The sequence below is a fragment of the Streptomyces sp. NPDC101166 genome, assembly GCF_044768125.1.
Taxonomy (GTDB): domain Bacteria; phylum Actinomycetota; class Actinomycetes; order Streptomycetales; family Streptomycetaceae; genus Streptomyces.
In genome coordinates this window covers 1-226,316 of record NZ_JBIWPF010000005.1, presented here as the reverse complement: position 1 = coordinate 226,316, position 226,316 = coordinate 1, and the positions used below count along the sequence as shown (strand labels likewise).

The following is a 226,316-nucleotide window of genomic DNA, read 5'->3' as shown; positions in this document are numbered from 1 at the left end:
GAGCGGACCCTGCGCTTCCTGCCGGGGCCCGCGCCCGGCACGGCGGACGTCCGGTTCGCGGACGGCCGCCCCTTCCACCTCCTGGACCTGACGACCGGCCGGCACACGGCCGACCACCCGTGCTCCGCCGACCTCTACCGCGGTGAGTTCACGGCCCTCGACGCCGGCCGCTGGCGGACCGTGTGGCGGGTGCGCGGCCCGGCCAAGGACCTGGTGCTGACGACCGACTACGTCCGGTCCCGGGGTGTTCAGGACTGAAGCGCGCCCTCGAAGCGCAGGTTCCAGCGGCCGTGGCGGCCGGTGACGGTGGTCGTCGACAGCGGGCGCACGTCGATGTTCCAGTACGACGCCGGCGGCGCCTTCAACGCGTACACCAGGGCGGCCCGGATGACGCTGGGCTCGGCCACGGCGACGATCCGGTCGCCGTCCTCCACCGGCCGGGTGTCGAGCCAGCCGCCCACCCGGGAGATGAACGTGAGCAGCGACTCACCGCCGTGCGGCGCGGACCACGGGTCGGCCAGCCAGGCGTCCACGGCCTGCGGCTCCCGGGCCATCGCCTCGCCCAGGGTGAACCCCCGCCACCGCCCCATGTCACAGTCCCTCAGGGCGAGTTGGACGAGCGGGGCGTACCCGAGGGCGTCCCCGGTGGCCCGGCTGCGCGGGGTCGGCGAGCAGTAGCGCAGTTCGGCCGCCGCGAGCGGCAGCAGATCGCCGACGACGCGCTGCACCTCGCCCCAGGCCGCCTGGTCCAGCGGCCGGTCGTCCTCGAAGCGCTCCGCGAGCATCGGCGAGTTGCGCGCGGCGGCGACGAACGTGACCCGGAGTGCCATGCGGCGATGGTGGGACCAGCGGGTAGGCGGGTCAAGGGGTGCCGAGGGAGAACTTCTCGAATATCAGCGCCATCCACAGGCCGGGGTCATCCAGCGCTTCGAAGCCGACCTTCTCGTAGACCCCGTGCGCGTCCTGGGTGGCCAGCAGCATCCGGCGCAGCCCGTAGGGCCGCAGGTGATCGCGTACGGCGGCGACGAGCGAGGTGCCGATGCCCTTCCCCCGTACCGCCGGATCCACGTACACATCGCACAGCCAGGCGAACGTCGCCCGGTCCGTGACCACCCGCGCGTAGGCCACCTGCTCCCCCGACGCCACGTCGTACACCCCGAAGTTGAGGGATCCGGCCATCGCCCGGTCCTGCTTCTCACGCTCGCGTCCGAGCGCCCAGTACGCGTCGGTGGACAGCCACCGGTGGACGCGCTCGGCGTCGACGCGGTCGGGGTCGGTGGAGAGCTCGTAGCCTGCGGCGAGGGCGGGGGTGACGTTCATGCCGGGACCCTCACAGATCGCGGCTCTGCTGTCGAACGGATTCCATGAGCACCTCGTCGCACGCCTGCCGCAGGCGGCGGGTGCCCTCCTCGATCTCCTCGGTGCCCGCGACCGCCGCGAAACTCAGCCGGATGTGCGGGGCGGGGGGTTCGGCGCTGAAGTAGGGGCGGCCGGGGGCGAGGGCGACGCCGGCGCGCAGCGCGGCCGCCGTGAACGCCGCCTCTCCCCCGGAGCCGAACGCCTCACGGGCGCCTCCGCCGCCGGGGAGGCGGACCCAGAGGTGGTAGCCGCCGGAGGGGACGTGCGGCAGCTCCAGTTCGGGCAGACGCAGCGCCAGGGCCGCCGTCATCGTGTCGCGCCGTGTCCTCAACTCGGCGGCGATGGAGCGCAGATGGCGGGGCCAGGCCGGTGAGCCGACGAGTTCGAGCGCGGCCTCCTGGAGGGGGCGGGGCACGAAGAAGGCGTCCACGACCTGGATGGCGCGCAGCCGCTCCAGGGCCGGGCCGCGGGCGGCCAGCGCGCTGACCCGGAAGCTGGGCGAGGTCGCCTTGGTGAGCGAGCCGACGTGGACGACGACGCCGTCCGGGTCGTCGGCGGCCAGCGGGCGGGGCAGCGGCCCGGCGTCCTCGTGCGCGAGCCGCCGCACGAAGTCGTCCTCGACGACGAACGCGCCCGCGTCCCGGGCGATGCGCAGCACCTCTCCGCGCCGGGCGGGGGCGAGGACCGCGCCGGTGGGGTTCTGGAACAGCGGCTGGCACACGAACACCCGGGCGCCGGTCGCCCGGAAGGCGTCGCTGAGCAGGTGCGGTTTCACCCCGTCCCGGTCGACCGGGACGGGGACCGGACGCAGTCCCGCGGAGCGGGCGATCGCCAGCATGCCGGGGTAGGTGGGCGACTCGACGAGCACCGGCGCGCCGGGCGGTGCGAGGGCGCGCAGGGCGGTGGTCAGCGCCGCCTGGCCGCCCGCGGCGACCAGCACCTCGGCCGCGGTGACCGTGCCGCCGATGGTGCGGGCGAACCACTCGCGCAGTTCGGGCAGCCCTTCCAGGGGCGGCCGCCCCCACGCGCCGGGCCGCCGTCCGGCCCGTGCCAGGGCCGCGGACATGGCGCGCTCCGGCTGGAGGGAGGGGTGCAGATAGCCGCCGTTGAACTCGATCACGCCGGGCGGCGGGGCGGCCAGCGAGACGGTGACTCCGGAGGCGTCCACCGAGCGGGGCACGAGGTCGGCGGCGCCGTCGGCGCTCAGCGCGACCTCCTGCCAGGAGGTGTCGCCGGCCGAGGGGGCGGTCGTCCGCCGTGGCCCGGCGCGAAAGGCGCCGGCTCCCGGGCGGGTCACCACCAGCCCCTCGGCGGCGAGTTGGGCCAGTGCGCGCGAGACGGTCACCGGGCTCACCCGGAAGCGCTCCACCAGGGCCCGACTCGACGGGAGCTTTCCACCGGGAGAGTAGCGGTCCAGTTCCTGTCGCAGCTGGTTCGCCAGCTCACTCACACTGCTACGCTCTTGCATGAAGACACAGAGTAGCGCTACCGCCGTTCCCGCGATAGCAGTGACCGCTCCCCGGGCCCGGAACCTCGGGACCCTCCAGGCCGCGCTCGGAGTGGTCGCCTTCTCACTGACCTTCCCGGCGACCGCCTGGGGGCTGGAGGGCTTCGGCCCCTGGTCGCTGACCGCGGTGCGCAGCGTCCTCGCCGCGATGATCGCGGGCTGCGCCCTGCTGGCGCTGCGGGTGCCGCTGCCCGCCCGGCGGCACTGGCCGGGGCTCGCGGTCGTCGCGGCCGGAGTCGTCGTCGGGTTCCCGCTGCTCACCACGCTCGCCCTGCAGACCTCGACCACCGCGCACGCGGCCGTCGTGGTCGGGCTGCTGCCGCTGACCACCGCGCTGTTCTCCGCCCTGCGCGTCGGCTCGCGCCCCTCCCGCACCTTCTGGGCGGCGGCGCTGGCCGGGGCGTGCGCGGTGGCGGCGTTCACCGTGCAGCAGAGCGGCGGCGCGCTGACCTCGGCCGACCTGTATCTCTTCGGGGCGCTGCTGGTGTGCGCGGCCGGCTACACCGAGGGCGGGCGACTGGCCCGGGTCATGCCCGGCTGGCAGGTCATCGGCTGGGCGCTGACGCTCTGCCTGCCGCTCAGCGCGCCGGCCGCCGCTGTCGCCCTCGCCTTCGAGCCGGCGCACCTGACGGCGCACAGCGTGGCCGGGCTGCTGTGGGTCGCGGCGGGCTCGCAGTTCCTCGGTCTGGTCGTCTGGTACCGCGGCATGGCGGCCGTCGGGATCCCCAAGGCCAGCCAGTTGCAGTTGGCGCAGCCCCTGCTCACACTGGTGTGGTCGGTGCTGCTTCTGGGCGAACGGCTGACCCCGGCCGCCCCGCTGACGGCCGCGGCCGTCCTCGTCTGCATCGCCGTCACCCAGCGGGCGCGCGGCTGACGGGCGCGCACGCGCCGGCTCCGGGGCAGCGCCGTACGCCGCACAGGCGCACCGCGCCGCCCACACGGTGAGGAGGCCCCACAGATGCGTGCAACCACGGGCGACCAGCTGATCCAGCACGGCAGGGTGGTCGGCCAACACGACAAGGTCGGCGAGATCGTCGAGGTGCTGGGCCAGGAGGGCAATCCTCCGTACCGCGTCCGCTTCGAGGACGGGCACGAGGGAGTGTGCTCCCCCGGGCCGGACACCGAGATCCGTCACAAGGTCCAGGAACAGATGTAGGGGGCCGTGGCTCAGCGCGGGGGTTTCGCCGGCTGCCCGTAGTGGTCGGCGATCACCCGTGCCATCGCCCCGTTGCGGTCCGTCCGCACGTCCTTGGCGGCGAAGAACACATGGCCGCGGACCTCCGGGTGCTTCTTGGCGAGGGCCAGGTGCCGGGACAGCTCGGCCGGCTTCTGCCAGGCCGCGGACTGTGCGGGATCCCCCGCCCGGTACAGCGCCTCCCCCACGTAGAGCCTGGTCCGGCTGCCCCGCGCGACCTGCGCCCACCAGGGCACGAGCTTGGCGTAGTCGGCGGCGGTCATGCCGATGTGCCAGTACAACTGCGGCACGATGTAGTCGATCCAGCCCTGGCGCACCCACTTGCGGGTGTCGGCGTGGACGGCGTCGTACGACTGCAGGGCGCTCGTGTCCGAACCGCGAGAGTCGGTGGAGGCGTTGCGCCACACGCCGAAGGGGCTGACGCCGAACTGCGTGCCGGGGCGGACCGCCTTGATCCGGGCCGCCGTCTCGCGCACCAGCTTGTCGATGTTGTCGCGCCGCCAGGCGGCCCGGCTGGAGAAGGCCGAGCCGTGACGGTCGTAGGCGGCGTCGTCGTCGAAGGTCTGGCCGGCCACCGGGTAGGGGTAGAAGTAGTCGTCGAAGTGCACCGCGTCCACGGGGTACTTCTTCACCGCGTCGAGCATCGCGTTCTGCACGAAGGCGCGGACCTCCGGCAGACCGGGGTTGTAGTAGAGCTTCCCGCCGTACCGCACGACCCAGTTCGGGTGCTTGCGCGCGGGGTGGGAGGCGACGAGCCGGGAGGGGTCGGCGTGGGTGGCGACCCGGTAGGGGTTGAACCAGGCGTGCAGTTCGAGCCCGCGGGCGTGGGCCTCCTTCACCGCGGTGCCGAGCGGGTCCCAGCCGGGCGACCTGCCCTGCACGCCGGTGAGGACCTGCGACCACGGCTCGTACGGCGAGGACCACAAGGCGTCCGCCGTGGGCCGCACCTGGAAGATCACGGTGTTCAGGCGCTTGCGGACGGCGAGGTCCAGCCAGCCGATCAGCTCGGCGCGCTGCTGGGCCGCGGTCAGCCCCGCACGGGACGGCCAGTCGCGGTTGGCGACGGTCGCGAGCCACATGCCCCGCATCTCCCGCGCCGCCCGGGCATCGCCGCCACCGCCGCCGCCTCCATGGCCGCCGCTCCCGTGACCGGGAGGCCGCAGCGTGTTCGCCGCCGCCCCGGTCGTGAACGCCGAGACCGTCGAGAACGCCGCCAGCGCGAACGCCCGCCGAGTCAGTCGCCCCATCGCGCACATCCCCACACACGCCGTGGATCCGTGCGGTCACGGATCGTCGTCCGGGCACAGCATGCCCCCACCCCGGCGATCGATCATCGATACTTGCTAGTAACGTGCACGATCGGAGCAGAGCCGTCCGAGATCCGGAAGGCTCCCCCGGACGTCGATCAAGCGCCTCGAGTCAGCGCGGGAAAGGGACGATGTGACAGGCATCCCAGCGGGAGACATCTCACGCGTCGGAGTGGTGGGCTGCGGCCAGATGGGGGCGGGCATCGCCGAGGTCTGCGCACGCGCCGGACTCGACGTCATGGTCGCCGAGACCACCGGCGAGGCCCTGGAGATCGGCCGTACCAGGCTGTACAACTCCCTGGCCAAGGCCGCCGACCGCGGCAAGATCACCGCGGAGGAGCGGGACGCCACGCAGGCGCGCCTGGCCTTCACCACGGACCTCGGCGAGTTCGCCGACCGTGACCTGGTGATCGAGGCCGTGGTCGAGAACGAGGGGGTCAAGACCGAGATCTTCCAGGTGCTGGACCAGGTCGTGACCCGCCCGGACGCGATCCTCGCCTCCAACACCTCCTCCATCCCGCTGGTGAAGCTGGCGGTGGCCACCTCGCGGCCCGACCACGTCGTCGGCATCCACTTCTTCAACCCGGCCCCGGTCCAGCAGCTCGTCGAGCTGATCCCGGCGCTGACCACCTCCGAAGGCACGCTCGGCCGGGCGCAGCTGTTCGCCGAGAAGCTGCTGGGCAAGCACTCCATCCGCGCCCAGGACCGCTCCGGCTTCGTGGTCAACGCGCTGCTGATCCCCTACCTGCTCTCCGCGATCCGGATGTTCGAGACGGGCATCGCCAGCCGCGAGGACATCGACAACGGCATGGAGATGGGCTGCGCCCACCCGATGGGCCCGCTGAAGCTGAGCGACCTGATCGGCCTGGACACGGTCGCCTCGGTCGCGCAGAGCATGTACGAGGAGTACAAGGAGCCGCTCTACGCCGCTCCCCCGCTGCTCCAGCGCATGGTGGACGCCGGCCGCCTGGGCCGCAAGACCGGCTCGGGCTTCTACACCTACGCCTGAGTCCCCCCGGCCGGGTCAGCCGAGCCTGCGGTGGTGGAGCAGCATTAACGCGGCCGCCATGTTGGCGGCCGGCACCTCCCCCCGGGCGACCAGGTCGGGTACGCGTTCCAGGGGGACCCACTCCCGGCGGTCCGACTCGAAGTCGTCCACGGGGGGTCCCGCGTACTCGCCCCGGTCCGCCCAGTAGATGTGGTGGACGGCGTCGGTGAGGCCGTTGGAGGGTTCCACGCTCATGAGGTGGTGCAGGGGACCGGGCCGCCAGCCGGTCTCCTCCTCCAGCTCCCGGGCCGCCGCGCGGGCGAGGTCCTCGCCGTCCTCGACGACCCCGGCGGCGAGTTCGTAGCCCCAGCTGTCGGTGATGAAGCGGTGGCGCCACAACAACAGGACCTCGTCCGTCTCGTTGACGATCGTGGCCACGGCGACCGGCCGCAGCCGGATGAGGAAGTGGTCGAGGTGCCGGCCGTCCGGCAGTTCGACATCGGCCAGGTTGACGCTGAACCAGCGGTTCTCATACACGGTTCGTTCGTTCTGCTTCGCCCACTGCATGGCTCTGCCGCCTTCCGTCGGGTAAGGGGCAATATCGCAGCAGGCACCGTGCCTCGCCGATCCGGAGTCAGGCCACATCGCGACGCTGGCTAGAGCGGTACGCGCAGTGCCCCGTCGATGAGTTCGGCCGCCTCGGACGTGCCCGCGCTGCCGCTGCGCACCAGGTGTTCGCGCACCGCCCGGAGTCTTTCGCGCAGACGCTGGGACTCCATCCCCCGCGCCTGCTCCGCCATCTCCACCGCGATGGCCACCGCCTTGTCGGCGTTGCCCTGCCGCAGTTCGATCGTGCTGAGCATGGCCAGCCGGTGCACCCGGCCCCGATCATGGGCGGGACTGCCGACGGCCGCCGTGGCGTGCTCCGCGGCCGCCGTGAGATCGCCCAGGCTCAACAGGGCCTCCGCCACCTGTACGTTGACCAGGCCCGGCTGGACGTAGCCGGTCTCGTCGGGCTCCCGCCCCCGCATGATCCGGTCGGCTGCCGTCTCGGCGCTGCGGATGCACGACAGGGCGCTGGTGCCGTCGCCGAGATGCGCGTACGCCTTCGCCTGCATCGCGTAGAGGTCGGAGGCGAGAGCCGGGGTGATGTGCTTGCCCGCGGTGCGCAGCGCGGCCTCCGCGAAGGCGACGGCCTGCCGGTGCTCCCGCATGAACAGCGACTGGTTGACCAGCAGCGCGATCACATAGGCGCCCAGTCCCCGGTCGCCGCTGGCCTTGGCGAGCCGCAGCGCCTGGTGGAAGTAGCGCTGCGCGAGACCGTGCGCGTCCGAGTCGTAGGCGCAGATGCCGGCGATCGCCACCAACCCGCCCGTCGCACGGTGCAGTTGACGCCCCGTCGCGTCGGTGTAGCCGCCGCGCAGCAGCGGGGCGGCCTCCGCGTTGAGGAAGCCGACGATCCGGCTGCGCGTCGCCACGCCGCCCGTCTTGCGGTACATCTGCTCGTAGTGGGCGCGGGCCGCGCGCAGCATCTCTATGTCGGCGGGCGTCACCCGGTGCCGGCCGCCGCGCGACACGTCGACGTCCTCGGGCGGGTTCTCCCACTCCCACACCGGCATCACGGCGGGCGTGCCGGTGACGGCGGGGGCGCCCAGGATGTGCGGGCGCTGCTGCTCGTCGGAGCGCCACAGCGCGGTGGCCCGCTCGACGAACCCCGACAGCGACGCGCCGTGCGGGGCGGAGGGCTCTCCCGGGACGCCGAGGCCGATGTCGTCGAGGGTGACGGGGCGCCGCAGCCGTCCGGCGAGCACCTCGCAGATCAGGTCGGGCACCTGCCCGCGCGGACGCTGCCCTTTCAGCCACCTCGCGACAGCCGTGTGCTCGTAACGCAGCGCGAGTCCCCGAGCCCGCCCGGCCTGGTTGACATGGGCGGCGAGACCCGCGTGGGAGATCCCCGCCTCGTCCAGGATCGCGTCGAGCAGTGTGTTGGGCTGCATGGGTGCCCCCCGGTGGCTCAATGCCGCCAGGGTAGTGCGTCCGGCTTCACACGGGGTGTGAACCGAGTGCGCGCACCCGAGCCGTGTGCGCGCTGTCGCTCAGCGTGCACAGCCGGTTGACTGAAATACCTCGTAAGAGGTTCGCCGGGCCGTCGGCTCCCCCTCGAAAGCGACGGCCCGGCGGTTCGCTCCGCGGATTCGGCCGGGGGTGCCGCTTCGGTACCGGGTGCGTTGTCCGGCGCGGGTCGTTCGGGCCTGGTCGCGCAGTTCCCCGCGCCCCTGGGGGTTGCCCTTACGTGCGTTTCCAGCAGGGGCGCCCCTGGGTGCTGGGGCGCAGCCCCATGCCCCAAGGGGCGCGGGGAACTGCGCGACCAGCCACGACCCAGCGGCAGCCGGCGACGGACCTCAGCCCCGCAGAACCGCCCCCGTCCGCTCGCCCGCCAGGGCGACCGCCGCGTCGCGGGCGGCCGACGCCTCGTCCACCGTCAGCGTCCGGTCCCCCGCGCGGAAGCGCAGCGCGTAGGCCAGGGACTTGCGTCCCTCGCCCAGCTGCTCCGCGTTCTCGTACACGTCGAACAGGCGGATGTTCTCCAGCAGTTCGCCCGCGCCCTCGCGCAGCGCCGCCTCGACGTCGGCGTGCGGGACGAACCGGTCGACGACGAGGGCGACGTCCTGCGTGGCGACGGGGAACGAGGAGATGCTCGGCGCCTGGGGCGTGTCGTCGCCGACCTGCTCCAGGACGTCGAGGTTCAGCTCCATGGCGGACGTGCGGGCGGGCAGACCGAGGGCCTTCAGCACCCGCGGGTGCAGTTCGCCCGCGTGTCCGACGACGCGCTCGGCGCCGTCGACGACGACGGCGAGCTCGGCGCACCGGCCCGGGTGCCACGGCCCGTACTGGCCGCCGCGCACGATCAGGTCGGCGCCGGCCTCACGGGCGACGGCCCGGGCGGCCTCGACGGCGTCGGCCCAGTCGGCCGGGCGGCCCTTGCCCCACCAGCCGGCCTGCTCGCGGGCGCCCGCGAGGACGACGGCGACATGGCGCGGCTGCTCCGGCAGCGCGGCGTCGAGCGCGGCGATCTCCGCCTCGGTCGGCCGCCGGTCGACCGGCAGGCGAACCGCGGCCGGCCGCTCCTCGCGGGGGAGGAAGACGAGCCCGGTCTCGAACAGCGCGAGGTCGTGGCTGCCCCGGCCGTCGTTGCGGCGCAGCGCGGCCAGCAGGCCGGGCAGCAAGGTGGTGCGGAGCGCGGGCTCCTCGTCGTTGAGCGGGTTGACCAGCTTGACGACGCGGCGGGCCGGGTCGTCGGCGGCCAGTGCGAGCTGGTCGAAGACCTGCTCGCCGACGAACGGGTAGTTCGGCGCCTCGACGTACCCGGCGCCGGCCAGGGCCCGGCCGACGCGGCGGTGCAGCCGCTGCCGGTGGGTCAGACCGCGGCCCGAGGGGGGCTTGGGCAGCGTGGAGGGCAGGTTCTCGTACCCCTCCAGCCGGATGACCTCCTCGGCGAGGTCGTTGGCCTCGAGCAGGTCGGGCCGCCAGGACGGCACGCTGACGACCAGCTCGTCCTGCCCCTGCACATGGCAGCCGATCTCCTGGAGCCGGCGTACGACGGTCTCGCGGCCGTAGGCGACGCCCGCGACCTTGTCCGGGTGGTCGGCCGGGGCGGTCACGGTGTGCGGCGCGGACGGCGCGACGACCTCGGTGACGCCGGCTTCGGCGGTGCCGCCCGCGAGGAGCACGAGCAGGTCGACGGTGCGCTGGGCGGCGGCGGCCGCGGCCTGCGGGTCGACGCCGCGCTCGAAGCGGCGCGAGGCCTCGGAGGACAGCTTGTGCCGGCGGGCCGTACGGGCGACGGAGACCGCGTCGAAGTGGGCGGCCTCGATGACGACGGCGGTGGTGCCGGCGTCCGCCTCGTGGTCGGCGATCTCGGTGTCGGCGCCGCCCATGACGCCGGCGAGGCCGATCGGGCCGCGCTCGTCGGTGATCACCAGGTCCTCGGCGTGCAGGGTGCGGGTGACGCCGTCGAGGGTGACGATCTTCTCGCCCTCCGCGGCCCGGCGCACGCCGATCGTCCCCTGGACGAGGGTGCGGTCGTAGGCGTGCAGGGGCTGGCCCAGCTCCATCATCACGTAGTTGGTGACGTCGACGGCGAGCGAGATCGGGCGCATGCCGACCTTCTGGAGCCGGCGGCGGAGCCAGATCGGGGAGCGCGCCTCGGGGCTGAGGTCGGTGACCGTGCGGGCGGTGAAGCGGTCGCAGCCGACCGGGTCGGAGACCTGGACGGGGTAGCCGAAGGCGTTCGGGGCGGGCACGTCGATGAGGGCGGGGTCGCGCAGCGGCAGCCGGTAGGCGATGGCGGTCTCGCGGGCGACGCCGCGGATCGACAGGCAGTCGCCGCGGTTGGCGGTGACGGCGATGTCGAGGACCTCGTCGACCAGTTCGAGCAGCTCGATGGCGTCCTTGCCGACCTCGGTCTCCGGCGGCAGCACGATGATGCCGTGGGTGCCGTCGTCGCCCATGCCCAGCTCGTCGCCGGAGCAGATCATGCCGTGGGAGGTCTTGCCGTAGGTCTTGCGCGCGGAGATCGAGAAGCCGCCGGGCAGGGTGGCGCCGGGCAGGACGACCACGACCTTGTCGCCGACGGCGAAGTTGCGGGCGCCGCAGACGATCTCCTGGGGCTCGCCCGTGCCGTTGGCCTGGCCGACGTCGACCGTGCAGAAGCGGATCGGCTTCTTGAAGCCCTCCAGCTCCTCGATGGTCAGCACCTGGCCGACGACCAGCGGGCCCTTGAGGTCGGCGCCGAGGTGCTCGACGGTCTCCACCTCGAGGCCGGCCGAAATGAGCTTGGCCTGGACGTCACGGCCGGTCTCGGTGGCCGGCAGGTCGACGTACTCCCGCAGCCAAGAAAGCGGGACCCGCATCAGATCTCCATCCCGAACGGCCGGGTGAACCGGACGTCACCCTCGACCATGTCTCGCATGTCTTCGACGTTGTGGCGGAACATCAGCATCCGCTCGATGCCGAACCCGAAGGCGAACCCGCTGTACCTCTCCGGGTCGACGCCGCAGGCGGTCAGCACCTTGGGGTTGACCATGCCGCAGCCGCCGAGCTCGATCCAGCCCTCGGAGGAGCAGGTGCGGCAGGGGCGGTCGGGGTTGCCGACGGACTCGCCGCGGCAGACGTAGCACACCATGTCCATCTCGGCGGACGGCTCGGTGAAGGGGAAGAAGTTGGGCCGCAGCCGGGTCTTCATGCCTTCGCCGAACAGCGCCTGGACCATGTGGTCGAGGGTGCCCTTCAGGTCGGCCATGGTCAGGCCCTCGTCGACGGCGAGCAGCTCGACCTGGTGGAAGACGGGGGTGTGCGTGGCGTCCAGCTCGTCGGTGCGGTACACGCGGCCGGGGCAGATCACGTAGACCGGCAGCTCGCGCTGGAGCAGGGAGCGGATCTGAACGGGGGAGGTGTGGGTGCGCAGAACGACACCGCTGTCGCCGCCGCCGTCGGGGGCCTGCACGAAGAACGTGTCGGCCTCGCCGCGGGCCGGGTGGTCCGGGCCGATGTTGAGGGCGTCGAAGTTGAACCACTCGCCCTCGGCCTGCGGGCCCTCGGCGACCTCGTAGCCCATGGCCACGAAGACGTCCTCGATGCGCTCGGACAGCGTGGTGAGCGGATGGCGGGCGCCGGCCGGGACGCGGTCGTGGGGCAGCGTGACGTCCACGGCCTCCTCGACCAGCACGCGCGCGTCGCGCTCGTCCTCCAGCTCCGCCTGGCGGCCGGCGAGGGCCTTGTTCACGGCGCCGCGGGCCTGGCCGACGAGCTTGCCTGCGGCGGCCTTCGCCTGTGGGGGCAGCGCGCCGATCTCGCGGTTGGCCAGGGCCAGCGGGGAGGCGCCGCCGGTGTGGGCGACCTTGGCCTCCTGGAGCGCGTCGAGGGAGTCCGCGGCGGCGAAGGCGGCGAGCGCCTCGTCCCGCATGCGCTCGATCTCTTCCGGTTTCAACGCCTCGACCTCGACAGGGTCGTACGACTTATTCGGTGCCGACATCTCTTCCCGTGCTTCCGATTGGCTGGCTGAAGGTCCCCGTGACCGGCTCGTGGGTCCGTCGTGCGTGGGACACAGAGGTGCCAAAGGCCGAGTCTAACGGGGTGGGGGTGGACGAACGCGCCCGCGGGCCGCTCAGACGTCTCTCCGGGGTCCGGGACCGGGTCAGGAGAGGTAGGCCGGAGCGCTCACGGGCAAGGTAAATCGGAACTCCGCGCCGCCGCCGGCGGCGCGGCCGACGGTGATGACGCCGCCGTGGGCCTCGACGATGCCTTTGACGATGTACAGCCCGAGGCCTGTGCCGCCGCGCTTGCTGCCCCGCCAGAAGCGGGTGAAGACGCGGTTCATGGACTCCTCCGGGATGCCGGCGCCCTCGTCGCTCACGGTGACCGACGTGCCGGCGTCCTCCCCCTCACGGGGGGACGGGGCGGGCGTGACGTCAATGGTGACGGTTCCCTCTCCGTGCCGCACCGCATTTTCGATGAGGTTGCTGAGCACCTGGTCGACCTTGTCGGGGTCGGCCCACAGGTCGGGCAGCGGCTGCTCGACGCGCAGCAGGAACCGGTCGGCGGGCTGGCCCGCGGCCACGTAGGCCTGGATGTGGCGGCCGACGGCGGCGCCCATGTCGACGGGCTGGCGGCGCACCTCCAGCCGGCCCGAGTCGATGCGGGAGATGTCGAGCAGTTCGGCGATGAGCCGGGTGACGCGGTCGGCGTCGGCGTCGACCGTCTCCAGCATCAGCCGCTTCTGGTCGTCGGTGAACCGTGCCCACTTGGCGAGGAGGGTGGCGGTGAAGCCCTTCACGGAGGTGAGCGGGGAGCGCAGTTCGTGGGCCACGGTCGCTATCAGCTCGGCGTGGCTGCGCTCGGTGCGGCGGCGCGCCTCGGTGTCGCGCAGGGAGACGACGACGCGGCGCACGGGGCCGGTGGGTTCGCTGCGCACGTACCGGGCGGAGACGAGGACCTCGCGCCCGCCGGGCAGCAGCAGGTTGCGTTCGGGCTGGCGCACCCGGATGGCGAGCCCGCCGTACGGGTCGGTCAGCGCCCACCAGCGGCGGCCTTCGAGGTCCTCCAGCGGCAGGGCCTTCTCCAGCCGGCTGCCGAGGGCGTCCTCGGCGGACAGGGCGGTGATGCGTTCGGCGGCGGCGTTGAAGCAGACGACGTGACCGTGCTCGTCGGCGACGACCAGTCCGTCGGGCAGGTCGTCGGGGTCGACGCCGGCGGCGTCATCGGGCGACGGGGACGCGTCGGCGTGCGGCACGGCCCCTGCTTCCCGTGTGCTGCTCATGCCGACGCTCATTCCCCTTACCCCACCTCTCAGACGGCTGAGGGGCCCCCGAGCTGGTCACCCTACTAGGTGGAACTGACGGTGCGGCAGCCTTCAAAGGTGCGCTGGGCGCGGGCCGACGCGTAGAGACATACGGCCGCCGCGGTGGCGAGGTTCAGGCTCTCGGCCTTGCCGTGGATGGGAACGCGGACGACGGCGTCGGCGAGGGCGCGGGTCTCCTCCGGCAGACCCCAGGCCTCGTTGCCGAACACCCATGCGGTCGGTCCGCCCATGGCGCCCTTGTCGAGCTCCTCGTCCAGGTCGTGCGCGCCGGCCCCGTCCGCGGCGAGGATGCGCACCCCGGCGTCCCGGAGCCCGGCCACGGCCCTGTCGACGGGGACGCCGACGGCGACGGGCAGGTGGAACAGCGAGCCCACGGAGGCCCGTACGGCCTTGGGGTTGTACAGGTCGACGGAGGCGTCGGTGAGGACGACGGCCTCGGCGCCGGCGGCGTCGGCGCAGCGCAGGACGGTGCCGGCGTTGCCGGGGTCGCGGACGTTCGCGAGGACGGCGACGAGTTTGGGGCGGGCGGCGAGGATGTCCTCGAACGGCGTGTCCAGGAACCGGCAGACGCCGACGAGGCCCTGCGGGGTGACGGTGGTGGAGATGTCCTCGATCACCTGCTCGTCGGCGAGGTGGACGCGGGCGCCGGCGGCGCGTGCCTCGCCGATGATGTCCGCGTAGCGCTCCGCGGCCTCGACGGTGGCGAAGAGTTCGACGAGCGTCGCGTCGGCGGCGCCTTGGGTGCGGTGTGCGGCGGCCTCCCGTACGGCCTGCGGTCCCTCCGCCAGGAACAGCCGCTCCTTGCCCCGGAAGTTCCGCCGGGCGAGACGCCTCGCGGCCGAGACGCGGGGGGAACGGGGAGAGATGAGGTCGGGGGTGGCGGGGGGCATCGGGGCACCTTCGGTGGGAGGCGGGACACGTGGACGGATCTCTTCCCCCGCCGGGGTGAGGACGGGGCCGAGGAAGCAGTCGGACCCGCAGGCCAGGGGCCTGCGGGTCCGGTCACGTCGGCTGGAGCCGGCGCAGCGTCACGCCGCCTTCGGGGCGTTGACGTCGCTCGGCAGCGCCTTCTGCGCGACCTCGACGAGCGCGGCGAAGGCGCCGGCGTCGTTCACGGCCAGCTCGGCCAGGATCTTGCGGTCGACCTCGACGTTCGCGGCCTTCAGACCCTGGATGAAGCGGTTGTACGTGATGCCGTTGGCGCGGGCAGCGGCGTTGATGCGCTGGATCCACAGCTGACGGAAGTCGCCCTTGCGCTTCTTGCGGTCGTTGTAGTTGTAGACCAGCGAGTGGGTGACCTGCTCCTTGGCCTTGCGGTACAGGCGCGAACGCTGACCGCGGTAGCCGGAGGCCGCCTCGAGGATCGCCCGGCGCTTCTTGTGGGCGTTGACTGCCCGCTTGACGCGTGCCACTTGTTTGACTCCTTGTAGCGGGGCCGTGGTTGGACTCACACGACCCGGTAATCGACTGGGTCCCGGTCAGAGATCAGGCGCGGGGAGAAGATCCGCGCCCGACGTCACTTGCCGAGAAGCTTCTTGATCTTCGCGGCGTCGCCCGGGGCCATCTCGGCGTTGCCGGTGAGGCGACGCGTCACGCGGGACGACTTGTGCTCGAGCAGGTGGCGCTTGCCGGCGCGCTCACGGAGCACCTTGCCGGAGCCGGTGACCTTGAAGCGCTTGCTGGCACCGCTGTGCGACTTGTTCTTCGGCATAGCGCCGTTCTCTCCTCGTCGATGGCGCTCCGGTGCCCGGTCGTCACAACCGGGCACGGGTGGAGCGTCGCTCTTGTTTCGGTTACGTCCTCAGGACCGCTGTCCCTCGGATCACGCCTCGGCGGAAGCCTCGGCAGGGGCCTCTGCAGGAACCTCGGCGGGAGCCTCGTCGTGCATGGCGTCCGCGGCGTTCTGCGAGCGGCCGGGGTTGGCCTTCGCGTCTGCCTTGCGGGCTTCCTGTGCCTGACGGGCCTCGGCCATCGCCTCGGTCTTCTTCTTGTGCGGACCGAGAACCATGATCATGTTTCGGCCGTCCTGCTTGGGGTTCGACTCGACGAACCCGAGCTCCTGGACGTCCTCCGCGAGACGCTGCAGCAGTCGGTAGCCCAGCTCGGGCCGGGACTGCTCACGACCGCGGAACATGATCGTGATCTTGACCTTGTCGCCCTGCTTGAGGAACCGGACGACGTGACCCTTCTTGGTGTCGTAGTCGTGCGGGTCGATCTTCGGCCGGAGCTTCATCTCCTTGATGACCGTGTGCGCCTGGTTCTTGCGCGCCTCACGGGCCTTCATGGCCGACTCGTACTTGAACTTCCCGTAGTCCATGAGCTTGCAGACCGGCGGGCGGGCGTTCGCCGCGACCTCGACCAGGTCCAGGTCGTACTCCTGCGCAAGCTCCAGTGCCTTGGCCAGGGGGACGATGCCCACCTGCTCGCCACTGGGACCGACAAGTCGCACCTCGGGAACGCGAATCCGGTCGTTGATGCGGGGCTCGGCGCTGATGGATCCTCCTCGGTAGCACCACGCGAGCGTCTGGCGGACGGCCGCGTAACGTCTGTGTTCGATAGACCTATAACCACGCCGAAACACAAAAAATGCCCCGGACGATCACAGGCGGGGCTCCAAGCACTACCGGAGCACCGCCGCGAGGATCGCGGGGCGCACTACCGGGCGACTCCATCGTCCGTACGGAACGATGGCGGCCGCCTGACCGGGGTGACCCGCCGCCCTGGGGACAGTCGGGTGGGAGCTCGGAGTCTCCACTTGTGGGCCGGGCCCGCCTGCTGAGGGGCACGCGTGTCCGACCGGTCGTTACACGAGATTAGCAGGTCGAGAAGGCGCGCGCGAATCAGGTCTCTGTCGCCCCGCGCTGTCAAGAGGGCGCTGTCGGCGCGGCGTGTCGCTGGCCCTATCGTGTGAGGCATGAGTGAGACCCCCTCCCCGGGCGCCCCCGAGACCCCCGGCGCCGCCGGCTTCGACGACATGACCCGCGACATCGCCGAGGTGCCGGCGGTCGAGGTCATCGTGACGGTCGCCGTCAACCTGATGAGCGCCGCCGCGGTGAAGCTCGGCCTGACGGAGGAGGGCGACAAGTACAAGGACCTCGACGAGGCCCGCAAGCTGGTGCACGCCCTCGCCGGCCTCCTCGACGCGTCCGCGACCGAGATCAGCTCCTTCCACGCGGCCCCGCTGCGCGACGGCCTGAAGTCGCTGCAGCTGGCGTTCCGCGAGGCGTCGATCGTCCCGGACGAGCCGGGCCAGGGCCCGGGCGAGAAGTACACCGGGGCGGTCTACGGGAAGTAGTCCGCGGCCGCCGTCAGCTCAGCCGCGGACATAGAGGGGCTCGCCCGGAGGCGTCGTCCCGGCCGGCAGCAGTGCCAGGTCGAGGCCGCGCACCAGGCGGGCCCTCAGCGTTTCGTCGGCGGCGAGGCGCCGGGCCACCGACCGGGCGGCCTCGGCGGGGGCGGAGGCCGGGTCCAGGACGAGGGCCAGGGTGCCGTCGGCCTGCCCGGGCCCGAGGTGGGCGCGCAGCACGGCGGGCTCGGCGGCCACGACGGCGCGCACCGCGTCGAGGACCGCCGGGTCGGCGAGCGGGTCGGTCGTGGTGCGGCCCTCGGCGAGGGCGAGCAGCGCCGGTCCGGTCAGTTCGAAGGGGACCGGTCCCGCCAGATCGAGGACGACCGTGTCGGCCTTCTCGTGCGCTGCGGCCTGCAGGGCCTGGTGCAGCGGTACGGCGACGGGGCGGGCCTCGGGGTCCCAGCGGGCGAGGGACTCGGTGGAGGTGAACGCGGGCAGGGCGACGCGGGCGCCCGCCTTCAGGGTGGGGACGGCCATGTCGCTGGTCTTCTCGCGGCGCAGCCCGTTCTCGTCCTCCTCGACCTCCCCGAGCACGGCCACGACGGGCACGAGCAGCCGGGCGCCCTTGAGCGCTTCGAGGACCGGGCCGACGGCGGCGCGGTCCTGGGCCCACGCGGCGAGGGCCGCGCTCAGTGCGGGGTCGGCGGAGCCGTCGTCGTCGGAGTAGCCGGGGTCGGGGATGTTCTTGTTCGCCACGGTCACCGACCCTATCGGGGGACGGCCACCGGCCCGGTGCGGGGCCCGAGGCGCGGGCGCGCACCGCTTCCACAGGGTTCTGCGGCGGTGTCGGCGTCCACGCCCGCCTGAAGGCCGCCCCCGCCCCGGGACGTCCTAGAGGACCTCGTACCGCTCTCGCGGGAGGACGTCGCAGGCGTCCTGCCGTTCCTCCTCGCGGCGGCCGCGCCACAGGACGACCGCGGCGACCAGCAGCAGGCCCCCGGCGCCGCCGGCGAGCGGGGCGGCCCAGCCGGACGTGGACTCCTCGGCCTTCTCCGCGTCGGGGCCGGGACCGAAGTAGGTGTCGCCGTGGGACGCGGCCCGCAGCCCTTCGGGCTTGAGCGCGCCGGCGGCCTTGATCGCGGCGGCCGGGTCGATGAACCCGAAGCCGCGGGAGTCGTCCCGGCCGCCGGTGGGGGCGTTGCGGGCGGTGTCCTCCAGCAGCTTCTTGATCTGCGCCGGGGTCAGTCCGGGGTGGGCGGCCTTGAGGAGGGCGACGGCGCCGGAGACGAAGGCCGCCGCGGCGGAGGTGCCCCAGCCCTGGTAGTAGCGGTGGTCCGGGTCGGCGATCACGACGTCCACGCCGGGCGCGCTGACCGTTGCGTACCAGCGGCGGGTGGAGAAGGAGGCGCGGGTGCCGTAGCGGTCGACGGCGGTCGCGGCGATGACGCCCGGGTAGGCGGCCGGGTAGGAGATGTGGTCGCCCTTGTCGCCGCCGTTGCCGGCCGAGGCGACGACCACGGAGCCCTTCTTCAGGGCGTACTGGACGGCCTCGTCCTCGGACGGTTCGGGGTGGGCGGAGGCGGAGTCGTCGCCGAGGGAGAGATTGATGACGTCGGCGCCCTGGTCGGCGGCCCAGCGGATGCCTTCGGCGAGAGCGTTGCCGCGGGTGTTGCGGGCCTTGGTGCGGGCCGCGTCGCGGTCCTCCAGGATCACGCGGACGGGGAGGATCTTGGCCTCGGGGGCGATGCCCATGACGCCGTCCTCACCCCCGGGGCCGTGTCCGTGGCCCGCGATGATGCTGGCCATCGCGGTGCCGTGGCGGGCCCAGACGGCGTCGCCGCGACGCGCGCCGAAGCCGACGAGGTCCTTGCCGGTGAGGACGTTCCCGGCGAGGTCGGGGTGCTCGCCGTCGACGCCGGTGTCCAGGACGGCGACGGTGATGCCCGCGCCCTTGGTGGTCCGCCAGATCTGGTCGGTGTGCAGGGCCTCGAGGCCCCACTGCTGGGCGCGGATGCCGTCCGCCTGCGCGGGGGCCGCGGGCAGCAGGGCGAGCGAGGCGGCGAGCAGGCAGCACAGCAGGCCCGCCCGGGGTGTCGTCCTACGGCTGCTCATGAGGGCTGCTCCGAGGGGGCGGCGGCGGTTTTGCGCAGGCCGCGCTCGACGCGGTCGGCGAGGCCCTTCGCCTCGTTGCCCAGGCCTGCCTGGGCCGGGGCCGAGGTGGCGCCGGACGCGGCGGCCCGGGCGGCGGGCTCGGGGGTGGCGACGGTACGGCCGTCGGCCCAGCCGGAGACGGCGTAGACGACGACGGGCGCATCGGTGAGGACGGAGACCGTCCAGGAGGCGCGCTGCGCGTCGCCGAAGCCGGCGGCGACGGTGTCCGGCGGGGCGTACGTGCGGGGCATCAGGTCGGTCCGGTGGGCCAGGCCCTCCTTGTCGAACCGGGTGGCCAGCGCGCGCATGCCGGCCTGGTCGGCCTCGGTGAAGATCATGCCGACGGTGGTGACGTAGCTCTGGGTGGCGTCGACGTAGGTCGCGCGCAGCAGTCGGGAGCAGCCGACCGGGGCGAGGACCTGGAGCAGCAGCGGGTCGAGGGCGCCGGCGCAGCCGCTGTCCGGGGCGACGGCGACCCGCGTCCAGGTGCGGTCGGCGCCGCCGGGGCCCGCGCCCTGTCCGTCCACGGTGGGCGGGAACAGCTGGTCGACGGGGACGTTGTGCCACAGGCCGCCGGCGGTGGCGTACGCGCTGCGCTCTCCCGAGCCGGCGGCGTCGCCGACGAGCCAGCTGCCGGTGGCGGCGCCACCGATGAGGCCGAGTCCGAGGACGACGCAGGTGGCGGCGGCGAGGGTGCGCCCGCGGACGCGTCTGCGCCCGGCGCGCGGCGATGTGTCGCCGTACCCCTCGGGCTGTGCGAACGTCACCACCGGCCGCGTCCCGGCCCCGCCGGGCGCGGGCGCGCTCCATGAGAGGGCGGGGTCGGGGGTGGGGCCGCCGGGCGCGGGGGCGGCGGGGCGGGGGATCCGGGCGGCCGGGGCGTCGAACTCCGGCTGGTGCCCGTCCGGCACGTCGAAGTCGGGGTGCCGCACGGGGGTGGCGGGCGACCACACGCCGCCCTGTCCGGGCACGGCGGACGACAGCGCGTCCCGGGGAGCCTGGACGGGAGCGGCCGCCCAGCCTCGCGGCAGGGGGCTCCAGGCACTGCCTTCCCCGGGCGCCTGCCCGCCGTCGGCCCCTGCGGGCGGGGCGGCGGAGGGAGGGGTGCCGGGGCGTACGGGAGGCTCGGCGACAGGGGCGGCACCGGCCCACGAGGGCGTGCCGTTGCGCGGGGCGGCGGCGGGGCGAGCGGGACGGTCGCTGTGGGGGGCGGGGGCCGCCGGACGGGAGAGGCGGTCGGCGTCCGGCCGCGGGGGGCGGCCGCCTGCCGGGGTGGGGGACGAGGTGCGCGTGGAACGGTCACCGGCCGGGGCCGCTGTGCCCGGCCGGTCGGCGCCGCCGGCGGTGGGGCGTGTGCCGTCCAGGCGGGCCGGGCGGGTGACGCTCGGGCGGGCGGGGTCGCCGCCCTCGGCACGGGGTGGGCGGGCACTGTCCGCGTGGGGCTCGGCCACGTCCTGCGGGCCGAGCGGGGGGGTCGCGTCCGGGCGGGAGGAGCGCGACGGTCTCGCACCCGGGGTGCGGGCGCCCGTCGTGGCGGCTGCCGTCGACGACGGGCGGGGACTCTCCAGGCGGGCCGGGCGGGTGACGCCGGGGCGGGCGGAGCCGTCGGACCCCGGGTCGTCGGCGGGGGGCGCGTCAAAGGTGCGGAGGTCGTCCGTGCGGGCGGGGCGGATGGTCTCCAGGCGTACCGGGCGGGCGGCGGCCGGACGCGCGGGCGGAACGTCCGTCGAGCCGGGGGCGTCAGCCGAGGCGGTCCGGGACTCGGGCTTGCGTGCGGGCGGGGGCGTCCGGGTGGCGGCGCCTGAGGGGGGCGCGTCCGGGAAGCGGGCCGAGGCGGGAGGCGGCGGTGGGGACGGGGTCATGGAGTCCGTGGGCTGGGGGGCCCGCAAGTGCGGGGCGGGTGGGGCGAGTTGCTCGGGCGGAGCCTTGTGTTCCGTCGAGGGTGCGGCGTCCCCCGTCGGGGGCTTCATGGGGCCGTGGGGGCCACCCTCCGGGGGCGTGCCAGAGCGGCCGCCGATCACCGCGGGCTTCGGAACCGAGGGGGCTGAGGACGGCATCGGCGCGGGCGGCTTTCCCGGCCCGGTCGGCGCGGTGGACCGCTGCGGGGGCAGAGGCCCGGCCTCCGTTGCGGCCGAGGGCCCGGCGGCGGGCCGCTGAGGAGCCACAGGGGCCGGCGTTGTCCCGGCCGCTGTCGGGGGGCGGGTCGGGCGGGGTGGGGCTGCCGGGCGTGGCGGCGCTGTGGGGGGCGGAGGAGCGGTCGGGGGCGGGGGTGCGGTGGGCCGCGGGGGGATCGTGGCGCGGCGTGCTTCCGTGCTCATGCACCCCCCGTTTCCTCATGCCCGGGCCGTCGTTCTCCCGCTCGGGCCGTCGTCACGTCCGCTCGGACCGTCGTACTTCCGCTCGGCTGCCGGTGTTCCACCCGGCCGCCGTGGTTGCGCTCAGCCGCCGTTGCTCCGCTCGGGCCCGCTTCCGTGCCCGCGCGGCCCGGCGCGTACGTGGCTGGTCCGTCCCGGGCAGGCATACCCGCACGGGCGGGCCGGCATCCCGGCACGGGTGTCCGGCCGGAGCCGTCCTTCCGTACGTGCGCGTCACTCTACGGCTAGTTGCCGCGGTAACGGGAACCAGTCGGCGACCGGCGGGGGCATCTGCCCGTATCGTCCCCCTACCCTGCGGTAATCCGGTCTGGCAGGCTGCGTTCATGACTGCGCGCGCCGCCGACCGGGCCCGATACGACCGGGCCACCGCCCATCTCCAAGCCCCTCTCGCGATCGTCGACCTGGACGCCTTCGACGCCAACGCGGACGACCTGGTCCGCCGGGCGGGCGGGAAGCCGATCCGGGTGGCCAGCAAGTCCGTCCGCTGCCGGACGCTGCTGGAGCGCGTCCTCGCCAGGGACGGCTTCGCGGGGATCATGTCGTTCACCCTGGCCGAATCCCTGTGGCTGGCGCGGTCGGGATTCGAGGACATCCTGCTCGCCTACCCCTCGGCCGACCGGACCGGCTTCGCCGAACTGGCCGGCGATCCCAAGCTCGCCGCCGCCGTGACGGTGATGGTCGACGACGTCGCGCAGCTCGACCTGATCGACGCGGCGCGGGCCGGCGGGCGCGAAACGGTGCGTGTCTGCCTGGAGTTGGACACCTCGCTGAAGCTGCTCGGCGGCCGGGTGCGGGTCGGCGCGCTGCGCTCCCCGCTGCACTCCCCCGCCCAAGTGGCCGATCTGGCGCGGGCGGTGGCCCGCCGGCCGGGTTTCCGGCTGGTGGGTGTGATGGCGTACGAGGGGCACATCGCGGGCGTCGGCGACGCGCTGGCCGGCCGGCCGCTGCGTTCGCGGGCGATCCGGCTGATGCAGGCGACCGCCCGGCGTGAACTCGCCGAGCGGCGCGCCGCGGTGGTGCGGGCGGTGCGGGCCGTGGCACCGGATCTCGAGTACGTCAACGGCGGCGGCACGGGCAGTGTGCAGCACACCGCCGCCGAGGACGCGGTCACGGAGATCGCGGCGGGCTCGGGGCTGTACGTGCCGCGGCTGTTCGACAACTACACGTCGTTCACGGGCCGTCCGGCGGCGCTGTTCGCCCAGCCCGTCGTGCGCAGACCGGGCGTCGGGGTCGTGACCGTCCTCGGCGGCGGCTACCCGGCGTCGGGCGCAGCCGGCCGCGACCGGCTGCCGGTGCCGTATCTGCCTCAGGGGCTGCGCTACGACCCGCAGGAGGGCCCGGGCGAGGTGCAGACCCCGCTGCTGGGCTCCCCGGCGGACGATCTGCTGATCGGCGACAAGGTGTGGTTCCGGCACGCGAAGGCCGGCGAGCTGTGCGAGCGGTTCGACGAGCTGCACCTGATCGAGGGCGACGAGGTGACGGCGACGGCCCCCACCTACCGGGGCGAGGGCCACACGTTCCTGTAGGGCATGCCTACACGGGCGTGACGTAGGCGCCCGCGATGCCGCCGTCGACCAGGAAGTCGGTGGCGTTGACGAAGGAGGAGTCGTCGCTGGCCAGGAAGGCGACGGCGGCGGCGATCTCCTCGGCCTCGGCGAACCGTCCGACGGGGATGTGGACGAGGCGGCGGGCCGCGCGCTCGGGGTCCTTCGCGAACAGCTCCTGCAGCAGCGGGGTGTTGACCGGGCCGGGGCACAGCGCGTTGACGCGGATGCCCTCCCGGGCGAACTGCACGCCGAGTTCACGGGACATGGCGAGGACGCCGCCCTTGGACGCGGTGTAGGAGATCTGGGAGGTCGCGGCGCCCATCCGGGCCACGAAGGACGCGGTGTTGATGATGGAGCCCCTGCCCTGGCGCCGCATGTAGGGGATGGCGGCCTTGCAGCACAGGTAGACGGAGGTGAGGTTGACCTCCTGGACGCGCTTCCAGGCCTCCAGGCCGGTCTCCAGGATGGAGTCGTCGTCGGGCGGGGAGATGCCGGCGTTGTTGAAGGCGACGTCGACGCTGCCGTAGGTGTCGTAGGCGGTCCGGAACAGGGCCTCGACCTGCTCGGGGTCGGTGACGTCGACCTTCACGAAGATCCCGCCGACCTCCTCGGCGGCGCTCTTGCCGCGGGTCTCGTCCACGTCGGCGCAGACGACGTGCGCGCCTTCGGAGGCGAGGCGGCGGGCGGCGGCGAGGCCGATGCCGCTGCCGGCTCCGGTGACGACGGCGGTACGGCCGACCAGGCGGCGGCAGGTGTGCTGTGCGGTCGATGAGCTCACTGTGCGGGGCCCTCCGTGCTGATGAAGACGTTCTTCGTTTCGGTGAAGGCGGCGAGCGCGTCCGGGCCGAGTTCACGGCCGACGCCCGACTGCTTGAAGCCGCCGAACGGGGTCGAATAGCGCACGCTGGAATGGGAGTTGACGGACAGGTTGCCCGCGCGGACGGCCTGCGAGACGCGCAGCGCGCGCCCGACGTCCCGGGTCCACAGGGAGCCGGAGAGGCCGTAGGGGGTGTCGTTGGCGAGGCGGACGGCGTCGGCCTCGTCCTCGAACGGAAGGATCACGGCGACGGGCCCGAAGACCTCCTCCACGGCCACCGGCGCGTCGGCGGGGACGCCGGTCAGGACGGTGGGCGGGAACCAGAAGCCGGGGCCCTCAGGCGCCTTGCCGCGGATGCCCTCGGCGCCGGGGTCGACGTAGCCGCGGACGCGGTCGAGTTGGGTCCGGGAGATCAGCGGGCCCATCTGGGTGTTCTCGTCGGCGGGGTCGCCGACGCGGACGGACTCCACGGCGGGGGCGAGGAGTTGCAGGAAGCGGTCGTGGACGGACCGCTGGACGAGCATGCGGGTGCGGGCGCAGCAGTCCTGGCCGCTGTTGTCGAGGAACGACATGGGGGCGGCGGCCGCGGCGGCCTCGATGTCGGCGTCGGCGAAGACGATGTTGGGGCTCTTGCCGCCGAGTTCGAGGGTGACGCGCTTGAGCAGGGCGGAGCCCTTGGCCAGCACCTGCTTGCCGACGGCCGTCGAACCGGTGAACACGATCTTGGCGACGCCGGGGTGTTCGACGAGGGCGTCACCGGCGACCGGTCCCGCACCGGGCAGCACCTGGAAGAGGTGCTCGGGCAGGCCCGCGTCCAGGGCCAGTTCGGCCAGGCGCAGCGCGGTGAGCGGGGTGGTCTCGGCGGGTTTGAGCAGCACCGCGTTGCCGGCGGCGAGGGCGGGGGCGGCGCCCCAGGCCGCGATGGGCATGGGGAAGTTCCACGGGGCGATCACGGCGACGACGCCGAGGGGTTCGAGGAACGTGACGTCGATGCCGCCGGCGACGGGGATCTGCCGGCCGGTGAGGCGTTCCACTCCGCCGGCCGCGTAGTCCAGCAGGTCGCGGACATTGCCCGCCTCCCAGCGGGCGTTGCCGAGGGTGTGTCCGGCCTCGCGGACCTCCAGCAGGGCCAGTTCCTCCAGGTGGGCGTCCACGGTGGCGGCGAACCGGCGCAGCAGCCGGGCGCGGTCGCCCGGCGGGAGCGCGGCCCACGCGCGCTGGGCCCGGGCGGCGCGGGCGACCGCCGCGTCCACGTCCTCGGCGCTCGCGGCGGGGACGCGGGCGATGACCTCCTCCGTGGCCGGGTTGAGTACCTGGAGTTCGTGCTCGTACGACAAGGCTGGACCTCTCACATGCGTTCGAAGGAGCGGCGCAGCTCCCAGTCGGTGACTGCGGCGTCGAAGGCGGCCAGTTCGACGCGCGCCATGTTGGCGTAGTGGGCGACCGTCTCGTCGCCGAAGGCGGCTTTGGCGATGGGGCTGTCGGCCCACAGTTCGGCGGCCTCGCGCAGGGTGGTGGGCACGTGGGCGTAGTCGGCGGTGTAGGCGTTGCCCGGACAGGGTTCGGGCAGTTCGAGTTTCTGCTCGATGCCGTACAGGCCGGCCGCGACGAGTCCGGCGACGGCGAGGTGCGGGTTGACGTCTCCGCCGGGGAGCCGGTTCTCGAACCGCAGGGAGCGGCCGTGGCCGACGACGCGGAGGGCGCAGGTGCGGTTGTCGTGGCCCCAGGCGACGGCGGTGGGCGCGAAGGAGCCCGGCTGGAACCGCTTGTAGGAGTTGATGTTGGGCGCGTACAGCAGGGAGAAGTCGCGCAGGGCGGCGAGCTGGCCGGCGAGGAAGTACCGCATCACGTCGGACATGCCGTCGGGTCCGGCCATCGCGTTGTCGCCGGACGCGTCGGCGAGGGAGAGGTGGATGTGGCAGGAGTTGCCCTCGCGCTCGTTGTACTTGGCCATGAAGGTGAGCGACACGCCCTCCTGGGCGGCGATCTCCTTGGCGCCGGTCTTGTAGACGGCGTGCTGGTCGCAGGTGACCAGGGCCTCGTCGTAGCGGAAGGCGATCTCGTGCTGGCCGGGGTTGCACTCGCCCTTGGCGGACTCGACGGTCAGGCCGGCGGCCTGCATCTCGTTCCTGATCCGGCGCAGCAGGGGTTCGATGCGGCCGGTGCCGAGGACGGAGTAGTCGATGTTGTACTGGTTGGCCGGGGTGAGGCCCCGGTAGTTCGCGTCCCAGGCCTGTTCGTAGGTGTCCTTGAAGACGATGAACTCCAGCTCGGTGCCGACCTGGGCGGTGTAGCCGAGGTCGGCGAGGCGTTCGAGCTGGCGGCGCAGGATCTGGCGGGGGGCGGCGACGACCGGGGCGCCGTCGTCCCAGGCGAGGTCGGCGATGAGCAGGGCGGTGCCCTCGTTCCAGGGCACCCGGCGCAGGGTGCTCAGGTCGGGGCGCATGGCGAAGTCGCCGTAGCCGCGGTCCCAGGAGGACATCGCGTAGCCCTCGACGGTGTTCATCTCGGCGTCGACGGCGAGGAGGTAGTTGCAGCCCTCCGTGCCGTGGTCGAGCACCTCGTCGAGGAAGAAGCGGGCGGCGAACCGCTTGCCCTGGAGTCTGCCCTGCATGTCGGGGAAGGCCAGGACGACAGTGTCGATCTCGCCGCCGGCGACGAGGGCGTGCAGTTCCTCGACGCTGAGCGGGGGTGTGCGGTCTGCCACGGGAGGGCCTCCTTCGGGCTGCTGCGCGCTGTCCTTCGGGCCGCCGCGCACTTCTCCGGCCGGGCCGAGAGCCATAAGGTATTGCGGAGAACCATTGTTTGGGAAGGGGGCGCGACCACATGGCTCTGGACGCGGAGGGCGACTCGGACGACCGGCTGACGCCGGTGTTGCGGCCGGTGCGTGCGGGCAACGGCTTCGAGGAGGCGCTTGAGCAGATCCTGCAGGTCGTCCGGCTGGGCCTGGTGCCGGCCGGGGAGCGGCTGCCGGCCGAGCGGGAGCTGGCGGAGCGGCTCGGGATCAGCCGGGTGACGCTGCGCGAGGTGCTGAAGGTGCTCCAGGACCAGGGCCTGGTGGAGGCGCGGCGCGGGCGCTACGGCGGCACGTTCGTGCTGCCCCGGACCGACGCGGGCGGCGAGGACGAGCTGCGGCGCCGGATCGAGCGGATCGACGTCGAGGACGTCCTGCGCTTCCGGGAGGTGCTGGAGGTGGGGGCGGCCGGGCTGTGCGCGGCGCACGGCCTCGACGACGAGCAGGAGGCCCGGCTGCGCGACGCGCTGGCCCGCACACACGACGCGCCGCTCGCCGACTACCGCCGCCTGGACACGCTGCTGCACCTCACGCTCGCGGAGCTGTGCGGATCGCCGTCGCTGACGGCCCGGTACGCGGCGGTCCGGGCGAGCGTCAACGACCTGCTGGACTGCATCCCGCTGCTGGTGCGCAACCTGGAGCACTCCCAGCGCCAGCACACCGCGATCGTGGAGGCCGTGCTCGACGGTGACGCGGACGGGGCGCGGGAGATGATGCGCGAGCACTGCGCGGGCACGGCGGCGCTGCTGCGCGGCTTCCTGGGGTGAGCGGCGGACACGCGGGATTCACGGGGGTTTCACGCAGGGGTATTGCCATCCGGCCGACGGACCGCAAAGGTATGCATCCATTCCATTGGGTTCCCTCGAGTTCCCCTGCGGTCTCCTGAGTTCCCTTGCGTTCGTCCACCGCTGCGTTCGTCCACCGCCCGTGGGGAGTCGCGTCATGTCCCTGGAATCCACGCCCACCAGCACCGCCGAGGAGGCGGACGACTATCTGCGGCGCCGAACGCTGCGCCGCGGCAGCGCCGGCTGGGTGCTCCTCACCGGCCTCGGCGTCGCCTACGTCGTCTCCGGCGACTTCTCCGGCTGGAACCTCGGCCTCGCCGAAGGCGGCTTCGGCGGTCTGGCGATCGCCACGGTGCTCATGGGCACCATGTACGCCTGCATGGTGTTCGCCCTCGCCGAACTGTCCGCGATCCTCCCCACGGCCGGCGGCGGCTACGGCTTCGCCCGCCGGGCCCTCGGCCCGTGGGGCGGCTTCCTGACCGGCACGGCCATCCTCATCGAGTACGTCCTCGCCCCGGCCGCCATCGTGATCTTCATCGGCGACTATGTGGAGTCGCTCGGCCTGTTCGGCCTGGAGTCCGGCTGGCCCGTCTACCTGGCCTGCTTCGCGATCTTCATCGGCATCCACCTGTGGGGCGTCGGCGAGGCCCTGCGGTTCAGCTTCGTGGTCACCGGCATCGCGGTGTTCGCCCTCATCGTGTTCGCCCTGGGCGCGCTGCCCGGCTTCGACGCCTCCTCGCTCGACGACATCCCGGTCGACGCCTCCGCCTTCGGCGCGAACTCCTGGCTGCCCATGGGACTGCTCGGCATCTGGGCGGCGTTCCCGTTCGGCATGTGGTTCTTCCTCGGCGTGGAGGGCGTGCCGCTCGCCGCCGAGGAGACCAAGGACCCGGCCCGCGCCCTGCCCAAGGCCATCCGCTGGTCGATGGGCGTCCTCGTGGTGCTGGCCGTGGTCACCTTCTTCGCCGCGGCCGGGGCGCGCGGCTCCGACGCCGTCCAAGCGGCCGGCAACCCGCTGGTCGAGGCGCTCCAGCCGGACGGGAAGGCCACGGCGCTCAGCAGGTTCGTGAACTACGCCGGGCTCGCCGGACTGGTCGCCTCGTTCTTCTCGCTGATCTACGCCGGCTCCCGCCAGCTGTTCGCCCTCTCCCGCGCCGGCTATCTGCCCCGGTTCCTGTCGCTGACCAGCCGCCGCAAGGCGCCGTACCTGGGCCTGCTGGTCCCGGGCACGATCGGCTTCGCGCTGGCCGCCGGCACCGGCGACGGCGGCCGGATGCTGAACATCGCCGTCTTCGGCGCGACGATCAGCTACGCGCTGATGTCCCTGTCGCACATCGTGCTGCGCCGCCGCGAACCGGGACTGGAGCGGCCCTACCGCACCCCGGGCGGGGTGCTGACCTCCTCGGTCGCGCTGGTCCTCGCGTGCTCGGCGCTGGTCGCCACGTTCCTCGTCGACGTGACGGCCGCGCTCATCGCGCTGACGGTGTACGCGGTGGCCGCGGCCTACTTCGCGCTCTACAGCCGTAAGCGTCTGGTGGCGAAGGCGCCGGAGGAGGAGTTCGCGGCGCTGGCCGCCGCCGAGGCAGAGTTGACCCGGGACCAGGGCGTGTTTCGAGAGTAGCGTCGTCCGCCCGGAGGGCGGGGCTCGCGGCGTCTGGTGCGGTGCGTCGCAAGGCGGAGGGTCGCCCGCGTACTGGTTGTACGCGGGCGATCCCGACAACGCGGCGAGGCGCCGTGCCAGGCGTCGCGAGCCAGACGGGACTTTCGAAACACGCCCGGAGACGAGGGAGTGCGCATGGCAAGGCCGCTGATCGGTGTGAGCACGTACCTGGAGCGCGGCGCGCGCTGGGGCGTCTGGGAGCTGGAGGCGGCCCTGCTGCCGGTCGGCTACCCCCGGCTGGTGCAGACCTCGGGCGGCCTCGCCGCGATGCTGCCGCCCGACGACCCGGCCCGCGCCACCGACGCCGTCGCCCGTCTGGACGGCCTCGTCATCGCGGGCGGTCCGGACGTCGACCCACTGCACTACGGCGCCGAACGCTCCCCGCGCTGTGGCCCGCCCGCACCGGAACGCGACGCGTGGGAGCTCGCCCTGATCCACGCCGCCCTGGCCGCCGGCACCCCCCTGCTCGGCATCTGCCGCGGCATGCAGCTGCTGAACGTCGCCGCCGGCGGCACCCTCGTCCAGCACCTCGACGGCCACGCCGAGACCGTGGGCGTCTTCGGCGAGCACCCGGTGAAACCGGTCCCCGGGACCCGCTACGCCGCCCTCGTCCCGGAGGAGACGACCGTCCCCACCTTCCACCACCAGGCGGTGGACCGCCTGGGCGCCGACCTGATCCCGTCGGCCTACGCGGCGGACGGCACGGTGGAGGCGGTGGAACCGCCGCCGTCCCGGGGCTGGGTGCTGGGGGTCCAGTGGCACCCGGAGATGGCACAGGACCTGAGGGTGATGCGGGGCCTGGTCGAAGCGGCATCCGACACGACCCCCTGAGTCCCCCTGCCGCATCCGGCCCGCCGGCGTGACCCCCGCCCCTGCCCGGACCGCCCGATCCGCGCCGCCGAGCTCCCGCCCCTACCCTCGCGTCAGCGACAGCAACTCGCGCGCCGGTCCCGCGGGCCGATGTCCCGTGGGCCACACCGCCCGCAGCTCACGTGCCAGCACCACCGACGCCACCGGCACACTCACCAGCCGCCGCATCCCCAGTTCCTCCCCCACCGCCAGCTCACTCAGCACCGCCGGCCCCGCCCCGCTGACCGCCGCCGCCTTCACCGCCGTCGTCGACGACAGCTCGATCAACGGCCGCGCCAGCCCCCCGAGCGCCGCGTCCAGCACCTGCCGCGTCCCCGACCCCTTCTCCCTGAGGATCAACGGCGTGGACGCCAACTCCCCCGCCGGCAGCGGCCGTCGCCGCCTCGCCCACGGATGACCGGGGGCGACCACCACGATCAGACGGTCATGAGCGATGACCGCGGAGTCGAGCCCCGACGACACCGTGAGCCCCTCTACGAACCCCAGATCGGCCTCCCCCGTGAGCACCCGCTCCGCCACGCCCGCGGAGTTCCCCGCGTGCAGCGACACCTCCGTGTCCGGCCGCTGCGCGCGCAGCGCGAGGAGCCAGCCGGGCAGCAGGTACTCCGCGATGGTCATGCTCGCCGCCACCCTGAGCCGCGAGTCCCGCCGGTCCCGCAACGCCTGCGCCCCCGCGTCGAAGGCCTCCGCCGCCTCGACGATCCGCCGCGCCCAGTCGGTGACCAGCGCCCCGGCGTCCGTGAGCCGCGACCCGCGCGGCGACCGGTCCACCAGGGCCACCCCGAGCTGCCGCTCCATGGACCGGACCCGGCTGCTCGCGGCCGGCTGGGTGATGCCCAGCTCTCGCGCCGCCGCCCCGAGGCTGCCCACCCTGGCCACCGCCAACAGCAGCTCCAGCGCCCCGAGATCGGGAACCCGGTGCGCGAGCGACCCCGCACCCCTGCCGCTCCCGCCCTGCTCGCCGTCCCCGGCCCGGCTGTCCTCGCCCCTGCCCGAACTGCCCATAAGCCAAGTTTATGCCCGGCGGGAGCCGTACAGGTGGGCCGTCGTCGCCGGGGGAAGCGCCGACGGTCCGCTCAGGGGCAGGCCGCTCGCAGCGCCGAGGCCAGTGCCCGTGGCGCCGCGGCGAGCGACGGTCCGTACCAGGTGAGGAGCCGTCCGCTGACGAGCGCGCAAGGCAGGCCGGGGAAGGCCTCCGGGCCGTCGTCCGAGGTGAAGCGGTAGGGCTCGTCGGGCAGGACGACCAGGTCGGGGGCGGCGGCCCGCAGCTCCTCCAGGGGGATCCTCGGGTAGCGGTCGGCGTGGGAGGCGTACAGGTGGTCGACGCCCAGGCGGGACAGGACGTCCCCGGCGAAGGTGTCCCGGCCCAGGACCATCCACGGACGGCGCCAGATCGGTGCCACGGCGGTTCTGCGGGGCGCGGCGGGCTCGACGGCGGCCCACGCCGCCTCGGCCTCTTCCAGCCAGCGCGGACGGCTGCGCGCCCCGCACGCGTCAAGCACCCGGTCCAGTTCGCGGAAGGCCTGCGGCACGTTCCGCACCTCGGTGACCAGCACCTCCAGGCCGGCGGCGCGCAGTGCGGCGAGGTCGGGTCCCCGGTTCTCCTCCTCGTTGGCGACGACCAGGTCGGGGGCGAGGGCGACGATCTCGTCGACGCGCGGGTTCTTGGTGCCGCCCAGCCGGGGGACGTCGAGGTTCGCCGGGTGCGTGCACCAGTCGGTGACGCCGGCCAGGACGCCGGGGAGGGAGACGGCGACGGCCTCCGTGAGGGAGGGCACCAGGGAGACGACCCGCACTACCGCTTCCGGTTCCGGACCGCCTCGATGTGCTCGGCGACCGCGACGACGACCACCCGGGTGTCCGCGACGGTCGCCCGCCAGCGGTGGCGGACCCCGCCGGTGAGGTAGAGGGTGTCGCCCCGGCCGAGACGGTAGGCGCGGCCCTCCGCCTCGATCTCCACGGCTCCGTCCGCGACGTACATCAACTGGTCGTTGCGGTACTGGAACTCGCGGCCGGCCTCGTGGCCGCCGGTGTACTCGCTGGCGTGCATCTGGTGGTGGCCGCGCACCAGGGAACGGCTGTGCGGCTCGGGTCCGGGCTCGGTGAGCTCGGCGCGGACGACGTCGACGCTGCAGGCCGGGTCGGCGGCGGCGAGGAGTTCGACGGCCGTGGTGCGCAGCGCGTCGGCGACCTTCTCCAGGGAACTGGTGCTGGGCCGCGCCCGGTCGTTCTCGATCTGGCTGAGGAACGGGACGGACAGGCCGCTGCGCGCGGCCACGACGGCGAGGGTGAGGTCCAGGGACCGGCGTCGTCGCCGGACGGCCGCGCCCACCCGCAGGGGCTGTTCCTTGTGGTCGCCCATGGCCCCGGCTCCCTCCTTCGCCCGTCGCTCCGACTACCCGTGTGCCCAGGTTCGGACGCACCTCTTCCGATGAGTTCTCTGCACCCTACGCATGTTCGGCAAACCGTTTCACGGGGCCGCCGCATCGGGGGCGCACGCCGCCCGGCGGTACCCCTCAGATCGCGCCAGTCGATCACCGCGGCCGGGCTGCCGACGGGGGTGACGTTCGCCCCGTCGACGTCCTCTCCGGTTCAATGCGCGTCGGCCGCCGGGTGTTCCCGGCGGACGCCGGCTTCGACCGGGCTGGTGGGGCGGCTGTCGGCCGGGCCGGACGGGGCGGTGAGCCGGGGTGTGAACATGGCGCTGCGTGGTTGGCCGGATCCTTGCCGTGAGCGAAGGCGAAAGTCGAAGAGGGGCGGGCCCTTCGCACGCGTCGTCGCGTACGTCGGTGCCCGCCCCTCGTCGGGCGGCCGCGGGACTGTCAGGTCACCCCGCCGCCCGGCTCTTGGCGCCCGCGTCGGCCACGGGCGCGAACTTGTCGAGCAGGCCCGGGTTCTTCTTGAGCCAGCCGCGGACGGCGTCCTGCTCCTTGCCCTTGCCCGCGCCCTGGATCTCCGCCTCCAGGCCGGTGAGCTGCTTCTCGGTCATGGAGAAGTTCTCCAGCCACTTGCCGACCTCGGGGTTGTCGGCGGCGAAGCCCTTGCGGGAGAGGGTGTGCACGCCGTCGCCCTTGCCCCAGGCGCCGCGCGGGTCCTTCAGCTTCTTCAGGCCGTACTCGCTGTACGCCCAGTGCGGCGACCAGAGGGTGACCACGATCGGGGCCTTCTTGGCGTAGGCGCGCTTGAGCTCGGCGAGCATCGCCGGGGTGGAGCCGTCGACGACCTTGTACTCGCCGTCGAGGCCGTACTCCCCCAGCACCTTGTCCTTGAGCAGGCCCATCATCCCGGCGCTGGGCTCGATGCCGGTGATCTTCCCGTCGAACCGGGCGGACTTGCCCTTGAGATCGGCCAGCGAGTTGACGTCCTTCAGGTAGGACGGGACGGTCAGCTCCAGGGAGGTGGGGCCGTACCACTGGCCGAGGTCGTCGAGCTGCTTGCCGTACTTCTTCCAGTACTCGGCGTGGGTGGTGGGCAGCCAGGAGTCGGTCTGGAAGTCGATCTGGCCGGTGGCCAGGCCCGTGTAGAGGGGGCCGGCGGCGTACTGGGTGGTCTTCACGTCGAAGCCGCGTTCCTCCAGCAGCTCCTTCCACAGGAACGTGGAGGCGATGCCCTCGTCCCACGGGATGTAGCCGATGGTGATCTCCTTGCCCTTGCCGACGTCGGCGGCGGAGGCCTCGGCGGTGCCGGCCTTCGGGCCGAGGACGCCCATGCCGCCGGCGACGAGCGCGAGCGCGGACACCCCGGCGAGGGCCACGGCCGGGCGGGGGCGGTAGGTCCACACCGTCGTACGGGCCTTGGCGGCGGCGCGCCGGCCGAGGGGGGAGATACGGGTGCCCAGGGCGCCGGTCATGCGGTCCAGGTAGATGGCGAGGACGACGATGCCGAGGCCCGCCTCGAAGCCGAGGCCGATGTCGAGCTGGCCGATGGCCTCGTTGACGGCGCCGCCGAGACCGCCGGTGCCCACCATGCCGGCGATGACGACCATCGACAGACCGAGCATGATCACCTGGTTGACGCCCGCCATGATCGTCGGCAGGGCGAGCGGCAGCTGCACCCGCAGCAGGGTGTCGCGTGGCGTCGTGCCGAAGGCCTCTGCGGCCTCGACGAGCTCGGCGTCGACCTGGCGGATGCCGAGTTCGGTCATGCGCACACCGGGGGCGAGCGCGAAGATCAGGGTGGCGACGACGCCGGCGGGGACGCCCATGCCGAAGAAGAGGATCGCCGGGATCAGCAGCACCATGGACGGCATGGTCTGGAGCAGGTCCAGAACGGGCCGCAGGGCCGCGCTGACCGTCTTGGAGCGGGCGGCCCAGATGCCCAGCGGGACCGAGACCACGAGGGCGATCACGGTGGCGACGAGCACCAGGGACAGGGTGGACATCGCCTCCTCCCACAGGTCGAGGGAGTCGATGAGCGCGAACCCGGCGAAGCCGAGGACGCCCGCGACCGAGCCGCGCAGCCACCAGGCCAGCACCGCGAGGATGCCCGCGAGCAGCAGCGGCTGGGGGGCGGTGAGTGCGGCGTCGAGGCCGTCGTACATGCCTTCGACGACGGTCTTGATCGCGTCGAAGAGCCAGGACATGTGGGCGACGAGCCAGTCGACGCCGGAGTCGACCCAGTCGCCGAGGTGGAGCCTAGGCACGGGCGGCCTCCTTGTCGGCGGTGCGCGCGCTGTCGCAGCGGGCCTCGGTGTCCCGTTCGTCGCCGATGAAGGCGACGAGACGCCTGCGCGGGACCACGCCGACGAGGGCGCGCTCCGCGTCGAGCACGGCGACGGGGTGGGGGACGCGGGCGCTGAGCGCGCACAGCTCGGTGAACGGCGTGTCGACGGTGGCGGTGGCGCAGCCGCAGTCGGCCTCGTCGCCGCGGACGTCGGCGTCCATGACGGCCGCGGCGGTCAGCACGCGGGAGCGGTCGACGTCCTGGATGAAGGAGGCGACGTAGTCGTTCGCGGGCCGCACGAGGATGTCCTCGGCGGTACCGGTCTGCACGATGCGGCCGTCGCGCATGACGGCGATGCGGTCGCCGAGACGCATGGCCTCGTTGAGGTCGTGGGTGATGAAGACGATCGTCTTCTTCAGCGTCTGCTGGAGCGTGAGCAGCTGGTCCTGCATGTCGCGCCGGATCAGCGGGTCCAGCGCGCTGAAGGACTCGTCCATCAGCAGCAGGTCGGCGTCGGTGGCGAGGGCGCGGGCGAGGCCCACGCGCTGCTGCATGCCGCCGGACAGCTCGTCCGGCCAGGACTTCTCCCAGCCGGCCAGGCCGCACAGCCGCAGCGCCTCGGCCGCGCGTTCCTCGCGCTCGGCGCGCGGGACGCCCTGCACGGCGAGGCCGTAGGCGGCGTTGTCCAGGACGCTGCGGTGCGGGAAGAGCGCGAAGTGCTGGAACACCATGCTGATCTTGCGGGCGCGGACCTCGCGCAGCTCGCGGTCGCCGAGCGCGGTGAGGTCCTGGCCGTCGAAGAGGACGCGTCCCGAGGTGGGCTCCAGCAGTCCGTTGAGCATGCGCAGCAGCGTGGACTTGCCGGAGCCGGACAGGCCCATGACGACGAAGATCTGGCCGGGGTCGACGGCGAAGGAGGCGTCGATGACGGCGGCTGTGGCGCCGTCGCCGCGCAGCTCCTCGCGGTCGGCTCCGCCACGGAGCCGTTCGACCGCCTCGTCCTGTCGTCTGCCGAACACCTTGTACAGGTGCTCGGCCTCAAGCCTGGAGGACACACATACCTTCTCGCATAGGGGGCAGGGGGGAGGCGGCGCCGAAGGCCGTCGGCCCTGCCGGGGCCGGGGCCCCTTGGCGATCGCGAACGGTTGAACATGCAACCGGCACCGCTCCGAGGCCGCGCCTGCCCTGGTCGCGGCGGTGCAAACGCGACAGTGGGCCAGTTCACAGGCCCTTCACGGCCGATACGGACCCCTTCACACCCGGGCGGACGGCCGCACACGCCGAGTTCTTCGGCCGCGCCGGGCGGGTGAACGCGCTCGCGTCGGGGGCCCGCGCGTGCGGCATGATGCGTGCGTGACCGGACAGCTGATGCTCCTCGACACCGCCTCGCTCTACTTCCGCGCCTACTTCGGCGTCCCCGACTCGGTGAAGGCGCCCGACGGCACGCCGGTGAACGCCGTGCGCGGACTGCTGGACTTCATCGACCGCCTGGTCAAGGACCACCGGCCGGACGAGCTCGTCGCCTGCATGGACGCCGACTGGCGGCCGGCCTGGCGGGTCGGCCTCATCCCCTCCTACAAGGCGCACAGGGTCGCCGAGGAGCACGCCGCCGGGCCGGACGAGGAAGAGGTCCCCGACACGCTCTCCCCGCAGGTCCCGGTCATCGAAGCGGTGCTCGACGCGCTCGGCATCGCGCGCGTGGGGGTGACGGGCTACGAGGCGGACGACGTGATCGGCACGTTCACCGCGCGGGCGAAGGGGCCGGTGGACATCGTCACCGGCGACCGCGACCTGTACCAGCTGGTGGACGACGCGCGCGGGGTGCGGGTGCTCTACCCGCTGAAGGGCGTCGGCACGCTCCAGGTGACGGACGAGGCGTGGCTGCGCGAGAAGTATGGGGTCGACGGCCGCGGGTACGCGGATCTCGCGCTGCTGCGCGGCGACCCGAGCGACGGCCTTCCGGGCGTGCCCGGCATCGGCGAGAAGACCGCGGCCAAGCTGCTCGCCGAATTCGGCGACCTGGCCGGGATCATGGCGGCGGTCGACGACCCGAAGGCCAAGCTCACGCCGTCGCAGCGCAAGCGGCTCGACGAGGCACGCCCGTACGTGGCGGTCGCGCCGAAGGTGGTGCGGGTCGCCGAGGACGTCGCGCTGCCGGAGGTGGACGTCACGCTGCCGCACGCGCCACGGGAGCCGGAGACGCTGGAGGCACTGGCGCGGCGCTGGGGGCTGGGCGGCTCGCTGCAGCGGCTGCTGACGACGCTGGGTTCGTGAGCGGTGCACTCACCACAGAGGATGCTAACTTAGGTAAACCTAACCAACTTCGCAGGGAGGCCGTCATGGCAGAACGCCCGGCACGCAAGCCGCGGAAGCCCCACTCCGCGCAGGTCGTTCGGACCGAACGGCTCACCCCGCACATGCAGCGGATCGTCCTCGGCGGCGCGGGCCTCGCGGAGTTCGAGCTCGGCGGCTGCACCGACCACTACGTCAAGCTGCTGTTCGGCGCCGAGGGCGTGACCTACCCGGAGCCCTTCGACCTGGAGCGCGTGCGCGCCGAGTTCCCCCGCGAGCAGTGGCCCGTGACCCGGACGTACACCGTGCGCCACTGGGACGCCGAGCACCGCGAGCTGACGCTGGACTTCGTGCTCCACGGCGACGAGGGCCTCGCCGGACCGTGGGCCGCGCGCGTCCAGCCGGGCGGAACCGTCCACTTCATGGGCCCCGGCGGCGCCTACGCCCCCGACCCGGCCGCCGACTGGCATCTGCTGGCCGGCGACGAGAGCGCCCTGCCCGCGATCGCGGCCGCCCTGGAGTCGCTCCCGGCCGGCGCCGTCGCCCACGCCTTCATCGAGGTGGCCGGCCCCGAGGAGGAGCAGAAGATCGACTCCGATGTGGAGGTCGTCTGGCTGCACCGCGGCGACCGCCCCCTCGGGGAGAAACTCGTCGAAGCCGTCCGCGCACTGCGTTGGCCGGAGGGCCGCGTGCACGCCTTCGTCCACGGCGAGGCCGCCACCGTCAAGGACCTGCGCCGGCTCCTGCGGGTCGACCACGCCGTCCCCCGCGACGACCTCTCCATCTCCGGCTACTGGCGTCTCGGCCACAGCGAGGACGGCTGGCAGGCCGCCAAACGCGAGTGGAACGCGCGCGTGGAAGCGGAACAGGAGACCACGACCCCGGCCGCGTGACCCGACGCCTCAGTCGCCCCTCACCCGGGCGTGGAGGTGCATGTCGTGCCAGCCGTCGGGATGGAGGACGGCGCTGCGCTTGGTGCCCTCCACGGCGAAACCCGACTTGACGGCGACGCGGCAGGACGCGGCGTTGGCCGTGGCGTGCAGGAGTTCCAGGCGGTTGAAGCCGACGTCGTCGAGCGCCCAGCGGGACAACGCGACCGTGGCACGTCCCGCGACGCCCCGCCCCCGGGAGGCGGCCGTGGTCCAGTAGGCCATCTCGGCCACACCGTCGGCCAGGACGATGTCCCGCAGCGCCACCCGCCCCAGCAGCACGTCGCTGTCGGCGTCCACGACGGCCCACTGCGCGTCGCGCTCCTCACCCCAGGACCGCGTCCACTCCCCGATCCAGCCGACGGCCTCCTCCACGCCGTCGCAGGCGCGCACGTGCCACTGGTGCATGAGCGGGTCCTGGAACGCGGCGTGGACGGCGGGCGCGTCCTCGATCCGCCAGGGGCGCAGGAGAAGACCGTCGACGGTGGCGAGCACGGGCTGCGGGATACGGGCGAGCGTTCCGGCGGGCAGGACCGGACGAGTGAGATACGGCATGATCCACATCCTGCCCACCGGCCCCGGCTCCTCGCACCGGATTTCCCGCCGCCCCGGCCGTCGCACCCCGCCGTACCCTTGACCCCGATGAGACGCCGCACTCCTCCCCCGCCCTCGCCCCTCCCGCAGCGCGACGGCGTCGATCCGGTGCGGGTGCGGCTGCCGGGCGGGGACGGCGGCCGCTGGGCCACCGTGCGCGAGCACCTCAGGGAACGGTTCGGCGCGGCCCGGGCCGGCCTCGTCGACCAGATGTTCCGCGCGGGCCTGATCGTCGGCGCCGACGGGCGGGCGGTGCCCGCCGACACGGCGTACGCGCCGGGGATGTTCCTGTGGTTCCACCGGGAGACGCCCGTGGAGACGCCGGTGCCGTTCCCCCTGGAGATCGTGCACCGCGACGCGCACCTCGTCGTCGCCGACAAGCCCCACTTCCTGGCCACCACCCCGCGCGGCAGCCATGTCACCGAGACCGCGCTGGCGCGGCTGCGCCGCGAGCTGGGCGTCCCCGGGCTGGGCGCCGCCCACCGCCTGGACCGGCTCACCGCCGGACTGGTGATGTTCACCGTCCGCCCCGACGAACGCGGCGCCTATCAGAGCCTGTTCCGCGACCGGCGTGTCCGCAAGGTGTACGAGGCCGTCGCCCCCTACGACCCGTCGCTCACCCTGCCCGTCACCGTGCGCAGCCGGATCGTCAAGGAACGCGGCGTACTGACCGCCCGCGAGGTGCCGGGCGAGCCCAACGCCGTGAGCCTCGTCGAGCTGATCGAGCACCGGCCCGGCGACGGCCTCGCCCGCTACCGGCTGACACCCCTGACCGGGCAGACCCATCAACTGCGCGTCCACATGACGTCGTTGGGCGTCCCCCTCCTCGGCGACCCGCTCTACCCCGAGGTGACCGACCCCGTACCGGCCGGTGACTTCCGGCGCCCGCTGCAACTGCTCGCGCGCGAGCTGGAGTTCACCGACCCGCTCACGGGGGCGCGGCACCGGCTGCGGAGCCGCAGGACGCTGACCGCCTGGTCGTCGTACGACGACTGGACGGGAGGCGGGCGCGGTCAGTAGCCGCGCCACCAGGCCAGGAACCGGCGCCAGGCGTTCGGACGGCCGGGCGCGGCGGTGCCCTGGGCGGGGACGGCCGCTGTGGCCGCACCCCGCGTCGGCGCGCCGGCCGCTGCCGTGTCTTCCCCGGCTCCGGCCGGTCCCGTCGCGGAAGTCTCCGGCGGGGCGGCCGACCAGGCCGTGGACGGCCGGATCATCGGCAGGCCGTCGCGGGGCTGCGGCACCTCGCCGTGCGTCGGCTGGGCGATCACGTCCTGCTGCGGCTTCGGCTCGAAGTGCACCGGCAGCGCCACCAGATGCCGTGACGCGATCGACGTCGTCCAGCGCAACTCGTCCTCTTCGCAGTCCAGTTGGATGTCCGGCAGTCGCGCCAGCAGCGCGTCTACGCCGACCTCGGCGATGGCACGGCCGATGTCCTGCCCGGGACATTCGTGCGGACCGCCCCCGAAGGCGAGGTGCGAGCGGTTGCCCTGCATGTTGGCGGAGAGGTCCGGCCGCACCCGGGGATCGACGTTGCCCGGAGCCGGCGCGAAGAGCAGACCGTCGCCCCTACTGATGCGCTGTCCCCCCAACTCCGTGTCCTGCTTGGCGAAGTAGGCGAACACGGTACTGAACGGCGGTTCGTCCCAAAGGGACTGCTCGACCGCCTCCGGCACCGTCATCTGCCCGCCGCTGAGCCGGGCGAGGAACCGCGGGTCGGTCAGGACCATGCGCAGCGCGTTGGACAGCAGGTTGACCGTGGCCTCGTAGGCGGCGAACAGCACCAGCCGCAGATGCTCCCTCACCTCGTCGTCGCTCAGCCCCGCCGGGTCGTTGACGAGATGGCCGGCGAAGTCCGCCTCCGGCCGGGCCCGCCGCAGGGCGGTGAGCCGGGTGAGCGCCTCCATGACGTAGGCATGGCTGGCGATCGCCGTCTCGGTGCCCTTGAGCGCGTCGCGGGCGGCGTGGACCATCCGGTCGCTGTACTCGTCGGGCATGCCGAGGATGTGGCACATGACGGCCATGGGAAGGTGCTCGACGAACCGGCCGATCAGCTCGGCCCGCCCCTTCTCGCAGAAGTCGTTGACCAGCCGCTGGGAGGAGCGGTTGATGTACCGGCGCAGACTGCGGTCGTCGATGGCCTTCAAGGCCGAGGTGACCGCGCCGCGCAGCCTCTTGTGCTCGTCGCCCTCGGCGTGGGCGCAGATCGGCTGCCAGGCGATGTGCGGCATCAGCGGGTGATCGGGCTTGACCATGCCGTCGAGCAGGGGCGTCCACAGGCGGCTGTCCCGGCTGAACTGCGAAGGGGTGCGCACCATGTGCAGGTTCTCGGCGTGGCCGAGGACCACCCACACCGGCACGTCGTCGTGGAGCAGGGCGGGCGCCACCGGGCCGTGTTTCTCACGCAGCTGCTCGTAGAGCTCCTTCAGGTCCTGGGCGCCGGGACCGTACAGCCGCTTCAGCCCTCCGGGGCCGCGCCCGTGCGCGGGACAGCCGGGGGGCGCAGCGAGGGCCGGACCGGGGCCGGCGTCCGAGGCCAGGCCGGGAGGGACTGCCGTGGAGGGGTTCTCAGGCGTCACTGGGATCGCTCCGGAAGGGGGGAATCGAGTCGGGGTCGGGGTCAGGGCGAAAGGCCGCGGCGGGACGCCGCGGGAGCCGCGCCGCTCAGCGGAGACTGCCGCTCAGCTGCAACGACTGCAGGAAACCCACCAGCGTCGTCAGCACGTCACGACTGGAGGCCCGACGCCGTACGTCGCACTCCACGATCGGCACGTACGGCGGCAGGTCGAGCGCGGCGCGCAGGTCCTCCACGGGGTGACGGGGGCCGTCGGGGAAGTTGTTCACGGCGACGACGAAGGGCACGGAGCGCTCCTCCAGCCGCCCCATGACCTCGTAGCTGACCTCCAGGCGGCGGGTGTCGAGCAGGACGACCGCGCCGAGCGCGCCCTCGAACAGGCCGTCCCACAGAAACCAGAAGCGCTCCTGGCCCGGGGTGCCGAAGAGGTAGAGCACGACCTGGTCGGTGATGCGGATGCGTCCGAAGTCCATCGCCACGGTGGTGGCCGTCTTGGAGTCCGAGCCGTAGTCGTCGTCGACGCCGACGCCGGCCTGGGTCATGGTCTCCTCGGTGGTCAGCGGCCTGATCTCGCTGACCGAGCCGACCATGGTCGTCTTGCCGACGCCGAATCCGCCCACGATGACGATCTTGGCCGCCGCCTGGATGGTGTCCGGCAGACGGTCCTCGACACGCGGGCCGGGGATCGCGTCAGAGCCGTTGAAGTCCATGCATCACCGCTTCGAGGAGGGAACGGTCGGGTAGCTGCTGCCGGACGATCGGGACGCGCGCGTGCACGAGGTCGGCTGCCAGCATCTCGGTGAGGAGCACCGTCACCACGCTGAACGGGAGACCGAGGTAGGCCGACACCTCGGCCACCGCGAGCGGGGCCCGGCACATCCGGAGCACCGCCACTTGCTCCGGAGTCGCGGAGGAGGGCGGTTCGGCATGCGTCACGATCAGCGTGACCAGGTCGAGGGGCGCGCGTTCGCCGTCGCCGGCCGAGATGGTGTAGAGCCGCTCGACGTGCTTGTCCGCCTCGTCGTCGCCGCCCTGCGCCGCTTCCGGCTCCCCGGCGGGCGGTTCGTGGGGCTGCGGCAGCGGTGGCCGCCGGTGGCGTCGCGGAGGCGTCATACGCTCTGCCCGTCGCGCCGGGGCGGACTCGTCAGATGGGCGCCGATGCGGACCACGAGGTCGCGCATCATGCCGCTCATCCGGCCGGGCTCGCAGCGCACGTCGGCGAGGACGGCGAGGTAGGCGTTGGCGCCGGCGGCCATCAGATAGAAGTAGCCGCCCTCCATCTCGATCACGACGAGGTTCATGTCGCCGTCGGTGGAGGGGATCTCCTGCGCGACGGCGCCCGCCAGACTCTGCAGGCCGGCGCAGGCGGCGGCCACGCGGTCGGCGGCGTCGGGGTCGCCGGCGTAGCGGGCCAGGCGCAGACCGTCGGACGAGAGCACCACGATCATGTGGATGCCCGGGACGCCGCTGTAGAGCTCCTTGAGCATCCAGTCGAAGTTGGCGCGCTGCTGGATCACGTGGGGTCCCCCTCGTCGTCGGCCCGGTTCTCGGCCTTGTCCTCGATCAGGTGCAGATAGGCGGTCGGATTACGGGTGAAGTCCGTCGGGTGCACGCCCGGGTTGTCCTTCTTCAGGCCCTCCCAGAAGGCCTCGAACGCCACTCCGGGTTCGGACCTCTTCCGCTCGGACTTCCGCCTGGCCGCCGCCTCCTCCTCGGCGCGGGCCGCCTGCGTCCAGACGTCCGGGGTGCCCTCCCGCTCGAGGCGTTCGGACTCGGCCGCCTCGGCGTAGCGCTGGGTGAGCGGGATCTTCACCTTGCTGCGGCGCTGCGGCAGCCCCTTCTCCGTCCACTCGGTGATCTCGGGGACCTCGTCGTCGGTCAGCGAGACCCCGGCGGGAATGCGGGGGCTGGTGGGGCGGCGCTTCTTGGGCGCGCGCTTGGGGCCCTCGACGGCGTCGTGCAAGGTCATCTCGGGTACGGCGGTGGCGCCGATGCCGTGCGCGAAACCGGGGGCCGGGTCCGTGGTCATCATCTCGCTCGGCACCATGAGCACCGCGCGGACACCGCCGTACGCCGACTTGCGCAGCGCCACGTCCAGGTTGAACGAGGAGCACAGCCGGCCGACGACCGCGATGCCCAGGCGCGGGTTGCCGCCCAGCTCCTGGATGTCGACGCCCTCCTTGGCCTGCTCCAGCATCTCCTCGACCCGGGCGCGGGACTCCTCGCTGAGGCTGACGCCGGCGTCCTCGATCTCGATGGCGATGCCGGTCTGCACCTCGACGGCGTTGACGTTCACCTTGCTCTGCGGGGGCGAGTAGCGGGTGGCGTTGTCGAGCAGCTCGGCGAGCGCGTGGATCAGCGGCTCGACGGAGAGGCCCCGGATGTTGACCTTGGCGATGGAGTTGAGCTGGATGCGCCGGTACTCCAGGATGCGGGACATGCCGCCGCGCAGCACGCTGTACAGCGGCACCGGCCGGGGCCAGCTGCGGCCGGGGCGGCCGCCGCCGAGCACACCGATGGAGTCGGCGAGACGGCCGATCATCGCATTGCCGTGGTCGATGCGCAGCAGGTCGTCGAAGACCTCGGGGTTGCGCCCGTGGTCCTCCTCCATCTCCCGCAGTTCGTCGGCCTGCTGGTGGACGATGGCCTGGACGCGCCGGGCGATGCTGACGAACGAGCGCTGGTTGGACTCGCGCAGCGACTGCTCGTGGTCGACGGCTTCCAAGGCCCCGAGCAGCAGGGCCTTCTGCGCCTCATTCAGGTCACGGGCGGACGGCTCCGTGTCCTGGAGATGGCGGACCACCTCGGCGGGGGAATGCCCGCTGCGCATCCACTTCACCGTCCGGGGCAGGAACTCCCGCGCCACCCGCAGGTTCAGCTCGTCCTGGGCGTAGATCCGCCGCTCCAACCGGTCGACGCGCTGCTCCTGTTCGGCGCGCAGCCGCCGAAGTCGCCTGCCGCGACGGACGCATTCGGCGCCGGTGGCGGTCACCAGGAGGGTGGCGACGGCTCCGCACACGCCGACGGCGAGCCGCGCCGGGACCGCGACCAGGGCGACGGCGGCTCCGGTCGCCGCGGCCATCAGTATCACCGGCAGCAACAGCGGTCGGGCGTACGCCGGTTCACGGCGGCCGGGTGGGGACTGAACACTCACCATAGAGGCACCCTCGGTAGGGACATGTCGGAGTCTTCGGAACATTCGGGAACAAGCGCACGATCACCCCTCAACTCGGTGCGCCGCGGGCGAGCCTAGTCCGACCGGATCAACGCCGCGTCACATTCGGCAACCGCCTGAAACCGCAACGACACCTGGAGTAACGTCGACGATTTAAACCCTCGGCAGCCACTCGAACACAAGCGGTGACGGAGGCCAGGCAAACGAAAAGCCTCACCACAACGGGTGAGGCACAGGGCACAGAACATCGAGCGTCACGACAAGTCACACATGGGGCGCGGGGCCGTCCCCCTGCGCGGCTCCGCCGCGCGGGCGCGACCAGCCACAACCTCCCCGCGCCCACCGACGCACCATCACCCCACGGACGAGTAGGCCACAACCCCCCGCAGCAACTGATCGACGGCCTTACGAGCGGCCCGAGCCACCGTGGAGCCCTCCGCGGAAGAAGCCGCCGCGATCTGCCCCAGCACATCGATGACCTGCTTGCACCACCGCACGAAGTCCCCCGCCGGCATCTCCGCCTCCCGGAGCACCTCGTCGAGCCCCTTCCCGGAGGCCCACATGTACGCGGCCCAGGCGAAGCCGAGGTCGGGCTCGCGCTGACCGACGCCCTCGGTCTGGGAGATGCGGAACTCCTCCTCCAGGGCGTCCAGCCGGCCCCAGATCCGCACCGTCTCACCTAGCGCGGCCTTCGCCTTGCCGGAGGGCAGCTTGGGCGCCATCGCGTCGTCGCCGACCCGCGCCTCGTACACCAACGCCGAGACGCACGCGGCGAGTTCCTCGGGGGTGAGCCCCTCCCAGACTCCGGCGCGCAAGCATTCGCTGGCCAGCAGGTCCAGTTCGCCGTAGAGCCGGGCGAGCCGCTTGCCGTGTTCGGTGACCTCGTCGCCACGCAGATAGTCCAGCTCGGTCAGCAGCGCGACGATCCGGTCGAAGGTGCGGGCGATGGTGTTGGTCCGCCCCTCGATCCGCCGCTCCAGCTGCGAGGTGTCGCGCAGCAGTCGGTGGTAGCGCTCGGCCCAGCGGGCGTGGTCCTCCCGGTCGGAGCAGCCGTGGCAGGGGTGGGCGCGCAGCGCGGTGCGCAGCCGGGCGATCTCGCGGTCGTCGGCGGCCTGGGAGCGCTGCTTGCGGGCCCGCTCCGGCGTGATGTGCCCGGCCTTGCTGCGCAGTGCGGAGGCGAGGTCCCGGCGGGACTGCGGCGAGCGCGGGTTGAACGTCTTGGGGATCCGCATCCGGTCCAGCGCCTCGACCGGCACCGGGAAATCCATCGACGCCAGCCGCTTGACCTGCCGTTCGGCGGTGAGCACCAGCGGGCGCGGCCCGTCGTGGTGGTCGAAGCCGCGGTGGCCGTTGGACCGGCCGGCGGGCAGGCCCGGGTCCAGCACCAGGGCCAGGCCCGCGTACTTCCCCGTGGGGACGTGGATGACGTCGCCCGGCTTGAGCTTCTCCAGCGCGACCGCCGCTTCGGCGCGCCGCTGGGCGGCGCCCTGCTTGGCCAACTCGGTCTCGCGGTCCTTCAGTTCACGGCGCAGGCGCGCGTACTCGTCGAAGTCGCCGAGGTGGCAGGTCATGGAGGCCTTGTAGCCTTCCAGGCCCTCCTCGTTGCGCTGCACCTGCCGGGAGATCCCGACGACCGACCGGTCCGCCTGGAACTGTGCGAACGACGTCTCCAGCAGCTCTCGCGAGCGGTGCCGCCCGAACTGCTCGACCAGGTTGACCGCCATGTTGTACGACGGCTTGAAGCTGGAGCGCAGCGGATAGGTGCGGGTGCCGGCGAGTCCGGCGAGGTGCTCGGGGCTGGAGCCGCGCTGCCACAGCACGACGGCGTGTCCCTCGACGTCGATGCCGCGCCGGCCCGCGCGGCCGGTGAGCTGGGTGTACTCGCCGGGGGTGATGTCGGCGTGCTGTTCGCCGTTCCACTTGACGAGCTTCTCCAGCACCACCGAGCGGGCGGGCATGTTGATGCCCAGGGCGAGCGTCTCGGTCGCGAAGACGGCCTTGACCAGACCGCGCACGAACAGCTCTTCGACGACCTCCTTGAACGTCGGCAGCATGCCCGCGTGGTGGGCGGCTATGCCGCGCTCCAGTCCCTCGAGCCACTCGTAGTAGCCGAGGACGTGCAGGTCCTCGTGGGGGATGGCGGCGGTGCGTTCCTCGACGAGGGCGCGGACCCGCGCCCGGGCCTCGTCGTCGTTGAGGCGCAGTCCGGCGTGCAGGCACTGCTGGACCGCCGCCTCGCAGGCGGCGCGGCTGAAGATGAACGTGATGGCGGGCAGCAGCCCCTCGGCGTCGAGCCGTTCGATCACCTCGGGCCGGCCCGGCGTCCACACCCGTGAGCGCTGCCGGCGGTCGCGCTCCCGGTCGGCCTCACGCATCCGGCCGCGCCGGCGGTCCTGGTAGGAGGGCCGGCTCGCCTCCATGCGGGCCAGCCGTGTGAGGTCGGGGTTGACGGCCTTCTTGTGGCCCTCGCCCTCCTCGAACAGGTCGTACATGCGCCGCCCGGCCAGCACGTGCTGGAACAGCGGCACGGGCCGGTGCTCGGAGACGATCACCTCGGTGTCGCCGCGGACCGTGTCGAGCCAGTCGCCGAACTCCTCGGCGTTGGACACGGTCGCGGAGAGCGAGACCAGGGTGACCGACTCGGGCAGGTGGATGATCACTTCCTCCCAGACCGCGCCCCGGAAGCGGTCGGAGAGGTAGTGCACCTCGTCCATCACCACGTATCCGAGCCCGAGGAGCGTCTGCGAGCCTGCGTAGAGCATGTTCCGCAGCACCTCGGTGGTCATCACGACCACGGGGGCGTCGGAGTTGACGCTGTTGTCGCCGGTGAGCAGACCGACCTTGTCGGCGCCGTAGCGCCGGCACAGGTCGGAGTACTTCTGGTTCGACAGCGCCTTGATGGGTGTCGTGTAGAAGCACTTCTTGCCCTGCTGGAGGGCGAGGTGGACGGCGAACTCGCCCACGATCGTCTTGCCCGAGCCGGTGGGGGCGGCCACCAGGACGCCCTTGCCCGCCTCGAGCGCCTGGCACGCCTCGACCTGGAAGGGGTCGAGGCCGAAGTCGTACATCTCGCGGAAGGACGCGAGTGCGGTGGCCTGCTCGACCGCGCGCCTGCGCGCAGCCGCGTACCGCTCGGCCGGTGAGAGGTCCTCTGTCATCGTGCTTTCGAGCGTACCGGGCGTCACTGACAACAGGACGATCATTATCCGGATCCATCTCATCAAACATGAGATCCGTGCAGGTCAGGTGAGGGTGTGCGGGCACGGCGAAGGGCCGGACGGAATCCGTCCGGCCCTTCGGTCGCTCGGGGGCGGCGTCAGGTGACGTCGTCGTAGCCGTTGACCCGTTCCCGGGACGTCTGCTCGGGGAGGGCCCGGGCGGCCGGCACCTGTTCGATCTCGCCGATGTCCTCGGGGGTGAGGTCCAGCTCGGACGCCTCGTCGTCGGCGGGGCCCTCGGCGTCCCGCAGGCGCCTGCGGCGGTCGTTGAGCAGGGCGAAGCCGGTGGCGAGGAAGTACAGCGCGATGATCGGCGCGGCGAGCGACAGCATCGAGACCGGGTCGACCGTCGGCGTGGCGAACGCGGCGAAGACGGTGACCCCCATGATCATGCCCCGCCACCAGCCCAGCATCCGGCGGCCGCCGATCATCCCCGTCATGTTGAGCATGACCAGCAGCAGGGGCAACTCGAAGGAGAGCCCGAAGACGATCACCATGCGGGTCACGAGGTCGAGCAGTTCGTCCAGCGGCAGAAGGTTGACCGCTGACGACGGCGTGAACTCCAGCAGCACGGTCGCCGCCGCGGGCAGCACGTGGTACGAGAACCAGGCGCCCGCGAGGAACAAGGGGACGCCGCTGGCCACGAAGCCGTAGGCGTACTTCCGCTCGTGCTTGTGCAGGCCGGGCGCGATGAACGCCCAGAGCTGGTAGAGCCACACCGGGCTGGCGATCACCACGCCGGCGGTCAGCGACACCTTGATCATCAGCGTGAACGGGCCCATGAGGCCCGACATCGTGATGTTGCCGCAGACTCCCTCGCCCTGCTTGGCCAGCTCGGAGAACGGCGTCCTGCAGCCCACCGACTTCTGGATGGGCTCAGTGAGGAGGTTGATGATGTCCTGGTAGTAGACGGCGGCCACGACGGCCGCGATCACGATCGCCAGGACCGACTTCCCGAGCCGGTTGCGCAGCTCACGAAGGTGCTCCACGAGGGGCATCCGCCCCTCGGGATCCTTCTGCTGCTTGCGGGCAGACTTGAGCAACCCACGTCCTCATCTCGTGCGGCGAGCCGGTGGCGTCCGGCCCGGCGTCAGCGCTTGGTGGTGTCCGTCGGCTCGTTGACCGGACGCGAGCTGGTCACGTCGCCGGGGGCGGCCTGGATGGTGCGCTGCGAAGCCTGGTCGCCGGGGTTGGGCGGGCCCGCCGGAGTCGCCGTGCTGCTGCCGTCTTCCTTCATCGCCTTGGCCTCGCTCTTGAGGATGCGCGCGGACTTGCCGAGCGAGCGGGCCATGTCCGGAAGCTTCTTCGCGCCGAACAGCAGGATGATGACGACGAGGATGAGAATGATCTCGGGGGCGCCGAGCCTTCCGAACATAAGTCTTTACCTTCTCACCGAGGCGGCTGGGTGGGGGTGCTGTGTCCGACCGGTCGGACATGTGTCCGAACGATCGTGTTCACAGCGATCGTAACGCTCAGGGGTAAACGTGAGGCAATCCCCGTGCGTACTCCCGGTCGGCGGTCCTGGCCTCGTTTTCGGGACCACGACCAGCAGCGTACCTGCCGCAACGGCCGCGCCGGGAGGTCGAAGTGGCCCAAAACGCGTCGCGGGGGCGGCACTCACGGGAACGGCCCGCCCCACTCACAGGGAGTCGGCGGCGCGCGCCGCGCTCAGCGACGCCCGCTCGAGTTCCTCCGCCGCCCTGTTGATACGACGGGCGGAGTCCTCCACCTGCCGTCCCAGACACTGCGCCTCCTGGAACACCCGCACCGCGAACACCGCGAGCACGACGAGACCCAGGAACCCCATGGCTACCGCGAACATCGGCCAGAACATGCCGCCGAGCCTAGACCGTCCTACGGCGTGTGGAGCCGCAGGGTCCGCACGCCGCCGCCGGTGAGCAGCTCGACGATCCGCTCCCCCGCCGGCTTGCGCACGGCCGCGCCGCAGTCGGGACAGGTGAAGGAGTAGAACGTGGTGCGGCTGGACGCCCCGAGCACCAGACGCAGCGCGCCCGCCGCGAGCTCGAACCGGCCCCGGCAGTCGGGACAACCGGCCCGGAACACGACGGGGTCGGCGCCGCGCATCCCCGCGAAGGCCGCGGCCACCGAGACCCCTCGGCCCCCGGGCTCACTCAAGACCCCGCCCCCCGGCGCCGCCGATGCCCAGGCCCGCTCCTCGTGCTCCCCCGGGCCCGGCACCACCCGGGCCGGCGACAGCCGCCGCCCCGAGGACGGCCTCACCGGCCGGAGCGGTGTCCGGCCCGCCCGCCGGAGCGTCGGCCGGTTCACCGGCGGGGGCGCGGGCCGGCTCGGGGGTCCGCTCGGTGGCGGCCACGCCGTCGCCGGGCGAGGGCCGGCGGGCCGTGCCGGCGGCCGCCGGCGGTGAGTCCTGCGCCTCGATCCCCTCGTACGCGGCGAGGGCCTCGCGGGCCGCGTGGCGGGCGCTGTCGGCGAGCGCCTCGGGGGAGACGATCCGGCCGTCGCGCCCGAGGCGGAGGGCCAGGCGGCGCAGCGACGCCGGATCCGGCGTGCGCAGCGTGATGCGCAGGCCGCCGTCGGGGAGTTCCTCGGCGCTGTCGTGGGGGTAGTACTCGGCGACCCACCGGCCACCGGGGCCGGTCTCGACGACGACCTCCGGGTCCTCGGCGGCCGGCTGCACCAGCGCCTCCGACAGGTCCCGCAGTTCGATCTCGGGCGGCGCGGACGGCTCGTCGAGGATGCGGATCTCGGCCACCCGGTCCAGCCGGAAGGTGCGGCGCGCCTCCGAGCGGCGGCACCACGCCTCCACGTACGTGTGCCCGACGCTGACCAGGCGGATCGGGTCGATCTCGCGTTCGGTGAGCTCGTCGCGGGCGGGCGAGTAGTACCTGATCCACAGTCGGCGCCGCTCGGAGATCGCCCGGTCGACGTCGGCGAAGACGCCGCCCTCGGACTCGAACGTGACCGACAGCCGGGAGCTGGCGCCGGCCGCCTCGCCGGCCGCGGTCTCCACCTTCGCGGTGGCCCGCAGCAGCGCCTGGCGGTCGCCCTCGCGCAGCCCGGGCAGGGTCGCCACGGCCCGCGCGGCGACCAGCAGCGCGGTCGCCTCGTCGGCGGCCAGCCTGAGCGGCTCGGCGGCCTCCGCGCCGAGCGCGGCGGGGTTGTGCCACCAGATGCGCTCGCCGTCGGTGTCGATGTCCAGGAGATCGCCGCCCCTGAAACTGGTGCCGCACATGGGCAGCACGTCGAGGTCGCAGACCAGTTCGTCCTCGGTGATGCCGAAGGCGCGCGCGACGTCCTCGATACGCGCGCCGGGGCGCTCGCGCAGATACGTCACCAGCGAGAGCATCCGCCGGGTCTGGTCGATGGCGTTCGCGGGCCTGACCGGTTTTCCTGCCACGTTCTCTTCCGCTCCCCCTCAGCCCATGGCCACGGCACGCAGCCGGTCCACCACGTCGGCCCGCAGCTCCGCGGGCTCCAGGACCACCACGTCCGGTCCGAACTCCACCAGCCACGCGTCCAGCCCGTGCCCGTACGGAATCTCCAACTCGTCCCAGCCGTCGCCGAGTTCCCTGACCGCCGTGGCCTTCGCCCGCAAGGGGTACCCGGCGTCCTTGCGCAGCCGGATCCGCGCGCTGCGGTCGGCGCTCTCCCCCGCCCAGCTCGCGACGGTCTCGCGGACGGTGACGACGTCGGGGACGGGGGCGGTGAAGCGGCCGCCGCGCGAGCGGACCTTGCCGGTGATCCGCGACAGCCGGAAGACCCGCTCGGCGCCCCGGTCGCGGTCGAAGCCCGCCAGGTACCAGTGGCCGCGCCAGCACTCCAGCGCCCACGGCTCGACATGCCGGGGCTCGGGGCGGGCGGCGGTGGCCTTGCGGTAGTCGAAGACGACGGGGCGGCGGTCGCGGCAGGCCAGCATCAACGGCTCGAACGCGGCCTCGTGCACCGGGATGCGCGGCTCCAGCGCGCCGTGCGCCTCGTAGGGGTCGACGTCCTCGGGAAGTCCGGCGGCGCGCAGCTTCTGCAGGGCGCCGCTGGCGGCGCCGGCGAGCCTGGCCTGCTGCCACACCTTGGCGGCCAGCCCCAGCGCGGCGGCCTCCTCGGCGTCCAGGGTGATCGGCGGCAGGCTGTTGCTGTCCCGGCGGGCGAGGTAGCCGACCTCCCCGTCCAGGCTCTCCACCGTCTCGATGACGAGGCCCAGCTCGCGCAGGTCGTCCTTGTCGCGCTCGAACATCCGGTTGAAGGAGTCGTCGCTCCCCGCTTCCAGATAGGCCTCGACGGACTCACGCAGCTCGCGCTTGCTGAGCGGCCGCCGTGTCCCCAGCAGGCACAGCGCCAGGTTCATCAGCCGCTCGGCCTTGGCAATGGCCATCGACGCCCTTCGCCTTCCCTATGGTGCTTCTGACGGATGACCGTACCGCTCCGCGGTGCCCCGGCAAAAGCCGAGAGCCCATGCCCGGACAGGCATGGGCTCCAGATGATCACGATCGGTCACACGGTGATCGACCGGGACGTCGTACGCGGCTCAGACCCCGAGCAGGTCCACCACGAAGATCAGCGTCTCGCCGGGCTGGATCGCCGGGGTCGGGCTCTGGTTGCCGTAGGCGAGGTGGGCCGGGATGGTCAGCTGACGACGACCGCCGACCTTCATGCCCTGCACACCCTGGTCCCAGCCCTTGATGACACGGCCGCCGCCGAGCGGGAACCGGAACGGCGTACCGCGGTTCCAGCTGGCGTCGAACTCCTCACCGGTGCTGAAGGCGACACCGACGTAGTGCACGGTGACGGTCTGGCCGGCCTGCGCCACCTCGCCGTCGCCCTCCCAGATGTCCTTGATCTCGAGGTCCGCCGGGGGCTCGCCGCCCGGGAAGTCGATCTCGGGCTTGTCGATGCTCACGTCTAACGCTCCTGCTGGTTTCGCGGAAAGGCAACGCCCCAGTCTTACATCACGACGGCGTCACATCTTCGCGAGGATGTCCACCGTGAACACCATCGTGGAGTCCTTCTTGATGCCGCTGCCCGCGGGCGGGCTGTCGCCGTAACCCAGCGACGGCGGGATCACGATGACGACCCGGCTGCCCACCTTCTTCCCGGTCAGCCCCTGCGACCAGCCCTTGACCACGTTCTGCAGCGGGAACGAGGTCAGCTCGCCCCGCGCGTACGTCGAGTCGAACGTCTTGCCCGTCTCCCACAACACGCCCTGGTACTGGACCAACAGGGTGTTCTCCGCCTTGACCACCTCACCGTCGCCCTCGATGACGTAGTTCGACACGAGCCCCTTCGGCGGGCTGGACTTCGGGATCTTCACGGAGGGCGCCTTGCCGTCGGTGTTCGTGCCGATCCGGGGCAGCGCCGCGTCCGTCTGCGGGACGTCCTTGCCCTCGGCGGAGCTCCGGCCGTTGAACGTGGCCTCCAGATCCACCACGAAGACCAGCGTGTCGGTGCCCTTGATACCGGCCTGCGCATTGCCCTCCGTGCCGTAACCCCAGGTCGGCGGGACGGAGAACTCCACGCGGCTGCCCGTCTTCTTCCCCGACAGCGCGTACCGCCAGCCGTCGATGATGCTGCCCTGCGCCAGCTGGATCAGCAGCGGCGTCTTGCGGTCGTAGGAGTTGTCGAACACCTTCGCGGTGGACCAGATCTGCCCCAGGTAGTTCGCCTGGACGTAGTCGTTCTCCGCGACCGTGCGCCCGCCGCCCGCGATGACCGTCTTGACCGCGAGCTGGTCGGACGGCTCACCGGAGCCCTTGGCGACCGTCGGCTTCTCACCGAACTTCGTGCCCGCCGTGATGGCCGGCAACGGCCCGTCGACGATCTTCGGCGACGGCGCCGCCGAAGGCGCCGAGGCGGAAGGCGACGCAGTGCCGTCCGCCGCGCTCGACGAGTCGGACTTCTCGTCGCCGCATCCGGCGAGCGAGACCAGTCCTGCGGGGACGGCGGCGAGAATGAGTGAGCGTCGGCGCACGGTGAAGGCCTCGTAATCGGTCGATCTTGCTGATGGAGTGCGCGCTACCTTACTGACCCACGCCCGCCGATCCGAGGCTCACGCGACACGGCAAGGGCGCCGTACGCACAACGCACGGCGCCCCACACACGTTCCGCCCCAGGCCACGAGGGCGCAACGCGCCCGCTCACATCCCGGCGATCAACTTCTCCACCCGGTCGTCCACCGAACGGAACGGGTCCTTGCACAACACCGTCCGCTGCGCCTGGTCGTTGAGCTTCAGATGCACCCAGTCGACCGTGAAGTCGCGGCGCTGCTCCTGCGCCCGCCGGATGAAGTCACCGCGCAACCGCGCCCGAGTCGTCTGCGGCGGCACCGACTTGCCCTCGAAGATCTTCAAGTCGTTGCAGATCCGGGCCGCCTGACCCTTCTTCTCCAGCAGGTAGTACAACCCGCGACGGCGGTGGATGTCGTGGTAGGCGAGGTCTATCTGCGCCACCCTCGGATGCGACATCGTCATGTTGTGCTTGGCCCGGTACCGCTCGATGAGCTTGTACTTCATCACCCAGTCGATCTCGGTGCCGATCCGGTCCAGATCCTCCGACTCGATCGAGTCCAGCGTGCGGCCCCACAGCTCCAGCACCTGCTCCACGGTGCCCGTGCGGATGCCGCGGCGCTCGCAGAAGTCCACCGCCTTCTCGTAGTACTCCCGCTGCACCTCCAGCGCGGAGGCCTCGCGGCCGCTCGCCAGCCGCACCTTGCGCCGGCCCGTGATGTCATGACTGACCTCACGGATCGCCCGGATCGGGTTCTCCAGCGTCAGATCACGCATCACGGTGCCCGCCTCGATCATGCGCAGCACCAGATCGGTCGCACCGACCTTCAGGAGCATGGTCGTCTCGGACATGTTCGAGTCACCCACGATCACATGCAGTCGCCGATAGCGCTCGGCGTCCGCGTGCGGCTCGTCGCGGGTGTTGATGATCGGCCGGGAACGCGTCGTCGCCGACGACACGCCCTCCCAGATGTGCTCGGCACGCTGGCTGACGCAGTAGACCGCCCCACGGGGCGTCTGCAGCACCTTCCCCGCGCCGCACAGCAGCTGCCGGGTCACCAGGAACGGAATCAGGATGTCCGCGAGCCGGGAGAACTCCCCGTGCCGCGCCACCAGATAGTTCTCGTGGCAACCATAAGAGTTGCCCGCCGAGTCCGTGTTGTTCTTGAAGAGGTAGACGTCGCCCGCGATTCCTTCCTCGTGCAGGCGTCGTTCCGCGTCCACCAGGAGTCCTTCGAGAATGCGCTCGCCGGCCTTGTCGTGAGTGACCAGTTCGGTCACGTTGTCGCATTCCGGCGTCGCGTATTCCGGATGCGATCCCACGTCAAGATAGAGGCGGGCGCCGTTCCGCAGAAAGACATTGCTGCTACGGCCCCATGACACGACACGGCGGAAGAGGTACCGCGCCACCTCGTCAGGCGACAGGCGGCGCTGTCCCCTGAACGTGCACGTGACGCCGTACTCGTTCTCCAGCCCGAAAATGCGGCGGTCCATGACTGAACATTACGCCCGATCACCAGAACTGAAACGGGGTTCGACAGCACGGTTCGGATCATTTTCCGATGAAGCCGCAACGACCCCGCCCCCCACGGGAACCGCCAGTACCCGCCCCCCGGCCAGCAAAACCGACAACGCCACCGCACCCGCGGCCCCCGGCACGGCGAACCCCCACACCGCACCGCCCCGCTCCACCACCGGCCCCGCCACACCCGTCCCCACCGACATCCCCACGGTGAACATCGTCACCAGCCACGAGAACGCCTCCGTCACCGTGCCGCGCGGAGCGTGACGGTCCACGATCACGAAAGCACAAGCCAACGCCGGCGCCAGAAACACCCCCGCCAACGCCGTCAGCGCCACCATCGCCACCGCACCCGGCATCAGCGTCAACGGCAGATAACACACCGCCAGCAACCCCACCAGCACCCGCAACCGCCCCTCCGGCGCACCCGGCCACTCCCGCGCCCCGTACGCCAGACCGCCCACCAACGCCCCCAGACCCACCGCCGCCATCAGCCAGCCGTACACCACGTCACCGCCGTGCTCGTCCGCATACGGCACCGCGGCCACCGTGATCGAACCCAGCGCCACTCCCACGAACAGAAAGGCCCCCAACAGCACCAGCAGCCCCGGCGACCGCAGAGCACCGAGCCAGTGCGCCTCACGCGGCGCCGACCGCCACGCCCGCGAAGGCGCCGACACCACCACCGACAGCGCCCCCAGCACCCCTATGGCGTTGATGACCAGCAGCGCCACCGACGGCGACCACAGCGACACGCACACCGTCACCAGCAGCGGCCCCACGGTGAACATCACCTCCTGCGCCACCGCGTCCAACGCGTACGCCGTGTGCACCTGCTCCTCCCGGCGCAGCACCGACGGCCACAACGCCCGCAGACCGCCCTCCAGAGGCGGCGTGAACAGCCCCGCGGCCGCCACGGCCGCATACGCGAGCGGCAGCACCCCCGTGCCCGACAGGGCGAACCCCGCCATCGCCGACGCCGACGCCAGCGCGGCCGGCAACTGCACCCTCGGCTGCCCGTACAGATCCACCAGCCGCCCCAGCAGCGGCTGACCGACCGCGTTGGCCACGCCGTACACCGCGGCCAGCGCGCCCGCCAGGGCGTAGGCGCCGCCCTCGCCCCGCACGAACAGCACGATCGCGATCGCGGCCGTCGCGTTCGGCAACCGCCCCACGAGCGTGCCCGCGAGCAGCCGCGCCGCATGCCTCGCCCTGAGGATCTCGCCGTATCCCGCCGCCATCGAACCACCTTAGTTGTACGTATAACGTCGTTCGTCATACGTACCATGTGCGCTGTTCACCAGTCCAGACGAAAGAGAAGGCCCACGGTGGCACGAGGCAGCACCCGCCCCACAAGCCGCGACGTCGCCCAAGCCGCGGAAGTCTCCCAAGCCACCGTCTCACTCGTCCTCGGCGACAAATGGCAGGGCCGCGTCTCCGCCACCACAGCCGAACGCGTACGCCAGGCCGCCCGCGACCTCGGCTACCGCCCCAACCTCGCCGCCCGCCACCTGCGCCTCGGCCGCACCCGCACCGTCCTCCTCGTCGTCCCCGCCCTCACCACCGAATTCTTCGCCGGCGTCTACACCGGCGCCGCCCGCGTCGCCGCCGAACACGGCTTCGGCGTCGTCCTCTACCCCTCCCCCGAAGGCGTCGGCCCCGCCCGCGACCCCTTCGCCTCCGCACAAGCCGCCCTCGACGGCGTCATCGCCTCCTCCATGGCCGCCGACGCCCTCACCGCCATCAGCGGCGACCAACTCCCCCTCGTCATGCTCGACAGCGACCCCGCCGCCCACCCCGCCGCGGCCACCGTCAACCTCGACATCGCCGACGGCGTCCGCCAGATCACCGACCACCTCCTCCACCTCGGCCACCGCCACTACCTCCACCTCGCCGCCGACATCCCCTCCTGGACCTTCCACCTGCGGGCACGCCAACTCGCCGCACGGCTCGCCGCGGCACCCGGAACCACCCTGCGGACGGCACCCGCCCCCATCTCCATCGACGCCGCGCTGACCGCCGCCGAAACCGCCCTCCGCAACCCCCACAACCGCCCCACCGCCGTCATCTGCGACGACGACAAACTCGCCGCCGGCGCTTACAAAGCCGCCCGCCGCCTCGGCCTCCGCATCCCCGACGACCTCTCCGTCACCGGCATCGACGACCTCGCCCTCGCCGGCGCCCTCGACCCCGAACTCACCACCGTCCGCCTCGACGCCGAACTCTTCGGCGAACGCGGCATGCACGCCCTCCTCGCCGTCCTGGAAGGCCGCACACCGGACGCGGAAGACATTCCCGTCCACCTCATCACCAGAGGCTCCACAGCGCCCCCACACACCCCCTGAACGCCTCAGAAGCCCCCTGGAAACGCCCTGCGCCCCGGACGGCGGACCGACCGGGGCACAGAACCAGGACACATCGAGGCCGGACCGACGCCTACGAGTCGTCCTCCGACTCCTCAGCGCTCTCCGCCTCCGACACGGCACCGCTCGACTCCAGCAACCGCCCCAGCTGACGCCCCACGATCCGCTTGAACTTCCGCTGCTGCGGCCGCGTACGATCCAGCACCGCCACCTCGAGACGCTCCGCCGGAATCTCCCGCTGCGTACCGTTGGTGTCCCGCGACAACGCCTGCACCGCCAGCTTCAATGCCTCGGCAAGACTCATGCCGTCCTGATGACGCTGATCCAGGTAACCGCTGATCTGCTCCGCGTTACCGCCCACCGCGACCGAACCGTGCTCGTCCACGATCGAACCGTCATGCGGCAACCGGTAGATCTGATCCCCGTCCGGAGTCACCCCGACCTCCGCCACGACCAACTCCACCTCGTAAGGCTTCTCACCCGCCGAAGAGAAGATCGTGCCCAACGTCTGCGCGTACACGTTCGCCAGACCACGCGCCGTCACATCGTCACGGTCATAGGTGTACCCCCGCAGATCCGCGTACCGCACACCACCGATCCGCAGATTCTCGTACTCGTTGTACTTACCGGCCGCGGCGAAGCCGATCCGGTCATAGATCTCGCTGAACTTGTGCAGCGCACGGGACGGGTTCTCGCCGACGAACACGATCCCGTCGGCATACTGCAGCACGACCAGGCTGCGACCACGGGCAATGCCCTTCCGCGCGTACTCCGCGCGGTCGGCCATCGCCTGCTGAGGTGAGACATAGAACGGCGTCGACACCGGTTATCCGTCCCTTTCTGTGAAAGTCACTCGATCACCTGAACCAGCGGAACCGGCCCACTACAGCAGCGCCGCCCGCGGACCGTCCGGCTGCTCCAGACGACGCGCCAGAATCGAGCGGGCGATCTCCGACGACTCGTCCTCCGTGAGCCGGCGGAAACCGTCCTCCGTGATCACCGTGACGATGGGGAAGATCCGGCGGGCGACATCCGGACCACCCGTCGCCGAATCGTCGTCAGCCGCGTCGTACAGCGCCTGCACCACCAGTGTCGTCGCCTGCTCCTCGGTCAGGTCCTCACGGAACAGCTTCTTCATCGCACCACGCGCGAAGATCGAACCGGAACCGGTCGCCGCGTAGTTCTGCTCCTCCGAACGCCCGCCCGTGACGTCGTAGGAGAAGATCCGCCCCTTGCCCCGGTCCACGTCGAACCCGGCGAACAGCGGCACCACGGCCAGCCCCTGCATCGCCATGCCCAGATTCGACCTGATCATCGTCGACAGCCGGTTCGCCTTGCCCTCAAGCGACAGCTGAGCGCCCTCGACCTTCTCGAAGTGCTCCAGCTCCAGCTGGAACAGCTTCACCATCTCCACCGCCAGACCGGCCGTGCCGGCGATGCCCACCGCGGAGTACTCGTCCGCCGGGAACACCTTCTCGATGTCCCGCTGCGCGATGACGTTGCCCATCGTCGCCCGACGGTCGCCGGCGAGCACGACACCGCCCGGGAACGTCACGGACACGATCGTCGTCCCGTGCGGCGCCTCGATGACACCCTGCGTCGGCGGCAGCTGCCGCTTGCCCGGCAGCAGCTCCGGCTGGTGCTCGGAGAGAAAGTCCATGAAGGACGAGGACCCAGGCGTCAGGAAGGCAGCCGGTAGACGCCCGGTGCTACGAGTGTTGGCTTCCACGCGATTCCTTCCACGTAAGCGGCAGCCCGCCTTATGGCATCGGGCCGATCCTTGAACTGCCCCAGTGCTGCATTGCAGCTGAAGCACAGTACGCCACGGACCCTACCCGTCTGATGGCAGTGATCCACATGCTCGGGCACCGCTGCCAGACAGATGCAGCAGACGCCCCCTTGAGAGGCGACCAACGCGTCGCGTTGGGCTTCGGTGATGCCGTATTTCCGCTTCAGATGGTCCTTCCGGCCCTGCGCCGCACGGCACGCCTTGCAGCGCGTCGACAGACCGTCGGAGGCAGTGGCATTGCGATGCCATTCGGTGTGGGGCTTGATCTCGCCGCACGTCCGGCAGAGCTTGTGCCCGTCAGGCACGTCCACCATCTCGCGAACCGTCTTGCCTTTAGCTGCCTGACGCCGCCGGTAATGCGCGGCGCTGTAGGCCGCCACGCATTCCCGGCAGTGCGGCTGAAGCCCGTCGCGCCGGTTCCTGTCTCGCGCGAAGGCAGTGGCGGGAAGATCTCGTCCGCACCTCCCGCACTGCTTCGCGCTCGGCTCGCCGGCCACTCCCACTCCCCCGCTCCTTCATTTCGAAGGCTTGACCGGCCTCAGGCCTTCACTGCCCGCCTTTTTGCACGAAGGACCTCACGAAATCCTCGGCATTCTCCTCGAGTACATCGTCAATTTCGTCAAGAACCGAGTCGACGTCGTCGCTCAGCTTCTCCTGGCGTTCCTTGAGGTCGTCCGAGGCCTGCGTCTCCGCGGCCTGCTCTTCGACCTCCTCCGTGGAGCGCGTCGCCTTCTGCTGGCCGCCGCCGGTGTCCTTGGTCGCCATTACCCTCACCCCGCTCAGTTCGCCCGACATGGGTCGACAGGTCGGCTTTCCTGCCGATCGGTGATGATCAGACCCTACAAGCCGGGTCCGACATCGGCCCCGCAGTTCCTGGAACGTACGGGCGCCACCTCGATGATTCCCGGACGGCGGGGCTCTCACCCCGCTCGCCCGGGTCCGGCCGAGTACCCGGTCAGCCGCCCGACAAGACCCTGACCAGGTCTTCTGCGGTCCGGCAGCGGTCCAGGAGTTCCTTGACGTGATTTCGCGTTCCGCGAAGAGGTTCGAGGGTTGGGACCCGCTGGAGCGAGTCCCGACCCGGAAGGTCGAAGATGACCGAGTCCCAGGAGGCCGCGGCGACGTCGTCGGCGTACTGCTCCAGGCAGCGGCCGCGGAAGTAGGCGCGGGTGTCCTCCGGGGGCTTGGCCTTGGCCCGCTCGACCTCGGTCTCGTCCAGCAGCCGCTTAATGCGGCCGCGGGCCGCGAGCCGGTTGTAGAGGCCCTTGTCGGCCCGTACGTCGGCGTACTGGAGGTCGACGAGGTGCAGGCGGGCGGCGTCCCAGTCCAGGTCGTCGCGGCGCCGGTAGCCCTCCATGAGTTCGCGTTTGGCGACCCAGTCGAGTTCGCCGGCGAGGCTCATGGGGTCGTTCTCCAAGCGCGTGAGAGTGTCCTCCCAGCGCGCCAGGACGTCCTTGGTCTGGGCGTCGGCGTCCGCGCCGTACCGTTCCTCGATGTATTTCCGCGACAGCTCGTAGTACTCCATCTGGAGCTGGACGGCGGTGAGCGTGCGTCCGCTGCGGAGGGTGACGAGGCGCTGGAGCGTCGGGTCGTGGGAGACCTGGTGGAGGGTGCGGACGGGCTGGTCCACGGCGAGGTCGACGGCGATGAAGCCGTCCTCGATCATGGACAGGACGAGGGCCGTCGTGCCGAGCTTGAGGTAGGTGGAGATCTCCGAGAGGTTCGCGTCGCCGATGATCACGTGGAGGCGGCGGTACTTCTCGGCGTCGGCGTGCGGTTCGTCGCGGGTGTTGATGATGGGGCGTTTCAGCGTCGTCTCCAGGCCGACCTCGACTTCGAAGTAGTCGGCGCGCTGGCTGAGCTGGAAGCCGTGTTCGTGGCCGTCCTGGCCGATGCCGACGCGGCCGGCTCCGGCGAAGACCTGGCGGGAGACGAAGAAGGGCGTGAGGTGGCGCACGATGTCGGAGAAGGCGGTTTCCCGCTTCATCAGGTAGTTCTCGTGCGTGCCGTAGGAGGCGCCCTTGTTGTCGGTGTTGTTCTTGTAGAGGTGGATGGGCTGCGCGCCGGGGAGTGCGGCGGCGCGTTCGGCTGCTTCGGCCATGATGCGCTCGCCGGCCTTGTCCCAGAGGACGGCGTCGCGGGGGTTGGTGACTTCGGGGGCGCTGTATTCGGGGTGTGCGTGGTCGACGTAGAGGCGGGCGCCGTTGGTGAGGATGACGTTGGCGAGGCCGATGTCCTCGTCGGTGAGCTGGCTGGCGTCGGCGGCCTCGCGGGCGAGGTCGAATCCTCGGGCGTCGCGCAGGGGGTTCTCTTCCTCGAAGTCCCAGCGGGCCCGGCGGGCCCGGTGCATCGCGGCCGCGTAGGCGTTGACGATCTGGGATGAGGTGAGCATGGCATTGGCGTTGGGGTGGCCGGGGACGGAGATCCCGTACTCCGTCTCGATGCCCATTACTCGCCGTACGGTCATGCGGCCCTCCTTGCCCGGCGGCGCCCTCGGTCGTGGGCGCCACTCCAGTACCGCGGGTGCTCCGGTGCGTGTGCGGTGCCCGTCCCCGCACTGCGCCCGGCGGTACGGAAGAGCCTAGAACGGCTCTGCGCTGGTGGGGAGATCATTTGCGTCATTGGCTGCTCCAGCCGTGGCCCGAAAAGCAGTCGGCTGCGGGTACCCCGTGGAGGGCACCCGCAGCCGCCCTGGTTTTACAGGTACTGTCCGGTGTTGGCCACCGTGTCGATGGAGCGCCCTGTGTCGGAGCCTTGCTTTCCGGTGATGAGGGTGCGGATGTAGACGATCCGTTCGCCCTTCTTTCCGGAGATGCGGGCCCAGTCGTCGGGGTTGGTGGTGTTGGGGAGGTCTTCGTTCTCCTTGAACTCGTCCACGCAGGCCTGGAGGAGGTGGGAGACGCGGAGGCCCTTCTGGTTCTTTTCGAGGAAGTCCTTGATGGCCATTTTCTTGGCGCGGCCGACGATGTTCTCGATCATGGCGCCGGAGTTGAAGTCCTTGAAGTAGAGGACTTCCTTGTCTCCGTTGGCGTAGGTGACTTCCAGGAAGCGGTTTTCCTCGGATTCGGCGTACATGTGTTCCACTGCCGTCTGGATCATGCTGTCGACGGTGGTGGCCTTGCTGCCGCCGTGCTCGCCGAGGTCGTCGGAGTGCAGCGGGAGGCGTTCGGTGAGGTACTTGCCGAAGATGTCCTTGGCGGCCTCGGCGTCCGGGCGCTCGATCTTGATCTTCACGTCGAGCCGGCCGGGGCGCAGGATCGCCGGGTCGATCATGTCCTCGCGGTTGGAGGCGCCGATGACGACGACGTTCTGCAGGCCTTCCACGCCGTCGATCTCGGCGAGGAGCTGCGGGACGATGGTGTTCTCGACGTCGGAGCTGACTCCGGAGCCGCGGGTGCGGAAGAGGGATTCCATCTCGTCGAAGAAGACGATGACGGGGGTGCCCTCGCTGGCCTTTTCGCGGGCTCGCTGGAAGACGAGGCGGATCTGGCGTTCGGTCTCGCCGACGTACTTGTTGAGGAGCTCGGGTCCCTTGATGTTGAGGAAGAAGCTCTTGCCCGCGGCCTGGCCGGTGACCTCGGCGACCTTCTTGGCCAGCGAGTTGGCGACGGCTTTGGCGATGAGCGTCTTGCCGCATCCGGGGGGTCCGTAGAGCAGGACGCCCTTGGGGGGGCGCAGTTCGTGCTCCTTGAACAGGTCGGGGTAGAGGTAGGGCAGCTCGACCGCGTCGCGGATGGCTTCGATCTGGCCGCCGAGTCCGCCGATCTGTTCGTAGCCGATGTCGGGGACTTCTTCGAGGACGAGTTCTTCGACCTCGCTCTTGGGGACGATCTCGTAGACGTAGCCGGAGCGGGGTTCGAGCAGCAGGGCGTCGCCGGGGCGGATGGTGACGTCCAGCAGCGGCTCGGCGAGCCGTACCACCCGTTCCTCGTCGGTGTGCCCGAGCACCAGGGCGCGTTCGCCGTCCTCGAGGATCTCCTTGAGGGTGACGATGTCCCCGACGCGCTCGAACTCCATGGCTTCGACCACGTTGAGCGCTTCGTTGAGCATCAGTTCCTGGCCGCGTCGGAGCTCTTCGAGCTCGACGCCGGGGCTGACGTTCACGCGGAGTTTGCGGCCTCCGGTGAAGATGTCGGCGGTGCCGTCCTCGTTGGCCTGCAGGAAGACTCCGAAGCCGGCCGGCGGCTGGGCGAGCCGGTCGACTTCCTCTTTGAGGGCCACGATCTGGTCGCGGGCCTCGCGGAGGGTGTTGGCGAGTCGCTCGTTCTGAGCGGACACGCCGGCCAGGTTGGTCTGCAGCTCGACGATCCGCTCTTCGAGAATCCTCGTGTGTCGCGGAGAGTCGGCGAGCTTGCGTCGCAGGACGGCGATCTCCTGCTCAAGGTAGGCAATCTGCCCGGCCGGGTCGTCGGACCCTCGTCCCGGGCGGATGCCGCGGTTCATGTCGTCGTCGTGGGCTGCCACGGTCCTCACCTCCTCCAAGGGGAGCTGGACGCTTCCAGACCCTACCTGGGTGGGTGTCGATTGAAACCCCTAGATCACAAAGACTGTCGGGGTGTGTCCGATCTTCACCCTTGCGCTCTCCCTCACGCCAGGGGAATACCCACCGAACATGATTGGAAAGCTGCCAGAGGTAGGGTCGAAGTGTTCAACACCCGTCAGGGCCCGCATGGTTCCCGTGGGGCTCGGTTCTAAACGGCAGGAGATATGGGCGTGCAGCAGGACGCGGTTGTCGGCGGTGAAGCTCTGGAGGTCTGGATCGACCAGGATCTCTGTACCGGTGACGGCATCTGCGCCCAGTACGCGCCGGAGGTGTTCGAGCTGGACATCGACGGACTGGCGTATGTGAAGGGTGCGGGCGAGGAGCTTTTGCAGGCTCCGGGGGCGTCGGCTCCGGTTCCGCTGCCGTTGCTGACGGATGTGGTGGATTCGGCGCGGGAGTGTCCGGGTGAGTGCATCCATGTGCGAAGGGTTTCGGACAGCGTCGAGGTGTACGGCCCTGACGCGGAGTGAGCGCGTGTGCGCGTGGGGTGACGTCGCGGGGCCTGCCTGACGGGCGAGTTGTCGGCGCCGGCCGCTGTGCGGGGTGTCGAGGGCGGCGGGCGGGTGTCAGACGGTGTGGGTGCCCGCGGGTGTGGAGCGGATGAACACGTTGTCCTTCCAGCGCCACTTGGCGTCGGCCTTGACGTCGGGGCAGCAACTGGGCACGTCGGCCGAGGAGTAGCCGAGGTAGGTGGCGAGGACGGCGCCGTCCTGGACGGTGAGGGCCGTGACGGTTCGGCGTTCCTTGGGGTCGAGGAGGGTGGCGACGAGGCGGGGGTGGGGGGTGTCGGCGCCTTGGGTGAGGACGTAGAGGCCGTCGGGCGGGGTGCCCATGGCGGAGTCGCAGTGGACGGCGGCGATGGTCTCCGGCCTGCCGTCGCCGTCGAGGTCTCCGGTGGCTTTCTTGACGACGAGGGGTTTGACGGGGCCGCAGCGGAGGGGGAAGTCGATTCCGGTGGTGGCGGGCGCCGTGGCGGGGCGGGGGTCGGCTGTCTGGGCGGCGGTCGCCGGCCGGGGCCCGAGGACCGAGGAGAGGGCTATGACGGCGGCCAGGGCGGTGGCGGTCGCTGCCCAGTGGACCGGTCGGGCGTGGGTGTGTGCCAGTTCCGGGACGACGGGTTGCTGCACGAGGTGCGTCTCCTGGGCTGTGCCGGGGGGTGGGGTGGCCAGCATCGTGCCACACGTCACAGTGCGGGGGAACGGCGGGGTGCGGGGCGGGGCCGGTGGGGTGTCGGGTGGGGCGGGGTGTCAACGCGGTGACGCCGTGGCCGGGTTCCGCGGTGTTGCGGGGAACTCGGTCACGGCGTCGTGGTGTTGAGGGGGTGCGGTGTCAGCGGCCGTTTCCCGCGTCGGCGTTGGGGCCGGCGTAGTCCTCGCCGTAGGCGCCCTTGGCGGGGCGGCGGCGGCGCATGGGGGGCTCGACGCCGTCGGCGAGGCGGCGCGCGGTGAGCAGGAAGCCGGTGTGGCCGATCATGCGGTGGTCGGGGCGGACGGCGAGGCCTTCGATGTGCCAGTTGCGGATCATCGACTCCCAGGCGGTCGGCTCGTTGAAGCAGCCGATCTCGCGGATGGACTCGACGGTCCGGGCGAGCTGGGTGGTGGTGGCGACGTAGCAGCACAGGATGCCGCCGGGGACGAGGGCCTTGGAGACGGCCTCGAGGCATTCCCAGGGGGCGAGCATGTCGAGGATGACGCGGTCGACGTCGGGGTCGGACAGGTTGTCCTGGAGGTCGCCGACGGTGAGCTGCCAGGCGGGGTGGGGGCCGCCGAAGTAGCGTTCGACGTTCTGCCGGGCGATGTCGGCGAAGTCCTCGCGGCGCTCGTAGCTGTGCAGCATGCCCTCGTCGCCGATGGCCCGCAGGAGGAAGCTGCTGAGGGAGCCTGAGCCGACGCCGGCTTCGACGACGCGTGCGCCGGGGAAGATGTCGGCGAAGGCGAGGATCTGCCCCGCGTCCTTGGGGTAGACGACGGCTGCCCCGCGGGGCATGGACAGGACGTAGTCGGGGAGCAGGGGGCGCAGCGCGAGGTAGGCGACGTTCCCGGTGGTGCGGACCACGCTGCCCTCGGGTGCGCCGATCAGTTCGTCGTGCGGGAAGGAACCCTTGTGGGTATGGAAGTTCTTCCCGGCTTCGAGCGTGAACGTGTAGTGGCGGCCCTTGGGGTCGGTCAGCTGAACCTGGTCCCCGACCTTGAAGGGCCCGCGCCTGCGGGCGGCACCGGTCGGTTCGGACATGTGACCAGACTACCGGCGTTTGCGGGGGTCGCCGACCACGGTGGGGTGGGGGCTGGTGTGCGGGGGTCGTCCGGTGAGGTGGTGCGGCCGGGGTGAGGGGTGCCTCATCGAATTTGCTTGCGGGCATCGGCCGATTCGGCTTTACCTGTTCCCTTGTGCCTCATAGCCTTGTGGATCAGGTCACATGGCGGGTGGGACATGGACCGCGAGGGCGGGACGCGATGCGGGTCCGTGCTTGGGGTTTCCTTGTGGGTTCCGCTCGTGTGGCCCGTTGTCGATCTCTCTCATCTGGGAATGGCGGTCATCGATGTCCGAGGCCAAGAACGGTAAGCCCGAGGCGAGCACGGAGGGCTCCGACTACACGAAGCGGCTCGCCCGGCTGGAAACCTCGGGGATCAAGCGGTTCCTGCCGACGCAGGCGCCCTATCGGTGGAACCTGAAGCGGCTTCGGCTGGGGCGGGTTCTCGACGTGGGCTGTGGCCTGGGGCGGAACCTGTTGAACTGCGGGCCGGACAGTGTGGGTGTGGACCACAACGAGCATTCGGTGGCGACGTGTCGTGAGCGTGGGCTGACGGCGTATGTGCCGGAGGATCTGGCGAAGGCGCCGGACTGCCAGCCGGGCTCGTTCGACAGTCTGTTGTGCGCGCATGTCCTGGAGCACATGGACGAGGCCCTGGGGGCGGATGTGCTGGCGCAGTATCTGCCGCTGGTGAAGCCGGGGGGCCGGGTGGTGCTGATCACTCCGCAGGAGGCCGGTTACAAGACCGACGCGACGCACGTCCGTTTCGTGGGCTTCGAGGAGTTGCGCCGGCATGCGGACAAGGCGGGTCTGACGGTGGCGCGGGCGTTCTCCTTCCCGTTCCCGCGCTCGGTGGGGAAGGTGTTCCCGTACAACGAGTTCGTCCTTGTGGGGACGAAGGCCGGCTGAGGCGGGCCGGGGCGGTTCCGGTCCTGAGGGCCGGAACCGCCGGGGGCGTCAGCTGGGGCGGGCCATCGCCTTGACGAAGGCGCGTTCGACGTCGGCCGCGGACAGGACGCCGTAGATCGCGCCGCTCTCCTCCACGACGAGGTATTCGGTGGCGGGTGTCGCGCGCAGGGCTTCCAGGAGGTCTTCTCCGGCGAGTTCGGCGGAGACGCGCATGCCGTCGGTGAGGTCCTGGGCGAGGCCGCTGACGGCGACCCAGGGGCGGCGGTGTTCGGGTACGCCGACGATGGCGGCCTCGCGGACCAGGGAGAGCGGTTCGCCGTCGGCGTCGACGACGACCAGGGCGCGGGCGCCGGCGTCGTTGGCGCGGCGCAGTGCCTCGGAGAGCGGGGTGGCGGATTCGACGGGGACGGCGCGCCGGGTGAGGTTGCGGGCGCGCAGTTCGGGGAGGTGTTCGCGCAGTCGGGCCATGCGCAGGCTGTTGCCGGCGCCGGTCCAGATGATCGCGGCGAGGATGGCGGCGAGCAGGGCGTCCATGACGGTGTCCATGCCGACGCTGTCCTCGGCGGCGTCTCCGAGGGCTCCGGACTGCGTGAGCAGGGGCAGTCCGATGAGGACGGAGACGGCGAGGGCGCGGCCGACCCAGGCGGCGGCGATGGTGCCGGCCATGGGTTTGCCGGTGATCTTCCAGACGACGGCGCGGAGCATGCGGCCGCCGTCGAGGGGGAGGCCGGGCAGGAGGTTGAAGATCGCCACGATGAGGTTGGAGATCATCAGGCCGGCCAGGAGGACGCCGGGGACGGTGCCGGGCTCGACGGGTTGCATGGCGAGGTAGAAGACGCCGGCGAGGACGAGGGAGAGCAGGGGGCCGACGAAGGCGAGCCAGAACTCGCGGCCGGGGGTCTCGGCTTCTTTCTCGATCTCGGAGACGCCGCCGAAGAACTGGAGCTGGATGCGGCGGACGGGGAGTTTGAAGCGGAGTGCGGCGACGGTGTGGGCGAGTTCGTGGATGAGGACGGACGCGTAGAAGGCGACGGCGAAGAAGAGGGAGACGAGGTAGCGGGCGGCGCCGAGTTCGGGCAGCACGCGGTCGAGCTGGCCGCCGAAGACCCAGGTGATGAGGGCGGCGACGAGGAACCAGCTGGGGGCTACGTAGACGGGCACGCCGAAAGGGCGGCCCATGAGCAGTCCGCCGCGGGGTTCGGGGGCCCGTGGGGGGCGTCCTTTGCCGTCGGGGGCTTCTCCGAGGGCGGGGCCCGGTGCTGCGCCGCCCGGGGTGTGGGCGTGGGGGCGTTCGGGGTGGAGGTCGCCGTGGGAGCGGGCGGGAGTGTCGGCGGGTCGCGAGGCGTCCGCCGGTGCGGGGGCGTCTTCGCGTGCGGGGGTTTCGTCGGGTGCCCGGGCGTCGTCGCGCGCCGGGGTGTGGGTGTCCGGTGGGGGCGGGCCCTCGGTCGGTGTCGTGGGGGGCTTGGCCGGCTGTTCGCTGTCCGGCCGCGGCTGCCCGTTCCCGCCGCTTTCCACCACGGTGTCCCCTCGTTCGAAGCGTCTTCCGTCCTGCGGGGCGGAAGGGTCTCGGGATCGATGGTATGCGGCCGTGGTGGCGTGTTTCGCCCCGGCACCCCTGTGTTTTCACTGCCGTCGCGGACGGAGTGGGTGACTGTCAGTGGCGGGCCGTATGGTCTGGGGCATGGAGAGCAGCAGCGAGCGGGTGGCCGGGGCGGTCGGGGGCGGTGTGGTGGAGTCGCAGGCGCAGGTGGAGTCGGAGGCGGGCGTGGGGTCTCGGGCGGCTGAGAAGGCGGTGGTCGCCGTGGCGCCCGCTTCGCTGTCGCCGTCGCGGGCCGGTGATTTCATGCAGTGTCCGCTGCTGTACCGGTTCCGGGTGATCGACCGGCTGCCGGAGAAGCCGAGCGCGGCGGCGACGAAGGGGACGTTGGTGCACGCGGTGCTGGAGCGGCTGTTCGACGCTCCGGCGGTGGAACGGACGGCGCCGCGGGCCAAGTCGCTGATCCCGGGTCAGTGGGACCGGTTGCGTGAGTCGCGGCCGGAGCTGGTGGAGCTGTTCGCGGACGATCCGGAGGGCGAGCGGCTGGCCGGGTGGCTGGCGGAGGCGGAGGGGCTGGTCGAGCGGTGGTTCACGCTGGAGGATCCGACCCGGCTCGAGCCCGCCGAGCGGGAGCTGTTCGTGGAGGCGGAGCTGGAGTCGGGGCTGACGCTGCGCGGGATCATCGACCGGGTGGATGTGGCGCCCACGGGTGAGGTGCGGATCGTCGACTACAAGACGGGCAAGGCGCCGCGGCCGGAGTACGCGGAGGGCGCGCTGTTCCAGATGAAGTTCTACGCGCTGGTGGTGTGGCGGCTGAAGGGGGTCGTCCCGCGCCGGCTTCAGCTGGTGTATCTGGGCAGCGGTGACGTGGTGACGTACGACCCGCTCGTGGCCGATCTGGAGCGGGTGGAGCGCAAGCTGCTGGCGTTGTGGGAGGCGATCCGCCGGGCCACGGAGACGGGTGAGTGGCGGCCGCGGCCGACGAAGCTGTGCGGTTGGTGTGATCACCGGGCGCACTGTCCGGAGTTCGGTGGGACTCCCCCGCCGTATCCGCTGCCGGTGAGGGCGGTCGGGTCGGCGGCGGACGCTCAGGGCAGAATGGGGCCGGACTAACTAAGGAGACTTACGTGGCCATCCGCGTCCTACTGGTCGACGACCAGCCTCTGCTGCGTACCGGCTTCCGGATGATTCTGGAGGCGGAGCAGGATCTCGCGGTGGTCGGTGAGGCCGGTGACGGTTTGCAGGCCCTCGACCAGGTGCGGGCGCTGCAGCCCGATGTGGTTCTGATGGACATCCGTATGCCCCGGATGGATGGTGTGGAGGCGACGCGGCAGATCACCGGGCCGGGTCGGGACGGTCCGGCGAAGGTGCTGGTGCTGACGACGTTCGACCTCGACGAGTATGTGGTGGAGGCGCTGCGGGCGGGGGCGAGCGGGTTTCTGCTGAAGGACGCGCCCGCCACCGAGCTGGTGCAGGCGATCCGGGTGGTGGCCGACGGTGAGGCGATGCTGGCGCCGAGCATCACGCGCAGGCTGCTGGACAAGTACGCCACGCATCTGCCGTCGGGTGAGGAGCCGGTGCCGGACACGCTGCACACGCTGACCGACCGTGAGGTGGAGGTGCTGAAGCTGGTGGCGCGGGGGTTGTCGAACGCGGAGATCGCCGCGGATCTGTTCGTCAGTGAGACGACGGTGAAGACGCATGTCGGCCATGTGCTGACGAAGCTGGGGCTGCGGGACCGGGTGCAGGCTGCGGTGTACGCCTACGAGAGCGGGCTGGTGCGTCCCGGCGCGCAGTAGGCCTGGTGGGAGCCGTGCGGCGGGCTCGAGAGGTGCGGTACGGCGAAAGGGCGCCCCCTGGAGGGGCGCCCTTCGTGGTGGTGCGGCGGCCGGGTCAGCCCTTGTGGAGTTCCCAGAAGCGGAAGACCGTGGAGGCGTCGAGGCAGTTCTCCAGGCCGTAGACGTTCTCGTGGACGACGGCGTACTGCTTGGCCTGCCAGACGGGCAGGACGGGCATCTGCCGGGCGACGATGTCCTGGAGTTCGGCGAAGTCGGTCTCGGTGGAGGAGCGGGTGCTCTGGGCGGCGGTGCGCGGGATGAGCTTCCCGGTGATGGTGTCGTTGGCGTAGTTGTTGTTCAGGACGTTGCCCTCGCCGAAGAAGGGGGCGGTGAAGTTGTCGGCGTCGGGGTAGTCGGGGACCCAGCCCTTGACGTAGACGCCGTACTTGCCGGCGGCGATGTCCTTCTCGTACTGGTCGTAGGCGACGGATTTGACGTCGGCGGTGAACAGGCCGCTGGCGTTGAGCTGGGCGGCGATGGCCTTGAGTTCCGCGTCGGTGGCCGGGCCGTAGCGGGAGGGGGTGGACCACAGGGTGAGTTTCACCTTGTCGGTGATGCCGTCCTCCTTGAGCGCGGCGGCTGCCTTGGCCTTGGAGGGGCGGGCGCCGTAGCGGTCGAAGAAGGCGGTGTTGTGGCCGCCGATGCCGGCCGGGATGATCGAGTACAGGGGCGTGGCGGTGCCTCGGTAGACGTTCTCGATCAGGGCTTCGCGGTCGATGAGGTGGGCGATGGCCTGGCGGACGCCGAGCTTTCCGGCGACCGGGTCGTCCATGTTGAAGACGAGGTGCTGGACTTCGGCGCTGGTGCCTTCGACGACTTCGACGCCCGTGCTGTCCGTGCTCTGTTCGACTTCGGAGATGTCGGCGGCGGTGAGGCCGCGGTAGGCGATGTCGATCTCGTCGGCGAGGAGGGCCTTCTTCAGGGCGCCCTGGTCGCCCTTGAAGAACTTGAGGGTGACGCCGGAGTTCTGCACGTCGGCGGTGCCCTCGTAGTTGTCGTTGACGGAGAACACGGCCTCGTCGTCCTTGAAGGACTCCAGCTTGTAGGGGCCGGAGCCGACGGCTTCGCCGTCCTCGCGGAGTTTGTCCGCGTCGTAGGAGCGGTGGTCGACGATGGAGCCGGCACCCGAGGCGATCTTGCTGGGGAAGGTGGCGTCGGGGACCTTCAGCTTGAAGACGACGGTGGTCTCGTCCGGCGTCTCGACCTGGTCGAGCATGGGGAACATGATGGCCGGGCCGGCGTCGTCGTTGATCTTCAGCATGCGCTCGAAGGAGAACTTGACGTCCTCGGACGTGAGCGCGTCACCGTTGCTGAACTTCAGGTTGTCCTTCAGCGTGCACTTGTAGACCGTGGTCCGGGTGTCGGTGAAGGAGCATTCCTTGGCGGCGTCGGGCTCGGGCTCGGTGCCTCCCTTGGGGAAGCTCAGCAGCGACTGGAAGACGTTGTTGAACAACAGCCATGAGCCCGGGTCGTATCCGGAGGCGGGGTCCGTGGCGAGGACCTCGTCGGACATTCCCATGACCACGGAGGAGCCGTCGCCGCCGGAGCCGCCGTCCTGCGAGCCGCATCCGGTCAGCAGTCCGGAGGCCAGCCCCGCCATGATGGGCAGGAGCGGCCACTGGTTGCGCATGTTCACGTAGGTGTGCCTTGTCGTCGTTCTCGTGTCCCGGGGCCATGGCCGCCGCAGGTCCCGGCCCCGGGGACGTCGAGGAGAGGTGCGTCAGCCGCTCACGCCGCGGGAGAGCTCCCACAGCTGGAGGGTTGCGGAGGAGTTGAGCACGTAGGCCGTGCCCGTGATGTCGTCGCTGGATGCGACGTACTGCTTGCCCTGCCACAGGGGGATGACGGGGACGTCTCGGGCGACGATGTCCTGAATCTTCGTCAGGCTCTTCGCCGCGGTGAGCCGGTCGGCCACCCGGCGGGACCGCGGGATGAGGTCGTCGATGATGTCGCCGTTGTTGTAGGGCGACTTGAGGAAGTTGTCCTTGTCCAGGAACGGGGCGAGGAAGTTGTCGGCGTCGGGGAAGTCGGGGAACCATCCCATGCCGTAGACGTCGTACTGGCCCTTGCGTTCGGCGGGGACGAACGTCTCCCAGGGCGTGCCCTTGATGGTGACGTCGAACAGGCCGCTGGCGTTGAGCTGCTTCTGCAGCTGCTCGAACTCCTGCTTGGTGGCGGCGCCGTAGTGGTCGGTGGTGTAGTTCAGGGTCAGCTTCACGGGGGTGCTGACGTCGGCTTCCTTCAGGAGCGCCTTGGCCTTGGCGGGATCGGGGTCGCCGTAGGTGTTGAAGAACGAGTTGGAGTGGCCGGTGATCGAGGCCGGGACCAGCGAGTAGAGCGGTTCGGCCTGGGTGCCGTACACCGCGGAGACGAGTTCGCTGCGGTCGATCACCTGGGCCATGGCCTGGCGGACGGCCTTGGTCTTGACCGTGGGCGCGTTGGTGTTGAAGGCGAGGTAGCGGATCTCCAGGCCGGCGAGTTCGACGAGGGATTCCTTGTTGCCGCCGGCGGCGTCGGAGAGCTTCTTGATCTGCTCCGGCGTCATGGTGCGGGTCATGACGTCGATGTCGCCCTTGTCGAGGGCGGCGCCCATGGCGTCGGCGTCCTTGAAGGAGACCATGTCGACCTTCTCGTTCTTCACGTCGAGGACCCCCTTGTAGTCGGGGTTCTTGGTGAAGACGGCCTTGGTGACGGCGTCGCCGTCGGTCTCGGTCTTCAGGGTGTAGGGCCCGGAGCCGTCGATCGCGAAGCCGTCGCGGAGCTTGCCCTTGTCGTAGTCGGCGGGGTTGACGATGCCGGCGACGGGGGTGGACAGCTTGAACGGGAAGGTGGCGTCGGCGGTCTTGAGGTGGAAGATGACCTCGTTGTCGCCCTGCGTCTCGACGGTGTCGATGGTGGACAGCAGGGCGAAGACGCCGGAGTCGGCCTTGATGGCGCGGGCGCGGTCGATGGAGAACTTGACGTCCTCGGCGGTGACGGCGTCGCCGTTGGAGAACTTCAGGCCGTCGCGGAGCTTGCAGGCGTAGCGTTCGTTGCCGCTGTCGGTGAAGCCGCAGCTCTGGGCGGCCTCCGGGACGGGGTCGCCGTCGCCCTTGGGCTGGATCATCAGGGTCTGCACGGTCTGGCGCAGGACGTTCCAGGTGCCGACGTCGTAGGAGTAGGCGGGGTCGAACGGCGCGGGGGCGTCCTTGGTGGCGGTGAACCGGTCCGTGGTGCCGACGACGATGGCGCCGTCGTCGCCGCCGCTGCCGCTGTCGGACCCGCCGCACGCGGCGAGCGCGGGCGCGAGCAGACCGACGACGGCCGGCAGCACCAAAGTCTTGCGGTTCATGCTCGAGTTTCTCCAGAGCTCTCAAGTCCGTGTACCCGGCATGCAGGGGTGTCGCGGCGGGTCACGGGGGTAAGTGCGTTGTTCTCGCGTCGAGGTTAGTCCGGGTCGGCACGGCGGTTCGCGGGCACCGGAGTTGAAAGCCCATCACGCTGCGAAACCGGGTGCGGACGGACCGAAAACCCGAGCGGGGAATGTTTCGTGCAGCGTCTGACCAATCGGGACACATGGGCGCGTGGGGACCCCCTGTGCGGGGGCGGGCAGCACACGGCGGCGCTGGTGTCGACCCCGTCCCGCGTGGGGAACGTCACAGGTTCCGGGGGGTGCGCCGGAAGCGGAATTCAGCCGTCGGTGATGGTTCGAATTCACCGTGCGCACGCTGCCGAATTTCCGTTGTCGCCGCTGCTTCACGCTGGGTGAACGTTCGCTCTTTTTCCGTCGCCGGCGCGCCGCCGGTGATCTTCAGACGGTGATGAGGCCGCGCAGGAATGTCAGGTCGACGTGTTCGAGTGAGGGCACGACGGTGCGGCGGGCGGCGGGCGGGATGGGCGCCACGGAGGGGACGGCGACGACGTGACAGCCGGCGGCCTCGGCGGCGGCGACGCCGGTGGCGGTGTCCTCGACGACGGCGCAGCGGGCGGGGTCGGCGCCGAGGCCGGCGGCGGCGAACAGGTAGGGGTCGGGGTGCGGCTTGGTGCGTGCGACTTCGTCGCCGGCGACGGTGAGGGCGAAGTGCTGCGGGCCGAGGAAGGTGAGGACGCGGTCGATGATGCGCCGGTGCGAGGCGGAGACGAGGGCGGTGGGGACCTCGTGTTCGGCGAGTTCGGCGAGGAGGCGGGCGGCTCCGGGCATCAGGGGCAGGGTGCGGGTGATGCGGTCCTCGAAGCCCTCGTTGAGCAGGACGGCGAGTTCGGGGAGGGTGATGTCCGCTCCGGTCGCCTCGATGAGGAAGCCGGCGCTGCGGCTCATGGGGCCGCCGACGACGACGTGGCGCCAGGAGTCGTCGAGGGTGTGTCCGAGGCCGGCGAAGACCTCGACCTCGACGTCCCACCAGAAGCCCTCGGTGTCGACCAGGGTGCCGTCCATGTCGAGGAGCACGGCCTGCAGGGCAGAGCCTTCGGCCGTCCGTGTGCCGAGCGCGGGAACCGTACTGGTCATCCACGTACCTCCTGGAGGGACGAGCAGGCCGGCTGCCCTTTTCTCGCGAAGAGGCAACCGGCCTGCAGGGGATCGACCAGTGTACGACTTATCCGATCAGTGTGCTGGGTGTGGCGCGCCACGTCGTGTGACGCGGTCGCCGGGCGCACACGGTGCGGGGGTCGTCACCGTGCGTTGAAGTACTTGGCCTCCGGGTGGTGGATGACGATGGCGTCGGTGGACTGCTCGGGGTGGAGCTGGAACTCCTCCGAGAGGTGGACGCCGATCCGCTCGGGCTGGAGGAGTTCGGCGATCTTGGCGCGGTCCTCCAGGTCGGGGCAGGCGCCGTAGCCGAGGGAGAAGCGGGCGCCTCGGTACTTCAGCGCGAACATCTCCTCGATGTCGGCCGGGTCCTCGCCGGCGAAGCCGAGTTCCGAACGTACGCGTGCGTGCCAGTACTCGGCGAGTGCCTCGGCCAACTGCACGGACAGGCCGTGGAGTTCGAGGTAGTCGCGGTAGGAGTCGGAGGCGAAGAGCTTGGCGGTCTCCTCGCCGATGCGGGAGCCGACGGTGACGACCTGGAGGCCGACGACGTCGGTCTCGCCGGATTCCTGGGGGCGGAAGAAGTCCGCGAGGCACAGGCGGCGGCCGCGGCGCTGGCGGGGGAAGGTGAAGCGGGTGCGTTCGTTGCCGTGCTCGTCCAGGAGGATGAGGTCGTCGTCCTTGGACACGCAGGGGAAGTAGCCGTAGACGACGGCAGCTTCGAGGAGGTTCTCGGTCTGGAGCCGGTCGAGGAGGCCGCGCAGGCGGGGCCGGCCCTCGGTCTCGACGAGTTCCTCGTAGGTGGGGCCGTCGCCGGTGCGGGCCTGCTTCAGGCCCCACTGGCCCTTGAACAGGGCGCCTTCGTCCAGCCAGGAGGCGTACTCCTTGAGCTGGATGCCCTTGATGACGCGGGTGCCCCAGAACGGCGGTTCGGGGACCGGGTTGTCGACGGCGACGTCGGAGCGGACGTGGCCTTCCTCGGGGCGTTCCTCGACTTCGGCGGCGGCGGTGGCGCGGACCCGGCGCTGCTTGAGTTCGGGCAGCTTGACGCCGGGGACGCCGCGTTTGACGCCGATGAGGGCGTCCATCAGGCGCAGGCCCTCGAAGGCGTCGCGGGCGTAGCGGACTTCGCCTTCGTAGACCTCGTGGAGGTCCTGTTCGACGTAGGCGCGGGTGAGGGCGGCGCCGCCGAGGATGACGGGGTAGTCGGCGGCCAGGCCGCGCTGGTTGAGCTCCTCCAGGTTCTCCTTCATGATCACCGTGGATTTGACCAGGAGCCCGGACATGCCGATGACGTCGGCGCGGTGTTCCTCGGCGGCTTCGAGGATCGCGGAGACCGGCTGCTTGATGCCGAGGTTGACGACGTTGTAGCCGTTGTTGGACAGGATGATGTCGACGAGGTTCTTGCCGATGTCGTGGACGTCGCCGCGCACGGTGGCCAGGACGATGGTGCCCTTGCCCTCGGCGTCCGACTTCTCCATGTGCGGTTCGAGATGGGCGACCGCGGTCTTCATGACCTCGGCGGACTGCAGGACGAACGGCAGCTGCATCTGGCCGGAGCCGAAGAGCTCGCCGACGACCTTCATGCCGTCCAGGAGGGTCTCGTTGACGATGTCGAGGGCGGGGCGCTCGGCCAGCGCGAGGTCGAGGTCGGCTTCCAGGCCGTTGCGCTCGCCGTCGATGATGCGGCGCTTGAGGCGCTCGTCCAGCGGGAGGGCGGCCAGTTCCTCGGCCTTGCCGGCCTTGAGGGACTTGGCGGTGGCGCCCTCGAAGAGCTGCATGAGCTTCTGGAGGGGGTCGTAGCCCTCGCTGCGGCGGTCGTGGATGAGGTCGAGGGCGGTGGCGACCTCTTCCTCGGCGAACCGGGCGATCGGGAGGATCTTCGAGGCGTGGACGATGGCGGAGTCCAGGCCGGCCTTGACGCACTCGTCGAGGAAGACGGAGTTGAGCAGGATGCGCGCGGCCGGGTTGAGGCCGAAGGAGATGTTCGACAGCCCGAGGGTGGTCTGCACGTCGGGGTGGCGGCGCTTGAGTTCGCGGATCGCCTCGATGGTGGCGATGCCGTCCTTGCGGGACTCCTCCTGGCCGGTGCAGATGGTGAAGGTCAGGGTGTCGATGAGGATGTCGTCCTCGCGGATTCCCCAGTTGCCGGTGAGGTCGTCGATGAGCCGTTCGGCGATCTCGACCTTCTTCTCCGGGGTGCGGGCCTGGCCTTCCTCGTCGATGGTGAGGGCGATGAGCGCGGCGCCGTGCTCGCGGGCGAGGCGGGTGACCTTGGCGAAGCGGGATTCGGGGCCGTCGCCGTCCTCGTAGTTGACGGAGTTGATGACGGCGCGGCCGCCGAGCTTCTCCAGGCCCGCCTGGATGACGTCGACCTCGGTGGAGTCGAGCACGATCGGCAGGGTGGAGGCGGTGGCGAGGCGGCCGGCGAGTTCCTCCATGTCGGCGACGCCGTCGCGGCCGACGTAGTCCACGCACAGGTCGAGCATGTGCGCGCCCTCGCGGATCTGTTCGCGGGCGATCTCCACGCAGTCGTCCCAGCGGGCCTCCAGCATCGCCTCGCGGAACTTCTTGGAGCCGTTGGCGTTGGTCCGCTCGCCGATGGCGAGGTAGGAGGTGTCCTGGCGGAAGGGGACGCTCTGGTAGAGGGAGGCGGCGCCCGGCTCGGGGCGCGGGCTGCGCTCGGCGGGGGTGAGGCCGCGGACGCGTTCGACGACCTGGCGCAGGTGCTCGGGGGTGGTGCCGCAGCAGCCGCCGACCAGGGAGAGGCCGTAGTCGCGGACGAAGTTCTCCTGGGCGTCGGCGAGTTCCGGCGCGGTCAGGGGGTAGCTGGCGCCGTCCTTGCCGAGCACGGGCAGGCCGGCGTTGGGCATACAGGCCAGCGGGATGCGGGCGTTGCGGGCGAGGTAGCGCAGGTGCTCGCTCATCTCGGCGGGGCCGGTGGCGCAGTTCATGCCGATCATGTCGATGCCGAGCGGCTCCAGGGCCGTCAGGGCGGCGCCGATCTCGGAGCCGAGCAGCATGGTGCCGGTGGTCTCGACGGTGACGGAGACGATGAGCGGCAGGTCCAGGCCGGAGAGCTCGCGGGCGCGGTGGGCGCCGAGGACGGCCGCCTTGGTCTGGAGGAGGTCCTGGGTGGTCTCGACGATGAGCGCGTCGGCTCCGCCGGCGATGAGGCCTTCGGCGTTCTGCTGGAAGGCGTCGCGCAGGGTGGTGTAGGCGACGTGGCCGAGGGTGGGCAGTTTGGTGCCGGGGCCGATGGAGCCGAGGACCCAGCGGGTGCGGCCGTCGCGGGCGGCGTACTCGTCGGCGGTCTCGCGGGCGATGCGGGCGCCGGCCTCGGACAGTTCGTGGACGCGCTCGGGGATGTCGTACTCGGCCATGGCCGCGTAGTTGGCGCCGAAGGTGTTGGTCTCGACGCAGTCGACGCCGGCGTCGTAGTACTCGGCGTGGACGGAGCGGACGATGTCCGGGCGGGTGACGTTGAGGATCTCGTTGCAGCCCTCGAGATGCTGGAAGTCCTCGAGGGTGGGCTCCTGGGCCTGGAGCATGGTGCCCATGGCTCCGTCGGCGACCACCACCCGGGTGGCGAGGGCCTCTCGGAGCGCGGACACGCGGGTCCGGCTGTCGGCGGAAGGGGTCGGCGGCACTGAGGCCATGTAAGGGCTCCCTCGGATGCGACGGCTGTCGGCTTCTTCGGCGCCGACTCCGCGGTCGCTCCCGGGAGCCGCCCGGGAGGGGCGGCGCACGGATCTTCCGTGGAGGGCGCTCGCCGCCAGCGTAGCCGGGTCGGCGGGCTTATGGTCATGGCGTCCACGGGACGGACCCCGGCGGCGTGCGGTTCACCCGTAAGGGCCGATTGCTGCAACACCTTCCGGCCGACTATTAGCGGGAGGTCGACATGGACCGGTAGTGTTCGACATTGCCGAACGACGGCGGTGGTTGCCGCGCGTGTGCGGTCGAGGGGACGGAGGCAGGACGGCGATGGCACGGAACATCCAGTCGCTCGAACGGGCGGCCGCGATGCTGCGGCTCCTCGCGGGCGGCGAGCGGCGGCTCGGCCTGTCGGACATCGCCTCGTCGCTGGGTCTGGCCAAGGGGACCGCCCACGGCATCCTGCGCACCCTCCAGCAGGAGGGGTTCGTCGAGCAGGACGAGGCCTCGGGGCGCTACCAACTGGGCGCGGAACTGCTGCGCCTGGGCACCACCTACCTCGATGTGCACGAGCTGCGGGCGCGTGCTCTGGTGTGGACGGACGACCTGGCGCGCTCCAGCGGGGAGAGCGTCCATCTGGGAGTGCTGCACCAGCAGGGCGTGCTGGTGGTGCACCACGTCTTCCGGCCCGACGACAGCCGGCAGGTGCTGGAGATCGGGGCCATGCAGCCGCTGCACTCCACCGCGCTGGGCAAGGTGCTGTCGGCGTACGACCCGGTCGCGCACAGCGAGGCGCTGGAGGCCGACCGCAAGCCCTTCACGGACCGCACGGTGTGCGAGCCGGAGGACTTCGAGCAGCTTCTGGACCTCACGCGCGCGCGTGGTTACGCGGCCGACGTGGAGGAGACCTGGGAGGGCGTGGCCTCGATCGCCGCGCCCGTGCACGACCGGCGGCGCATGCCGGTGGGGGCGGTCGGGATCACGGGGGCGGTGGAGCGGCTGTGCCGGGAGGGCGAGCTGCGTCCGGAGCTGATCGCGGCGGTGCGGGACTGCGCCCGCGCGGTGTCACGGGATCTGGGCGCGGCGCGGTTCTGAGGGGACGTGGGCGCGGCGCGGCTCTGTGAGCCCTGAGCGCGGCGCGGTTCTGGGGGAACGTCGGCGCGGCGCTGCTCTGTGAGCCCTGAGCGCGGCGCGGTTCTGAGAAGTGAGTGAGAGCGGGCCGGGGCGCCGTACGGCGTTCCGGCCTTCGCCATACCCTGAAAGGGACATTCGGGGCAGGTTCGATCATCGGTGTGACGATCGGAACCGATCAATAACGATCCTGCATTCGACAACACAGCTCTTGACGTGCACGGAACGCCGGAGAAAGACTCCCGTCCATCGGTCGGCATTGTCGAACACCTACCGGCAATACGCGCTAGAGTGTGGCAACGCCATGGGCCGGCATCGCTCTCACCCCCGAGGGCGGCTCGAACCCCCGGAGGGACCCGGGGTTCGGTCCCCTGGACGAAGGACAAAGGAGTCGCGGGTGTCCAGCTCCGACATCTTCATCGGCGAGACCATCGGTACCGCCATACTCATCCTGCTCGGCGGCGGCGTCTGCGCGGCCGTCACGCTGAAGGCCTCCAAGGCCCGTAACGCCGGCTGGCTCGCCATCACCTTCGGGTGGGGCTTCGCCGTCCTCACGGCGGTCTACACCTCGGCCCCGCTCTCGGGCGCCCATCTCAACCCGGCCGTCACGCTCGCCCTCGCGATCAAGGACGGCGACTGGAGCAACGTTCCGCTCTACTGGGCCGGACAGCTGCTCGGCGCCATGATCGGCGCGGCGCTGGTCTGGGTGGCCTACTACGGCCAGTTCCACGCCCACCTCACCGACCGTGAGATCGTCGGCGGCCCCGGCGCCCAGACCACGGCGGCCAAGGCCGTGGAGGCCCAGGAGAAGGGCGCGGGCCCGGTCCTGGGCGTCTTCTCCACCGGTCCGGAGATCCGCAACGTCGTGCAGAACCTCGCCACGGAGATCATCGGCACCATCGTGCTGGTGCTCGCCGTCCTCACCCAGGGCCTGAACGACAAGGGCAACGGTCTGGGCACCCTGGGCGCACTGGTCACCGCGCTCGTGGTCGTCTCGATCGGCCTGTCCCTCGGCGGCCCCACCGGCTACGCGATCAACCCGGCCCGTGACCTCGGTCCGCGCATCGTGCACGCCCTCCTGCCCCTGCCCAACAAGGGCGGCTCCGACTGGGCCTACGCCTGGATCCCCGTCGTCGGCCCGCTGATCGGCGGGGCGATCGCCGCAGGCATCTACAACGTCGCATTCGCATAGGCCAGGCTGCACCTTGCACCGCCAGCACGCGCCGTACGTACTGCCCCTCACCCACGGAACTCCCAGGAGCACACAGTGACCGACGCCCACACCGCCGGCCCCTTCATCGCGGCGATCGACCAGGGCACCACCTCCTCCCGCTGCATCGTCTTCGACCGCGACGGGCGCATCGTCTCCGTCGACCAGAAGGAGCACGAGCAGATCTTCCCCAAGCCGGGCTGGGTCGAGCACGATGCCAACGAGATCTGGACCAACGTCCAGGAAGTCGTCGCCGGAGCCGTCGAGAAGGCCGGCATCACCAGGGACGACATCAAGGCCATCGGCATCACCAACCAGCGTGAGACCACGCTGCTGTGGGACAAGAACACCGGCGAGCCCGTCCACAACGCCATCGTCTGGCAGGACACCCGCACCGACGGCCTGTGCAAGGAGCTCGGCCGCAACGTCGGACAGGACCGCTTCCGCCGCGAGACGGGCCTGCCGCTCGCCTCGTACTTCGCCGGCCCCAAGGCCCGCTGGCTGCTGGACAACGTCGAGGGCCTGCGCGAGCGCGCCGAGGCCGGCGACATCCTGTTCGGCACCATGGACACCTGGGTCATCTGGAACCTGACCGGCGGCGTGAACGGCGGCAAGCACTACACCGACGTCACCAACGCCTCCCGCACCATGCTGATGAACCTGCACACGCTGGAGTGGGACGAGAAGATCGCCGAGTCCATCGGCGTCCCCCTCGCGATGCTCCCCGAGATCCGCTCCTCCGCCGAGGTGTACGGCGAGATCACCGGCGGCAAGCTCGGCGACCTGCTGGGCGGCATCCCGGTCGCCTCCGCGCTCGGCGACCAGCAGGCCGCACTGTTCGGCCAGACCTGTTTCGCCGAGGGCGAGGCCAAGTCGACCTACGGCACCGGCACGTTCATGCTGATGAACACCGGTGAGAAGATCATCAACTCCTACTCCGGGCTGCTGACCACCGTCGGCTACCGCATCGGCGAGGACAAGCCGGTCTACGCCCTCGAAGGCTCCATCGCCGTCACCGGTTCGCTGGTGCAGTGGATGCGCGACCAGATGGGCCTGATCTCCACCGCCGCCGAGATCGAGACGCTCGCGCTCTCGGTCGAGGACAACGGCGGCGCGTACTTCGTGCCGGCCTTCTCCGGCCTGTTCGCCCCGTACTGGCGCTCCGACGCCCGCGGTGTGATCGCCGGCCTCACCCGGTACGTCACCAAGGCGCACCTCGCGCGCGCCGTCCTGGAGGCCACCGCCTGGCAGACCCGTGAGATCACCGACGCCATGACGAAGGACTCCGGCGTCGAGCTTGCGGCCCTCAAGGTCGACGGCGGCATGACCTCCAACAACCTGCTGATGCAGACCCTCTCGGACTTCCTGGACGCGCCCGTGGTGCGCCCCATGGTCGCCGAGACGACCTGCCTCGGCGCCGCCTACGCCGCCGGCCTCGCCGTCGGCTTCTGGACCAACACCGACGACCTGCGCGCCAACTGGCGCCGGGCCGCCGAATGGACCCCCCGCATGGACGCGGACACCCGCGACCGTGAGTACAAGAGCTGGCTCAAGGCCGTCGAGCGGACCATGGGCTGGCTCGAGGACGAGAGCTGACGAGAGCCGGCTCCCCGCTTCGAAGCCGGCCGCGGCCGGAGCTCACATGAGGAGTAAGAACCCGATATGACCAGTCAGTCCACCCTCCAGTCCGTGCCTGCCCTGGGTACGCACCCGGCCTCCGGCTCCAACCCGAGCCGGGCCGAGACCCGGGAGCAGCTCGCAAAGGCGTCGTACGACCTCCTCGTGATCGGCGGCGGCATCCTGGGCATCTCCACCGCCTGGCACGCCGCGCAGTCCGGCCTGAGGGTGGCCCTGGTCGACGCCGGCGACTTCGCCGGCGCCACCTCCTCCGCCTCCTCCAAGCTGCTCCACGGCGGTCTGCGCTACCTGCAGACCGGCGCGGTGAAGCTGGTGGCGGAGAACCACTTCGAGCGCCGTGCGGTCTCCCGCCAGGTGGCCCCCCACCTGGCGAACCCGCTCACGTTCTACCTCCCGGTGTACAAGGGCGGGCCGCACGGCGCGGCGAAGCTCGGGGCGGGCGTGTTCGCCTACTCCGCCCTGTCGGCCTTCGGCGACGGGGTGGGCCATCTGCTCTCCCCCGCCAAGGCCGCGCAGGACGTGCCCGAGCTGCGCACCGACAACCTCAAAGCTGTGGCCGTGTACGGCGACGACCAGATGAACGACGCCCGGATGGCGCTGATGACGGTCCGCGCGGCCGTCGAGGCGGGCGCCGTGGTGCTCAACCACGCCGAGGTGAAGGGGCTGCGCTTCACCCGGGGCCGGGTCACCGGCGCCGATCTGCGCGACCGGGTCTCCGGCGACGAGTTCGGCGTGAACGCCCGGCTGGTGCTGAACGCGACCGGGCCGTGGGTGGACCACCTGCGCCGCATGGAGGACGAGAACGCGGCGCCGTCGATCCGGCTGTCGAAGGGCGCACACCTGGTTCTCAAGCGCACCTCGCCCTGGCGGGCCGCGCTGGCCACCCCGATCGACAAGTACCGCATCACCTTCGCCCTCCCCTGGGAGGACATGCTGCTGCTCGGCACCACCGACGAGGAGTACGAGGGCGATCCGGCCGATGTCGCCGTCAACGACAACGACATAGCCCAGATCCTGGACGAGGCCGCGTTCTCGATCCGGGACCAGCAGCTCAGCCGTGATCTGATCACCTACTCCTTCGCCGGGCTGCGGGTGCTGCCGGGCGGTCCCGGCGACACGGCCAAGGCCAAGCGGGAGACCGTCGTCACCGAGGGCCGGGGCGGCATGCTGTCCGTCGCGGGCGGCAAGTGGACGACGTTCCGTCACATCGGCCGCACGGTGATGCAGAAGCTGGAGGCGCTGCCGGGCCACCCGCTCGGCGACGACTTCGAGCCGATCTCCGCGCTCCCGAAGAAGCTGCCGCTGCCTGGTGTCGCCAACCCGCGGGCGGTCGCCCACCGGCTGCTGGTGGACAACCCGGCGCCCGGCCCGCGCATGGCCGCCGACACCGCCAAGCACCTGGCGACGCACTACGGCTCGCTGGCCTTCGACATCGCCCGGCTGGCGAACGAGAACCCGGAGCTGGGCGAGCGGGTCCACCCGGACGCCCCCGAGATCTGGGCGCAGGTCGTCTACGCCCGCGACCACGAGTGGGCCGAGACGGCGGACGACGTGCTGCGCCGCCGTACGACGCTGACCATCCGCGGTCTGGCCTCGGACGAGGTCCGCACGAAGGTGCAGAACCTGCTCGACAAGAAGTAGTCCCGCCGGCGGCCGCACCGAGGGCCGACACCGTGAGAGGGGCGTTTCCGTACCGCCGGAGGCGCCCCTCTCGGCGTGGGCGCGCATAATGTGCGCCAGACATCCGATGTCTGGGCGCGGGCGGGCGGGAGCGTGTGCGGACGGGTGCGGGACGGCTGGGAGGTCGGGGCATGGCGGTCACGGACGAGGCCATCGGGAAGATCAAGGCGATGATCGTCTCCGGAGCGCTGCGGCCCGGGGACCGGTTGCCGAAGGAGAGCGAGCTCGCCGCCGAACTGGGCCTGTCGCGCAACTCGTTGCGGGAGGCGGTGCGGGCGCTGTCGCTGATCCGGATCCTGGACGTGCGTCAGGGCGACGGGACGTATGTGACGAGCCTCGATCCGCAACTGCTGCTGGAGGCGCTGAGTTTCGTCGTGGACTTCCATCGCGACGACACCGTCCTGGAGTTCCTCGCTGTGCGGCGCATCCTGGAGCCGGCCGCGACGGCGATGGCCGCCTCGCTGATCAGCGAGCGGCGACTGGACGCGCTGGACGCCCAGTTGGACAAGCTCGGGCAGGCGCCGTCGGTGGAGGAACTCGTCTCCTGCGACCTCGAGTTCCACCGTGCCATCGTGCGCGGCGCCGGCAACGCGGTGCTGTGCTCGCTCCTCGACGGCCTGTCCGGGCCGACCACCCGGGCCCGGATCTGGCGCGGTCTGACCCAGGAGGACGCCGTCGCCGCGACCCTGCGCGAGCACCGGGCGATCGTCGCGGCGCTGCGTGCCCGGGACGCGGAGGCGGCGCGCTCCTGGGCGACGGTGCACATCGCGAGCGTGGAGCAGTGGCTGCGGTCGAGCCTGTGAGCGGCTTCGGGGGACGGGTGTTCGGGGGTCGGGATCGGGGCAGTGATCCGTTCACTCCCCCGTGCGAGGGGGCTGCGGGCGCCCCCGCGGAACGCCGTAAGGTTGGGTGGTCAGGCGAGGGCACGTCGGAAGGAGGCGCTGGGTGATCGAGCTCGAGGGGGTTCCCGAGCTGATCGACCCGGTCATGGTGGCCGCGTTCGAGGGCTGGAACGATGCCGGCGACGCCGCCTCGACCGCGGTCGCGCATCTGGAGCGGGAGTGGAAGGGCGAGGTGTTCGCGGCGCTGGACGCCGAGGACTACTACGACTTCCAGGTGAACCGCCCCACGGTGTTCATGGAGTCCGGCGTTCGCAAGATCACGTGGCCGACGACGAGGCTGTCGGTGGTGCGGGTCGGCGGTGAGAAGCCGCGCGATCTGGTGCTGGTGCGCGGGATCGAACCGTCCATGCGCTGGCGCTCGTTCTGCAACGAGCTGCTCGGCTTCGCCCATGAGCTGGGCGTGGAGCTGGTGGTCATCCTGGGCGCCCTGCTCGGCGACACCCCGCACACGCGTCCGGTGCCGATCAGCGGGACCACGTCCGACGCCGACCTGGCCCGCCGGATGGACCTGGAGGAGACCAAGTACGAGGGTCCGACGGGCATCGTCGGCGTCCTCCAGGAGGCGTGCACGCACGCGGGCGTGCCGGCCGTGAGCCTGTGGGCGGCGGTGCCGCACTATGTGTCGCAGCCGCCCAACCCCAAGGCGACGCTGGCTCTCCTGAACCGTCTGGAGGACCTGATCGACGTGCGGATCCCGCTGGGTGAACTGCCCGAGGACGCCCGCGCGTGGCAGACCGGGGTGGATCAACTCGCCGCCGAGGACAGCGAGGTGGCCGAGTACGTCCAGACGCTGGAGGAGGCCCGCGACACCGCGGAGTTGCCGGAGGCGTCGGGTGAGGCGATCGCCCGGGAGTTCGAGCGGTATCTGCGGCGCCGGGACGGCGGGGGTCCACCCGATCCCGGTGAGCGGACCCGCCCGCCGAAGCCGCCCAAGCCGACGAGCGACGACGAGGATTCGTCGGAGGACTGAAGCCCCTGCGGGGCGAGCAGGCCGAGGAGGGCGGTGCGCGTCGGCGCACCGCCCTCCTGTCGTCAGACGCGGTCCACGGTCACCACGTCGTAGTCGGTGGCGGGCGTCGGGTCGACGTCGAAGCGGGCGTTCGGCAGGTAGAGGCGGTCGCCCCACGCCGCGGCCGTCGTCGGGATGCGGAAGCGCGGGTCGGTGATCCGGGCGATGGCGGTGCCCCGGGTGCCGGCCGCGTTCAGCCGGAAGACGTCGATCGCGTTCTGCCGCTGCTGGACGGCGTAGAGGGTCCGGCCGAGCAGCAGCAGGCCGTCTCCGTCGGGCAGCCGGGAAGGGCCGAGGTCGACCGCGCGGGCGGCTCCGGTGGCCGGGTCGACCCGCATCAGGCCGCCGCCGTCGGCGACGGTGTCGACCACCAGCAGCGCCCTGCCGTCGGGGGTGCGTTCGATGCCGTTGGCGGTGAACTCCTCGCCCTGCACCCAGTCCCCGCTCAGCGGCAGGGTCTCCAGCGCCTGGGGCGCGCCGTGCCGGCCGAGGACCAGCTTGTAGAGCCGGGGTGCGAAGGAGTCCGTGAACCAGGCGGCGCCCGGGGTGAGGATCACGTCGTTCACGAAGACGCCGCCGGTGGCGTGGACCTGCTCGGTCTCGCCGGTGCGCGCGTCGGCGACGCGGATCTCGCCGCTCGGGCCGCCGGCGAGGAAGAGCCGGTGGTGCCGGTCGATCTTCAGTCCGACGGTGGGGTGGCCCTCGCCGAGGCCCTTGACGGCCAGGGAGCCACGGCCGGTGGCGAGGCTCACCCGGTGGACGTCGCCGTTCGCGAGGGAGCCGAGGTAGGCGTAGGGGCGACTGCCGATGGCTATGCCCTCGGGCTGGAAGCCGTCGGGAAGCGGGAAGGCGGTCGGCCATGCCGTGCCGCGCGCGCCGGCGGCCTGGGCGGTGGTGGCGCCGGCGCCGCCGAGGAGCGCCGCGCCGGACAGGGCGGCGGTCGCGGTGAGAAGCCTGCGGCGGGCTAAGGACCGTTCTGTGGATGCCACTGTGCGTCCTTCCGCATGGGGGCCGGCTCGTGGCCGGCGGAGCGGTCGTGGGAAACGCTCACACCCCATCACATGACAGGCGTCCCCGCAGCCCTGACGACGCGTCGGGCCGATGAACGGCAAGGGCCCTTCCGCTTCCGGGGTGTTCGTCCCGGGAGGGAAGGGCCGTTGCCGGTGGTCGCGCGCGGGTTACAGCGCCACGCCGAGCAGCGCGTCCACCGCTCGCGACACGACGCCGGGCGCCCCGGTGTCGGTGCCGCCCCGCTCCTGCTGGAGCGCGGCCCAGCGGTCGACGGCGGCCAGCGCGGCGGGGGCGTCCAGGTCGTCGGCGAGGGCGTCGCGGATCTCCTCGACGAGGGCCTCGGCGGGCGGGCCGTCGGGCCGGGAGACGGCCGCGCGCCAGCGCCCGAGCCGGTCCTGCGCGTCGGGGAGCGCCTGGTCGGTCCACTCCCAGTCGGCGCGGTAGTGGTGGGCGAGCAGGGCGAGCCGGATCGCCGCCGGGTCGACGCCGTCGCGGCGCAGCTGGGAGACGAAGACGAGGTTGCCCTTGGACTTGGACATCTTCTCGCCGTCCAGGCCGACCATGCCGGCGTGGACGTACGCCTTGGCCATGGGGAACTCGCCGGTGAGAGCCTGGGCGTGGGAGGCGCCCATCTCGTGGTGCGGGAAGGCGAGGTCGGATCCGCCGCCCTGGATGTCGAAGCCCATGCCGAGGTGGTCCAGGGCGATGGCGACGCACTCGATGTGCCAGCCGGGGCGGCCGCGGCCCAGGGAGGCGCCGTCCCAGCTGGGTTCGCCCTCGCGGGCGGCGGTCCACAGCATCGGGTCGAGCGGGTTCTTCTTGCCGGGGCGGTCCGGGTCGCCGCCGCGCTCGGCGGAGAGCAGCCGCATGGCGGCGGCGTCCAGGCGGGACACCTTGCCGAAGTTCGGGTCGGACTCGACGGAGAAGTAGACGTCGCCGTCGAGCTCGTAGGCGGCGCCGGCGTCGCGCAGTCGCTCGACGAGCGGCACGATGCCGGGTATCGCCTCGACGGCGCCTATGTAGTGCCGCGGCGGGAGCATGCGCAGGGCGGTCATGTCCTCGCGGAAGAGGGCGGTCTCCTTCTCGGCGAGGGCGGTCCAGTCGACGCCGTCGCGCTGGGCCCGCTCCAGGAGCGGGTCGTCGACGTCGGTGACGTTCTGGACGTAGTGGACCTGCCGCTTGGTGTCGAGCCACACGCGCTGCACGAGGTCGAACGCGTTGTAGGTGGCCGCGTGACCCATGTGGGTCGCGTCGTACGGCGTGATGCCGCAGACGTAGATTCGGGCGACGGGACCGGGGTCGAGGGTGACGAGGCCGCCGGTCGCGGTGTCGTGGATCCTCAGGTCGCGGCCCTGACCAGGCAGGGCGGGGACCTCGGAAGCGGGCCAGGCATGCATGTCATGAGCCTAACCGGACCGGAGTCCGTGTCACGAACCGGAGCCTGCCGGTTGACCGGGAAGGCACTCTTGCGCGCCCGCCGCGGGTGTGGTCAGACGGGGGGCCAGGGGATCGCCGGCCAGTCGCCGCCGGGCTCGGGGTGCCTGCGGGAGGCCAGCAGGGCGTCGACGCGCGCGCGGGTGGCGTCGGTCTCCGCCGGTGTGATGAGCCCGGCCAGGACGCCCGTCAGCTCTCCGGCGGGTTCCAGGGCGGTGCGCAGGCGCTCCAGGGCTTCGACGGCATCCGGGGTGAGGGGTTCTCCGGCCCAGCCCCACAGCAGGGTGCGGAGTTTGTTCTCGGCGTTGAAGGTGACGCCGTGGTCGATGCCGTAGAGGTGTCCGGTGCCGGTGGTCAGGAGGTGGCCGCCCTTGCGGTCGGCGTTGTTGACGACGGCGTCGAGGACGGCGAGCCGCCGCAGCCGCTCGTCGTCGGCGTGCACGAGGAGCGCCGTGCGGCCCTCGCCGACGTCGGCGAGACCGATCGCCTTCCAGCCGGGCTCCGGTTCCCGGGCGTCGACGAGGGCGAGCAGCCCGTCCTCGGCGGAGGCTTCGATCCACAGCTGGCACATGCCCTCGCCGTACGGTCCGTCGCGCAGCACGGTGGGCGGTACGAGCCCCCAGCCGGTGGCCTCGGAGACGGCGTACGCGGCGACCTCCCGCTGGGCGAGGGTGCCGTCGGGGAAGTCCCACAGGGGCCGCTCCCCCGCGACGGGTTTGTACACGCAGGCGGCTTCGCGGCCCTCGTGGGCGACCGTGCAGTACAGGGCCGCGTTGGAGGCGTCCTGGATGCGTCCGCGCACGGTCAGCTCGCCCCGCGCGAGCAGTTCGGCGAAGGCGGGGCCGGCGGTCGTCACGCCCCGCGGCGGTATCCGTTCTGGCGCGGACATACGTGTCCTTCCGGGTCGAGCGGCAGACTGCACAGCGGGCACGGCGGCCGGCCGGCGTTGACGACGTCGAGGGCCCGCTTGGCGAAGGCCCGGGCCTGGGCGCCGGTGAGGCGCACCCGCAGCATCGGGGGCCCGTTCTCCTCGTCCTGGAGCAGCCGCTCCTCCGCCTCGGCGAGGTCTTCCTCGGAGTCGGCGTCGAGCTCCACGAGGGCCTGCGCCTCGACGATCATGCGCTGTTCCTCGCCGTCCCAGGCGAGGGCCATGGTGCCGACCCGGAACTCCTCCTCGACCGGCGTTTCGAGGGGCGCGGTGTCGGCGACCTCGGCGGGCGCCACGGCGGGTACGGCGGCGCTCCCGCCGCTACGGCGTACGACCTCGTCCAGCAGTTCGTCCATGCGCTCGGCGAGCGCGGCGACCTGGGTCTTCTCCAGGGCCACACTGGTCACCCGGGAGCCTGCGGCGGCCTGGAGGAAGAAGGTACGGCGTCCGGGCAGTCCGACCGTACCGGCCACGAAGCGGTCCGGGGGGTCGTAGAGGAACACCTGACGGGACACGTCCTGTCTCCATGGGAATCGTGGGTACGTGAACGTCCATGCGTGAACGTGCGTATGCGGACCGCTTCACCCTACTGCGGCCGACGATCACGGTGCGCCCGCACCTCCTCCGACCGCGGCGTCCTCGGCGGGGGGTTCCTCGCGGGGCGTCAGGGAGGCGAAGTCGCCGGTGTCCCCGAGGCGGACGAGGAAGGGCCGCAACCGGGTGTAGCGGATCGCGGTGATGGAACACGGTTCGACGGAGATCCGCTGGAAGAGGTCGAGATGGAGTCCGAGCGCGTCGGCGACGAGCGACTTGATGATGTCGCCGTGCGAGCACATGAGGTAGACGGCGTCGGCGCCGTGGTCGCGCTCCACGCGCGCGTTCCACTCGCGGACCGCCTCGGCGGCGCGGGTCTGCATGGCGCGCATCGACTCGCCGCCCGGGAAGGCGGCCGCGGAGGGGTGCGCCTGCACGATGTCCATGAGCGGTTCGTCCTTCAGCTCGGCGAGCTTGCGGCCCGACCAGTCGCCGTAGTGGCACTCCCCGATCCGGTCGTCGGTGTGCGCGGGCAGGCCGGGGCGGGCGTCGAGGAGGGGCTGGACGGTTTCCTGGCAGCGTTGCAGGGGGCTGGCGACGACCTCGGCGATCGGCAGGCCGGCGAGCCGCCCGGGGAGAGCGGCGGCCTGCTCGGCGCCGCGCTCGTCGAGGGCGACGCCGGGAGTCCAGCCGGCGAGGAGGCCGGCGGTGTTGGCGGTGGACCGTCCGTGCCGGACGAGGATCAGCGTGGGCATGCGGCCCAGGGTAGGCGTATGCCGGGGGGCGAAGAGGAACGGCCGAAGGGAGAAGACGCTCCGTGATCGTCGACTGTGCCATCTACCGTGACGGGCACCGAAGTGAGGGTCCGCAGGACTTCTCCGACGCGCTGGACCAGGCGCGCGCCGGGGGCGGTTTTGTGTGGATCGGGCTGCACGAGCCCACCGAGAAGGAGTTCGACCACGTCACGCGGGAGTTCGCGCTGCACCCGCTCGCGGTGGAGGACGCGTTGAAGGCCCATCAGCGGCCCAAGCTGGAGGTGTACGACGACTCGCTGTTCGTGGTGCTGAAGCCGGTGGTGTACGAGCAGGAGAGCGACGCCGTGTCCTCCGGCGAGGTCATGGTCTTCCTCGGCGACTCGTTCGTGGTGACCGTGCGGCACGGTGAGGGCGCTGCGCTGGCGGCGGTACGGCAGCGGCTGGAGCGCGAGCCGGAGATGCTGGCGAAGGGGCCGACGGCGGTGGTGTACGCGATCGCCGACGCGACGGTGGACCACTATTTGGACGTGGCGACGGAGTTGCAGACGGACCTGGAGGAGCTGGAGGCGGAGGTGTTCTCCCCGGACGGCGGCGGTTCGCGGCACACGGCGTCGCGGATCTACACCTTCAAGCGGCAGGTGCTGGAGTTCCGCCGGGCGAGCGGTCCGCTGGCGGCGCCGATGTCCCGGCTGGCGGGCACGGGCGCCATGGGCTCGACGCTGCCCTTCGTCAACGACAAGGCGCGGCCGTTCTTCCGTGACGTCAGCGATCACCTCGCGCGCGTGAACGAGTCCGTGGAGAGCCTGGACCGGCTGGTGTCGGACATCCTGTCGGCGCACCTGGCGCAGATGAGCGTCCGCCAGAACGACGACATGCGGAAGATCTCCGCGTGGGCGGCGATGGCGGCGGTGCCGACGATGATCGCGGGTATCTACGGCATGAACTTCGATCACATGCCGGAGTTGCACTGGGTGTGGTCGTATCCGGTGGTGATCGCCGTGATGGCGGTCCTGGAGGTGGGCCTGTACCGGTTGTTCAAGCGACGGGGCTGGCTGTAGCCGCGGGCTCGGGACCGCCGAGGGCGTTGGTGCGCCGCGGTGGCTTCAGGGTGATCATGCGGTGCCAGCCGGCGAGGCGTTCCCAGGCGTGGACGGCGTGGATGCCGGCGGCGAGGACGGTCCGTTTGGGGCGGCTCCAGCCGAGGAGGCGGCCCATGTGGGCCGTGACGGCGAGGCTGACGTCGCGGTAGACGCGGATCTCGGCGAGCGCGCACCGGCGCAGAGTGCGCTGGATGGTCCGGCCGTGTCCCGCGCGCGCGTAGCGCAGCAGTTCCTCGTGGCAGTAGGCGAGGTGGTTGTCCTCGTCGTGGGAGATCATCTTCACCGCGCGGCCGAGGTCGGGGTGGTCGCCGAAGTGCTTGCGCAGCAGCCGCATCTGTTCGGAGGCGCGTTGTTCGGTGACGCGGCTGTGGGCGAGGTAGGTGACGATGTCGGGCACGGTGAGCGGGTCGTCGGCTCTGAGTCTGTCGTGCGGGAGGCCGATGCCGTCGCGCTCCAGGAGCATCGTGTAGTCCGTCTCGGGGGGCACGGGGGCGGGTGACAGGCCCCGTTTCCTCAGGAGGGCTTCGAAGATCCGGCCGTGCTTGTCCTCGTCGGCTCCGTGCCGGGCGATCTTGGGGGCGAGGTCGCGTTCGCCGGGCGGGACGAGGGCGGCGATCCGGGTGTTCTCCCAGCCGCCCTGGGACTCGCCGCCGGCGGCGATGGAGCAGAACAGCCGGAACGACTCGTCGTCGTCGAGGATCTCCTGGAAGAGGCTCTTGGCCGAAAGCATCGTGGGGCACCTCTCTGCATACCGGGAGAACGAGTCAAATCCGGTACGGGAGGGTCTGCAACAGGTGCGCCGGACGGCTCGGCCGAAAAGGTGACGGTCTCGCTCGCCGCGCGGGCGTAACCGGCCGGGTCCCGGCGCGTTGTTCCCCGTGACGGCCGTGGCGGGGAAGACCCCCGAGCCCCCACCACGGCCGCTGAACTTCCGGGGAGCCCTACGCCAGGCCGGAGAGCTCCAGCGCCTCGGCGCCGGCCCGCAGCGAGGCGATGCGCTCGTCGAGGGAGAAGCCGGCGGGGGCGAGGCTGAGGGTGGTGACGCCGGCCGCGGCGTAGGCCTTCATCCGGTCGGCGATGCGCTCCACGGAGCCGAGCAGCGTGGTGCTGTCGATCAGGTCGTGCGGCACGGCGGCCGCGGCGCCCTGCTTGTCGCCGGAGAGGTACTTCTCCTGGATCTCGGTCGCCGCCTCCTCGTAGCCCATGCGACGGGCGAGCTGGTTGTAGAAGTTCTGCTTGGGGCTGCCCATGCCGCCGACGTAGAGCGCGGTGTAGGGGCGGAAGGCGTCGGCGAGCCGCTCGACGTCCTTGTCCTCGCCGACGGCGAGCGGCAGGGTCGGGCAGACGTCGAAGCCGTCCAGCGTCTTGCCGGCCTTCTCGCGGCCCGCGCGCAGGTGCTTGATCGCGGTGTCCTCGAGGTGGTCCGCCGAGGGGAAGATCAGCAGGGCGCCGTCGGCGATCTCGCCGGTCTGCTCCAGGTTCTTCGGTCCGATCGCGGCGATGTAGAGCGGGATGTGCTCGCGCTGCGGGTGCACGGTCAGCTTGATGGGCTTGCCGGGGCCGCCGGGCAGCGGCAGCGTCCAGTGCTCGCCCTCGTAGGACAGCCGCTCCCGCGTCATCGCCTTGCGGACGATCTCGACGTACTCACGCGTGCGTGACAGCGGCTTGTCGAACTTGACGCCGTACCAGCCCTCGGAGACCTGCGGGCCGGAGACGCCGAGGCCGAGGCGGAAGCGGCCGCCGGACAGGGAATCGAGGGTGGCGGCGGTCATCGCGGTCATCGCGGGCTGGCGGGCCGGGATCTGGAAGATGGCCGAGCCGACGTCGATCCGCTCGGTCTGGGCGGCGACCCAGCTGAGCACGGTGGCCGCGTCCGAGCCGTAGGCCTCGGCGGCCCAGCACACGGCGTACCCCAGCCGGTCGGCCTCCTGGGCCACGGCGAGGTTGTCCCCGTCCATTCCGGCACCCCAGTAGCCGAGGTTGATCCCGAGCTGCATGGCCGATCCCCTTACTGATCAGTAACGACGCTGTTTCCGGAGACAGTAGCGCGGGCCCGGCCGCCGGGTCAGGTCGGTGTGGCGAGGGTCGCGTCCGCCGGGCGGGCCGCCGGCCTGCGCCGATCCGGGGCGCGGCGGCCGGAACCCGTTGTCCACAGGCAACCCATGGCCCAGTTCTGGCCAGTAATCTCGGCGTCCATGGAGCAGAGGCATCTCGGCCGTACGGGCCTGCGCGTGTCCCGGATCGGGCTCGGCACCCTGACCTGGGGCCGCGACACCGACGAGCACGACGCCGCGGACCTCCTGAAGACGTTCTGGGAGGCGGGCGGCACCCTCGTCGACACCGCGGACGTGTACGGCGACGGGGAGGCCGAGTATCTGCTCGGGCGGCTCATGGACGGGCTGATCCCGCGCCGGGACCTGATCCTGTCCACCAAGGCGGGCAGCGTGCCCGACCCGGACCGGCGCTTCGACGGCTCCCGCGGGCACCTCCTCGCCGCGCTGGACGCCTCGCTCACCCGCCTCGGCACCGACCACGTCGACGTGTGGCACGTGCACGCGTACGACCCGGACACGCCGCTGGAGGAGACGCTCCAGGCGCTCGACATCGCGGTGGCCAGCGGGCGCGCCCGGTACGCCGGCGTCTCCAACTTCTGCGGCTGGCAGCTCGCCAAGGCCGCGACCTGGCAGCTCGCCGCCCCGGGCACGCGCACCCGGCTGGCCAGCACGCAGATGGAGTACTCGCTGCTCCAGCGGGGCGTGGAGCGCGAGGTGCTGCCGGCCGCGCTCGATCTGGGCATCGGGCTGCTGCCGTCCTCTCCGCTGGGGCGGGGCGTGCTCACCGGCAAATACCGGGGCGACGCGCTGCCCCCGGACTCGCGCGGCGCCTCCGAGCACTTCGCGCCGTTCGTGGAGCCCTACCTCGACGACACCGCGAGCCGCATCGTGGACGCGGTGACGACCGCGGCGGACGGACTCGCGGTGACGCCGCTGCAGGTGGCCCTGGCGTGGGTCCGCGACCGGCCCGGTGTGACCGCGCCGATCATCGGCCCGCGCAACGCGCTGCAGCTCACGGGGGCTTTGTCAGTGGAGGCCCTTAGTCTTCCTGACGAGATCTGCCGTGCGCTCGACGATGTGTCGGCGCCGGTGCACCGCTATCCCGATCACGACTGGAGCACGCTGTGAGCACGGAGCCGGACCCCCCGGAGCACGAGGCGCCCACCGGGCCGGCGACCCCGGAGACACGCTCCTCGGGGACCGAACCGACGGCGGCCGAGACCGCGGAGGACACCAAGACCGCCGAGACCGCGGAGGACACCGAGACCACAGAGGACACCGCGGACACGGAGGCCACAGCCCCCACCGCCGAGACCGCGGAGGACACCGCGGACACGGAGGCCGCAGCCCTCGCCGTCGACGCACCACCCGGCGAGCCCGCGGCGACCGGGGCGGCGGACACCCGGGCCGAGGGCGAGAAAGGGCAGGTCTCCGAGGCCCAGGCTGAGCTCGCCGCTCAGAAGGTGGAGCGGGAGCGGATCGAACAACGCAAGGCCGAGCGGCAGGGGCCCGTCGAGGCAGGCGGCAAGCTGAGCGGGAAGGCCGCCGATCTGCTTGCCGCGGTGCGGGCCGTGGAGGGCGGCGCGAAACCGGCCGCCACCGTCTTCGCCGATCCCGAACCCGCCCCGCGCCGCCCCGCCGTCCAGGAACCCGTGCGCCGCCCGCAGTCCGCCCCCGCCCCGCAGGGTCCCGCGCCGGAGACCGTGGAGGGCGTGCGCCGCGTCCTCACCGGCGCGGGCGCCCCCGAGTCGCTCGCGCCGCAGGTCGCGGCCGTGCTCGGCGAGGGCGCCGGGGACACGCTGACCGAGGACCCCTGGCAGCTGCTGCGCGTCCCCGGGCTCCGGCCGGAGCAGGCCGACGGCTTCGCGCGGGCGCTGCTCGGCCCCGACTGCGCGCCCGACGACGAGCGGCGAGCCCGCGCGGTCACGGTGTGGCTGCTGGAGCAGGCCGCCCTGGCCGGGCACACCGCCCTGGAGCTGCCCGCGCTCACCACCGCGCTCGGCAGGCAGGGCGTACGGGACGCCGACGCGGCCGTGCAGAGCACCCTCGCCGAGGGCGAGGCCCTCGTCTTCCAGGACGCCCTGGACGAGCCCGGGGCGACGAAGCCTGCCGGCGCGTCCGAGGAGGACGACGAGGGCGAGGAGGAGGCGCGTCCGGTCCGGGTCCTGGTCGGGCTGGAGCGGTACGCGCTCGCGGAGGAGAGCCTCGCCGACGGCCTGGCCCGGCTGGCCACCTCCCTCGGCGAGGACGCTCCGGCGCAGTGGGAGCAGGCTGTGGCCGGGGCGTCCGGCGGCACGGCCGAGCTGATCCGCGCGGTCGCCGGGCACGGCCTGGTGCTGCACAGCGGCGGCGAGGCGGCCCGCGCCGAACCGGCGGCCCTGCTCGCCGCCGCCCGGTCCCTCGGCCTGCGCGCCGTCGCCGCGTGCCACACCCCGGACGGGCGGCGCCGCTTCGCCGCCCTGCTGAAGGAGCCGGGCGAGGCCGTGGTCACCGTCGCCGGTCTGCTCTCGGGCGCCGAGGGCCCCGGGCGGGACGCCGACGGCGCCCTGGCCCTCGATCTGCTGATCCTGCTGGACGCGCCGCAGCTCGACGTGGAGAGCGCCGCGGCGCTGGTGGAGTCGCTGCCGGACGGGGCCCGGCTGGTGATCGGCGGGGACCCGGCGCTGCTGTGGTCCGCCGGCCCCGGCCGCGTCTTCGCCGACCTGCTCGCCGCGCGGGTCTGCCCGCAGGTCGCCTCGCGCACGCCCGACCCCGGGCCACTGGGCGAGCTGACCTCGGGGATCGGCGTCGGCGAGCTGAACCAGGTCGAGGCGCCCGGCAAGGAGCTCGTGATCGTCCCGGTGCGCGACGCGGGCGAGGCCGTGCACAGGACCGTGCAGCTCGTCGCGGACTCCGTGCCGCGTGCCTTCGGCATCGCCCCGGAGCAGACGGTGGTCATCACCCCGGGCCATGGCGGCGCGGCGGGCACACGCGCGCTCAACGCGGCGCTGAAGGAGCGCCTCAATCCCGGCCCGGGCCGCTTCGGCGGCTTCGACCCCGGCGACCGGATCGCGTACACGCCCGCGCCGGGCCGTACGGTGCCGGGTCAGGTGGTGAGGGCGGACGCTGACGGTCTGCACCTGTCCTGCGCGGACGCCGACGTGGTCGTACCGAAGGAGCGGGTGGAGCAGTCGGTGCGGCACGGGTGGGCGCTGACGGCGCACCAGGCGGTCGGCGGCCGGTGGCCGGCGGCGGTCGTGGTGCTGCCGGGCGACGCGGCGCAGGCCCTGTCCCGTCCCTGGGTGTACACGGCGTTCGGGCGCGCGGAGCGCCATCTGTCCGTGGTGCACGGGGTCGAGCAGGCCCTGCCCCGGGCGGTCGCCGAGGTCGGGCCGAAACCGCGCACGACGCGGCTGCCGGCGCTGCTGCGCGCCCAGGTGCCGGCGGCCGGCTGACGCGGACGGCGGCGGTCACGGAGGGTCTCCCCTGCCGTCGACCGCCGCCGTCACCGCGTCACGTCACTGCCTCACGGTGTCAGCGGTCGGCGCGATCCACGTCCAGCGGCTCCGCGCCCTCGTCGTCCGTGTCGTCGTCCTCGTCGTCCAGTTCGTCGTCGAAGACCGAGCTCACGTCGAAGCGGCACACCACCTGCTCCGGGTCGGGCTGTTCGAACGGCGTGTCCAGCCAGTCGCCGGGGTCGGCCGGTTCGTCGGCGGCCACGACCCAGCAGGTGGAGTCGCCCTCCTCCAGGCCGAACTCCTTGTGCCGGGAGGCGATCTCGTCCGGCTCGAACTCGCCGAAGAGCAGGCCGAGCGCCCCGTGGACGGTGCCGGAGGCCTCCGTGTCCGTGCCGGCGCCGTCGGACTCCGCCGCCTCGACCCGCTGGGCCTGCGCCAGCAGCCGCTGCGGTTCCGCCACGGAGTAGTCGCGGCGGATCAGCACGCTGAGCGCGTTCGGCTCCTCGGGGCCCGCGTACGGCGGCAGCGCGTCCTCCGCGGCGGGGATCTCGAAGGGGGTGACCTCGTCGTAGCGGTCGTAGAGCAGTTCGTCGTACGCCTCGGCGGCCGCGGCAAGCTGGTTGAAGGCCTCGTAGACGGCCTGGTCGTCCTCTCCCGTCCTGCGTTCGACCGCGGCCAGGTGACGGTCGAGCGCGGTCTTGACCGCCTCGGCGGCGGCGCGTACCTCGGCAGCGGTGGGCTGCGCAGCATCAGACATAGTGCAGACGCTATCCGTACCGGGCCCCAGACCGCACAATAGATGCGATGCCGGAATACGAATTTGTCGACGTGTACGTACCGCGCGGGGTCTCCCGCAGCGAGGCGACACGACTGCTGACGGACCACGCGGAGTACGGAAACTGGGAGCTGCACCGTCTGAGCCTGCTGCGGGACGGCAGCCGCAGGGTGCGGTTGCGGCGACGGATCATCCGCCAGGTGCGGGCCACTTGGTGAGCCGAGGATGACGCGAACGGAGCGGGCCCCGCCGAGGCGGGGCCCGCTCCGTGATGCGCGGTGCCGTGGGGGACCGGCTACGCCTGGGGGCGCGCCTTGCGGTAGAGGACCGCGCCCGCGAGCAGCGCGCCGGCGCCGACGGGCACGGCGAGGCCCAGCGGGAGTTCGCTGCCGGTGGTGGCGAGCTGTGCGGTGGCCCGGCCGGCGGGCTGGTGGGCGGTGGAGGAGCTCGCCGGGGTCACGTGGCGCGGCGTGGACGGCTTGCCCTCGGGCGTGGTCGGGCTGGAGGTGCCCGGGTTGGTCGGCGTGCCGGGGTTCTGGTTGCCGGGCTCGGGGGGCTGGTGCTCGCCGCCGGGCGGCGTGCCGTAGTCCCAGTCGGGGGCGGGGCGGCTGTCGTTGTCGCAGCGGTTGCCCATGGTCGGGTTGAGGATGCCGACGGCGTCGATGCCGTTGCCGCAGAAGTTCACCGGCACGTGGACGGGCGCCTGGACGTGGTTGCCGGAGCCGATGCCGGGCGAGCCCTCCGTGTAGCCGCCCGCGTGCGCGCCGCCGGAGCCGCCGTGCGCGCGGGAGCCGCCGTGCCCGCCGTGCCCGCCCCGGTCGTCATGGCCGCCGTAGCCGCCCTGGTCGCCGTAGCCGCCGTGACCGGAGTGGCCGCCGTCGCGCCCCTCCGACCGGCCGCCGCGGTCGCTCTGGTTGGAACAGGCGTTGCCCATGGCCGGGTTGAGGGCGCCGATGACGCCGACGGTGTTGCCGCAGAGGTTGATCGGCACGTCCACCGGCACCTGGACGCTGTTGCCCGAGAGCACGCCGGGTGAGTGGGACGCGCCTCCCTGAGCACCGGAGTCGGCGTGGGCGTAGCCGCCTGCGGCGGCGATCACGCCCGTGGCGGCCGCCACGGTCATGAGGCCTTTGCGGGTGACCTGTCGCATGACTGAATCCCTTGCTTTCTTCGTCGAATGTCTTCGGCGTTTCACGCCGACAAGGAATGCCTCGAGAAAAAGACCGGTAGGCCCCGGAGCGCATGGCGTGCGCTCCGGAGCCGACGGTGTGGACGACCCCTCAGCGGGTCGATGTCACTTGTTGAGGCAGGCGTTGCCGAAGGCGGGGTTCAGCACACCGATCGCCGAGATCGTGTTGCCGCAGACGTTCACCGGGATGTGCAGGGGCACCTGGATCACGTTGCCGGAGACGACGCCCGGGGAGTGCACGGCGGCAGCCTGAGCACCCGAGTCGGCGACGGCCATGCCCGCGCCCGCGAGAACCAGTCCACTGGTGGCAGCCGCAGCGGCGACGACCTTCTTGATCATTGTTCCTCCTTGTTGGCAAACCTTGTCGGCAAAGCGATCCCAAGCAGCGGATCGCATCACCAACAACGAGGAGGAATTAGTGGGGCTACGCGCTTATCGGCGCATTCACTCGTCCCAGTCATGTCCGTACAGGCGGCCGAATGCTGAAGTGTCGTTTCAGCGGAAGAAATCAGGACGCGTCGATGAAGCGGTCGAGCACCCGCACGCCGAACTGGAGCCCGTCCACCGGCACCCGCTCGTCGACGCCGTGGAACATGCCTGCGAAGTCCAGCTCCGGCGGCAGCTTGAGCGGGGCGAAGCCGAAGCCGCGGATGCCGAGGTCGTCGAAGGACTTGGCGTCGGTCCCGCCGGAGAGCATGTACGGGATGGCCTTGGCGGTCGGGTCCTCGGCGAGCAGCGAGGACTGCATCGCCTCCACCAGCGCCCCGTCGAAGGTGGTCTCGACGGCCTTGTCGGCGTGCACGTCCTCGCGGCGCACGTTCGGGCCGAGGATGCGGTCCAGGTCGGCGAGGAACTCCTCCTCGTGCCCGGGCAGGAAGCGGCCGTCGACATGGGCGGTGGCCTCGCCGGGAATCACGTTGACCTTGTAACCGGCGCCCAGCTGCGTCGGGTTGGCGGTGTTGCTCAGGGTCGCGCCGATGAGCTTGGCGATGCCGCCGAGCCGGGCGAGCGTCGACTCCATGTCCTCGGGGTCCAGTTGCGTGCCGAGCGCGTCGCCGAGTTCGTCGAGGAAGGCGCGGGTGGTCTTGGTGACCCGCACGGGGAAGGTGTGCCGGCCGAGGCGGGCGACGGCCTCGGACAGCTCGGTGATCGCGTTGTCCCGGTGGATCATCGAGCCGTGCCCGGCGGTGCCGGCGACGGTCAGCTTCATCCAGTGCATGCCCTTCTCGGCCGTCTGGATCAGGTAGAGCCGCCGCTGTTCGTCGACCGTGAAGGAGAAACCGCCCACCTCGCTGATCGCCTCGGTGACGCCCTCGAAGAGCTCCGGGTGGCGATCGACGAGGTGGCGTGCGCCATAGGTGCCGCCGGCCTCCTCGTCGGCGAGGAAGGCGAGCACGATGTCGCGCGGGGGCCTGCGGCCCGAGCGCAGCCGGTCGCGGACGACCGCGAGGGTCATCGCGTCCATGTCCTTCATGTCGACGGCGCCCCGTCCCCACACGCACCCGTCGGCGACCTCACCGGAGAAGGGGTCGTGGGTCCAGTCGGCCGCGTTGGCCGGTACGACGTCGAGGTGGCCGTGGATGAGCAGCGCGGGCCGGGTCGGGTCCGTGCCCTCGATGCGGGCCACCGTGGAGGCGCGGCCCGGGTGCGACTCGAAGATCCGGGGCTCCAGCCCCACCTCGGCGAGCTTCTCGGCGACGTACTCGGCCGCCTTGCGCTCACCCGGACCCGAGTGGTCGCCGTAGTTGCTGGTGTCGAACCGGATCAGGTCGCGGCAGAGGTCGACGACCTCGTCCTCGCCGGTGACGCCCCTGGCCGTGTCGTCCGTCGCGCTCACGCTGCTTCCTCCCGCTGTCACTGCTGGTGGTCCTCTTCATCCTCCCTCTCCCCCGCCGCTCGCCCAAGAGCGCTCTCGGCCCGTCACACGCCGTTCACGCCCGGCCCGTGATCGGGCACCCTCGAAAGCCTGGTAATGTTTACGTCGTCGCCGCGGGGAAAACCCGCACGACAGACACCTTGTCCGGGTGGCGGAATGGCAGACGCGCTAGCTTGAGGTGCTAGTGCCCTTTATCGGGCGTGGGGGTTCAAGTCCCCCCTCGGACACTGAAGATGAGTGAGGGCCGCGACCGCGAGGTCGCGGCCCTCGGTCGTGTCCGGGGCCTGTTCCCGGCCGCTCGCCGGGTGGGCGGGAGCCCTTCGGCGGCTCGGTGCGGCCGCCCGGCACAATGGTGGGCATGTCCCGACGTACCGCCCGCTCCGGGCGCCCGGCCCGGCCGGCCCGTCCCGCGGCCGCTGCCGCCGTCTGCCCCTGCGGTCTGCCCGAGGCCTACGAGGCCTGCTGCGGTCGTTTCCACTCAGGCGCGGCCGTCGCGCCGACCGCCGAGGCGTTGATGCGGTCGCGGTACAGCGCCTTCGTGCGGGGCGACGCGGGGTACCTGATGCGGACCTGGCATCCGCGGACCCGGCCGGCGGGGCTCGACCTCGATCCCGGCACGCGGTGGACCGGTCTGGAGATCCTCGCCACGGCCGAGGGCACGGCGTTCCACTCCACCGGGGTGGTGGAGTTCCGGGCGTCCTACCGGGGCGGGGCGCTGCGCGAGCGGAGCCGGTTCGAGCGGGTGGACGGGGCGTGGATGTACGTGGACGGGGAGTTCCCGGACGCGGACTGACACCCAGGCCGGCCGGCGCTACGGGGCGAGGATGTCCAGTTCCTTGAGGGCGCCGGCGGTGACCTCGCGGGTCAGCCGCTCCGCGCGCTCGGCGTCGCCCTCGCGGACCGCCTCGGCGAGCTGGACGTGGAGGGTGACGGCGGCCGGGTCGGGGTCGTGGAACATGACCTCGTGCTGGGTGCGGCCGGTGAGGACCTCCGCGACGACGTCGCCCAGGCGGGCGAACATCTCGTTGCCGGACGCGGTGAGGATCACCCGGTGGAAGGCCACGTCGTGGAAGAGGTATCCCTCCAGCCTGTGGCCGCGTGAGTTCGCGACCATGCCGAGCGCGCACTCGGTCAGTTCCGCACACTGCTCCGCCGTGGCGTACTGGGCGGCCAGGCCCGCCGCGACCGGTTCGATCGCCGAGCGCAGCACGGTGAGCGAGCGCAGTTGGTGGGGCCGGTCGGCGCCGGCCAGCCGCCAGCGGATGACCTGCGGGTCGTAGACGTTCCACTCCGCCTTGGGACGGACCGTGACGCCGACGCGGCGGCGGGACTCGACCAGGTGCATGGACTCCAGCACGCGGACCGCCTCGCGCATCACGGAGCGGGAGACGTCGAAGCGCTGGGCCAGTTCGTCGGTGCGCAGCACGCTCCCCGGCGGGTAGTCGCCCGCCGTGATCGCGGGGCCGAGGGCGTCCAGTACTCGGCCGTGCAGACCCCGGCCCGGAGTGGTCATGCACTCAGCGTACGGGGTGGATCAAGGACTCAAAAAGTCAGACTTATTTGCCACACTCTCTTGAATTCGTCGTACCTAATGCGTTTCAGTGTCGGTCGACATCAGGTGTCGAGGAAGACAGTGAGGCAGAGATGCGCACCCCGCACGTCGTCGTGGTGATGGGCGTCGCCGGCACGGGCAAGACCACGATCGGTCCCCTGCTCGCGGCCCGGCTGGGCGTCCCGTACGCCGAGGGCGACGACTTCCACCCGCCGGCCAACATCGCCAAGATGTCGGCCGGCACCCCGCTCGACGACGACGACCGGTGGCCGTGGCTGGACGCCATCGGCGCCTGGGCGCACGGGCGGGCGGGGCTCGGCGGGGTGGTCAGCTGCTCGGCGCTCAAGCGGTCGTACCGCGACCGGCTCCGGGCCGCCGCGCCCGGCGTGGTGTTCGTGCACCTCGCCGGCGACCGGGCGCTCATCGAGGACCGGATGGGGCAGCGGCGGGGGCACTTCATGCCGACCGCCCTGCTCGACTCCCAGTTCGCCGCACTCCAGCCGCTGGGCGCGGACGAGGCCGGGGCGGCGGTCGACGTCTCCGGCTCCCCCGAGGAGATCACCGAGCGGGCCGTGAAGGCCCTGGCGGAACTTCCCGGCGCGTCATAGCCCGAGGCACCCGACCCGTAGTACCCGTACCACCCCTCTCCCCCGTCCCCGTATCTGCAAGGAACCCCCGTGACCAGACTCAGCGTCGAGATGCTGGCAGCGGACTCGGCCGAGCCCATCACCTCGGCCGGCCACGCTCAGCTGGGCATCGCCGTGCTGGCGGGCATCGCCCTCATCGTGCTGCTCATCACCAAGTTCAAACTTCACGCCTTCCTGGCGCTGACCATCGGCTCGCTCGCGCTCGGCGCGTTCGCCGGGGCGCCGCTGGACAAGGCCATAGCCAGCTTCACCACCGGACTGGGCACCACGGTCGCCGGTGTGGGCGTGCTGATCGCGCTCGGCGCGATCCTCGGCAGGCTGCTCGCCGACTCCGGCGGCGCGGACCAGATCGTCGACACCATCCTCGCCAAGGCGGGCGGCCGTTCCATGCCGTGGGCGATGGTGCTGATCGCCTCGGTGATCGGTCTGCCGCTGTTCTTCGAGGTCGGCGTGGTGCTGTTGATCCCGGTGGTGCTGATGGTCGCCAAGCGGGGCAACTACTCGTTGATGCGGATCGGCATCCCGGCGCTGGCCGGTCTGTCCGTGATGCACGGGCTGGTGCCGCCGCACCCCGGCCCGCTGGTGGCGATCGACGCGATCGGCGCCAACCTGGGAGTGACGCTCGCGCTCGGTGTGCTCGTGGCCGTCCCGACCGTCGTCATCGCCGGGCCGGTCTTCTCCCGTTACGCCGCCCGCTGGGTGGACGTCCCGGCCCCGGACCGCATGATCCCGCAGCGGCCTTCGGAGGAACTCGAGCGGCGGCCCGGCTTCGGCGCGACGCTGGCGACCATCCTGCTGCCGGTGGTGCTGATGCTGGCGAAGGCGCTGGTCGACATCGTCGTGGACGACCCGGACACCACCGTGCAGCGCGTGTTCGACGTCGTCGGCTCGCCGCTGATCGCCCTGCTCGCCGCCGTACTCGTGGGCATCTTCACGCTGGGCCGGCCCGCCGGTTTCTCCCGGGAGCGCGTCTCGCAGCTCGTCGAGAAGGGGCTCGCGCCGATCGCGGGCATCCTGCTGATCGTCGGCGCGGGCGGCGGCTTCAAGCAGACGCTGATCGACTGCGGCGTCGGGCAGATGGTGCTGGACGTGTCCAAGGACTGGTCGATCCCGGCCCTGCTGCTGGCGTGGCTGATCGCGGTGGCGATCCGGCTGGCCACCGGTTCGGCGACGGTGGCGACGATCTCGGCGGCCGGGCTGGTCGCCCCGCTGGCCGCCGACATGTCGACGGCCCACGCCGCCCTGCTGGTCCTGGCCATCGGCGCCGGCTCGCTCTTCTTCAGCCATGTCAACGACGCCGGGTTCTGGCTGGTGAAGGAGTACTTCGGGCTGAGCGTCGGTCAGAACATCAAGACCTGGTCGGTGATGGAGACGATCATCTCCGTGGTCGCCGGCGGGCTGGTGCTGTTGTTGTCGCTGGTCATTTAGAGGTACGGCAAGTCCCGTAAGGGGGCGCGCGGGTGATCCGTGCGCCCCCTTACGGGTTCCGGTCCCCGGGAGCCACGGCGATGCCCGCGTCACCGGCGCCACAGCGGGTGCTCGCGCTCGGCCCATTCCTCGCTCACCGAACCGGTGCGCATGCCGCGCCGTGCCTCGGGGTCGGCGAGGGCCATGCCGATGTGGCCGGCGAGGACGATGCCGACGGTCAGGGCCAGCCAGTCGTGGACGAAGGTCGCGCTGGTCCGCCAGAGCAGCGGGGTGAGGTGGGTGAACCACATCAGCAGCCCTGTGCCGAGCATGACCAGCGTGGCCCCGGCGATCCACGAGGCGTAGACCTTCTGCCCCGCGTTGAACTTGCCGGCCGGGCGGGAGGCGCGTCGCCGGTCCCGGCGCAGGGCGGCCCGAAGCCAGCGGCGGTCGTGCGGGCCGAACCGGTTGAGCCGGCCGAGGTCGGCGCGGAAGGCGCGGGAGGCGAGGCCCGCCAGGACGGGCGCGGGCAGGGCGAGACCGGCCCACTCGTGGACGCGGACCACCAGCTCACGGCGGCCGACGAGCCGCGCGAGCTCGGGGACGTAGAGGAAGGACGCCGTCACCACGCAGACGCCCATCAGGACGGCCGTGGTGCGGTGGATCCAGCGTTCGGCGCGGCTGAAGCGGTGGACGCGGGCCGGGGCGGCCGTCGGGGCGTCAGCTCGTAGGCTCATCGTCCCGCCTGTTCGAACGGCCCACCCAGGCGTCGACGTCGTACCCGCGCTCCTCCCAGTAGCCCGGCCGGACCTTCTCGGTGACGGTGATACCGGAGAGCCACTTGGCCGACTTGTAGAAGTACATGGGGGCGACGTACAGGCGGACGGGGCCGCCGTGGTCGTGGCCGAGGTCCTCGTCCCGCATGCGCAGGGCGACCAGGACGTCGGCGCGGCGGGCCTGGGCGAGGGTGAGGCTCTCGGAGTACACGCCGTCGAAGCAGGTGAAGCGGACCGCGCCGGCGTCGGCGCGCACGCCGGCCGCGTCGAGCAGCGCGGAGAGGCGGACGCCTTCGAACGGTGTGCCGGGGACCCGCCAGCCGGTGACGCACTGCACGTCCTTGACCACGCGGGTCTGCGGCAGGGCCTTGAGGTCGGCCAGGGTGTAGGCGGTGGGGCGGTCGACGAGGCCGTCGACGGTGAGGCGGTAGGACCCGGCGTTCTTGTGCGGGACGGAGGAGGCCACGGAGTAGTAGCGGAAGCCGCCGCCGTTGGGGAGCAGGCCGGTGAGGCCGGTGGGGTCCTTGTCGGCGGCGCCGCCGAGGAAGTCCTCCAGGCCGCGTTGCAGGGTGGGCGCGGCGAAGACGCCGAGGGCGCCCAGGCCGAGGGTGCCGAGGAAGACGCGACGGCCGACGGGGGCGCCCCGCTCCTCGGGCGGTTCGGGATTCACCTTTCCATTCGAGCACTCGGGGGGACCGCTGGGCCAGTGGTTCCGGGACCTCGTAAGGGCTCTGTAAGGAGGTGGCGGTGCCCGTGAGGGATTTCCCGTGCGGGCAGCGGGTGGCGTCCGGTGCCGAGGGAGCGGTTGCGGGCGGCGCGGAAGGCGGCGTAGGGGTCGCGGTCGGGGTAGGACCAGGGGGCGGGGGTGACGTGGTCGCCGATGCGGTGGAACAGGGCGGCGGCCTCGGCGGGGCGGCCTTCGCAGATCTTGGCGTGGGCGAGGTAGTTGAGGTCGATGAGGTGGCGTGGGTGGTCGTCGTGCTCCCATTCCAGCCACCAGTCGAACGCGGCTTTCATGACGGCGCCGGACCGGTGGTCGCGCCAGTGGGGTGCGGTGGCCGGGTCGGCGGGGGCGAGACCGCGCACGGCCAGGGCGCGGTAGCGCTCGGCGTGCGCGACGACGGGGAGGATGGCGAGGGGCGAGTCGGCGGGGGCCTGTTCGGCGGCCCGGGTGGCGAAGTCGTAGACCTCGTGCAGCGGGTCGGGGCCGGCCCGGCGCTCGGCGAGCAGGGCGACCATCAGGTGGTGGGCGTGATGGTGGTCGCGGTGCCGGGTCCTGATCTCCTCGAAGATCCGTACGGCGTCGGCGCCGCCGGCGTGTTCGAGCTGGAGGAGGCCGAGCCAGGGGGTGGGGTCGGCGGGCGCGAGGGCGGCGGCGTCCTGGCAGGCGGCGCGGGCGGCGGCCGGGTCCTCGGCGCCGGCCAGGGCGCGGCGTGCCCGGGCCAGGGCGAGCAGGGCGGTGGCGTCGGCGGATCCGGGTTCGGCGCGCAGCCACGCCCGGGCGTGCGGGACGGCGGCAGGGTCGAGGGCGAGGACGGTGAGGCGGTGGCCGCGGCGGTCCCAGTCGTCGCCGGTGCGGGCGAGCAGGGAGCGGGCTGTCTGCCAGCGGCCCTCGGCGAGGTCGGTCCGGGCGGTGGCCAGCTCGGCGTCGTCGAGGGCCTCGGGCCCGGGGCGGGGCGTGCGCGGGGGCGGGATCAGTGGCACCGGGGGTCTTCTCACCCTCCTCGTGACGGGCCTGGTGACGGCACGCGAACGGCCCGTGTGACGGGCCTGGTGTCGGCACGCGAACGGCCGATCGGCGCACAGCCAAACCTCAGCGAGCGCTTACCGTCAAGGAGCCCGGCCACATGACAGGTGTCAACTACCGCCCGGTAGAAGGGACTTGAGGACACTCCTCGCTGGTGGAAGCGGTTGCGGCGGAACGGATGTGGCGTACGCCATGGCGCGGGCCGCCGAGGTCGCGGACCATGGCGGTACGGCCGCCCCGCGCCCACGGCCCCGGCCTCCGCGCCGGTCCCGTCGGGTGTGCCGCGACCGCGTCAGGCTCCCGGCCCCGGGTTCTTCCCGGGAGCACCCTTGAGGGCGGTTCCCAGGGACAGCCGCCGAAGGCGCTGGGACACTGAAGTCGGCCACCGCGTCTCCCGTGGCCCGACCCGATGATCGAGGTACGCAGCGTGTCGGTTGTGGTTCTGGTTCTCGCCGTGAGCGCGGCCTGTTGCCTGGGCTTCGGCTTCGTCCTCCAGCAGAACGCGGCCCAGAAGGCTCCTCTCGGCGACTTCCTCTCGCCCCGGCTGCTGCTCGACCTGATGCGGATGCCGCGCTGGCTCGGCGGCATCGCCTTGATGGTGGCCGGGATGGCGCTGGGCGCGGTCGCGCTCGGCAACGGCGAGATCTCCCTGGTCGAACCGCTGCTGGCGACGAACCTGCTGTTCGCGCTGGCCCTCTCGCGCCACCAGACCAGACAGCCCCTGGGCCGGCAGGGCTGGGCCGGTCTGCTGCTGCTGGCCGGCGGGGTGACGGCGTTCATCGTGGCGGGCCAGCCGCGCGGCGGCACCGCTGTCACCGATCCGCTGCGGCACTGGCTGATCATCGGTCTGATGGTCGGTGCGGCGCTGCTGCTGACGGGGTACGCCAAGCGGCACGCGAGCGTGTCCTCGGCCCCGGTCTTCCTGTCCCTCGCCGCCGGGGTCCTGTACGGCGTCCAGGACGCCTTGACCCGGGTGAGCGGCGAGCGGTTCGGCGAGGGCGGTCTCCTGGAGCTGATGACCGGCTGGCAGCCGTACGCCGTGGTGGCGCTCGGGGTGACCGGCCTGGTGCTGGTGCAGAGCGCCTTCGAGACCGCGCCGCTGCGGATGTCGCTGCCCGCGCTGACGGCGGCGCAGCCGCTCGCCGGGATCGCCTGCGGAGTCGGCTTCCTCGGCGACCGGCTGCGCACCGACACGGGCGCGCTGGCCTGGGAGTCGGCGGGTCTGGCGGCGGTCGTGGCGGGCATCGTCCTGCTGGGCCTGCATCCCGCGATGCCCCAGGGCGGGGCGGAACGCGAACGCTTCCGCGATCTCCAGCCTCAGTAGCCCTGATTGGATGGGGGCATGAGTGCTGCTGACGAGATCATCGACATCGTCGATGAGAGAGATCAGGTCGTCGGGCGGTCCCCGCGCGGGGAGGCCTATGCCCGGGGGCTGCGTCACCGGTGCGTGTTCGTTCTCGCGCGGGACGCCGAGGGGCGGGTCTTCGTCCACCGGCGCACCGCGGACAAGCTGGTCTTCCCCTCCCTGCACGACATGTTCGTCGGCGGGGTGGTCGGCGCGGGCGAGGCCTACGACGACGCGGCTCTGCGTGAGGCGGAGGAGGAGCTCGGCGTCGCGGGGCTGCCCCGGCCCCGGTTCCTCTTCAAGTTCCTGTACGACGGCGAGGGCGGCCGCACCTGGTGGTCGGCGGTGTACGAGGTCCGCTGCGAGCTGCCGGTCAGCCCCCAGGTGGAGGAGGTCGCCTGGCACGACTTCCTCACCGAGGAGGAGATCGAGCGCCGCCTGACCGAGTGGCGGTGGGTGCCGGACGGTCTCGCGGCGTACGAGCGGCTCAAGGAGTTCCGTGCCCGGCAATGAGTTCGTGCGCAACGTCCGGCTGTGGTTCGCGCCCGAGGGCGTCCGGCAGGAGGGGCGCACGCCCGATTACCGCTTCTCGCTGGCCAACGAGCGGACGTTCCTCGCGTGGCTGCGGACGGCGCTCGCGCTGATCGGCGGCGGCTTCGCGGTGGACCAGTTCCTGCCCGACCTGCCGTGGGGGTGGCGCGTGGGCCTCGCGCTCGCGCTGCTCGCGGCGGGGGTGCTGTGCTCGCTGCGGGCGGTGAACCACTGGGTGCGGTGCGAGCGGGCGATGCGGCGGGGCGAGGATCTGCCGGCCTCCCGGTTCCCCGCGCTGCTGGGCGTCGTCATCGCGGTGGTGGCGGTCGCGATGGTCGTGGTGGTGCTGCTCGGGCGGGACGGGTGAGCGGCGGGCGCGATCCCGGCCTCCAGCCCGAGCGGACCCGGCTCGCGTGGCGGCGTACGACGCTGTCGAGCACCGTCGCGGCCGTGCTGGCCGGCAGGGCCGCGCTGCACGGCGGGGTGTCGGCCGCGGGGGTGGTGGCGTGCGCCCTGTGCTGCGGGGCCTGGCTGTCCTTCCTGCTGCTGGCCCACCGCCGGATCAGCGGGCTCACGGGGACCGGTGAGGACGAGCGGACCGCCGGGGCGGGGCCGGCCGCGGGAGACGCCCGCCCCGCCCCGGAGGCCGACGGGTCCGAGCAGACCACGACGGTCGCCGGGCCGCCGGCCCTGAGCCCTCGGCACGCCGCTCTGGCGGCGCTGTGCACGGTCGCGGTGGCCGTGTGCGGGGCGGTGCTGGTCCTCTGACGGCGGCCGCGGTGGACGGCAGCCGTGGGGTCGGCCGCCGGAGGACCCTCCCGCTGAGAGCTCCGGACAAAAGTGGAGTCCGATCGGCTCGCGGCGTCTGGTGGGTGCGATCGCAAGGCGCCGGAAGCTCCTCGTAGCGGGGCTACCAGGGGCTTCCGGCAACGCGGCGCGCGTGCGTGCCAGACGCCGCGAGCCGGGCTCCACGTTTGTCCGGAGCTCTAAGACTCCCGGTCGACCGTGACGACGATCTTGCCCCGGGTGCGGCCCTCCTGGTTGCGCCGGTGGGCCTCCTCCGCGCGCTCCAGGGGGAACGTCTCAGACACATGCACCGAGACCACGCCCTGCTCGGCCAGTTCCGCCAGACGGGTGAGGTCCTCGGCGTCGGGTCGGACGAAGCAGTAGTGGCCGCCGTAGTCGACGACGCCGCCGTCGGCGATCGAGGCCAGGCGTCCGTCGGGGGCCAGCAGGTTGGCGGAGGCCTTCAGGGTGTCGCCGCCGATCGTGTCGAAAGCGGCGTCCACTCCCTCGGGCGCCAGCCCGCGCACCCGTTCGGCCATGCCCTCGCCGTAGCTCACGGGTTCGCCGCCCAGCGAGCGCACGAAGTCGTGGTTGGCCTCGCTCGCCGTGCCGATCACCCGCGCGCCGAGATGGCGCGCGATCTGCACGGCGACCGAGCCGACGCCGCCCGCCGCCGCGTGGACCAGCACGGTGTCGCCGCGCTTGACCTCCAGGGCCTTGGTCAGCACCTGGTAGGCGGTGAGCCCGACCAGCGGCAGGCCCGCCGCCTCCTCCCAGGTGAGGTTGCGCGGCTTGCGCGCGAGGGTGCGCACCGGAGCGGCCACGTACTCGGCGAAGGTCCCCCGGGAGAGGAAGTCCTCGCGGACGTAGCCGATGACCTCGTCGCCGGCCGCGAACTCGGTGACGGCGGCGCCGGGCTGGACGACGACGCCGGCGACGTCCCAGCCGGGGACCACCGGGAAGACCGCGTCGAGGATGCCGTCGAGATAGCCCTCGCGGCACTTCCAGTCGACCGGGTTGACGGCCGCCGCGCGCACCTCGACCAGGACCGAGTCGGGCCCGACCTTGGGGTCGCGCACCTCCCCGTACTCCAGGACCTCGGGCCCGCCGTACCGGTTGTATGTGATGCCCTTCATGCCACCGACCCTCCGGGGTACTCGATCGCCACGCAAGCCCGGATGCCCTGAACGTGCCGTTCGCGTGGCGGCCTGTCCGTCGTCACCCCCGTACCCCCGAAGGGGTACGCCATGACCGGCTTTCACCAGGAGCACACAGGCCACGCCTTGGCGCGGAACAGGCCTTAGGGTGGCCCCGATCACGTTGGGCGTCGCCCCTGGACTACATACCGACCGGTCGGCATCATAGGGCGAGTCCCCGCGAGTCCTCGTTCGTCTGCCGTAGGAGTCCCGCATGAGCCCCGACCACCCGCCCGGCCTCGACCTGGACCGGCTGCGCACCCTGCTCGACCGCGAGCGGCCCGGTCTGGTCCACGGCCCGCTGACCGGCCGGCTGATCGAGGGCGGGCGCTCGAACCTCACCTACGCGGTCGCCGACGGCGAGTCGAAGTGGGTCGTACGACGGCCGCCGCTCGGCCATGTGCTGGCCACCGCCCACGACATGCGGCGCGAGCACCGGGTGATCAGCGCGCTGCACCCGACGAATGTGCCGGTCCCGCGCCCGGTGCTGCTGTGCGAGGACGAGAAGGTGCTCGGCGCGCCCTTCTACGTCATGGAGTTCGTCACGGGCACGCCGTACCGCACGGCGGACCAGCTCGCGCCGCTCGGCCCCGAGCGCACCCGCGACGTGATGCTCTCGCTCGTGGACACGCTGGTCGACCTGCACGCGGTGGACCCCGCCGAGGTGGGGCTCGCCGACTTCGGCCGCCCCGAAGGCTTCCTGGACCGGCAGCTGCGCCGCTGGGGCAAGCAGCTGGACGCCTCCCGCAGCCGCGACCTGGCGGGCGTCGACGAGCTGCACGCGGCCCTCGGGCGCAGTCTTCCCACGTCGCCCGCCCCGGCCGTCGTGCACGGCGACTACCGGCTCGACAACGTCCTGATCGGCGAGAACGACACGATCAGAGCGATCCTCGACTGGGAGATGTCGACCCTCGGCGACCCGCTGACCGACCTCGGCCTGCTGGTGATGTACAGCGTGCCGCTGGAGGTGGCGGACTCCCCGGTGTCCACCACCGCCACGGCCGCCGGCCATCCCTCGCCCGCCGAACTCGTCGAGCGGTACGCCGCCCGCTCGGGGCGCGACGTGTCGGCGGTCGCCTGGTACACGGCGTTCGCCTGGTTCAAGCTCGCCGTGATCCTCGAGGGCATCCACTACCGCTACACCCTGGGCCAGACGGTGGGCGGCGGCTTCGACCGCATCGGCGAGCTCGTCCCCGTCTTCATCGACCACGGACTGACCACTCTGCAGGAAGGCTGACGGCCATGGACTTCGCGTTCGACGCGCGCACCGAGGAACTGCGCGGCAAGCTGCTCGCCTTCATGGACGAGCACGTGTACCCGGCCGAGGCGGTCGCCGAGGAGCAGCGCGCGCTGCTGGCCTCACCGTGGGACACCCCCGCGGTGGTCGAGGAGCTGAAGGCCGAGGCGCGCCGGCAGGGCCTGTGGAACCTGTTCCTGCCCGACTCCGAGTACGGCGCCGGTCTCACCAACCTCCAGTACGCGCCCCTGGCCGAGATCACCGGGCGCTCCCCGCAGCTGGCGCCGACCGCGCTGAACTGCTCCGCGCCGGACACCGGCAACATGGAGGTGCTCGCGCAGTTCGGTGACGACCGGCAGCGCAAGCAGTGGCTGGAGCCGCTGCTCGCCGGGGAGATCCGCTCGGCGTTCGCGATGACCGAGCCGGAGGTGGCCTCCTCCGACGCCACGAACATCACCACGCACATCGAGCGCGCCTCTGACGGCTCGGACGAGTACGTCATCACCGGCCGCAAGTGGTACATCTCCGGGGCGATGAACCCCGACTGCGCGATCTTCATCGTGATGGGCAAGACGGACCCGGACGGCGACGACATCCGACGCCAGCAGTCGATGGTGCTGGTGCCGCGTGACACGCCGGGTGTGACGGTCAAGCGGGCGATGAAGGTCTTCGGCTACGAGGACCACTACCACGGCGGGCACGCGGAGGTGATCTTCGATCACGCGCGTGTGCCGGTGTCGAACCTGATCGGCGAGGAGGGCGGCGGTTTCGCCATCGCCCAGGCCCGGCTGGGACCGGGGCGCATCCACCACTGCATGCGGCTGATCGGCATGGCGGAGCGGGCGATCGAGCTGATGTGCCGGCGGGCGGTGTCCCGTGACGCCTTCGGCAAGGCGCTGGCGCAGCAGGGTGTGGTGCACAACTGGATCGCCGACGCGCGCGTGACGGTGGAGCAGTTGCGGCTGCTGGTGCTGAAGACGGCGTGGATGATGGACACGGTGGGCAACCGGGGGGCGCACGCGGAGATCCAGGCGATCAAGATCGCGACGCCTCGGGCGGTGGTGGACATCATCGACCGGGCGATCCAGCTGCACGGCGCGGGCGGGGTGAGCCAGGACTTCCCGCTGGCGGAGCTGTACGCGGGCGCGCGGACGCTGATGATCGCGGACGGGCCCGACGAGGTGCACCAGCGGTCGCTGGCGCGCCGGGAGCTGAAGAAGTACATGTGACGGGGCGGGGCGGCCGGGGGTTCTTCGCCCCGGGCCGCCCCTTCGCGCGTCCTGCCCCAGTCCCTGGGCGGTTACGGCCGCAGGGCGCGCAGGAGCAGGTCCGCCAGGTGGTCCGCCACTTCCTGCGGGGTCATGGGGCCGTTCGGGCGGTACCACGTCGACAGGTGGTGGACCGAGCCGAAGTGGTAGTCGACGACCAGGTCCGCCGGGGTGGCGCTGGAGAAGACGCCGGCCTGCTGGCCCTCCTCCACGAGGGCGCGGAACCGCTCGTGGTAGCGCCGCCGCTCCGCCCGCACCTGCTTGTTCTTCTCCGGGCTCAGATGGTGCATCGACCGGAAGAAGATCATCGCGTCGTCGAGGTTCTCGATCGTCGTGACGACGACGTCCGCCGCCGCCCCCCGCAGTCGCTTCTCGATCGGCTCGTCGGCGTCCGCGTACGCGTCGAGACGCTCCTGCTGGACGCGCAGCACACGCGCGTACACCTCGTGGAGCAGATCGTCCTTGGAACCGAAGTAGTGGTACAGCGCCCCCTTGGTGACACCGGCCGCCTCGACGATCTCCTGCACCGAGGTGCGGTCGTAGCCGCGCTCGGCGAAGAGCCGGGTGGCGGCGGCGAGGAGCCGCTGCGGCACGGGCGTCCCGGCGCCCTCCGTCGTCCTGGGCACTGCCGCCACCTGCCTTTCGTCTGCCTTACTGGCTGTCGTGCGCGCGGGAACGCAGTTCCCGACGGAGGATCTTCCCACTCGCCGTCTTGGGCAAGTCGGGCAGGACCTCCACCTGCCGCGGGTACTTGTAGGCGGCCAGTCTCTCCTTGCAGTAGACCGCCAGTTCATCCGGGTCCGTGTCGGCGCCGGGGCGCAGGCTGATGTACGCCTTGACGGTCTCCCCGCGGTACCCGTCGGGCACGCCGACGACGGCCGCCTCGCGCACCGCCGGGTGGGTGTAGAGCACGTCTTCCACCTCGCGCGGCCACACCTTGAAGCCGGACGCGTTGATCATGTCCTTCTTGCGGTCGACGACGTACAGCCAGCCCTGTGCGTCCATGAAACCGATGTCGCCCGTGCGCAGTTCGCCGTCGGGGAAGGATGCGGCGGTGGCGTCGGGGCGCCGCCAGTAGCCGGGCACGACCTGCGGGCCGCGGACGACGATCTCGCCCTGCTCGCCGAAGGGCGTCTCCGCGCCCTGGTCGTCGACGATCCGCACGACGGTGTCGGGGCCGGGCAGGCCGACCGCGAGCGTCCCGGAGACCGGGTCTACCGGCGCTTCCAGGTGCGGCGGGACGGACGCGCAGGGGGCGCTGCACTCGGTGAGTCCGTAGCCGTTGCGGATGTACGGGCCGAAGCCGGCGCGGAACTCCTCCACCAGGGCGGGCGGCAGCGGGGCGCCGCCGGAGGAGATGGTGACGAAGGAGGAGAAGTGGTCGCGGGTCGCGGACGGGTGGGCGGCCAGGGCCATGAAGGCGGTGGACGGGCCGACCGTGTAGTGCGGCCGGTGCTCGGCGAACGCCTCCAGCACGACGCCCGCCTCGAACCGGTACGTCAGGACCAGCGTGCCGGCGCTGTTCAGGCAGGCGGCGAGCTGGCAGACCATGCCGGTGATGTGGAACAGGGGGGCGAGCGCGTAGTACACGGGCGCCTCGGGCAGTCCCAGGCCGGTGCTCTGCCGCTCGGCGTTGTACATGATGTTGGCGTGCGTGTTGACGGCGCCCTTGGGCGCTCCGCTGGTACCCGAGGTGTAGCTGATCAGCGCGATGTCGGCGGGGGCCGGGTCACGGCCGTCGGGCGGGCGGTGGCCGGCGCGGGCGGCGGCGGTGAGGTCGTCGGCGTCGGACGCCTGCGGGAGCCGCTCGAAGGCGAGCACGCGCGCGTCACCGCGGCTCTGGAAGTCCAGTTCGCAGCCGGTGAGGACGATCCGCACCGGCGAGTCGGCGGCCGTCTCGCGCAGGTACGTCTCCCAGGCACGGTCGGAGCAGATCAGTGCGGCGACCTCGCCGTCGCGCAGGACATGGGCCACTTCCGCCGACTTGTACATCGGGTTCACCGGGACGACGGTGGCGCCCGCCTTCCAGGCGCCGAGCACGGCGAGCACGAACTGCGGGGAGTTCTGGAGCAGGACGGCGACCCGGTCGCCGCGGCGCAGGCCGCGCTCGGCGAGCCGCCCGGCGACGGAGTCGCTCAGCTCGTCGGCCTCGCGGTAGGTGAGGCGGCCGTCGAAGTAGGCGAGGAAGGTGTGCTCGGGGGTGTCGGCGACGGCCCGGCGCAGGGCGTGCACGAGGGAGTCGGCAGGATCCACGGGGGCGCGCTGGGCCTCGTCGAGGAGGGCGATCCAGGGCTTGGCGGCGTAGAGGGACGGGGTCATTCGGCGGCCTCCCACTTCTGCTGGAGGTGGTTCATGTTGGTCAGCCAGCGGTCGGGGTCTTGGGCGCGCGCCTCGTAGTACCCGGAGACCTCAGGGTGGGGCAGGATGAGGAAGCGGTCCTCCTCGATGCCCTTGAACAGGGCGTCCGCGACGTCCTCCGGTTCGATGGCGGTCGGTTTGAGGACCAGGTCACCGGCGGTGCCGGTGGCGGCCAGCATGTCGGTGCGGACGCCCTGGGGGCAGATCGCGTGGACCTTGACGCCGCGGTGGCGGTAGGTCAGCGACAGCCATTCGGCGAAGGCGTACGCGCCGTGCTTGGTGACGCTGTAGGGGGCCGCGCCGATCATCGTGAGCAGGCCGGCGGCGGAGACCGTGGAGACGAACCGGCCCTGGCCGCGCTCCAGCCAGTGCGGCAGCAGGGCCTGCGCCGCGCGGACGTGCGCCATGACGTTGACGTCCCAGGCGAGGGCCCATACGGCCTCCTCGGCGGCCTCGGACCCGCCCGAGGCGACGCCGGCGTTGGCGCAGTAGACGTCGACCGTGCCGCCGAGGGCGTCGCGCGCCTCGGTGACGATCCCGGAGGCGTCGCCCGGCACCGCGATCCCGCCGATCTCGTCGGCGACCGCCTTCGCCCGGTCCGCGTCGAGGTCGTTGACGACGACCCGGGCGCCCTCGGCGGCGAATCTCCGGGCGAGGGCGGCGCCTATCCCGCCTCCCGCGCCGGTGACGACGACTCCAGCACCCTGCACGGCTTCCACGATCGGTCTCCTTCGACACGGCTCCGGCTCCCCCGCGGCTGCCAGACTAACCGGTCGGTATGTTGGAGAGAAGAGGTGCTGCGCCGCACGGGTGAGGCGTCCCGACTTCGGGGCGAGAGCGTTCCGCCGTACGGGTGCCGCCGTGACGTCTGGCCAAGCACCGCCGTTGGCAGGACGATGCGCTCACCTGGCGCACGCTGCGGGGCAAGGGGGCCTGTGATGGCGGATCCGGCGACCGGCGCGACGAGCGCGATGAGCGTGGCTCCCTACTGGGAGGTGACCTTCGACGCCGACGGGGACGTCGACGGCGGACAGCGTGACCGGCTGCTGGCCGGGGCGGTCCGGCAGGGGGTGCGCGACCTGGTGGTCTTCGCGCACGGCTGGAACAACGACCGCTCGGGCGCGACCGCGCTCTACAGCCGCTTCTTCGCGCCGTTCCCCCGGCTCGCCCCGGCGGCGAGGCTCGGGTACGTGGGCGTGGTGTGGCCGTCGATGCGGTTCTCCGACGAGCCGATCCCCGATCTGCCGCGCTCCTCCGTCGCCGCCGGGACGGCGCGGCGGCCCGTGCTGGACCCGGACACGCGGAACGCGCTGCTGGCGACGTTCCCGGGCCGGGCGGCCGTGGTCGAGCGGATCGCGCGGCTGCTGGAGCTGCGGCCTCGGGAGGACGCCGGGTTGGAGGAGTTCGGGCGCCTGGTGCGGCTGCTGGTGGCGGCCGTGCCGTCGGGGCCGCAGGAGCTGTGCGCGGCGGACGTCGTGACCGAGGGCGCGCCTGCGGACGCGCCGTCGATGCTGCACGCGCCGACGGCGGAGGTCTGCGAGGACTTCGCGCAGGCGCTGGCCCTGCTGGAAGGCGGCTCGGGGGCGGCCGGGTTCTCGATGCCGAACCCGTGGGACGGCGCGCACGAACTGCTGCGGCAGGCCACCTACTACGCGATGAAGCGGCGGGCGGGAACGGTCGGCGAGCGGGGGCTCGGACCGCTCGTCGGACGGCTGGCCGGTGCGGCGCCGCAGCTGCGGGTGCACCTCGTGGGGCACAGCTTCGGCGGGCGGCTGGTGTCGTTCGCGCTGCGGGGGCTGCCCGAGGGGGCGCGCGCGGTGAAGTCGGTGACCCTGCTCCAGGGGGCCTTCTCGCACTACGCGTTCGCCGCGCGGCTGCCGCACGACGCGCGCGCGGGCGGTGCGCTGAACGGCCGGCAGAGCCGGGTGGACGGGCCGCTGGTGTGCTGTCACTCCCGCTACGACTCGGCGCTCGGCACGATCTACCCACTGGCTTCCCGGATGGCGGGCGACGAACGCGGGGCGGCCGGGGAGTTCGGGACGGCGGGCGGGCCCGCGGCGGCTGAGGCCGCCGCAGGAGCCGGAGCGGCCGGTGAGACCGAGTTCGGCGGGGAGTTCGGGTTCGGCGGGGTGTCCGGGGCCAAGTGGGGGGCGATCGGGTACGGGGGTGTGCGGGCGGTGCCGGGGACGCGCGCGTGCACGCTCGCGGAGGCGCTGGCCGGTCCGCTGCCGGCGTCGGGCTGCGTCAACGTGGACGTGGCGGCGGTGGTCCGCCGGGGCGGGCCGCCGTCCGGGGCGCACAGCGACATCGTGCACCCCGAACTGGCACGGCTGGTGCTCGCGGCGGGCCGTGTCCGCTGAGGGCTGTCCCGTGATCCCTGGTGGATCAGCGTGCGGCGTCGGATGCGGTGCATCGCAAGGCGGAGGGACGTCCGCATACTGGATGTATGCGGACGTCCCGACAACGCGGCGAGGTGCCGTAGCTGCCGTCGCACGCCCGCCAGGGATTACGGGACAGCCCTTAGGGCACGGCCCGCCGTGGGCGGGTCAGCGGTGTGAGGTGAACTCCACGACCTGCTGGTAGGTGGGACGGTTCTGCCAGCTGATGTTGCCGTGCTTGATGCCGCCGAGGGTGCGCTGCACGATCGAGTCGGCGCACCACTGGTTGCCGGCCGCGCACAGGGCGTCGCCGGGGTAGACCTGGGCCGCCGTACGGCCCGCCGCTTCCTTCAGGGTGGTGAGGAGGGCGTCGCGGCAGGCGCTCAGGCTGCCGCCGCCGCAGTACTTCTGCGCCAGCGGGCCCTTCACCGGCTCGCCGAGCACGGCCCGGAGGTCCTTGTCGACGTAGCTCCACCAGCCGTACTGGAAGGAACTGCCGGCGTGGGCGCCGGTCGGGCCGTGCGCCGCTGAAGGGGGCTCGTCGACGGGCAGGTTGGCGGTGAACGCCGTGTACAGGCCGGCGCCGAGGCCGGGTTCGAACTGGGCCTTCACCAGCAGCGGCCACCAGGCGTCCAGGATGCGGACCGCGTCGGCGTTCGCGTACGTCTTCGAACCGGCCGTCGTCTCGGTGCGTTTGCCGCCGGCCGTCAGCCAGGCCTGGAGCTTGCTCACCGCCGCCGCGGCCGCGGTGTCGGTGACCGGGGAGCTGTTGATCACCTTCAGCAGGTCGGGCAGGACCTCCTCGGCTCGCAGATCGGCGAGAGCCGCGTCCGCCATCGCCTTGACCAGTGAGGCGCGAGTGACGCCGCCGGCCTGGACGAGCTTCTTCACCCGGGTCTCCAGCAGGTTCCCGCGGTGCACGGAACCGTCGCCCCAGGGCGCGGTCGCGTAGTCCTGGGCCTGCTTGTTGTTCCAGGAGATGTAGTAGTCCTGGTCGATGGAGTTGGGGTGCTGCGAGGGCGGGGTGTAGGAGGCGGTGTTGGTCGCCGGGTTCCAGCCGCGCCACTCGTACGCGGGCTGCGCCCACGCCGGGAACTCCGCGTCGACGCCTGCGGCGCGCACCGGGTTGTCGCCGCTGTTGTAGTACGCGGTGTGCTCGGAGTCGGCGTAGAACCAGTTGAAGGTGTAGTTGATGTGCTGCACCGCGCTCTGGAAGGACTCGGGGCCCGTCACGTAGTCGGGGTCGTTGAGCATCTGGAAGCCGATGATGGAGTCGGCCTCGTGGAAGTAGGACGAGCGCAGGGTCGTGTAGGCGACCTTCTTGCCGCCCACGGTCGCGCGGTGGGTGACGGGGCCGTACTCGGTGCGCCAGACGCGCATCGTGTACGAGCCGGCCGGGGAGTTGTCGGCCGTGGTGGGCTTCCAGGCGTTCTTCTGCTCGATCTTCTCCATCGCGGTGCAGGCGCCGCGGTAGAGGTAGTGGTGGTCGTCCTGGCACAGCTCGACGGCGTAGGTGTCGATGATGTCCTGGCCGGAGGTGGTGGCGCTCCAGGAGTAGTCCTGGCCGCGCCCGAGTTCGACGTACATGCTCAGACCGGCGAAGGAGGCGCCGCGGGCGCTGATGCCGGGGCCCTGGAGTTCCTGGAGGAGCAGGAGCTGGGGGGCGAAGTAGCCGGTCTGGGGGCCGAAGACGGCCACGGGGTGGCCGCTCGCGGTGTGGTCGCCGCTGACGACGAGGGCGTTGGACATGCCGCGCCGGGCGGAGCTGAAGGCGGTGGCGGCGGCCGTGGCGGAGGCGGTCGCGGCGGTGGGGGCGGCGGCGTTGCCGGTGCGGTCGTACACGAGGGGTTCCTCGACGACCGAGCCGGCGTCGGGCAGGGCCAGGCCCTGGGGGTTCTCGGGCTTGGCGGCGTAGGGGAAGCTCTTGCCGTCGTGGACGGTCAGGACGGCCTCGGGGTCGTTGCGCTCGCGGAACGACTCCCAGACCCTGGTGCCCTGTTCGACGCCGTATTTCTGCTGCGCGGCGAGCAGGGAGATCGCGTTGTTGACCTCGCCGCCCCCGCCGGAGCCGAAGAGGGCGCCGATGACCGAGCCGAGGGCCACCAGGTCGGTGATCTTGAAGTGGGCGATGGAGCCCGCGTTGGTGATTGAGTCCTTGTGCCCGGTCAACACGTATTCACCGGGGAAGTAGCGGCCGCTGTCGGAGGCGTCGATATAGGCGTTGATGCCGGCCAGATAGGCGTCCGCGTCCGCGAGCGCCTGCCGTCCACGGGCGCCGTTCACGGCGACCGCGTTGTCGATCTGGGCCTGGAGATCTGCCTCGGTGTACGGGGCGTTGCGCCAGAACTGCTGTTCAAGGCCCTGATTGTCGGCGGCGCCGCCGGCGAAGGAGGTGAGTTGACCGCGACCGACGTGCCTGAACACGTCCATGAGCCACAGCCGGTCCTCGGCGGCGGCGTATCCGGCGCCGAACTCGGTGCCGTATCTGGTGGTGCCGGTGATGTGCGGTACGCCCGTCTTCTTGTCGCGGACGATGGTCACATCGCCGCGGCCGGCGGGTTTCACCGTGGAGGCGACTTGATCGGCGGGGACCCCGAACGACGCGTCGTTGAAGAACGTGTTGATCGTGGAGTTGGTGAGCGCCGGATATCCCTTGGCCAGGTTGGCGTAGGGCCCGAGCTGGTCCTCGGCGTGCGCGGGCTGGGTGCCGAAGGCCTGGTTGAGCAGGATCTGGGCGAGGGTGGCGTTGCCGTTCTGCCCGGGCGGCAGGATGTCGGAGCACTGGCCGCCGCAGTGGTCGTTCACGGCCGTGAGCTCGGCTGCGGACGCCGTCCGGGCGGTTCCGACGGAAAGTGGCGTCAAAAGACCGGCAATCAGGGCGCATACGGATGCGGTCTTCAGGAACCCGGGGATTCTGCCGGGAGTTCTCAGTCTGACGGGAGCGGTGCATGGGATTCGCCGTGGCATCGGCAACTCCTAGCGACGGGGGTGGCCGGAAGGTTACCGCCGGTATCCCCGGTATTGAAGATGAACATGCGTCATGTTTCGAAGTCGCCTCATCGAGATCATGGGCGGCATCGCGGACCGGATGGAACCGAAGGGAGCCGAATCGCTTGTCGATACGTCTATTCGGCGACGCCGTGCGGAGTCCTCGCGGACTGTGCGCGAAGTCCGAGCGCGACGAACGCCGAAGTGACCGAAGTGCAGGTGCAGATGTGACGGAGGTGCAAGGCGATGGCCGGTTTTCGGAGTCTGGCGAGACAGGTGCGTGACGCGCGGTGCGATCTGGCGCTGCGGCGTTACTCACTGCGTAAATGCCTGGAGCGGTTCGCTCCTTACGGGCACAGGGCGACCTGGGACCATCTCTGCTCTCGGGCCGGGTTCGGCCCCGAGGACCGCTCCCCCGATCCTGCGCGGCTCGTGGCCGCGTTGGACGAGTTGGAGGAGGCGCGGGCGGTGTGGCTGGCCTACGAGGTCGAGTTCGCCGAGCGCCGCAGGAAGGAGAAGTACGACGGGCTGCGCCGGCCGGGCACCGTGGACGACTGGCACCGGCTGACCTGGGGCGGCTTCGGCGTGGCGTGGTGCGACGACCCGCGGGTCCATCCCCGTGAGCCGCTGGCCGAGGTACTGCGTCGGCTGATCGCCGCCCTGGAGCGCGAGCCGGGCTCCGCCTGCCCGGTCTGCGGCGGCGTGCGGCTCCAGTGGAAGTACGACCTGGACCACGAGCCGTCCTCCGGTCCCGTCTGCACGGACTGCGGCATACTCGTCCCCCGCCCGGTCCTCACCGCCGAGGCTCTGGCGTACGCGAGGCGGGGACGGCTGCTGATGTCGGCGTGACACCGGCCGCCGGTGTGAGCCGGAGGCCGGCACGAGCCGGGGGTCGGCCGGGAGCACGGCGCGTGTACGGCTGGGGTGCGCACCGAGGGTGAGGCGCACCCCTCTTCCGCCGGGGGCGGCGCGGGGCGACGGAACGGCGGATGACGGTACCAGTCGCTAATCCGGTCGCTCCAGCGCTTTGTCATGAGGACAGTCGGGAGGAATGAGACCCGTCTGAGGCCCTGAAGGAGCCCCTCATGTCGACGCTGCGCGTCACCGCCGAAGTGCTGACCGTCCATGAACACCCCAACGCCGACGCCCTCGAACTGGCCCAGGTGGGCCTGTACCGCGCGGTCGTCGCCAAGGGGGCGTACCGCACCGGGGACGCCGCGCTCTACATCCCCGAGCAGGCGGTGCTGCCGGCCGGGCTGATCGAGGAGCTGGGGCTGACCGGGCGGCTGGCCGGGAGCAAGGCGGACCGGGTCAAGGCGGTCCGCCTGCGGGGCGAGCTGTCGCAGGGGATCGTGTGCCGGCCCGAGGCGCTGGCCGACGTCGACCTGGAGCGGGCGGCCGAGGCGGGGACCGACTTCGCGGAGCGGCTGGGCATCACCAAGTGGGTGCCGCCGATCCCGCCGACGATGAACGGTGAGGTCGAGGCCGCGTCCGAGCTGCTGCCCTGGGTCGACATCGAGAACATCCAGCGCTATCCGGACATCTTCGCTCCGGGCGAGCCGGTGGTGCTGACGGAGAAGCTGCACGGGTCGGCGTGCCTGCTGACGTATGTCGCGGACGGGGAGCGGGTGTACGTCTCCTCCAAGGGCTTCGGAGGGAAGTCGCTGGCGCTGAAGGAGGATCCACGGAACCTGTACTGGCGTGCCGTGCGGGGGCACGGCGTGGCGGAGGCGGCGGCCAGGATCGCCGAGCGGCTCGGCGCGCGGCGGGTCGGAATCTTCGGCGAGGTCTACGGGGCGGGCGTGCAGGATCTGGCGTACGGCGCGGACGGGCGGCGGGAGAGTCTCGGGTACGCCGCGTTCGACGTCTCCGTGGAGGTCGGCGGCGCGGTGCGGTGGCTGGACTCGGGGGAGGCGGTCGAGCTGCTGGGCGACGAACTGCCGCTGGTGCCACAGCTGTTCGAGGGTCCTTACGACAGCGAGCGAGTGCTGGAGCTGGCGAGCGGGCGCGAGACGGTGTCCGGGCGGGAGCTGCATCTGCGGGAGGGCGTGGTGATCCGGCCCGCTGCCGAGCGGTACAGCACGGTGACCGGTGGCCGGGCGATCGCGAAGGCGGTGAGCGCGGCGTATCTGACGCGGAAGGGTGGGACGGAGTACGAGTAGGGGTGCGCCGGGGGTAGGTGACCGTGGGTCCGGCCTGCGGGGGTGGGCCGCAGAGCCGGCACTGCCGGGTGCCGCCGTGCCCACCCGTGCCGCCCCAGCGGCACGACTGCCCGCAGCTGGGGGCCTGAGAGATCTGCGCGAGTGGCCCCATCCAGGGGCGCGGGGAACTGCGCGAACCGCCACGGACAAGCCGCACCCACCCCGCCGCTCGGTGGCTACCGCACCTCTCCCGCCCCGGGTTTCTCCGCCAACAGCCGCGATCCCGCCGCTCGTTCGCCGAAGGCGTCGTTAGGGTTGGAGAGGACGCAGGTGTTCAGGGAGAGGCAGCCGCAGCCGATGCAGTCGGTGAGGTGGTCGCGCAGACGGTTCAGCTGCCGTATGCGTTCGTCGAGTTCGGCCCGCCACGTCTGCGACAGGCGGGCCCAGTCCTCACGGGTCGGCGTGCGCTCCTCGGGCAGTTCGGCGAGGGCCTCGCGGATCGTGGCCAGCGGGATGCCCACCCGCTGAGCGGCCCGCACGAAGGCCACGCGCCGAAGCGTGTCGCGGTGGTAGCGGCGCTGGTTGCCCGGTGTGCGGCGGCTGCTGATCAGCCCCTTGGACTCGTAGAAGTGCAGCGCGGACACGGCGGCGCCGCTGCGGGCGGCGAGCTGGCCGACCGTGAGCTCGTGGATCTTCTCGGGTATCTGGGGCACTTCGCAGAGCCTACCGATCGAGCCGACCGATCGACCCGCCCCCGCCATCCGTTGACACCGACCTCGCCCCCGACCATGCTAAGCAGTCGCTTAGACATCACACGAGAGGCCGGGACATGGCTGAGCCGAGGATCTTCACGTCCGTCGACGAGCTGAAGGCTGCGGTGGGCGAGCAGCTGGGGTACACGGACTGGGTGGAGGTCGACCAGAAGCGGATCGACCTCTTCGCCGAGGCCACCGGCGATCACCAGTGGATCCACGTGGACCCGGAGAAGGCCGCCGCCGGGCCGTTCGGGACCACCATCGCGCACGGGTACCTGACGCTGTCGCTGCTGCCGCTGTTCGGGCCGCAGCTGATCTCCGTCGAGAACGTGAAGATGGGCGTCAACTACGGTACGAACAAGGTCCGTTTCCCCTCCCCCGTCCCGGTCGGCTCCCGGCTGCGCGCCACCGCGACGATCACCGCGGTGGACGAGGTGCCCGGCGGCGTCCAGCTCACCGTCGCGTTCTCCGTGGAGCGCGAGGGCGGGGACAAGCCGGCGTGCGTCGCGGAGTCGGTGTCCCGGTACTACCTCTAGCGCGGACTGCCTCGCGAGCGGCGGCGCGCTGCGAACGGGCCGCCGCCGGCGGTCACTTCGCCGCGCCCACCATCCGCAGCACGAGGTCGGCGTACAGCGCGCCGACCTCGTCGGGCGTGCGCGGGCCGTCCACGTTGAACCAGCGGGCCACGTCGATGCACAGGGACAGCACGGCGAGGGTCGTGCCGTGCACGTCCGGCACGTCGAACTCGCCGTCCGCCACGCCGTCCTCGATGATCCCGCGCACCTGGGCGTCGACCTGGCGGCGCAGGTCGAGGATCTCGGCGCGGGCGTCGGGGCCGAGGGCGTCCAGCTCGTACTGCACGACTCGCGCGGTGGTACGCCGCCCCGCGTGCCAGCGGACGAACGAGCTCACGGCGTCCGCGAGCCGCCGCGTCGCGTCGCCGTCGCCGTTCGCGGCCGTGCGCAGGATGTCCAGCGCGCGGTCGTGACCGATGCGGCTGATGCGGTGCAGCAGCTCTTCCTTGGTCTTGTAGTGGATGTAGAGGGCGGCCGGGCTCATGCCCGCGCGGCCCGCGATGTCGCGGGTGGTGGTCGCGTGGTAGCCGCGCTCGGCGAAGGCCTCCACGGCGGCGACGAGCAGTCGCCGGGCCGCGTCAGGGGTGACCTCTTCCCACGGCTCGACGTCGCCGCCGGCCGTCTCCTCCGCCGTACTCATCGCTGGTTCGCCCCTCTCGCTACCGGAGCTACACCATACCGCTGAAGCTGAGCGGCCGCTTAGTGCCGCCGCTCAGAAGCCCTCAGGGCAGGGGAATCCCTCGAAGACGGATTCGGCGCCTCCGGCAGGCGATGCCCGCCCCTCAGATCTTCTCGAAGGGGTCGTGCTCCGCGAGCAGCTTCTCCAGCCGCGCCTGGTCGACCCGGCTCACGATCGCTCCCGCCTCCTGACGGTCCCTGATCACCTTGGCCAGAGTGAAGGCGGAGGTGACCAGGTACAGCACGGCGATGGCCAGGAAGCCGCGCACCCAGGCGTCGGCGTTCAGCCGGAAGATGCCGATGGCCGTGGCCGCCATGGCGACGGCGAAGGACGCGACCGCCTGGCCGTAGAACGCGGCGGTGCTCTGCTGCTTGACCGGTGTGTCACTCATGGCCACAGCATCGCCCGGCGCGGCAGGCGCCACATCCGCGCACGTACTCATCACGTACTCAGAACGCCGAGACCCCGGTCAGGGCCCGCCCGATCAGCAGCTTCTGGATCTGGCTGGTGCCCTCGTAGAGGGTCATCACCCGGGCGTCGCGCAGCAGTTTGCCCGCCGGGTACTCGTCTATGTAGCCGTAGCCGCCGAAGACCTGGAGCGCGTTGTTGGCGGCGCGGACGGCGGCCTCCGAGGCGAACAGCTTGGCCTTGGAGGACTCCACGGCGAAGGGCCGCCCGCGGTCGATCAGGTCCGCGACCCGCCAGGTGAGCAGCCGGGCGGCGTCCACGTCGACCGCGATGTCGCTGATCAGCTCCTGGACGAGCTGGTGGTGGGCGATGCTCTTTCCGAACTGCTCGCGCTCCCCCGCGTAACCCACGGCCGCGTCCAGTGCGGCCTGGGCGATGCCGACACAGCCCGCCGCGACCGACATCCGCCCCTTGGCGAGGGCCGACATGGCGACGGAGAAGCCCTTGCCCTCGTCTCCGAGCAGGGCGGACGCCGGCACCCGGACGCCGTCCAGCACCAGTTCGGCGGTGGCCTGGCCGCGCAGGCCGAGCTTGCCGTGCAGGGTGCGGCGGGTCAGCCCGGGGGCGTCGGCGGGCACGAGGAAGGCGGAGACGCCCTTGTGGCCGGGGGCGTCGGTGGAGCGCGCGAAGAGCAGCACGACGTCGGCCCAGGTGCCGTTGGTGATGAACGTCTTCGTGCCGTCGATGACGTAATCGTCGCCGTCGCGGACCGCCCGGGTGGTGAGGTTCCCGGCGTCCGAGCCGGTGCCCGGCTCGGTCAGGCCGAAGCAGCCGACGAACGCGCCCGAGGTCAGCCCCGGCAGCCAGCGCCGCTTGTGCTCCTCGCTCCCCCAGGCCGCGATCGTCTTGGCGACCAGGCCGAGGGAGACGGACACGATCCCGCGCACCGAGGAGTCCCCGCGGCCGAGCTCCTCCGTGACCAGGCAGTACGCGAGGTGATCGCCGCCCGAGCCGCCGTGCTCCTCGTCGATCGTCAGCCCCAGGAAGCCGACCTCGCCGAGCTTCTTCACGATGCCCCGGTCGACCTCCTCCGCGCGGTCCCAGGCGGCGGCGTGCGGGGCGATCTCGCGCTCCACGAAGTCCCGGGCGAGCCGCCGGACGGCCTCCTGCTCCTCGCTGAGCCCCAGACGCATGACGGACACCCACCTTTAAATTAGCACTGCTAGTTTCTCGTGTCCGCCCTACTATGTGCGCCATGGCCCGACCGCGCAAGCCCTTGCTGAGCACCGACCGCATCGTCGTGACGGCCCGCGCACTCGTGGACGCCGAGGGCCTGGCGGCCGTCTCCACCCGGCGGCTCGCCGCCGAGCTGGGCGTGAGCGGGCCCTCGCTCTACAACCACTTCCGCACCAAGGACGAGATCCTGGAGGCCGTCGCCGACTCGGTCAGCGCCCAGGTGGACCTGGCGATGTTCGAGGACGGCCGGGAGTGGCGGACCGCCCTGCACGACTGGGCCCTCTCCTACCGGGCCGCCCTGCGCGACCACCCCAACATCGTCCCGGTCCTGGCCCGCGGCCCCGGCCGCCGTCCGGCCGCGCTGCGGCTCGCGGACGCGGTGTACGGCGCGATGGTCGACGCCGGCTGGCCGCCCGCCCAGGCCACGTCGATCGGCGCGCTGATGCGGTACTTCATCATGGGCTCGGCCCTGGGCTCGTTCGCCGGCGGCTTCGTCGACGACGCCGGCGCGTACGACCCGGCCGACTATCCGCACCTCGGGCAGGCCCATCTGCTGGCCGACCAGCAGGAGAAGATCGACGAACGCGCCTTCGAGACGGGGCTCACCGCGATGCTGGACGGGCTGGCCCAGCAGTACGAGCAGGTGCGGCGCAGCGCATAGCCCCTCCCGTGCGCACACTTCGGCGGGCGCCGAAGTGTTCGTACCGCATGCTGGACGCATGACCAGCAGGGATCCCCAGGCACCGCGGCTGGCCCGGCTCGCCGGGCTGATCGCCGACGAGACACGGGCCGCGTGTCTGCTGGCGCTGCTCGACGGGCGGGCGTGGACCGCCGGCGAGCTGGCGCGGCACGCGGGCGTCGCCGCGTCGACGTTGAGCGAGCACCTGGGCAAGCTGGTCGCGGGCGGGCTGCTGGCCGAGGAGCGGCAGGGGCGGCACCGGTACGTACGGCTCGCCGACGCGCGGGTCGCGCAGCTGGTGGAGGACCTGGCCGCTCAGCTCGGGCCCGGCACGGGCCGGCGGCCGCGCAGCCTGCGCGAGTCGAGCGCCGGCTCGGCGATGGCCCGCGGCCGCACCTGCTACGACCATCTCGCCGGGCGCCTCGGCATCGCGATCACCGACGCACTGACCGTACGTGAACTGCTCACCCAGGACACGGGGTTCGCGCTCACCGAGGCGGGAGTGGACTGGTTCGACTCCGCCGGCATCGCCTTGGACCGCTCGAGCCGCCGTCCGCTCGCCCGGGCCTGCCTCGACTGGACCGAGCGCCGCCCCCATCTCGCCGGCATGGCCGGCGCGGCCCTGTGCCGGCACGCCCTGGACGCGGGCTGGTGCGTGCGCATCGGCTCCGAGCGGGCGGTGAAGGTGACGGCGACCGGTGAGCGGGCGCTGTCCGAGCTGCTGGATATCGGGGCGGCGGCGCTCGACTGACGCCGCCGTCAGCCCCCCGGCCAAAATACGTGTGCCCTCCACCGACTTCCCCCCTAGCCTCAGGAGCATGATGAGCACGTCAGCGTCCCCACCCAGCCCCGCCCGTCGCACCGAGCTGCTCGCCGCCGGCGCGGCCGCCGTCACCGTGGTGTTGTGGGCATCCGCCTTCGTGTCGATCCGCAGTGCGGGCTCCGCGTACTCACCCGGCGCACTGGCGCTCGGGCGGCTGCTCGCCGGGGCGCTGACTCTGGGGGTCATCTGGGCCGTACGGCGGGAGGGGTGGCCGCCGCGATCGGCGTGGCGCGGGATCGGGATATCGGGGGTGCTCTGGTTCGGCTTCTACATGGTGGTCCTGAACTGGGGCGAGCAGCAGGTCGACGCGGGAACGGCGGCCCTGGTGGTGAACATCGGGCCGATCCTGATCGCCCTGCTCGGCGCGCGCTTCCTGGGTGACGTGATGCCGCCGCGACTGCTGGCCGGGATGGCGGTGTCGTTCGCCGGTGCGGTGACGGTGGGGTTGTCGATGTCGGGGGACGGCGGTTCCTCGGTGCTCGGGGTGGTGCTGTGTCTGCTGGCGGCGATCGCGTACGCCGCCGGAGTCGTGGCGCAGAAGCCGGCGCTGGGGCGGGCGAGCGCGCTGCAGGTCACGACGTTCGGGTGTCTGGTCGGGGCGGTGCTCTGCCTGCCGTTCGCCGGGCAGTTGGTGAGCGAGGCGGCGAAGGCCCCGGTGTCGGCCACGCTGAACATGGTCTACCTGGGCGTCTTCCCGACCGCGCTCGCCTTCACCACCTGGGCGTACGCCCTCGCCCGTACGACCGCCAGCCGCATGGGCGCGACGACGTACGCGGTGCCCGCACTGGTCGTCCTGATGTCGTGGCTGGCCCTGGGTGAGGTGCCGGGGCCGCTCACGCTCACGGGCGGGGCGCTGTGCCTGGCCGGGGTCGCGGTGTCGCGGTCGCGGGCCCGGCGGACGCCGCCCGAGGCCGCGGCGGTGGAGCCGCGGCCGGAGCGGCTGGAGGAGTCAGCGTGAACGGGCCCTGTCGGACAGGACCTTGATCGAGACGAGCGCGATCACCGAGAGGCCGACGATGTAGGCGGCGACCGACATCGACGTGCCCGTCGCCTCCAGGAGCAGGACCATGACGAACGGCGCGAGTCCGCCGCCGCCCACGGCGGCGATCTGGTAGCCGAGGGAGGCGCCGGTGTAGCGCATCTCGGGCGTGAACAGTTCGGCGAACAGGGCGGCCTGGGGGCCGTACATGATGCTGAGGAAGCAGCTCGCGACGAACGTGCCGACCGCGAGCCACAGCAGTGACCCGGTGTCGATCAGCAGGAACAACGGTACGGCCCACACCGCGATGCCGACCGCGCCGAACGCGTAGATCCTGATGCGGCCGACGCGGTCGGACAGCGCGGCGGAGGCCGGGATCAGCACCAGTTGGGTGAGGCTGACGCAGAGCGAGACGGCGAGGACGGCGCCGCGGTTCATGCCGAGTTCGCGGGTGGTGTAGTCGAGGACGCCGGTGATGAGGATGTAGAAGGTCGCGGTGTTCACGGCGAAGGAGCCGCCGGCCAGGAGGACCGTGCCGAGGTGGTCGCGCAGGACCGTGCGCAGGGGCGAGCCGCGCTCCGACTTCTCCTGCTCGGCGAGCGCCTGCTCCGCCTCCCGGAACGCGGGCGTCTCCTCGACGCGGGTGTGGATGTACCAGGCGAGCGCGAGGACGAACAGGCCGACGAGGAAGGGCATCCGCCAGCCCCAGGCGGCGAAGGCGCTGTCGGTGGTGAAGGCGCCGGCCAGCAGGAACACACTGTTGGCGGTCACCACGCCGATGGGGACGCCGAGTTGGACGACGCTGCCGTAGACACCGCGCTTGCCCTCGGGGGCGTACTCGGTGGCCAGGAGCATCGCGCCGCCCCATTGGGCGCCGACCGCGAGCCCCTGGACGACGCGCAGGGTGACCAGCAGGACCGGGGCGGCGACGCCGATCGTGTCGTACGTCGGCAGCAGGCCGATGCCCGTGGTGGCGATGCCCATGAGCGTGAGCGCGAGGACCAGCATCGGCTTGCGGCCGCGCTTGTCTCCGAGGTGGCCGGCGACGATGCCGCCGAGCGGGCGGGCGAGGAAGCCGACGGCGAAGGTGGCGAAGGAGGCGAGGACCCCGGCGGTGGGGCTGCCCGCCGGGAAGTAGAGGTCGCCGAGGACGAGGGCGGCCGCGATGCCGAAGACGAAGTAGTCGTACCACTCGACGGCGGAGGCGAGGGCGGCGGCGGTGGCCACACGGCGGCGATGGGGGGTCGACGCGGCGGTCACGGTGGCGGGTCGATCAGTGGGGAACGTGTCCATGCGTGCACACTCCGGTGGGTGCGGTGGGGACGTTCCCGGGAACATACTGACCGGACGGTATGGGGTCAACGGTCGGGTGCGAAGGTTGCCCGGAGCACCCGTGGGGCACTCCGGGCAACTCGGGCTCAGAACACCACCAGTGCCCTGCCACCCTTGCCCGCGAGCATGTTGGCGAAGGCCGCCGGAATCCCCTCGAGCGCGATGCGTTCGGTCACCAGCGCGCCCAGGTCCAGACGGCCCGCCCGGACGTGCTCGGCCAGCACCGGCAGGTCCTGCGCCGGGTTCGAGTTGCCGTAGACACAGCCGGAGAGGGTCCTGCCCCAGTGGAAGATCTCCAGGGCGTTGAAGGTGACCTGCTGGTCCTTGCCGCCGATGCCGACGACCGTGGTACGCCCGCCGCGCCGGGTGCAGTCCCAGGCCGCGCGAATGGTGCTCGCGCGGCCCACGCACTCGACGGCCACGTCGACTCCCTGTTTGCCCGTCAGGCCCCTGATGGCGCGGGCCGTGGTGTCGGAGGCCACCACGTAGTCGGTGGCTCCGGCGGCCCTCGCCAACTCCTCCTTCTGCGGGGAGACGTCGACCGCGACGATCTTCGCGGCCCCCGCGATACGGGCCGCCTGGATCGCGGCGAGGCCCACGCCCCCGACGCCGTGGACCGCGACGGTCTCCCCGGGCCGCACCCGCGCCGAGTGGTGGACGGCGCCGTAGCCGGTGAGGACCGCGCAGCCCAGCAGGGCCGCGTCCGTGAGCGGGATGCCCTCCGGGAGGGGGAGCACGCAGCTCGCCGGCACGACCGTCTCCTGCGCGAACGCGGCGACGTTGAGGCCGGGGTGCAGATCGGTGCCGTCGGCGGTACGGGCGTGGACCTCGGCGGCGCCGTTGAGGGCGTTGGCGCACAGCCAGACCTCACCGAGCGAGCAGGCGTGACAGCCGCCGCAGGAGGGGGCCCAGTTGAGGACGACACCGTCTCCGGGCGCGAGGTGCGCGACTCCTTCGCCGACGGCGACGACCGTCCCCGCTCCCTCGTGACCGAGGACGGCGGGGACCGGCACCCGCATGGTGCCGTCGAACAGGGAGAGGTCGGAGTGGCAGACGCCGGCGGCGGCGAGCCGCACGCGGACCTGTCCGGGGCCGGGGTCCGGAAGGTGGATCTCGGTGATCTCCAGGGGTGCGCCCACGGCGGGCAGAACAGCTGCGCGGACCATGTGAGCGCTCCTCAGAACTGGAGGGACTTGGTCTGGAGGTACTCGGCGAGGCCGTGCGCGCCGAGTTCGCGGCCGACGCCGGACTGCTTGTAACCGCCGAAGGGCGCGAGCGGGTTGAAGCGGCCGCCGTTGATGTCGACCTGCCCGGTGTCCATCCGGCGGGCGAAGGCGACCGCCTCCGCCTCGTCGCCGGCCCAGACCGCGCCGGCGAGGCCGTAGACCGTGCCGTTGGCGATGCGCAGAGCGTCCTCCTCGTCCTCGTAGGACAGGATCGACAGGACCGGGCCGAAGATCTCCTCCTGGGCGACGGTCATCTCGGGCGTGACGTCGGCGAGGACGGTGGGGCTGACGAAGTAGCCGCGCTCGCGCGGGGATCCGGGCCCGCCGGCGACCAGCCTGGCCCCTTCGGCGACGCCCTGCTCGATGTAACCGACCACGCGCTCGCGCTGCTCGGCGTTGACGAGCGGGCCGATGCGGTCGCCGTACTTGGCGGCGGCGGCCGCGGCCAGCTCGACGGCCTCGTCGTAGTGGTCGCGGTGGACGAGCATGCGGGTCCAGGCGCTGCACGTCTGGCCGGAGTTGGACATGACGTTGGCGACGCCGACGTTGACGGCCTTGGCCAGGTCGGCGCTCGGGAGGATGACGTTGGCCGACTTGCCGCCGAGTTCCAGGGCGACCTTCTTGACCGCCGCGCCGGCCGTGGCGGCGATCCGGCGGCCGACGGCGGTGGATCCGGTGAAGGAGACCAGGTCGACGTCCGGGTGCTCGGCGAGGGCCGCTCCGGCGACCGGGCCGAGGCCGGTGACGAGATTGAACACACCGGCGGGGACGCCGGCCTCGTCGACCGCCTCGGCGAAGAGCTGGGCGGTGAGCGGGGTGTCCTCGGCAGGCTTCAGGACGACGGTGCAGCCCGCCGCCAGGGCGGGGGCGACCTTGGCGACGATCTGGTGGAGCGGGTAGTTCCAGGGGGTGATGGCGCCGACCACGCCGATCGGCTCGTGGAAGACGGTCGAGTTGCCGACCTTCTCCTCGAAGGGGTGGGCGGCGGCCAGTTCGGCGTAGGAGCCGGCGACCGCGATCGGGAGGCCGGCGTGGACGGCCTGGGAGAAGGCCGGCGGGGAGCCGAGTTCGGCGGTGACGGTCTCGGCGATCTCGTCCTTGCGGGCGGCCAGCGCGTCCCGCAGGGCGGCCAGGCGCGCGGCCCGTTCGGCCGGTGGGGTCGCGGCCCAGGCCGGGAGGGCGGCGCGCGCGGCCCGCACGGCGGCGTCGACGTCCTCGGCGACGCCCGCCGGGACCGTGGCGATCACCTGCTCGTCGGCCGGGTCGACGACCTCGATCACGTCCTGGCCTGCGGCGGGGCGCCAGGCGCCGTCGAGATAGATGCCGTCGTGTGCCTTCATCGTGTTCCCTCCGGGCGGTCCTCGTCGTTCGCGCCCTAAACTAGCGTCGATAGTTTTTGGGCGCCAGAGGCGCCCGGGTGCGACGCCTCACGGTGACACGAGCGGGACACGAACGGGGCACAGGACAGGGAACGGGACGGGGGGGAAACAGCGGAGCGGAGGGGACAGCGGACCGGAGGGGACAGATCAGCGGGTGGCCGTCAGATGGGCGAAGACGACGACGTTGCTGGAGTAGCCGTTCTTACGGTCGAAGAGGCCGCCGCAGGTGAGCAGCCGCAGCTCGGGGCGCTTACGGGGACCGTAGACCTCCTTGTCGGGGAAGCGGGACTTGTCGAAGATCCTCACCCGGTCGACGGTGTAGACGGCGGTGCGTCCGTCGGCGCGCCGGGCCTCGATGCGCCGGCCGGCCTTGACGCGGTGCAGGGCGGCGAAGACGGCGGCGCCGGTCTTGGTGTCACGGTGGCCGACGACGACGGCGGTGCCCCGCTCGCCGGGACCGGGACCGTCCGCGTACCAGCCGACGACCTTGGGCCGGTCGAGCGGCGGGGTCCCCAGTTCCCGACCGGGACCGAGCCGCAGGGGGACGACCGGGGCGTCGATTCCGAGGGAGGGCACACGCAGGGTGGTGGCCCGGGACCTGGGGAGCGGGCGGGGCGGGGGCGTCGAGTCGTCCGCCCCGGACCCCCCGGCCTCGGGACGCGCGTCGCCCCCCGCTGCCGGGGCGGCCGGCTGCGAGGGGCCGTCGCACTGGACCCCCGCCGTCACCAGGACGGCCGCGATGACGGCCGTCCTGGCGAGGCGGTAGACGCGGGTCCGGTACCAGGGCCTGCGTCGGCGCCTACGCGGCACCATGCGAGCGACGACGGGACATCCGGACGTACGCGGCGCCACCGACGACGGCCGCTCCCACGGCGGCGGCCGCGCTCAGCGGGGTGTACGCCTGCATGGTGTCGAACAGACCGCCGCCGCCGGCGTGGACGCCGCCCTTGGGCCCGCCGGAGGAGTGTCCGCCCTGGCCGCCGTCCGAGATGGGGCTCGCGGGGTCCTGGCCCCGGTCGGCCTGCGGCCCGTTGTTGCCGGAGTGCTTGCGCTCCTCCTCGCAGTCGACCCGGAAGACCTTCTCGCGCGGGCCGGTGCCGCCGACGACGGTCCAGGTGAGCCGGTACTGGCCGTCGGCCAGGCCCAGCGTGTCGGTGTGACCGGCGCCGCCGGCGAGGGTGATGCTGCCGGTGACCGTCGCGGCGGTGGGCAGCGGGGGCTGCGCCTCGATGGTGTAGGCGACGGTCGTCACCTCGCCGAAGTTGACGGCGTCGAGGTAGAAGCGGCAGACCACGGGGTCGTCCTTCGACACTCCGTGGGGCGCACGCTCGCTGTGGATCCTGATGTCGGCGCCGTCTCCGGGCGCGGCGGCGGCGGTGGGGGCCGCGAGCCAGGTGGCCCCGGCGGCGCCGAGCACCGCGAGGGCCGTGACGCCGAGGCGGGTGCCGGCCGCGGACGGGAGCATCATGCTGGACATGGACGTTCCTCCGAGTCAGACGATTTTCATACAAATCGCGCTTTCACCTGACTCTCTTTCACACCCGAGCCCCGCCACCCCCCGACTCGCCCCCGACACACCGTCACATTTCCCCCGCCCGGCCCAATCGGGCCCGGCCGGCCGTCAACGCCGCGCCGCGCGTCCATCCTCCGCCGCGCGAGCCGCTCGGGCCGCCTCCCCGTCCCCCGGGTCCGGCGCCTCCGCCGCGGCCGACCGCAGGGCAACCCCCGAGGACAGCAGCAGCAGCCCCCCGAGCATCACGAACGGCGCCGCGACCCCCGCCGCGCCCGCGATCAGCCCCGCGCCGGCCGGCGCGGCCACCTGCCCCAGGCGGTTCCCGGTCAACCGCAGCGCCAGCGCCGTGGAACGCGCCCCCTCCGGCGCGGCCTGCACCACCGTCGTCATCGACAACGGCTGACCCACCCCGAGACAGAACCCCAGCACCGCGAGCATCACGGCCAGCCCCCACACCGGCGTCGGCAGCGCGACCCCCGCGCACAGCAGCGCCGCCAGCAGACAGGTCACCGTGAGCAGCGCCCGCCGGCCGAGCAGCCGCAGCAGCGGGGTGAGCACCAGCCTGCAGGCGATGCTCGCCGCGGCGCGCAGACTGAGCAGCAGGCCGACGACGGTCGGGGCGATACCGCGCTGCTCGCCCACCACCGGCAGATAGGCGGTGAGGATGTCCGTCGCCGACAGCACCGACAGGCTGACGAGGATGCCCCCGGGCACCCCCCGGGCGCGCAGGATCCGGCCCACCGGCACCCGGTCCCCGCGCTCGGCGCGGGAGGCGGCCACGGTGTCACGCCGCTCGATGCGCCACAGCGACGTGAACGCGACGGCGGCCCCCGCGCCCGCGACGAGCAGGGCGAGCGCACTGGTGCGGGCCATGTCGTGGCCGCCGATCAGAGCGCCCGCCGCGATCGGTCCGGCCAGCTGCCCGAGGGACGCCCCGATGGTGAAGTGGCCGAAGTTGCGGTCCTGTTCGTGCGGGGCGGACTGACGGGCGACCAGCGACTGCGCGCCGATGACGAAGCAGAGATGCCCGAGGCCCATCACCCCGCTCCACAGGGCCATCGTCGCGAGCGAGCCGGCGACGCCGCTCAGCGCGCAGCCGCCCGCGATGAGGACCACGCCGACCGGCAGCAGCGGCGCGCACCGGCCGTGGTCGGTGCGGCGGCCCAGCGGGACCGCGAAGAACAGCGGAAGCAGCGCGTACACACCGGCGATGACGCCCACCGCCCGCTCGTCCGCGCCCAACGCGAGGGCCCGGTAGGAGACGGCGGGCCGGGCCATCGACACCGCCCCCTGCGCGAAGCCGAAGGCGATGACGAGGCGGAGCAGCCAGCCGCGGTTCCCACCGGGCCCCATGGTTCTTCCTCCCGAGGAGATCGGACGTGGATCAGATGATGCCGAACAGCATTCCGGCGCCCAGGATCACCAGGCAGGTGAGGGCCGCCCACTTGACCACGAAGCGGGTGTGGTCGCCGAACTCGACCTTGGCCATGCCGACCAGGACGTAGACGGCGGGGACGAGCGGGCTGGACATGTGCAGCGGCTGGCCGACGAGGGAGGCGCGGGCCATCTCCAGCGGGGTGACTCCGTGCGCCGCGCCCGCCTCGGCGAGGACCGGCAGGACGCCGAAGTAGAAGCCGTCGTTGGACATGAAGTAGGTGAGCGGAAGGCTCAGCACACCGGTGACCAGGGCCATGTGCGGGCCCATCGCGTCGGGGATGACGCCCACCATCCACTTGGCCATGTGGTCGACCATGCCGGTGCCCTGGAGGACGCCGGTGAAGACGGCGGCGGCGAAGACCATGCCGGAGACGTTGAGGACGTTGTCGGCGTGGGCGGCGAGCCGGGCCTTCTGGTCGGGGATGTGGGGGAAGTTGACCGTGAGCACGAGCGCCGCGCCGATCAGGAACAGCACCGGGATCGGCAGCCACTCCATGATCATGGCGGTGAGCAGCGCGACGGTGAGCAGCGCGTTGAACCAGTACAGCTTGGGGCGCAGGGTCGGGCGGGCGGGGTCGAGGGCCGCGAAGGTCTCCTCCGGCCGGTCGTCGTCCGCGTCGGCGTCCGTGCCGGAGCCCGAACCGCCGGTGAGGGTGGGGGACTTGGCGTCGGCGGAGCCGCCCGCTCCGGCGCCGACGAGGACCGCCTCGGTCTCCTTCTCCTCGACCTTGGCCGCGGCCTTGTCCTTGACGAAGCCGGGCTCGTCCTCGACCAGGACGTCGTCAAGGGTCAGCACGCCGAGCCGCTTGCGCTCGCGGCGGCCGAGGACGTACGAGAGCGCGACGACGAAGAGCAGGCCCACGGCGAGCGCCGGGATCATCGGCACGAAGATGTCGCTGGCGTCGAGCTTGAGGGCGGTGGCGGCGCGGGCCGTCGGTCCGCCCCAGGGCAGCGTGTTCATCACACCGTTGGCCATCGCGGCGACACCGGTCATCACGACCAGGCTCATCTTCAGGCGCTTGTACAGCGGGTACATCGCCGAGACGGTGATCATGAAGGTGGTGGAGCCGTCGCCGTCGAGGGAGACGATCGCGGCGAGCAGCGCCGTGCCGACGACGACGCGGAGCGGGTCCGCCTTGCAGAACTTCAGAATGGCCCGCACGATCGGGTCGAAGAGGCCGACGTCGATCATCACACCGAAGTAGACGATCGCGAACATGAGCATCGCCGCGGTGGGGGCGAGGCTGGTGACGCCGTCGATGACGTAGTCACCGAGCTTGGCGCCCTTCCCGACGAAGACGCAGAAGAGCGCCGGGATCAGAACGAGCGCCGCGATCGGCGACATCTTCTTCATCATGATCAGGACCAGGAAGGTCGCGATCATGGCGAAGCCGAGGATGGTCAGCATGAGTGGATACCTAACGTTCGCCCTTGAACATCCCACCTGGGGGTCGGCGGTGCGTCGACGTTAGGACCGTTCAACCGGTGTTAACAAGACGTTGATGTGCGAGCAATAAGCGCAGAAGTCCTGGTCACAGCTTTGCGGAGGTCAGCGGCATGACCTTTTCGGTCACCGGGGCGACCTCCACGGGGACGCCGTTGAGGACCGCGTTGCCCGACAGGGGGTCCAGGAGGCTGCCGTCGAGGAGCTGGTTGACGTTGACGCCGGGATCGGTGGAGGCGTGGCTCAGCCGGGTGCCGGGGCGGTCGTGTCCCCAGCCGTGCGGGAGGCTGACGACGCCCGTGCGCACGGCGTCGGTGACCTCGGCCGGGGCGGTCACCTCTCCCCCGGCGCCCTTGACGCGCACCGGGTCGCCGTCGCGGACGCCCAGGCGTTCGGCGTCCTCGGGGTGCAGGTGCAGGGTGCAGCGGTTGGTGCCGCCGGTGAGGGCCGGGACGTTGTGCATCCAGCTGTTGTTGGACCGCAGATGGCGGCGTCCGACGAGGAGGAGTCCGGCGGGGCGCTCCGCCGCCGCGGCGCGCAGCCGGGGCAGGTCGCCGGCGATGGGCGCGGGCAGCAGTTCGATCCGTCCGCTGAGGGTCTTCAGCGGCTGGGGCAGGCGCGGCCGGAGCGGTCCGAGGTCGATGCCGTGCGGGTGCTCCAGCAGCCTGGCCAGGCTCAGCCCGTCGGGGCGGGCGCCGAAGCCGTCGCCGTAGGGGCCGAGGCGCAGCATCATGTCGAGCCGGCGTTCCGGTCCGCTCTCGCCGGTGAGCTGTGCCGCGAGGTCGTGCGGATCGCGGCCGTGGACGGGTGAGTGCGCTTCGGTGACCGCTTTGCCGAGGGTCTGGCCGATGACCAGGTCGTCGACGGCGGACGGCTCGGCGCCGTGCATGCCGGTCGCGGCGAGGACGAGCCGGGCGAGGATCTCGCTCTCGGCCATGCGGCCGGCCTCCAACGGGACGGCGGGGCGGCTGTAGCGGACCTGGTTGCGGACGGCGAGGGTGTTGAAGGCGAAGTCGTGGTGCGGGCTCTGGGAAGGCGGGGGCGGCGGAAGGACGACGTGGGCGTGGCGCGAGGTCTCGTTGAGGTAGGGGTCGACGCTGACCATGAAGTCGAGGGAGCCGAGCGCTTTGTCGAGGCGGTCGCCGTCAGGTGCGGACAGCACCGGGTTGGCGGCCACGGCGATCAGCGCCCGGATCGGTGTGCCGTCCTCGGTGGCGGTGTCGATCTCCTCGGCGAGTGCGGAGAGCGGCAGTTCGCCCTTGGCCTCGGGGTGCCGGCCGACGCGGGAGTGCCAGCGCCCGAGGGCGAAGCCCCGGCCGGGTCCGGCGGGCCGGGGCGTCTTGTCGGTGGCGGCCTGCGGGAAGAGGGCGCCGCCCGGCCGGTCGAGGTTGCCGGTGAGGATGTTGAGGACGTCGACGAGCCAGCTGGCGAGGGTGCCGTGGGCGACGGTGCAGCTGCCGATGCGGGCGTACACGGCGGCGGTGGGCGCGGCGGCGAGTTCGCGGGCGAGGGCGCGGATGGCGTCGGCGTCCACGTCGCAGGCCTCGGCGACGGCTTCGGGGGTGAAGTCGGCCAGGGCGTCGCGGAGTTCGTCGAGGCCCTGGAGGTGGGGGGTCAACTCGGCGGGGTGGGCGAGGTCTTCCGCGAAGAGGGTGTGCGCCGTCGCGGCGAGCAGCAGGGCGTCGGTGCCGGGCCGGATCGCGATGTGCCGGTCGGCGAGGCGCGCGGTGCGGGTGCGGCGCGGGTCGATCACGGTGAGGGTGCCGCCGCGGGCCTTGAGGGCCTTGAGCTTGCCCGGGAAGTCGGGCGCGGTGCACAGACTGCCGTTGGACTCCAGGGGGTTGGCGCCGATGAGCAGCAGGTGGTCGGTGTGGTCGAGGTCCGGCACGGGGATGGCGTTGGCGTCGCCGAAGAGCAGCCCGCTGGAGACGTGCTTGGGCATCTGGTCGACCGTGGAGGCGGTGAACACGCTGCGGGTGCCGAGCCCGGCGAGGAGGACCGGCGGGTAGAGCGCGCCGGCCACGGTGTGCACGTTGGGATTGCCGAGGACGACGCCGACGGCGTTGGGTCCGTGGGCGTCGACCACCGTGCGGATGCCGGCCGCGACGGCGTCGAAGGCCTCCTGCCAGGTGGCCTCGCGCAGTTCGCCGTCGCGGCGCACGAGCGGGGCGCGCAGCCGGTCGGGGTCGCCGTCGACGGCCGCGAAGGCGGCGCCCTTGGGGCAGATGAATCCCTTGCTGAACACGTCGTCGCGGTCCCCTCGGGCGCCGGTGACCCGGGGCCCGTCGAGGGTGAGCGTCAGCCCGCAGGTGGCCTCGCACAGTGGACAGATACGCAGGGCGGTGCGGGACACGGGTCCTCCAGGGGCAGCGGTGCCTCTTCCGCCCGTGAGCATACCGACCGGTATGAACAGTGGGGAGGCCCTGACGCCGGTCACTCGCCGCCGCGCGTACGTACCGCTCACGCGCCGAGCGGGCCCCCCCGTCAGTCCAGCGCCCGCGCCAGATAGGCCCGCAGCAGCTCGCGGGCCTCCTCGATGATCTTCTCGTCCCCTTCGGGGGCCATACGGAAGGCCAGGTGGACGAGGGTGTCCGCGGTCTCCACGGCGATCAGGAAGATGCGCCGAAGATCGTCGTCGGGCTCACGGCCGAGGTAGTCGGAGAGCAGGTCGGTGAGGCGGTCGGCGACGCGGTGGTTGGGTTCGGCGCGGGAGCCGACCGGGATCTGATTGCCGAAATCGACGAGGGAGAAGCCGGGCGCGGTGCGCTTCATGGCCAGGTACTCGTCGAGCACGGCGTCCATGGCGGCCCGCCAGTCCCCTCTGCTCCCGGCTTCGCCCGAGCGGGAGTCGCCGCCTCGCCGGGCGTCCTTGAGACGCTCGGTGACACGTTCGGCGTAGCGCTCCAGGTTGCGCAGGGCGAGGGCGTCGGCCATCTGCCGCTTGTTCCCGAAGAAGCGGTAGACGGAGCCGATGGGGACGCCGGCGCGCTGGGCGACGGCGCGGGTGCTCAGGGCGTCGTAGCCGACCTCGTCGAGGAGGTCGGCGCAGGCGTCGAGGATCCTGGTCAGGCGTTCGGCACTGCGCCGCTGCACGGGCGCACGGCGTAGCGATGTCGCATGGGGCACGGGCTTCATGATGCCTTTCCGCCGCGGAACGGTGAACCTCGCCCCCGGATACGGAGAAAGGTGCCCGATGCACTCAACGCGGCGTCGCGGCGGCGGGCGAGCCTGCGGAGACCTGCGGCGCGGGCTGCGGCTGCGAGGCGGTGATGTCCGCCGTGCTCTCGACCGGTTCGCCGTCGACCGCCCACACCGTGCCGTCGTCGGCGCAGAGGCGGGCGGTGACATGGTGGGTGCCGTGCGGGAGAAGGCCGGCCGGGATGCGGTAGGCGGCTGAGCGCAGCTCGGCGACCGGACGGTCGTCCACGAGGAGGCGGGCGGTGCCGCGGCCGGGCACGGCGTGCGCCCCGGTCCCGGCGGGCGAGAAGCGGAAGCGGGTCACCTCCAGGCGGACGTCCCAGCTGCCGTCGGCGTCGGGTTCGACCTCGACCCGGACCGCCGGCGCCTCCTCCTCGTCCACCTCACGGTGGTGGCGTCCAGCGGAGCCGGTGCCCCCCGGAACCTTGCCGACGGGAGAGGGCGCGGGCGAGACGCCCTCGCCGCGGTCCCCTCCGGCCCCCTGTTCCGCCGCACCGCTGGTGCCGCAGCCCGCGGCCGCGGCCAGCAGGACACAGACCGCGAGCACGGCGGTGGTTGCGCGCTTCCACGACATGGCGGGGAGCGTAGAACACGGGTGCGGCGGCGTGGATCCCCCTGGAGTCGGGTTCCGCGGCCCTGTGATCGTCCTGAGGGGGGACGACCCGGGCCGGCCTCTTGCGCCCGGGAAACCGCAATCCTACGGTGATGCACAGGATTCGGCGGCGCGAGGGAGCACACGCATGAGCAGCGGGGACGCACGCAAGACGGCCGAGGGGCTGACGTACCTCTCGGGCTTCGGCAACGAGCACGCGTCGGAAGCCGTCCCGGGGGCCCTGCCCGAGGGCCGCAACTCGCCGCAGCGCGCCCCGCTCGGCCTGTACGCGGAGCAGCTCAGCGGCACGGCGTTCACCGAGCCCCGCGCCCACAACCGCCGCTCGTGGCTGTACCGGATCCGCCCGTCCGCCGCGCACCCGGCGTTCACCCGCGTGGACGCCGGCGACCTGCGCACCGGCCCGTTCACCGAGACCGTCCCCGACCCCAACCGGCTGCGCTGGGACCCGCTGCCTCAGCCCGCGCCGGGCACCGACTTCCTGGCCGGCCTGTGGACGCTCGGCGGCAACGGCGACGCCGCCCAGCGCACCGGCATGGCCGTGCACCTGTACCACGCCGACACCTCGATGGACCGCGTCTTCAGCAGCGCCGACGGCGAGTTCCTGATCGTCCCCGAACAGGGCGGGCTGCTGCTGCGCACGGAGTTCGGGCTGCTGCGCGCCGAGCCCGGCGAGATGGCGCTGATCCCGCGCGGCGTCCGCTTCCGCGTCGAACTCCTGGACACCGCCGACGACGACGGGCGGACGCCGACCGCCCGAGGCTACGTCTGTGAGAACTACGGCGCGCCCTTCCGGCTCCCCGACCTCGGCCCGATCGGCGCCAACGGCCTGGCCAACCCCCGCGACTTCCGTGCGCCGGTCGCCGCCTACGAGGACGTGGAGGGCCCGGTGGAGGTGGTGAACAAGTACTGCGGCCACCTGTGGAGGGCGACCTACGGCCACTCCCCGCTCGACGTCGTCGCCTGGCACGGCAACCACGTCCCGTACGTGTACGACCTGCGCCGCTTCAACGTCATCGGGACGGTCTCCTACGACCATCCGGACCCGTCGATCTTCACGGTGCTGACGTCGCCGTCCGACACCCCGGGTCTGGCCGGCGTGGACTTCGTGGTCTTCGCGCCGCGCTGGCTGGTGGGCGAGGACACCTTCCGGCCGCCGTACTTCCACCGGAACGTGATGAGCGAGTACATGGGCCTGATCGAGGGCGCCTACGACGCGAAGACCGCCGGGAAGGGAGGCTTCGTGCCGGGTGGCGGCTCGCTGCACAACATGATGTCGGCGCACGGCCCGGACCGGGAGACGTTCGACCGGGCGAGCGCCGCCGAGCTGGGGCCGCAGAAGGTGGACGACGGGCTGGCGTTCATGTTCGAGACGCGCTGGCCCATCGCCCTCACCCCGGGCGCGGCCGGCGCGGACCATCTCCAGCAGCGCTACGACGACGTGTGGTCGGGCCTCGAACGCCACTTCCGCCCGTTGCACTGACCGTCGCCCGACCGGTACGGATAGCCCCGTGACCTCCTTCGCCCCGGACTCGATCGTCCTGAACCGCAAACTGCCGCTGTGGTACCAGGTGTCGCAGTCGCTGCGCGCCTCGATACTGGGCCGCTCGCCCCGGGAGCCGCTGCGGCTGCCCACCGAGGAGCAGTTGGCGGGGCACTACGGGGTGAGCGTGCTGACCATGCGGCAGGCGCTGAAGGAGCTGGAGGACGAGGGGCTGATCACCCGGCACCGCCGGCGCGGCACCTTCATCGAGCCCGGCGTGCGACGCGGCGCGCCGGTGCGGCTGCTGGGCTCGGTCGACGCGATCGTGGCCCAGCAGTCCGGCATGGCGACGCGGCTGCTGGACCACGGGACGACGGCAACTCCGGCAGAACTCGCCGAGCACTTCCCGGAGCTGCCGGAGGTGGCGACGTACCACCGGTTGCGCAGCGAAGAGAAGACGGGCGAGCCCACCAACCACGCCCGCAACTACGTCCGTCCGGAGCTCGCCGCCCGGATCGACCCGGCCGACCTGGTGCGCTGGCCGATGACGAAGGTCCTGCGGGACGTGGTGGGGGCCGACATCGGCAGCATCACGGACACGGTCCAGGCCCGGCTCGCCGACCCGGAGACGGCCCGGCTGCTCCAAGTGCCGCTGCTGAGCCCGATCCTGCACTACACGGGCGTCACCCGTGACCCCGACGGCCGGCCCCTGGACGTGGCGGTCATCCACTACCGGGGCGACCGCTTCTCCTTCACGGTGACCCTGGACGCCACCTGATCGCCCTGCCCGCGACCGTCGTACGATGCCCCGCGTGACGCACGACGACGCTCCGCGACTGGTGGACCTCATGCCGTGGTCCGTCGCACCGCCGCGTCTCGGCCGGGCGTGGCCGACGGCGCCCGACCCGGCGTCCCTGAAGGCCCGTTGGGAGACGCTGACGAAGGCCGAGGGCCCCGACCGCGAGGCCCTGTTCCAGCCGACGCGGGCCCGCACCCCGCGCACGGCGGTCGGGCAGCTGCCCGGGCACGGCGGCGGCACGGGCAGGCTGAGCCATGCCCCGGGCCCGTGCCCGGAACCGGTGCGGGTCCTCGCCGCCCCCTTCGACGAGCAGTGGCTGATCCCGGACCACCGGCTGATCGACGCGGCCCGTCCGGAGCTGTGGCGGGTGGCGGACGAGCACCAGGTGTTCGTGGTGGAGGCCCCCGGCCCCCCGTTCCTGCTGGCGACGTCGCTGTTCCCCGCGCTGCGCGCGGGCCGGGTCCGCCCCCTGTACCGCCGCCCGGGCGCCGGGGAGCCGAATCTGGCCCCGGGCCTGCTGGCGCACCTCGGCCACCGTGCCGGCCCGCTGGACTTCCTGGCCTGGACGCTGGCCGCCGTGCGGGCCGACCTCACCGTGCCGCTCCCCCGGGATCCCGAACTGTGGTCGCTGGGTGTCGAACGGGGCCACCGGATGCTGTGGCTGCTGCGCCGCGACGGCGAGCGCCCCAAGCTCCCGGGTGGGCGCCGCCCCTACGTCCGCGCCCCGCTGCCCGCTTTCCCGCTCACCCTGCGCTATGACCGCGACGAGGAGACGCTCCACCTGGACGAGGGCCGGATCGCGCCGGTGCCTCCCGAGGCGTGGGACTTCGGGGCCGGCGACGCCCGGGTCCTTCAGCAGTGGTTCGCGCGGCGGACGGAGCCGGCCGAGCCGGGCACGCTCGCCGCGATCCGCCCGTCCGTCTGGCCGCAGACGTGGACGTCGGAGCTGCTGGAGCTGATCACCGTGCTGGCCCTGCTGGCGGAGCTCGCACCGCTGCGGGAGGAGCCGGCGGAGACGGTCACGGCGGCGGACCTGCGCGCGGCCGGTGTCCTCCCGGTCCCGGAGCGGGCCCGGCGGCCGGCGTCGATCCTGGACCACGGGGAAGAGGGCCCGGAAGGACAGCTGGCGCTGCTCTGAACCGAACCGACGGCTCGCGAGGGCCGCCGCGCATGACAAACCCGCGGGACGGCCGTCATGATCCACCCCATGGACCAGCTCCCCGCGCCCCTGGAGGGCATCACCGTCGTCGCCGTCGAGCAGGCCGTCGCGGCCCCGTTCGCCACCCGGCAGCTGGCCGACCTCGGCGCCCGGGTGATCAAGGTGGAGCGGGTCGACGGCGGCGACTTCGCGCGCGGCTACGACACCGCCGCCCGCGGTCTCGCCTCTCACTTCGTGTGGTGCAACCGCGGCAAGGAGTCGGTCGCGCTGGACCTGAAGGACCCGCGCGGACTGGACGTCGTACGGCGGCTGGTGGCCGGCGCGGACGTGTTCGTGCAGAACCTCGCGCAGGGGGCGGCGGCCCGCCTCGGCCTGGACGCGGCCGCCCTGTGCGCGCGGCATCCGCGGCTGGTCGCCGTGGACATCTCCGGTTACGGGGCGAACGGCCCGTACGCGGACAAGCGGGCCTACGACATGCTCGTGCAGTGCGAGGCGGGGCTGGTGTCGGTGACGGGGACGCCGGAGCGGCCGGTGAAGGCGGGAATCCCGGCGGCCGACATCGCCGCGGGCATGTACGCGTTCTCGGGGGTGCTGGCGGCGCTGGTGCGGCGGGGCGTCACCGGGCGGGGCGGTCCGGTGGAGGTGTCGATGCTGGAGGCGCTGGCGGAGTGGATGGGCCATCCCCTGCATCACTCGCTGCACGGCGGCGACGCCCCGGCCCGCACGGGTCTCGCGCACGCCGTGATCGCGCCCTACGACGCGTATCCGACGGCGGACGGCGGGCGGGTGCTGCTGTCGGTGCAGAACGACCGCGAGTGGCGGCGACTGGCCGAACACGTCATCGGGCGGCCGGAGTTGGGTTCGGATCCGCGGTATGCGACGAACGCGGAGCGGGTCGCCCGCCGGGAGCGCACGGACGCGCTGGTGGCGGAGGCGCTGGGCGTGCTGGACGCCGATGAGGCGCTGGCCCGGCTGGAGGGCGCGGGCATCGCCTGCGCCCGCCTGCGGGACCTGCGTGAACTGGCCGAGCATCCGCAGCTGGCGGCCCGCGAGCGGTGGCGGGAGGTGGACTCTCCGGTCGGACCGCTGCGGGCGCTGCTTCCTCCGATCACACTGCCGGGTGGGGCGGAGGCGCGGATGGGGGCCGTGCCCGCGCTCGGGGAGCACACCTCGGCGGTGCTGCGTGCCGTGGGGATGACGGACGAGGAGATCGCAGCGTTGCGCCGGGAAGGTGTGGCCGCCTGAGCGCGGGCCTCAGTGCTTGTTGCCGCCGAACAGCGAACGGCGCAGGCGGCGCAGCGGCGCGAAGAGCAGGACGCGGCTCACCCGGGCGCCGCGGGGGCTGCGCCGGGCCGGCTCACGGGCTGTCAGTTCGCGCATGAGCGAGGTCGCCTCGACCGTCTCACGCTGCGGTATCGCGGGACCTCCCAGCACCGAGAGATGGCGGTCGAGCCGCGAACTGGTCGCACTGCTCCCGCAGGTGACGGCAGGGACCCTCGCCCTGCTGCGCATCGTTATCTGTTCCATGTCACTCCCCACCCGTACGAGTCCACCCGGCCCGGGCAGGGTAACCCTATCGTCCCGGCGGGGCACACGTGTATCGCGGTCCCAGGATTCACCTTCCCCGTAAGGGGGTTGACGATGCCTCTTTTGTCACTCTCCGAATCCGACCGATTTCAGGGTGAGTTGGACAACCGGCTGGGTGGTGGGCTGAGGCGACCCGCCGTCCGGCTCGACGGTCACAGCCAGTGACGCCGAGGACGGGTCGAGGCCGGTGGCGACGAGGGGCGTGTCACCCTTGAAGAGGCCGAGGGAGCGCGGTTGCGTATGGGGGCGCATGACCCACAGCTGGTGCACCTGTCCGGTGGGCAGGCTTCCGTATCCGCTCAGCGTGACGATCGCCTCGCCGGTCGACGCGGAGGCGACCACCGCGATGGCGCGGCCCCGGGAGTCCTTGCCGCTGTTCGCCCGGGCGTCCGGAGCTGCCAGAACGTGGGCGATGTCACGTGCCTGGGTCCGTTCCGCGGTCAGCCGGTCCTGGGCGCGGTCCGCCTGGAAGGCGAAGAACGCGGCGGCCGCGACCGCGGCGACCGCGGTCACCGCGGCGAACGGCGCGAACACCGGGCGGCGCGCGCGGGGCGCACGGGTGCGCGGAGGCAACGGCTGCGTGCCCCAGACGTGCGGCGGCAGCTGCCCGGGCAGGCGCTGCTCACGCCCGGCGGCCGGCGCGGGATCCTGCGGGGTCGTCCGTACCGCGGCCAGCACCCGGTCGCGCATCGCGAGCGGCGGCGGGGCGGCGGCCGACCAGGCCAGCCGGACGGCGTCCTCGGCCAGTTCGCGCACCTCGGCGGTGCAGCGGTCACAGGTCTTCAGATGCTTCTCGAACCGGCGGCGCTCGTCGGGTTCCAGCGCGTCCAGGGCGTAGGGGGCGGCCAGCGAGTGCGGGTCGTCCCGGCGGAAGAGTCCGAGGAAACTCATGCGGCCCCTCCCAGGCAGTCGCGCAGCCGCGTGAGTCCGTCGCGCATACGGGTCTTGACGGTGCCGAGCGGCAGCGAGAGCCGTTCGGCGACCTCTCGGTAGGTGTAGCCGTCGTAGTAGGCGAGGGTGACGGACTGACGCTGAAGGGCCGTCAGCCGGTTCAGGCAGCGGCGCACCCACTCGCGCTCCAGTCCCGCCTCCACCTCCTCGGTGACCTGGTCGAAGGCGGGGTGGTGGGCCCGCTGGGCCTCGCGTTGCTCACGTTCGCCGGCCGCGCGGGCGCTGCGCACCCGGTCGACGGCGCGCCGGTGGGCCAGGGTGAGGATCCACGACAGGGCGCTGCCCCGCCGGGGGTCGAACCGCGCGGCGGACCGCCAGAGTTCCAGGAGCACTTCCTGGCTCACCTCCTCCGACTGCGCCGGGTCCCGCACCACGCGCCGCACCAGACCGAACACCGGTCCGGACACCAGTGTGTAGAGCTGTTCGAATGCGTTCTGGTCGCCTCGCGCGACGAGCAGCAGCAGCTCGTCCGCCTCCATCCGGTCCCCCTCCCCACGGCCACACCCGGACCGTCCCGTCATACCAGGCATTCGCAACGCACACACCTCCGGAGGAGGTACGTACGCGGAGGCCGAAAACGCGGGTGAGCAGGAAAGAAAAAGTTTTTTGCCTCCGACCAATCCGATCGGCCCCTCCGCTCCGTATAGCTCTCCGTCAGGCAAGTTGGGACAGAGGACGGACGGCATGACAGGTATCTCCAGGAGCGGCTCCGGACGCAGGGGCGTCGCGACCCTCATATGCGGTGCTCTCGCCGCCGGGGGGCTCACGGCCGCCGGCGTGGCCGCGCTCGCGCCGGGGGAGGCCGCCGCCTCCAGCCACCGGGAGGCGCCGCTCATCTCGGGCACTCCGCAGTACGACAACACCGACGTGTACGCGTTCGTCAGCCCGGACCACCCGGACACGACGACGATCGTCGCGAACTGGATCCCGTTCGAGGAGCCCGCCGGCGGCCCGAACTTCTTCCCGTTCGCCGAGGACGCCCAGTACGACCTCCGCATCGACAGCGACGGCGATGCGCGTGAGGACCTGGTGTTCCGGTACACCTTCAAGACGCACGTCAAGAACAAGAAGACGTTCCTGTACAACACGGGCACGGTCGAGAGCCTCAACGACCCGGACCTGAACATCACCCAGTCGTACGACCTGGAGCTGATCAAGCTCAAGAAGGGCAAGGTCCAGCACAAGACGAAGCTCGCGGACGACGTGCCGGTCGCGCCGTCGAACGTCGGCAAGGCGTCGATGCCGAACTACGCCAAGCTCCGCGAGCAGGCGGTGTACAAGCTCCACAACGGCGCGAAGACGTTCGCCGGCCAGGCCGACGACCCGTTCTTCCTCGACCTGCGCGTCTTCGACCTGCTGTACGGCGGGAACCTCTCCGAGGTCGGCAACGACACGCTCAAGGGCTACAACGTCAACTCCATCGCCCTCCAGGTCCCGAACGACCTGATCACCGAGGCCAAGCACCAGCCGATCGTGGGCATCTGGTCGACCACGCAGCGCGAGAACGCCGAGGGCTACTACTCCCAGGTGTCGCGCCTGGGCATGCCGCTGGTGAACGAGGTCGTCAACCCCATCAAGGACAAGGACAAGTTCAACGCGTCCGAGCCGAAGGACGACGGCCAGTTCCTGAAGAACGTCACCAACCCCGAGCTGCCCAAGCTCATCGAGGCGATCTACAAGATCAAGGCGCCGGCCGAGCCGCGCAACGACCTCGTCGACGTGTTCCTCAAGGGCGTCAAGGGCCTCAACCAGCCGCCGTACGTGACGCCTTCGGAGCAGCTGCGGCTCAACACCTCGATCAAGCCGACCGCCAGCCCCAAGCGGCTGGGCGTGCTGGACGGTGACAACGCGGGCTTCCCGAACGGGCGCCGGCTCACCGACGACGTGATCGACGCGGCGCTGCAGGTCGTCGAGGGCGAGCTGCTGGGCACGAAGAACGACCTCGGTGACGCGGTCGACAAGAACGACAAGTCGTTCGAGAAGGCCTTCCCGTACGTCGCGCTGCCGACCGAGGGTTCGCGCGGCGCGGTCGCCAAGGGCACCGGCAACGACGTCCGCAACCAGCTCGGCGACGCCCTCACGGGCACCTCGGGCAGCGACACCGGCATGATCGCCCTCTCCGCGGGGGCCGGCGCGATGGGTGTCCTGCTCATCGGCGGCGGCCTGATGTGGTGGCGCCGGCCGCGGGGCCGTCGCGCCTACTGAGCCCTGACGGGCCAGGTCCCTTTTGACCGGGCCGGGGAGAAACCTGCGCTCCCCGGCCCCTCCCCCACCGACTGGTGCGGCCCGCGTACTCATCCCCCACGGCGCGGGCCGCGCCACCAGCAGGCCGTTCCACCCCAGGCGACCTAGGAGAGGGCATGTCCCCGCGAACCGACGACGGCGAACCGGAGCGCGAACTGCCGCGTACCGGCCAGGACCACGACTCCGAGGCCGCCTCCGCGACTTCGCCGGGAACGCCCGCGCCGCAGGAGACGACTCCGGCCGCGGCCGGTGACGAGACCCCGCCGGCCGGCGATCCGCTTCCGGGCGCCCCTGCGGGGTCCGGTGACGAGGACGTCGATGTGCGGGTCGCCGCCGTTCGCCGGGTGGCCGCCGCCGGACGGCGGTGGCGTTCGGTGCAGCTGGGGGCGTGCGCCGCGATGCTGGCCGTCGCGATGACCGCCGGCGCGATCGCGTTCGGGGCCGCACGGGACCACGACAGCGTGCCGGTCGTCGCGGCGGCCGCCGTCTCGCCGGGGCTGCTCGCCGGCGGGGACGTCGACGCCGGCATCACCGCGCTGCAGGCTCATCTGCGCGCCCAGCCGAAGGACTTCGGCGGCTGGGCCACCCTCGGCCTGGCCTACGTCGAGCAGGCCCGCACCAAGGGGGACCCCTCCCGCTACCCGCAGGCCGACAAGGCCCTCGACCGCTCCCTGGAGCTGCGGTCCGACAACGACCAGGCCCTCGCCGGCCGGGCCGCCCTCGCCGCCGCCCGCCATGACTTCCCCGGCGCGCTGAAGTACGCCGATCAGGCGCTGGAGCACAACCCCTACAGCGAACGCGCCCTGTGCTCCCGAATCGACGCGCTCGTCGAGCTCGGCCGGTACGAGGACGCCGAGAAGGCCGCCGTGACGGCCGACCGACGGCGCCCGGGCATTCCGGTGTTCACCCGCTACGCCTACGTCCACGAGCTGCGCGGCGACGTCGCCACCGCCCGCCGGGTCCTGGAGCGTGCGCTCAAGGCGGCGAGCTCGCCCGGCGACATCGCCTACGTCTCCGCCCAGCTCGGCCAGCTCGTGTGGAACCAGGGCGACTACGACGGCGCGCTCACCTACTACGCCCGTGCCCTCGCCGCCGACGAGAACTACCTCCCGGCGCTGGAGGGCCGCGCCCGCGCCCAGGCGGCGAGCGGACGGCCGGCCGAGGCCATCAAGGGGCTGGAGCAGGTCGTCGCCCGCTTCCCGCTGCCCGGCCCGCTCGTCGAACTGGGCGAGCTGTACGAGACCCGGGGCGCGGAAGGCGACGCGGCGAAGGCCGAGGACCAGTTCACCCTCGTCGACGCCTGGACCGCCCTCGCCCGCGCCAACGGCGTCAACGCCGACCTGGACACCGCGCTCGCCGCCGCCGACCACGGCGACAAGGCGGCGGCGCTGCGCGCGGCCCGCGCCGAGTGGGACCGCCGTCGCACGGTGCACACCGCGGACGCCCTCGCCTGGGCGCTGCACGTCAACGGCAAGGACGCCGAGGCCCTGCCCTACGCCCGGCAGTCCACGGCCACCGGCTACCGCAACGCGGCCTTCCTGTACCACCGGGGCGTGATCGAGCGCGCCACGGGCCACGCCGAGGACGCCCGCGCCCACCTCTCGGCGGCGCTGAAGCTGAACCCGGGTTTCTCCGCCGAGGGCGCCCGTGAGGCGCGTGCGGCACTGAAGACGCTGGAGGCGGACAAGTGAAAACCCGTCGTGCGTTCGCCTCCTGCGCGGCCGTCCTGACGGCCGGCTGCGCGCTCGCGCTGCTCCCTTCCGGCAGCGCGAGCGCCCACCCCCTGGGCAACTTCACCGTCAACCGCTACGACGGTCTCGTCGTCGCCCCGGGCGAGCTCCGCGTCGACCACGTCGAGGACCTCGCCGAGATCCCGGCGACCCAGGCGAAGCCGGACGTCGAACGGCTGGGCGTGACCGAGTGGGCCCGGCAGCGCTGCGCGACCGCAGCCGCGGGCAGCGGGCTCACCGTCGACGGCCGCGCGGTCCCCCTCACGGCCGGCGCCGCCAAGGCCGTCGTACGGCCGGGTCAGGCCGGGCTGGACACCCTGCGCGTGCAGTGCCGGCTGACGGCGCCGCTGCCCGAGGACGCGACGGTCTCCCTCGCCTTCCACGGCGCGGGCGGCTCCACCGGCCCCGGCTGGCGCGAGATCACCGCGCGCGGCGACCGTATGACGCTCACCGGCTCCGATGTGCCGGCCGAGTCGAACTCGAAGGAACTCACCGAATATCCGCAGGAGTTGCTCTCCTCGCCCGCCGACACCGCTACCGCCTCCCTGCGGGTGCGGCCCGGCGGCGCGGCCCTCGCCGCCGCCGAGGACCGTGACGCGCCCGCCGCGTCCGTCCTGCCGCGCGGCGCCGACCGCTGGACCCGGGCCCTGGACGACCTGGTCGCCCGGCAGGACCTGACCGTCGGCTTCGCCGCACTCGCCCTGCTCCTCGCGATCGTCCTCGGCGCGATGCACGCGGTGGCCCCGGGCCACGGCAAGACCATCATGGCCGCGACCGCGGCCGCCCGGGGCGGCAAGGCCCGGATGAAGGACGTCCTGCCCCTGGCCGCTTCGGTGACGGTCACCCACACCCTTGGCGTGGTCGCCCTCGGCGTCCTGGTGACGGCCGGCTCGGCCGCCGCGCCGTCGGTGATCGCCTGGCTCGGCCTGGCGAGCGGCGCGCTCGTGCTGTTCGCGGGCGGCACCCTCGTACGCCGGGCCTGGCACAACCGCCGGCACGGCGGCGCGCACGCCCACTCCCACGGCGGCCACGGGCACCCTCACGACCACGATCACGGGCATTCCCATGACCACGGTCACGGCCACACCCATGACCACGACCACGACCACGACCACAGTCACTCGCACGAGCCCGCCGAGGCGCCCGCGCGTCAGCTCGCGCTGGTCGGCTCGGCCGCCGACGGGACCTCCACCGAGGGAACGACCGCCGGGCACAGCCACCAGGACCACGGTCACAGTCACGACCACAGTCATGACCACGACCACAGTCATGGGACGCACACCCACACCCACGGCGGTTTCACGCACTCCCACTCCATCGCCCCCACCCTGCGCGGCACGATCCTCCTCGGCTTCGCCGGGGGGCTCGTGCCCAGCCCGTCCGCCGTCGTCGTGCTGGTCGGCGCCGCGGCGCTCGGGCACGCCTGGTTCGGGCTGCTGCTCGTCGTCGCGTACGGCATCGGCCTCGCGCTGACCCTCACCGCCGCCGGGTTCGCCGTCGTCAAAATGGGTTCGGGCGCGGCCCGGTTGCTGGACCGCAGCCCCCGCTGGATGACGCACCCCGTAGCGGCGCTGGTCCGCCGCAACATGCCGCTGTGGTCCGCGCTGGTCGTCGTCGCCCTCGGGATCGGACTCGTGCTCAAGGGGGCCGCATCCGTCGTCGCCTGAGCTACGTTTGTGGAGGTGGTGGAGGTTTCGGCCGTGATGCGAAGGGGGCGCGGTGTCCGAAGAGCCGGGCGGTGAACGGCTGATCGCGGGCCGGTACCGGTTGCTGTCGCCGCTCGGCGAGGGCGGCATGGGCACGGTGTGGCGGGCCCGGGACGAGGTGCTGCACCGCGAGGTAGCGGTCAAGGAGGTGCGCGCGCCCGCCGGGCTCGCGGGCTCCGACGTGGAGCGGATGTACGCCCGGCTGGAGCGCGAGGCCTGGGCGGCGGCCCGGGTCGCGAACCGGAACGTGGTGACGGTGTACGACGTGGCCACGCAGGACGGCCGGCCGTGGATCGTCATGGAGCTGGTGCGGGGCATCTCCCTCGCCGAACTGCTTGACGCCGAGGGGCCGTTGGAGCCCGCCCGGGTCGCGCACATCGGGGCCGAGGTACTGGCCGCGCTGCGGGCGGCGCACGAGGCGGGAGTGCTGCACCGGGATGTGAAGCCGGCCAACGTGCTGATGTCGAACGACGGCCGGGTGGTGCTCACCGACTTCGGTATCGCCTCGGTCGAGGGCACCTCGGCGATCACGATGACCGGCGAGGTCATCGGCTCCCCCGAGTTCCTCGCGCCGGAGCGCGCGCTGGGGCGTACGCCGGGGCCCGAGTCGGACCTGTGGTCGCTGGGCGTGCTGATGTACGCGGCGGTGGAGGGGAACTCCCCGTTCCGTCAGAACACCCCGCTGAGCACGCTGCGCGCGATCGTCGACGAAGAACTGCCGCCGCCGCACCGGGCGGGCCCGCTCGCCCCGGTGATCGAGGGGTTGTTGCGCAAGGACCCGGGAGAACGGCTGCCGGCCGCCGACGCCGAGCGGGAGCTGCGGGTCGTCGCCGCGGGCGGCGCGCCCCGGCCGGGCGCCTACCCTGCGGCGGCCGCCGGGCCGCCCGCGTCGGGGCGCACGGAATCCTTCGCGCAGTCGCCGTCGCCATCGCCCGCGGACCGTTTCCCGCCGTCGCAGCCGACCCCGCCGTGGACGGATTCCGACACGACCTCGCAGACCGGCCCGGACCGCGGCCGGCGGGCCGCCTTCGTGCTGGTCGCGGGGGTCGCGGCGCTGGCGCTGGGGGTCGCCGGTCTGACGTACGCGCTGCTGAACGGGGACGGCGACGGCGACGGCGACGACGCCGGCCGTGACGTCACGGTCAGTCAGCCGCAAGGGGCGACCCCGACGCCCGGGAAGAGCGCGACGGGGAGCGGCACGAAGCCCTCGCCGAGCCCCAGTCCGAGCGCGAGCGAGAAGGAGAGCGAGAGCTCCCCGAGCGCGGAGCCGACGCAGTCCGTCACGGTGAACGTGACCGGCGCGCACACGGAGTACACCGGTTCCTGCCCGCCGCCGGACGACTCCGCCCCGTCCTTCACGGCCACGATCACGGTCGGGCGGCTGCCGGCGACGGTGTCGTACCGCTGGGTGTCGAAGGAGGGCGAGCTGTCCGGCCAGACCTGGAAGACGCTCGACTTCCCGTCGGGCGGCGGGAAGTCGAAGCAGGACAAGGTGGCCGTGTCGACGTCCGAGCGGAGCGGGACACGGCAGAACGCGATCGGCGTGGAGGTGCGCGACCCGGTGGCCGTCACCTCCGACTACGTGCCGTTCTCGGTGACCTGCGAGACGGAGGCCCCGCCGTCCGGGACCTCCCCCTCGCCCTCACCCAGCGAGTAGCACCGGGCAGGTCAGGCGGCGGAGTCGAGAGCCGGCAGATAGCCGCCCGACTGGCCGGACGCGGTCGGGTGGTAGGACTCGCCGATGTTGAGCCAGTTGACGCTGTGCAGCCAGGAGCCGCCGGAGCAGATCTCATGGCCGGCGAAGGACGTGCGGACGTCCCCGAAGACGAAGCCGTGGGCGGCGGCGCGCCGGGCGATGGCGGCGTCCAGATGGTCGGCGGCCTTGTTGACGGCGGCGCGCTTGGTCTCCGACAGGCCGAGGCAAGCGGTGCCGAGCTTGTAGAAGCGGGGGTAACCGAGCACGACGACGCGTGCGTTGGGGGCCTTGGAGCGGATGGCCGAGTAGACGCTGTCGAGTTTGCCGGGGAGCGTGGAGTCGACGTACGCCCGCGCGGTGTCGATCCGGGCGACGCAGGTGCTGTCGGAGCTGGTCACACACGTCGTCATGACGTCGGCGAATCCGGCGTCGTTGCCGCCGACGGTGACGGAGACCAGCCCGGTGGAGGCGTTGAGCGGGCCGAGCTGCCCGGCGAGAACATCACCCGTTCGAGCGCCCGAGCAGGCGGTGAACGCGAACGACGAGGGTGAGTGGGCGGCGTTCCACAGGTACGGGAACGCCTTGCCGCTGCGCTTGCAGGAGCCGCTGGAGCTGACGTAGGACCCGGCGCCGACGCCGGAGGAGTAGGAGTCGCCGAGCGCCACATAGCCGCCGGCAGGGGCGAGTCGGGACGCGTGCGCCGTGGTGGCCCCGGTGAGGGCGGTGACGGCCGCGAGGAGGAGTGAGCTCGCGAATACGACAAGTCGGGAACGTCTCATGGAACCTCCCTTTAGCAGGATCTCTGCCTCAACCGTCGTACCAACTGCGCGTGTTGACGGGAAGTGTCCATGCCAAGCCATTCGGCGGCCCTCATGGCGGTCAAAGGAACAAAAAGGTGAGTCTCCTCCCAGGTCTTGCCATACAGGAGCAATCGTCAATACCGTCAGACATCTCACCCGCATCGGACCGTCAGCAAGCGGCTCTGGGGCGCGTTCGCCACACGCCCCATGGGGAGGGCTCGAGGAACGCCGTGGTGTGTCCGGCGCGGGGCGCGGCAGGGGGGTGCCGTGCTCGGTGAGCGCAACTGTCATCGGGCCGTGCCGCGCAGGTCGGTTCGCCGTTCTCCGGAGCCGGCCGGCAATGCCAGCTCACCCGGCGTGCGCGGGGAAGTCCTCCGCCACGCCGTGCCGTGGGGCGGCGGAGAGGTCTTCCGTCCTGCCCTGCGGCCGTGGGTGAGAACCAACCCCCCTTTCGAACCGGACGTGAATCCGGGCCGCTCTGGGGAGGGCGGCCCACCGGACGAGAGGGACCTCAAGTCATGAGTTCCGTTCTGCAGCCGGCGACATCGGGCCAGGATCACGAGGCCCCGCCCGCCGCCGGCACCTACCGGCCCGTCTCCTCTCACCTGGCCATCGCGCCGCCGGTGAGCGTGGTCATCCCAGCGATGAACGAGGCCGAGAACCTTCCGTACGTCTTCAAGACCCTGCCCGACTGGGTCCACGAAGTCGTCCTGGTCGACGGCAACTCCACCGACGACACCGTCGCCGTCGCCCGCGCCCTGTGGCCCGGCGTCAGAGTCGTCGAACAGCGGGGCCGGGGCAAGGGCGACGCCCTGATCACCGGCTTCGAGGCGTGCACCGGCGACATCATCGTGATGGTCGACGCCGACGGCTCCGCCGACGGCAACGAGATCGTCTCCTACGTCTGCGCGCTGGTCTCGGGCGCGGACTTCGCCAAGGGCTCCCGCTTCGCCAACGGCGGCGGCACCGACGACATGACCTTCGTGCGCCGACTCGGCAACCGGGCGTTGTGCGCCGTCGTCAACCGCAAGTTCGGGGCCCGGTACACCGACCTGTGCTACGGCTACAACGCCTTCTGGCGGCACTGCCTGGACCGGATCGACCTCGACTGCACCGGCTTCGAGGTGGAGACCCTGATGAACATCCGGGTCGTCAAGGCGGGACTGAGAGTGCAGGAGATCCCCAGCCACGAGTATCTGCGCATCCACGGCGTCAGCAACCTGCGGGCCGTGCGCGACGGGCTGCGGGTGCTGCGGGTGATCCTCCAGGAGCGGTCCAACCGGCGGGCGCTGCGCCGCAGAGGCCGCCACCGGTCGCCCATGCTCGACTCGGTGCTCGACCCGGTCGCGGGAGAGATCTCTTGAGCGGGCCCGGCATCTCCGTGGTCGTCTGCGCGTACACCGAGGACCGCTGGGACGACATCCTCGCGGCGGTCGCCTCGGTACGCGCGCAGAGCCGGCCGGCCCTGGAGACCGTGCTGGTCGTCGACCACAACCAGGCGCTGACGGACCGCCTGACCGAGGAGTTCGCGAACGCCGGGTCCCGCGCGGCGGACGGCGAGGTGCGGGTGCTGTCCAACTCCGGCCCGCGCGGCCTGTCGGCCGGCCGCAACACCGGCATCGCGGCCGCGCGCGGCGACGTCATCGCCTTCCTCGACGACGACGCCGTCGCCGAACGCGACTGGCTGCGCTGGTTCGCCGCCGGCTACGACGATCCGCGTGTGATGGCCGTGGGCGGGCTGACCCTGCCCGTGTGGGCCTCCGGGCACCGGCCCCTCTGGTTCCCCGAGGAGTTCGACTGGGTGGTGGGCTGCTCCTACCGGGGCCTGCCGCCCGGCCGGGCCCGGGTGCGCAACGTCCTCGGCGGCAACGCCTCGTTCCGGCGTACGGCGTTCGACCTGGCGGGCGGCTTCGCGACCGGCATCGGACGCGACGGGGACAGGCGCCCGCTGGGCGGGGAGGAGACGGAGCTGTGCATCCGGCTCAGCCGCGCCCGGCCGGACGCGATCCTGCTGGTGGACGACCGCGCGGTCATCCACCACAAGGTGCCCGAGGCCCGCGAGCGCTTCGCCTACTTCCGTGCCCGCGCCTACGCCGAGGGCCTGTCCAAAGCCCTCGTCGCCCGCAGCGTGGGCGCGGCCAAGGGGCTGGAGTCGGAACGCCGGTACACCACCCGCGTACTCCCGTCCGGCGTGGCCCGGGGCCTGCGAGACGCCTTCCTCGCCCGCCCCGGCGGCGCCCGCAGGGCCGCGGCCATCATCACCGGCGCCCTGACCGCGGCAACCGGCTACGCGGCGGGCGCCCTGACGGGAACGGAACCGGCGAGGACCGTCGCCCCGGCCGCCGACGCCGGACAGGAGGCCGCCGGATGACCGAACCCCGGGTACCGATCCTCATGTACCACTCGGTGTCGGCCGACCCCACGGACGCCACCCGAACCCTCTCGGTCTCGCCGGAGGCCTTCACGCGGCAGCTCACCCTGATCGCGGAGCGGGGCCTCACCCCCATGACCACCGCCGACCTCGCCGCCCGCTGGCGCACCGCCCGCCCCCTCCCCCACCGCCCCGTGCTCCTCACCTTCGACGACGGCTACGAGGGCGTGCACCGCCACGTCCTCCCCGCCCTGGCGGAACACGGCTTCCCCGCCACCCTGTTCGTGTCCACCGGCTGGCTCCGGGGCGACAACGACACCGGCGCCGGCCTGGACACCATGCTGGACTGGCAGCAGGTGCGCGAACTGGCGGCCGCCGGCGTCGAGATCGGCGGGCACAGTCACACCCACCCGCAGCTCGACCAGCTCGACGACACCGCGCTGCGCACGGAACTGACCCGCTGCCGGGACATCGTCGCCGACGAGCTGGGCGCGCCGCCGGTGTCGTTCGCCTACCCCTACGGCTACTCCAGCCGCCGGGTGCGCACCGCCGTACGGCAGCACGGGTTCGCCCAGGCGCTCGCGGTGGGCAACTCCCTCGCCCGGCGGGCGCAGGGCCCTTACGCCCTGCGCCGGGTGACGGTACGGCGCGGCACGGACGCCGAGGAGTTCGCAACTCTCCTCGACGGCCGTGCCGTCGCCCGCGCCTTCGCCCGGGACCGCGCGCTCACCAAGGGCTACGCGATGGTGCGCGGCGCCCGGCGGATTCGACGCAGGGCGGCGGACGTCCTCGGGTGAGCGGCCGGACGAATCCGACACACCGGCGCGCAGCACGGAAACCGGGTGCACACGGGCCCCGTGTGCCGGATCATGGCGTCCATGTCCGCGCACCCGCACGACGCTCTGCCGATCCGGCTCACCGTCGACGACTCCGACTCCCCGTCCGACGTCGTCGACGCGCTGTTCCTCGGCCGCTTCGCGACGGGCGAGCAGCCGTACTCGCACGCGGCGAACATCGACCGCGTGCGCTCCGGCGCGAACCTGATCCCGCCGGACGCGCGCGTGCTGCGCGTAGCCCGCGACGACGACCGCAGCGCGACCCTCGCCGAGGGCGAGGGCTGGACGCTGCTGGTCTCCCGCTGGAACCGGGGCGCCGACGTCACGGTCACCGCGACCAGCCCCGAACTGGCCGCCAGGGTGCTCAGCGAGGCCACGGACGGCGCGGCCGACGAGCCCGAGCCGCAGCCGGAGAACGTGACGATGGGCTTCTGGTACGTGTCCCCGCGGCGCGGCCCGCACCGGACGACGCGTCAGATCTCCGCGGGCACGTGGGAGGAGGTGCGGCACAACTACACCGCCCCGGTCGCGGACGCGATGGACCGTCTGATGACGACGACCCCGCAGGACATCGCCGGCCGGCTGCTGCTCCTGCACGGCCCTCCCGGCACCGGCAAGACCTCCGCGCTGCGCACCCTGGCCCGTTCCTGGCGGGACTGGTGCCAGGTGGACTGCGTGCTCGACCCCGAGCGGCTGTTCTCCGACGTCGGCTATCTGATGGACATCGCGATCGGCGAGGAGGACGGCCCCGGCAAGGGCCGCTGGCGGCTGCTCCTGCTGGAGGACTGCGACGAACTGATCCGCGGCGAGGCGAAGCACACCGCGGGCCAGGCGCTGTCCCGGCTGCTGAACCTGACCGACGGTCTGCTCGGCCAGGGACGCAACGTCCTGGTCGGCGTCACCACCAACGAGGACCTGGAGCGTCTGCACCCGGCCGTCGTCCGCCCCGGCCGCTGCCTGGCCCGGATCGAGGTCGGTCCGCTGACCCGCCCGGAGGCGGTGGCGTGGCTGGGCTCCGAGGAGGGCGTCGGCCGTGAGGGCGCGACCCTGGCGGAGCTGTACGCGCTGCGCCGGGGCACGTCCCCGACGTCGCTTCCCGAGCCGCGCGGCGGGGCGGACGCGGGGCTGTACTTGTAGGGCCACGGCAGGGCCCAGGTGATTTGATGGGGTTATGACCCTGTTCGTAGGCACGTCGGGGTGGCAGTACAAGGACTGGCGGGGCGTCCTGTACCCGCCCGACGTGCCCGTGCGGCGCTGGCTGGAGGAATACGCGGCGCGGTTCGCCACCGTGGAGATCAACAACGCGTTCTACCGGCTGCCCTCGCGGGAGACCTTCGCGTCCTGGGGCGAGCGAGTCCCGTCGGACTTCACGGTCGCGGTCAAGGCCAGCCGCTATCTCACCCACGTCAAGCGGCTGAAGGACCCCGGGGAACCGGTGCACCGTCTGATGAGCCACGCGGCCGGACTCGGGGCGCGCCTCGGCCCGGTGCTGCTCCAGCTCCCGCCGAACCTGCGTTGCGACCCGGCGCTGCTGGACGCCTGCCTGGCCTGCTTCCCGTCCGGGACGCGCGTGGCGGTCGAGCCCCGGCACGACTCCTGGTGGACGCCGGCGGTCCGCGATGTCCTCCGCTCCCGTGGCGCGGCGCTGTGCTGGGCCGACGTCCTCGCCCGGCCGGCCGCCCCGCTGTGGCGGACGGCGGACTGGGGGTACGTCCGCTTCCACCAGGGCCGGGCCCGCCCCTGGCCGCGGTACGGGCGCCGGTGCCTGGAGACGTGGCTCGACCGCGTCGCGACGACCTGGCCGGCCGACGCGCAGGTGTACGCCTACTTCAACAACGATCCGGGCGGTGCGGCGGTGCGCGACGCGGTCGCCTTCGCGAGGGCGGCGGAGCGGGCGGGCCTGCGCCCGGCCCGCGTCCCCGACCGGAGGTCCCTCGCCGGGCGCTGAGCGCGCCGCCTCACTCCCCGTGGGCCGCCCGCAGGGCGTCGCGCACCGCCGCCAGCGCCTCGTCCTGTGCGACCCCCAGCCGGCGTGCCCGCTCGGCGTACGCCTGCGCGGCGGCGGCCAGTTCACGCGCCGCCGCCGAATCCGCGGCGGCGACGAACGTGCCGTTGCGGCCCCGGGTCTCGATCACCCCGTCCGCCTCCAGGGCCCGGTACGCCTTGGCGACGGTGTTCGCCGCCAGCCCCAGCGACTCGGCGAGCCCCCGCACGGTCGGCAGCCGGTGGCCGACCGGCAGCGCACCGGACCGCGCCTGCTCGGCGATCTGCGCCCGCACCTGCTCATAGGGAGCGGCGCCCTCAACGATGTGGATCTTCAAGGTCACGGGCCGATTCTCCCGTACCGACGGGAAAATGGGAGGCATGCCCGAACGGCGTCCGCATAGCGTGCGGCCCATGACCGTCATCGTGCGTGATCTGCGCCTCGAGGCGCCCGCGGAGGTCGAGGCCTTCGTCCGCGTGCGGCGGCTCGCGCTGCCGTTCATGGTGTCCACCGCCCGCTCCGTGGTCCACGACCTGGCCCACGCCCGTCCCGAAGCCCGGTACCGGCAGCTCGTCGCGGAGGAGGACGGCGAGATCGTCGGCACCGCGCAGGTCGGTGTCGCCCATGAGAGCCTGCGGCCCGGCCTGGGCTTCGCCAACGTGTATGTGCACCCGGAGCGGACCCGACGGGGCGCCGGCTCGCTGCTGGCCCGCGCCGCCGAGGAGCACCTCGCCGCGCACGGCACGACCAGCGTGTACTCCTGGGTCCTGGACGGTCCGGGCAACCTCGCCTTCGCCGAGCGGCACGGCTACCGGGCGAGCCGCTCCGCGCACTTCCTCCGCCTGGATCTGGCGGGCGGGACGCTGCCGCCGCTCCAGGCTCCGCCGCCCGGCGTCGAACTGCGCACCGCCGCCGACTTCGCCGACGACCCCCGCCCGCTGTTCGCGCTGGACGCGGAGACGACCGCCGACGAACCGAGCGACGTGGGCGCCGAGCTCACCGACTACGAGGCCTGGCTGGAGGAGACCTGGCGGCATCCGCTGCTCGACGCCGAGCTGACCACGGTCGCCGTGGTCGACGGCCGTCCCGCCGCGTTCACGGCGGCCCGCACCGACGGCGCCACCCGCTACGCCTCCGGCATGACCGGCACCGCCCGCGCCTTCCGCGGCCGGGGCCTGGCCAAGCTGGCGAAGAACGTCTCGCTGCACCGCGCCCGCGCGGCGGGCTACCGGGAGGCGTTCACCGGGAACGACACCGGCAACGGGCCGATGCTCACGATCAACAAGTGGTTCGGTTACGAGATCTGCGCGACGGAGGTGCGCCATGTCCGCGAACTCGGCTGACGGCTCGATCCGGGCGGACGCCGTGGAGGTCGTCCTCGTCAAGGCCGGCCGGACGAAGATCCGCTACCCGGCCGAGCTGCTGTCCGACGACGGCGCCAGGATCGTCGTGCGCGCCTCCTGGGCGGGCGAGGACGTACGCGACTTCGGCTTCGTACGCTTCGAGCCGGGTGACGTCTTCACCGAGTACTACTGGCGCGACCGCTGGTACGCGGTGAAGGAGGTCCGCACCGCGTCCGGCGACCTCAAGGGCTGGTACTGCGACATCACCCGCCCGGCGACGCTCAGCGGCGCGGAACTGGTGGTCGAGGACCTCGACCTGGACCTGTGGCGCTCCGCCGACGGCACCGACGTGCGCCGGCTGGACGAGGACGAGTTCGCGGAGAGCGGCCTGTCCGACCGCGACCCGGAGGCGGCGGCACAGGCGGTGAGGGCCCTGGACACCCTGGAGACCCTCGCCACGACCGGGAACGGCCTCGAACGGCTGCTGGCCTAGGGCCTGTCTGACAAATCCCCGTCGCCGGTCCGGGGGTCGTCAGGTTCACGGGTCGCCAGGTTTTACGGGTGCGCCGGATCTATCGCCGTCAGTCCACGGAGGCGACCACCGCGTACCGCTCGTCCTCCACGGCTCTCCCCCACAGCTCAGCCTCCCCGGACAGGCGCTCCACGCGGGCGTGGGCGGTGAGCGGGGCGAGCAGGCCGGTGAGCCGGTCCGCCGGTATGCCGACCGGCGTCACCGTCCCCCACACCCCCTCGACCAGCACGAGCCGCCCTCCTGGGTTCAGCAGGTCACGCCAGTGCCGCAGGGCGCGCGCGGGATCGGGCAGTGCCCACAGCACGTGCCGTACGAGGACGACGTCGAAGCGCCGCTTCCCGACCGGGGGCGCCGCCGCGTCACCGAGGAGGAACACGGCGTCACGGCCGGCGAGCTTCTCGCGCGCCCGGACGATCATCTGCTCAGAGAGGTCGACGCCGGTGACGTGGTGCCCCCGCTCGGCGGCGAGGAGCGACAGGCTGCCGGTGCCGCAGCCGAGGTCGAGCAGATCGCCGGGGCGCTCCGGCAGCCAGTCCAGCAGCCTGCGCGCCCAGGCGGCCCGGACTCCGGGGTCGCGCAGCCCGTGGTCCGGCTCGTCGTCGAAGCGGGCCGCCTCCACGTCCCAGTCGACACGCTCCGCAGCGTTCACACCACTCTGGTTCGTCATGCGCCAAGAGTGACAGCCGCCACTGACACCGCCCTCGTGTGACAGCCGCCACTGACAGAACATGCGGCGATGAGGAACTCTCGCGAAAAGGGCCTACCTCCGTGAAATCGCGGAACCCGGTAGCTCTGAAGGAGGCAGCCATGCGCCGTACGACCGTGCAGAAGCCCCTGAAGAAGACGGACTCCCGCCGGCTCCGCGAAGAGGTGGACGAACGCCCCGCCGGGCGCCCCGAGGTGCGCAAGGACATCGCCCGCACCTGGTGGCCGGACGGCTGACCGCGCCCACGGCCCGCGCCGTCGCCGACCGATTCCCAGATTCCCTCGCCTTCCTTCACCCCGGACGCCTCCTGCCTGAGCCCAGGCTCAGCGGTTCCTTAAGGCGGTCCTAAAGATCGCCGGAACCGTTCGCCTGCGGGCGTTTTCGCGGTTTCTTGGTACCGGCACCCCTCACCACCCGGGTCCTGACCGGCGGCTCAGGCCGGTCAGGCCCCGGCGGGGCGGCGGTGCGCGTCAGCTGAGGACGGACGCGCAGGTCGTGGGCGTGGCGTGCGCGGGGTCGAGCGCGTTGGCCACCTCGTGGAAGGCGATCCGGTCGGTCAGCCCGAGCAGCGCGTGCTCGGACAGGTCGAGCGCGCAGCGGTCCTGGACGAGGACGTTGCTGACGTTCGCGCCGCTCAGGAATTGCGTCCGGTACGGCGTGACGACCTCGTCGTACCGGGTGGCGATGACCGTGTAGCGGACGCCGGGGACGGTGTCGCCGCCGGCGTTGAGCTTCGCCATGAAGTCGGAGCCTGCGATCTGCTGGGCGAGGGCGGGGGTGGCGGCGGTGAGGAGGTCCTCGGCGCCGGGGAAGTACGGCAGCAGGTGGGTGAGCCCGGCCAGGGTGGTGCCGTGGTTGTTGGGTGCGATGCCGACGAGGGCGTTCACCTTGGCGGCCCCGCCGAGGAACTTGAGGTAGTAGCGGGGCATCATGCCGCCCTGGGAGTGGCCGACGATGTCGGCCTCGGCGGCGCCGGTCGCGGCGAGCACCCGGTCGACGTAGGCGGAGAGCTGCCCGGCGGACTCGTCGATGGGGCCGAGGGCGTGGAAGAAGGGGACGCCGGGCAGTTGGCCGTAGTCGAGGGAGAAGACGCAGTAGCCCCGGTGTGTGAGGTACGGCGCGAGGGAGAGCCAGTTGTCGACGGAGTTGGCGAAGGTGCCGTGGACCAGGACGACGGGGCGGGGGTGGGCGGCGGAGGGCTCGCAGTCGTAGTCGTTCCAGCCGCCCCGCGACGACGCGGAGGTGGCGGCGGACGACGGCTCGGCCGAGGCGGGGGCGGAGGCGGTGACGGTGAGGGCCGCGGTGGCCAGCAGCAGGGTGGCCAGGGGTCTGGCCAGGCGCTTCCAGGGCAGCATCGCGTGATCTCCTTGCGGCTCAAGGGAGGTTCGACGGCCTTACGCCTGTGATCCGGATCACGAGGATGCTGTTCACTTGTCAAGTTACGGGCGAGTAGGTGAAGTGAGAAGTTACGCGTCGGTAAAAACTTCCGGCGACAGTCGGCGCATGTGCTACCCCTGACGTTCCGTCACCAGGCGGGCCTGATCGGACCGTAGGGGGCGATACGCCCCAAACAGTCACGCAACACGCTCATTTCACCTTCCCCGAGCACATCGCCCCACCGCCGCACCACCCCCACCGCGACCTCCTCCGCCGCCCTGGTGCACGCCCAGCCCCGCTCGGTCAGGACGACCAGCCGGGCACGCGCGTCAGCGGGATGCGGCCCCCGCTCGACGTACCCCTTGCGCACCAACTCGTCGACGAGCTGGCTCGCCGCCTGCTTGGTGACGCCCAGATGCGCGGCCAACTCGGTGACCGTCGCCCCGTCCGGGGCGAGCCGGGCGAAGGCGAAGCCGTGGGCGGGCCGCACATCGAACCCTCGAGCCCGCACCCCCTCGTCGATGCGTCGCGTCAGGTCGCCGGCGGCGGCGAGCAGGGTGGCGGTCAGGGCGAGGGCGTCGGAGTTCTGCACGTCCGCATTGAAACACCCTTGACGATTTGGTCAACCTGCTTGACCATAAGTTCCGTCAAGTGGTCAAGCAGCTTGACCATTCATCGCCGAGCCAGGAGCCGTCCATGCCTGTCGTCCGTTCCGCCGACGCCGTCACCCACGAGATCCACGGCGCCCGCTTCGTCTCGTACGCCACCCCGCTCACCGGCAGCAGGGAACTCGCCGCCTGGCGGGGCGAGATCCCTCCGGGCACGAAAGCGCCGGCGCACACGGTCAGCCGGGAGGAGGTCCTCCATCTCCTCGTCGGAGAGCTGGACGTCACTCTCGACGGGCGCACCGAGCGGATCACGGCGGGCGACACGCTGATCGTCAACGCCGGCTCCACTCTGAAGGTGGAGAACCCGACGGGTCACACCGCGCTCACCTGGGTCACCACCAGCCTCGGCCTGGAGGCGGTGCTGGCCGACGGCAGCCGGATCGTGCCTCCGTGGGCCAACTGAGCCGTACGGTGGGCGGAGTTGCGCTCAGGCCGCCAGGCCGCCGGGCATCACCGCTCTCGGGCCGAACTTCGCCCGCGCGCGGTCGGCGACCTCCTCGATACGGCGGGCCTTCTCGTCGACGGGGTCGAAGGTGAGCTGGTGGGAGGCCCGGTCGGCGGGCCCGAGGCCCTCGGCGCGCAGGGCGATCGCGCGGACCCGGGCACGCTGCAGACCGAGCGCCTCGTACAGGGAGTACGCCGTGCGCGTCAGGTCCGCCGAGTGCGCGGTCGGCTCCCCCAGGGTGCGGACGCGGGTGGTGGACGACCGGTCGGCGTAGCGGACGGTGAGGGTCAGGGCGCGGCAGACCTTCTCCACGGCGCGCAACCGGGCGCCCAGTTCCTCGCCGGCCGACAGAAGCGCCCTGCGATGCCGGACCGGGTCCAACTCGTCTCGCGGGAAGCGCCGTTCGGCGGCCAATGAGGAGGAGACCGCGTTCGGGACGACCCGGCCGCGGTCGACGCCGTTCGCCTTCTCGTGCAGCTCCCGGCCGGCCTTCGCGCCGACCAGGCGCTGGAGCGTGGACAGGGGCGCGGCGGCGACCCGGCCGAGGGTGTCGAGACCGTACTCGCACAGGGTGCGGGCGGTGGCGGCGCCGACGCCGGGCAGGACGGCGACGGGCTTCCCGGCCAGGAAGTCACGGGCCTCGCCGGCGGAGACCGCGCAGGTCACGCCGGGTCGGGCGGCTCGCTGCGCCACACGGGCCAGCATCGGGCCCGGCCCGGCGCCGATCACACAGTCGACGCCGTACAGCGCGAGGGCGCGGACCCGGATCACCGAGGCCAGTTCGACCGCGCCGCGCCCGAAGTAGCGCTCGGCGCCCCGCAGATCGGCCAGCGCCCCGTCCGGCGGCAGCGCCTCGACGACGGGCGTGAACTCCTCCAGCAGACCGAGCAGTTCGGGAAACGCCGCCTCGTGCGCCGACGGCAGCTGGAAACGTACGCAGAGGATGGTCATCCCGCACTCCCCGGGCTCTGGTGCCACAACTTCCTTCCCACCGCGGGCCCTTCGCCCGCGGGGCGCAGATCCGCCCAGGGGTGCATCTCGTACCCCGTGGGCAGGCGGATGCGCCGCCGTTCCATCGCGTCCTGGGCCGCGGAACCGGCCGGTGCGGGCAGCCCGTCCGAACCGGCGAGCCGCTTGCGCGCCGGACCGTCGGCATCGGCATCGGCATCGGCTTCGGGCGCGGGGCCGGGAGCTTCCGCGAGCCGGGACGCGACCCCTTCGAGTCCCTCCTCGCGCCGCACCTCCAGCAGTTCGGCCAGGTTCCAGGCGGCGGCGCCCACCACGCTGAGGCTGCGCGGGCCGCGCCGCTGTACCGTCCCGCGCACCAGCAGCAGCCAGGAGTGGAAGACGGTGTGGGCGCAGGCGTCGTGGGAGTCGTCGAAGAAGGCGAGGTCGACCAGGCCGCTGCCGTCGTCCAGGGTGCTGAAGATGACCCGCTTGCCGGAGCGGATCGGCGGGGTCTGGGTGGCCGCCTTGGCACCCGCCACCAGCACCGTCTCCCCGTGCCGCGTCTCACGCAGCCGTCGCGCCGACACCACGCCCAGTTCGCGCAGGAACTCCCGGTGGTCGTCCATCAGGTTGCGCGAGGCGTCCATGGACAGCACGCCCAGTTCGGCGCTGAGCCGTTCCGCCGAAGTGAGGTCGGGCAGCCCGGCCGGAGCGGTCTTCCGCCCGCCCGCCAGAGGGAGTTGGCCGCCGCCTCCGCCCCGGGAGCCCCGGTGCAGCTCGGCCAGATGCAGTTGCAGATCACGGCGGTTGGCCCCGAAGTCGTCCAACGCGCCCACCTGGGCGAGGCGTTGGGCGAGCGGCCGGCTCGGCCGGGCCCGCTCCCAGAAGTCGAGCAGCGAGGCGTAGGGCTGCCCGTCCGCGATCCGCCGTGCCTCGGCCTCGCTGATGCCGTGCACGTCGAAGAGGGCGAGCCGAAGCCCCCATGCACCGGTGGAGGCAGAGGGTCCGGAAGGTTCAGCAGACCCGGATTCAGACACCAGTTCGACTCGATGGGCGACCCCCGACCGGTTCACGTCCAACGGCAGGACCGGCACCCCCCGCCGCCGCGCGTCCGCCAGCAGCAGCCGCTTGGGGTACATCCCGGGGTCATGGGTGAGCAGCCCCGCGTAGAAGGCGGCCGGGTGATGCGCCTTCAGCCATGCCGACTGATACGTCGGCACGGCGAAGGCGACGGCGTGCGCCTTGCAGAAGCCGTACGAACCGAAGGCCTCGACGATCTCCCAGGTGCGCTGAATCGTTTCCGCGTCGTAGCCCTTCGCCGCCGCCCGCTGGGCGAACCACACCTTGATCCGCCCCTGCGACTCCGGCTCCGACAGCCCGCGCCGCACCCGGTCCGCCTCACCGCGTCCGCAGCCGGTCATGACGGCGACGATGTCGATGACCTGCTCGTGGAAGACGACGACCCCGTAGGTGCCCTTCAGCGCCTCCTCCAGGTCAGGGTGCGGGTAGCGCACCGGGGCGCGCCCGTGCCGGGCCTCGATGAACGGCCGCACCATGTCGGCGGCGACCGGGCCGGGCCGGAACAGCGAGATGTCGACGACCAGGTCGTGGAAGGTCGCCGGCTGGAGCCGCCCGACCAGGTCCCGCTGTCCCGGCGACTCGATCTGGAAGCAGCCGAGCGTCTCGGTGGACCGGATGAGCCGGTAGGTCTCCGGATCCCCCTCCGCGAGCGCGTCCAGGTCGATCCGCTCTCCCGTCGCCCGCGCCACCTCGGCGACCGCGTGGGCCATCGCCGACTGCATCCGCACGCCGAGCACGTCGAGTTTGAGCAGCCCGAGGTCCTCGACGTCCTCCTTGTCGAACTGGGACATGGGGAACCCCTCGCCGCTGGTCGGCACGACCGGCGTACGGGAGAGCAGGGAGGCGTCGGAGAGGAGCACGCCGCAGGGGTGCATGGCGACGCCGCGCGGGAGGGCGTCGAGCGACTCGACCAGTTCCCACAGCCTCCCGTACTTCTCGCGTTCCCCGGCGAGCGCCCTGAGTTCGGGCAGTTCCTCCAGCGCCGCGCGGGCATCGCGCGCGCGGATGTGCGGGAAGGACTTGGCGACGCGGTCGATGTCGGCGGGGTCCATGGACAGGGCGGCGCCGACGTCCCGGATCGCGTGCCGGACCCGGTACGTCTCCGGCATCGCGACCGTCGCGACGCGCTCGGCGCCGAACCGGCCGATGATCGCGCGGTAGACCTCCAGCCGGCGCGCGGACTCCACGTCGACGTCGATGTCGGGCAGCACGACCCGTTCCTTGGACAGGAACCGCTCCATCAGCAGCCCGTGCTCGATCGGGTCGGCGTGCGCGATGCCGAGGAGGTGGTTGACGAGCGAGCCGGCGCCCGATCCGCGCGCGGCGACCCGGATGCCCATCTGCCGCACGTCGTCCACGACTTGGGCGACGGTGAGGAAGTAGGAGGCGAAGCCGTGGTGGGCGATGACGTCGAGTTCGTGGTGCATCCGCTCCCAGTAGTCGCGCCGTCCGTCGTAGCCGCGCAGCACCATCCCCGCCGCCGCCCGGGAGGCCAGGGTCCGCTGAGCGGTGCGACGGCCGGCGCCGACGAGGTGCGGCTCGGGGAAGTGGACGGCGCCGATGCCGAGGTCCTCCTCGGGGTCGACCAGGCACTCGGCGGCCGTGGCCCGGGTCTGCTCCAGCAGGCGGTGGGCGGTGTCGCGGCGGAAGCCGGCGGCCTCCACGATCCGCTCGGCGGTGCGCAGCATGGCGTCCGGCCCCTTCAGCCACGCCTCCCCCGAGTCCAGTTCCCCGGCCGGGTCGATGGGCACCAGGCGGCGGGCGGCGTCCAGGACGTCGGCGACCGGGCCCTGGCCGGGGTCGGCGTAGCGGACGGCGTTGCTGAGCACCGGGCGGATCCGCTGTTCGGCGGCGAAGCCGACGGTGCGGGCGGCCAGGCGCAGCGAGCCGGGCCCGGTGCCGGTGCGGCCGTGCCAGACGGCCTCCAGGCGCAGGGCGTCGCCGTGGACCTCCCGCCAGGGGGCGAGGAGCTTGGCCGCGCGGTCGGGGCGGCCGGCGGCGAGGGCGCGGCCGACGTCGGAGGCGGGACCGAGCAGGACGGTCAGGCCGTCTCCCCGGTTGTCCGCCCAGGTCAGCACGGGGACGCCGTCGGCGGTGTGGGCGGCGGTCACGATCCGGCACAGGTCGGCCCAGCCCCGGGCGCCGTCGCGGGCGAGGAAGGTGACGCGGGGGGCCGACTCGTCGAGGAAGGCGCCGCCGCGCACGGGGGCGCGGCGCCTCTCCCGCCGTACGTCGCTCTCCTGACGGGCCGGTGCGGCCACCGCGAGGTCCGCCCCGAACAGCGGGCGCACCCCGGCCCTGGCGCAGGCCTTGGCGAAGCGGACCGCGCCGGCGACGGTGTCGCGGTCGGTGAGGGCGAGGGCGTCCATGTCCCGCTCACCGGCGCGCTCGGCCAGCCGCTCCGGGTGCGAGGCCCCGTACCGCAGGGAGAACCCGGAGACGGTGTGCAGATGCGTGAAACCTGGCACACGCACCTCCCGCGATCCCGCTCTCGAACATCAGTTCCCTAATCCCTCACTCCCACCATAGACCAATTCCCGAACATCTGTACGACTACCGTTCGAGCGTCTCCCACCTGCGAAAACACACCGAACAGCCGCAAACGCACCGAGGTCCCGCCCCTCGCGTACGGGGGGCGGGACCTCGGTGCGCCGGGAGGGTCAGCCGATCTGCGCGCCCGTCGCCGAGAGCGCCTCGGTCACCGGCTGGAAGAACGTCTCCCCGCCGGCGGTGCAGTCGCCGCTGCCGCCGGAGGTGAGCCCGATCGCGCTGCTCCCCGAGAAGAGGGAGCCGCCGCTGTCGCCGGGCTCGGCGCAGACGTCGGTCTGGATGAGGCCGCTGACGACGTCGCCGTTGCCGTAGTTCACGGTGGCGTCCAGGCCGGTGACCTTGCCGGAGTGCACCTGGGTGGTCGAGCCGCTGCGGGTGACCTGCATGCCCACGGTGGCCTCGGCGGCGCCGGTGATCTTCTGCGTGGAGCCGTCGTAGAGGTTCACCTCGCTCGGGTGGGCGACGTCGGCGGTGTACTTGACCAGGCCGTAGTCGTCGCCGGGGAAGCTGGAGGTCTCGTTGGCGCCGATCCGCTTGCCGGAGGAGTCCGACCAGGCGGTGATGGACTCGGTGCAGTGCCCCGCGGTCAGGAAGTAGGGCTCGCCGCCCTTGACCACGTTGAAGCCGAGCGAGCAGCGTCCGCCGCCGCCGGTGATGGCGTCGCCGCCCGCGATGAAGGGCTTGTACTCCCCCTTGGTGCGCTGGAGCTCCACCGTGGCGCCGAGGCTCTCGGCGACCTTGGTGAGCTTGGCCCACTCGGCGCCGGAGACCGTGCGGTCGGCGGTGACGACGACCTTGTTGGCGGTCGGGTCGGTGACCCAGGCGGTGCCGGGGACGGCCGCGTCCCTCGCGAGCGTCGTCCGGGCGCTGCTGAGCTCGGCGAGGGAGTTCTCCACCAGTCTCGCCTTGGCGCCGGCCGCCTCGACGGCGTCCGCGGCACTCTCGTCGAGCACGTTCACCACGAGACTCTTGGTCCTGGCGTCGTAGTAGGTGCCCGCCGCGTCGGCGCCGAGGTCCTGGCCCAGGGTCGAGGCGAGCTTCCCGGCGGCCAGGGCCGTCAGGAGCCGGGGCTGCGGAGTCTGCGGGGTCTCGCTCGCGTTCGCGGTCTGGAAGGTGACTCCCGCGGCGACGAGCGCGGCCACGCCCGCTCCCGCCATGACGGCCCGTCGCCTGGCTATCCGTCGGTGCTTCAACTCACGTCCTCCTGTGGGGGGTCGGCCCGCGCGGCGGCAGGGGCCGCCGCGGGCCGGAAGGTGGGGTGACGGCCGCCCACTCTTCCGAACCGCACAGGGGGCACACAAGGTCGACCGGCGGACGCGCACACGGTGAGCACAGCGCGCCCTCGGCGCCTTCACTCCCCGGTCACACAAGGCCGAGCCCCCGCACGCGTTCGCGTACGGGGGCTCACCTGCCGCCTGTGGCCGTGCGGGCCGCTGCCCGCCGGCCGGTCTAGAAGACGCTGACGCCGTAGGCGTTCAGGGCCTCCACCACGGGCTGGAAGAACGTCGTGCCGCCCGAGGTGCAGTTGCCGCTGCCGCCGGAGGTCAGACCGTAGGCCACGCCGTTGCTGCCGTAGAGCGAGCCGCCGGAGTCGCCGGGCTCGGCGCAGACGTTGGTCTGGATCATCCCGTAGACGACGTCGCCGCCGCCGTAGTTGACGGTCGCGTTGAGCGCGGTGACGCGTCCGCTGTGGGTGCCGGTGGTCGAGCCGTCACGGTAGACGGTGGTGCCCACGGTCGGGTTGGCCGCGCGGGTGATGTCGACGCCGCCGGCGGTGCCCGCCTTGGCGATCGAGGTGTTGGAGTACCGGACGATGCCGTAGTCGTTCGTCGGGAAGCTGGAGCCCGTCGTCGGACCGAGCACCGTGCTGCGGCCGGAGTTGGAGTACCACGTGCCCGCGCCGTCGGTGCAGTGACCGGCGGTCAGGAAGTAGTAGTTGCCCGCGCTGTCACGGACGTTGAAGCCGAGGGAGCAGCGCCAGCTACTCGTGTAGATGGCGTCGCCGCCCTCGATGTACTTCTGGAACCGGCCTTCGGTGCGCTTGATCGTCAGCGCGTCGGCGTCGGCGCCGGCCTGCTTCTTGATCTTCGCTATCTCGGCCTGGGACACCGTGCTGTCGGCCGTGACGACGACACGGTTGGTCTTGCTGTCCACGGTCCATGCGGTGCCCGGGACGTCGGCCTTGAGTACCGCGCCGCTGACGCTGCCGAGTTCGGCGGCACTGAAGGTGGTGACGTCCGCCGCGTTCGCGTGGGGGATCGCGATGGCGGCCGCGGCCACGAACCCGGTGGCGACGGCGGTCAGCCGGGTCCGTCTGGTGATGCCGCTGGTGGGGGTGGTGCGCTTGATCCTCACGTTTCGTTCCCTCCCAGGGGAAGTCGGGGGCCCGCGTGGGGTCGGGGCCCGTGAGGCGCAGTCAAAGGGCGCTCGTACGTCCGCAATCCGGACAGATAATGCCCCTGACAAGCGCTGAGGGGGAGTATTCGGCCGAACGGACGGTCGGCGCAAGGGTGCCTTTCGGCCGTCGCCCCCGCGTCGGAGCCGGGCCCGGCCCCCGGGTGACTCCCGCTCAGATCAAGGCGCGCTCCCCTGCCTCGACCGCCGCGGGAAGCGTGTTCCCGGGCGGCGGGAAGGGGCAGAAGAAGGCGTCGGAGAAGGCGCACGGGGGCAGTTCCGCGCGGTTGAGGTCCACGATCGTGCGCCCCTCGGCGTCGGGCGCGGCCGGGTACAGGAAGCGGAAGCGGTGACCGCCGTTCCCACTGGTGGCGTCGGCGAACACCGCCCACAGCGAGCCGTCGCCCCGCACGCTCGCTCGGAGCGTCGACTCCCGCCCGTCCAGCCGGAAGGCGATCTCTCCGTCGAGTCCGAGCCCCCGTTCGCGTCCGTCGGCGTTCGGCACCCGCACCGTGCGGCTCTCGCCGTAGGGGATGAAGCGTGCGGGCACCGACCAGCGCGGGTCGAACGCGGTGGCGCCGATGCCCCGGAACCGGCGCCGGGCCTCGGCGTCCGGGTCGAAGTCGCGTACGCCCCAGACGCCTTCGCGCACCAGGACCACCAGCCGCCGAGCGCCGTGGGCGACCCGGGCCGCGGCGACCGGCCCCTGGTCGGCGGTGAGCCGCAGCCGCCCGCTGAACGGCTTCCCGTCGACGGTGAGGCCGTCGGCCTCGGACGCGGTGATCGTCACCCCGCCCTCTTCGGCCACCCACGTCCCGGGAATGTCCGGAAGTCGCCCCTCCGGATGATCGACCGGCCAGTACGTGCCCTTGAGAGCGAGCGGCCCGTAGGGTTCGCAGACCGCTTCGACGCGGCGTTCGTGCCACCGCTTCCAGCCGATTGCCGGATCCGTCATGTGCGCGTCCTTTCGTACGGTGAGGCGGGATGGCGGTATGTACGTCCGCCGGCGCGAGCTTGTCCGCGATGGAACGCGTCCGCCGGCTCGTGCGGAGCGCCGTGTGGTCACGCCGCTCCCCCGGGCACCGCGTACCGGTGGGCGGGGCGGGCCAGGCCCAGGTGCTCGCGCAGCGTGCTGCCCGGGTAGAAGGTGCGGAACAGACCGCGGTGCTGGAGCAGCGCGACCGTGCCGTTGACCAGCCGCTCCAGATCGCGGCGGGGTTCGACGGGGGTGAGGTGGAAGCCGTCGGCGGCCCCTTCCCGGTGCCAGGCCCCGATCAGTTCGGCGAGGTCGACGGGGCCGCCCCGGTACAGCGGGCCCAGGGCGCTGTGCCGGGGGCCGCCTCCGCCGTGGCCCGGTTCGGCGGCGTGCTCGCCCTCCCCGAGGTCGATCAGCAGGCCGGCCAGGACGCGCAGGGAGCCCGGATCCCGCCCCGCCTCCGCCGCAGCGGCGCGCAGTTCCTCCCGTACGGCGCGGGCCTGGGCGGAGTTCGCCGCCCGCACCAGGGCGACGTCGGCGTACCGGGCGGCGACGGCACGGGCGTGGCCCTCGGTCGCGTCGACGACCCGCACGGGCCGGCCCGACGCGGCCTCACTCCCCCAGCGACCCTCCTCGGGCCCGCTCACGTCGCCGGCGCCGGCCGCTTCCTCCGCGTCCGCCTCACGCCACAGGGCCTCCGGCGGCGCGGGAGCGCGGCGGTCCCCGTCCTCGGCGGCGGGCGCGTCGATCCGCCAGCCGGCCCGGCCCCGGCTGATCCGGGCGAGGGCGGCCACGGCGGCGACAGCGGCCCGGACGGGGAAGGGACCGGTGTGGGCGGGGACCAGCCCGACGCGGTGCGTGACGGCCGCCGCCCGGGACAGCACGGCCGGCGCGTCCGTCCCCGGGCGGCCCGGGCCGTCGTCCAGTGTCACGAAGTCGAGCCCGCCGCGCTCGGCGAGCCGCACCAGTTCGACGTGGCGTCCGGCGTCGGCCGCCTCCGCCTGGTCGACGGCGGCGGCCAGGTGCAGCAGGCCCCGGCCGGGCGAGGAAGTCATCTCGCAGTACCCCTTCGGTCCCGAGGTGGTCGGTCGGCGGCTCACGCGGCGGCGCGCAGCCCCAGGTCGCGCAGGAAGGCGAGGGCGGCCCGCGCGGTCGCGTCGTTCTGCCGGAACGCCGGCCCGCCGGTGCGCGGCCGGGTGAACGCTCCCGGTGTCCGCCCGTCGGTGTGCGGCCCGAGCGCGAAGCGCCGCGGGTGCGGCCGGCCGGACCGGTCGATGATCCGTCCGTCGGCGCGGTCCACCCGCAGCAGCCCGTCCGGCGTCTCCGCGGCCCCGTCCTCGTGCAGTGCGCGCAGCAGCGCGTCGCGGGCCCGCCGCACCGTCGGCCCGGGCAGCCGGGCCTCCACCAGAGCCCGCGCCTCGACGGCGAAGCCGGGCACGCTGGGGCTCGACGCCCGGAACACCCCGTCCTCGGCCCGTACGGCCATGTCCGCGCCGACGAACTTCAGCACCCCCGCCCGGGACAGCGCGAGCAGTTGCCGCAGCCTGGGGCCGGGCGGCCCGGAGGCCAGATGGCTGAAGAACCCGTGCCACCAGGGGCCGATGCCCCCGAGCCGCACCAACTGGCCGTAGACGGACAGCAGCGCCAGGAAGACGGCCAGGTCGGGGCTGTGCGCGGCGTCGTGACGGCGGCTCAGGTCGCTCTCCACGTACTTTCGCAGCGCTTCCTGCAACTCGTCGGATGAACCGTGGCGCACCCCGTCCAACGGCCGGTCGAGGGCGTCCAGGTCGAGCCGGTCGCGCGGGTCGGGCACCGCGGCCGCGACGAGCGCCTCACGCTCCACGGCCCCGTCGGACACGGCGTACTCCTCCTCGAAGTCGGCCCAGGCGAGGGCGGTCCGCTCGGGGTGGGCGGTGAACAGCCGGTGGTAGTGGGCGAACCCCAGCTCCTTCTCCACCAGCGGCCACACGTCCCGCCGGAAGTCGAACCCGCCGGGCCGCGCGAGCAGCGCGTCGATCTCGGCGGGCCCCAGGAAACGGGGCAGCGGCGGCCGCTCCCCGCTCCAGTCGTAGCCGATCTTCGCGTGGTACGGCACACCGCGCCGGGAGCCGACGTACAGCACCGGCTCACGACCGGAGGGGAGGTACGCCTCCCCCTCGTACCGCCCGCCGCGTCCCTCGGTGAGGAGCACCATCAGGTCCACGAAGGCGAGTCCGAAGCCGCGCACCAGGACGGGTTCGCCGGGCCGCAGCGCGGACAGTTCAATGTCGGCGGTGAAGTCCGGCGGCAGGTGGACGAGCCCGTGTTCTTCCGCGTACGACGCCAGCGCCTCCTGCTCGTCGTCGAGTTCGGAGTCGAGGTGACCGAGGGCGAGGACGACGAGGTCGGCGAGGAGCGGCCGGGGCCTGTCCTCCAGCCAGACCTGCTGGCGTCCCTCGCGCGGCCCGCCGACCCGCACCGCGCGCCGTCGGTGGTGGTGGACGGTGACCTCGGGGGGCAGGGCGGCGACAGCCTGCTCGTGCACCCAGCTCAGGTAGGAGCCCTGGAGCTGACGGTCGGCGAACAGCCGTCCGTCGACGCCGGCCCACTCGTGCAGGGTGGGGCCGGGGCGCACGGGCCCGGCCATGTCCACGGTCTCGTCGGTGAACATGGTGACGTCCTCGGCGTGCGAGTTCATCCACAGCAGCGGCGACTGCGCGGCCCGCCAGACGCGTCCCGCGCCGGGCGGATGCGGGTCGACGAGATGGAGGTCGAGGCCGGAACGGGCGTACAGCTCGGGCGCGTTGGCGGCGATCCGCTCGACGATCCCGGTCCCCCGCGGTCCGGCTCCGACGATCACCAGCGAGGGCCTCATCGTGCGGCTCCGTCGAACGTGCGCCCGCGCGGGGCGGGTTCGACGGGGAGGCGGCCGGGGGCCGGAGGGAGGGCGCTCCGTGCGACGACCGGCGCAGGGGAGGGAGGAGGGAGGGTGGCTGAGGACATGAAGGCTCCGTGACGGCACGCCGGACGGGTGTCCCTCCCGTCCGGCCGGAGCCGGGGACGGTGAGGGCGGGTGCCTTCACACCGGTGCGCCGCGCGGCGCGCTACGGCCGAGCCCCTCAGCAGGGCCGTCCTCCGAGACTACGGCGGCGTTTCGCCTCGCTGTCAAGGCTGTCCACACTGTGAGCCGTACGTCTCAGTTCGTTGACGGGACATCGGATGCCTGTTCCACTTGGCCCATGCATCCGCAGCAGTGGCTGGTCACCCGCTCCCACATCGACTTCGGTCGTGTGTGGTCCTGTTCCTGTTGAGCCGACCCCCTGCCGCCCCGCTCCCGGGGCGTTCCCGGCGTTCAGCCGCTTGAGTTCACCTCTTCGCCTTCACCCCGCGCGCCTTCCCCTCCCTCAGCGCTCCCCCACCGCCCCGGGTCCCACCCGCGGGCGGGACCCGGCCGTGTCAGCAGTCGCAGCCGCAGCCGTCGCAACAGCAGCCGTCACCGCAGTTCCCGCAACAGTCACAGCAGTCGCAGCAGTCCGAGCAGTCGTCGCAGTCGCACCTGTGGCAGTAGCCTTCCTTGGGCTCCCGTGTCCAAGGGCCTTCGTGCTCGCCGCAGCACAACTGGCAGGTACAGGCGAGGCCCGCCCAGACGAGGCACCCGGCCAGCAGCCCGCGCCGGTCACGGCGCGGCGGCTCCGGCGGCGACGGCGGCCCGCCGGGTCCGGTCGGCGCGAACGGGTTGCCCGGCGGCGGCCCGAACTCGCCGTCCGCACGGGCGTGCCCGCACGAGGCCGTGCCGAAGGCGCGGTGAACGGCGTTGCCCAGTTCGTGCACCAGCAGCACATGGGCCAACTTCGCCTCGGCCCCGGGCTTTTCCGAGCCCTTCCCCAACGCCCAGTCGACCTCGCGCAGCGCGAGCCGGATGCCGTGCACGGCGTCGTCGGCGAGCCGCCGCGCCTCCGGCAGGGACGTCCCGGTGGCGGTGAGCGGGTTCCACGCGCCCGCGGCGGCGTCGGCCTCCCGGTCCTCGACGGCGTCCAGCAGATGCGCGAGCCGCCCGAAGAGCCGGCCGGCCTCGGCGAGCGGTTCGGCGTTGCCCGGCCGGCCCGCCAGCACGGCGGTGTGCGCGAAGGCCGCCGCGGTGGCCGTCTCGGTCGGTTCGGTGACGGTGAGCAACGGCGTCCCGGGTCCGGCGAGCGCCTCGACGTCGATCTGCCGGTCCACGGCGTCGACGAGGACGGCCGTGTCGAACCCGACGGCGGATCCGGTGCGGGCCCCCGCCGCGCCCCAGCCCGCGGCCACCCGGCGCGCCGCCGAGGCCACCGGACGGCGGGCCAGCAGCCCGTCCCTGTCGGCCACATGGTCGCGCACCTTCGCGGAGGCCAGCACCAGGGACACGGCGGCCGCGAGCCGCGCGCCCTCGCCGCGCGCCACGGACGCCGTGCGCATCCCGCGCAGCGGGCAGGGCCCCGCCGTACGCCGCGCCCCTTCTCCCTGACCGGCCTGAGCCTCCGTCAGGACGGATATGAGCAGCCCGTCGTAGTTGGTGACGACCCGGGCGAACTGCCCGTGGTCCTTGCGCAGCGCGAGACACAGTCCGCACAGATGCGCCATCCACTGGGCGCTGAGGCCCTCACCGAGCCGGTGCCGGCACGGCCTGACGATTCCGAACACGCTCGATCCCCCGTGATCCGTACTGCGTTGAGTGACGTCGAAACGTGCGCATCGTAGCCGTGGGTCGCGGGGCGGCCACGGCTCGCCCTGTTCACCCGTACGCTCCGCCCGTCACCCGGTCGCCGAGAAGAATCATATTTCACTCTCAGTCAGCATCGGTGTATGGCCGGACCCTTGGGGCACCTGGACTCTCGACGGATCGGCTGTGCACCAGTACCGTCACAAACCCCCCGCGCGGCGTCTATCCACTTGGCGCGACATCCGCATCATGGACGACCATGGGGAATGCGGAAAGCAAGAATGACCGCTGTGAGAGGAGGCGTCCATGGGATCGGTACGCAAGGCGAGTGCCTGGCTTGGCCTCGTCGACGACAACGATGACGAGCGTTACTACGACGACGACTATTCCGAGGGGAACGACTCCGGCGACGCCTGGGTCACCGACCCCCGGGTGAAGGTCGCCACCGACTCGGCCGAGGAGAGAGGCCGTCGGATCGGCACCGTGACCCCGGACAGCTTCCGGGACGCGCGGGCGATCGGCGAGCTGTTCCGCGAGGGCGTCCCGGTCATCATGAACCTCACGGCCATGGAGGCCGGCGACGCCAAGCGCGTCGTCGACTTCGCGGCCGGCCTGATCTTCGGGCTGCGGGGTTCGATCGAGCGGGTCTCCACCCGGGTGTTCCTGCTGACCCCGAACAACACCGAGATCATCAACGGTGACCCGGCCTCGCACCGGTCGGACGGGTTCTTCAACCAGAGCTGAGGCAGGGCCGCTCGCCGGCCCTGCCCCTGCCGGGGGTCAGCGGAAGGCGTCGAGTCCGGTGAGCGCCTTGCCCAGCACGAGCTGGTGCATCTCGACGGTGCCCTCATAGGTGAGCACCGACTCCAGGTTGGTCGCGTGCCGCATGACGGGGTACTCCAGGGAGATCCCGTTGGCCCCGAGGATCGTGCGCGCCGTACGGCAGATCTCGATGGCCTCTCGTACGTTGTTGAGCTTGCCGAAGCTGACCTGCTCGGGGCGCAGGCGGCCGGCGTCCATGCGCCGCCCCAGGTGGTGGGCGAGCAGGATCCCCTTGTGCAGCTCGACCGCCATGTCGGCGAGCTTGGCCTGGGTGAGCTGGAAGCCGCCGATCGGCCGTCCGAACTGCTCGCGTGTCCTCGCGTAGTCGAGCGCGGTCTCGAAGCAGGACCGCGCGGCTCCCATGGCCCCCCACACGATCCCGTACCGGGCGTGGGACAGGCAGCTCAGCGGGCCCTTCAGCCCCACCGCCTCGGGCAGCACGGCGTCGGCGGGCAGCCGCACGTCGTCGAGGACGAGCTCGCTGGTGACGCTGGCCCGCAGCGACCACTTGTGCTTGATCTCGGGGGCGGAGAACCCGGGGGCGTCCGTGGGGACGACGAACCCCCGGATCCCGTCGTCGGTGTGCGCCCACACCACGGCGACGCCGGCCACGGAGCCATTGGTGATCCACATCTTGCGGCCGGTGAGGATCCAGTCCGAGCCGTCCCTCTTGGCATGGGTGCGCATGGCGGCGGGGTCGGAGCCGTGATCCGGCTCGGTCAGCCCGAAGCAGCCGATGACCTCCCCGGCGGCCATGCGGGGCAGCCACCGCTGCTTCTGCTCCTCGCTGCCGAAGCGGTGGACGGCGTACATCGCGAGCGAGCCCTGCACGGAGACGAGCGAGCGGATCCCGGAGTCGGCGGCCTCCAGTTCCAGACAGGCCAGCCCGTACTGCACCGCGCTCGCGCCGGCGCATCCGTACCCCTGGAGCGACATCCCGAGCGCCCCGATCCCGCCGAGTTCGAGGGCCAGCTCCCGGATCCCGGGCAGCTCCCCCTTCTCGTACCACTCGGCGACGTACGGCAGCACCCGGTCCGCGGCCCAGGCCCGCACGGTGTCCCGCACGGCGAGATCCTCGGGGTCCAGCAGCTCATCGACGCCCAGGGGATCAGCGGGATCGAACGACACCATGACGACACCCTCCACCAGCCCGAAAAACTAACACCGCTAGTCTGGCACCCCGACCCGAAGATCCACCACCACCCGCACCCACCGACGGGCGAGCCGGCCCCACGGGGACGTCCGGCTTTCAGCGGGCGATCAGGGGCGGCGCGCGGGTGGGGAGACCGCCCCGAAGCTCAGCGCGGCGTCGCCCGCGTCCCGGGGCGCCGGCACCTCCACCGCAGGCGCGTCGCACTGCATCACCCGCGGCAGCCGCAGTGCCATCACCGCCCCCAGCGTCAGCAACCCCGCGCTCACCAGCAGCGTCACATGCAGCCCGTGCACGAAGGAATCCCGGGCCGCCCGCCGCAGCACCTCACCCGCCGGCCCCCCGAGCCGCGCCGCCACCCCGTACGCCTCCCCCAGGGAATGCCCGGCCGCCGCCGACGCGTCGGAAGGCACCCCCGGCACCGACGACAACCCGGGCGCGTACGCCGCGTTCATCACGCTGCCCAGCAGCGCGATCCCGATCCCGGCCCCCAGCTGGTACGACGTCTCCCCGATCGCCGCCGCGCCTCCCGCCTGCTCCGGCGGAGCCTCGCTCAGCATCGACTCGTACGCCGCGAACAACGTCGTCTCCAGCCCGAACCCGAGCAGCACGAACCCGAACAGCAGCAGACCGGCGTTGTCCGCCTGGCCCATCGCGGTGAGCGTCACCACGGCCGCAGCCGTGAGACAGAACCCCGCGCACACCATCCGCCGCGGCCCGAACCGCCGCAGCAGCCGCGCCCCGGCGAGCCCCGCGGCCATCGCGGCGAACGTCAGCGGCAGCAGCCGCAGCCCCGTCTCCAGCGGGGACAGCCCCAGCACCAGTTGCAGGTACTGCGCCGCTATGAGCTCCAGACCCACCAGCGCCAGCATGGCCAGCACGATGCACCCCACCGACGTGCTGAACGCCGGCCGCGCGAACATCCGCAGGTCCACCAGGGGATGCCGGCGCCGCCGCTGACGCCGTACGAACAGGACGATCAGCGCCGCGCCCGCCACCAGCGGCGCCACGGTCAGCGCGCCGAGCTCCCCGCCGCCCAGCCGCTTCACGCCCAGCACCAGGCCGAACAGTCCGGCCGCCGCCGTCAGCGCGCCGACGACGTCCCACGGGCCGTCCGCCGCGCCGCGCGACTCGGGCAGCAGCAACCGGCCCACCGGCAGGCTGACCAGCATCAGCGGGATGTTGACGAGGAAGACCGAACCCCACCAGAAGTGTTCCAGCAGGAAGCCGCCGAGCAGGGGCCCGACGGCCGCGCCGACCGCGGCCACCGCGCTCCAGACGCCTATCGCGAGCGCCCTCTCCCGCCGGTCGGGGAAGACCTGCCGCAGGATGGACAGCGTCGCCGGCATGATCATCGCGCCGCCCACGCCGAGCAGCCCGCGCGCGACGATGAGCACCTCGGCGGTGTGGGCGAACGCCGCCATCGCGGAGGCGACGCCGAACAGCGCGTAGCCGAGGAGCAGGATCCTTCTGCGGCCCACCTTGTCGCCGAGCGTGCCGAACAGGATCAGCAGCGAGGCGCAGACCAGCGGGTAGGTGTCGACGATCCAGAGCAGCTCGATCGCGCCGGGCCGCAGGTCCTCGGTGACGGCGGGCACCGCGACGTGCAGCACGGTCGCGTCGACGGCGACCAGGAGCAGGCTGACGCAGAGCACCAGGAGCACGACCCAGCGGTTGGCACCGGCCCCGGCCGCCCGACGGCGCAGCCCGACGGCGGCCGTGGTCGTCCCGGACATGTACGTACCTCCCAGGTGTTTCCTCGGATTCGCCTCGGGTTCGGCGGTCTCGCGGGGGTGCGGCCTCCCGCGACTCGGCCGGAGAGGAGCGGTGGTCCCCGGCCCGCGCTGCGAACGACGAGTATTCGCAGCGTACGCGAGTTCACGCGGCGGCCACGTGGCGGACCTCTCAGAGGCCGGGGCGACCTGTGTGGTGTACGCCACGTGAGGCGACCGCCCTCGCGCCACGGCGCTCGGCCGGTCTGCCCACCCGGTCGATAATCGGGCGCGTGACCGAACTCGAAGCACGTGCGACCGGCCAGGAGGCGCGAGCGGCCTCCATCGGCTCGGCGACCCTGCGCCGGGCGGCCCCGGCCCTGCTGGGGTACGCGGCCGTCCGCATCCTGTGTCTGCTCACGCTGGCCGTGTGGAGCGCGGCGCGCGGAAAGAGCGCGTACACGCTGCTGACCGCCCGCTGGGACGCCCTGTGGTACACCCGGGTCGCCGAGCTGGGGTACGGCTACGAGGTGCGCCTGCCGAACGGAGACGTGCACTCCAACCTGGCCTTCTTCCCCCTGCTGCCGTGGCTGGAGCGGCTGCTGCACGCGGTGACGCCGCTGTCGTACGCCGACGCCGGTTTCGTGGTGTCCCTGCTCGCCTCGCTCGCCGCGGCCTGGGGGATCTTCGCGGTCGCCGACCATGTGTACGGCGGCCGGCACGGCCGCAGGGCCGGGGTGTGCGCGGTGCTGCTCTGGGCCGCCCTGCCGGTGGGGATCGTGCAGTCGATGGCGTACAGCGAGTCGCTGTTCACGGCGCTGGCCGCGTGGTCGCTGTACGCGGTGCTCACCGGCCGGTGGGTGACCGCGGGTCTGCTGGCGTCCGCGGCCGGGCTGACCCGGCCGGTGGGGCTCGCGGTGGTGGCGGCCGTTTGGGTGACGGGTGCGCTCGCGTTCGTCAGGGAGCGCGACGGAGTGCGCACCGGCGCTCGCGCGGAGCGCGCACGGCGCGCCCTCGGGCTCGCCCTCGCTCCCCTCGGCACGGCCGGTTACGTGCTGTGGGTGGGCCGTCGCACCGGCGGGGGCCTGTTCGGCTACCTCGACGTGCAGGCGGGCTGGCGCAACGGCTTCGACGGCGGCTACGCCTTCGCCCGCTTCGTCGCCGACAAGTTCACGTCGTTCCCGTCGGCCCTCGCGGGGCTCGCCCTGGTGGTCGGGGTCGCGCTGCTGATCCGGCTCCACGTCGTCTGCGTCCGGCAGGGGCAGCCTGCCCCCCTGCTGGTGTACACGGGCGTGGTCCTCGCGCTCGCGCTCTGCGCGTCGAGCTACTTCGGGTCGAAGCCGCGCCTGCTGATGCCGGCGTTCCCGGTGCTGTTCCCCCTCGCCCTGGCCCTGGCCCGGCTGCGGACGCGGACGTCGGCGCTGGTGATGGGCGGTGCCGTGGCGGTCGCGGCCGCGTACGGCGCGTGGTGGCTGAACGGTTCCGGCCCGCCCTGATCACCGCGAATCGATCAGGGTATTTATACGTTTCCTAAAACAACCCTCCAGAACGATCAAAAGAATTGAAGGGGATGACCGGACGGGATTACGTAATCCGTAGGAATATCGGCCCCGTTGAGAGCAATCCCACATCACATCGTCATCACAAACCCGTGGAATCGGCCGGGAACAGAGATCACTCGCTGTAACGTCGATTGGGTGCGTACCGAACCAACCACCACCCGACGGCTGGACCGGGTGTTCGCCAGGCTCGACCGAGAGCCGGAACGCCCGTCACACATCGATGTGCCGAGGATGAGCCGGCACAGGATCGTGCTGTTCTCGGCGACCCTGGCCTTCTACCTGGCGATCGTGTGGCTCGTGGTGATCACGTCGTGGCTGGTCCGCCTCGACTGGCAGGTCATGTTCTTCCGGCCGTACCAGCAGTGGTCGGGGATCCACTGGTTCGTCGACTACTACGTGGTCCTCGGCCAGCGCGGCCCGACCGCGGTGATGGTCGCCGCCTGGCTCGGCTGGAGATCCTGGCGGCAGCACACCCTGCGCCCGCTGCTCACGCTGGGCGCCTCGCTGCTGCTCCTCAACATCACGGTGGGGGCCGCCAAGATCGGCATGGGCCGCCTCGGACCGCATTACGCGACCACGATCGGCTCGAACGAGATGGGTCTGGGCGGCGATATATTTCCCAGCGGCCACACCGCCAACGCGGTCGTGACCTGGGGAATCCTGGCCTATCTGGCCTCCACCCCGAGGGCGCGGCGCTGGCTGTCCGCGCTCTCCGCGGTGACCTCGCTCGGCGTCGGGCTGGCCACCGTCTACCTCGGTACGCACTGGCTGAGCGACGTGGTCCTCGGCTGGGCCGCGGGGCTGCTGATCCTGCTCGCGCTGCCCCAGTTCGAGCCGCTGATCGCCCGCGCGGAGATCCGCATCTTCGAGCTGCGCGACCGCTGGCGCGCCCGCCAGAGGGGCAGGTCCACCCTCCCGGCGCCGGTCCCGGTTCCGGTGTCGCTCACCGCGCGCACCGCGACCGCGGACGAGGTCCAGGTGTCCTGCGACGGCTCAGGGACGACCCGTTCGCCCAGGTCGGCGCTCCATCTCACACCCGGTTCGCACGGCATCCGCTCGGAGCGCACTCCGTTCAGCCCGGTCGGCAGCCGCCGTCCGCCGCACTCCGACCGCCTGCCGCGCGGGGCGACCACCTCGGCTGCCCGCCCGGTGACGGGCGGCTGACCGGCCCACGCGGGCACCGGTACGCACCCCGCGGCCCGCACGGCGAAGGCCCCGGTTCCTCATCCAGGAGCCGGGGCCTTCGTGATCTCGGCGGGCGGCGGTTCAGCCCTTCCAGGCGCGGCTCACAAGGCCGTCGCTCACTTCGAGGTTCAGCCGGCCCACGCGGTACTCCATGGTGATGACCGTGCCGGGCGCGAGCGAGCGCACCGTCGTCCATCCCCGTTCACGGGCGAGCCGCTCGGCGCTCTCGGCGTCGAGGCCGACGTATCCGTCCGGGCTGTCCTGAGGCTCCTCCACGGGAGCGGGATTCGGTGCCATACCGCCACGCTAGGCGGAGGGCGCGCTCCCGGGAAGTCCGGACGGCGAAGCCCTGACCGGAGATGTGGATCACTCCGGTCACACTTCTGTCACAGGACCATGACACACGTTTGAGGCTTCGGGAATCACCTTACGGGGCACTGGCCCGTCACCCGTACGAGCGGTTTCCTGCGCCTTTCGCGCCTATTCGAACGCAATTCCCGCGCGTCACCCCGACTCCCCCGAAAAGCTGGCGGAAAGTGCCCTGAGAACCGTCCCCCGAAGCCCGTTCCCCCGCATTCCGCAGGGCCTCGCCGGCGACTTCCCGCCATGGGAAATGCACGGCTCCCTCACACCTTGTCCGTACTTCCCCTGTCGGCGCGGGTGACGGCGCGAGCATCCTGGCGACAGCCGACGGGCGCCTGTGCGGAGACCGGGCGCCGGCGGGCCCGGGACGCGACGAGCGAAGGGGCGAGCGAGCGATGGGGACGCAGACCGTACCGGCCACAGCACGGGTCACCGGGGCCAGACGGCCCGGCCGGGTGGCCGTGGACTGGCTCACCACCACCGACCACAAGAAGATCGGGCACCTCTACCTGATCACATCGTTCGCCTTCTTCCTCGTCGGCGGGGTGATGGCACTGGTCATGCGGGCCGAGCTGGCCCGGCCGGGGCTGCAGATCGTGGACGCCAACCAGTTCAACCAGTTGTTCACGCTGCACGGCACGATCATGCTGCTGCTCTTCGCGACCCCGACCTTCGCGGGCTTCGCCAACGAGCTCATGCCGCTGCAGATCGGCGCCCCCGATGTGGCGTTCCCCCGGCTGAACATGCTCTCGTACTGGCTGTTCCTGTTCGGCGGGCTGATCGTGCTGGGCTCGCTGCTGCTCCCGGCGGGGCCGGCCGCCTTCGGCTGGTTCGCCTACGCGCCGCTCAACGACACCGCGTACTCCCCCGGCCTGGGCCCCGACCTGTGGATCATGGGCCTGGCGCTGGCCGGCTTCGGCACGATCCTCGGCGCGGTCAACTTCATCACCACGATCATCGGGATGCGCGCGCCCGGCATGACGATGTTCCGGATGCCGATCTTCACCTGGAACGCCCTGTTCACGTCGATCCTGATCCTGATGGCGTTCCCGGTGCTGGCGGCCGCGCTGCTGGTGCTGGAGGCGGACCGGCGCTTCGGCTCGCAGGTGTTCGAGGCGGCCAACGGCGGGGCGCTGCTGTGGCAGCACCTGTTCTGGTTCTTCGGACACCCCGAGGTGTACATCATCGCGCTGCCGTTCTTCGGGATCATCACGGAGATCATCCCGGTCTTCAGCCGCAAGCCGATCTTCGGCTATCTGACGCTGGTCGGGGCGACGATGGCGATCACCGGACTGTCGGTGGTGGTGTGGGCCCACCACATGTTCGCCACCGGCGCGGTGCTGCTGCCGTTCTTCTCCTTCATGTCGTTCCTGATCGCGGTGCCGACCGGGGTGAAGTTCTTCAACTGGTCCGGGACCATGCTCAAGGGTTCGGTGTCCTTCGAGACGCCGATGCTGTGGGCGACGGGCTTCCTGGTGACGTTCCTGTTCGGCGGTCTGACCGGAGTGATCCTCGCCTCGCCGCCGATGGACTTCCACGTCACCGACTCGTACTTCGTGGTGGCGCACTTCCACTACGTCGTCTTCGGCACCGTCGTCTTCGCGATCTTCGCCGGGTTCTTCTTCTGGTGGCCCAAGTTCACCGGCAAACTGCTGGACGAGCGGCTCGGCAAGATCCAGTTCTGGACGCTGTTCGTCGGCTTCCACACCACGTTCCTGGTGCAGCACTGGCTCGGCGCGGAGGGCATGCCGCGCCGCTACGCGGACTACCTGGCCGCGGACGGCTTCACCGCCCTGAACACGGTCTCCACGATCGGCGCGTTCCTGCTCGGCCTGTCGACGCTGCCGTTCCTCTACAACGTCTGGAGGACCGCCAGATACGGGCGCAAGGTCGAGGTCGACGACCCCTGGGGCTACGGCCGCTCGCTGGAGTGGACGACCTCCTGCCCGCCGCCCCGGCACAACTTCCACGCGCTGCCGCGGATCCGCTCGGAGTCCCCGGCGTTCGACCTGCACCACCCGGAGCACGCGGCCCTGACCCCCCAGCCCGAGCCCAGGAAGCACCAGGCCCGCGACTGACGGGCTGGGGCGGCCCCGCCCGGTCGGTGCGGGGCCGGTGAGGGGGAGCGGCTCAGAAAGCCAGGCGCAGGCCCGGCATGATCAGGTCGGGGTCGCCGCCGATGGCGTCCTTGTTGGCGGCGTAGAGCCGCTGCCAGGTGGTCCCGTTGCGGGCGGCGATGACGCTGAGCGTGTCCCCCTCGCGGACGGTGTAGCCGCCGCCACGGGAGCTGCCGCGGCTGCTGTGGCCCGATCCCGCCGAACGCTGCGCGCTCTCCGCGCTCTGCGACGTCTGCGAACGCTTCGCCGAGCCACCGGCGGACGACGAGGAGGAGTACGAGGACTTCGAGGACTTCTTCGACTTGTAGCGGTGCTCCTTGGTGCCGGACGAGCCGGACCCGGTGGAGGCGGAGTCGCCCCCGTGGGACGAGGGAGCGCTCCCGGAGGCCCCGGCACGCCCGGAGCAGACGGGCCAGGCGCCCCAGCCCTGGGAACGCTGGACCTTGGTGGCGACGGAGATCTGCTGCGACTTGCTGGCCTTGTCGGCGGTGGAGGCGTACTGCGCACCGCCGAACGCCCGCCAGGTGGAGGCGGAGAACTGCAGCCCGCCGTAGTAGCCGTTGCCGGTGTTGATGTGCCAGTTGCCGCCGCTCTCGCACTGGGCGATGCGGTCCCACACCCCGCCGTCCGCGGCCGCGGCGTTGCCGCTCGCGGCCAGCAGGCCGAGCGGGGCGAGTAGCGCCGCTCCTGCGATGACCGCCGTCGTCCGGGCCTTGCCGGCGCCGATGCGGGCGATGGAGCGGGTGTTATCGGCACATTCGGACATGTAGATCCCTCTCTGCGGACCCGGGTCTCCCCCGGAGCGGGGCGCACCGTCCGCGCGAGGACGCGGTGGTGTCGCTCCGCCCCGTCCGCCGGCGGTCGTGCTGCGCTGTCCTGCTCTGCGCGGCCGGCGGACGTTCCCGGGCGGTGCTAGCTGCACACGGCGGAGGAATCTATGGACTCTGACGGTTCGTTAACAACCAACTGAAGGTTGTCGCAGGCCAGTTGATAGTTACCTTAGGTAACACCCATGATTGAACGCACCACTTTATGCATTGATGTCGCCATTCGCCTGCCATGCCGCCCACAACGTCTGTGACCCAGCTCACGGAACCAACTTCCGTTGCCATCCCGTTACTTGACGTTGAGTGTTCGATTCCGCACACCTCGTGACCGTGTGCGCAGGGCGGTTCGATTCCCTTGGGCCGACAGCGTGACTCCCGCCACAGATCCGCCGTTGTCTTCTGCATGAGCCGGGGACTCACCCGGCTCGCCAACGCACCGCATTCCGAGGGAGCCACCCGTGCCGCGCATGCTCGACGTCAGCGACGAGGTACGCGCCGAGATCGGCGACGAAGAAGCCGACCGGCTGCTCGCCGGAGAGAACGCCCCGGGCAGTTACGACTGCACGTCCTGCCGTACCCCGGGCGACTCCGCGCACGAGCGCACCAGCACCGTCCTGTTCATCGGGGACGAGACCGCCGTCCTCGCCTTCGCCCACTCCACCTGCCTGCCCTCGCAGGTCGTCCAGGTCACCGAGGAGCAGCTCCAGGGCGCGGTCCGCTCCATCAGCGGCGAGGCGTCCCCGGTTCCCGCGCAGATCGCGCCCGAGCAGGCCGTCCTCGGGGTCACCAGCGGACTCGTCCTGATCGCCGGGGAGTTGCACCCCGCCCTCGTCGTCGAGCCGACCGCGCCGATCGCGCGCCCGGGCTCCTCCGGTCTGGGCGACGACTTCCTGCCGCTCCTCATCGAGCAGGGCTTCATGCCGCTGACCGAGCTGGCCGAGGCGCCCCCGGTGCAGCACGGCTGGTCCGTGCTGCTGGCGATGGGACAGCTGCACGCCGTCCTCCAGCCCTCCGCGGGCGGCGGCCAGCCGGTGGCCTGGTGGCAGGCGCACCAGCCGCTCCAGGTGACCGAGGGGTGGCGGGCCGCCGCCAACAAGCACCAGCAGGTGCTGATGTTCGCCGCACCGGTGGGCTCGATCGGGCGTCAGCCCCGGGAGGACCTGCTGCGGGACGCGCTGGACAAGGCGGCGGCGGGCGGCAAGCTCGTCGGCGCGGCCCTGCCGCTCGCGGGCACCTGAGGGAGCCTTCGGCGCGACGAGTACGCGGGGCGCGCGTCCCGCGGCCCCGCGGGCGCCGACGGGGACCCCACGGCCGCATCCCTTCCCGTGCCGGGTCGTTTGGACATACGTGCACACCTACGACGTTCCGCGCCGCCAAGCCTTCCAGTCGGTCCAGTCCGCCCGGCCGGCGGCCCAGGATCCCCAGGGCGTCCCCTCGGCCACGCCGATCTACGACGCGCTCTACGCCGAGTACGTCAAGTCCTTCCGTTCGCTGCCGGGCGATCGCAGCGGGGAGGAGGACCTGGGGTTCACCGCCTTCGGGTATGTCCCGCACAGCACCGGATCGTTCAGCACCGGATCGTTCAGCAGCTCGTTCAGCAGCGGCTACAGCGCCTACAGCGCGGGCGCCCAGAGCGCGCGCACCGGGCTCGGGCAGCAGTCGCAGTGGCAGCGGGTCGGCCCGCTCACCCCGGCCGGCCGGCAGCCGCAGCCGCAGGCGCCGACGACCACGCACCACGTCCCCGCGGCCCTGCCGCCGGCCCGGAGAGGCTACTGACCGGCCGCGGGGCCCGGCGCGGCCTCCCGGCGACGCCCGCACGGCCGGAGGGCGGCTCCCCGCGATGGGGAGCCGCCCTCCGGCCGTCATGTCACTTCTTCCTGCCGCGCTTCTCGCGCACCCGCACCGAGATGTGGATGGGCGTGCCCTCGAAGCCGAACTCCTCGCGCAGCCGGCGCTCGACGAAGCGCCGGTAGCCGGCCTCGATGAAGCCGGACGCGAACAGCACGAATCGCGGCGGCTTGGTGCCGGCCTGGGTGCCGAACAGGATGCGCGGCTGCTTGCCGCCCCGGATGGGGTGCGGGTGGGCGGCGACCAGCTCGCCCAGGAAGGCGTTCAGCCGGCCCGTGGGGACCCGGGTCTCCCAGCCGGCCAGCGCGGTCTCGATCGCCGGGACCAGCTTCTCCATGTGCCGCCCGGTGTGCGCCGACACGTTCACCCGGGGCGCCCACGCCACCTGGCCGAACTCGGTCTCGATCTCGCGCTCCAGGTAGTAGCGGCGCTCCTCGTCGAGGGTGTCCCACTTGTTGTAGGCGATGACCATCGCACGGCCCGCCTCCACGGCCATGGTCACGATCCGCTGGTCCTGGACCGAGATCGACTCGGAGGCGTCGATCAGGATGACCGCGACCTCGGCCTTCTCGACGGCGGCGGCGGTGCGCAGCGAGGCGTAGTAGTCGGCGCCCTGCTGGAGGTGGACGCGCTTGCGGATGCCCGCGGTGTCGACGAACTTCCAGGTGACGCCGCCGAGTTCGATCAGCTCGTCGACCGGGTCGCGGGTGGTGCCGGCCAACTCGTTGACGACGACGCGCTCCTCGCCCGCCACCTTGTTCAGCAGCGAGGACTTGCCGACGTTCGGGCGGCCGATGAGCGCGATACGGCGCGGTCCGCCGACCGCCGTGCCGAAGCTCTGCTCGGGGGCCTCGGGCAGCGCCTCCAGTACGGCGTCCAGCATGTCGCCGGTGCCGCGACCGTGCAGCGCGGAGACGGGGTGCGGCTCGCCGAGGCCCAGCGACCACAGGTAGGCCGCGTCGGCCTCGCCGCTCGGTCCGTCGACCTTGTTGGCGGCCAGCACGACCGGCTTGCCGGCCTTGCGCAGCAGCCGTACGACCGCCTCGTCGGTGTCGGTCGCGCCGACCTTGGCGTCGACGACGAAGACGACGGCGTCGGCGGCCTCGATGGCGTACTCGGCCTGGGCGGCCACGGAGGCGTCGATGCCGAGGACGTCCTGCTCCCAGCCGCCGGTGTCGACGACCTTGAAGCGGCGGCCCGCCCACTCGGCCTCGTAGGTGACCCGGTCGCGGGTGACGCCGGGCTTGTCCTCGACGACGGCCTCACGGCGGCCGATGATCCGGTTCACCAGGGTCGACTTGCCGACATTGGGGCGGCCGACGACGGCGAGCACGGGCAGCGGCCCGTGACCGGCCGCTTCGATGGCGCCCTCCACGTCCTCCAGGTCGAAGCCCTCTTCGGCGGCGAGCTCCATGAACTCCGTGTACTCGGCTTCGCCGAGCGCCCCGTGATCGTGCTCGAAGGCGTCCGAGCCGCCGGGCTGGATGTGGTCGTTCATGAAGTCCGTACCTCGTTCATCGTGGTGATCGGTGGACCTGACTCGGCAGGTGATCCACTACTCAGTGTCGCCTAGCGCCCGGTGAGACGCCTGGCGTTTTCCAGGTGGGCGGCCAGCTGCTTCTGAATGCGCTCGGTCGCCTCGTCCAGCGCCTTGCGGGTGCGCCGCCCACTGCCGTCGCCCGCCTCGAACGGGTCGCCGAAGACGACGTCGACCCGGGACCGCAGCGGGGGCAGCCCCTTCAACAACCGTCCGGGCCGGTCGGTGCTTCCCAGCACGGCGACCGGCACGATCGGCGCGCCGCTGCGCACCGCGAAGTAGGCGAGCCCGGCGCGCAGCGAGGCGAAGTCGCCCTCGCCCCGGGTGCCCTCGGGGAAGATGCCCAGCACTCCGCCGTTCTCCAGCACGCCCAGGGCCCGGGTGATCGCCGAGCGGTCGGTCGTCTCGCGGTCCACCTTGAGCTGGCCGATCCCGGTCAGGAAGGGGTCGAGCGGGCCGACGAAGGCTTCCTTCTTGATCAGGAAGTGCGTGGGCCGGGGCGCCACGCCCATGACCATCGGGCCGTCGATGTTGTGGGAGTGGTTGACCGCGAAGATCACCGGGCCGGTCGCGGGCACCTTCCAGGCTCCCAGCACACGCGGCCGCCACAGCCCGTACATCAGCCCGACGCCGATCCGGCGTCCGACCTCGGCGCCCTTCTGCGAGGGCACGGACGGCTGAGTCACCTGCCCGCCCGCTTCTCCTCGACGAGGGTGACGACGCACTCGATGACCTGGGCCAGCGTCAGCTCGGTGGTGTCCACCTCGACGGCGTCGTCCGCCTTGGCGAGCGGGGAGGTCTTGCGGGAGGAGTCGGCCGCGTCCCGCTTGATCAGCGCCTCGCGGGTGGCGTGCACGTCCGAGCCCTTCACCTCGCCGCTGCGGCGGGCGGCGCGGGCCTCCGGGGACGCGGTGAGGAAGATCTTCAGATCGGCGTCGGGCAGCACGGTGGTGCCGATGTCACGCCCCTCGACGACGATCCCCTTCTCGGCGGAGGCCGCCAGCGACCGCTGGAGCTCGGTGATCCGGGCCCGCACCTCCGGCACCGCGCTGACCGCGCTGACCTGGGAGGTGACCTCCTGGGTGCGGATCGGGGCGGCCACATCGGTGCCGTCGACGGTGATCGTCGGGCCCGCCGGGTCGGTGCCGGACACGATCTCCGGCTTGCCGGCGACGGCGGCGATCGCCGTGGGGTCCTCGATGTCGATCCCGTTGGCCACCATCCACCACGTGATCGCCCGGTACTGCGCACCGGTGTCCAGGTAGCTCAGCCCCAGCTGGGCGGCCACGGCCTTGGACGTGCTCGACTTGCCCGTTCCGGAGGGACCGTCGATGGCGACGATCACGGGCTGGGCGGCGCCGTTTTCCACGAGGGGACACCTTCCTGGTGCGAGGCGGAGGACTGCGGGGCGAGAACACGCCCCGGACAAGGTTACTGGCTACGACTCACTCGTCCGGCCGCACGTCAGGGCGAGGGGGCCTTCCCGTCCGACCGGGACGGGCGGCGGGGCGCCGGCGCCGGGCGACCTACTGCCGCACCGCCCACCCCCGCTCCGTCAGCGCGGCGGACAACACCCCCGCACTGCGCGGCTCGACCATCAACTGCACCAGCCCCGCCTGCTGCCCGGTCGCGTGCTCGATGCGTACGTCCTCGATGTTGACCCCCGCCAGCCCGGCGTCGGCGAAGATGCGGGCCAGCTGCCCCGGCTGGTCGTCGATCAGCACCGCGACCACCTCGTACGCCCGCGGAGCGGACCCGTGCTTGCCGGGCACGCGCACCTGCCCCGCGTTCCCGCGCCGCAGGACGCCCTCGATGCCGCCGGCGCCCTCACGTCGCTTGGCCTCGTCGGAGGACTGCAGGGAGCGCAGCGCCCGCACCGTCTCCTCGAGGTCCCCGGCGACGTCGGTGAGCAGGTCGGCGACCGGTCCGGGGTTGGCGGAGAGGATGTCGATCCACATCCGGGGGTCGGAGGCGGCGATCCGGGTGACGTCCCGGATGCCCTGCCCGCACAGCCGTACGGCGGCCTCCTCGGCGTTCTCCAGCCGGGCGGCGACCAGGCTGGAGACGAGGTGGGGCATGTGGGAGACGAGCGCCACCGCCCGGTCGTGGGCGTCGGCGTCCATGACCACCGGGACGGCCCGGCAGTGCGAGACCAGCTCCAGGGCGAGGTTGAGCACCTCGGTCTCGGTGTCCCTGGTCGGCGTCAGCACCCAGGGCCGGCCCTCGAAGAGGTCGGCGGACGCGGCGAGCGGGCCGGACTTCTCGCGGCCCGACATGGGGTGCGTGCCGAGGTACCTCGACAGGTCCAGGCCGAGCGCCTCCAGCTCACGGCGCGGACCGCCCTTGACGCTGGCCACGTCGAGGTAGCCGCGGGCCACCCCGCGCCGCATGGCGTCGGCGAGCACGGAGGAGACGTGGGCGGGCGGCGCGGCGACGATGGCGACGTCCACGGGACCTTCGGGGGCCGCGTCGGCGCCGGCGCCGAGCGCGGCGGCCGTCCGGGCCTGCTCGGGGTCGTGGTCCTCCAGGTGGACGGCGACGCCGCGCTGGGCGAGGGCCAGGGCGGCGGAGGTGCCGATCAGCCCGGTTCCGATGACGAGTGCGGTCCTCACCGGGCGACGCCCTCGCTCAGGACCGCGACCCGCTCCATGTGGCCGGCCTCGTCCCGCTCTCGCCGGCCGGCCCCCCGGGCCGCTCGTACCGCCACGGTGCTGCTCCTCGTTCACATAGCTGTCGGCTCTGCGTCCAGCGTAGTCAGCCCGTCCGCGCGGGGTGCGCGCCGCCCGCCCGCTGAGACGGGTGCGGGAGCCGTTCACCACATCCGGAATGTTCGTTTTGTGGCATTTATCCGGAATTGCTTCTCGTTCGGTGCCTTCGGTGCCACGATTGTGGTCCGCGTCACCGCGCCTTCTGCGCTTTCCACATCTTCCGCACCTTCGGAGCGACGACATGACCCACCCCGCCACCCGCCGTACGGTCCTCCTCGCGACGGGCGCGGCGGCTCTCGCCGTCGGCTGCAGCGACAAGGGCGACGGCGGCTCGGCCCCCGAAACCTCCAAGAGCCCCGCCGCCGGGACCGCGGGCACCCCCGGGACCGAATCCCCGGCCGCCTCCGCGGGTCGCGAACTGGCGGCCACGGCCGACATCCCCGTCGGCGGGGGCACGATCTTCACAAAGGAGAAGGTCGTGGTCACCCAGCCGTCCAAGGGCGACTTCAAGGCCTTCTCCGCGATCTGCACCCATCAGGGCTGCACGGTCACCAGCGTCGCCGACAAGACGATCAACTGCGCCTGCCACCGAAGCAGCTTCAGCATCGACGACGGCGCGGTCACCGCGGGCCCGGCGACCAGACCGCTGCCGGCGGAGAAGATCACGGTGGAGGGCGGCGCCATCAAGCTGGCGTGAGCCGCTGAAGAGCCGCGGGGCCCCGCTTCCGGGGCTCAGGCGGCGGCCGTCACGCGTCCCACAGCGCCCCGAACGTCACCAGCTCCCCGTGGTACTCGATCCGGTCCGCCCACTCCGCGGGCCACGCGTCGGCCCCGGCGTACGCGCCGGCGAAGGCGCCCGTCAGACAGGCGATGGAATCGGAGTCACCCGAGGAACAGGCGGCCCGGCGCAGCGCGGTGACCGGCTCGTCGGGGAAGAGCAGGAAGCACAGCAGCCCGGTGGCCAGGGCCTCCTCCGCGATCCAGCCCTCCCCGGTGGCCAGGCACGGGTCGGTCTCGGGCGAGACGGTGCGCACGGCGTCCTGGAGCCGCTCGAGGATCGCGAGGCACTCGTCCCAGCCGCGCGCGATGAAGTGCTCGGGTGTGGGGTCCTGGCTCCGGGTCCACAGGTCGCCCAGCCAGGCGTGGTGGTAGTGGGAGCGGTTGTCGAGGGCATAGGAGCGCAACAGCCCGACGAGCGCGGCCGGATCGGCGCCCTGGGCGAGCAGCCGTACGGCGTGGGCGGTGAGGTCGGAGGCGGCGAGCGCGGTGGGGTGCCCGTGGGTGAGGGCCGACTGCAACTGGGCGGCTCCGGCGCGCTGTTCGTCAGCGAGTCCGGGCGCGAGACCGACCGGCGCGACCCGCATGTTGGCGCCGCAGCCCTTGGAGTGGATCTGGGCGGCGTCCTGCCACGCCCGCTTCTCGTTCTTCAGCAGGTTGCAGGCGACCATGCAGGTCCGGCCCGGCGCACGGTTGTTCTGCGGCGACTGGTACCAGTCCACGAACTCCTCGCGGAGCGGCCGCTCGAACCGCTTCGGCCCGAGCACTCCCCGGTCCATGGCCGCCCGCAGCCCCTGGGCCACCGCCAGCGTCATCTGTGTGTCGTCACTGACGATCGCGGGCGTGATCAGCTCCATCCGCCGCCAGGGGCCGCACTTGGCGAGGATCGACGGCACGTCGTTGAACTCGGTCGGGAAGCCCAGGGCGTCGCCGAGGGCGAGGCCGAGCAGGGCCCCGGTGGCGGCGCGTTTGCGGACGGTGGTGGAGGCGGTCATGCGGGACGTCCTTCCCGGGGCGGTCGCAGCAGGGGCGGGTGCAGGGCGGTGGCGGCGCCGGCGCGGTACAGCGCGGCCGGTTTGCCCCGGCCGCCGGTCAACCGGGCGGCGCCGGGGACGGGTTCGACGAAGCCGGGCGTGGAGAGCACCTTGCGGCGGAAGTTGGGCCGGTCGAGCCCGGAGCCCCACACGGTCTCGTAGACCTCCTGGAGTTCCCCGAGAGTGAACTCCGGCGGGCAGAAGGCGGTGGCGAGGCAGGTGTACTCGAGCTTGGCCCCGACGCGTTCGCGGGCGTCGGCCAGGATCGTGTCGTGGTCGAAGGCGAGCGGTCGGGCGGCGTCGTACGCGATCCAGCGGGCGTCGCTGGCGTCGCTGCCGCCGTGCGGCTCGGGCGGGTGGGGCAGTAGGGCGGCGAACGCGACGGACACCACCCGCATCCGGGGGTCCCGGCCGGGTTCGCTGTAGGTGCGCAGCTGCTCCAGATGCAGCCCCTCGACGTCCGACAGGCCGGTCTCCTCGGCGAGTTCACGCCGGGCGGCCGTCTCCGCGGACTCGTCCGGCCGCACGAACCCGCCGGGCAGCGCCCAGTGCCCGGCGTACGGCTCCTGGCCGCGTTCGACGAGCAGCACGTGCAGGGCGCCCGCGCGGAGGGTGAACACGGCGAGGTCGACGGTGACGGCGAAGGGTTCGTAGGCGTGCTTGTCGTACGCCGGTGCGTCGTGGCCGCGCATGACTCCACCCCCTTTTATGGTCAAGGCGACTATAAAAGGGGGCGGGGTTCGGTCACAACCCCCCGGTCAGAGGTCGACCTCCTGCATCAGCATCCCGACCTCGGTGTTCGACAGCCGGCGCAGCCAGCCCGACTTCTGGTCGCCCAGGGTGATCGGACCGAAGGCGACGCGCACGAGCTTGTCGACGGGGAAGCCGGCCTCCGCGAGCATGCGGCGCACGATGTGCTTGCGGCCCTCGTGCAGAGTGACCTCGACCAGGTAGTTCTTGCCGGTCTGCTCGACGACGCGGAAGTGGTCCGCGCGCGCGTACCCGTCCTCCAGCTGGATGCCGTCCTTGAGCTGCTTGCCCAGGTCGCGCGGGATCGGGCCCACGATGTGCGCGAGGTAGGTCTTCTTCACGCCGTACTTGGGGTGGGTCAGGCGGTGCGCCAGCTCGCCGTGGTTGGTGAGCAGGATGACGCCCTCGGTCTCGGTGTCGAGCCGCCCGACGTGGAAGAGACGCGTCTCACGGTTGGTGACGTAGTCGCCGAGGCACTGCCGGCCGTCGGGGTCCTCCATGGTCGACACGACGCCGGCGGGCTTGTTGAGCGAGAAGAACTGGTACGACTGCGTCGCGACGGTCAGGCCGTCGACCTTGACCTCGTCCTTCTCGGGGTCGACCCGCTTGCCCTGTTCCAGGACGATCTCGCCGTTGACCTCGACGCGCGCCTGCTCGATCAGCTCCTCACAGGACCGCCGCGAGCCGTAGCCCGCGCGCGCGAGCACCTTCTGCAGCCGCTCGCCCTCCTGCTCGGCGCCCGGGAAGGTCTTGGGCAGCTTGACGTCCTTCTTGCCCGCGTAGCGCTCGCGGTTGCGTTCCTCGGCGCGCGCCTCGTACTCGCGGGAGCGGGCGGGTGCCGTACGGCCGCGTCCGCCGCCCTGCGGCTGCTTGGGGCCGCCCTTGGCGCCGCCGCGCGCCGCGCCGCCGCGCCCCGACTTCGGGCCGTCGGGGGACGCGCCGGGGCCCACGTCGTAGCGGCGCTCCTCGGGACGGGGCTTGCGCGGACGCCCCTGCCCCTGCCCCTGCTTCTGGTCCCTGTCGTTGCCGGCGCCGCGGTGGTTACCGCGCCCGCCGCTCTTACCGCTGCCGCTACCGCTACCGCTGCTTCGCATCAAAGTTCCGTCGTCGTCGTGTCGGGCCTGTTCGTTCCGGCGGCGCCGTCCGTGTCCGGGGCGTCCGGGTCGAACGACGGTACGGCTTCCTGGGTCTCGGCCTCGATCGCCTCCGCCTCCGGGAGGAAGGGCGCGAGCTCCGGGAGCTCGTCCAGACCGCGCAGGCCCATCCGCTCCAGGAAGTAGTTCGTCGTCCTGTACAGGATCGCACCTGTTTCGGGTTCCGCGCCCGCCTCCTCGACCAGACCCCGTTGGAGAAGGGTGCGCATGACCCCGTCGCAGTTCACCCCGCGCACGGCGGAGACCCGGCTGCGGCTGACCGGCTGCCGGTAGGCGACCACGGCCAGCGTCTCCAGCGCTGCCTGGGTGAGCCGGGCCTGCTGGCCGTCCAGGACGAAGCGCTCCACGGCCGGGGCGTACTCGGCCCGGGTGTAGAACCGCCAGCCGCCCGCGACGAACCGCAGGTCGAAGCCCCGCCCCTGCCCGGTGTACTCGTCGGCGAGTTCGCGCAGCGCGTCCGCGACCTGGCGGCGCGGCCGTTCCACGATCTTCGCCAGGTGCTCCTCGGTCGCGGGTTCGTCCACGACCATCAGGACGGCCTCCAGGGCGGGCTTGAGGTCGAGGTCCACGACGGCACGGGATCCGCCCGGGGCGCCGGCGCCCGCGGCTGTCTCCTCACTCACGGGGTCTTCTCCTTCCCGGACTCCCCGGGCACTTCGGGGGGCCGGTCGAACTCGTCGGTCACTCTGGGCGTCTCGTCCCCGTCCCCGCCGGTCCACCGCACCAGCAGCTCGCCGAGGGCCGTCTCCTGGTCCAGGGCCACCGCCTTCTCCCGGTACAGCTCCAGCAGGGCCAGGAAGCGGGCGACGATCGTGAGGGTGTCGTCGGTGTCCTCGACGAGCGTACGGAAGCCGGCCTCCCCGAGTACCCGCAGCCGCGCGACGACGATCTGGGCCTGTTCCTGCACGCTGACCAACGGGGCGTGGATGTGGTCGACGTACACCTGCGGCTTGGGCCTGGGCTGCATCGCCTTCACCGCGAGCCGGGCGAACCCCTGCGCCCCGATGTTGATGACGACCTCGGGCAGCAGCTCGGCGTGGTGCGCTTCGAGGCCGACGGTACGGGGGTAGCGGCGGGCCTCTTCCTCCAGCCGCTCGTTGAAGATGTCGGCGATCCGTTTGTAGGCGCGGTACTGGAGCAGCCGAGCGAAGAGCAGGTCGCGGGCCTCCAGCAGCGCGAGGTCGGCCTCGTCCTCGATCTCGGCGGCGGGCAGCAGCCTGGCCGCCTTCAGATCGAGCAGCGTCGCGGCCACGACCAGGAACTCGGTCGTCTGATCCAGGTCCCAGTCCGGTCCCATCGCCCTGATGTGCGCCATGAACTCGTCGGTGACCTTGGACAACGCGACTTCGGTGACGTCCAGCTTGTGCTTGGAGATCAACTGGAGCAGCAGGTCGAACGGCCCCTCGAAATTGGCGAGCCGAACCTTGAACACCCCGTCGGCCACCCCGGCCTCAGCCGGGGCGGCCTCGCCCGGAGGAGTTCCCGCCGCGGCGGCTCCCTCGGGTGCGGTGCCGGTCCGAAGGGGCGCTTCCGCGGAGACGGCGGCCGACGGCGCCCCGCCCCCGGCCCCGCGTGGGCCGGCAGGCACGGCCGGGGGCGCCGGCCGGGCCTCCTCGCGGCCCACGGCCGGCGGCGGCTCGCTCCAGGGCCCGGCTTCGTCGTGGGCGGGGGGCGCGGGCTTCGCCGGCAAGGGGTTCTCGGGTGCCGCCCCGGTCGGCGGCGTGGCGGAGTCGTCGGTGCGGGGCTCCGGCGGTGAGGTGGTGGGGGTCGACGGGCCTCGGCCCAGGGGGCGTCGGCGGCCTCCGGCCGTGCCGCCGGCGGAGGGGGCGTTGTTCGAGGTCATGACCTCCGCAGGCTATCGCTACCGGCCGCGCAGCCGGCGTACGAGGATGCTGGCGTCGCCGCGGGCCTCCAGGTCCGCCAGGACCACGGCGACCGCCTCGCGGACGATCCGTCCCCGGTCCACGGCCAGCCCGTGTTCGCCGCGCAGCACCAGCCGGGCGTGCTCCAGGTCCATCAGCTCCTCGGCGGAGACGTACACGGTGATCTTCTCGTCGTGCCGCTCCCGGCCGCTGGGCCGGCGGGCCGCGGCCCGGCCCCGCTTGCGGGGCTGGGCGGCCTCGCCGGCGGCGGCCGGTCCTTCCTGCGCCGCGCCCTGACGCCGCGTGGGGCGCTCCGCGCCGGCGGTCCGGCTGCGGGACTCCCCGGCGTCGCCCTGCTCGGCGTCGGCCGCCACGTGCTCGGCGCCCTCGCCGTCATCGCCCTGCGCGGGCACGGCCTGCGGCGCGTCCTCGGCCGAGGCCGCCGCTGCCGCCGTGTCGCTCTCCCCGGCGGGAGCGGGTACCCGCGCCTCGCCGTTGGCCGGGCGTCGCGGTGCGGACGGCTGGAGCGCCATCCCCCCTGTCGTACGGAAGAGTTCGTCGGCCCCCGGCAGACTCACTCGGCGTGACACCGGGCGAGCACCTCCCTGGCGAGCTGACGGTAGGCGGCGGCGCCGACGGAGTTGGAGGCGTAGGTGGTGATCGGCTCACCGGCGACCGTGGTCTCCGGGAAGCGGACCGTGCGCCCGATGACCGTGTGGTACACGTGGTCGTCGAAGGCCTCGACCACACGGGCGAGGACCTCGCGGCTGTGGACCGTGCGCGAGTCGTACATCGTGGCGAGGATGCCGTCGAGCTCCAGCTCCGGGTTGAGCCGCTCCTGGACCTTCTCGATGGTCTCGGTGAGCAGCGCGACACCGCGCAGCGCGAAGAACTCGCACTCCAGCGGCACGATCACCTTGTGCGCGGCGGTCAGCGCGTTGACGGTGAGCAGGCCGAGCGAGGGCTGACAGTCGATGACGATGAAGTCGTAGTCGTCCAGCAGCGGCTTCAGCGCCCGTTGCAGCGTCGACTCGCGCGCGACCTCGGAGACCAGCTGGACCTCGGCGGCGGACAGGTCGATGTTGCTGGGCAGCAGGTCCATGTTGGGGACCGCCGTCTTCAGGAGCACCTCGTCGGCCGCCATGCCCCGCTCCATGAGCAGGTTGTAGACGGTGAGGTCGAGCTCCATCGGATTGACGCCGAGTCCGACCGACAGCGCGCCCTGCGGGTCGAAGTCGACGAGCAGCACCCGGCGTCCGTACTCCGCGAGGGCGGCGCCCAGATTGATGGTCGACGTCGTCTTGCCGACGCCGCCCTTCTGGTTGCACATCGCGATGATCTTCGCGGGTCCGTGATCGGGCAGCGGACCCGGGATCGGGAAGTACGGCAGCGGGCGTCCCGTGGGACCGACGCGCTCGCGACGCTGGCGGGCTGCGTCGGGCGCGAGGGTGGCCGCGTACTCGGGATCGGGCTCGTACTCGGCGTCGGGGTCGTAGAAGTGCCCTTCGGGCAGTTCGTCGTAGTCGGCGAAGTGGTTGCGGGGCGCGCCACTTCCGTCGCCGGCCATGGCGTTCACGTGATGGCCATCCATGCTGTGGTGTGCTGGCTGAGCCAACTGGGGGCTTCTGTGGCTCTGATGGTCTGCGAAGGTTCGGACAGCGACGGAGCCGACAGCCTCGCGCCCCGTGGGGCCCGGGCCCCGCGTAGGCGTTCCTGGATGACCACCCCCGGGAGAAAATGTCGACTCATTCACAAGTCGTCTTACCTCCTTGGTGACCAGGAAACTTCTAGACAAGGTCAGCGTGGCACCATGCCGACGATTGGCGACTCTATGGCGTGTCGGGCGTCCGCAGCAACACAATCCGCCGGACCCGGCCGGATGTGTCGGCAATGAAACATCCCGCTGTCAAGGGCGTACGGCCGTCGCACGGCAGGATTCACGGGTGTGCGAATCGGTTCAAGGGTTACGTTCGAGGCGAGTTGACCGAGAGCGGCAAAGTGACCATACACACACTCGGCCGGACCTTGTCGGGCAAGGTCCGGCCGCGCGCACGCCCTTGAGGCGTCCTGTTGACGTATCGCCTTTACGAAAAGGTGACTTGGCGGGTGTCTCAGCCGAGCAGCGAGGCCAGCTCGACATGCTCGAGGCCGTGGGCCTCGGCGACCTCGCGGTAAACCACCTTGCCGTCGTGCGTGTTGAGGCCCCTGGCCAGCGCGGGGTCGCGGCGCAGCGCCTCCGCCCAGCCTCGGTCGGCGAGTTCGACGATGTACGGCAGGGTCGCGTTGGTGAGCGCGTAGGTGGAGGTGTTGGGGACCGCGCCGGGCATGTTGGCGACGCAGTAGAAGACCGAGTTGTGGACCGGGAAGGTCGGCTCGGCGTGGGTGGTCGGACGGGAGTCCTCGAAGCAGCCGCCCTGGTCGATCGCGATGTCGACAAGGACACTTCCGGGCTTCATCCGGGAGACCAGCTCGTTGGTGACGAGCTTGGGCGCCTTGGCGCCCGGGATGAGGACGGCGCCGATGACGAGGTCGGCCTCCAGGCAGGCCTTCTCCAGCTCGAAGGCGTTGGAGACGACCGTCTGGATCTTGGTGCCGAAGACCTTGTCGGCTTCCTTGAGCTTGTTGATGTCCTTGTCGAGCAGGGTGACGTGGAAGCCCATGCCGATGGCGATCTGCGCGGCGTTCCAGCCGGAGACGCCGCCGCCGATGACGACGGCCCGGCCGGCCAGCACGCCGGGGACGCCGCCGGGCAGCACGCCGCGGCCGCCGTTGGCGGCCATCAGGTGGTAGGCGCCGACCTGCGGGGCCAGCCGGCCCGCGACCTCGGACATCGGGGCGAGCAGCGGCAGCGCGCGGTTCGGCAGTTCGACGGTCTCATAGGCGATCGCCGTGGTGCCGGACTCGATGAGCGCGTCGGTGCACTCCTTGGAGGCGGCCAGGTGCAGGTAGGTGAAGAGCGTCTGGTCCTTGCGGAGGCGGTGGTACTCCTCGGCGATGGGCTCCTTGACCTTCAGCAGCAGGTCGGCGGTGGCCCACACCTCGTCGGCGGTGTCCAGGATCCGGGCGCCGGCGGCCACGTACTCCTCGTCCGGGATCGACGAGCCGACACCGGCGCCCTGCTCGATGACGACCTGGTGGCCGTGGCGCACCAGCTCGTGCACGCCTGCGGGGGTGATCGCCACCCGGAACTCGTTGTTCTTGACCTCGCGGGGGATGCCGACCTTCACGTGGATCACGGTCCTTGGCTCAGAGGGTGTGGGGGCATGGAACGACAAACCCGGATGCAATGGGCATACGGGGATACACCGCCGGAGAACGTGCGGCAGAGCCAGTCTAATGAAGGCGTTCCCGCTGTCCAGCCTTCCAATGCATCAATCTTCAGCAGATGTACTGCGGATTTCGCAGGCGTCGGCCGCGTCTTCCGGCTCTGACTCGGTGCCGGGGGCCTCATCTCCCAGGATGCGCTCCGCCGCGCCCCGGTGCAGGCGGGCGGCCGCCGGGTCGCCGAGGTGCTCGCAGGTGTCCGCCAGCCGCAGGTGCAGCGCGGCCTGCAGGCGGGCGTCCCCCGCGCGGCAGGCCCACTCCACCGCCTCCTGACAGGTACGCAGCGACTCCTCGGGCCGGCCCGCGTACTCCTGGACGCGGGCCAGCTCGCTCAACGCCCGCGCCTGCGCGGCGACATCGCCGCTCTTGCGGTGCACCGCCACGGCGGCCCGCCAGCCGCGCTGCGCCTCCCCGTAGCGTCCGGCATAGGTGTGCGCGGTCGCGATACGGCCGTACAGGCGGGCGGCGTCGGCGCGCTCGTCGCGGGCCAGGCGCTGGGCGAGGGCCCGGCCGAACCAGTCGGCGGCCCGCTCGTAGTCGCCGAGCTCCTGATGCGCACCGCCCACGGATTCCATCGCGCGCCCGGTCGCGTACGGATCGTTCGCCTGGCGTCCGGCGTCCAGCGCGGCCCGGTAGCGCACCAGAGCCTGGGCCGTGCGCCCGGTGCGGGCGTCGACGTCGGCCAGGTTCAGCAGGGCGGCGGCCTTCTCCCGGGGCAGCCCGCGGCGCTCGGCGACGTCCAGGACCAGCTGGTGGACGCCGTACAGGTCGGGCGCCGCGCCGTGGGCGCCGCGGTGGGCGACCATCGCCTTGACCAGCTGCGCCATCAGCCGCCTGGCCAGGGTGTCCAGCTCGCCGTCGGCGACCGCGAGCCGGGCGGCGCCGAGCAGCGCGGGCCGGCGCGCCTCGAGCCACTCGGCGGCCGCCTGCGGGGAGGGGAAGCGCAGGGCGCTGGGCATGCCCTGGAGCTTCTCGCGGGCCTGGGGGTTGTCGGTCTCGGTGACGGCACGGCAGGACTGGAGCAGCCGCACCGTCCGCTCCAGCATGCGGGCGCGGGCCAGCTGGAGTTCGGCCGGCCGCTCGTGCACCTCGGCGGCCGCGCGCAGCAGGGAGTGCAGACAGCCGGGGATCTCGTACTGGGGCGGTGTGGAGGCCACGGGCCGCAGCAGACCGAGGGCGGCGAAGTCGTCCAGGGTGCTGCGGGCGGCGCCGATCGAGCAGCCGGCGAGGGCGGAGGCGGTGTGGGCGTCGACGAGCCCGGCCGGGGCGAGGGAGAGCAGGCGCAGGGTGCGGGCGGCGGTGGGGGCCAGCCCGTGGTGCACGAGTGCGAAGAGGCGGCTGAGCGGGGTGCCCTCGTCGCCCTCCGCGTGGAGCTGCTTGGCGAGGTCGGCGACGGCCGACTTGGGGCGGGCGGCCAGCCAGCCGCCGGCGAGGACCAGTGCTACGGGGTGGCCCTGGCAGGCCTCGACGAGTCCCTCGGCGGAGCGCGGGTCGACGGTGATGCGGACCGAGCCGATGCGGCGGGTGAGCAGTTCCAGGGCGGACTTGGTGTCCAGGCCGCCCAGGGTGCAGGGGCGCACGTCGGAGATGCCGGTGAGCGGTCCCGCGGAGACGGCGACGACCAGGCACTCCGGGGTGTCCGGGAGGAGTGCGTCGACCTGCTCGGCGCCGGCCGCGTCGTCGAGGAGGATGAGGGCACGCCGTTCGGCGAGCGCTTCGCGCAGACAGGCGGAGAGGTCCTCCTCGGACGCGCCCGCCGGGGCCGGCCGCTCCAGGGCGGCGAGCAGTTCGCGGGCGGCCCGCTCGGCCGGGACGGGGGTGCCGTCGGCCTCGCCGAGGCGGGCGCGCAGCACGCCGTCCGGGTAGCGGCCGGCGACCCGGCGGACGAGTTCCGCGGCGAGGGCGCTGCGGCCGGAGCCGGGCCGTCCGGCGATGAGGAGGACCCGCGCGCGGGGCGGCTTGTTCCCCGCCAGGGTGTCCAGGCCCGCGCGCTCGATGTCCGCGCACAGCTCCTTCAACTCCCGGGTACGGCCCAGGAAATGGCCCTCCGTCGCAGCGTGTCCCGACAGCTTGACGCCGTCTGTGTCCACTGCCTGATCCGTCACGGGCCACCCTCCCGTCCACCGCGCACGCAAGCCCGCCGGGACTCCGGATCGGGCGATTCCAGAGCCTAGTTCACGCTCTGCGACCTTCCGGGAGGAGCACGGCGGAGACGTCGCCCGATCGGATCAGCCGATCGTCACACTGGCCTCTGGGCCGTTCAGGCCTCGAACGGGCGGGCCGGCCAGGGGGCCTCCGCCGGCCGCAGCGCGTCCAGGCCGTCGGCGGCGCGGGCGGCGACCAGCGAGAGGACGCCGACGACGAGGCAGTTGTTGTGCACGTCGCCCGCGAGCACCGCGCGCACGAGGTCGCCGACCGGTACGCGCGCGTGCTCCATGTCGGCCTCCTCGTGCTCCACCTCGAAGCGCCGCCCCTCGGCCTCGGCCAGATTGCGGGCGAGGAAGATCCGTACGGCCTCGTCGCAGCCGCCGGGCGTGGTGTAGACGTCGGTCAGCACCCGCCAGTCCTCGGCCTTGACATGCGCCTCCTCGTACAGCTCGCGCTGGGCGGCGTGCAGCGGGTTCTCGCCGGGCACGTCGAGCAGGCCGGCCGGGATCTCCCACAGCTTCTCCCGGACGGGGTGCCGGTACTGCTTGATCAGCAGCACCCGGTCCTCGTCGTCGAGGGCGAGCACGGCCACCGAGCCGGGGTGGACCTGGTAGTCGCGGCGGACCACCGTGCCGTCGGGCATGACCACGTCGTCCGTGCGCACGGAGGTCTTGTTGCCCACGAAGGGGGTCTCGGTCGCCCGGATCTCCCACTCCTCGGCGGTGTCCTTGATCGTCATGCCTGTCCTTCCGTGTCCTGCGCGACCTGCCGAAACGAAACCGGGGTGCACACCCTTGGTAAGGGAGGCACCCCGGCAACCGTACAACCGGTGTGTTACTTCGCGGTCTTCTCCGCGCGCTGGGCCTGCTGGCGCTCGACGGACGCCTTCACGAGGCCGGCGAACAGCGGGTGCGGACGCGTGGGACGCGAACGCAGCTCGGGGTGCGCCTGTGTGGCCACCAGGTAGGGGTGGACGTCACGGGGGTACTCGACGTACTCGACGAGCTTGCCGTCCGGGGAGGTGCCGGAGAACAGGATGCCCGCCTTCTTCTCCAGCTCCGCGCGGTAGGAGTTGTTCACCTCGTAGCGGTGACGGTGACGCTCCTCGACGTACTCCTTGCCGTCGTACACCTCGCGCACGATGGAGCCCTCGGCCAGCTTGGCCGGGTACATGCCCAGCCGCATCGTGCCGCCCATGTCGCCCTCGCCGGCGACGATGTCGAGCTGCTCGGCCATGGTGGAGATCACCGGGTGGGCGGTGGCGGAGTCGAACTCGGTGGAGTTGGCGTCGGGGATGTCGGCCAGGGTCCGCGCGGCCTCGATCACGATGCACTGCAGGCCGAGGCAGAGGCCGAGCAGCGGGATCTTGTTCTCGCGGGCGTACTTGATCGCGCCGACCTTGCCGAGCACGCCGCGGTCGCCGAAGCCGCCGGGGATGCAGACGCCGTCGACGTCGCCGAGCTGCTGCGCGGCGCCCGCCGGGGTCTTGCAGTCGTCCGAGGTGACCCACTTGATCTTCACGCGGGCCCGGTTGGCGAAGCCGCCGGCGCGCAGCGCCTCGGTGACCGAGAGGTAGGCGTCGGGCAGGTCGATGTACTTGCCGACCAGGGCGAGGGTGATCTCGTGGTCGGGGTTGTGGACGCGGTCGAGCAGGTCGTCCCAGGTCGTCCAGTCCACATCGCGGAACGGCAGGTCCAGCTTGCGCACGACATAGGCGTCCAGACCCTCGCCGTGCACGGTCTTGGGAATGTCGTAGATCGAGCGGGCGTCGGGGCAGGCCACGACCGCCGCCTCGTCCACGTCGCACATCAGCGAGATCTTCCGCTTGATCGCGGTGGGGACCTCGCGGTCGCAGCGCAGCACGATCGCGTCCGGCTGGATGCCGATGTTGCGCAGGGCGGCGACGGAGTGCTGGGTGGGCTTGGTCTTCAGCTCGCCCGAGGGGCCGATGTAGGGCAGGAGCGAGATGTGCACCACGAACACGTTGTCCCGGCCGACCTCGTGGCGGACCTGGCGGACGGTCTCCAGGAACGGCAGCGACTCGATGTCGCCGACCGTGCCGCCGACCTCGGTGATCACGACGTCGACCTCGTCCGTCGCCATCCGGCGGATGCGGTGCTTGATCTCGTTGGTGATGTGCGGGATGACCTGCACGGTGTCACCCAGGTACTCGCCGCGCCGCTCCTTGGCGATCACGGTGTTGTACACCTGCCCGGTGGTGACGTTGGCGGAGCCGTCCAGATCGCGGTCGAGGAAACGCTCGTAGTGGCCGATGTCCAGGTCGGTCTCGGCGCCGTCGTTCGTGACGAACACCTCACCGTGCTGGAAGGGGTTCATCGTGCCGGGGTCCACGTTGAGGTACGGGTCCAGCTTCTGCATCACGACGCGCAGGCCACGGGCCTTGAGCAGCATGCCGAGGCTGGAGGCCGTCAGACCCTTGCCGAGCGAGGAGGCGACACCCCCGGTGACGAAGATGTGCTTGGTCGTCGTGGTGCTGTTTCGGAAAGCAGCGGGCGGCATGGCCAAGAGGGGGCTCCCGTGGTCGCGGTCTGGGGGTGCGGTACGGCGCCACGGAGGCTTTCACCAGCGGATTCCGCCGGAGGTCTCCGGGGGTGCCGTCGCTGCGGTTCGGGGGTTTCGTGCCCACCGGTCCACGGGCTACCAGGGTATCAGCGCCTCGGGGAGATGGCTTCCGGCCACCCTCCGCGCACGGGCCGCCACAGACGTGCGCGGCCGCACACGCTCATCACCCGTTGCTCACCCGTTCGGCTCACCCGGGTTGCCCGGAGCGGCACACAGATCATCTACGTGCGTCGTATCCTGCTCGGACACTCACTGCCGAGCCCGTCCTTCCGAACGCGGCACCACCCCCGTCCGTATCCCTCGGAACAACGAGAGTTCGTCAGTTCGTTGAGCAGAGATCGGCGTTTTTGCCAACACGGCTGGGCGACTGCTTTGCTTCAAGGCTCAACGACGCAGTACGACGTAATCACAACATCCCCCTTGACCGCACTGAGCGACAGCCCCCTCGTGGGGTGACGTGGCCGTTCGACTGGAGTTGCACGTGGCCGGGCGCATCGAAGACTACGCACTCATCGGAGACATGCAGACAGCCGCGCTGGTCTGCCGTGACGGCACGGTGGACTGGCTCTGCCTGCCCCGCTTCGACTCGCACGCGATCTTCGCCGGGCTGCTGGGCACCGAGGAACACGGCTTCTGGCGCCTCGGCCCGGCCCACGCCGCCGACACGGAACCGCCCCGGGCGGTCCGGCGCGGCTACCGGGGCGACTCGCTCATCCTGGAGTCGGAGTGGGACACGCCGCGCGGCACGGTCCGGGTGACCGACTTCATGCCCCCGCGTGACGGCGCCCCCCAGCTCATCCGCATCGTCGAGGGCGTCTCGGGCCGCGTCCCCATGCGCTCCACGCTGCGCATGCGCTTCTCCTACGGCCGGGTCGTCCCCTGGGTGCACAAGCACGAGGGCCGTACGGTGGCCGTCGCCGGCCCGGACTCCGTGTGGTTCGACACGGAGGCGGAGACCTACGGCAAGTCGCTGACCACGTACGCCGACTTCACCGTCACCCCCGGTGAGCGGATCGCGTTCAGCATCTCCTGGCAGCCCTCCCACAAGGAGCCGCCGGCGCTGCCCGAGCCGGAGCAGTCGCTGGAGGCGACGGAGGAGTTCTGGCGCGAGTGGGTCGAGCACTGTACGTACCACGGCCCCTACCGCGAGGCCGTGATCCGCTCGCTGATCACGCTCAAGGCCCTGACCTACGCCCCCACCGGCGGCATCGTGGCCGCGCCCACGACCTCCCTGCCCGAGGACATCGGCGGCGTCCGCAACTGGGACTACCGCTACACCTGGCTGCGCGACGCGGCCATCACCCTGTCCTCGCTGCTGCGCACCGGCTACCGCGAGGAGGCCCGCGCCTGGCGCGAGTGGCTGCTGCGCGCGGTCGCCGGCGACCCGGAGAACCTCCAGATCATGTACGGCATCGCCGGCGAGCGCGAGCTCGGCGAGGCGGAGCTGGACTGGCTGCCGGGCTTCGAGAACTCCGCGCCGGTCCGGGTCGGCAACGGCGCCGCCCACCAGCTCCAGCTCGACGTCTACGGCGAGGTCACCGAGGCGCTGCACCTCGGCCACATGACCGGCCTGGCCCGCAACGACTACGCCTCGCTGCTCCAGCTGAAGCTGATCCGCTACCTGGAGAAGCACTGGGACGAGCCGGACGAGGGCATCTGGGAGGTGCGCGGCCCGCGCCGCCACTTCGTGCACTCCAAGGTCATGGCCTGGGTCGCGGTGGACCGCACGATCAAGCTGATCGAGTCCGGCGACGCCGACGGCCCGCTGGAGCGGTGGCGCGAGTTGCGCGACGACATCCACCGCGACGTGTGCGAGAAGGGGTACGACAAGGAGCGCAACACCTTCACGCAGTCGTACGGCTCGAAGGAGCTGGACGCCTCGCTGCTGCTGATCCCGCAGATGGGCTTCCTGCCCCCCGACGACAAGCGCGTCATCGGCACCATCGAGGCGATCCAGCGGGAGCTGTCCACCCCGGACGGCTTCATCCTGCGCTACCCGACCTCGGGCGGCGACGCGGGCGTCGACGGCCTCCCGGGCGACGAGGGCGCGTTCCTCGCCTGCTCGTTCTGGATGGCGGACGACCTCGCGATGATCGGCCGCGTGGACGAGGCCCGCAAGCTCTTCGAGAAGCTGCTCGCCCTGCGCAACGACCTCGGCCTCCTCGCCGAGGAATGGGACCCCCGCCTCCAGCGCCAGGTCGGCAACTTCCCCCAGGCCTTCAGCCACGTCCCCTTGATCGACACGGCCCTCCGCCTGACGGCGTCGGGGGCCTACGGAGGCTGAACGGCTCCCCTGACGGCGGGCGCGGCAGGGCAGTCACAGGCCCCGGGGCGCCGGCGGCCCGCCGTCAGGCCGCCGCGAGCGTCGTGAGCGTGCGTTCGCCTGCCGGGTCGCCCGCCGTCGCCGGGACCAGGGCTATCTCGTCGAGGCCGGCCTCGGCGTAGTCGGCGATCCGTGCGCGTACGGTCTCGGGGTCGCCGATCAGGCCGACCGTCGCCGCGGCCGCCGCGGGCAGGGCGCGGACCAGGGTGGCGCGGTCCGCGCCGGACGCGGCCAGCTCGACGGCCTCGCCGAAGCCGGCCGCCGCGAACACCTCGCTGTACCCCGGCACCGTCAGATATCCCGCGATGCTGCCCAGCACCTGCCTGAGCGACTCCGGGTCGGGACGCACGGCGGCCGGGAGCCAGGCGGCGAGCGTGGGCGCGGTACGGCCCGCCCGCTCGGCCGCCGCGACCATGCGGGCGCGCAGCTCGCGCACCTGCTCCGGGGAGACGAGGTCGAGCAGCAGCCGGTCGGCGTGGGCGACGGCCGCCTCGATGGCGCGGTCCCCGAACGCGGCCACGGTGAGCGGGCCGCCCGGCGGCGGCAGCCTGCGCACGAACGGGCTGCCGGGCACGACCGGCCCACCCGGCGCCGCGTGCATCAACTCCCGCAGCTCCCTCGCGGTCCGTGTCAGCGTGGCGGCGGGCCGGGTGCGGGGCCGCCCGTGCACCCCTTCGACCACCCGCTTGCTGGAGGTGCCGAGAGCCACCCCGACCGGCCGCCCCGTGACCGCCGCGACGGAGGCGGCGCCCCGGGCGAGCGTGTAGGGGTCGCGTACGTTCACCGGCACCGGTCCGGCCGTCAGCGCGGTCCGCTCGGTGACTCTCCCGAGCGCGGTGGCCAGGACGAAGGAATCCCAGGTCGGCCCCTCTCCGGCCCACACCTCCCGGTAGCCGAGCCGGTCGGCGAGCGCCGCGACCCGCAGCGGCTCGTCGAAGGGGGTGTCGTCCTCACGTGCCACGGCGACCACACTGAAGTCCATGAGCGCGCCGCTACCCCGCCGCCGCGGGATCACTCCAGGGCCGGGTGGAGTGAGCCGACCGGTCCCCAGGGGTAGCGTCCGCTGCATGGACAGCCCCACGGACCACCGTTTCGACAGCCAGGGCGCCGGCATCACCGTGCGGCGCGCGCTGGAGCTGCCCGGTCTGCGCAGCGGGCTGCCGGAGGTCCTGGCCGGCGCCGAGCGGCTCGGGCGGACCGTGCGCTGGGTGCACGCGGGCGAGGTCCCGCACATCGCCTCCCTGCTCAAGGGCGGTGAGCTGCTGCTGACCACGGGTTACGGCCTCGGCACCCGCCCGGCCGAGCAGCGGGCGTTCGTGCGCACCCTGGCGGAGCGGGGCATCGCCGCCCTGGTGATCGAGCTGGGCCCGCGCTTCACCCGCCTGCCCTCGGCCCTGGTGGAGACGGCGCGGACGACCGGTCTGCCGCTGGTCCAGCTGCACCGCGAGGTGGCCTTCGTGACGGTCACGGAGGAGGTCCACACCGAGATCGTCAACGGCCACTACGCCCTGCTCCAGCGGGCGGAGGAGGTCCACCGCCGGTGCACGCAGGCGCTGCTCGGCGGGGGCGGCATCCCACAGGTGCTGGGCATCCTGGCCGACTTCAGCGGCAATCCCGTCTTCCTGGAGACGACGGACGGCCAGTTGCTGTACGCCGCCGGAGCCGGGCCGGAGGGCGCCGATCCGCTCCAGGTGTGGGAGGGCTTGCGCGGCCCGCACAAGGACGCGCCGCCGCCCGCCGGTTCGGCGCTGGTGGACGTCCCCGGGGGCGGTCCGGGCCCGGGGGCGGGTTCGGCGCGGGCCCGGCTCGTGCTGCTGCCCGTGCGCGCCCCGCTCGCTCCGGTGCACCGGATCGCCGCGGAGCGGGCGGCGGGGATCCTGGCCGTCGTGCTGATGCAGGCGCGGCAGGAGGAGGAGCTCGCGGCGCGGGGCCGGGGAGACTTCCTCACCGATCTCGCCGAGGGGCGGGTCGCGGCCCAGGACGCGCCGGCGCAGGCGCGCGTCCTGGGCTTCCGGCCGGGTGCCGGCCCGCTGCTGCCGGTGGTGATGCGGCTGGGCGACACGCTTTCCGCGGGCGGCGGCTGGGCGGTGCTGGCGCGGGCGGTCGCGGAGGAGCTGGCGTCGGTGGGCGTGCCGGTGCTGCTGGGCGTGCGCCCTGTGGAGGGCAGGGTGCCCCTGCTGCTGGGGCTGCGGTCGGAGTCGGAGCGGCCGACGGTGGCGGACCGGGTGGCGGCGGCGCTGCGGGCCGGGGTGGAGCGGGCCGGCATCCTGCGGCCGGGCGCCCAGCCGCCGGTGGTGGTCGTCGGGGTGGCGGGCGGCTGGGCGGCGGCCTCGGCGGGGCTGCGGCACTCAGCGGAGACGGCGACGGCGGCGCAGGGCCTGCCGGACCGCCCTTGGTACGACGCCCGCCGTCTGGACATCGACCTGCTGCTGTGGCGGCTGCGCGACCATCGCGACCTGGCGGCCTTCGTGGACCGCGCGATCGGCCCGGTCCGCGACCACGACCGCCGCTCCAAGCCGCCCCTGCTTCCCACCCTGGAGACCTATCTCGCCCATGCGGGCCGCAAGGCGGAGACGGCCCGCGAACTGCATCTGAACCGCCAGACGCTGTACAACCGGCTGGCCCGCATCGGCGAACTCCTGGGCAGCGACCTGGACGACCCGCAGACCGTTCTGGCTCTGAGCCTGGCCCTGCGGGCCCGCCGCCATGTGCCGTGAGCGTCCTGGTGCGCAGTCCGCGGGCGCGAGGCGGGGAGCCCGGCGACGCGCGGTCAGATCATCGGCTGCGGTTGCGTCAACTCGTCGTACACGCTGAGGACTTGAGCGACGGTCTCGTCCTCCGTGGGCCAGGTCGCGGCCTGGAGTGCGCCCAGGCGCCGCAGTCGTTCGCAGTGGTCGGGGTCGGCGAGGAGGCGTACGACGGCGGCGGCGAGGGCGTCCGCGTCGCCGTGCGGGACGAGTTCGGCCGCGTCGCCGACGAGCGCGCGCACACCGCCGGTGAGGACGGCGACGAGCGGCACGCGCGCGTGCAGGGCCTCCTGGGCCAGGGCCGAGCGTGACTCCCCGTCGCCGGGCAGCAACGCGAGGTCGGCGGCGGCGAGCAGTTCGCCCACGTCGTCCCGGTGCCCGATGAGCCGGACGGGCAACTCCTCGGCTTCGATGCGCCCTTGGAGCTCCGCCCGCAACGGCCCCTCCCCCGCGACGACGACCAGCGGCAGCGGATCGAGCCGGCGCCAGGCACGCGCGGCGTCCAGCAGGACGTCATGGCCGCGGTGACGGTCGAGGGGGCCGACGGCCACCAGCAACGGGCGGCCGGTCGCGCCGAGTTCGGCCCGCACCTTGGGACCCGGCCGCTCCGGGTCGGTCCGGTCCTGTCGGGACGCGGCGAGCGCCACGGCGGCGAGCCGCGCGTCCCGCGCGCCCGTGCGGCGGGCCCGGTCCACGAGGTCGGAGGTCGTTCCGAGCACCACGGCGGCCGCTTTCGCCACTCGCCGCTCCAGCAGCCGCAGCAGATGGGCACGGGCGCCCTCGGCGTGCGCCCGGCTGTGCCAGGTGACGACGAGCGGGGTGCGCCGCCCGCTGAGCGCGAGGACGGCCCGGAAGGAGGCGTGCAGCCCGTGCGCGTGGACGAGGTCGGCGTCCGCGCAGGCCGCCCTCAGCGCCGCCACCGCGCCCGGGTCGCTGCTGCGCGGCACGTGCACGTGTGCGGCGCCGGCGTCCGTGAAACCGTAGGCGTGATCAGCCTCGGCAGGGGCGCACACCGTCACCCGCACGCCCCGTGCGACGAGCCCCGCGGCCAGCGAGCGCACGTGGGCGCTGCTGCCCGCGTTGCCGCCGCCCAGCACCTGCACGGTGCGCAGCGGCGACTGGCCGTGCGGTGAGTGGCTGCTCACGTGGCCGGGGCTCCTGGGTCGGCGTCGGACGGTCACGAAGAAACGTACAGAAGGGCCGGGCGAAGGGGTGGACCGCTCGAACTCCTTCACGTCCTGCGCCAAGGATGCCAGCACGTACGGGTGTTCCGTGCCGCCGAGCTGCCGCGTTCCCGGCAACACGGCCCCCACTGTCACCCACACGAGTGAAGGAAGGGCGGGTTCCGTTCGATGCCGCCCGCCGAAGGGCGAAGGGCGGGACGACGGCCCGTGGACCTCCGTTCCGCCCTTCATCGACAGCGTGTCCTGCGCGTCCGTCGGCTCGCACGCCGGTCCGCACCCGATCCCCCCGAACGCGCCCCTTCAGCGCCCCTCGCGCGTCCACGCGTCCCCGGCACGCGCCTCCGATCGCCCCCTACGCGTCCGCGCGCGCCGTCGCGAGCAGCTCCTCCGCGTGCGCCCGGGCCGTCTCGGAGTCCTCCTGGCCGGCGAGCATCCGCGACAGCTCCCGGACACGCTCCTCGCCCTCCAGGACCTTCACTCCGGAGCGGGTCACCGACCCGTCGTTCGTCTTCTCCACCAGCAGTTGCCGGTCGGCGAACGCCGCGACCTGCGGCAGATGCGTGACCACCACGACCTGCGCGGTCCTCGCGAGCCGCGCCAGCCGCCGCCCGATCTCGACCGCCGCCTTGCCGCCCACTCCCGCGTCGACCTCGTCGAACAGATACGTCGGCACCGGATCCGTGCCCGCGAACACGACCTCCACCGCCAGCATCACGCGCGAGAGCTCACCGCCGGACGCGCCCTTGGCGATCGGCCGCGGCGGCGCGCCCGGATGCGGGGCGAGCAGCAGCTCGACCTCGTCGACGCCGGACGGGCCGTAGGCGACGGCACGCCCGCCGACCTCCACACCCTCCGCGTCCTCCGACTGCCTGATCTCGAACGACACCCGCGCGTGCGGCATCGCCAGCGAGGCCAGCTCGGCGGTCACAGCGGCGGCGAACCGGTCCGCCGCCTCCGTCCGCGCGTCGGTCAACGCCTGCGCCAGCCCGCCCAGTTCCACCCGCAGGGCATCCCGCTCCGCGGTCAGCTCGTCGATCCGCTCGTCGTCGCCGTCCAGCTCGGTGAGCCGTACGACACCCTGCTCGGCCCAGGTCAGCACCGCGTCGACGCCCTCACCGTGATGGCCGTACTTACGCGTCAGCGTCGTGAGAGCGGCCCGCCGCTCCTCGACCGCCGCCAGCCGCAGCGGATCGGCGTCGAGATCGTCGGCGTACCCCGCCAGCTCACCGGCCACGTCGCCGATCAGGATCCCCAGCTCGCCGATCCGGTCGGCGAGCGCGGCCAGCGCCGGATCGTGCGACCGCACCGCCTCCAGGGCCCGCGCCGCCCCCGCGACGAGCGTGGCGGCGTCGATGCCCTCCGGGTCCTCGGGATTGCCCGCCAGCGCGGCGTGCGCGGCCGTCGCCGCGGAGGACAGCGCCTCCGCGTGCCCGAGCCGCTCCGCCTCCTCCGCCAGCTCCGCGTCCTCCCCGGCGCGCGGCTCCACGCCGCCGATCTCCTCCAGCCCGAAGCGCAGCATGTCGGCCTCCTGGGCCCGCTCACGCGCGCGCGTGGTGATCTCGTCCAGCTCGACGGCCACGGCCCGCAGCCGCTTGTAGGCCTCGGTGTACTTGGCGAGCGGCACGGCCACCGCGTCCCCGGCGTACCGGTCGAGGGCCTGCCGCTGCCGGGACAGCTTCAGCAGCCCCTGCTGGTCGGTCTGCCCGTGCACGGCCACCAGCTCGTCCGCGAGGTCGGCGAGCACGCCCACCGGCACGCTCCGCCCGCCGACGTGCGCCCGCGAGCGCCCCTCGGCCGAGACGGTACGGCTGATCAGCAGCGCGCCGTCGTCGAGCTCGGCCCCGGCCTCCTCGGCCCGTACGACCACCGAGGCGCCCGCGGGCACGGCGATCCGCCCCTCCACGACCGCCTTGTCGGCGCCGATCCGCACGAGCGCGGCGTCGGCGCGCCCGCCCAGGAGCAGGCCGAGGCTGGTGACCACCATGGTCTTGCCCGCGCCCGTCTCACCGGTGACGGCGGTGAAGCCGGGCGACAGCTCGACGACCGCGTCGTCGATGACCCCGAGTGACCGTATCCGCATCTCCTCCAACACGGAGAAGACCTTACGAGGTCGGAGCCGAAGAGTGCGAGGCACCCTGTCACCCGGGTGAGTGGAGTTCGACGCACCACCCGTGATCCGCTCAGTGCCGCGCCCCCCGCCACCCGGCCACGGGCAGCGCGAACTTCGCCACCAGGCGGTCGGTGAACGACGCGTGGTGCAGACGGGCCAGCCGCACCGGCACGGACCCGCGCCGTACCTCCACCCGGGCCCCGGGCGGCAGCTCGAAGGTGCGTCGCCCGTCGCACCACAGCACGCCCGGCGGGATGTGCGGCAGCAGCTCGACCGCGAGCACCGAGTTCGGCGAGGTCACCAGCGGCTTGGCGAACAGCGCGTGAGCGCTGATCGGCACCATCAGCAGCGCCTCGACCTCGGGCCACACCACCGGGCCGCCCGCCGAGAAGGCGTACGCCGTGGAGCCGGTCGGCGTCGACAGGACGATCCCGTCGCACCCGAACCCGGTGACCGGCCGCCCGTCGATCTCCAGCACGACCTCGAGCAGCTTCTCCGCGCCGGCCTTCTGCACCGCCGCCTCGTTCAGCGCCCAGTCGGTGTGCACGATGTCGCCGTTGCGGTGCACGACGACGTCGACGGTCATCCGCTCCTCGACCTCGTACGCCTTCGACACCACCCGGTCGACGACCTTGTCGAGGTCGTCGCGCTCGGCCTCGGCCAGGAAGCCGACGCTGCCCAGGTTCACGCCGAGCATCGGCACCCCGGACGCCCGCGCGAACTCCGCGCCGCGCAGCAGCGTGCCGTCGCCGCCGAGCACGATGAGCAGCTCGCAGCCCTCCAGGCACTGCGGGGTGGCCTCGGAGACCAGCTCCACCTCGCTCGGCAGGGGCAGGTCGGCGGCCTCGTACTCGAGGACGCGGACCACGATGCCGGACCGCAGCAGCCCCTTGACCACCAGTTCCGCGCTGCGGATGGCCGCGGGCCGGCCCGTGTGGGCGAGCAGGAAAACAGTACGCGCTCGGTTCTGTGTCAACGCGGCCCCTCCGCCACTGCACGCTCGACATCGGCCGGGTCCAGGGCAGGCGCCCCGGCCCGGAGCCACAGAAAATACTCGACGTTGCCCGACGGCCCGGGCAGCGGACTGGCGGTGACCCCCTCCGCCCCGAGCCCGAGGTCCCACGCCTTCGCGGCCACACCCCGCACGGCCTCCGCCCGCAGCTGCGGGCTGCGCACGACACCCCCGCTGCCCAGCCGTTCCTTACCCACCTCGAACTGCGGCTTGACCATCATCACCAGGTCGGCGTCCGGCTTGGTGCACCGCGCCAGGGCCGGCAGCACCAGCCCGAGCGGAATGAAGGACAAGTCCCCCACGACAAGATCCACAGGCTCCCCATCGATCGCTTCGAGCGTCAACTCGCGTACGTTCGTACGGTCCTTGACGGTGACGCGTTCATCGCTCTGCAGAGACCAGGCGAGTTGTCCGTATCCGACGTCGACGGCGACGACGTGCGCGGCGCCCGACCGCAGCAGCACATCGGTGAAACCGCCGGTGGACGCCCCGGCGTCCAGCGCCCGCCGCCCCTCGACGACGAGCCCTCGGGGCATGAACGCCTGGAGCGCTCCGGCCAGCTTGTGCCCGCCGCGTGACACGTAGTCGGGATCGTCGGCGTCGGTCGACACGACGATCGCGGCCGCCGTCTCGACCTGTGTGGCCGGCTTGGTCGCGACGGTCTTGCCGACCGTGACCCGCCCCGCGGCGATCAGCTGGCCGGCGTGCTCCCGCGACCGCGCGAGCCCCCGGCGCACCAACTCCGAGTCCAGACGACGGCGTGCGACTCCTGCCACGTTCGGTTCAGCTCCTGTGTTGTCCGTACGGTGGATCAAAGCGGGGCGTCGAGCGCGGTGAGCGCGTCGCGCAGTCCCCGGTGCACATCCTCGTACACCTCGATGTGGCCGTCGGTGGCGAGGTGGTCGGCGTCGGCGAGCCGGTCCACACAGGCGTCCACCGCGTCGTGGCCGGTGGGCGTGCGGGGGACGAGCAGCGGGGCGGGCGCGCCGGGGTCGGCCTCGCCGCCGCGCGGGTCGTCCTCCGGGGCGCCTCGCGGGACCTCGTCGTGCGGCGCTGAGTCGTTCATGCCTCGACGCTACCGCGAACCGCTGAGGTACCGTCGGGCCCTATGGCCACGATCGAGGAGTGCCGTACGGCACTGGAGAAGCTGTCGGACAAGATGCGGGAAGCCGACGGCGACGTCCGCCAGGCCGCGGCCATGGACCGCTCGGTCAGCTGCCATGTCACCGACCTGGACGTCACCTTCACCGGGCGCATGACCGACGGCCGCATACACGTCGACGACACCCTTCAGGGGCCTCCCCCGCAGAAGGCTCAGATCCGGCTGGCCATGACCGGCGACGACCTGGTGGCGCTGGTCGACGGCGAGCTGAACTTCGCGAAGGCGTGGGGCGCGGGCCGGGTGCGGCTGGAGGCGGGCCTGCGCGACCTGTTCCACCTCAGGAAGCTCCTGTGACGGCCCGGCGGGGGTGACTCCCCCCGCGAGCCGCCGGCTCAGGAGGCCTCGGCGGCCGCGACCTTCGTCACACCGGCCGCCCGTGCCTTCCGCGCCGCCGGCACCACCAGCGGCGTACCCGTCTCCGGGTCGTCGATGACCTGGCAGCGCAGCCCGAAGACCTCCTCCACCAGCTCCGCCGTGACGACGTCGCCCGGCGCGCCCTGGGCGACGACCGTGCCGCCCTTGAGCGCGATCAGGTGCGTGGCGTACCGCGCGGCGTGGTTGAGGTCGTGCAGGACGGCGACCAGGGTGCGGCCCTGCTCCTCGTGCAGCTCGGCGCACAGGTCGAGGACGTCGATCTGGTGCTGGATGTCGAGGAAGGTGGTCGGCTCGTCGAGCAGCAGCAGCGGGGTCTGCTGGGCGAGGGCCATGGCGATCCACACGCGCTGACGCTGGCCGCCCGACAGCTCGTCGACGTACCGGTCGGCGAGTTCGCCGACGCCCGTTCGCGCCATGGACTCCCGCACGACCCGCTCGTCCTGCACCGACCACTGGCGCAGGACGCCCTGGTGGGGGTAGCGGCCCCGGCTCACCAGGTCGGCGACGGTGATGCCGTCCGGAGCGATCGAGGACTGCGGCAGCAGACCCAGCGTCCGCGCGACCTTCTTCGCCGGCATCGACTGGATGACCTGCCCGTCGAGCAGCACCCGGCCCTCGTTCGGCTTCAGCATCCGCGACAGCGCCCGCAGAAGCGTCGACTTGCCGCAGGCGTTGGGGCCGACGATCACGGTGAAGGAGTGGTCGGGGATCTCCACCGACAGCTCTTCGGCGATGACCCGCTGGTCGTAGGCGAGGGTGACGTTCTCGGCGGACAGGCGGTTCACGGTGCTCCTAGCGTTGTTCGTCCCGCTGCCGGCGGGAGTGCGGGGGCTCATATCCGGCCCGACCGGCGCTCGGCCACCAGCAGCCACAGCAGGTAGACGCCGCCGAGGACGCCGGTGACCACGCCCACGGGCAGCTGCCCGTCGCCGAACAGCCGCTGGGCGGCCCAGTCGGCGGTGACCAGCAGGGCGGCCCCCATGCACAGGGAGGGCACCAGGTTCGGTCCCGGCGAGCGGGTCAGACGGCGGGCGAGCTGCGGCGCGGTGAGCGCCACGAAGGCCACGGGGCCGGCGGCGGCGGTGGCGGACGCGGTGAGCAGGACGGCTGCCACCATCAGCAGCAGCCGTACGCGCTCCACCCGGACCCCGAGGGCGTTGGAGACGTCGTCGCCCATCTCCATCATCCGCAGGCCCCGCGCGCCTGCGAGGACGAGCGGGACGAGCACGCAGAACAGCACGAGCAGCGGCCAGACCTGCTTCCAGTCACGGCCGTCGAGCGAGCCGGTCATCCACACCACCGCGCGGGCCGCGTCCACGAGGTCGGCCTTGGTGAGCAGGTAGCCGTTGACGGCGCTGGCGACCGCGGACACGCCGATGCCGACCAGCACCAGCCGGTAACCGTGCACACCCCGCTTCCAGGCGAGCAGATAGATGGCCGCGCCGGTCACGAGACCGCCGGTCAGCGCACCCGCGGCGACCTGGGTGGCGGAGCCCGACAGCAGCACGATCACCACGAGCGCGCCGGCCGTCGCCCCCTGCCCGAGTCCGAGCACGTCCGGGCTGCCGAGCGGATTGCGGGACACCGCCTGGAACACCGCGCCGCCGAGCCCCAGGGACGCCCCGACCAGCAGCCCGACCAGGACGCGCGGCAGCCGCAGCTCGGTGACGATGAACTCCTGCCCCTCGGTGCCGTTCCCTGCCAGCGTCTTCAGCACGTCCCCGGTGGAGATGGGGAAGTCGCCGGTGCCGATCAGCACCACGCTCGCGGTCAGCGCGGCGACCAGCAGCACCACGACGACGACCAGGGCACGGACGTCCACGCGCAGGGAGATCCCTCCGGGGCCGCGCAGCGCCCGGACAGCGCCGGGCGTCCGGGCGCCCTGCCCCGCCGACGGCCCCTCCTTCCCGGGCCGGACCGTCCCTCGAGGTGCGGTGCGGTATGCGCTCTTCACAGCTGGGCCGTCCTCCGCCGTCGTACGAGAAAGATGAAGACCGGGCCGCCGATGATCGCGGTGATGATGCCGACCTGGACCTCCGACGGACGGGCGACGACCCGCCCGATCACATCGGAGCCGAGCAGCAGCACCGGCGACAGGATCGCCGCGTACGGCATGATCCAGCGCAGATCGGGGCCGGTGAAGGAGCGGACGACGTGCGGGACCATCAGCCCGACGAACACGATCGGCCCGCAGGCGGCGGTCGCCGCGCCGCACAGCATGGTGGCGGCGAGCATCGACAGCGCCCGGGTGCGGCCGAGGTGCGCGCCGAGCGCCCTGGCGGTGTCGTCGCCCATGGCCACCGCGTTCAGCGGACGAGCCAGGGCGAGCGAGAGCAGTGTGCCGACCGCGAGGAACGGCAGCACCTGCCGGATCGTGTCGTCGGTCGCGGAGGACAGCGAACCGACCGTCCAGAAGCGCATCTTGGCGAGCGCCGCCTCATCCATGATCATCACGGCCTGGACGTAGCCGAAGAGCGCGGCGCTGATCGCGGTGCCGGCGAGCGCCAGCCGCACCGGCGTGGCGCTCCGGCTGCCGCCGAGGAACCACACCAGCGCCCCGACCGCCGCCGCGCCGAGGAACGCGAACCACACATAGCCGCTCAGGCTGGTGACGCCGAAGTAGGTGAGGGCGGTGACGACTGCGGCCGAAGCGCCCGCGTTGATGCCGAGCAGACCGGGGTCGGCCAGCGGATTGCGGGTGAGCGCCTGGAGCACGGTACCGGACAGCCCGAGGGCCGCCCCGGCCAGCAGCCCCAGCGCGGTCCGCGACAGCCGCTCGTCCACGACGACGTCCGCGTACGTCCCCGTGCCCTCGAACACGCCGTGCCAGACCTGCCCCAGCGACAGCTCCTTGGCTCCGACGGCGATGCTCGCCACCGCCACCAGCAGCAGGACCGCGACGGACAGAAACAGTCCGACGGCACGTATCGCCCGGCGGGTTGGGGGCGCGGGGGCGGTCTCCGCGCGCTGTTCGGGAACACTGTCGACCAACACGCAGTTAGGTTAGCCTACCCTGCCAACCTGCCCCGTTCCCCGGTCAGGGGCCGGACGCGGACCGCCTGGTCGCCGCGGCGTGCGGACCGCTCACAGACCCAGCCGTGCCAGCGCCTTCCCCGCGTCGAGCCCGCACGAACCCTCGCCTGCCGACGTCCACGCAGCCGCGCACAACGCCCGCAGTCCGTCCAGGACTTCGCCGTCCCCGTCCAGCCGCAGCCTCCCCCGCTCTCGACCTTCCTCACCCGGGGCCCCCGCCCCGTCCGCAGTCGCCGTCCAGCCGCCGCACCGGAAGCCGTCCCCGTCCGCCGTGACCTCCGGCTGACCGGTGAGCATCCCCCGCAGATCGGCGTCCACATACGTCGGCCGGTGCCGCGGCGGCGCGGCCAGAAGCTGCGCCCCGTCGGTCACCCCCGTGAGGACCAGCAGCGAGTCGACCTCACCGTTGAACGCGCCCTCGATGTCGGTGTCCAGCCGGTCGCCGACCACCAACGGCCGCTCCGCGCCCGTCCGCAGAATCGTCTCCCGGTGCATCGGAGGCAACGGCTTCCCCGCGACCTGCGGCTCGGCCCCGGTCGCGATCCGCACGACCTCCACCGCCGCCCCGTTGCCCGGAGCGATCCCCCTCCCACTGGGAATCGTCAGGTCGGTGTTGGACGCGAACCACGGCACGCCGCGCGCGACGGCGTAGGACGCCTCGGCGAACCGCCCCCACGGCAGATCCGGGCCGCCGAACCCCTGCACCACGGCCGCCGGGTCGTCGTCGGCGGACTCCACCGGTACCAGCCCGCGCTCCCGCAGCGCGACCCGCAGCCCCTCCCCGCCGATCACCAGCACCCGTGCGCCCGCCGGCACCTGCTCGCTGATCAGCCGGGCCACCGCCTGCGCCGAGGTGATGACCTCACCGGCCTCCGTCGCGATCCCCAGCTCCGTCAGATGCCCCGCCACCGCCTCGGGCGTCCGCAGCGCGTTGTTGGTGACGTACGCGAGCCGCATCCCGCCCTCACGAGCCCGCTCCAACGACTCGACGGCGTGCGCGATCGCACTCCCGCCCGCGTACACCACCCCGTCCAGATCGAGCAGCGCCGTGTCGTACGCCTCGCTCAGGGCCCGCCCACTGGCCTCGGGCCTCGTCCTGACGCTCGGGCTCATTCCGCATCGCTCCTCGTTCGCTCGCTGTTCCCTCGATCATCGCGCACGCCACCGACACACGTACGATGCCGGGATGAACACTGCAGGTCACTCGGAAGCAACGGCGCCCCGAGGCCTGGAACTCACCCCGTTCCGAGGCCTGCGCTACGACCCCGACCGGGTCGGCAGCCTCGCCGCCGTCACGTCCCCGCCGTACGACGTCGTCGTCCGCCCCGACGGCCTGCACCAGCTCCAGGACGCGGATCCGCACAACATCGTCCGGCTGATCCTCCCTCAGGCCACCACGCCGGCCGTCCGCAACGAACAGGCCGCCAGGACCCTCCGCGGCTGGCTCGCCGACGGCGTCCTCGCCCCCGACCCCGAACCCGCCCTGTACGTCTACGAACAGCGGCACGCCGACGGCATGCTCCAGCGCGGCCTCATCGGAGCCCTGCGCGTCTCCGAACCGTCCGCCGGCGTCGTCCTCCCCCACGAGGACGTCATGCCCCACGTCGTCGCCGACCGCGCCGCCCTCATGCGCGCCACCTACGCGAACCTCGAACCGCTCCTGCTCACCTACCGCGGCGACGGCGCGACGGCGGACGTCGTGGACCGCACCGCCGAGCGCCTCCCGCTCCTGCGCACGACCACCGAGGACGGCTACAGCCACCGCCTGTGGTCCATCACCGACCCGGACGAACTGGCCCGCGTCCAGGCCGACCTCGCCCCCCATCAGGCCCTGATCGCCGACGGCCACCACCGCTGGGCGACCTACCGTCGTCTACGCGCGGAGCACCCCTCACCCAGCCCCTGGGACCACGGCCTGGTCCTCCTGGTCGACACGCTCCGCTACCCGCTGCGCGTCCGCGCCATCCACCGGCTGCTGCACGGTCTGCCCGTCTCCGACGCCCTGGCCGCCGTCGACGGCCTGTTCCGTGTCCGCCGCCTGGAGGTCGCGCTGCCGGAGGCGCTCAGCGCCCTGGCGGACGCGGCCGCCGGGGGCAACGCCTTCCTCCTGGCCGGCGACGGGGCCTTCCACCTCGTCGACCGCCCGGACCCGCACCTCCTTTCCCGCACCGTCCCCGCCGACCGCCCGCAGGCCTGGCGTTCCCTGGACGCGACGGTCCTGCACGCCACCCTCCTCGACCACGTCTGGCACGTCCCCGAGGACGACCCCACCCGCATCGCCTACATCCACGACACGGCCGCCACCGTGGAGAAGGCGGAACGCGACGGCGGTACGGCCGTCCTGCTGCACCCGGTCCGCGAGGAGGTCGTCCGCGACCTCGCCCGCCAGGGCGTCACCATGCCCCGCAAGTCGACGTCGTTCGGCCCGAAGCCGGCCTCCGGCCTGGTCCTGCGCGCACTGGACCTCTGACCCCGGGGATTCCGACCCCGGGGAGTCCCGACACCGGGCACGGAAAAAGGGCGGGACGCCGGTCGCCATGACCGGCATCCCGCCCCTTCACCTCACATACGCGATACGGCGTCTCAGCTCTGAGCGTCGTCGTCGCCCTCGGCCGGCTCGTCCTTGACCGCGTCCTCGTCGAGCGCGTCGACGAAGTCGACACCGTCCAGCTCGGCGAGCCGGTCGGACGCGTCCGTGCTGCCGTCCCGGTCGGCCTCGACGGCCTTGGCGAACCACTCCCGCGCCTCGCCCTCACGCCCGGCGGCGAGCAGCGCGTCGGCGTACGCGTACCGCAGTCGCGCGGTCCACGGCTGCACGGAGTGAGAGGCCAGCTCCGGGCTCTGCAGCGTCACGATCGCCGCGTCCAGCTGCTCCATGTCGCGCCGCGCACCGGCCGCGACGAGCCGCATCTCGACCTGCGCCGCCTTGTCGAGCTTGTGGACCTCGGGGGCCCCGGCCATGTCCAGCGCCTTCTCCGGCCGCCCGAGCCCGCGCTCGCAGTCGGCCATGACCGGCCACAGCTCCACGCTGCCCGTCATCCGCCGGGCCGCCCGGAACTCGGCGAGCGCCTCGCTGTACTTCTGGCTGGCGTACGCCGCGAACCCTGCCGCCTCGCGCACCGCCGCGACGCGCGACGCGAGCCGCAGCGCCACCTTGCTGTACCCGTAAGCGCCCTCGGGGTCCTCGTCGATGAGCCGCGCGACCATCACCAGGTTCTTGGCGACGTCCTCCGCGAGCGTCTTGGGCAGGCTCTGGAGCTCCTGCCGCACGTCCTTGTCGATCTCGTCGCCGGTGACGTCCTCCGGGATGGGCAGCCGCTTGATCGGCTCGCGGTCGCGGTCCCGCTCGTCACGGAATCGGCCACCGCCACGGCGGTCGTCCCGCCGGTCGTCCCGCCGGTCGTCACGCCCACGGAAGCCGCCCGGCCGCCCGCCGCGGTCGTCACGACGGAAGCCCCCACGGTCACCGCCACGGTCGTCACGCCGCTCGTCGCGGCGGAACGCGGGACGGTCGCCGCCGCGGTCGTCGCGGCGGAAGCCGGGACGGTCCCCACGACTGTCATCGCGTCGGTCGTCCCGACGGAAGCCTCCGGGTCGGCCGCCGCGGTCGTCGCCTCGACGGTCGTCACGGCGGTCGTCACGACGGAAACCACCCCGGTCACCGCCACGGTCGTCACGCCGCTCGTCGCGGCGGAACGCGGGACGGTCGCCGCCGCGGTCGTCACGGCGGAAGCCGGGACGGTCGCCGCGGTCGTCACGGCGCGGGCCGCGGTCACGGTCGTCACGCTGGAACGCCGGACGCGAACCCCGGTCGCCCTCACGCCGGTCGTCACGACGGTCGTCACGCTGGAACGCCGGACGCGAACCCCGGTCACCCTCACGCCGGTCATCCCGACGGTCGTCGCGACGGAAGCCACCACGGTCACCGCGGTCGCCGTACCCGCCACCGCGGTTGTCATCGCGCCGGTCGTCCCGACGGAAGCCTCCGGGCCGGCCGCCGCGGTCGTCGCCTCGACGGTCGTCACGACGGAAGCCACCACGGTCACCGCCGCGGTCGTCACGCCGCTCGTCGCGGCGGAACGCGGGACGGTCTCCTCGGTCGTCACGGCGGAAGCCGGGACGGTCTCCTCGGTCGTCACGGCGGAAGCCGGGACGGTCTCCTCGGTCGTCACGGCGGAAGCCGGGACGGTCTCCTCGGTCGTCACGGCGGAAGCCGGGACGGTCTCCTCGGTCGTCACGGCGG

Annotated in this window: 205 protein-coding genes, 1 tRNA gene and 1 pseudogene (1 of these 207 running past the window's edge); 72 read left to right on the top strand and 135 right to left on the bottom strand. The window is 72.3% G+C overall.

Features of this window, described 5'->3' with window-relative positions; all coding sequences use genetic code 11:
• A protein-coding gene (locus ACIRS4_RS11930; RefSeq protein ID WP_404193609.1) for a DUF6314 family protein crosses the window boundary here: on the top strand, positions 1–258 show its 3' portion. It extends 198 nt beyond the left edge of the window; the window shows 258 of its 456 coding nt (coding positions 199–456); its start codon lies beyond the left edge, outside the window; its stop codon occupies positions 256–258.
• Here the strand turns inward: ACIRS4_RS11930 and ACIRS4_RS11925 are convergent.
• From ACIRS4_RS11925 to ACIRS4_RS11915, 3 genes are read right to left on the bottom strand one after another with little or no spacing between them, the layout of a single operon-like run.
• Positions 249–830: a histidine phosphatase family protein gene (locus ACIRS4_RS11925; RefSeq protein ID WP_404193606.1), complete on the bottom strand. Its 582-nt coding sequence runs from the start codon at positions 828–830 to the stop codon at positions 249–251. The two genes, ACIRS4_RS11930 and ACIRS4_RS11925, sit on opposite strands and share 10 nt — an antisense overlap.
• Before the next feature lie 31 nt (positions 831–861).
• Positions 862–1,320 (bottom strand): GNAT family N-acetyltransferase, encoded by a 459-nt coding sequence (locus ACIRS4_RS11920; protein ID WP_404193603.1) that lies wholly within the window; start codon positions 1,318–1,320, stop codon positions 862–864.
• Between the two features lie 10 nt (positions 1,321–1,330).
• A complete protein-coding gene (locus ACIRS4_RS11915; protein ID WP_404193601.1) occupies positions 1,331–2,827 on the bottom strand; it encodes a PLP-dependent aminotransferase family protein in 1,497 nt (498 codons plus the stop codon).
• Between ACIRS4_RS11915 and ACIRS4_RS11910 the strand changes: the two genes are divergently transcribed.
• The gene (locus ACIRS4_RS11910; protein ID WP_404193598.1) at positions 2,826–3,740 is read left to right on the top strand and encodes a DMT family transporter; all 915 of its coding nucleotides are present in this window, start codon (positions 2,826–2,828) and stop codon (positions 3,738–3,740) included. The two genes, ACIRS4_RS11915 and ACIRS4_RS11910, sit on opposite strands and share 2 nt — an antisense overlap.
• An 84-nt stretch (positions 3,741–3,824) precedes the next feature.
• A complete protein-coding gene (locus ACIRS4_RS11905; RefSeq protein ID WP_351098276.1) occupies positions 3,825–4,022 on the top strand; it encodes a DUF1918 domain-containing protein in 198 nt (65 codons plus the stop codon).
• Positions 4,023–4,033: 11 nt separating this feature from the next.
• On the opposite strand, the gene ACIRS4_RS11900 is transcribed toward ACIRS4_RS11905, so the two are convergent.
• A complete protein-coding gene (locus tag ACIRS4_RS11900) occupies positions 4,034–5,308 on the bottom strand; it encodes a glycoside hydrolase family 10 protein (RefSeq protein WP_404193595.1) in 1,275 nt (424 codons plus the stop codon).
• A 193-nt stretch (positions 5,309–5,501) separates the two neighbouring features.
• Here ACIRS4_RS11900 and ACIRS4_RS11895 point away from each other — a divergent pair, with 193 nt between their 5' ends.
• Positions 5,502–6,377: a 3-hydroxybutyryl-CoA dehydrogenase gene (locus ACIRS4_RS11895; protein WP_130444342.1), complete on the top strand. Its 876-nt coding sequence runs from the start codon at positions 5,502–5,504 to the stop codon at positions 6,375–6,377.
• Positions 6,378–6,392: 15 nt separating this feature from the next.
• On the opposite strand, the gene ACIRS4_RS11890 is transcribed toward ACIRS4_RS11895, so the two are convergent.
• The 9 genes from ACIRS4_RS11890 to infC all read right to left on the bottom strand — a co-directional run bounded on the left by ACIRS4_RS11890 (position 6,393) and on the right by infC (position 16,210).
• The gene (locus ACIRS4_RS11890) at positions 6,393–6,923 is read right to left on the bottom strand and encodes an NUDIX hydrolase (RefSeq protein WP_404193593.1); all 531 of its coding nucleotides are present in this window, start codon (positions 6,921–6,923) and stop codon (positions 6,393–6,395) included.
• Between the two features lie 89 nt (positions 6,924–7,012).
• Positions 7,013–8,353, bottom strand: coding sequence for a transcriptional regulator (locus tag ACIRS4_RS11885; protein ID WP_404193590.1), 1,341 nt, complete (start codon positions 8,351–8,353; stop codon positions 7,013–7,015).
• A 405-nt stretch (positions 8,354–8,758) separates the two neighbouring features.
• The gene (pheT, locus tag ACIRS4_RS11880) at positions 8,759–11,269 is read right to left on the bottom strand and encodes a phenylalanine--tRNA ligase subunit beta (RefSeq protein ID WP_404193587.1); all 2,511 of its coding nucleotides are present in this window, start codon (positions 11,267–11,269) and stop codon (positions 8,759–8,761) included.
• The gene (gene pheS / locus ACIRS4_RS11875; RefSeq protein WP_404193585.1) at positions 11,269–12,390 is read right to left on the bottom strand and encodes a phenylalanine--tRNA ligase subunit alpha; all 1,122 of its coding nucleotides are present in this window, start codon (positions 12,388–12,390) and stop codon (positions 11,269–11,271) included. Before pheS ends, pheT begins: the two co-directional genes overlap by 1 nt.
• Positions 12,391–12,552: 162 nt before the next feature.
• Entirely contained in the window at positions 12,553–13,686 is a 1,134-nt protein-coding gene (locus ACIRS4_RS11870; RefSeq protein WP_404193582.1) for an ATP-binding protein, read from the bottom strand.
• Between the two features lie 53 nt (positions 13,687–13,739).
• On the bottom strand, positions 13,740–14,606 hold the full coding sequence (locus ACIRS4_RS11865; protein WP_404193580.1) for a TrmH family RNA methyltransferase: 867 nt from the start codon (positions 14,604–14,606) through the stop codon (positions 13,740–13,742).
• 138 nt (positions 14,607–14,744) lie between these two features.
• Positions 14,745–15,128 (bottom strand): 50S ribosomal protein L20, encoded by a 384-nt coding sequence (rplT, locus tag ACIRS4_RS11860; protein ID WP_007495403.1) that lies wholly within the window; start codon positions 15,126–15,128, stop codon positions 14,745–14,747.
• 104 nt (positions 15,129–15,232) lie between these two features.
• The gene (gene rpmI / locus ACIRS4_RS11855; protein ID WP_004933563.1) at positions 15,233–15,427 is read right to left on the bottom strand and encodes a 50S ribosomal protein L35; all 195 of its coding nucleotides are present in this window, start codon (positions 15,425–15,427) and stop codon (positions 15,233–15,235) included.
• Between the two features lie 111 nt (positions 15,428–15,538).
• Entirely contained in the window at positions 15,539–16,210 is a 672-nt protein-coding gene (infC, locus tag ACIRS4_RS11850) for a translation initiation factor IF-3 (protein WP_404194023.1), read from the bottom strand.
• A gap of 420 nt (positions 16,211–16,630) precedes the next feature.
• On the opposite strand from infC, the gene ACIRS4_RS11845 reads away from it, so the two are divergent.
• Positions 16,631–17,011, top strand: a complete 381-nt coding sequence (locus ACIRS4_RS11845; protein WP_389040338.1) for a DUF1844 domain-containing protein — start codon at positions 16,631–16,633, stop codon at positions 17,009–17,011.
• A gap of 18 nt (positions 17,012–17,029) precedes the next feature.
• Here ACIRS4_RS11845 and ACIRS4_RS11840 read toward each other — a convergent pair whose 3' ends face one another.
• From ACIRS4_RS11840 to ACIRS4_RS11830, 3 genes are all read right to left on the bottom strand, one after another.
• A complete protein-coding gene (locus ACIRS4_RS11840) occupies positions 17,030–17,761 on the bottom strand; it encodes an SseB family protein (RefSeq protein WP_404193577.1) in 732 nt (243 codons plus the stop codon).
• Positions 17,762–17,896: 135 nt separating this feature from the next.
• A complete protein-coding gene (mycP, locus tag ACIRS4_RS11835) occupies positions 17,897–19,117 on the bottom strand; it encodes a type VII secretion-associated serine protease mycosin (RefSeq protein ID WP_404193575.1) in 1,221 nt (406 codons plus the stop codon).
• The gene (locus tag ACIRS4_RS11830) at positions 19,114–21,018 is read right to left on the bottom strand and encodes a hypothetical protein (protein WP_404193572.1); all 1,905 of its coding nucleotides are present in this window, start codon (positions 21,016–21,018) and stop codon (positions 19,114–19,116) included. The genes mycP and ACIRS4_RS11830 overlap by 4 nt, the downstream gene beginning before the upstream one ends.
• A gap of 836 nt (positions 21,019–21,854) precedes the next feature.
• On the opposite strand from ACIRS4_RS11830, the gene ACIRS4_RS11825 reads away from it, so the two are divergent.
• Positions 21,855–23,057, top strand: a complete 1,203-nt coding sequence (locus tag ACIRS4_RS11825; RefSeq protein WP_404193569.1) for an amino acid deaminase/aldolase — start codon at positions 21,855–21,857, stop codon at positions 23,055–23,057.
• Between the two features lie 7 nt (positions 23,058–23,064).
• Here ACIRS4_RS11825 and ACIRS4_RS11820 read toward each other — a convergent pair whose 3' ends face one another.
• From ACIRS4_RS11820 to ACIRS4_RS11810, 3 genes are read right to left on the bottom strand one after another with little or no spacing between them, the layout of a single operon-like run.
• Entirely contained in the window at positions 23,065–23,856 is a 792-nt protein-coding gene (locus tag ACIRS4_RS11820) for a 3-oxoacyl-ACP reductase (protein ID WP_404193566.1), read from the bottom strand.
• The gene (locus tag ACIRS4_RS11815; protein ID WP_404193564.1) at positions 23,853–25,232 is read right to left on the bottom strand and encodes an aldehyde dehydrogenase family protein; all 1,380 of its coding nucleotides are present in this window, start codon (positions 25,230–25,232) and stop codon (positions 23,853–23,855) included. The genes ACIRS4_RS11820 and ACIRS4_RS11815 overlap by 4 nt, the downstream gene beginning before the upstream one ends.
• Positions 25,233–25,243: 11 nt before the next feature.
• Positions 25,244–26,602, bottom strand: coding sequence for a glutamine synthetase family protein (locus tag ACIRS4_RS11810; protein WP_404193562.1), 1,359 nt, complete (start codon positions 26,600–26,602; stop codon positions 25,244–25,246).
• Positions 26,603–26,721: 119 nt separating this feature from the next.
• Between ACIRS4_RS11810 and ACIRS4_RS11805 the strand changes: the two genes are divergently transcribed.
• From ACIRS4_RS11805 to ACIRS4_RS11795, 3 genes are all read left to right on the top strand, one after another.
• Complete coding sequence (locus ACIRS4_RS11805; RefSeq protein WP_404193559.1) at positions 26,722–27,456, top strand: FadR/GntR family transcriptional regulator; 735 nt, start codon at positions 26,722–26,724, stop codon at positions 27,454–27,456.
• A 175-nt stretch (positions 27,457–27,631) separates the two neighbouring features.
• Positions 27,632–29,095 carry an ethanolamine permease gene (eat, locus tag ACIRS4_RS11800; protein WP_404193556.1) on the top strand — a complete coding sequence of 488 codons (1,464 nt, stop codon included), beginning with the start codon at positions 27,632–27,634 and terminating at the stop codon, positions 29,093–29,095.
• A gap of 174 nt (positions 29,096–29,269) precedes the next feature.
• A complete protein-coding gene (locus tag ACIRS4_RS11795; protein WP_404193554.1) occupies positions 29,270–29,965 on the top strand; it encodes a gamma-glutamyl-gamma-aminobutyrate hydrolase family protein in 696 nt (231 codons plus the stop codon).
• Positions 29,966–30,046: 81 nt separating this feature from the next.
• Here ACIRS4_RS11795 and ACIRS4_RS11790 read toward each other — a convergent pair whose 3' ends face one another.
• From ACIRS4_RS11790 to ACIRS4_RS11770, 5 genes are all read right to left on the bottom strand, one after another.
• A complete protein-coding gene (locus tag ACIRS4_RS11790) occupies positions 30,047–31,009 on the bottom strand; it encodes a LysR family transcriptional regulator (RefSeq protein WP_404193551.1) in 963 nt (320 codons plus the stop codon).
• 71 nt (positions 31,010–31,080) lie between these two features.
• Positions 31,081–31,800, bottom strand: coding sequence for a helical backbone metal receptor (locus ACIRS4_RS11785; protein WP_404193549.1), 720 nt, complete (start codon positions 31,798–31,800; stop codon positions 31,081–31,083).
• Positions 31,800–32,366, bottom strand: a complete 567-nt coding sequence (locus ACIRS4_RS11780; RefSeq protein ID WP_404193546.1) for a helix-turn-helix domain-containing protein — start codon at positions 32,364–32,366, stop codon at positions 31,800–31,802. The genes ACIRS4_RS11785 and ACIRS4_RS11780 overlap by 1 nt, the downstream gene beginning before the upstream one ends.
• 465 nt (positions 32,367–32,831) lie before the next feature.
• Positions 32,832–34,646, bottom strand: coding sequence for an ABC transporter permease/substrate binding protein (locus ACIRS4_RS11775; protein WP_404193544.1), 1,815 nt, complete (start codon positions 34,644–34,646; stop codon positions 32,832–32,834).
• The gene (locus tag ACIRS4_RS11770) at positions 34,639–35,721 is read right to left on the bottom strand and encodes a glycine betaine/L-proline ABC transporter ATP-binding protein (protein WP_404193541.1); all 1,083 of its coding nucleotides are present in this window, start codon (positions 35,719–35,721) and stop codon (positions 34,639–34,641) included. Before ACIRS4_RS11770 ends, ACIRS4_RS11775 begins: the two co-directional genes overlap by 8 nt.
• 313 nt (positions 35,722–36,034) lie before the next feature.
• Here ACIRS4_RS11770 and ACIRS4_RS11765 point away from each other — a divergent pair, with 313 nt between their 5' ends.
• Positions 36,035–36,940 carry a 5'-3' exonuclease H3TH domain-containing protein gene (locus tag ACIRS4_RS11765; protein WP_404194021.1) on the top strand — a complete coding sequence of 302 codons (906 nt, stop codon included), beginning with the start codon at positions 36,035–36,037 and terminating at the stop codon, positions 36,938–36,940.
• Positions 36,941–37,005: 65 nt separating this feature from the next.
• Entirely contained in the window at positions 37,006–37,851 is an 846-nt protein-coding gene (locus ACIRS4_RS11760) for a siderophore-interacting protein (protein ID WP_404193538.1), read from the top strand.
• A 9-nt stretch (positions 37,852–37,860) separates the two neighbouring features.
• Here the strand turns inward: ACIRS4_RS11760 and ACIRS4_RS11755 are convergent, their stop codons facing one another.
• Positions 37,861–38,442: a GNAT family N-acetyltransferase gene (locus tag ACIRS4_RS11755; RefSeq protein WP_404193535.1), complete on the bottom strand. Its 582-nt coding sequence runs from the start codon at positions 38,440–38,442 to the stop codon at positions 37,861–37,863.
• An 87-nt stretch (positions 38,443–38,529) separates the two neighbouring features.
• Between ACIRS4_RS11755 and ACIRS4_RS11750 the strand changes: the two genes are divergently transcribed.
• The gene (locus ACIRS4_RS11750; RefSeq protein ID WP_404193532.1) at positions 38,530–39,501 is read left to right on the top strand and encodes an RluA family pseudouridine synthase; all 972 of its coding nucleotides are present in this window, start codon (positions 38,530–38,532) and stop codon (positions 39,499–39,501) included.
• Here the strand turns inward: ACIRS4_RS11750 and ACIRS4_RS11745 are convergent.
• The 16 genes from ACIRS4_RS11745 to ACIRS4_RS11670 all read right to left on the bottom strand — a co-directional run bounded on the left by ACIRS4_RS11745 (position 39,495) and on the right by ACIRS4_RS11670 (position 56,187).
• Positions 39,495–41,057, bottom strand: coding sequence for a cytochrome P450 (locus tag ACIRS4_RS11745; RefSeq protein WP_404193530.1), 1,563 nt, complete (start codon positions 41,055–41,057; stop codon positions 39,495–39,497). The two genes, ACIRS4_RS11750 and ACIRS4_RS11745, sit on opposite strands and share 7 nt — an antisense overlap.
• A gap of 85 nt (positions 41,058–41,142) precedes the next feature.
• The gene (locus ACIRS4_RS11740; RefSeq protein WP_404193527.1) at positions 41,143–41,763 is read right to left on the bottom strand and encodes a GTP-binding protein; all 621 of its coding nucleotides are present in this window, start codon (positions 41,761–41,763) and stop codon (positions 41,143–41,145) included.
• The gene (locus tag ACIRS4_RS11735) at positions 41,744–42,166 is read right to left on the bottom strand and encodes a DUF742 domain-containing protein (RefSeq protein ID WP_404193525.1); all 423 of its coding nucleotides are present in this window, start codon (positions 42,164–42,166) and stop codon (positions 41,744–41,746) included. Before ACIRS4_RS11735 ends, ACIRS4_RS11740 begins: the two co-directional genes overlap by 20 nt.
• Positions 42,163–42,570 (bottom strand): roadblock/LC7 domain-containing protein, encoded by a 408-nt coding sequence (locus ACIRS4_RS11730; RefSeq protein ID WP_404193522.1) that lies wholly within the window; start codon positions 42,568–42,570, stop codon positions 42,163–42,165. Before ACIRS4_RS11730 ends, ACIRS4_RS11735 begins: the two co-directional genes overlap by 4 nt.
• Positions 42,567–44,210, bottom strand: a complete 1,644-nt coding sequence (locus ACIRS4_RS11725; RefSeq protein ID WP_404193519.1) for an ATP-binding protein — start codon at positions 44,208–44,210, stop codon at positions 42,567–42,569. The genes ACIRS4_RS11730 and ACIRS4_RS11725 overlap by 4 nt, the downstream gene beginning before the upstream one ends.
• Before the next feature lie 371 nt (positions 44,211–44,581).
• A complete protein-coding gene (locus ACIRS4_RS11720; RefSeq protein ID WP_404193517.1) occupies positions 44,582–47,431 on the bottom strand; it encodes a DEAD/DEAH box helicase in 2,850 nt (949 codons plus the stop codon).
• A gap of 113 nt (positions 47,432–47,544) precedes the next feature.
• Positions 47,545–48,489, bottom strand: a complete 945-nt coding sequence (gene tatC, locus ACIRS4_RS11715) for a twin-arginine translocase subunit TatC (protein ID WP_404193514.1) — start codon at positions 48,487–48,489, stop codon at positions 47,545–47,547.
• A 47-nt stretch (positions 48,490–48,536) separates the two neighbouring features.
• Positions 48,537–48,821 (bottom strand): Sec-independent protein translocase subunit TatA, encoded by a 285-nt coding sequence (tatA, locus tag ACIRS4_RS11710; RefSeq protein ID WP_352247816.1) that lies wholly within the window; start codon positions 48,819–48,821, stop codon positions 48,537–48,539.
• Between the two features lie 264 nt (positions 48,822–49,085).
• Complete coding sequence (locus ACIRS4_RS11705) at positions 49,086–49,280, bottom strand: hypothetical protein (RefSeq protein WP_404193511.1); 195 nt, start codon at positions 49,278–49,280, stop codon at positions 49,086–49,088.
• A gap of 20 nt (positions 49,281–49,300) precedes the next feature.
• Positions 49,301–49,531 (bottom strand): hypothetical protein, encoded by a 231-nt coding sequence (locus ACIRS4_RS11700; protein ID WP_404194018.1) that lies wholly within the window; start codon positions 49,529–49,531, stop codon positions 49,301–49,303.
• 43 nt (positions 49,532–49,574) lie between these two features.
• On the bottom strand, positions 49,575–50,825 hold the full coding sequence (locus ACIRS4_RS11695; protein ID WP_404193508.1) for a WYL domain-containing protein: 1,251 nt from the start codon (positions 50,823–50,825) through the stop codon (positions 49,575–49,577).
• Between the two features lie 18 nt (positions 50,826–50,843).
• Complete coding sequence (locus tag ACIRS4_RS11690) at positions 50,844–51,797, bottom strand: helix-turn-helix transcriptional regulator (protein ID WP_404193505.1); 954 nt, start codon at positions 51,795–51,797, stop codon at positions 50,844–50,846.
• Between the two features lie 153 nt (positions 51,798–51,950).
• The gene (locus ACIRS4_RS11685) at positions 51,951–52,322 is read right to left on the bottom strand and encodes an FKBP-type peptidyl-prolyl cis-trans isomerase (protein ID WP_015661657.1); all 372 of its coding nucleotides are present in this window, start codon (positions 52,320–52,322) and stop codon (positions 51,951–51,953) included.
• Between the two features lie 60 nt (positions 52,323–52,382).
• On the bottom strand, positions 52,383–53,390 hold the full coding sequence (locus ACIRS4_RS11680) for an FKBP-type peptidyl-prolyl cis-trans isomerase (RefSeq protein WP_404193501.1): 1,008 nt from the start codon (positions 53,388–53,390) through the stop codon (positions 52,383–52,385).
• A gap of 166 nt (positions 53,391–53,556) precedes the next feature.
• Complete coding sequence (gene pafA, locus ACIRS4_RS11675) at positions 53,557–54,918, bottom strand: Pup--protein ligase (protein ID WP_030955459.1); 1,362 nt, start codon at positions 54,916–54,918, stop codon at positions 53,557–53,559.
• Positions 54,919–54,927: 9 nt separating this feature from the next.
• Positions 54,928–56,187: an MFS transporter gene (locus ACIRS4_RS11670; RefSeq protein ID WP_404193499.1), complete on the bottom strand. Its 1,260-nt coding sequence runs from the start codon at positions 56,185–56,187 to the stop codon at positions 54,928–54,930.
• An 87-nt stretch (positions 56,188–56,274) separates the two neighbouring features.
• On the opposite strand from ACIRS4_RS11670, the gene ACIRS4_RS11665 reads away from it, so the two are divergent.
• Positions 56,275–57,291: a LacI family DNA-binding transcriptional regulator gene (locus ACIRS4_RS11665; RefSeq protein WP_404193497.1), complete on the top strand. Its 1,017-nt coding sequence runs from the start codon at positions 56,275–56,277 to the stop codon at positions 57,289–57,291.
• 91 nt (positions 57,292–57,382) lie between these two features.
• Here the strand turns inward: ACIRS4_RS11665 and prcA are convergent, their stop codons facing one another.
• The 6 genes from prcA to arc all read right to left on the bottom strand — a co-directional run bounded on the left by prcA (position 57,383) and on the right by arc (position 63,562).
• Positions 57,383–58,132: a proteasome subunit alpha gene (gene prcA, locus ACIRS4_RS11660; RefSeq protein ID WP_404193494.1), complete on the bottom strand. Its 750-nt coding sequence runs from the start codon at positions 58,130–58,132 to the stop codon at positions 57,383–57,385.
• 60 nt (positions 58,133–58,192) lie between these two features.
• Positions 58,193–59,038 (bottom strand): proteasome subunit beta, encoded by an 846-nt coding sequence (gene prcB / locus ACIRS4_RS11655; protein ID WP_404193492.1) that lies wholly within the window; start codon positions 59,036–59,038, stop codon positions 58,193–58,195.
• A complete protein-coding gene (locus ACIRS4_RS11650) occupies positions 58,990–59,595 on the bottom strand; it encodes an endonuclease VII domain-containing protein (RefSeq protein WP_404193489.1) in 606 nt (201 codons plus the stop codon). Before ACIRS4_RS11650 ends, prcB begins: the two co-directional genes overlap by 49 nt.
• A 49-nt stretch (positions 59,596–59,644) precedes the next feature.
• Positions 59,645–59,863 (bottom strand): ubiquitin-like protein Pup, encoded by a 219-nt coding sequence (locus ACIRS4_RS11645; RefSeq protein ID WP_130444223.1) that lies wholly within the window; start codon positions 59,861–59,863, stop codon positions 59,645–59,647.
• A gap of 190 nt (positions 59,864–60,053) precedes the next feature.
• Complete coding sequence (gene dop / locus ACIRS4_RS11640) at positions 60,054–61,565, bottom strand: depupylase/deamidase Dop (RefSeq protein WP_404193486.1); 1,512 nt, start codon at positions 61,563–61,565, stop codon at positions 60,054–60,056.
• 230 nt (positions 61,566–61,795) lie between these two features.
• Positions 61,796–63,562, bottom strand: coding sequence for a proteasome ATPase (arc, locus tag ACIRS4_RS11635; RefSeq protein WP_130444220.1), 1,767 nt, complete (start codon positions 63,560–63,562; stop codon positions 61,796–61,798).
• A 243-nt stretch (positions 63,563–63,805) separates the two neighbouring features.
• Here arc and ACIRS4_RS11630 point away from each other — a divergent pair, with 243 nt between their 5' ends.
• A complete protein-coding gene (locus tag ACIRS4_RS11630) occupies positions 63,806–64,111 on the top strand; it encodes a ferredoxin (RefSeq protein ID WP_130444216.1) in 306 nt (101 codons plus the stop codon).
• Between the two features lie 96 nt (positions 64,112–64,207).
• Here ACIRS4_RS11630 and ACIRS4_RS11625 read toward each other — a convergent pair whose 3' ends face one another.
• On the bottom strand, positions 64,208–64,768 hold the full coding sequence (locus ACIRS4_RS11625; RefSeq protein ID WP_404193482.1) for a hypothetical protein: 561 nt from the start codon (positions 64,766–64,768) through the stop codon (positions 64,208–64,210).
• A gap of 202 nt (positions 64,769–64,970) precedes the next feature.
• Positions 64,971–65,873 carry a tRNA (adenine-N1)-methyltransferase gene (locus ACIRS4_RS11620; RefSeq protein ID WP_130444212.1) on the bottom strand — a complete coding sequence of 301 codons (903 nt, stop codon included), beginning with the start codon at positions 65,871–65,873 and terminating at the stop codon, positions 64,971–64,973.
• A gap of 307 nt (positions 65,874–66,180) precedes the next feature.
• Here ACIRS4_RS11620 and ACIRS4_RS11615 point away from each other — a divergent pair, with 307 nt between their 5' ends.
• A complete protein-coding gene (locus ACIRS4_RS11615) occupies positions 66,181–66,801 on the top strand; it encodes a class I SAM-dependent methyltransferase (protein WP_404193480.1) in 621 nt (206 codons plus the stop codon).
• A 48-nt stretch (positions 66,802–66,849) separates the two neighbouring features.
• Here ACIRS4_RS11615 and ACIRS4_RS11610 read toward each other — a convergent pair whose 3' ends face one another.
• Positions 66,850–68,319 carry a site-2 protease family protein gene (locus ACIRS4_RS11610; protein ID WP_404193477.1) on the bottom strand — a complete coding sequence of 490 codons (1,470 nt, stop codon included), beginning with the start codon at positions 68,317–68,319 and terminating at the stop codon, positions 66,850–66,852.
• Between the two features lie 163 nt (positions 68,320–68,482).
• On the opposite strand from ACIRS4_RS11610, the gene ACIRS4_RS11605 reads away from it, so the two are divergent.
• Complete coding sequence (locus tag ACIRS4_RS11605; protein WP_404193475.1) at positions 68,483–69,451, top strand: RecB family exonuclease; 969 nt, start codon at positions 68,483–68,485, stop codon at positions 69,449–69,451.
• A 14-nt stretch (positions 69,452–69,465) separates the two neighbouring features.
• The gene (locus ACIRS4_RS11600; protein ID WP_404193472.1) at positions 69,466–70,137 is read left to right on the top strand and encodes a response regulator; all 672 of its coding nucleotides are present in this window, start codon (positions 69,466–69,468) and stop codon (positions 70,135–70,137) included.
• Between the two features lie 94 nt (positions 70,138–70,231).
• Here ACIRS4_RS11600 and ACIRS4_RS11595 read toward each other — a convergent pair whose 3' ends face one another.
• From ACIRS4_RS11595 to metH, 4 genes are all read right to left on the bottom strand, one after another.
• Positions 70,232–71,812, bottom strand: coding sequence for an ABC transporter substrate-binding protein (locus ACIRS4_RS11595; RefSeq protein ID WP_404193470.1), 1,581 nt, complete (start codon positions 71,810–71,812; stop codon positions 70,232–70,234).
• Between the two features lie 84 nt (positions 71,813–71,896).
• Positions 71,897–73,507 carry an ABC transporter substrate-binding protein gene (locus tag ACIRS4_RS11590; RefSeq protein ID WP_404193467.1) on the bottom strand — a complete coding sequence of 537 codons (1,611 nt, stop codon included), beginning with the start codon at positions 73,505–73,507 and terminating at the stop codon, positions 71,897–71,899.
• 459 nt (positions 73,508–73,966) lie between these two features.
• The gene (locus ACIRS4_RS11585; RefSeq protein ID WP_404193464.1) at positions 73,967–74,662 is read right to left on the bottom strand and encodes an HAD family hydrolase; all 696 of its coding nucleotides are present in this window, start codon (positions 74,660–74,662) and stop codon (positions 73,967–73,969) included.
• Positions 74,663–74,826: 164 nt separating this feature from the next.
• The gene (gene metH / locus ACIRS4_RS11580) at positions 74,827–78,342 is read right to left on the bottom strand and encodes a methionine synthase (protein ID WP_404193461.1); all 3,516 of its coding nucleotides are present in this window, start codon (positions 78,340–78,342) and stop codon (positions 74,827–74,829) included.
• A 325-nt stretch (positions 78,343–78,667) separates the two neighbouring features.
• Here metH and ACIRS4_RS11575 point away from each other — a divergent pair, with 325 nt between their 5' ends.
• The 6 genes from ACIRS4_RS11575 to ACIRS4_RS11550 all read left to right on the top strand — a co-directional run bounded on the left by ACIRS4_RS11575 (position 78,668) and on the right by ACIRS4_RS11550 (position 85,868).
• A complete protein-coding gene (locus ACIRS4_RS11575; protein ID WP_404193459.1) occupies positions 78,668–79,432 on the top strand; it encodes an IclR family transcriptional regulator in 765 nt (254 codons plus the stop codon).
• 433 nt (positions 79,433–79,865) lie between these two features.
• Entirely contained in the window at positions 79,866–80,660 is a 795-nt protein-coding gene (locus ACIRS4_RS11570) for an MIP/aquaporin family protein (RefSeq protein WP_404193457.1), read from the top strand.
• Positions 80,661–80,735: 75 nt separating this feature from the next.
• The gene (gene glpK, locus ACIRS4_RS11565; RefSeq protein ID WP_404193454.1) at positions 80,736–82,274 is read left to right on the top strand and encodes a glycerol kinase GlpK; all 1,539 of its coding nucleotides are present in this window, start codon (positions 80,736–80,738) and stop codon (positions 82,272–82,274) included.
• 66 nt (positions 82,275–82,340) lie between these two features.
• A complete protein-coding gene (locus tag ACIRS4_RS11560; RefSeq protein ID WP_404193451.1) occupies positions 82,341–83,957 on the top strand; it encodes an FAD-dependent oxidoreductase in 1,617 nt (538 codons plus the stop codon).
• 170 nt (positions 83,958–84,127) lie between these two features.
• A complete protein-coding gene (locus tag ACIRS4_RS11555) occupies positions 84,128–84,799 on the top strand; it encodes a FadR/GntR family transcriptional regulator (RefSeq protein WP_404193448.1) in 672 nt (223 codons plus the stop codon).
• 142 nt (positions 84,800–84,941) lie between these two features.
• The gene (locus ACIRS4_RS11550; protein WP_404193445.1) at positions 84,942–85,868 is read left to right on the top strand and encodes a PAC2 family protein; all 927 of its coding nucleotides are present in this window, start codon (positions 84,942–84,944) and stop codon (positions 85,866–85,868) included.
• A gap of 62 nt (positions 85,869–85,930) precedes the next feature.
• Here ACIRS4_RS11550 and ACIRS4_RS11545 read toward each other — a convergent pair whose 3' ends face one another.
• From ACIRS4_RS11545 to ACIRS4_RS11525, 5 genes are all read right to left on the bottom strand, one after another.
• The gene (locus ACIRS4_RS11545) at positions 85,931–86,896 is read right to left on the bottom strand and encodes a superoxide dismutase (protein ID WP_404193442.1); all 966 of its coding nucleotides are present in this window, start codon (positions 86,894–86,896) and stop codon (positions 85,931–85,933) included.
• Positions 86,897–87,085: 189 nt separating this feature from the next.
• A complete protein-coding gene (gene mshC / locus ACIRS4_RS11540; RefSeq protein WP_404193440.1) occupies positions 87,086–88,315 on the bottom strand; it encodes a cysteine--1-D-myo-inosityl 2-amino-2-deoxy-alpha-D-glucopyranoside ligase in 1,230 nt (409 codons plus the stop codon).
• A gap of 92 nt (positions 88,316–88,407) precedes the next feature.
• Positions 88,408–89,241, bottom strand: coding sequence for an SCO1664 family protein (locus ACIRS4_RS11535; protein ID WP_404193437.1), 834 nt, complete (start codon positions 89,239–89,241; stop codon positions 88,408–88,410).
• Positions 89,205–89,795 (bottom strand): DUF3090 domain-containing protein, encoded by a 591-nt coding sequence (locus ACIRS4_RS11530; protein WP_351097470.1) that lies wholly within the window; start codon positions 89,793–89,795, stop codon positions 89,205–89,207. The genes ACIRS4_RS11535 and ACIRS4_RS11530 overlap by 37 nt, the downstream gene beginning before the upstream one ends.
• Positions 89,796–89,882: 87 nt before the next feature.
• On the bottom strand, positions 89,883–90,569 hold the full coding sequence (locus ACIRS4_RS11525; RefSeq protein WP_404193434.1) for a histidine phosphatase family protein: 687 nt from the start codon (positions 90,567–90,569) through the stop codon (positions 89,883–89,885).
• Between the two features lie 62 nt (positions 90,570–90,631).
• Here ACIRS4_RS11525 and corA point away from each other — a divergent pair, with 62 nt between their 5' ends.
• Positions 90,632–91,627 carry a magnesium/cobalt transporter CorA gene (gene corA, locus ACIRS4_RS11520; RefSeq protein ID WP_404193431.1) on the top strand — a complete coding sequence of 332 codons (996 nt, stop codon included), beginning with the start codon at positions 90,632–90,634 and terminating at the stop codon, positions 91,625–91,627.
• Here corA and ACIRS4_RS11515 read toward each other — a convergent pair.
• Entirely contained in the window at positions 91,605–92,399 is a 795-nt protein-coding gene (locus ACIRS4_RS11515) for a ferritin-like domain-containing protein (RefSeq protein ID WP_404193429.1), read from the bottom strand. The genes corA and ACIRS4_RS11515 overlap by 23 nt on opposite strands.
• 211 nt (positions 92,400–92,610) lie before the next feature.
• A complete protein-coding gene (locus tag ACIRS4_RS11510) occupies positions 92,611–93,666 on the bottom strand; it encodes an LLM class F420-dependent oxidoreductase (protein WP_404193426.1) in 1,056 nt (351 codons plus the stop codon).
• Between the two features lie 198 nt (positions 93,667–93,864).
• On the opposite strand from ACIRS4_RS11510, the gene ACIRS4_RS11505 reads away from it, so the two are divergent.
• Together ACIRS4_RS11505 and ACIRS4_RS11500 are read left to right on the top strand one after the other, a co-directional pair.
• On the top strand, positions 93,865–94,851 hold the full coding sequence (locus ACIRS4_RS11505; protein WP_404193423.1) for an aldo/keto reductase: 987 nt from the start codon (positions 93,865–93,867) through the stop codon (positions 94,849–94,851).
• The gene (locus ACIRS4_RS11500; RefSeq protein WP_404193420.1) at positions 94,848–97,157 is read left to right on the top strand and encodes a helix-hairpin-helix domain-containing protein; all 2,310 of its coding nucleotides are present in this window, start codon (positions 94,848–94,850) and stop codon (positions 97,155–97,157) included. Before ACIRS4_RS11505 ends, ACIRS4_RS11500 begins: the two co-directional genes overlap by 4 nt.
• A gap of 79 nt (positions 97,158–97,236) precedes the next feature.
• Here the strand turns inward: ACIRS4_RS11500 and ACIRS4_RS11495 are convergent, their stop codons facing one another.
• Positions 97,237–97,917, bottom strand: a complete 681-nt coding sequence (locus tag ACIRS4_RS11495; RefSeq protein ID WP_404193418.1) for a hypothetical protein — start codon at positions 97,915–97,917, stop codon at positions 97,237–97,239.
• Between the two features lie 47 nt (positions 97,918–97,964).
• Here ACIRS4_RS11495 and ACIRS4_RS11490 point away from each other — a divergent pair, with 47 nt between their 5' ends.
• Complete coding sequence (locus ACIRS4_RS11490) at positions 97,965–98,153, top strand: DUF5703 family protein (RefSeq protein WP_130444161.1); 189 nt, start codon at positions 97,965–97,967, stop codon at positions 98,151–98,153.
• A gap of 77 nt (positions 98,154–98,230) precedes the next feature.
• Here the strand turns inward: ACIRS4_RS11490 and ACIRS4_RS11485 are convergent, their stop codons facing one another.
• The 3 genes from ACIRS4_RS11485 to ACIRS4_RS11475 all read right to left on the bottom strand — a co-directional run bounded on the left by ACIRS4_RS11485 (position 98,231) and on the right by ACIRS4_RS11475 (position 100,961).
• Positions 98,231–99,085, bottom strand: coding sequence for a chaplin (locus ACIRS4_RS11485; protein WP_404193415.1), 855 nt, complete (start codon positions 99,083–99,085; stop codon positions 98,231–98,233).
• Between the two features lie 144 nt (positions 99,086–99,229).
• On the bottom strand, positions 99,230–99,463 hold the full coding sequence (gene chpH, locus ACIRS4_RS11480) for a chaplin ChpH (protein ID WP_404193413.1): 234 nt from the start codon (positions 99,461–99,463) through the stop codon (positions 99,230–99,232).
• 169 nt (positions 99,464–99,632) lie between these two features.
• Entirely contained in the window at positions 99,633–100,961 is a 1,329-nt protein-coding gene (locus ACIRS4_RS11475) for a M20/M25/M40 family metallo-hydrolase (RefSeq protein ID WP_404193410.1), read from the bottom strand.
• Between the two features lie 181 nt (positions 100,962–101,142).
• On the opposite strand from ACIRS4_RS11475, the gene ACIRS4_RS11470 reads away from it, so the two are divergent.
• Together ACIRS4_RS11470 and ACIRS4_RS11465 are read left to right on the top strand one after the other, a co-directional pair.
• Positions 101,143–101,227, top strand: a tRNA-Leu gene (locus ACIRS4_RS11470).
• 131 nt (positions 101,228–101,358) lie between these two features.
• Positions 101,359–101,793, top strand: a complete 435-nt coding sequence (locus ACIRS4_RS11465; protein WP_404193407.1) for a YchJ family protein — start codon at positions 101,359–101,361, stop codon at positions 101,791–101,793.
• An 18-nt stretch (positions 101,794–101,811) separates the two neighbouring features.
• On the opposite strand, the gene ACIRS4_RS11460 is transcribed toward ACIRS4_RS11465, so the two are convergent.
• Entirely contained in the window at positions 101,812–102,513 is a 702-nt protein-coding gene (locus ACIRS4_RS11460) for a FadR/GntR family transcriptional regulator (protein WP_404193404.1), read from the bottom strand.
• A gap of 131 nt (positions 102,514–102,644) precedes the next feature.
• Here ACIRS4_RS11460 and ACIRS4_RS11455 point away from each other — a divergent pair, with 131 nt between their 5' ends.
• Both ACIRS4_RS11455 and ACIRS4_RS11450 read left to right on the top strand, forming a co-directional pair.
• Positions 102,645–103,160 carry a gluconokinase gene (locus tag ACIRS4_RS11455; protein WP_404193401.1) on the top strand — a complete coding sequence of 172 codons (516 nt, stop codon included), beginning with the start codon at positions 102,645–102,647 and terminating at the stop codon, positions 103,158–103,160.
• Positions 103,161–103,229: 69 nt separating this feature from the next.
• Positions 103,230–104,627 carry a gluconate:H+ symporter gene (locus tag ACIRS4_RS11450; RefSeq protein WP_351097495.1) on the top strand — a complete coding sequence of 466 codons (1,398 nt, stop codon included), beginning with the start codon at positions 103,230–103,232 and terminating at the stop codon, positions 104,625–104,627.
• A gap of 89 nt (positions 104,628–104,716) precedes the next feature.
• Here ACIRS4_RS11450 and ACIRS4_RS11445 read toward each other — a convergent pair whose 3' ends face one another.
• The 3 genes from ACIRS4_RS11445 to ACIRS4_RS11435 are packed head-to-tail and all read right to left on the bottom strand — an operon-like array spanning position 104,717 to position 107,086.
• Positions 104,717–105,343: a cytochrome b/b6 domain-containing protein gene (locus ACIRS4_RS11445; RefSeq protein ID WP_404193398.1), complete on the bottom strand. Its 627-nt coding sequence runs from the start codon at positions 105,341–105,343 to the stop codon at positions 104,717–104,719.
• Positions 105,327–106,052, bottom strand: a complete 726-nt coding sequence (locus tag ACIRS4_RS11440) for a molybdopterin-dependent oxidoreductase (protein WP_404193396.1) — start codon at positions 106,050–106,052, stop codon at positions 105,327–105,329. The genes ACIRS4_RS11445 and ACIRS4_RS11440 overlap by 17 nt, the downstream gene beginning before the upstream one ends.
• The gene (locus ACIRS4_RS11435) at positions 106,049–107,086 is read right to left on the bottom strand and encodes a hypothetical protein (RefSeq protein WP_404193393.1); all 1,038 of its coding nucleotides are present in this window, start codon (positions 107,084–107,086) and stop codon (positions 106,049–106,051) included. Before ACIRS4_RS11435 ends, ACIRS4_RS11440 begins: the two co-directional genes overlap by 4 nt.
• A 470-nt stretch (positions 107,087–107,556) precedes the next feature.
• On the opposite strand from ACIRS4_RS11435, the gene ACIRS4_RS11430 reads away from it, so the two are divergent.
• From ACIRS4_RS11430 to ACIRS4_RS11415, 4 genes are read left to right on the top strand one after another with little or no spacing between them, the layout of a single operon-like run.
• Positions 107,557–108,453, top strand: coding sequence for a DMT family transporter (locus tag ACIRS4_RS11430; RefSeq protein ID WP_404193390.1), 897 nt, complete (start codon positions 107,557–107,559; stop codon positions 108,451–108,453).
• Between the two features lie 18 nt (positions 108,454–108,471).
• Positions 108,472–108,987, top strand: a complete 516-nt coding sequence (locus tag ACIRS4_RS11425; RefSeq protein ID WP_404193387.1) for an NUDIX hydrolase — start codon at positions 108,472–108,474, stop codon at positions 108,985–108,987.
• Entirely contained in the window at positions 108,974–109,372 is a 399-nt protein-coding gene (locus ACIRS4_RS11420) for a YidH family protein (RefSeq protein ID WP_404193385.1), read from the top strand. The genes ACIRS4_RS11425 and ACIRS4_RS11420 overlap by 14 nt, the downstream gene beginning before the upstream one ends.
• Complete coding sequence (locus ACIRS4_RS11415) at positions 109,369–109,773, top strand: DUF202 domain-containing protein (RefSeq protein ID WP_404193382.1); 405 nt, start codon at positions 109,369–109,371, stop codon at positions 109,771–109,773. Before ACIRS4_RS11420 ends, ACIRS4_RS11415 begins: the two co-directional genes overlap by 4 nt.
• A gap of 218 nt (positions 109,774–109,991) precedes the next feature.
• Here the strand turns inward: ACIRS4_RS11415 and ACIRS4_RS11410 are convergent, their stop codons facing one another.
• Positions 109,992–110,927, bottom strand: coding sequence for an NADP-dependent oxidoreductase (locus tag ACIRS4_RS11410; protein WP_404193379.1), 936 nt, complete (start codon positions 110,925–110,927; stop codon positions 109,992–109,994).
• Between the two features lie 274 nt (positions 110,928–111,201).
• On the opposite strand from ACIRS4_RS11410, the gene ACIRS4_RS11405 reads away from it, so the two are divergent.
• Entirely contained in the window at positions 111,202–112,224 is a 1,023-nt protein-coding gene (locus ACIRS4_RS11405) for a phosphotransferase family protein (protein ID WP_404193376.1), read from the top strand.
• Between the two features lie 5 nt (positions 112,225–112,229).
• Positions 112,230–113,453 (top strand): acyl-CoA dehydrogenase family protein, encoded by a 1,224-nt coding sequence (locus ACIRS4_RS11400; protein ID WP_404193373.1) that lies wholly within the window; start codon positions 112,230–112,232, stop codon positions 113,451–113,453.
• Between the two features lie 71 nt (positions 113,454–113,524).
• Here ACIRS4_RS11400 and ACIRS4_RS11395 read toward each other — a convergent pair whose 3' ends face one another.
• The 3 genes from ACIRS4_RS11395 to ACIRS4_RS11385 are packed head-to-tail and all read right to left on the bottom strand — an operon-like array spanning position 113,525 to position 116,572.
• Positions 113,525–114,118: a TetR/AcrR family transcriptional regulator gene (locus tag ACIRS4_RS11395; protein ID WP_404193370.1), complete on the bottom strand. Its 594-nt coding sequence runs from the start codon at positions 114,116–114,118 to the stop codon at positions 113,525–113,527.
• Between the two features lie 25 nt (positions 114,119–114,143).
• Positions 114,144–115,811 (bottom strand): class I adenylate-forming enzyme family protein, encoded by a 1,668-nt coding sequence (locus tag ACIRS4_RS11390; protein WP_404193367.1) that lies wholly within the window; start codon positions 115,809–115,811, stop codon positions 114,144–114,146.
• Entirely contained in the window at positions 115,808–116,572 is a 765-nt protein-coding gene (locus tag ACIRS4_RS11385) for an SDR family oxidoreductase (RefSeq protein ID WP_404194016.1), read from the bottom strand. The genes ACIRS4_RS11390 and ACIRS4_RS11385 overlap by 4 nt, the downstream gene beginning before the upstream one ends.
• A gap of 216 nt (positions 116,573–116,788) precedes the next feature.
• Between ACIRS4_RS11385 and ACIRS4_RS11380 the strand changes: the two genes are divergently transcribed.
• Positions 116,789–118,210, top strand: coding sequence for a serine-threonine protein kinase (locus ACIRS4_RS11380; protein WP_404193364.1), 1,422 nt, complete (start codon positions 116,789–116,791; stop codon positions 118,208–118,210).
• 186 nt (positions 118,211–118,396) lie between these two features.
• On the opposite strand, the gene ACIRS4_RS11375 is transcribed toward ACIRS4_RS11380, so the two are convergent.
• A complete protein-coding gene (locus ACIRS4_RS11375; protein WP_404193362.1) occupies positions 118,397–121,195 on the bottom strand; it encodes a penicillin acylase family protein in 2,799 nt (932 codons plus the stop codon).
• Positions 121,196–121,462: 267 nt separating this feature from the next.
• Here ACIRS4_RS11375 and ACIRS4_RS11370 point away from each other — a divergent pair, with 267 nt between their 5' ends.
• Both ACIRS4_RS11370 and ACIRS4_RS11365 read left to right on the top strand, forming a co-directional pair.
• Positions 121,463–122,065 (top strand): hypothetical protein, encoded by a 603-nt coding sequence (locus ACIRS4_RS11370; protein WP_404193360.1) that lies wholly within the window; start codon positions 121,463–121,465, stop codon positions 122,063–122,065.
• 236 nt (positions 122,066–122,301) lie between these two features.
• A complete protein-coding gene (locus ACIRS4_RS11365; RefSeq protein WP_404193357.1) occupies positions 122,302–123,378 on the top strand; it encodes an RNA ligase (ATP) in 1,077 nt (358 codons plus the stop codon).
• 215 nt (positions 123,379–123,593) lie between these two features.
• On the opposite strand, the gene soxR is transcribed toward ACIRS4_RS11365, so the two are convergent.
• A complete protein-coding gene (gene soxR, locus ACIRS4_RS11360; RefSeq protein WP_404193354.1) occupies positions 123,594–124,070 on the bottom strand; it encodes a redox-sensitive transcriptional activator SoxR in 477 nt (158 codons plus the stop codon).
• A gap of 116 nt (positions 124,071–124,186) precedes the next feature.
• Here soxR and ACIRS4_RS11355 point away from each other — a divergent pair, with 116 nt between their 5' ends.
• The gene (locus tag ACIRS4_RS11355; protein ID WP_130444119.1) at positions 124,187–124,648 is read left to right on the top strand and encodes a MaoC family dehydratase; all 462 of its coding nucleotides are present in this window, start codon (positions 124,187–124,189) and stop codon (positions 124,646–124,648) included.
• 52 nt (positions 124,649–124,700) lie between these two features.
• Here the strand turns inward: ACIRS4_RS11355 and ACIRS4_RS11350 are convergent, their stop codons facing one another.
• From ACIRS4_RS11350 to ACIRS4_RS11340, 3 genes are all read right to left on the bottom strand, one after another.
• Positions 124,701–125,327, bottom strand: a complete 627-nt coding sequence (locus tag ACIRS4_RS11350) for a TetR/AcrR family transcriptional regulator (RefSeq protein WP_404193351.1) — start codon at positions 125,325–125,327, stop codon at positions 124,701–124,703.
• Positions 125,328–125,469: 142 nt separating this feature from the next.
• Positions 125,470–125,757 (bottom strand): YiaA/YiaB family inner membrane protein, encoded by a 288-nt coding sequence (locus ACIRS4_RS11345; protein ID WP_404193349.1) that lies wholly within the window; start codon positions 125,755–125,757, stop codon positions 125,470–125,472.
• Between the two features lie 58 nt (positions 125,758–125,815).
• Positions 125,816–126,967, bottom strand: coding sequence for an acyl-CoA dehydrogenase family protein (locus tag ACIRS4_RS11340; RefSeq protein WP_404193346.1), 1,152 nt, complete (start codon positions 126,965–126,967; stop codon positions 125,816–125,818).
• Between the two features lie 62 nt (positions 126,968–127,029).
• Between ACIRS4_RS11340 and ACIRS4_RS11335 the strand changes: the two genes are divergently transcribed.
• The 3 genes from ACIRS4_RS11335 to ACIRS4_RS11325 all read left to right on the top strand — a co-directional run bounded on the left by ACIRS4_RS11335 (position 127,030) and on the right by ACIRS4_RS11325 (position 129,470).
• Positions 127,030–127,671, top strand: a complete 642-nt coding sequence (locus ACIRS4_RS11335) for a TetR/AcrR family transcriptional regulator (protein WP_404193343.1) — start codon at positions 127,030–127,032, stop codon at positions 127,669–127,671.
• Positions 127,672–127,729: 58 nt separating this feature from the next.
• Entirely contained in the window at positions 127,730–128,440 is a 711-nt protein-coding gene (locus ACIRS4_RS11330) for an ArsR/SmtB family transcription factor (RefSeq protein ID WP_404193340.1), read from the top strand.
• A 67-nt stretch (positions 128,441–128,507) separates the two neighbouring features.
• Positions 128,508–129,470, top strand: a complete 963-nt coding sequence (locus ACIRS4_RS11325) for a DMT family transporter (protein WP_404193337.1) — start codon at positions 128,508–128,510, stop codon at positions 129,468–129,470.
• Here the strand turns inward: ACIRS4_RS11325 and ACIRS4_RS11320 are convergent.
• The 10 genes from ACIRS4_RS11320 to ACIRS4_RS11275 form a co-directional block, all read right to left on the bottom strand.
• Positions 129,462–130,784, bottom strand: a complete 1,323-nt coding sequence (locus ACIRS4_RS11320) for an MFS transporter (RefSeq protein ID WP_404193335.1) — start codon at positions 130,782–130,784, stop codon at positions 129,462–129,464. The genes ACIRS4_RS11325 and ACIRS4_RS11320 overlap by 9 nt on opposite strands.
• A gap of 125 nt (positions 130,785–130,909) precedes the next feature.
• Positions 130,910–131,989: a Zn-dependent alcohol dehydrogenase gene (locus ACIRS4_RS11315; protein ID WP_404193332.1), complete on the bottom strand. Its 1,080-nt coding sequence runs from the start codon at positions 131,987–131,989 to the stop codon at positions 130,910–130,912.
• A gap of 11 nt (positions 131,990–132,000) precedes the next feature.
• Positions 132,001–133,389 (bottom strand): aldehyde dehydrogenase family protein, encoded by a 1,389-nt coding sequence (locus tag ACIRS4_RS11310; RefSeq protein WP_404193330.1) that lies wholly within the window; start codon positions 133,387–133,389, stop codon positions 132,001–132,003.
• A gap of 186 nt (positions 133,390–133,575) precedes the next feature.
• Entirely contained in the window at positions 133,576–134,241 is a 666-nt protein-coding gene (locus ACIRS4_RS11305) for a class F sortase (RefSeq protein WP_404193327.1), read from the bottom strand.
• Positions 134,228–134,905 (bottom strand): hypothetical protein, encoded by a 678-nt coding sequence (locus tag ACIRS4_RS11300; protein WP_404193325.1) that lies wholly within the window; start codon positions 134,903–134,905, stop codon positions 134,228–134,230. The genes ACIRS4_RS11305 and ACIRS4_RS11300 overlap by 14 nt, the downstream gene beginning before the upstream one ends.
• A gap of 144 nt (positions 134,906–135,049) precedes the next feature.
• Positions 135,050–136,294: an MFS transporter gene (locus ACIRS4_RS11295; protein WP_404193323.1), complete on the bottom strand. Its 1,245-nt coding sequence runs from the start codon at positions 136,292–136,294 to the stop codon at positions 135,050–135,052.
• A gap of 31 nt (positions 136,295–136,325) precedes the next feature.
• Positions 136,326–137,786 (bottom strand): CitMHS family transporter, encoded by a 1,461-nt coding sequence (locus ACIRS4_RS11290; RefSeq protein WP_404193320.1) that lies wholly within the window; start codon positions 137,784–137,786, stop codon positions 136,326–136,328.
• 124 nt (positions 137,787–137,910) lie between these two features.
• Positions 137,911–140,175, bottom strand: a complete 2,265-nt coding sequence (locus tag ACIRS4_RS11285) for a molybdopterin oxidoreductase family protein (RefSeq protein ID WP_404193317.1) — start codon at positions 140,173–140,175, stop codon at positions 137,911–137,913.
• A gap of 131 nt (positions 140,176–140,306) precedes the next feature.
• Positions 140,307–140,957 (bottom strand): TetR family transcriptional regulator, encoded by a 651-nt coding sequence (locus tag ACIRS4_RS11280; protein ID WP_404193314.1) that lies wholly within the window; start codon positions 140,955–140,957, stop codon positions 140,307–140,309.
• Positions 140,958–141,021: 64 nt separating this feature from the next.
• Positions 141,022–141,594, bottom strand: coding sequence for a hypothetical protein (locus ACIRS4_RS11275; protein ID WP_404193311.1), 573 nt, complete (start codon positions 141,592–141,594; stop codon positions 141,022–141,024).
• 166 nt (positions 141,595–141,760) lie between these two features.
• Here ACIRS4_RS11275 and hmgA point away from each other — a divergent pair, with 166 nt between their 5' ends.
• From hmgA to ACIRS4_RS11255, 4 genes are all read left to right on the top strand, one after another.
• Positions 141,761–143,113 (top strand): homogentisate 1,2-dioxygenase, encoded by a 1,353-nt coding sequence (gene hmgA / locus ACIRS4_RS11270; RefSeq protein WP_404193308.1) that lies wholly within the window; start codon positions 141,761–141,763, stop codon positions 143,111–143,113.
• A 28-nt stretch (positions 143,114–143,141) separates the two neighbouring features.
• Positions 143,142–143,891, top strand: a complete 750-nt coding sequence (locus ACIRS4_RS11265) for a GntR family transcriptional regulator (protein WP_404193305.1) — start codon at positions 143,142–143,144, stop codon at positions 143,889–143,891.
• 25 nt (positions 143,892–143,916) lie between these two features.
• Positions 143,917–145,050 (top strand): type ISP restriction/modification enzyme, encoded by a 1,134-nt coding sequence (locus ACIRS4_RS11260; RefSeq protein ID WP_404193303.1) that lies wholly within the window; start codon positions 143,917–143,919, stop codon positions 145,048–145,050.
• Positions 145,051–145,119: 69 nt separating this feature from the next.
• A complete protein-coding gene (locus tag ACIRS4_RS11255) occupies positions 145,120–146,316 on the top strand; it encodes a CaiB/BaiF CoA transferase family protein (RefSeq protein ID WP_404193301.1) in 1,197 nt (398 codons plus the stop codon).
• Positions 146,317–146,325: 9 nt separating this feature from the next.
• On the opposite strand, the gene ACIRS4_RS11250 is transcribed toward ACIRS4_RS11255, so the two are convergent.
• From ACIRS4_RS11250 to ACIRS4_RS11240, 3 genes are all read right to left on the bottom strand, one after another.
• Positions 146,326–146,598, bottom strand: coding sequence for a hypothetical protein (locus ACIRS4_RS11250; protein WP_403815775.1), 273 nt, complete (start codon positions 146,596–146,598; stop codon positions 146,326–146,328).
• 126 nt (positions 146,599–146,724) lie between these two features.
• Positions 146,725–147,549 carry an anti-sigma factor domain-containing protein gene (locus tag ACIRS4_RS11245; RefSeq protein ID WP_404193299.1) on the bottom strand — a complete coding sequence of 275 codons (825 nt, stop codon included), beginning with the start codon at positions 147,547–147,549 and terminating at the stop codon, positions 146,725–146,727.
• A complete protein-coding gene (locus ACIRS4_RS11240; RefSeq protein ID WP_404193297.1) occupies positions 147,546–148,088 on the bottom strand; it encodes a sigma-70 family RNA polymerase sigma factor in 543 nt (180 codons plus the stop codon). Before ACIRS4_RS11240 ends, ACIRS4_RS11245 begins: the two co-directional genes overlap by 4 nt.
• A gap of 205 nt (positions 148,089–148,293) precedes the next feature.
• On the opposite strand from ACIRS4_RS11240, the gene ACIRS4_RS11235 reads away from it, so the two are divergent.
• From ACIRS4_RS11235 to ACIRS4_RS11220, 4 genes are all read left to right on the top strand, one after another.
• Complete coding sequence (locus ACIRS4_RS11235; RefSeq protein ID WP_404193295.1) at positions 148,294–149,814, top strand: DUF4331 domain-containing protein; 1,521 nt, start codon at positions 148,294–148,296, stop codon at positions 149,812–149,814.
• A gap of 155 nt (positions 149,815–149,969) precedes the next feature.
• On the top strand, positions 149,970–151,544 hold the full coding sequence (locus tag ACIRS4_RS11230; protein WP_404193292.1) for a tetratricopeptide repeat protein: 1,575 nt from the start codon (positions 149,970–149,972) through the stop codon (positions 151,542–151,544).
• Entirely contained in the window at positions 151,541–153,250 is a 1,710-nt protein-coding gene (locus ACIRS4_RS11225; protein WP_404193290.1) for a nickel transporter, read from the top strand. The genes ACIRS4_RS11230 and ACIRS4_RS11225 overlap by 4 nt, the downstream gene beginning before the upstream one ends.
• A gap of 52 nt (positions 153,251–153,302) precedes the next feature.
• Positions 153,303–154,946 (top strand): serine/threonine-protein kinase, encoded by a 1,644-nt coding sequence (locus ACIRS4_RS11220; RefSeq protein WP_404193287.1) that lies wholly within the window; start codon positions 153,303–153,305, stop codon positions 154,944–154,946.
• 11 nt (positions 154,947–154,957) lie between these two features.
• On the opposite strand, the gene ACIRS4_RS11215 is transcribed toward ACIRS4_RS11220, so the two are convergent.
• The gene (locus ACIRS4_RS11215; protein ID WP_404193284.1) at positions 154,958–155,764 is read right to left on the bottom strand and encodes an SGNH/GDSL hydrolase family protein; all 807 of its coding nucleotides are present in this window, start codon (positions 155,762–155,764) and stop codon (positions 154,958–154,960) included.
• Positions 155,765–156,303: 539 nt separating this feature from the next.
• On the opposite strand from ACIRS4_RS11215, the gene ACIRS4_RS11210 reads away from it, so the two are divergent.
• From ACIRS4_RS11210 to ACIRS4_RS11190, 5 genes are all read left to right on the top strand, one after another.
• A complete protein-coding gene (locus ACIRS4_RS11210) occupies positions 156,304–157,149 on the top strand; it encodes a glycosyltransferase family 2 protein (protein ID WP_404193282.1) in 846 nt (281 codons plus the stop codon).
• Positions 157,146–158,156, top strand: a complete 1,011-nt coding sequence (locus tag ACIRS4_RS11205) for a glycosyltransferase family 2 protein (RefSeq protein WP_404193280.1) — start codon at positions 157,146–157,148, stop codon at positions 158,154–158,156. The genes ACIRS4_RS11210 and ACIRS4_RS11205 overlap by 4 nt, the downstream gene beginning before the upstream one ends.
• Positions 158,153–158,953: a polysaccharide deacetylase family protein gene (locus tag ACIRS4_RS11200; protein WP_404193277.1), complete on the top strand. Its 801-nt coding sequence runs from the start codon at positions 158,153–158,155 to the stop codon at positions 158,951–158,953. The genes ACIRS4_RS11205 and ACIRS4_RS11200 overlap by 4 nt, the downstream gene beginning before the upstream one ends.
• An 81-nt stretch (positions 158,954–159,034) precedes the next feature.
• A complete protein-coding gene (locus ACIRS4_RS11195) occupies positions 159,035–160,129 on the top strand; it encodes a DUF5925 domain-containing protein (RefSeq protein WP_351097580.1) in 1,095 nt (364 codons plus the stop codon).
• Between the two features lie 34 nt (positions 160,130–160,163).
• Positions 160,164–160,940 carry a DUF72 domain-containing protein gene (locus tag ACIRS4_RS11190; protein WP_404193274.1) on the top strand — a complete coding sequence of 259 codons (777 nt, stop codon included), beginning with the start codon at positions 160,164–160,166 and terminating at the stop codon, positions 160,938–160,940.
• Positions 160,941–160,950: 10 nt separating this feature from the next.
• On the opposite strand, the gene ACIRS4_RS11185 is transcribed toward ACIRS4_RS11190, so the two are convergent.
• Positions 160,951–161,319, bottom strand: a complete 369-nt coding sequence (locus ACIRS4_RS11185) for a GntR family transcriptional regulator (protein WP_404193271.1) — start codon at positions 161,317–161,319, stop codon at positions 160,951–160,953.
• 70 nt (positions 161,320–161,389) lie between these two features.
• Here ACIRS4_RS11185 and ACIRS4_RS11180 point away from each other — a divergent pair, with 70 nt between their 5' ends.
• Together ACIRS4_RS11180 and ACIRS4_RS11175 are read left to right on the top strand one after the other, a co-directional pair.
• On the top strand, positions 161,390–162,319 hold the full coding sequence (locus ACIRS4_RS11180; protein WP_404193268.1) for a GNAT family N-acetyltransferase: 930 nt from the start codon (positions 161,390–161,392) through the stop codon (positions 162,317–162,319).
• Positions 162,300–162,812, top strand: coding sequence for a DUF402 domain-containing protein (locus ACIRS4_RS11175; protein WP_404193265.1), 513 nt, complete (start codon positions 162,300–162,302; stop codon positions 162,810–162,812). Before ACIRS4_RS11180 ends, ACIRS4_RS11175 begins: the two co-directional genes overlap by 20 nt.
• A gap of 88 nt (positions 162,813–162,900) precedes the next feature.
• Here ACIRS4_RS11175 and ACIRS4_RS11170 read toward each other — a convergent pair whose 3' ends face one another.
• On the bottom strand, positions 162,901–163,518 hold the full coding sequence (locus tag ACIRS4_RS11170; RefSeq protein WP_404193262.1) for a class I SAM-dependent methyltransferase: 618 nt from the start codon (positions 163,516–163,518) through the stop codon (positions 162,901–162,903).
• Between the two features lie 140 nt (positions 163,519–163,658).
• On the opposite strand from ACIRS4_RS11170, the gene ACIRS4_RS11165 reads away from it, so the two are divergent.
• Positions 163,659–163,793: a hypothetical protein gene (locus ACIRS4_RS11165; protein ID WP_130444047.1), complete on the top strand. Its 135-nt coding sequence runs from the start codon at positions 163,659–163,661 to the stop codon at positions 163,791–163,793.
• Between the two features lie 234 nt (positions 163,794–164,027).
• Here the strand turns inward: ACIRS4_RS11165 and ACIRS4_RS11160 are convergent, their stop codons facing one another.
• Both ACIRS4_RS11160 and ACIRS4_RS11155 read right to left on the bottom strand, forming a co-directional pair.
• Positions 164,028–164,912 carry an esterase/lipase family protein gene (locus ACIRS4_RS11160; RefSeq protein ID WP_404193259.1) on the bottom strand — a complete coding sequence of 295 codons (885 nt, stop codon included), beginning with the start codon at positions 164,910–164,912 and terminating at the stop codon, positions 164,028–164,030.
• Positions 164,913–165,082: 170 nt separating this feature from the next.
• Complete coding sequence (locus ACIRS4_RS11155) at positions 165,083–165,526, bottom strand: MarR family winged helix-turn-helix transcriptional regulator (protein ID WP_404193256.1); 444 nt, start codon at positions 165,524–165,526, stop codon at positions 165,083–165,085.
• A gap of 104 nt (positions 165,527–165,630) precedes the next feature.
• On the opposite strand from ACIRS4_RS11155, the gene ACIRS4_RS11150 reads away from it, so the two are divergent.
• Positions 165,631–166,005 (top strand): cupin domain-containing protein, encoded by a 375-nt coding sequence (locus tag ACIRS4_RS11150; RefSeq protein ID WP_404193254.1) that lies wholly within the window; start codon positions 165,631–165,633, stop codon positions 166,003–166,005.
• A 24-nt stretch (positions 166,006–166,029) separates the two neighbouring features.
• Here the strand turns inward: ACIRS4_RS11150 and ACIRS4_RS11145 are convergent, their stop codons facing one another.
• From ACIRS4_RS11145 to ACIRS4_RS11110, 8 genes are all read right to left on the bottom strand, one after another.
• The gene (locus ACIRS4_RS11145) at positions 166,030–166,998 is read right to left on the bottom strand and encodes a DNA polymerase thumb domain-containing protein (RefSeq protein WP_404193251.1); all 969 of its coding nucleotides are present in this window, start codon (positions 166,996–166,998) and stop codon (positions 166,030–166,032) included.
• A complete protein-coding gene (locus tag ACIRS4_RS11140) occupies positions 166,995–170,543 on the bottom strand; it encodes a DNA polymerase III subunit alpha (RefSeq protein WP_404193248.1) in 3,549 nt (1,182 codons plus the stop codon). Before ACIRS4_RS11140 ends, ACIRS4_RS11145 begins: the two co-directional genes overlap by 4 nt.
• Before the next feature lie 192 nt (positions 170,544–170,735).
• Positions 170,736–171,818, bottom strand: a complete 1,083-nt coding sequence (locus ACIRS4_RS11135; RefSeq protein ID WP_404193246.1) for a S1 family peptidase — start codon at positions 171,816–171,818, stop codon at positions 170,736–170,738.
• 256 nt (positions 171,819–172,074) lie between these two features.
• On the bottom strand, positions 172,075–172,980 hold the full coding sequence (locus ACIRS4_RS11130) for a S1 family peptidase (RefSeq protein WP_404193243.1): 906 nt from the start codon (positions 172,978–172,980) through the stop codon (positions 172,075–172,077).
• A gap of 214 nt (positions 172,981–173,194) precedes the next feature.
• Complete coding sequence (locus tag ACIRS4_RS11125; RefSeq protein ID WP_404193240.1) at positions 173,195–173,974, bottom strand: DUF1684 domain-containing protein; 780 nt, start codon at positions 173,972–173,974, stop codon at positions 173,195–173,197.
• A gap of 107 nt (positions 173,975–174,081) precedes the next feature.
• Positions 174,082–175,050 (bottom strand): LLM class flavin-dependent oxidoreductase, encoded by a 969-nt coding sequence (locus tag ACIRS4_RS11120; RefSeq protein ID WP_404193237.1) that lies wholly within the window; start codon positions 175,048–175,050, stop codon positions 174,082–174,084.
• 41 nt (positions 175,051–175,091) lie between these two features.
• Complete coding sequence (locus tag ACIRS4_RS11115) at positions 175,092–176,849, bottom strand: FAD/NAD(P)-binding protein (protein WP_404193234.1); 1,758 nt, start codon at positions 176,847–176,849, stop codon at positions 175,092–175,094.
• A 581-nt stretch (positions 176,850–177,430) separates the two neighbouring features.
• Positions 177,431–178,645 (bottom strand): DUF5685 family protein, encoded by a 1,215-nt coding sequence (locus tag ACIRS4_RS11110; RefSeq protein WP_404193232.1) that lies wholly within the window; start codon positions 178,643–178,645, stop codon positions 177,431–177,433.
• 325 nt (positions 178,646–178,970) lie between these two features.
• Between ACIRS4_RS11110 and ACIRS4_RS11105 the strand changes: the two genes are divergently transcribed.
• Complete coding sequence (locus tag ACIRS4_RS11105; protein ID WP_404193229.1) at positions 178,971–179,408, top strand: cell division protein SepF; 438 nt, start codon at positions 178,971–178,973, stop codon at positions 179,406–179,408.
• Positions 179,409–179,444: 36 nt separating this feature from the next.
• On the opposite strand, the gene ACIRS4_RS11100 is transcribed toward ACIRS4_RS11105, so the two are convergent.
• Together ACIRS4_RS11100 and ACIRS4_RS11095 are read right to left on the bottom strand one after the other, a co-directional pair.
• A complete protein-coding gene (locus tag ACIRS4_RS11100) occupies positions 179,445–180,617 on the bottom strand; it encodes an acyl-CoA dehydrogenase family protein (RefSeq protein WP_404193226.1) in 1,173 nt (390 codons plus the stop codon).
• Positions 180,618–180,746: 129 nt separating this feature from the next.
• Complete coding sequence (locus ACIRS4_RS11095; RefSeq protein WP_404193223.1) at positions 180,747–182,372, bottom strand: MFS transporter; 1,626 nt, start codon at positions 182,370–182,372, stop codon at positions 180,747–180,749.
• 269 nt (positions 182,373–182,641) lie between these two features.
• Here ACIRS4_RS11095 and ACIRS4_RS11090 point away from each other — a divergent pair, with 269 nt between their 5' ends.
• Both ACIRS4_RS11090 and ACIRS4_RS11085 read left to right on the top strand, forming a co-directional pair.
• Positions 182,642–183,844, top strand: coding sequence for a mannosyltransferase family protein (locus ACIRS4_RS11090; protein WP_404193220.1), 1,203 nt, complete (start codon positions 182,642–182,644; stop codon positions 183,842–183,844).
• A 201-nt stretch (positions 183,845–184,045) separates the two neighbouring features.
• Entirely contained in the window at positions 184,046–185,074 is a 1,029-nt protein-coding gene (locus ACIRS4_RS11085; RefSeq protein WP_404193217.1) for a phosphatase PAP2 family protein, read from the top strand.
• 102 nt (positions 185,075–185,176) lie between these two features.
• On the opposite strand, the gene ACIRS4_RS11080 is transcribed toward ACIRS4_RS11085, so the two are convergent.
• Positions 185,177–185,392 carry an I78 family peptidase inhibitor gene (locus ACIRS4_RS11080; RefSeq protein ID WP_404193214.1) on the bottom strand — a complete coding sequence of 72 codons (216 nt, stop codon included), beginning with the start codon at positions 185,390–185,392 and terminating at the stop codon, positions 185,177–185,179.
• A gap of 461 nt (positions 185,393–185,853) precedes the next feature.
• On the opposite strand from ACIRS4_RS11080, the gene ctaD reads away from it, so the two are divergent.
• Entirely contained in the window at positions 185,854–187,536 is a 1,683-nt protein-coding gene (gene ctaD / locus ACIRS4_RS11075) for a cytochrome c oxidase subunit I (protein WP_404193211.1), read from the top strand.
• Between the two features lie 52 nt (positions 187,537–187,588).
• Here ctaD and ACIRS4_RS11070 read toward each other — a convergent pair whose 3' ends face one another.
• Complete coding sequence (locus ACIRS4_RS11070; RefSeq protein WP_404193208.1) at positions 187,589–188,341, bottom strand: transglycosylase family protein; 753 nt, start codon at positions 188,339–188,341, stop codon at positions 187,589–187,591.
• A gap of 519 nt (positions 188,342–188,860) precedes the next feature.
• Here ACIRS4_RS11070 and ACIRS4_RS11065 point away from each other — a divergent pair.
• Both ACIRS4_RS11065 and ACIRS4_RS11060 read left to right on the top strand, forming a co-directional pair.
• On the top strand, positions 188,861–189,640 hold the full coding sequence (locus ACIRS4_RS11065; RefSeq protein ID WP_404193205.1) for a hypothetical protein: 780 nt from the start codon (positions 188,861–188,863) through the stop codon (positions 189,638–189,640).
• Positions 189,641–189,749: 109 nt separating this feature from the next.
• Complete coding sequence (locus ACIRS4_RS11060; protein ID WP_404193202.1) at positions 189,750–190,178, top strand: hypothetical protein; 429 nt, start codon at positions 189,750–189,752, stop codon at positions 190,176–190,178.
• Positions 190,179–190,269: 91 nt separating this feature from the next.
• On the opposite strand, the gene der is transcribed toward ACIRS4_RS11060, so the two are convergent.
• From der to ACIRS4_RS11040, 4 genes are all read right to left on the bottom strand, one after another.
• On the bottom strand, positions 190,270–191,748 hold the full coding sequence (gene der / locus ACIRS4_RS11055; protein ID WP_404193199.1) for a ribosome biogenesis GTPase Der: 1,479 nt from the start codon (positions 191,746–191,748) through the stop codon (positions 190,270–190,272).
• A gap of 71 nt (positions 191,749–191,819) precedes the next feature.
• On the bottom strand, positions 191,820–192,512 hold the full coding sequence (locus tag ACIRS4_RS11050) for a lysophospholipid acyltransferase family protein (protein ID WP_404193197.1): 693 nt from the start codon (positions 192,510–192,512) through the stop codon (positions 191,820–191,822).
• The gene (cmk, locus tag ACIRS4_RS11045; protein ID WP_404193195.1) at positions 192,470–193,156 is read right to left on the bottom strand and encodes a (d)CMP kinase; all 687 of its coding nucleotides are present in this window, start codon (positions 193,154–193,156) and stop codon (positions 192,470–192,472) included. The genes ACIRS4_RS11050 and cmk overlap by 43 nt, the downstream gene beginning before the upstream one ends.
• Before the next feature lie 157 nt (positions 193,157–193,313).
• Positions 193,314–194,399 carry a prephenate dehydrogenase gene (locus ACIRS4_RS11040; protein ID WP_404193192.1) on the bottom strand — a complete coding sequence of 362 codons (1,086 nt, stop codon included), beginning with the start codon at positions 194,397–194,399 and terminating at the stop codon, positions 193,314–193,316.
• A 337-nt stretch (positions 194,400–194,736) separates the two neighbouring features.
• On the opposite strand from ACIRS4_RS11040, the gene ACIRS4_RS11035 reads away from it, so the two are divergent.
• A complete protein-coding gene (locus ACIRS4_RS11035; protein ID WP_404193189.1) occupies positions 194,737–195,192 on the top strand; it encodes a Rieske (2Fe-2S) protein in 456 nt (151 codons plus the stop codon).
• Positions 195,193–195,241: 49 nt separating this feature from the next.
• Here ACIRS4_RS11035 and ACIRS4_RS11030 read toward each other — a convergent pair whose 3' ends face one another.
• The 11 genes from ACIRS4_RS11030 to ACIRS4_RS10980 all read right to left on the bottom strand — a co-directional run bounded on the left by ACIRS4_RS11030 (position 195,242) and on the right by ACIRS4_RS10980 (position 208,064).
• Positions 195,242–196,267 carry an ADP-ribosylglycohydrolase family protein gene (locus ACIRS4_RS11030; protein WP_404193186.1) on the bottom strand — a complete coding sequence of 342 codons (1,026 nt, stop codon included), beginning with the start codon at positions 196,265–196,267 and terminating at the stop codon, positions 195,242–195,244.
• Positions 196,264–196,998: an NUDIX domain-containing protein gene (locus ACIRS4_RS11025; protein ID WP_404193183.1), complete on the bottom strand. Its 735-nt coding sequence runs from the start codon at positions 196,996–196,998 to the stop codon at positions 196,264–196,266. The genes ACIRS4_RS11030 and ACIRS4_RS11025 overlap by 4 nt, the downstream gene beginning before the upstream one ends.
• A 66-nt stretch (positions 196,999–197,064) precedes the next feature.
• The gene (locus tag ACIRS4_RS11020) at positions 197,065–198,150 is read right to left on the bottom strand and encodes a pseudouridine synthase (RefSeq protein WP_404193180.1); all 1,086 of its coding nucleotides are present in this window, start codon (positions 198,148–198,150) and stop codon (positions 197,065–197,067) included.
• Positions 198,150–198,833, bottom strand: coding sequence for an SMC-Scp complex subunit ScpB (gene scpB / locus ACIRS4_RS11015; protein WP_404193178.1), 684 nt, complete (start codon positions 198,831–198,833; stop codon positions 198,150–198,152). Before scpB ends, ACIRS4_RS11020 begins: the two co-directional genes overlap by 1 nt.
• Entirely contained in the window at positions 198,830–200,053 is a 1,224-nt protein-coding gene (locus tag ACIRS4_RS11010) for a segregation and condensation protein A (protein ID WP_404193175.1), read from the bottom strand. Before ACIRS4_RS11010 ends, scpB begins: the two co-directional genes overlap by 4 nt.
• A gap of 18 nt (positions 200,054–200,071) precedes the next feature.
• Entirely contained in the window at positions 200,072–200,662 is a 591-nt protein-coding gene (locus ACIRS4_RS11005; protein ID WP_404193173.1) for a hypothetical protein, read from the bottom strand.
• Entirely contained in the window at positions 200,647–201,639 is a 993-nt protein-coding gene (locus tag ACIRS4_RS11000) for a ParA family protein (RefSeq protein WP_404194014.1), read from the bottom strand. Before ACIRS4_RS11000 ends, ACIRS4_RS11005 begins: the two co-directional genes overlap by 16 nt.
• A 544-nt stretch (positions 201,640–202,183) precedes the next feature.
• Complete coding sequence (ald, locus tag ACIRS4_RS10995; RefSeq protein ID WP_404193171.1) at positions 202,184–203,308, bottom strand: alanine dehydrogenase; 1,125 nt, start codon at positions 203,306–203,308, stop codon at positions 202,184–202,186.
• Between the two features lie 135 nt (positions 203,309–203,443).
• Positions 203,444–205,501 (bottom strand): tetratricopeptide repeat protein, encoded by a 2,058-nt coding sequence (locus ACIRS4_RS10990; protein WP_404193168.1) that lies wholly within the window; start codon positions 205,499–205,501, stop codon positions 203,444–203,446.
• Positions 205,502–205,656: 155 nt separating this feature from the next.
• Positions 205,657–206,283 (bottom strand): NUDIX domain-containing protein, encoded by a 627-nt coding sequence (locus ACIRS4_RS10985; protein WP_404193165.1) that lies wholly within the window; start codon positions 206,281–206,283, stop codon positions 205,657–205,659.
• 95 nt (positions 206,284–206,378) lie between these two features.
• Complete coding sequence (locus tag ACIRS4_RS10980) at positions 206,379–208,064, bottom strand: CTP synthase (RefSeq protein WP_404193162.1); 1,686 nt, start codon at positions 208,062–208,064, stop codon at positions 206,379–206,381.
• Between the two features lie 544 nt (positions 208,065–208,608).
• Here ACIRS4_RS10980 and ACIRS4_RS10975 point away from each other — a divergent pair.
• On the top strand, positions 208,609–210,411 hold the full coding sequence (locus ACIRS4_RS10975) for a glycoside hydrolase family 15 protein (protein ID WP_404194011.1): 1,803 nt from the start codon (positions 208,609–208,611) through the stop codon (positions 210,409–210,411).
• Positions 210,412–210,475: 64 nt separating this feature from the next.
• Here the strand turns inward: ACIRS4_RS10975 and ACIRS4_RS10970 are convergent, their stop codons facing one another.
• Complete coding sequence (locus ACIRS4_RS10970) at positions 210,476–211,432, bottom strand: LLM class F420-dependent oxidoreductase (protein ID WP_404193159.1); 957 nt, start codon at positions 211,430–211,432, stop codon at positions 210,476–210,478.
• A gap of 85 nt (positions 211,433–211,517) precedes the next feature.
• Here ACIRS4_RS10970 and ACIRS4_RS10965 point away from each other — a divergent pair, with 85 nt between their 5' ends.
• Positions 211,518–213,167 (top strand): PucR family transcriptional regulator, encoded by a 1,650-nt coding sequence (locus tag ACIRS4_RS10965; protein WP_404193157.1) that lies wholly within the window; start codon positions 211,518–211,520, stop codon positions 213,165–213,167.
• Between the two features lie 53 nt (positions 213,168–213,220).
• On the opposite strand, the gene ACIRS4_RS10960 is transcribed toward ACIRS4_RS10965, so the two are convergent.
• From ACIRS4_RS10960 to ACIRS4_RS10940, 5 genes are all read right to left on the bottom strand, one after another.
• Positions 213,221–214,342, bottom strand: a complete 1,122-nt coding sequence (locus ACIRS4_RS10960) for a glycosyltransferase family 4 protein (RefSeq protein WP_404193155.1) — start codon at positions 214,340–214,342, stop codon at positions 213,221–213,223.
• A 391-nt stretch (positions 214,343–214,733) separates the two neighbouring features.
• The gene (gene recN / locus ACIRS4_RS10955; RefSeq protein WP_404193152.1) at positions 214,734–216,461 is read right to left on the bottom strand and encodes a DNA repair protein RecN; all 1,728 of its coding nucleotides are present in this window, start codon (positions 216,459–216,461) and stop codon (positions 214,734–214,736) included.
• A 100-nt stretch (positions 216,462–216,561) separates the two neighbouring features.
• Positions 216,562–217,467, bottom strand: coding sequence for an NAD kinase (locus tag ACIRS4_RS10950; RefSeq protein WP_130443973.1), 906 nt, complete (start codon positions 217,465–217,467; stop codon positions 216,562–216,564).
• Complete coding sequence (locus ACIRS4_RS10945; RefSeq protein WP_404193149.1) at positions 217,464–218,279, bottom strand: TlyA family RNA methyltransferase; 816 nt, start codon at positions 218,277–218,279, stop codon at positions 217,464–217,466. The genes ACIRS4_RS10950 and ACIRS4_RS10945 overlap by 4 nt, the downstream gene beginning before the upstream one ends.
• 35 nt (positions 218,280–218,314) lie before the next feature.
• Complete coding sequence (locus ACIRS4_RS10940) at positions 218,315–218,569, bottom strand: hypothetical protein (protein ID WP_404193146.1); 255 nt, start codon at positions 218,567–218,569, stop codon at positions 218,315–218,317.
• Positions 218,570–218,611: 42 nt separating this feature from the next.
• Between ACIRS4_RS10940 and ACIRS4_RS10935 the strand changes: the two genes are divergently transcribed.
• Positions 218,612–218,959 carry an SCP2 sterol-binding domain-containing protein gene (locus ACIRS4_RS10935; protein ID WP_404193143.1) on the top strand — a complete coding sequence of 116 codons (348 nt, stop codon included), beginning with the start codon at positions 218,612–218,614 and terminating at the stop codon, positions 218,957–218,959.
• A gap of 38 nt (positions 218,960–218,997) precedes the next feature.
• Here the strand turns inward: ACIRS4_RS10935 and ACIRS4_RS10930 are convergent, their stop codons facing one another.
• The 4 genes from ACIRS4_RS10930 to ACIRS4_RS10915 form a co-directional block, all read right to left on the bottom strand.
• The gene (locus tag ACIRS4_RS10930; protein WP_404193140.1) at positions 218,998–219,876 is read right to left on the bottom strand and encodes an ABC transporter ATP-binding protein; all 879 of its coding nucleotides are present in this window, start codon (positions 219,874–219,876) and stop codon (positions 218,998–219,000) included.
• Positions 219,873–220,892: a FecCD family ABC transporter permease gene (locus tag ACIRS4_RS10925; protein WP_404194009.1), complete on the bottom strand. Its 1,020-nt coding sequence runs from the start codon at positions 220,890–220,892 to the stop codon at positions 219,873–219,875. Before ACIRS4_RS10925 ends, ACIRS4_RS10930 begins: the two co-directional genes overlap by 4 nt.
• 98 nt (positions 220,893–220,990) lie before the next feature.
• Positions 220,991–222,034, bottom strand: coding sequence for a FecCD family ABC transporter permease (locus tag ACIRS4_RS10920; RefSeq protein WP_404193137.1), 1,044 nt, complete (start codon positions 222,032–222,034; stop codon positions 220,991–220,993).
• Between the two features lie 90 nt (positions 222,035–222,124).
• Positions 222,125–223,186, bottom strand: coding sequence for an HAD hydrolase-like protein (locus ACIRS4_RS10915; RefSeq protein ID WP_404193134.1), 1,062 nt, complete (start codon positions 223,184–223,186; stop codon positions 222,125–222,127).
• A gap of 73 nt (positions 223,187–223,259) precedes the next feature.
• On the opposite strand from ACIRS4_RS10915, the gene ACIRS4_RS10910 reads away from it, so the two are divergent.
• Positions 223,260–224,543, top strand: a complete 1,284-nt coding sequence (locus tag ACIRS4_RS10910) for a DUF1015 family protein (RefSeq protein WP_404193132.1) — start codon at positions 223,260–223,262, stop codon at positions 224,541–224,543.
• 113 nt (positions 224,544–224,656) lie between these two features.
• Here ACIRS4_RS10910 and ACIRS4_RS10905 read toward each other — a convergent pair whose 3' ends face one another.
• Together ACIRS4_RS10905 and ACIRS4_RS10900 are read right to left on the bottom strand one after the other, a co-directional pair.
• Positions 224,657–225,388, bottom strand: a complete 732-nt coding sequence (locus tag ACIRS4_RS10905) for a hypothetical protein (RefSeq protein ID WP_404194006.1) — start codon at positions 225,386–225,388, stop codon at positions 224,657–224,659.
• Positions 225,389–225,409: 21 nt separating this feature from the next.
• Positions 225,410–226,316: pseudogene (locus ACIRS4_RS10900) on the bottom strand (hypothetical protein); the annotation flags it as partial.

Coding starts and splice junctions, on each gene's coding strand:
- ACIRS4_RS11105 (WP_404193229.1), top strand. CDS start 178,971: ATGGGATCGGTACGCAAGGCGAGTGCCTGGCTTGGCCTCGTCGACGAC.
- ACIRS4_RS11755 (WP_404193535.1), bottom strand. CDS start 38,442: ATGCCGTATCTCACTCGTCCGGTCCTGCCCGCCGGAACGCTCGCCCGT.
- ACIRS4_RS11535 (WP_404193437.1), bottom strand. CDS start 89,241: ATGTCCGCGCCAGAACGGATACCGCCGCGGGGCGTGACGACCGCCGGC.
- ACIRS4_RS11790 (WP_404193551.1), bottom strand. CDS start 31,009: ATGGGCAGTTCGGGCAGGGGCGAGGACAGCCGGGCCGGGGACGGCGAG.
- ACIRS4_RS11490 (WP_130444161.1), top strand. CDS start 97,965: ATGCCGGAATACGAATTTGTCGACGTGTACGTACCGCGCGGGGTCTCC.
- ACIRS4_RS11560 (WP_404193451.1), top strand. CDS start 82,341: ATGACCAGTCAGTCCACCCTCCAGTCCGTGCCTGCCCTGGGTACGCAC.
- ACIRS4_RS11345 (WP_404193349.1), bottom strand. CDS start 125,757: ATGAGTGACACACCGGTCAAGCAGCAGAGCACCGCCGCGTTCTACGGC.
- pheT (WP_404193587.1), bottom strand. CDS start 11,269: ATGCGGGTCCCGCTTTCTTGGCTGCGGGAGTACGTCGACCTGCCGGCC.
- ACIRS4_RS11160 (WP_404193259.1), bottom strand. CDS start 164,912: ATGCTGCCCTGGAAGCGCCTGGCCAGACCCCTGGCCACCCTGCTGCTG.
- ACIRS4_RS11920 (WP_404193603.1), bottom strand. CDS start 1,320: ATGAACGTCACCCCCGCCCTCGCCGCAGGCTACGAGCTCTCCACCGAC.
- ACIRS4_RS11255 (WP_404193301.1), top strand. CDS start 145,120: ATGGACCAGCTCCCCGCGCCCCTGGAGGGCATCACCGTCGTCGCCGTC.
- ACIRS4_RS11260 (WP_404193303.1), top strand. CDS start 143,917: ATGCCCCGCGTGACGCACGACGACGCTCCGCGACTGGTGGACCTCATG.
- ACIRS4_RS11865 (WP_404193580.1), bottom strand. CDS start 14,606: ATGCCCCCCGCCACCCCCGACCTCATCTCTCCCCGTTCCCCCCGCGTC.
- ACIRS4_RS11350 (WP_404193351.1), bottom strand. CDS start 125,327: ATGAGTACGGCGGAGGAGACGGCCGGCGGCGACGTCGAGCCGTGGGAA.
- ACIRS4_RS11315 (WP_404193332.1), bottom strand. CDS start 131,989: ATGGTCCGCGCAGCTGTTCTGCCCGCCGTGGGCGCACCCCTGGAGATC.
- ACIRS4_RS11150 (WP_404193254.1), top strand. CDS start 165,631: ATGCCTGTCGTCCGTTCCGCCGACGCCGTCACCCACGAGATCCACGGC.
- ACIRS4_RS11180 (WP_404193268.1), top strand. CDS start 161,390: ATGACCGTCATCGTGCGTGATCTGCGCCTCGAGGCGCCCGCGGAGGTC.
- ACIRS4_RS11365 (WP_404193357.1), top strand. CDS start 122,302: ATGTCGACGCTGCGCGTCACCGCCGAAGTGCTGACCGTCCATGAACAC.
- ACIRS4_RS11240 (WP_404193297.1), bottom strand. CDS start 148,088: ATGGAGGCGGACGAGCTGCTGCTGCTCGTCGCGCGAGGCGACCAGAAC.
- ctaD (WP_404193211.1), top strand. CDS start 185,854: ATGGGGACGCAGACCGTACCGGCCACAGCACGGGTCACCGGGGCCAGA.
- ACIRS4_RS11320 (WP_404193335.1), bottom strand. CDS start 130,784: ATGGACACGTTCCCCACTGATCGACCCGCCACCGTGACCGCCGCGTCG.
- ACIRS4_RS11375 (WP_404193362.1), bottom strand. CDS start 121,195: ATGCCACGGCGAATCCCATGCACCGCTCCCGTCAGACTGAGAACTCCC.
- ACIRS4_RS10915 (WP_404193134.1), bottom strand. CDS start 223,186: ATGAGCCCGAGCGTCAGGACGAGGCCCGAGGCCAGTGGGCGGGCCCTG.
- pheS (WP_404193585.1), bottom strand. CDS start 12,390: ATGTCGGCACCGAATAAGTCGTACGACCCTGTCGAGGTCGAGGCGTTG.
- ACIRS4_RS11425 (WP_404193387.1), top strand. CDS start 108,472: ATGAGTGCTGCTGACGAGATCATCGACATCGTCGATGAGAGAGATCAG.
- ACIRS4_RS11795 (WP_404193554.1), top strand. CDS start 29,270: ATGGCAAGGCCGCTGATCGGTGTGAGCACGTACCTGGAGCGCGGCGCG.
- ACIRS4_RS11910 (WP_404193598.1), top strand. CDS start 2,826: ATGAAGACACAGAGTAGCGCTACCGCCGTTCCCGCGATAGCAGTGACC.
- ACIRS4_RS11900 (WP_404193595.1), bottom strand. CDS start 5,308: ATGGGGCGACTGACTCGGCGGGCGTTCGCGCTGGCGGCGTTCTCGACG.
- metH (WP_404193461.1), bottom strand. CDS start 78,342: ATGGCCTCAGTGCCGCCGACCCCTTCCGCCGACAGCCGGACCCGCGTG.
- ACIRS4_RS10965 (WP_404193157.1), top strand. CDS start 211,518: ATGGACAGCCCCACGGACCACCGTTTCGACAGCCAGGGCGCCGGCATC.
- ACIRS4_RS11195 (WP_351097580.1), top strand. CDS start 159,035: ATGTCCGCGCACCCGCACGACGCTCTGCCGATCCGGCTCACCGTCGAC.
- ACIRS4_RS11460 (WP_404193404.1), bottom strand. CDS start 102,513: ATGACCACTCCGGGCCGGGGTCTGCACGGCCGAGTACTGGACGCCCTC.
- ACIRS4_RS11290 (WP_404193320.1), bottom strand. CDS start 137,786: ATGCTGACCATCCTCGGCTTCGCCATGATCGCGACCTTCCTGGTCCTG.
- ACIRS4_RS11245 (WP_404193299.1), bottom strand. CDS start 147,549: ATGAGTTTCCTCGGACTCTTCCGCCGGGACGACCCGCACTCGCTGGCC.
- ACIRS4_RS11465 (WP_404193407.1), top strand. CDS start 101,359: ATGTCCCGACGTACCGCCCGCTCCGGGCGCCCGGCCCGGCCGGCCCGT.
- hmgA (WP_404193308.1), top strand. CDS start 141,761: ATGAGCAGCGGGGACGCACGCAAGACGGCCGAGGGGCTGACGTACCTC.
- mshC (WP_404193440.1), bottom strand. CDS start 88,315: ATGCATGCCTGGCCCGCTTCCGAGGTCCCCGCCCTGCCTGGTCAGGGC.
- ACIRS4_RS10970 (WP_404193159.1), bottom strand. CDS start 211,432: ATGGACTTCAGTGTGGTCGCCGTGGCACGTGAGGACGACACCCCCTTC.
- ACIRS4_RS11280 (WP_404193314.1), bottom strand. CDS start 140,957: ATGAAGCCCGTGCCCCATGCGACATCGCTACGCCGTGCGCCCGTGCAG.
- ACIRS4_RS11705 (WP_404193511.1), bottom strand. CDS start 49,280: ATGTTCTGGCCGATGTTCGCGGTAGCCATGGGGTTCCTGGGTCTCGTC.
- ACIRS4_RS11805 (WP_404193559.1), top strand. CDS start 26,722: ATGGCTCTGGACGCGGAGGGCGACTCGGACGACCGGCTGACGCCGGTG.
- ACIRS4_RS10940 (WP_404193146.1), bottom strand. CDS start 218,569: ATGAACGACTCAGCGCCGCACGACGAGGTCCCGCGAGGCGCCCCGGAG.
- ACIRS4_RS11645 (WP_130444223.1), bottom strand. CDS start 59,863: ATGGCGACCAAGGACACCGGCGGCGGCCAGCAGAAGGCGACGCGCTCC.
- ACIRS4_RS11305 (WP_404193327.1), bottom strand. CDS start 134,241: ATGGTGCCGCGTAGGCGCCGACGCAGGCCCTGGTACCGGACCCGCGTC.
- ACIRS4_RS11870 (WP_404193582.1), bottom strand. CDS start 13,686: ATGAGCGTCGGCATGAGCAGCACACGGGAAGCAGGGGCCGTGCCGCAC.
- ACIRS4_RS11190 (WP_404193274.1), top strand. CDS start 160,164: ATGACCCTGTTCGTAGGCACGTCGGGGTGGCAGTACAAGGACTGGCGG.
- ACIRS4_RS11720 (WP_404193517.1), bottom strand. CDS start 47,431: ATGATCGTCCTGTTGTCAGTGACGCCCGGTACGCTCGAAAGCACGATG.
- ACIRS4_RS11250 (WP_403815775.1), bottom strand. CDS start 146,598: ATGGAACAGATAACGATGCGCAGCAGGGCGAGGGTCCCTGCCGTCACC.
- ACIRS4_RS11230 (WP_404193292.1), top strand. CDS start 149,970: ATGTCCCCGCGAACCGACGACGGCGAACCGGAGCGCGAACTGCCGCGT.
- ACIRS4_RS11295 (WP_404193323.1), bottom strand. CDS start 136,294: ATGGGGCCCGGTGGGAACCGCGGCTGGCTGCTCCGCCTCGTCATCGCC.
- der (WP_404193199.1), bottom strand. CDS start 191,748: ATGAACGACCACATCCAGCCCGGCGGCTCGGACGCCTTCGAGCACGAT.
- rpmI (WP_004933563.1), bottom strand. CDS start 15,427: ATGCCGAAGAACAAGTCGCACAGCGGTGCCAGCAAGCGCTTCAAGGTC.
- ACIRS4_RS11330 (WP_404193340.1), top strand. CDS start 127,730: ATGACCAGCAGGGATCCCCAGGCACCGCGGCTGGCCCGGCTCGCCGGG.
- ACIRS4_RS11725 (WP_404193519.1), bottom strand. CDS start 44,210: ATGGTGAGTGTTCAGTCCCCACCCGGCCGCCGTGAACCGGCGTACGCC.
- ACIRS4_RS11035 (WP_404193189.1), top strand. CDS start 194,737: ATGACCCACCCCGCCACCCGCCGTACGGTCCTCCTCGCGACGGGCGCG.
- ACIRS4_RS11165 (WP_130444047.1), top strand. CDS start 163,659: ATGCGCCGTACGACCGTGCAGAAGCCCCTGAAGAAGACGGACTCCCGC.
- ACIRS4_RS11210 (WP_404193282.1), top strand. CDS start 156,304: ATGAGTTCCGTTCTGCAGCCGGCGACATCGGGCCAGGATCACGAGGCC.
- ACIRS4_RS11445 (WP_404193398.1), bottom strand. CDS start 105,343: ATGAGCCTACGAGCTGACGCCCCGACGGCCGCCCCGGCCCGCGTCCAC.
- ACIRS4_RS11505 (WP_404193423.1), top strand. CDS start 93,865: ATGGAGCAGAGGCATCTCGGCCGTACGGGCCTGCGCGTGTCCCGGATC.
- ACIRS4_RS11765 (WP_404194021.1), top strand. CDS start 36,035: ATGCTCCTCGACACCGCCTCGCTCTACTTCCGCGCCTACTTCGGCGTC.
- ACIRS4_RS11555 (WP_404193448.1), top strand. CDS start 84,128: ATGGCGGTCACGGACGAGGCCATCGGGAAGATCAAGGCGATGATCGTC.
- ACIRS4_RS11390 (WP_404193367.1), bottom strand. CDS start 115,811: ATGACCCCGTCCCTCTACGCCGCCAAGCCCTGGATCGCCCTCCTCGAC.
- ACIRS4_RS11605 (WP_404193475.1), top strand. CDS start 68,483: ATGGAGAGCAGCAGCGAGCGGGTGGCCGGGGCGGTCGGGGGCGGTGTG.
- ACIRS4_RS10980 (WP_404193162.1), bottom strand. CDS start 208,064: ATGCCGCCCGCTGCTTTCCGAAACAGCACCACGACGACCAAGCACATC.
- ACIRS4_RS11410 (WP_404193379.1), bottom strand. CDS start 110,927: ATGAAGGGCATCACATACAACCGGTACGGCGGGCCCGAGGTCCTGGAG.
- ACIRS4_RS10985 (WP_404193165.1), bottom strand. CDS start 206,283: ATGACGATCAAGGACACCGCCGAGGAGTGGGAGATCCGGGCGACCGAG.
- ACIRS4_RS10930 (WP_404193140.1), bottom strand. CDS start 219,876: ATGAGCCCCCGCACTCCCGCCGGCAGCGGGACGAACAACGCTAGGAGC.
- ACIRS4_RS11925 (WP_404193606.1), bottom strand. CDS start 830: ATGGCACTCCGGGTCACGTTCGTCGCCGCCGCGCGCAACTCGCCGATG.
- recN (WP_404193152.1), bottom strand. CDS start 216,461: ATGCGGATACGGTCACTCGGGGTCATCGACGACGCGGTCGTCGAGCTG.
- ACIRS4_RS11200 (WP_404193277.1), top strand. CDS start 158,153: ATGACCGAACCCCGGGTACCGATCCTCATGTACCACTCGGTGTCGGCC.
- mycP (WP_404193575.1), bottom strand. CDS start 19,117: ATGAGCAGCCGTAGGACGACACCCCGGGCGGGCCTGCTGTGCTGCCTG.
- ACIRS4_RS11070 (WP_404193208.1), bottom strand. CDS start 188,341: ATGTCCGAATGTGCCGATAACACCCGCTCCATCGCCCGCATCGGCGCC.
- ACIRS4_RS11010 (WP_404193175.1), bottom strand. CDS start 200,053: ATGACCTCGAACAACGCCCCCTCCGCCGGCGGCACGGCCGGAGGCCGC.
- ACIRS4_RS11030 (WP_404193186.1), bottom strand. CDS start 196,267: ATGACCGCCTCCACCACCGTCCGCAAACGCGCCGCCACCGGGGCCCTG.
- ACIRS4_RS11825 (WP_404193569.1), top strand. CDS start 21,855: ATGACTGCGCGCGCCGCCGACCGGGCCCGATACGACCGGGCCACCGCC.
- ACIRS4_RS11590 (WP_404193467.1), bottom strand. CDS start 73,507: ATGAACCGCAAGACTTTGGTGCTGCCGGCCGTCGTCGGTCTGCTCGCG.
- ACIRS4_RS11310 (WP_404193330.1), bottom strand. CDS start 133,389: ATGAAGGCACACGACGGCATCTATCTCGACGGCGCCTGGCGCCCCGCC.
- ACIRS4_RS11095 (WP_404193223.1), bottom strand. CDS start 182,372: ATGTCCGGGACGACCACGGCCGCCGTCGGGCTGCGCCGTCGGGCGGCC.
- ACIRS4_RS11215 (WP_404193284.1), bottom strand. CDS start 155,764: ATGAGACGTTCCCGACTTGTCGTATTCGCGAGCTCACTCCTCCTCGCG.
- ACIRS4_RS11000 (WP_404194014.1), bottom strand. CDS start 201,639: ATGGCCGGCGACGGAAGTGGCGCGCCCCGCAACCACTTCGCCGACTAC.
- ACIRS4_RS11845 (WP_389040338.1), top strand. CDS start 16,631: ATGAGTGAGACCCCCTCCCCGGGCGCCCCCGAGACCCCCGGCGCCGCC.
- ACIRS4_RS11125 (WP_404193240.1), bottom strand. CDS start 173,974: ATGACGGATCCGGCAATCGGCTGGAAGCGGTGGCACGAACGCCGCGTC.
- ACIRS4_RS11615 (WP_404193480.1), top strand. CDS start 66,181: ATGTCCGAGGCCAAGAACGGTAAGCCCGAGGCGAGCACGGAGGGCTCC.
- pafA (WP_030955459.1), bottom strand. CDS start 54,918: ATGGACCGCCGCATTTTCGGGCTGGAGAACGAGTACGGCGTCACGTGC.
- tatA (WP_352247816.1), bottom strand. CDS start 48,821: ATGTTCGGAAGGCTCGGCGCCCCCGAGATCATTCTCATCCTCGTCGTC.
- ACIRS4_RS11515 (WP_404193429.1), bottom strand. CDS start 92,399: ATGCTTTCGGCCAAGAGCCTCTTCCAGGAGATCCTCGACGACGACGAG.
- ACIRS4_RS11585 (WP_404193464.1), bottom strand. CDS start 74,662: ATGACCAGTACGGTTCCCGCGCTCGGCACACGGACGGCCGAAGGCTCT.
- chpH (WP_404193413.1), bottom strand. CDS start 99,463: ATGATCAAGAAGGTCGTCGCCGCTGCGGCTGCCACCAGTGGACTGGTT.
- ACIRS4_RS11670 (WP_404193499.1), bottom strand. CDS start 56,187: ATGGCGGCGGGATACGGCGAGATCCTCAGGGCGAGGCATGCGGCGCGG.
- ACIRS4_RS11405 (WP_404193376.1), top strand. CDS start 111,202: ATGAGCCCCGACCACCCGCCCGGCCTCGACCTGGACCGGCTGCGCACC.
- ACIRS4_RS11690 (WP_404193505.1), bottom strand. CDS start 51,797: ATGGCCATTGCCAAGGCCGAGCGGCTGATGAACCTGGCGCTGTGCCTG.
- ACIRS4_RS11575 (WP_404193459.1), top strand. CDS start 78,668: ATGGCACGGAACATCCAGTCGCTCGAACGGGCGGCCGCGATGCTGCGG.
- ACIRS4_RS11700 (WP_404194018.1), bottom strand. CDS start 49,531: ATGCGCGGCGCCGACCCCGTCGTGTTCCGGGCCGGTTGTCCCGACTGC.
- ACIRS4_RS11620 (WP_130444212.1), bottom strand. CDS start 65,873: ATGTCCGAACCGACCGGTGCCGCCCGCAGGCGCGGGCCCTTCAAGGTC.
- ACIRS4_RS11830 (WP_404193572.1), bottom strand. CDS start 21,018: ATGACCCCGTCCCCACCGCCGCCTCCCGCCTCGGCCCGCTTCCCGGAC.
- ACIRS4_RS11175 (WP_404193265.1), top strand. CDS start 162,300: ATGTCCGCGAACTCGGCTGACGGCTCGATCCGGGCGGACGCCGTGGAG.
- ACIRS4_RS11145 (WP_404193251.1), bottom strand. CDS start 166,998: ATGACCATCCTCTGCGTACGTTTCCAGCTGCCGTCGGCGCACGAGGCG.
- ACIRS4_RS11020 (WP_404193180.1), bottom strand. CDS start 198,150: ATGCGAAGCAGCGGTAGCGGTAGCGGCAGCGGTAAGAGCGGCGGGCGC.
- ACIRS4_RS11525 (WP_404193434.1), bottom strand. CDS start 90,569: ATGCCCACGCTGATCCTCGTCCGGCACGGACGGTCCACCGCCAACACC.
- ACIRS4_RS11300 (WP_404193325.1), bottom strand. CDS start 134,905: ATGTCCAGCATGATGCTCCCGTCCGCGGCCGGCACCCGCCTCGGCGTC.
- ACIRS4_RS11400 (WP_404193373.1), top strand. CDS start 112,230: ATGGACTTCGCGTTCGACGCGCGCACCGAGGAACTGCGCGGCAAGCTG.
- ACIRS4_RS11275 (WP_404193311.1), bottom strand. CDS start 141,594: ATGTCGTGGAAGCGCGCAACCACCGCCGTGCTCGCGGTCTGTGTCCTG.
- ACIRS4_RS11080 (WP_404193214.1), bottom strand. CDS start 185,392: ATGGCACCGAATCCCGCTCCCGTGGAGGAGCCTCAGGACAGCCCGGAC.
- dop (WP_404193486.1), bottom strand. CDS start 61,565: ATGACCGTACGGCGAGTAATGGGCATCGAGACGGAGTACGGGATCTCC.
- ACIRS4_RS11495 (WP_404193418.1), bottom strand. CDS start 97,917: ATGTCTGATGCTGCGCAGCCCACCGCTGCCGAGGTACGCGCCGCCGCC.
- ACIRS4_RS11915 (WP_404193601.1), bottom strand. CDS start 2,827: ATGCAAGAGCGTAGCAGTGTGAGTGAGCTGGCGAACCAGCTGCGACAG.
- ACIRS4_RS11735 (WP_404193525.1), bottom strand. CDS start 42,166: ATGACGCCTCCGCGACGCCACCGGCGGCCACCGCTGCCGCAGCCCCAC.
- ACIRS4_RS11905 (WP_351098276.1), top strand. CDS start 3,825: ATGCGTGCAACCACGGGCGACCAGCTGATCCAGCACGGCAGGGTGGTC.
- ACIRS4_RS11115 (WP_404193234.1), bottom strand. CDS start 176,849: ATGAGGCCCTCGCTGGTGATCGTCGGAGCCGGACCGCGGGGGACCGGG.
- ACIRS4_RS11235 (WP_404193295.1), top strand. CDS start 148,294: ATGACAGGTATCTCCAGGAGCGGCTCCGGACGCAGGGGCGTCGCGACC.
- ACIRS4_RS11760 (WP_404193538.1), top strand. CDS start 37,006: ATGGCAGAACGCCCGGCACGCAAGCCGCGGAAGCCCCACTCCGCGCAG.
- ACIRS4_RS11890 (WP_404193593.1), bottom strand. CDS start 6,923: ATGCAGTGGGCGAAGCAGAACGAACGAACCGTGTATGAGAACCGCTGG.
- ACIRS4_RS11325 (WP_404193337.1), top strand. CDS start 128,508: ATGATGAGCACGTCAGCGTCCCCACCCAGCCCCGCCCGTCGCACCGAG.
- ACIRS4_RS11455 (WP_404193401.1), top strand. CDS start 102,645: ATGCGCACCCCGCACGTCGTCGTGGTGATGGGCGTCGCCGGCACGGGC.
- ACIRS4_RS11100 (WP_404193226.1), bottom strand. CDS start 180,617: ATGGTGTCGTTCGATCCCGCTGATCCCCTGGGCGTCGATGAGCTGCTG.
- ACIRS4_RS11335 (WP_404193343.1), top strand. CDS start 127,030: ATGGCCCGACCGCGCAAGCCCTTGCTGAGCACCGACCGCATCGTCGTG.
- ACIRS4_RS11750 (WP_404193532.1), top strand. CDS start 38,530: ATGAGACGCCGCACTCCTCCCCCGCCCTCGCCCCTCCCGCAGCGCGAC.
- ACIRS4_RS11120 (WP_404193237.1), bottom strand. CDS start 175,050: ATGACTTCCTCGCCCGGCCGGGGCCTGCTGCACCTGGCCGCCGCCGTC.
- ACIRS4_RS11340 (WP_404193346.1), bottom strand. CDS start 126,967: ATGCGTCTGGGGCTCAGCGAGGAGCAGGAGGCCGTCCGGCGGCTCGCC.
- ACIRS4_RS11370 (WP_404193360.1), top strand. CDS start 121,463: ATGGCCGGTTTTCGGAGTCTGGCGAGACAGGTGCGTGACGCGCGGTGC.
- ACIRS4_RS10910 (WP_404193132.1), top strand. CDS start 223,260: ATGAACACTGCAGGTCACTCGGAAGCAACGGCGCCCCGAGGCCTGGAA.
- ACIRS4_RS11380 (WP_404193364.1), top strand. CDS start 116,789: ATGGCGGATCCGGCGACCGGCGCGACGAGCGCGATGAGCGTGGCTCCC.
- ACIRS4_RS11780 (WP_404193546.1), bottom strand. CDS start 32,366: ATGGGCGACCACAAGGAACAGCCCCTGCGGGTGGGCGCGGCCGTCCGG.
- ACIRS4_RS11025 (WP_404193183.1), bottom strand. CDS start 196,998: ATGCGCGGCCACGACGCACCGGCGTACGACAAGCACGCCTACGAACCC.
- ACIRS4_RS11885 (WP_404193590.1), bottom strand. CDS start 8,353: ATGCAGCCCAACACACTGCTCGACGCGATCCTGGACGAGGCGGGGATC.
- eat (WP_404193556.1), top strand. CDS start 27,632: ATGTCCCTGGAATCCACGCCCACCAGCACCGCCGAGGAGGCGGACGAC.
- ACIRS4_RS10935 (WP_404193143.1), top strand. CDS start 218,612: ATGGCCACGATCGAGGAGTGCCGTACGGCACTGGAGAAGCTGTCGGAC.
- ACIRS4_RS11485 (WP_404193415.1), bottom strand. CDS start 99,085: ATGCGACAGGTCACCCGCAAAGGCCTCATGACCGTGGCGGCCGCCACG.
- ACIRS4_RS11630 (WP_130444216.1), top strand. CDS start 63,806: ATGGGCGTGCAGCAGGACGCGGTTGTCGGCGGTGAAGCTCTGGAGGTC.
- ACIRS4_RS11355 (WP_130444119.1), top strand. CDS start 124,187: ATGGCTGAGCCGAGGATCTTCACGTCCGTCGACGAGCTGAAGGCTGCG.
- ACIRS4_RS11740 (WP_404193527.1), bottom strand. CDS start 41,763: ATGGACTTCAACGGCTCTGACGCGATCCCCGGCCCGCGTGTCGAGGAC.
- ACIRS4_RS11510 (WP_404193426.1), bottom strand. CDS start 93,666: ATGCAGCTCGGGATCAACCTCGGCTACTGGGGTGCCGGAATGGACGGG.
- ACIRS4_RS11170 (WP_404193262.1), bottom strand. CDS start 163,518: ATGACGAACCAGAGTGGTGTGAACGCTGCGGAGCGTGTCGACTGGGAC.